The sequence below is a fragment of the Streptomyces sp. NPDC051921 genome, from assembly GCF_040680975.1.
Lineage (GTDB): Bacteria > Actinomycetota > Actinomycetes > Streptomycetales > Streptomycetaceae > Streptomyces.
In genome coordinates this window covers 56985-287670 of the sequence record NZ_JBFAXU010000002.1, presented here as the reverse complement: position 1 = coordinate 287670, position 230686 = coordinate 56985, and the positions used below count along the sequence as shown (strand labels likewise).

Annotated in this window: 192 protein-coding genes, 1 tRNA gene and 1 riboswitch (2 of these 194 only partly in view); of the genes, 103 read left to right on the top strand and 90 right to left on the bottom strand. The window is 71.9% G+C overall.

Going from position 1 to position 230686, the window contains the following annotated elements; translation table 11 throughout:
• Both AB0M16_RS03915 and snpA read right to left on the bottom strand, forming a co-directional pair.
• Positions 1–104, bottom strand: partial view of a group II truncated hemoglobin gene (locus tag AB0M16_RS03915; protein ID WP_365338409.1) — the beginning only. The gene continues 355 nt to the left of window position 1, outside the view; the window shows 104 of its 459 coding nt (coding positions 1–104); the start codon lies at positions 102–104; the stop codon falls past the left edge of the window.
• Positions 105–149: 45 nt separating this feature from the next.
• Complete coding sequence (gene snpA, locus AB0M16_RS03910; RefSeq protein ID WP_365338407.1) at positions 150–800, bottom strand: snapalysin; 651 nt, start codon at positions 798–800, stop codon at positions 150–152.
• Positions 801–991: 191 nt separating this feature from the next.
• Between snpA and AB0M16_RS03905 the strand changes: the two genes are divergently transcribed.
• Genes AB0M16_RS03905 through AB0M16_RS03895 form a run of 3 tightly spaced genes read left to right on the top strand, consistent with a single transcriptional unit; the run spans position 992 to position 2900 of the window.
• Positions 992–1945 (top strand): LysR family transcriptional regulator, encoded by a 954-nt coding sequence (locus AB0M16_RS03905; RefSeq protein WP_365338405.1) that lies wholly within the window; start codon positions 992–994, stop codon positions 1943–1945.
• Complete coding sequence (locus AB0M16_RS03900) at positions 1942–2442, top strand: hypothetical protein (protein WP_365338403.1); 501 nt, start codon at positions 1942–1944, stop codon at positions 2440–2442. The genes AB0M16_RS03905 and AB0M16_RS03900 overlap by 4 nt, the downstream gene beginning before the upstream one ends.
• Entirely contained in the window at positions 2439–2900 is a 462-nt protein-coding gene (locus AB0M16_RS03895) for a GNAT family N-acetyltransferase (protein WP_365338401.1), read from the top strand. Before AB0M16_RS03900 ends, AB0M16_RS03895 begins: the two co-directional genes overlap by 4 nt.
• Before the next feature lie 57 nt (positions 2901–2957).
• Here AB0M16_RS03895 and AB0M16_RS03890 read toward each other — a convergent pair whose 3' ends face one another.
• Positions 2958–4091 carry a hypothetical protein gene (locus tag AB0M16_RS03890; RefSeq protein ID WP_365338399.1) on the bottom strand — a complete coding sequence of 378 codons (1134 nt, stop codon included), beginning with the start codon at positions 4089–4091 and terminating at the stop codon, positions 2958–2960.
• 133 nt (positions 4092–4224) lie between these two features.
• Entirely contained in the window at positions 4225–4620 is a 396-nt protein-coding gene (gene sodN, locus AB0M16_RS03885) for a superoxide dismutase, Ni (RefSeq protein WP_030207400.1), read from the bottom strand.
• A 142-nt stretch (positions 4621–4762) separates the two neighbouring features.
• Here sodN and sodX point away from each other — a divergent pair, with 142 nt between their 5' ends.
• Positions 4763–5194 (top strand): nickel-type superoxide dismutase maturation protease, encoded by a 432-nt coding sequence (gene sodX / locus AB0M16_RS03880; RefSeq protein WP_365338397.1) that lies wholly within the window; start codon positions 4763–4765, stop codon positions 5192–5194.
• Here sodX and AB0M16_RS03875 read toward each other — a convergent pair.
• A complete protein-coding gene (locus AB0M16_RS03875; protein ID WP_365338395.1) occupies positions 5101–5727 on the bottom strand; it encodes a CGNR zinc finger domain-containing protein in 627 nt (208 codons plus the stop codon). The two genes, sodX and AB0M16_RS03875, sit on opposite strands and share 94 nt — an antisense overlap.
• Before the next feature lie 95 nt (positions 5728–5822).
• On the opposite strand from AB0M16_RS03875, the gene AB0M16_RS03870 reads away from it, so the two are divergent.
• Complete coding sequence (locus AB0M16_RS03870; RefSeq protein ID WP_365338393.1) at positions 5823–6596, top strand: class I SAM-dependent methyltransferase; 774 nt, start codon at positions 5823–5825, stop codon at positions 6594–6596.
• A 371-nt stretch (positions 6597–6967) separates the two neighbouring features.
• On the opposite strand, the gene AB0M16_RS03865 is transcribed toward AB0M16_RS03870, so the two are convergent.
• The 3 genes from AB0M16_RS03865 to AB0M16_RS03855 are packed head-to-tail and all read right to left on the bottom strand — an operon-like array spanning position 6968 to position 9677.
• Positions 6968–7729, bottom strand: coding sequence for an amino acid ABC transporter ATP-binding protein (locus AB0M16_RS03865; RefSeq protein WP_365338392.1), 762 nt, complete (start codon positions 7727–7729; stop codon positions 6968–6970).
• On the bottom strand, positions 7726–8667 hold the full coding sequence (locus tag AB0M16_RS03860) for an amino acid ABC transporter permease (protein WP_365338390.1): 942 nt from the start codon (positions 8665–8667) through the stop codon (positions 7726–7728). Before AB0M16_RS03860 ends, AB0M16_RS03865 begins: the two co-directional genes overlap by 4 nt.
• A gap of 32 nt (positions 8668–8699) precedes the next feature.
• Positions 8700–9677, bottom strand: a complete 978-nt coding sequence (locus AB0M16_RS03855) for an ABC transporter substrate-binding protein (protein ID WP_365338388.1) — start codon at positions 9675–9677, stop codon at positions 8700–8702.
• Positions 9678–10210: 533 nt separating this feature from the next.
• On the opposite strand from AB0M16_RS03855, the gene AB0M16_RS03850 reads away from it, so the two are divergent.
• The 3 genes from AB0M16_RS03850 to AB0M16_RS03840 all read left to right on the top strand — a co-directional run bounded on the left by AB0M16_RS03850 (position 10211) and on the right by AB0M16_RS03840 (position 14119).
• Positions 10211–11422: an NADP-dependent malic enzyme gene (locus AB0M16_RS03850; RefSeq protein ID WP_365338386.1), complete on the top strand. Its 1212-nt coding sequence runs from the start codon at positions 10211–10213 to the stop codon at positions 11420–11422.
• 267 nt (positions 11423–11689) lie between these two features.
• Positions 11690–12655: a zinc-binding dehydrogenase gene (locus tag AB0M16_RS03845; RefSeq protein WP_365338384.1), complete on the top strand. Its 966-nt coding sequence runs from the start codon at positions 11690–11692 to the stop codon at positions 12653–12655.
• 90 nt (positions 12656–12745) lie between these two features.
• Positions 12746–14119 carry a cellulase family glycosylhydrolase gene (locus AB0M16_RS03840; RefSeq protein WP_365338382.1) on the top strand — a complete coding sequence of 458 codons (1374 nt, stop codon included), beginning with the start codon at positions 12746–12748 and terminating at the stop codon, positions 14117–14119.
• A gap of 122 nt (positions 14120–14241) precedes the next feature.
• Here the strand turns inward: AB0M16_RS03840 and AB0M16_RS03835 are convergent, their stop codons facing one another.
• A complete protein-coding gene (locus AB0M16_RS03835; protein WP_365338380.1) occupies positions 14242–15165 on the bottom strand; it encodes a helix-turn-helix transcriptional regulator in 924 nt (307 codons plus the stop codon).
• 1 nt (position 15166) lies between these two features.
• On the bottom strand, positions 15167–16042 hold the full coding sequence (locus AB0M16_RS03830) for a DUF4097 family beta strand repeat-containing protein (protein WP_365338378.1): 876 nt from the start codon (positions 16040–16042) through the stop codon (positions 15167–15169).
• A 191-nt stretch (positions 16043–16233) separates the two neighbouring features.
• Between AB0M16_RS03830 and AB0M16_RS03825 the strand changes: the two genes are divergently transcribed.
• The gene (locus AB0M16_RS03825; RefSeq protein ID WP_365338376.1) at positions 16234–17052 is read left to right on the top strand and encodes a hypothetical protein; all 819 of its coding nucleotides are present in this window, start codon (positions 16234–16236) and stop codon (positions 17050–17052) included.
• 258 nt (positions 17053–17310) lie between these two features.
• On the opposite strand, the gene AB0M16_RS03820 is transcribed toward AB0M16_RS03825, so the two are convergent.
• The 7 genes from AB0M16_RS03820 to AB0M16_RS03790 form a co-directional block, all read right to left on the bottom strand.
• Complete coding sequence (locus tag AB0M16_RS03820) at positions 17311–17493, bottom strand: DUF6104 family protein (RefSeq protein ID WP_019075209.1); 183 nt, start codon at positions 17491–17493, stop codon at positions 17311–17313.
• Positions 17494–17575: 82 nt separating this feature from the next.
• Positions 17576–21352 carry a multifunctional oxoglutarate decarboxylase/oxoglutarate dehydrogenase thiamine pyrophosphate-binding subunit/dihydrolipoyllysine-residue succinyltransferase subunit gene (locus tag AB0M16_RS03815; RefSeq protein ID WP_365338374.1) on the bottom strand — a complete coding sequence of 1259 codons (3777 nt, stop codon included), beginning with the start codon at positions 21350–21352 and terminating at the stop codon, positions 17576–17578.
• Between the two features lie 280 nt (positions 21353–21632).
• On the bottom strand, positions 21633–22685 hold the full coding sequence (locus tag AB0M16_RS03810; RefSeq protein ID WP_365338740.1) for a HAMP domain-containing sensor histidine kinase: 1053 nt from the start codon (positions 22683–22685) through the stop codon (positions 21633–21635).
• A gap of 95 nt (positions 22686–22780) precedes the next feature.
• Positions 22781–23515: a response regulator transcription factor gene (locus tag AB0M16_RS03805; RefSeq protein WP_365338372.1), complete on the bottom strand. Its 735-nt coding sequence runs from the start codon at positions 23513–23515 to the stop codon at positions 22781–22783.
• 60 nt (positions 23516–23575) lie between these two features.
• Positions 23576–24259, bottom strand: coding sequence for a spermidine synthase (locus AB0M16_RS03800; RefSeq protein ID WP_365338370.1), 684 nt, complete (start codon positions 24257–24259; stop codon positions 23576–23578).
• Positions 24260–24362: 103 nt separating this feature from the next.
• The gene (locus AB0M16_RS03795; protein ID WP_365338368.1) at positions 24363–25433 is read right to left on the bottom strand and encodes a 5'/3'-nucleotidase SurE; all 1071 of its coding nucleotides are present in this window, start codon (positions 25431–25433) and stop codon (positions 24363–24365) included.
• Between the two features lie 134 nt (positions 25434–25567).
• Complete coding sequence (locus tag AB0M16_RS03790) at positions 25568–27313, bottom strand: glycoside hydrolase family 3 N-terminal domain-containing protein (protein WP_365338366.1); 1746 nt, start codon at positions 27311–27313, stop codon at positions 25568–25570.
• A gap of 185 nt (positions 27314–27498) precedes the next feature.
• Here AB0M16_RS03790 and AB0M16_RS03785 point away from each other — a divergent pair, with 185 nt between their 5' ends.
• The gene (locus tag AB0M16_RS03785; protein ID WP_365338364.1) at positions 27499–28140 is read left to right on the top strand and encodes a TetR/AcrR family transcriptional regulator; all 642 of its coding nucleotides are present in this window, start codon (positions 27499–27501) and stop codon (positions 28138–28140) included.
• Positions 28141–28172: 32 nt separating this feature from the next.
• Here AB0M16_RS03785 and AB0M16_RS03780 read toward each other — a convergent pair whose 3' ends face one another.
• Positions 28173–28700: a hypothetical protein gene (locus tag AB0M16_RS03780; RefSeq protein ID WP_365338362.1), complete on the bottom strand. Its 528-nt coding sequence runs from the start codon at positions 28698–28700 to the stop codon at positions 28173–28175.
• 46 nt (positions 28701–28746) lie between these two features.
• A complete protein-coding gene (locus AB0M16_RS03775) occupies positions 28747–29382 on the bottom strand; it encodes a GNAT family N-acetyltransferase (RefSeq protein WP_365338360.1) in 636 nt (211 codons plus the stop codon).
• 130 nt (positions 29383–29512) lie between these two features.
• On the opposite strand from AB0M16_RS03775, the gene lon reads away from it, so the two are divergent.
• On the top strand, positions 29513–31924 hold the full coding sequence (gene lon / locus AB0M16_RS03770; protein WP_365338358.1) for an endopeptidase La: 2412 nt from the start codon (positions 29513–29515) through the stop codon (positions 31922–31924).
• 59 nt (positions 31925–31983) lie between these two features.
• Here lon and AB0M16_RS03765 read toward each other — a convergent pair whose 3' ends face one another.
• The 3 genes from AB0M16_RS03765 to AB0M16_RS03755 form a co-directional block, all read right to left on the bottom strand.
• A complete protein-coding gene (locus tag AB0M16_RS03765; RefSeq protein WP_365338356.1) occupies positions 31984–33135 on the bottom strand; it encodes a glutamate--cysteine ligase in 1152 nt (383 codons plus the stop codon).
• A gap of 323 nt (positions 33136–33458) precedes the next feature.
• On the bottom strand, positions 33459–34331 hold the full coding sequence (locus AB0M16_RS03760; protein WP_365338354.1) for a lytic polysaccharide monooxygenase: 873 nt from the start codon (positions 34329–34331) through the stop codon (positions 33459–33461).
• 213 nt (positions 34332–34544) lie between these two features.
• Positions 34545–35381 carry a lysozyme gene (locus AB0M16_RS03755; protein WP_365338353.1) on the bottom strand — a complete coding sequence of 279 codons (837 nt, stop codon included), beginning with the start codon at positions 35379–35381 and terminating at the stop codon, positions 34545–34547.
• Positions 35382–35605: 224 nt separating this feature from the next.
• On the opposite strand from AB0M16_RS03755, the gene AB0M16_RS03750 reads away from it, so the two are divergent.
• Positions 35606–36091, top strand: a complete 486-nt coding sequence (locus AB0M16_RS03750; RefSeq protein ID WP_365338351.1) for a MarR family transcriptional regulator — start codon at positions 35606–35608, stop codon at positions 36089–36091.
• Positions 36092–36273: 182 nt separating this feature from the next.
• On the opposite strand, the gene AB0M16_RS03745 is transcribed toward AB0M16_RS03750, so the two are convergent.
• On the bottom strand, positions 36274–37101 hold the full coding sequence (locus tag AB0M16_RS03745; protein ID WP_365338349.1) for a hypothetical protein: 828 nt from the start codon (positions 37099–37101) through the stop codon (positions 36274–36276).
• Between the two features lie 372 nt (positions 37102–37473).
• On the opposite strand from AB0M16_RS03745, the gene AB0M16_RS03740 reads away from it, so the two are divergent.
• The 5 genes from AB0M16_RS03740 to AB0M16_RS03720 all read left to right on the top strand — a co-directional run bounded on the left by AB0M16_RS03740 (position 37474) and on the right by AB0M16_RS03720 (position 43523).
• Entirely contained in the window at positions 37474–40611 is a 3138-nt protein-coding gene (locus AB0M16_RS03740; RefSeq protein WP_365338347.1) for a nitrate- and nitrite sensing domain-containing protein, read from the top strand.
• Positions 40608–41120: a roadblock/LC7 domain-containing protein gene (locus AB0M16_RS03735; RefSeq protein ID WP_365338345.1), complete on the top strand. Its 513-nt coding sequence runs from the start codon at positions 40608–40610 to the stop codon at positions 41118–41120. Before AB0M16_RS03740 ends, AB0M16_RS03735 begins: the two co-directional genes overlap by 4 nt.
• The gene (locus tag AB0M16_RS03730; protein ID WP_365338343.1) at positions 41117–41530 is read left to right on the top strand and encodes a DUF742 domain-containing protein; all 414 of its coding nucleotides are present in this window, start codon (positions 41117–41119) and stop codon (positions 41528–41530) included. Before AB0M16_RS03735 ends, AB0M16_RS03730 begins: the two co-directional genes overlap by 4 nt.
• Positions 41511–42185 (top strand): ATP/GTP-binding protein, encoded by a 675-nt coding sequence (locus AB0M16_RS03725; RefSeq protein ID WP_365338341.1) that lies wholly within the window; start codon positions 41511–41513, stop codon positions 42183–42185. The genes AB0M16_RS03730 and AB0M16_RS03725 overlap by 20 nt, the downstream gene beginning before the upstream one ends.
• 102 nt (positions 42186–42287) lie before the next feature.
• Positions 42288–43523 (top strand): styrene monooxygenase/indole monooxygenase family protein, encoded by a 1236-nt coding sequence (locus tag AB0M16_RS03720; protein ID WP_365338339.1) that lies wholly within the window; start codon positions 42288–42290, stop codon positions 43521–43523.
• Here the strand turns inward: AB0M16_RS03720 and AB0M16_RS03715 are convergent.
• From AB0M16_RS03715 to AB0M16_RS03700, 4 genes are all read right to left on the bottom strand, one after another.
• Complete coding sequence (locus AB0M16_RS03715; protein WP_365338338.1) at positions 43496–44650, bottom strand: C40 family peptidase; 1155 nt, start codon at positions 44648–44650, stop codon at positions 43496–43498. The two genes, AB0M16_RS03720 and AB0M16_RS03715, sit on opposite strands and share 28 nt — an antisense overlap.
• A 74-nt stretch (positions 44651–44724) precedes the next feature.
• Positions 44725–45003, bottom strand: a complete 279-nt coding sequence (locus AB0M16_RS03710) for a hypothetical protein (protein ID WP_365338337.1) — start codon at positions 45001–45003, stop codon at positions 44725–44727.
• Between the two features lie 25 nt (positions 45004–45028).
• The gene (locus AB0M16_RS03705) at positions 45029–45751 is read right to left on the bottom strand and encodes a TetR/AcrR family transcriptional regulator (protein ID WP_365338336.1); all 723 of its coding nucleotides are present in this window, start codon (positions 45749–45751) and stop codon (positions 45029–45031) included.
• Between the two features lie 30 nt (positions 45752–45781).
• A complete protein-coding gene (locus AB0M16_RS03700; RefSeq protein ID WP_365338334.1) occupies positions 45782–46717 on the bottom strand; it encodes a diiron oxygenase in 936 nt (311 codons plus the stop codon).
• 179 nt (positions 46718–46896) lie between these two features.
• Between AB0M16_RS03700 and AB0M16_RS03695 the strand changes: the two genes are divergently transcribed.
• Entirely contained in the window at positions 46897–48012 is a 1116-nt protein-coding gene (locus tag AB0M16_RS03695; RefSeq protein ID WP_365338332.1) for a ferritin-like domain-containing protein, read from the top strand.
• A gap of 130 nt (positions 48013–48142) precedes the next feature.
• Here the strand turns inward: AB0M16_RS03695 and AB0M16_RS03690 are convergent, their stop codons facing one another.
• Positions 48143–51301 carry a DNRLRE domain-containing protein gene (locus tag AB0M16_RS03690; RefSeq protein ID WP_365338330.1) on the bottom strand — a complete coding sequence of 1053 codons (3159 nt, stop codon included), beginning with the start codon at positions 51299–51301 and terminating at the stop codon, positions 48143–48145.
• 592 nt (positions 51302–51893) lie between these two features.
• Between AB0M16_RS03690 and AB0M16_RS03685 the strand changes: the two genes are divergently transcribed.
• The gene (locus AB0M16_RS03685) at positions 51894–59903 is read left to right on the top strand and encodes a polymorphic toxin-type HINT domain-containing protein (protein ID WP_365338328.1); all 8010 of its coding nucleotides are present in this window, start codon (positions 51894–51896) and stop codon (positions 59901–59903) included.
• Between the two features lie 85 nt (positions 59904–59988).
• A complete protein-coding gene (locus AB0M16_RS03680; protein WP_365338326.1) occupies positions 59989–60591 on the top strand; it encodes a hypothetical protein in 603 nt (200 codons plus the stop codon).
• A gap of 48 nt (positions 60592–60639) precedes the next feature.
• On the opposite strand, the gene AB0M16_RS03675 is transcribed toward AB0M16_RS03680, so the two are convergent.
• From AB0M16_RS03675 to ligD, 8 genes are all read right to left on the bottom strand, one after another.
• Positions 60640–62121, bottom strand: a complete 1482-nt coding sequence (locus tag AB0M16_RS03675; RefSeq protein ID WP_365338324.1) for a penicillin-binding transpeptidase domain-containing protein — start codon at positions 62119–62121, stop codon at positions 60640–60642.
• A gap of 22 nt (positions 62122–62143) precedes the next feature.
• The gene (locus AB0M16_RS03670) at positions 62144–63532 is read right to left on the bottom strand and encodes an FtsW/RodA/SpoVE family cell cycle protein (protein ID WP_365338323.1); all 1389 of its coding nucleotides are present in this window, start codon (positions 63530–63532) and stop codon (positions 62144–62146) included.
• Positions 63533–63637: 105 nt separating this feature from the next.
• Positions 63638–64978, bottom strand: coding sequence for a HAMP domain-containing sensor histidine kinase (locus tag AB0M16_RS03665; RefSeq protein WP_365338321.1), 1341 nt, complete (start codon positions 64976–64978; stop codon positions 63638–63640).
• Positions 64975–65778, bottom strand: a complete 804-nt coding sequence (locus AB0M16_RS03660) for a hypothetical protein (protein WP_365338319.1) — start codon at positions 65776–65778, stop codon at positions 64975–64977. Before AB0M16_RS03660 ends, AB0M16_RS03665 begins: the two co-directional genes overlap by 4 nt.
• Before the next feature lie 37 nt (positions 65779–65815).
• On the bottom strand, positions 65816–66124 hold the full coding sequence (locus AB0M16_RS03655) for a sortase (protein ID WP_365338316.1): 309 nt from the start codon (positions 66122–66124) through the stop codon (positions 65816–65818).
• Positions 66125–66459: 335 nt separating this feature from the next.
• A complete protein-coding gene (locus AB0M16_RS03650) occupies positions 66460–68553 on the bottom strand; it encodes a PBS lyase (protein ID WP_365338313.1) in 2094 nt (697 codons plus the stop codon).
• Positions 68554–69008: 455 nt separating this feature from the next.
• Positions 69009–70004, bottom strand: coding sequence for a DNA ligase (locus tag AB0M16_RS03645; protein WP_365338311.1), 996 nt, complete (start codon positions 70002–70004; stop codon positions 69009–69011).
• A complete protein-coding gene (gene ligD / locus AB0M16_RS03640) occupies positions 70001–70903 on the bottom strand; it encodes a non-homologous end-joining DNA ligase (protein ID WP_365338309.1) in 903 nt (300 codons plus the stop codon). The genes AB0M16_RS03645 and ligD overlap by 4 nt, the downstream gene beginning before the upstream one ends.
• Positions 70904–70982: 79 nt before the next feature.
• Between ligD and AB0M16_RS03635 the strand changes: the two genes are divergently transcribed.
• The 3 genes from AB0M16_RS03635 to AB0M16_RS03625 all read left to right on the top strand — a co-directional run bounded on the left by AB0M16_RS03635 (position 70983) and on the right by AB0M16_RS03625 (position 75198).
• Entirely contained in the window at positions 70983–72101 is a 1119-nt protein-coding gene (locus AB0M16_RS03635) for a Ku protein (protein WP_365338307.1), read from the top strand.
• A gap of 283 nt (positions 72102–72384) precedes the next feature.
• Positions 72385–73281, top strand: coding sequence for a 4'-phosphopantetheinyl transferase superfamily protein (locus tag AB0M16_RS03630; RefSeq protein WP_365338305.1), 897 nt, complete (start codon positions 72385–72387; stop codon positions 73279–73281).
• A gap of 375 nt (positions 73282–73656) precedes the next feature.
• The gene (locus tag AB0M16_RS03625; protein WP_365338738.1) at positions 73657–75198 is read left to right on the top strand and encodes a M4 family metallopeptidase; all 1542 of its coding nucleotides are present in this window, start codon (positions 73657–73659) and stop codon (positions 75196–75198) included.
• Between the two features lie 68 nt (positions 75199–75266).
• Here AB0M16_RS03625 and AB0M16_RS03620 read toward each other — a convergent pair whose 3' ends face one another.
• On the bottom strand, positions 75267–77462 hold the full coding sequence (locus AB0M16_RS03620) for a UvrD-helicase domain-containing protein (RefSeq protein ID WP_365338303.1): 2196 nt from the start codon (positions 77460–77462) through the stop codon (positions 75267–75269).
• A 100-nt stretch (positions 77463–77562) separates the two neighbouring features.
• Between AB0M16_RS03620 and AB0M16_RS03615 the strand changes: the two genes are divergently transcribed.
• Together AB0M16_RS03615 and AB0M16_RS03610 are read left to right on the top strand one after the other, a co-directional pair.
• Positions 77563–80160, top strand: coding sequence for a DUF262 domain-containing protein (locus tag AB0M16_RS03615; RefSeq protein WP_365338301.1), 2598 nt, complete (start codon positions 77563–77565; stop codon positions 80158–80160).
• Between the two features lie 217 nt (positions 80161–80377).
• Positions 80378–80800 carry a hypothetical protein gene (locus AB0M16_RS03610; protein ID WP_365338299.1) on the top strand — a complete coding sequence of 141 codons (423 nt, stop codon included), beginning with the start codon at positions 80378–80380 and terminating at the stop codon, positions 80798–80800.
• 215 nt (positions 80801–81015) lie between these two features.
• Here the strand turns inward: AB0M16_RS03610 and AB0M16_RS03605 are convergent.
• Positions 81016–81087 (bottom strand) — tRNA-Arg (locus tag AB0M16_RS03605).
• 158 nt (positions 81088–81245) lie between these two features.
• Between AB0M16_RS03605 and AB0M16_RS03600 the strand changes: the two genes are divergently transcribed.
• The 25 genes from AB0M16_RS03600 (at position 81246) to AB0M16_RS03480 (ending at position 107270) form a co-directional block, all read left to right on the top strand.
• A complete protein-coding gene (locus AB0M16_RS03600) occupies positions 81246–81818 on the top strand; it encodes a response regulator (protein ID WP_365338297.1) in 573 nt (190 codons plus the stop codon).
• A 228-nt stretch (positions 81819–82046) separates the two neighbouring features.
• Complete coding sequence (gene nrtL / locus AB0M16_RS03595) at positions 82047–83039, top strand: ArgS-related anticodon-binding protein NrtL (protein WP_365338295.1); 993 nt, start codon at positions 82047–82049, stop codon at positions 83037–83039.
• A 12-nt stretch (positions 83040–83051) separates the two neighbouring features.
• Positions 83052–84443, top strand: a complete 1392-nt coding sequence (gene lysA / locus AB0M16_RS03590) for a diaminopimelate decarboxylase (RefSeq protein WP_365338293.1) — start codon at positions 83052–83054, stop codon at positions 84441–84443.
• Positions 84444–84639: 196 nt separating this feature from the next.
• Positions 84640–85932 (top strand): homoserine dehydrogenase, encoded by a 1293-nt coding sequence (locus tag AB0M16_RS03585; RefSeq protein WP_365338291.1) that lies wholly within the window; start codon positions 84640–84642, stop codon positions 85930–85932.
• Positions 85933–85939: 7 nt separating this feature from the next.
• The gene (gene thrC, locus AB0M16_RS03580; protein WP_365338289.1) at positions 85940–87010 is read left to right on the top strand and encodes a threonine synthase; all 1071 of its coding nucleotides are present in this window, start codon (positions 85940–85942) and stop codon (positions 87008–87010) included.
• A 265-nt stretch (positions 87011–87275) separates the two neighbouring features.
• Positions 87276–88193: a homoserine kinase gene (gene thrB / locus AB0M16_RS03575; protein ID WP_365338287.1), complete on the top strand. Its 918-nt coding sequence runs from the start codon at positions 87276–87278 to the stop codon at positions 88191–88193.
• 426 nt (positions 88194–88619) lie between these two features.
• Complete coding sequence (gene rho / locus AB0M16_RS03570) at positions 88620–90644, top strand: transcription termination factor Rho (protein ID WP_365338285.1); 2025 nt, start codon at positions 88620–88622, stop codon at positions 90642–90644.
• Positions 90645–90852: 208 nt separating this feature from the next.
• The gene (locus AB0M16_RS03565) at positions 90853–91944 is read left to right on the top strand and encodes an LCP family protein (RefSeq protein WP_365338283.1); all 1092 of its coding nucleotides are present in this window, start codon (positions 90853–90855) and stop codon (positions 91942–91944) included.
• A 165-nt stretch (positions 91945–92109) separates the two neighbouring features.
• Positions 92110–92334, top strand: coding sequence for a 50S ribosomal protein L31 (gene rpmE, locus AB0M16_RS03560; protein ID WP_030761597.1), 225 nt, complete (start codon positions 92110–92112; stop codon positions 92332–92334).
• Positions 92335–92431: 97 nt separating this feature from the next.
• Positions 92432–93508, top strand: a complete 1077-nt coding sequence (gene prfA / locus AB0M16_RS03555) for a peptide chain release factor 1 (RefSeq protein ID WP_365338281.1) — start codon at positions 92432–92434, stop codon at positions 93506–93508.
• A gap of 40 nt (positions 93509–93548) precedes the next feature.
• Complete coding sequence (prmC, locus tag AB0M16_RS03550; protein ID WP_365338279.1) at positions 93549–94394, top strand: peptide chain release factor N(5)-glutamine methyltransferase; 846 nt, start codon at positions 93549–93551, stop codon at positions 94392–94394.
• Positions 94395–94428: 34 nt separating this feature from the next.
• Positions 94429–95076, top strand: a complete 648-nt coding sequence (locus tag AB0M16_RS03545) for an L-threonylcarbamoyladenylate synthase (RefSeq protein WP_365338277.1) — start codon at positions 94429–94431, stop codon at positions 95074–95076.
• Between the two features lie 28 nt (positions 95077–95104).
• On the top strand, positions 95105–95758 hold the full coding sequence (locus AB0M16_RS03540; protein WP_365338275.1) for a protein-tyrosine-phosphatase: 654 nt from the start codon (positions 95105–95107) through the stop codon (positions 95756–95758).
• Positions 95759–95959: 201 nt separating this feature from the next.
• Positions 95960–97207: a serine hydroxymethyltransferase gene (gene glyA, locus AB0M16_RS03535; protein WP_365338273.1), complete on the top strand. Its 1248-nt coding sequence runs from the start codon at positions 95960–95962 to the stop codon at positions 97205–97207.
• Positions 97208–97314: 107 nt separating this feature from the next.
• Entirely contained in the window at positions 97315–98649 is a 1335-nt protein-coding gene (locus tag AB0M16_RS03530) for an MraY family glycosyltransferase (protein WP_365338271.1), read from the top strand.
• A gap of 262 nt (positions 98650–98911) precedes the next feature.
• Positions 98912–99325, top strand: coding sequence for a hypothetical protein (locus tag AB0M16_RS03525; RefSeq protein ID WP_365338269.1), 414 nt, complete (start codon positions 98912–98914; stop codon positions 99323–99325).
• Between the two features lie 225 nt (positions 99326–99550).
• A complete protein-coding gene (gene atpB, locus AB0M16_RS03520; protein ID WP_365338267.1) occupies positions 99551–100360 on the top strand; it encodes a F0F1 ATP synthase subunit A in 810 nt (269 codons plus the stop codon).
• A 90-nt stretch (positions 100361–100450) separates the two neighbouring features.
• Positions 100451–100684 (top strand): ATP synthase F0 subunit C, encoded by a 234-nt coding sequence (gene atpE / locus AB0M16_RS03515; RefSeq protein ID WP_010474382.1) that lies wholly within the window; start codon positions 100451–100453, stop codon positions 100682–100684.
• 41 nt (positions 100685–100725) lie between these two features.
• The gene (locus AB0M16_RS03510; protein ID WP_365338264.1) at positions 100726–101271 is read left to right on the top strand and encodes a F0F1 ATP synthase subunit B; all 546 of its coding nucleotides are present in this window, start codon (positions 100726–100728) and stop codon (positions 101269–101271) included.
• Complete coding sequence (locus AB0M16_RS03505; RefSeq protein ID WP_365338262.1) at positions 101268–102083, top strand: F0F1 ATP synthase subunit delta; 816 nt, start codon at positions 101268–101270, stop codon at positions 102081–102083. Before AB0M16_RS03510 ends, AB0M16_RS03505 begins: the two co-directional genes overlap by 4 nt.
• 131 nt (positions 102084–102214) lie before the next feature.
• The gene (gene atpA / locus AB0M16_RS03500) at positions 102215–103813 is read left to right on the top strand and encodes a F0F1 ATP synthase subunit alpha (protein WP_365338260.1); all 1599 of its coding nucleotides are present in this window, start codon (positions 102215–102217) and stop codon (positions 103811–103813) included.
• A 20-nt stretch (positions 103814–103833) separates the two neighbouring features.
• On the top strand, positions 103834–104751 hold the full coding sequence (locus tag AB0M16_RS03495; protein WP_365338258.1) for a F0F1 ATP synthase subunit gamma: 918 nt from the start codon (positions 103834–103836) through the stop codon (positions 104749–104751).
• Complete coding sequence (atpD, locus tag AB0M16_RS03490; RefSeq protein ID WP_365338256.1) at positions 104751–106190, top strand: F0F1 ATP synthase subunit beta; 1440 nt, start codon at positions 104751–104753, stop codon at positions 106188–106190. The genes AB0M16_RS03495 and atpD overlap by 1 nt, the downstream gene beginning before the upstream one ends.
• 113 nt (positions 106191–106303) lie before the next feature.
• Positions 106304–106678 (top strand): F0F1 ATP synthase subunit epsilon, encoded by a 375-nt coding sequence (locus AB0M16_RS03485; RefSeq protein WP_359523352.1) that lies wholly within the window; start codon positions 106304–106306, stop codon positions 106676–106678.
• 145 nt (positions 106679–106823) lie between these two features.
• Positions 106824–107270, top strand: coding sequence for a DUF2550 domain-containing protein (locus tag AB0M16_RS03480; RefSeq protein WP_365338736.1), 447 nt, complete (start codon positions 106824–106826; stop codon positions 107268–107270).
• Between the two features lie 208 nt (positions 107271–107478).
• Here the strand turns inward: AB0M16_RS03480 and AB0M16_RS03475 are convergent, their stop codons facing one another.
• The 3 genes from AB0M16_RS03475 to AB0M16_RS03465 form a co-directional block, all read right to left on the bottom strand.
• Positions 107479–109239 (bottom strand): glycoside hydrolase family 18 chitinase, encoded by a 1761-nt coding sequence (locus tag AB0M16_RS03475; protein WP_365338734.1) that lies wholly within the window; start codon positions 109237–109239, stop codon positions 107479–107481.
• Positions 109240–109450: 211 nt separating this feature from the next.
• Positions 109451–110089: a response regulator transcription factor gene (locus tag AB0M16_RS03470; protein ID WP_365338253.1), complete on the bottom strand. Its 639-nt coding sequence runs from the start codon at positions 110087–110089 to the stop codon at positions 109451–109453.
• Positions 110086–111282 (bottom strand): histidine kinase, encoded by a 1197-nt coding sequence (locus AB0M16_RS03465; protein WP_365338251.1) that lies wholly within the window; start codon positions 111280–111282, stop codon positions 110086–110088. The genes AB0M16_RS03470 and AB0M16_RS03465 overlap by 4 nt, the downstream gene beginning before the upstream one ends.
• A 151-nt stretch (positions 111283–111433) precedes the next feature.
• Here AB0M16_RS03465 and AB0M16_RS03460 point away from each other — a divergent pair, with 151 nt between their 5' ends.
• Positions 111434–112069 (top strand): hypothetical protein, encoded by a 636-nt coding sequence (locus AB0M16_RS03460; protein ID WP_365338249.1) that lies wholly within the window; start codon positions 111434–111436, stop codon positions 112067–112069.
• Here AB0M16_RS03460 and AB0M16_RS03455 read toward each other — a convergent pair.
• Genes AB0M16_RS03455 through AB0M16_RS03445 form a run of 3 tightly spaced genes read right to left on the bottom strand, consistent with a single transcriptional unit; the run spans position 111989 to position 114109 of the window.
• A complete protein-coding gene (locus AB0M16_RS03455) occupies positions 111989–112561 on the bottom strand; it encodes a cob(I)yrinic acid a,c-diamide adenosyltransferase (RefSeq protein ID WP_365338247.1) in 573 nt (190 codons plus the stop codon). The genes AB0M16_RS03460 and AB0M16_RS03455 overlap by 81 nt on opposite strands.
• A gap of 13 nt (positions 112562–112574) precedes the next feature.
• Positions 112575–113324: an ABC transporter permease gene (locus AB0M16_RS03450; protein WP_365338245.1), complete on the bottom strand. Its 750-nt coding sequence runs from the start codon at positions 113322–113324 to the stop codon at positions 112575–112577.
• Positions 113325–113335: 11 nt separating this feature from the next.
• A complete protein-coding gene (locus AB0M16_RS03445; RefSeq protein ID WP_365338243.1) occupies positions 113336–114109 on the bottom strand; it encodes an ATP-binding cassette domain-containing protein in 774 nt (257 codons plus the stop codon).
• A gap of 71 nt (positions 114110–114180) precedes the next feature.
• On the opposite strand from AB0M16_RS03445, the gene AB0M16_RS03440 reads away from it, so the two are divergent.
• From AB0M16_RS03440 to AB0M16_RS03425, 4 genes are all read left to right on the top strand, one after another.
• Positions 114181–114819: a TetR/AcrR family transcriptional regulator gene (locus AB0M16_RS03440; RefSeq protein WP_365338241.1), complete on the top strand. Its 639-nt coding sequence runs from the start codon at positions 114181–114183 to the stop codon at positions 114817–114819.
• Between the two features lie 158 nt (positions 114820–114977).
• The gene (locus AB0M16_RS03435; RefSeq protein ID WP_365338239.1) at positions 114978–115826 is read left to right on the top strand and encodes a 3-hydroxyacyl-CoA dehydrogenase family protein; all 849 of its coding nucleotides are present in this window, start codon (positions 114978–114980) and stop codon (positions 115824–115826) included.
• Between the two features lie 193 nt (positions 115827–116019).
• Positions 116020–116343 carry an STAS domain-containing protein gene (locus AB0M16_RS03430; RefSeq protein ID WP_365338237.1) on the top strand — a complete coding sequence of 108 codons (324 nt, stop codon included), beginning with the start codon at positions 116020–116022 and terminating at the stop codon, positions 116341–116343.
• Between the two features lie 287 nt (positions 116344–116630).
• Positions 116631–119279, top strand: a complete 2649-nt coding sequence (locus AB0M16_RS03425; protein WP_365338235.1) for an ATP-binding protein — start codon at positions 116631–116633, stop codon at positions 119277–119279.
• 78 nt (positions 119280–119357) lie between these two features.
• Here AB0M16_RS03425 and nucS read toward each other — a convergent pair whose 3' ends face one another.
• On the bottom strand, positions 119358–120038 hold the full coding sequence (gene nucS / locus AB0M16_RS03420) for an endonuclease NucS (protein WP_365338233.1): 681 nt from the start codon (positions 120036–120038) through the stop codon (positions 119358–119360).
• A gap of 240 nt (positions 120039–120278) precedes the next feature.
• On the opposite strand from nucS, the gene AB0M16_RS03415 reads away from it, so the two are divergent.
• Complete coding sequence (locus AB0M16_RS03415; RefSeq protein WP_365338231.1) at positions 120279–120671, top strand: SCO5389 family protein; 393 nt, start codon at positions 120279–120281, stop codon at positions 120669–120671.
• A 95-nt stretch (positions 120672–120766) separates the two neighbouring features.
• Here the strand turns inward: AB0M16_RS03415 and AB0M16_RS03410 are convergent, their stop codons facing one another.
• Positions 120767–121801: an LLM class flavin-dependent oxidoreductase gene (locus AB0M16_RS03410; RefSeq protein ID WP_365338229.1), complete on the bottom strand. Its 1035-nt coding sequence runs from the start codon at positions 121799–121801 to the stop codon at positions 120767–120769.
• A 225-nt stretch (positions 121802–122026) separates the two neighbouring features.
• On the opposite strand from AB0M16_RS03410, the gene AB0M16_RS03405 reads away from it, so the two are divergent.
• Positions 122027–122353: an ATP/GTP-binding protein gene (locus tag AB0M16_RS03405; protein ID WP_365338227.1), complete on the top strand. Its 327-nt coding sequence runs from the start codon at positions 122027–122029 to the stop codon at positions 122351–122353.
• Positions 122354–122375: 22 nt separating this feature from the next.
• On the opposite strand, the gene AB0M16_RS03400 is transcribed toward AB0M16_RS03405, so the two are convergent.
• From AB0M16_RS03400 to mce, 7 genes are all read right to left on the bottom strand, one after another.
• The gene (locus tag AB0M16_RS03400) at positions 122376–123197 is read right to left on the bottom strand and encodes an ABC transporter permease subunit (protein ID WP_365338225.1); all 822 of its coding nucleotides are present in this window, start codon (positions 123195–123197) and stop codon (positions 122376–122378) included.
• Positions 123194–124285, bottom strand: a complete 1092-nt coding sequence (locus AB0M16_RS03395) for an ABC transporter ATP-binding protein (RefSeq protein ID WP_365338223.1) — start codon at positions 124283–124285, stop codon at positions 123194–123196. The genes AB0M16_RS03400 and AB0M16_RS03395 overlap by 4 nt, the downstream gene beginning before the upstream one ends.
• 165 nt (positions 124286–124450) lie before the next feature.
• On the bottom strand, positions 124451–125230 hold the full coding sequence (locus AB0M16_RS03390) for an ABC transporter permease (RefSeq protein WP_365338221.1): 780 nt from the start codon (positions 125228–125230) through the stop codon (positions 124451–124453).
• A gap of 3 nt (positions 125231–125233) precedes the next feature.
• Complete coding sequence (locus AB0M16_RS03385) at positions 125234–126202, bottom strand: ATP-binding cassette domain-containing protein (protein ID WP_365338219.1); 969 nt, start codon at positions 126200–126202, stop codon at positions 125234–125236.
• A gap of 74 nt (positions 126203–126276) precedes the next feature.
• Positions 126277–127212, bottom strand: coding sequence for a cellulose-binding protein (locus AB0M16_RS03380; protein WP_365338217.1), 936 nt, complete (start codon positions 127210–127212; stop codon positions 126277–126279).
• 114 nt (positions 127213–127326) lie between these two features.
• The gene (gene scy / locus AB0M16_RS03375; RefSeq protein ID WP_365338215.1) at positions 127327–131832 is read right to left on the bottom strand and encodes a polarized growth protein Scy; all 4506 of its coding nucleotides are present in this window, start codon (positions 131830–131832) and stop codon (positions 127327–127329) included.
• Positions 131833–132033: 201 nt separating this feature from the next.
• Positions 132034–132486 carry a methylmalonyl-CoA epimerase gene (gene mce, locus AB0M16_RS03370; protein ID WP_365338213.1) on the bottom strand — a complete coding sequence of 151 codons (453 nt, stop codon included), beginning with the start codon at positions 132484–132486 and terminating at the stop codon, positions 132034–132036.
• Positions 132487–132623: 137 nt separating this feature from the next.
• Here mce and AB0M16_RS03365 point away from each other — a divergent pair, with 137 nt between their 5' ends.
• On the top strand, positions 132624–133826 hold the full coding sequence (locus AB0M16_RS03365) for an acetyl-CoA C-acetyltransferase (RefSeq protein WP_365338211.1): 1203 nt from the start codon (positions 132624–132626) through the stop codon (positions 133824–133826).
• Positions 133827–133906: 80 nt separating this feature from the next.
• Positions 133907–134863: a methylmalonyl Co-A mutase-associated GTPase MeaB gene (gene meaB, locus AB0M16_RS03360; protein ID WP_365338209.1), complete on the top strand. Its 957-nt coding sequence runs from the start codon at positions 133907–133909 to the stop codon at positions 134861–134863.
• Between the two features lie 76 nt (positions 134864–134939).
• Here meaB and AB0M16_RS03355 read toward each other — a convergent pair whose 3' ends face one another.
• The 4 genes from AB0M16_RS03355 to AB0M16_RS03340 all read right to left on the bottom strand — a co-directional run bounded on the left by AB0M16_RS03355 (position 134940) and on the right by AB0M16_RS03340 (position 137567).
• On the bottom strand, positions 134940–135416 hold the full coding sequence (locus AB0M16_RS03355; RefSeq protein ID WP_365338207.1) for a MarR family transcriptional regulator: 477 nt from the start codon (positions 135414–135416) through the stop codon (positions 134940–134942).
• Between the two features lie 80 nt (positions 135417–135496).
• A complete protein-coding gene (locus AB0M16_RS03350; protein ID WP_365338205.1) occupies positions 135497–136282 on the bottom strand; it encodes an AIM24 family protein in 786 nt (261 codons plus the stop codon).
• Positions 136279–136929, bottom strand: a complete 651-nt coding sequence (locus tag AB0M16_RS03345) for an AIM24 family protein (protein ID WP_365338203.1) — start codon at positions 136927–136929, stop codon at positions 136279–136281. The genes AB0M16_RS03350 and AB0M16_RS03345 overlap by 4 nt, the downstream gene beginning before the upstream one ends.
• Positions 136929–137567, bottom strand: coding sequence for an AIM24 family protein (locus AB0M16_RS03340; RefSeq protein WP_365338201.1), 639 nt, complete (start codon positions 137565–137567; stop codon positions 136929–136931). The genes AB0M16_RS03345 and AB0M16_RS03340 overlap by 1 nt, the downstream gene beginning before the upstream one ends.
• Positions 137568–137676: 109 nt before the next feature.
• Between AB0M16_RS03340 and AB0M16_RS03335 the strand changes: the two genes are divergently transcribed.
• Together AB0M16_RS03335 and AB0M16_RS03330 are read left to right on the top strand one after the other, a co-directional pair.
• Positions 137677–138021 carry a DUF3817 domain-containing protein gene (locus AB0M16_RS03335; protein WP_365338199.1) on the top strand — a complete coding sequence of 115 codons (345 nt, stop codon included), beginning with the start codon at positions 137677–137679 and terminating at the stop codon, positions 138019–138021.
• Positions 138018–138311 carry an MTH1187 family thiamine-binding protein gene (locus AB0M16_RS03330; protein WP_190154743.1) on the top strand — a complete coding sequence of 98 codons (294 nt, stop codon included), beginning with the start codon at positions 138018–138020 and terminating at the stop codon, positions 138309–138311. The genes AB0M16_RS03335 and AB0M16_RS03330 overlap by 4 nt, the downstream gene beginning before the upstream one ends.
• A gap of 45 nt (positions 138312–138356) precedes the next feature.
• Here AB0M16_RS03330 and AB0M16_RS03325 read toward each other — a convergent pair whose 3' ends face one another.
• Complete coding sequence (locus tag AB0M16_RS03325; protein WP_365338197.1) at positions 138357–138833, bottom strand: MarR family winged helix-turn-helix transcriptional regulator; 477 nt, start codon at positions 138831–138833, stop codon at positions 138357–138359.
• A gap of 48 nt (positions 138834–138881) precedes the next feature.
• Between AB0M16_RS03325 and AB0M16_RS03320 the strand changes: the two genes are divergently transcribed.
• The 4 genes from AB0M16_RS03320 to AB0M16_RS03305 all read left to right on the top strand — a co-directional run bounded on the left by AB0M16_RS03320 (position 138882) and on the right by AB0M16_RS03305 (position 141519).
• On the top strand, positions 138882–139373 hold the full coding sequence (locus tag AB0M16_RS03320; RefSeq protein WP_365338195.1) for a MarR family winged helix-turn-helix transcriptional regulator: 492 nt from the start codon (positions 138882–138884) through the stop codon (positions 139371–139373).
• Positions 139374–139460: 87 nt separating this feature from the next.
• Positions 139461–140183, top strand: coding sequence for a hypothetical protein (locus tag AB0M16_RS03315; RefSeq protein ID WP_365338193.1), 723 nt, complete (start codon positions 139461–139463; stop codon positions 140181–140183).
• Positions 140180–140875 (top strand): DUF4166 domain-containing protein, encoded by a 696-nt coding sequence (locus AB0M16_RS03310; protein WP_365338191.1) that lies wholly within the window; start codon positions 140180–140182, stop codon positions 140873–140875. The genes AB0M16_RS03315 and AB0M16_RS03310 overlap by 4 nt, the downstream gene beginning before the upstream one ends.
• Positions 140872–141519 (top strand): TetR/AcrR family transcriptional regulator, encoded by a 648-nt coding sequence (locus tag AB0M16_RS03305; protein WP_365338189.1) that lies wholly within the window; start codon positions 140872–140874, stop codon positions 141517–141519. The genes AB0M16_RS03310 and AB0M16_RS03305 overlap by 4 nt, the downstream gene beginning before the upstream one ends.
• 151 nt (positions 141520–141670) lie before the next feature.
• Here AB0M16_RS03305 and AB0M16_RS03300 read toward each other — a convergent pair whose 3' ends face one another.
• Positions 141671–142675 carry a DUF5937 family protein gene (locus AB0M16_RS03300; protein ID WP_365338733.1) on the bottom strand — a complete coding sequence of 335 codons (1005 nt, stop codon included), beginning with the start codon at positions 142673–142675 and terminating at the stop codon, positions 141671–141673.
• Positions 142676–142753: 78 nt separating this feature from the next.
• Here AB0M16_RS03300 and AB0M16_RS03295 point away from each other — a divergent pair, with 78 nt between their 5' ends.
• The 4 genes from AB0M16_RS03295 (at position 142754) to AB0M16_RS03280 (ending at position 146793) form a co-directional block, all read left to right on the top strand.
• On the top strand, positions 142754–144103 hold the full coding sequence (locus tag AB0M16_RS03295) for an MFS transporter (RefSeq protein ID WP_365338187.1): 1350 nt from the start codon (positions 142754–142756) through the stop codon (positions 144101–144103).
• 9 nt (positions 144104–144112) lie between these two features.
• Positions 144113–144622, top strand: coding sequence for a MarR family transcriptional regulator (locus AB0M16_RS03290; protein ID WP_365338185.1), 510 nt, complete (start codon positions 144113–144115; stop codon positions 144620–144622).
• 65 nt (positions 144623–144687) lie between these two features.
• Positions 144688–145020 (top strand): DUF3817 domain-containing protein, encoded by a 333-nt coding sequence (locus AB0M16_RS03285; protein ID WP_365338183.1) that lies wholly within the window; start codon positions 144688–144690, stop codon positions 145018–145020.
• Positions 145021–145092: 72 nt separating this feature from the next.
• The gene (locus AB0M16_RS03280; protein ID WP_365338181.1) at positions 145093–146793 is read left to right on the top strand and encodes a methylmalonyl-CoA mutase family protein; all 1701 of its coding nucleotides are present in this window, start codon (positions 145093–145095) and stop codon (positions 146791–146793) included.
• A gap of 59 nt (positions 146794–146852) precedes the next feature.
• Here AB0M16_RS03280 and AB0M16_RS03275 read toward each other — a convergent pair whose 3' ends face one another.
• Positions 146853–147479, bottom strand: a complete 627-nt coding sequence (locus AB0M16_RS03275) for a TetR/AcrR family transcriptional regulator (RefSeq protein ID WP_365338179.1) — start codon at positions 147477–147479, stop codon at positions 146853–146855.
• 263 nt (positions 147480–147742) lie between these two features.
• Between AB0M16_RS03275 and AB0M16_RS03270 the strand changes: the two genes are divergently transcribed.
• The 4 genes from AB0M16_RS03270 (at position 147743) to AB0M16_RS03255 (ending at position 151931) form a co-directional block, all read left to right on the top strand.
• Positions 147743–148708, top strand: a complete 966-nt coding sequence (locus AB0M16_RS03270; RefSeq protein ID WP_365338177.1) for a tetratricopeptide repeat protein — start codon at positions 147743–147745, stop codon at positions 148706–148708.
• Positions 148709–149310: 602 nt separating this feature from the next.
• Complete coding sequence (locus AB0M16_RS03265; RefSeq protein WP_365338175.1) at positions 149311–149964, top strand: DUF6230 family protein; 654 nt, start codon at positions 149311–149313, stop codon at positions 149962–149964.
• A 124-nt stretch (positions 149965–150088) separates the two neighbouring features.
• Positions 150089–150691, top strand: coding sequence for a DUF6114 domain-containing protein (locus AB0M16_RS03260; protein WP_365338172.1), 603 nt, complete (start codon positions 150089–150091; stop codon positions 150689–150691).
• A complete protein-coding gene (locus tag AB0M16_RS03255; RefSeq protein ID WP_365338170.1) occupies positions 150681–151931 on the top strand; it encodes a hypothetical protein in 1251 nt (416 codons plus the stop codon). The genes AB0M16_RS03260 and AB0M16_RS03255 overlap by 11 nt, the downstream gene beginning before the upstream one ends.
• Positions 151932–152019: 88 nt before the next feature.
• Here AB0M16_RS03255 and pyk read toward each other — a convergent pair whose 3' ends face one another.
• From pyk to pta, 3 genes are all read right to left on the bottom strand, one after another.
• On the bottom strand, positions 152020–153450 hold the full coding sequence (pyk, locus tag AB0M16_RS03250; protein WP_365338168.1) for a pyruvate kinase: 1431 nt from the start codon (positions 153448–153450) through the stop codon (positions 152020–152022).
• A gap of 74 nt (positions 153451–153524) precedes the next feature.
• Positions 153525–154811, bottom strand: coding sequence for an acetate kinase (locus AB0M16_RS03245; protein WP_365338166.1), 1287 nt, complete (start codon positions 154809–154811; stop codon positions 153525–153527).
• Positions 154808–156889 carry a phosphate acetyltransferase gene (gene pta, locus AB0M16_RS03240; RefSeq protein WP_365338164.1) on the bottom strand — a complete coding sequence of 694 codons (2082 nt, stop codon included), beginning with the start codon at positions 156887–156889 and terminating at the stop codon, positions 154808–154810. The genes AB0M16_RS03245 and pta overlap by 4 nt, the downstream gene beginning before the upstream one ends.
• Positions 156890–157158: 269 nt before the next feature.
• Here pta and AB0M16_RS03235 point away from each other — a divergent pair, with 269 nt between their 5' ends.
• Positions 157159–158184, top strand: coding sequence for an ATP-dependent 6-phosphofructokinase (locus AB0M16_RS03235; protein ID WP_365338162.1), 1026 nt, complete (start codon positions 157159–157161; stop codon positions 158182–158184).
• 452 nt (positions 158185–158636) lie between these two features.
• Positions 158637–159776: an XRE family transcriptional regulator gene (locus tag AB0M16_RS03230; protein ID WP_365338160.1), complete on the top strand. Its 1140-nt coding sequence runs from the start codon at positions 158637–158639 to the stop codon at positions 159774–159776.
• Here AB0M16_RS03230 and AB0M16_RS03225 read toward each other — a convergent pair.
• The 6 genes from AB0M16_RS03225 to AB0M16_RS03200 all read right to left on the bottom strand — a co-directional run bounded on the left by AB0M16_RS03225 (position 159773) and on the right by AB0M16_RS03200 (position 167486).
• Entirely contained in the window at positions 159773–162661 is a 2889-nt protein-coding gene (locus AB0M16_RS03225; protein WP_365338158.1) for a type 2 lanthipeptide synthetase LanM family protein, read from the bottom strand. The genes AB0M16_RS03230 and AB0M16_RS03225 overlap by 4 nt on opposite strands.
• A 149-nt stretch (positions 162662–162810) precedes the next feature.
• Positions 162811–163014: a DUF6229 family protein gene (locus tag AB0M16_RS03220; protein WP_365338156.1), complete on the bottom strand. Its 204-nt coding sequence runs from the start codon at positions 163012–163014 to the stop codon at positions 162811–162813.
• A gap of 359 nt (positions 163015–163373) precedes the next feature.
• Positions 163374–164117, bottom strand: a complete 744-nt coding sequence (locus AB0M16_RS03215) for a tyrosine-protein phosphatase (protein WP_365338154.1) — start codon at positions 164115–164117, stop codon at positions 163374–163376.
• A gap of 63 nt (positions 164118–164180) precedes the next feature.
• Complete coding sequence (locus AB0M16_RS03210) at positions 164181–164789, bottom strand: helix-turn-helix domain-containing protein (protein WP_365338731.1); 609 nt, start codon at positions 164787–164789, stop codon at positions 164181–164183.
• Between the two features lie 145 nt (positions 164790–164934).
• Positions 164935–165645: a response regulator gene (locus tag AB0M16_RS03205; protein ID WP_365338152.1), complete on the bottom strand. Its 711-nt coding sequence runs from the start codon at positions 165643–165645 to the stop codon at positions 164935–164937.
• A complete protein-coding gene (locus AB0M16_RS03200; protein WP_365338150.1) occupies positions 165642–167486 on the bottom strand; it encodes an ATP-binding protein in 1845 nt (614 codons plus the stop codon). Before AB0M16_RS03200 ends, AB0M16_RS03205 begins: the two co-directional genes overlap by 4 nt.
• A 348-nt stretch (positions 167487–167834) precedes the next feature.
• On the opposite strand from AB0M16_RS03200, the gene AB0M16_RS03195 reads away from it, so the two are divergent.
• Positions 167835–169187: a cation:dicarboxylase symporter family transporter gene (locus AB0M16_RS03195; protein WP_365338148.1), complete on the top strand. Its 1353-nt coding sequence runs from the start codon at positions 167835–167837 to the stop codon at positions 169185–169187.
• 62 nt (positions 169188–169249) lie between these two features.
• Here AB0M16_RS03195 and AB0M16_RS03190 read toward each other — a convergent pair whose 3' ends face one another.
• Positions 169250–170128 (bottom strand): aldo/keto reductase, encoded by an 879-nt coding sequence (locus tag AB0M16_RS03190; RefSeq protein ID WP_365338146.1) that lies wholly within the window; start codon positions 170126–170128, stop codon positions 169250–169252.
• Positions 170128–171030, bottom strand: a complete 903-nt coding sequence (locus AB0M16_RS03185; protein ID WP_365338144.1) for an NAD-dependent epimerase/dehydratase family protein — start codon at positions 171028–171030, stop codon at positions 170128–170130. The genes AB0M16_RS03190 and AB0M16_RS03185 overlap by 1 nt, the downstream gene beginning before the upstream one ends.
• Before the next feature lie 45 nt (positions 171031–171075).
• Between AB0M16_RS03185 and AB0M16_RS03180 the strand changes: the two genes are divergently transcribed.
• The 4 genes from AB0M16_RS03180 (at position 171076) to trxA (ending at position 173432) form a co-directional block, all read left to right on the top strand.
• The gene (locus AB0M16_RS03180) at positions 171076–171597 is read left to right on the top strand and encodes an Lrp/AsnC family transcriptional regulator (protein ID WP_365338141.1); all 522 of its coding nucleotides are present in this window, start codon (positions 171076–171078) and stop codon (positions 171595–171597) included.
• Positions 171598–171697: 100 nt separating this feature from the next.
• Positions 171698–172588 (top strand): nitroreductase/quinone reductase family protein, encoded by an 891-nt coding sequence (locus AB0M16_RS03175; protein WP_365338139.1) that lies wholly within the window; start codon positions 171698–171700, stop codon positions 172586–172588.
• Positions 172589–172659: 71 nt separating this feature from the next.
• Entirely contained in the window at positions 172660–173079 is a 420-nt protein-coding gene (locus tag AB0M16_RS03170; protein ID WP_365338137.1) for a MerR family transcriptional regulator, read from the top strand.
• Between the two features lie 5 nt (positions 173080–173084).
• Positions 173085–173432: a thioredoxin gene (gene trxA / locus AB0M16_RS03165; RefSeq protein ID WP_365338135.1), complete on the top strand. Its 348-nt coding sequence runs from the start codon at positions 173085–173087 to the stop codon at positions 173430–173432.
• 120 nt (positions 173433–173552) lie between these two features.
• On the opposite strand, the gene AB0M16_RS03160 is transcribed toward trxA, so the two are convergent.
• Positions 173553–174479 (bottom strand): squalene/phytoene synthase family protein, encoded by a 927-nt coding sequence (locus tag AB0M16_RS03160; RefSeq protein WP_365338133.1) that lies wholly within the window; start codon positions 174477–174479, stop codon positions 173553–173555.
• Positions 174480–174572: 93 nt separating this feature from the next.
• Between AB0M16_RS03160 and AB0M16_RS03155 the strand changes: the two genes are divergently transcribed.
• Positions 174573–175148 (top strand): hypothetical protein, encoded by a 576-nt coding sequence (locus AB0M16_RS03155; protein ID WP_365338131.1) that lies wholly within the window; start codon positions 174573–174575, stop codon positions 175146–175148.
• Complete coding sequence (locus AB0M16_RS03150) at positions 175145–176140, top strand: nucleotidyl transferase AbiEii/AbiGii toxin family protein (RefSeq protein ID WP_365338129.1); 996 nt, start codon at positions 175145–175147, stop codon at positions 176138–176140. The genes AB0M16_RS03155 and AB0M16_RS03150 overlap by 4 nt, the downstream gene beginning before the upstream one ends.
• On the opposite strand, the gene thrS is transcribed toward AB0M16_RS03150, so the two are convergent.
• Positions 176137–177405, bottom strand: a complete 1269-nt coding sequence (gene thrS, locus AB0M16_RS03145; protein ID WP_365338127.1) for a threonine--tRNA ligase — start codon at positions 177403–177405, stop codon at positions 176137–176139. The genes AB0M16_RS03150 and thrS overlap by 4 nt on opposite strands.
• A gap of 190 nt (positions 177406–177595) precedes the next feature.
• Positions 177596–178168, bottom strand: coding sequence for a DUF6817 domain-containing protein (locus tag AB0M16_RS03140; RefSeq protein ID WP_365338125.1), 573 nt, complete (start codon positions 178166–178168; stop codon positions 177596–177598).
• Positions 178169–178300: 132 nt separating this feature from the next.
• Between AB0M16_RS03140 and AB0M16_RS03135 the strand changes: the two genes are divergently transcribed.
• A complete protein-coding gene (locus AB0M16_RS03135) occupies positions 178301–180541 on the top strand; it encodes a UvrD-helicase domain-containing protein (protein ID WP_365338123.1) in 2241 nt (746 codons plus the stop codon).
• Here AB0M16_RS03135 and glgB read toward each other — a convergent pair.
• The 5 genes from glgB to AB0M16_RS03110 form a co-directional block, all read right to left on the bottom strand.
• On the bottom strand, positions 180528–182810 hold the full coding sequence (gene glgB, locus AB0M16_RS03130) for a 1,4-alpha-glucan branching enzyme (protein ID WP_365338121.1): 2283 nt from the start codon (positions 182808–182810) through the stop codon (positions 180528–180530). The genes AB0M16_RS03135 and glgB overlap by 14 nt on opposite strands.
• Before the next feature lie 264 nt (positions 182811–183074).
• On the bottom strand, positions 183075–184424 hold the full coding sequence (locus tag AB0M16_RS03125) for a maltokinase (RefSeq protein WP_365338119.1): 1350 nt from the start codon (positions 184422–184424) through the stop codon (positions 183075–183077).
• Positions 184425–184668: 244 nt separating this feature from the next.
• Positions 184669–186363: a maltose alpha-D-glucosyltransferase gene (gene treS / locus AB0M16_RS03120; protein WP_365338117.1), complete on the bottom strand. Its 1695-nt coding sequence runs from the start codon at positions 186361–186363 to the stop codon at positions 184669–184671.
• Positions 186360–188354, bottom strand: a complete 1995-nt coding sequence (locus tag AB0M16_RS03115) for an alpha-1,4-glucan--maltose-1-phosphate maltosyltransferase (protein ID WP_365338115.1) — start codon at positions 188352–188354, stop codon at positions 186360–186362. The genes treS and AB0M16_RS03115 overlap by 4 nt, the downstream gene beginning before the upstream one ends.
• Before the next feature lie 358 nt (positions 188355–188712).
• Complete coding sequence (locus AB0M16_RS03110) at positions 188713–189642, bottom strand: NmrA family NAD(P)-binding protein (protein ID WP_365338113.1); 930 nt, start codon at positions 189640–189642, stop codon at positions 188713–188715.
• Positions 189643–189761: 119 nt separating this feature from the next.
• Between AB0M16_RS03110 and AB0M16_RS03105 the strand changes: the two genes are divergently transcribed.
• From AB0M16_RS03105 to AB0M16_RS03090, 4 genes are all read left to right on the top strand, one after another.
• Entirely contained in the window at positions 189762–190769 is a 1008-nt protein-coding gene (locus tag AB0M16_RS03105) for an AraC family transcriptional regulator (RefSeq protein ID WP_365338111.1), read from the top strand.
• Positions 190770–191609: 840 nt separating this feature from the next.
• Complete coding sequence (locus AB0M16_RS03100) at positions 191610–192710, top strand: monodechloroaminopyrrolnitrin synthase PrnB family protein (RefSeq protein ID WP_365338109.1); 1101 nt, start codon at positions 191610–191612, stop codon at positions 192708–192710.
• Between the two features lie 375 nt (positions 192711–193085).
• On the top strand, positions 193086–195641 hold the full coding sequence (glgP, locus tag AB0M16_RS03095; RefSeq protein ID WP_365338107.1) for an alpha-glucan family phosphorylase: 2556 nt from the start codon (positions 193086–193088) through the stop codon (positions 195639–195641).
• Positions 195642–195789: 148 nt separating this feature from the next.
• Positions 195790–197025, top strand: a complete 1236-nt coding sequence (locus AB0M16_RS03090; protein WP_365338105.1) for an alginate lyase family protein — start codon at positions 195790–195792, stop codon at positions 197023–197025.
• Between the two features lie 4 nt (positions 197026–197029).
• Here the strand turns inward: AB0M16_RS03090 and AB0M16_RS03085 are convergent, their stop codons facing one another.
• The 6 genes from AB0M16_RS03085 to glgX all read right to left on the bottom strand — a co-directional run bounded on the left by AB0M16_RS03085 (position 197030) and on the right by glgX (position 208020).
• Positions 197030–198592: a histidine kinase gene (locus AB0M16_RS03085; RefSeq protein WP_365338103.1), complete on the bottom strand. Its 1563-nt coding sequence runs from the start codon at positions 198590–198592 to the stop codon at positions 197030–197032.
• Positions 198585–199241 (bottom strand): response regulator transcription factor, encoded by a 657-nt coding sequence (locus tag AB0M16_RS03080; RefSeq protein ID WP_365338101.1) that lies wholly within the window; start codon positions 199239–199241, stop codon positions 198585–198587. Before AB0M16_RS03080 ends, AB0M16_RS03085 begins: the two co-directional genes overlap by 8 nt.
• Positions 199242–199332: 91 nt before the next feature.
• Positions 199333–201351 (bottom strand): M4 family metallopeptidase, encoded by a 2019-nt coding sequence (locus tag AB0M16_RS03075; protein ID WP_365338099.1) that lies wholly within the window; start codon positions 201349–201351, stop codon positions 199333–199335.
• Between the two features lie 649 nt (positions 201352–202000).
• Positions 202001–203857 carry an ABC transporter ATP-binding protein gene (locus AB0M16_RS03070; RefSeq protein WP_365338097.1) on the bottom strand — a complete coding sequence of 619 codons (1857 nt, stop codon included), beginning with the start codon at positions 203855–203857 and terminating at the stop codon, positions 202001–202003.
• Positions 203854–205653: an ABC transporter ATP-binding protein gene (locus tag AB0M16_RS03065; RefSeq protein ID WP_365338095.1), complete on the bottom strand. Its 1800-nt coding sequence runs from the start codon at positions 205651–205653 to the stop codon at positions 203854–203856. The genes AB0M16_RS03070 and AB0M16_RS03065 overlap by 4 nt, the downstream gene beginning before the upstream one ends.
• Positions 205654–205881: 228 nt before the next feature.
• Positions 205882–208020 (bottom strand): glycogen debranching protein GlgX, encoded by a 2139-nt coding sequence (glgX, locus tag AB0M16_RS03060; protein WP_365338729.1) that lies wholly within the window; start codon positions 208018–208020, stop codon positions 205882–205884.
• Positions 208021–208249: 229 nt separating this feature from the next.
• On the opposite strand from glgX, the gene AB0M16_RS03055 reads away from it, so the two are divergent.
• From AB0M16_RS03055 to AB0M16_RS03030, 6 genes are all read left to right on the top strand, one after another.
• Positions 208250–209467, top strand: a complete 1218-nt coding sequence (locus AB0M16_RS03055) for an Ig-like domain-containing protein (protein WP_365338093.1) — start codon at positions 208250–208252, stop codon at positions 209465–209467.
• Positions 209468–209650: 183 nt separating this feature from the next.
• On the top strand, positions 209651–210895 hold the full coding sequence (locus AB0M16_RS03050; protein WP_365338091.1) for an Ig-like domain-containing protein: 1245 nt from the start codon (positions 209651–209653) through the stop codon (positions 210893–210895).
• 94 nt (positions 210896–210989) lie between these two features.
• Positions 210990–211757 carry an enoyl-CoA hydratase-related protein gene (locus AB0M16_RS03045; RefSeq protein WP_365338089.1) on the top strand — a complete coding sequence of 256 codons (768 nt, stop codon included), beginning with the start codon at positions 210990–210992 and terminating at the stop codon, positions 211755–211757.
• Positions 211758–211890: 133 nt separating this feature from the next.
• Positions 211891–212394, top strand: coding sequence for an ATP-binding protein (locus AB0M16_RS03040; protein ID WP_365338087.1), 504 nt, complete (start codon positions 211891–211893; stop codon positions 212392–212394).
• Between the two features lie 393 nt (positions 212395–212787).
• A complete protein-coding gene (locus tag AB0M16_RS03035; protein ID WP_365338085.1) occupies positions 212788–213549 on the top strand; it encodes a polysaccharide deacetylase family protein in 762 nt (253 codons plus the stop codon).
• Positions 213549–214736, top strand: coding sequence for a hypothetical protein (locus tag AB0M16_RS03030; RefSeq protein WP_365338083.1), 1188 nt, complete (start codon positions 213549–213551; stop codon positions 214734–214736). Before AB0M16_RS03035 ends, AB0M16_RS03030 begins: the two co-directional genes overlap by 1 nt.
• Before the next feature lie 152 nt (positions 214737–214888).
• On the opposite strand, the gene AB0M16_RS03025 is transcribed toward AB0M16_RS03030, so the two are convergent.
• The gene (locus AB0M16_RS03025; RefSeq protein ID WP_365338081.1) at positions 214889–215527 is read right to left on the bottom strand and encodes a GNAT family N-acetyltransferase; all 639 of its coding nucleotides are present in this window, start codon (positions 215525–215527) and stop codon (positions 214889–214891) included.
• A gap of 74 nt (positions 215528–215601) precedes the next feature.
• On the opposite strand from AB0M16_RS03025, the gene AB0M16_RS03020 reads away from it, so the two are divergent.
• From AB0M16_RS03020 to AB0M16_RS03010, 3 genes are all read left to right on the top strand, one after another.
• Entirely contained in the window at positions 215602–215817 is a 216-nt protein-coding gene (locus AB0M16_RS03020; protein ID WP_365338079.1) for an EF-hand domain-containing protein, read from the top strand.
• 241 nt (positions 215818–216058) lie between these two features.
• Positions 216059–217621 carry a hypothetical protein gene (locus tag AB0M16_RS03015; protein WP_365338077.1) on the top strand — a complete coding sequence of 521 codons (1563 nt, stop codon included), beginning with the start codon at positions 216059–216061 and terminating at the stop codon, positions 217619–217621.
• Positions 217618–218262 carry a hypothetical protein gene (locus tag AB0M16_RS03010; RefSeq protein ID WP_365338075.1) on the top strand — a complete coding sequence of 215 codons (645 nt, stop codon included), beginning with the start codon at positions 217618–217620 and terminating at the stop codon, positions 218260–218262. Before AB0M16_RS03015 ends, AB0M16_RS03010 begins: the two co-directional genes overlap by 4 nt.
• Positions 218263–218320: 58 nt before the next feature.
• Here the strand turns inward: AB0M16_RS03010 and AB0M16_RS03005 are convergent, their stop codons facing one another.
• The 4 genes from AB0M16_RS03005 to gcvT all read right to left on the bottom strand — a co-directional run bounded on the left by AB0M16_RS03005 (position 218321) and on the right by gcvT (position 222754).
• Positions 218321–219691, bottom strand: a complete 1371-nt coding sequence (locus tag AB0M16_RS03005) for an L-serine ammonia-lyase (RefSeq protein ID WP_365338073.1) — start codon at positions 219689–219691, stop codon at positions 218321–218323.
• 164 nt (positions 219692–219855) lie between these two features.
• Positions 219856–221115 (bottom strand): serine hydroxymethyltransferase, encoded by a 1260-nt coding sequence (glyA, locus tag AB0M16_RS03000; RefSeq protein WP_365338071.1) that lies wholly within the window; start codon positions 221113–221115, stop codon positions 219856–219858.
• 24 nt (positions 221116–221139) lie between these two features.
• Positions 221140–221517: a glycine cleavage system protein GcvH gene (gcvH, locus tag AB0M16_RS02995; protein ID WP_365338069.1), complete on the bottom strand. Its 378-nt coding sequence runs from the start codon at positions 221515–221517 to the stop codon at positions 221140–221142.
• A gap of 112 nt (positions 221518–221629) precedes the next feature.
• Positions 221630–222754 (bottom strand): glycine cleavage system aminomethyltransferase GcvT, encoded by a 1125-nt coding sequence (gcvT, locus tag AB0M16_RS02990; RefSeq protein WP_365338067.1) that lies wholly within the window; start codon positions 222752–222754, stop codon positions 221630–221632.
• A 158-nt stretch (positions 222755–222912) separates the two neighbouring features.
• A riboswitch (glycine riboswitch) is annotated at positions 222913–223012 on the bottom strand.
• Between the two features lie 154 nt (positions 223013–223166).
• Here gcvT and AB0M16_RS02985 point away from each other — a divergent pair.
• From AB0M16_RS02985 to AB0M16_RS02955, 7 genes are all read left to right on the top strand, one after another.
• Positions 223167–223841, top strand: a complete 675-nt coding sequence (locus AB0M16_RS02985; RefSeq protein WP_365338065.1) for an AAA family ATPase — start codon at positions 223167–223169, stop codon at positions 223839–223841.
• 99 nt (positions 223842–223940) lie between these two features.
• A complete protein-coding gene (locus tag AB0M16_RS02980; RefSeq protein ID WP_365338063.1) occupies positions 223941–224678 on the top strand; it encodes an enhanced serine sensitivity protein SseB in 738 nt (245 codons plus the stop codon).
• Between the two features lie 102 nt (positions 224679–224780).
• The gene (locus AB0M16_RS02975) at positions 224781–225572 is read left to right on the top strand and encodes an enhanced serine sensitivity protein SseB C-terminal domain-containing protein (protein WP_365338061.1); all 792 of its coding nucleotides are present in this window, start codon (positions 224781–224783) and stop codon (positions 225570–225572) included.
• Positions 225573–225895: 323 nt separating this feature from the next.
• The gene (locus AB0M16_RS02970) at positions 225896–226897 is read left to right on the top strand and encodes an ABC transporter permease (protein ID WP_365338059.1); all 1002 of its coding nucleotides are present in this window, start codon (positions 225896–225898) and stop codon (positions 226895–226897) included.
• Between the two features lie 108 nt (positions 226898–227005).
• Complete coding sequence (locus tag AB0M16_RS02965) at positions 227006–228778, top strand: ABC transporter substrate-binding protein (protein WP_365338057.1); 1773 nt, start codon at positions 227006–227008, stop codon at positions 228776–228778.
• Between the two features lie 123 nt (positions 228779–228901).
• On the top strand, positions 228902–229900 hold the full coding sequence (locus AB0M16_RS02960; RefSeq protein ID WP_365338055.1) for an ABC transporter permease: 999 nt from the start codon (positions 228902–228904) through the stop codon (positions 229898–229900).
• On the top strand, positions 229897–230686 hold the 5' portion of the coding sequence (locus AB0M16_RS02955) for an ABC transporter ATP-binding protein (RefSeq protein WP_365338053.1). Its footprint extends 317 nt past the window's final position; the window shows 790 of its 1107 coding nt (coding positions 1–790); its start codon is at positions 229897–229899; the stop codon falls past the right edge of the window. Before AB0M16_RS02960 ends, AB0M16_RS02955 begins: the two co-directional genes overlap by 4 nt.

Genomic DNA, 230686 nt, shown 5'->3' with positions numbered 1-230686 from the left:
AGGGGGTCCGCGAGGACCGCCGCGTAGAAGGTGTCGGAGAGCCGGCGCAGCGCCTCGGCGCCGCCCACGGCCTCGTACAGGGTGGTGCTCCGCTCGTCGGGCATGCCCGCCACGCTACCAAGCGGCCCCGTTCCTCACCCCCGGCTCGCTCAGCCCGCCTTGACGGCCGTGGCGAGCCCGTAGCGCCACAACTGGTCGACGCGGGAGCGCTCCTGGGAGTTCGGGTACGCGTTCTGGCAGGACGTGCCGGGCCCGCCGCCGGACATCAGCTCACTGCACGGGCCGCTGTAGTGGTCGGGGAGGCCGAGGACGTGCCCGGTCTCGTGGGCGGTGACGCGGGTGGAGTTGTACTGCTGGTTCTGCCGGTAGTCGAGGAAGATGTAGCCGTTTCCGTGCCCGTCGGTGCTCGCGTACGAGCCGCGGGAGTCGTTGCCCTCGTAGTACGCGAAGTCGGCGTTGGCTCCCTCCACCAGACGGACGTTGACGACGGAGCCGTTCCAGATCTGCGCCGAGCGGGATATCTGGGTGCGGAAGCTCGGCGCGTTGGCGGCGCTGTAGACCACGGTGACGGCGGTGGCACCAGGCGTGGCGGCCCGCTTCTTCGCGACCGACTTGACGACGGCGTCGAAGAACGCCTGGTTGGCCCTGGCCTCCTCGGCCGAACCGGCGTAGGCCGCGTACGACCCGTAGGACCGGTCGGCCGGCTGGTCGGCGGAGGCCGGGGCGGCGCCGAGGGAGAGCGTGAGGCCGGCACCGAGGGCGGCGGTCAGTAAGGACGTGAGGATCTTCGGATGACGCATGGGGGGCTCCTCCTGTGGGGTTGAGGAGAGTGTCGGGGGAGCCGGGGCGGATGGGGAATGATGTCATCCGCCGATAACGCGATGACATCACGCCAATCTCAACTCGACGTCACAGTAAGCCACTTGACGTGACGGAAGGTGGTGCGCGGGTGGTCTGGCGCGGGGCCCGAAAGGCCCCCTAACCTCGGAGCATGGAGCTGGAGGTGAGGCACCTGCGGGCGCTCTGCGCCATCGCGGACACCGGCAGCCTGCACAAGGCCGCCCGCCAACTCGGCGTCAGCCAGCCCTCCCTGACCACCCAGCTCCGCCGCATCGAGAACGCCCTCGGCGCCGAGCTCTTCTCCAGGGGCCGCACCGGCTGCCACCCCACGCCGCTCGGCCGCACCGTGCTCAGCCGGGCCCGACCGCTCGTCGACGGCCTGTCGGCGCTCATCGCCGAGACACGGGCCGCCGCCGCCCGCACCGGCGGCCCGTCGCTCCGGGTCGGCTCCACGGCCAGTCGCGCCCTGCCGGGCTGGCTGCGCCGGCTCCGCGAGGACCAGCCCGGCACGGACATCGCCCTGCGCGTGGACGTCTCCGCCAACGCCCTGCTGCGCACGGTGGCCGCCGGCCAGCTCGACCTGGCCTTCGTCCACGAGGTCGAGGGCTGCCCGCTGCGGGTCCCGGAGGGCCTCCAGGGCCGCGTACTGGTGGAACGGGAGCCCCAGTTCATCTCCATGGCCCGCGACCACCCGGCGGCGGCCCGCGAGGTCGTCGACCTCGCCGACCTGGCCCACGACCGCTGGACGGTCGACCCGGCCGTCGACGGCGAATGGGACGGGCTGCGCCGGGTCCTGGCCGCCGCGGGCCTCGACCCGCCGGTGCTGCAGGCGGACTACCACACCGCCGCCTCGCTGATCGCCCTCGGCGAGGCCGTCGCCCCGTGCCAGCCCACCTCGGGCCCGCGGGAGGACATGGCCGTCCGCCCCCTGCGCGGCGACCCGCTGGCCGTCCGGCTGCTGCTGTTCGCGGCCCCGGGGGTGCCGCTCGACCGGCCGTACGCGGAACTGACCGCCGCCTACCGCGAGGCGGCCCTGCGCGCGGCGCCGTACCGCCGGTGGCTGCGCGCGGGCGGGACGGCGGGACCGTGCATGATGACGGTATGAGCGATCACGGGGACTGGGGCGCCGCCATGGCGCTGGCGGATGACCATCACGCGCGCACGGCACGGCCGTTGGGCTCCAGGCGGCTCGCGGGCCACGTCCTGAAGCCGTACGGCCTGGAGGCCCCCGGCCGTACGGTGGGCGAGGCGGAGCTGGCCCCCGTCCTCCACCTGGCGGCGGACCACCTGGCGCTGGGCCGTCACCGGGGCTCGCTGGGTCTCGCGGTGCTCGTCGCGCACGCGGGCGGCGACGGCGACTACGTGCTCGTCCACAGCTGGATCGAGGGGCACATGTCGGACCTCGCGATCTGGACCGGCCCGGCCGCCCGCCCCGCCGAACTCCGCCCCGGCCGCGCCGGGCTCGCCCCCTGCGTCTGGGAGGCCGCGATCCTGTCCCACGAGCGGGAGGCCTTCGTGCGGCACGTCCTCGACGGCACCGGCCCGGCGGAACGGCGCGTGGCCGCGTGGGCCGCGGACGCCCTCGCGGGGGAGGTCCGATGAGCGTCCCCCTCGTCCGCCACGCCCACCCCGAGGACCTGCCCCGGGTCGCGGAACTGGCCGCCGAACACGCCGCCTACGAGAACGCCGCGCCCCCGCCCCCGGGCCTGGCCGCCGGACTCCACCGCCTCCTGTTCGCCACCGAGGCGCCCCGCCTGCGCTGCCTGGTCGCCGAACTCCCCGACGGCACCGTCGCCGGCTACGCCACCTGCGCCCCGGAGATCTCCACGTGGGGCGCCGCCGAGTACCTCCACATGGACTGCCTCTACCTCACGGAGACCGCCCGGGGCCACGGCCTCGGCGCCCTCCTGATGGCCGCGATCCGCAGGGAGGCCCGCGCTCTCGGCCTCACCGAGATCCAATGGCAGACCCCCACCTGGAACGACGGCGCCATCCGCTTTTACGACCGCCTGGGCGCCACGTCGAAGGAGAAGCGCCGCTACTCCCTGCCGGCGCGCTGACGGGCAGCGGGGACGCCGGCGACGCCCCCGGCATCGGCCGCACGACCGGCGACGCGTTCAGGCCTGAGGCGGCCAGGGCCCGGCGAGCAGGCGTTCCGCCTCGGTGACGATCGCCTCCGCTCGTTGTTCCCTGTCGCCGCGCCGGATCGCCTCCCAGGCGTTGTAGGCGTCCGTCCTGTCGACCAGTGGCCTGAGCGCCTGCGGTCGGGCCAGTGCGCCCCAGCCTTCGTACGTGATCAGGTCGCCGCCGGCGCCGGGGGCCAGGCTGCCCTTGACGATCAGCCGGAGCCACCAGCGGACGAGTTCCCAGCGAACCTCCTCCCAGGGGAGGTCGGTGGTGTCGGCCGGAAGTGCCCGGCACAGTCCGAGTTCGGTCACCACCCGGTCGAACAGGGCCTCGGCCTGCTCGTGCTCGGAGCGGGTCAGTCCGGCGAGGAGGGGCAGGGACTCGGTCCCGACGTCGAGGACCAGGGCCGTGAGGCCGGCCTCGACGAGCTGCTCAGGAAGGTGCCGTCGGCCGATCAGGCGCTCCAGGGCCAGCATCCGGAGGCAGTCGAGTGCCTCCTGCGGGCTCGTGGCGTACGGGGTGAACGGCGTGGGCAGGCTGACGTCGGTGCCTGGACCGCCCTCGACGAAGCAGGCCCAGAAGTCGACGGTCGTGTGGGCGAGGCGGCTGCTCGGGCGGCCGGTGAACTCGTGGTGGACGTAGTCCGCGAGATCGTTCCCGTAGGTGACGACGTCGGTCTGCCAGACGGAGAGCACCGGATGACCCGACTCGCCCGCCGTGCCGGGCAGGTAACGGTGCGCGTAGACGGGTATCAGCCGCGGCACGGTCGCCAGCTCGGCACGCGCGACGCGCAGCGCGTCGGACGTCTCCGCGGGCCTCGACGGCCAGAGCGGGTGCCAGAACCCGTTGTGCTCCACGTCGAAGAGCACGCCCTCCACCGGCCGCGCCAGCCGCTCGGCCAGGTCCTCGGGGTCGCCGTTGCGCCAGTCGGGCCACCGCGAGGAGCCGAGGGGGAGCCCCGCGGCGAGGAAGACCCGGTGGTCCGCCGAGAAGGTGAAGCCGAACCGGGCCTCCACCGCGTCGAGTTCCCGCTCGCTGAGCCCCGGGCCGATCTCGGCGCGGAGCACGCCCTGGAGGCGCCGGGCGGCTTCCACGGTCAGGGGCGCGGGCGAGGGCGTGGTCATGCCCACCAGCCTAGTGAGCGGTGCGGGCCGGGGAACGGCGGGAGCCCGGGAGGGCGGGAGGTCCCACGACCGCACGCAGAAGGGGCCCGGCCGCCGTGCGGCCGGGCCCCTTCCGGGCAGGTGGGGAAGAAGGTCAGGCCTTCTTCGTCTCCCAGAAGATGCGGTCGATCTCGGCGATGAGCTCCAGCGCCTTCTCGCCCGTCTTCGGGTCCGTCGAGGCCTTCGCCGCCGACAGGGCCTTCAGGGTGTCGTTCACGAGCTGGTTGAGCTCGGGGTACTTCTCGAAGTGCGGCGCCTTGAAGTAGTCGCTCCACAGCACCGAGACGTGGTGCTTGGCGAGCTCCGCGCGCTGCTCCTTGATGACCGTGGCGCGGGCCCGGAAGTGCGGGTCCTCGTTGGCCTGGTACTTCTCCTGGACGGCCTTGACCGACTCGGCCTCGATGCGGGCCTGGGCCGGGTCGTACACGCCGCACGGGAGGTCGCAGTGGGCGCTGACCTTCACCTTGGGGGCAAACAGGCGGGAGAGCATGCTGCTGTCCTTCCTCGTGATCGTCTTCTCAGGTGGGACATTACTCGGTGAGGGGCGTGTTTTCGCGAGCGCCCCCTGGTGCTTAGGACAAAAGTCCAGGGTCACCATGGGACTCGTGGACGATCGGACCGGGAGGTGTCGAATGGTGGAATCGGGGCGTGAGCCCGGGCGCGAGTCCGGGGCCCCGTTCGGGATCGCCGAGGTGACGGGGGTGTCGATGGTGCCCACCCTGCTGCACGGCGATCAGCTGTTCGTGCATTACGGGGCCCGGCTGCGGGCCGGGAACGTGGCCGTGTTGCGGCATCCCCTGCAGCAGGACCTGCTCATCGTGAAGCGGCTCGTCGAGCGGCGGGACGGCGGGTGGTGGGTGCTGGGGGACAACCCGGACGCCGAGGGGGACAGCCGGGTGTTCGGCGTCGTACCGGAGCAGCTCGTGCTCGGGCGGGTGCGGGCGCGGTACCGGCCCGTCACCCCCGGGCGTCAGCGGTCGGTCGGGGTGGTCGTCTCCTGGTTGCTGTCGGCCGTGAGGCCGGTGCGCTCCGCCTCCGCCTCCAGGCGCTTGCGGGCGCGGTAGGCGGCCACGTTGGCGCGGGTCGCGCAGCGGTCGGAGCAGTAGCGCCGGGAGCGGTTCGTGGAGGTGTCCAGGTAGGCGTTGCGGCAGGGCGAGGCCTGGCACAGACCGAGGCGGTCGGCGCCGAACTCCGTGAGGTGGAAGGCGAGCCCCATCGCGGCGATGGCCGCGTAGCCCGCGGTCGCGTTCGACGGGTGATCCGCGAGGTGCATGTGCCAGCGCGGCCGCCCCTCGTCGTCGAGGTAGTCGTGGCCGGAGATCTGCGGGCTGACCGGGAACTCCAGGAGCAGGGAGTTCAGGAGGTCCACCGCACCGGTGTGGTCGCCCTCGTCCGCCGCGGTGAAGACCGCGCGCAGCCGGGCGCGTACCGAACGGAAGCGCGTCACGTCGGCGTCCGTCGCCCGGCGGGCCATCTGGGAGGCCGTGCCGAAGAGCTCCCGGACCGCTTCGACGGAGGTGAGCGAGTCCTTGTTGCGGGCCGGCTCCTCGGTGTTGACCAGACGTACGGCGTAATCCGAGTAATAGGCCAGTTCCACTTGTAGTCCTTACTCCGGCGGGCTAGGGTCGGGGCGGGGAAGGGTAAGCGACGCCTTCCCTTCGAGGGTATTACGACGGCAGTGGAGGCGGAGCCATGACCGGACGCACGGACGCGAAGACGACCGGAACCGACTGGGCGGCCTGGCAGCAGAGCTGGGACCGCCAGCAGGAGTGGTACATGCCCGACCGCGAGGAGCGGTTCCGCGTCATGCTCGACATGGTCGAGGCGGTCGTGGGACCGGAGCCCCGCGTGCTCGACCTCGCCTGCGGTACGGGAAGTATCACGGACCGGGTGCTCCGCCGGTTCCCGCGCGCCACCAGCACCGGGGTCGATCTCGACCCCGCCCTGCTCGCGATCGCCGAGGGCTACTTCGACGGCGACGCCCGCGTCCGCTTCGTGACCGCCGACCTCAAGGACCCGGCGTGGGCCGACGCGCTGCCGTACGACTCGTACGACGCCGTCCTGACCGCCACCGCCCTGCACTGGCTGCACAGCGAGCCCCTGGCCGCCCTCTACGGGCAGGTCGCCGGTCTCGTGCGGGAAGGCGGGGTCTTCATGAACGCCGACCACATGATCGACGGGACCACCCCGCGCATCAACGCCGCCGAGCGTGCCCAGCGGCACGCCCGCATGGAGCAGGACAAGGCCGACGGCGTCCTCGACTGGGCCGACTGGTGGGCGCTCGCCGCCAAGGACCCGGTCCTCGCCGAACCGACCGCCCGCCGCTTCGAGATCTACGGGGAGCACGCGGACGGCGACGCGCCCTCGCCCCGCTGGCACGCCGACACCCTCCGCGCCGCAGGCTTCGCCGAGGCCCGGACCGTATGGGCCTCGCCGTCGGACACGCTGCTGCTCGCGGTGAAGTAGCCGCACGCCGGAACGGGAATGCGTGCCGGGCCGACCCGGCCGGGCAGGTTCGCGTCCGCACAACACGCTCAGGTCTTCCTCGAATGCGCCGGGGCCGCCGGGTGCCACGGCTAGCGTCTTTCGCGCACCGGGGCGCGTCGCAGGCATCCCGGACGCACCGACAGGACAGAGGGGGCGACTACGACTTCCCCGAAGGGAAGCTCGACGGCACGAGCCGCTATCTCGTGCACTTCAAGGTCGAGTCGCAGGACGGCCCGAGCGGGAGGCCGGTGTACTACGTGGCCGGCCCGGTCGGATACGTGTCCGGCCGCTGACGCGGGCTGCGAAAGCCGAACGGCCCGCCGGTTTCCACCGGCGGGCCGTTCGCTTTGCTACAGCACCTTCGACAGGAACGCCTTCGTCCGGTCGTGCTGCGGGTTCGTCAGAACGTCCCGCGGGTGGCCGGACTCGACGACGACGCCGCCGTCCATGAAGACGAGCGAGTCGCCCACCTCGCGGGCGAAGCCCATCTCGTGGGTGACGACGATCATCGTCATGCCCGATTCCGCCAGGTCGCGCATGACGTCGAGGACGTCACCCACGAGCTCGGGGTCGAGGGCCGAGGTCGGCTCGTCGAAGAGCATCAGCTTGGGCTCCATCGCCAGCGCACGGGCGATGGCGACGCGCTGCTGCTGGCCGCCGGAGAGCTGCGAGGGGTAGTTGTTCGCCTTGTCGGCCAGGCCGACGCGGTCGAGCAGGCGCTCGGCGCGCTCGCGCGCCACCGCCCTGGACTCGCCCTTCACCTGCATCGGCGCCTCCATGACGTTGGCCAGGGCCGTCATGTGCGGGAAGAGGTTGAAGCGCTGGAAGACCATGCCGATGTCCCGGCGCTGGGCCGCGACCTCGCTGTCCTTCAGCTCGTACAGCTTGTCGCCCTTCTGGCGGTAGCCGACCAGCTGGCCGTCGACCGAGAGCCGGCCGGCGTTGATCTTCTCCAGGTGGTTGATGCAGCGCAGGAAGGTGGACTTGCCGGAGCCGGACGGACCGACCAGGCAGAACACCTCACCGTTCTGCACCTCCAGGTCGATGCCCTTGAGGATGTGCGCGGCGCCGTAGGACTTGTGGACGCCCTCGGCCTTCACCATGGCAGTCACTTGGCCACCGCCTCACGGTTGGAGAATCGGGAGAGGTTCGCCTTGACCTTCTGCCACGGCGTCGGCGGCAGGGAGCGCAGTGCGCCCTTCGCGTAGTGCCGCTCCAGGTAGTACTGGCCGACGCTGAACACCGAGGTCAGCGCCAGGTACCAGACCGAGGCGACGAAGAACATCTCCATCACCGCGAACGAGGTCGAGGCGATGTCCTGTGCGCTGCGCAGCAGGTCCTGGTACTGCACCGCGACGACCAGGGACGAGGTCTTCAGCATGTTGATGAACTCGTTGCCGCTCGGCGGGATGATCACGCGCATCGACTGCGGCAGGATCACCCGGCGCATGGTCCTGCCCTGGGACATGCCGAGCGCGTGCGCGGCCTCGGTCTGCCCCTCGTCGACGGACTGGATGCCCGCGCGGACGATCTCCGCCATGTAGGCGCCCTCGTTGAGGCCGAGGCCCAGGAGGGCGGCCAGGAAGGGGGTCATGACGTCGGTCATCTCGTCCTTGTAGAACCCGATGTTGAAGATCGGGAAGATCAGGGCGAGGTTGAACCAGATGAGCAGCTGGACGTAGACCGGGGTCCCCCGGAAGATCCAGATGTAGAGCCAGGCGACGCTGTTGGTCACCGGGTTCTTCGAGAGGCGCATGATCGCGAAGATGATGCCGAGCACGAGGCCCAGCGCCATCGAGGCCACGCTGATCAGGATGGTGTGCCACAGACCCGTGAGGATGCTCGGGTCGAAGAGCTTCTCCGGCACGGTGGCCCAGCGCACGTCGCCCTGCGAGAAGGCGAAGACGAGCAGGGCCAGGAGGGCGACGACCAGCACTCCGGCGACCCAGCGGCCGTAGTGGCGCACCGGAATGGCCTTGATCGCCTCCGGGGGGGTCCCCGCCGGGACGGGGGACGCCCCGGCCGGGACCTTGTCGATCTTGTCAGTCACAACGACTGCCCTTCGGTGTTACGGGACGAGGGTCAGGAGCCGCCGTTGATCTTGGCCGCGGGGATGGCGCCGTCGCCGGCGTTCCACTTGTCGAGGGCGGCCTTGTAGCTGCCGTCCTTGATGGCCGCGTCCAGGGCAGCGGCGAGGGCGTCCCGCAGCTGCGTGTTCTTCTTGTCGACGGCGATGCCGAAGAAGCCCGCGTCGGTCTTGTTGGCGATGGCCTCGAAGTCGTTGCCGCCACCCGCCGTCTGGGCGATGTAGGCCGCGACCGGCGAGTCGTTGAGGTCGGCGACGGCGCCACCGGCCTTCACGCGGGTCTGAGCCTCGGCGTCGGTCGGGAAGGACTCGAAGGTGAGGGCCGGCTTGCCGTCCTTCTTGCACTTCTCGGCCTGGTCCTTGGCGGCCTGCTCGTACGTGGTGCCGCGCTGGACGGCCAGCTTCTTGCCGCACAGGTCGTCGAGGGACTTGATGTTCTCCGGGTTGCCCTTCTTCACCAGGATGCCGGTGGAGGCGGTGAAGTAGTCGACGAAGTCGACACCGGTGCCGGTCTTGTTGCCCTTGTCGTCCAGGCCCTCCTGGCGGGCCTTGGTGTCGGTCATGGAGGACATCACGATGTCCGTCCGGCCGGTCGGCAGGGCGGTGAGGAGGGTGTCGAAGGTGCCGCTCTCGAACTGGAAGGTCACACCGAGCTGCTTGGAGAGGGCAGCCGCGATGTCGGGGTCGACACCGACGATCTCCTCGCCCTTCTTGAACTCCATCGGGGCGTAGGTGGCGTCCGTGCCGACCTTGATGACGCCGGCCTTCTGGATGTCGGCGGGGAGCTTGGAGAAGAGGGGGGCCTTGCTCGCGGCGGCGGAGGAGGAGCCGCCCTCCTTCGTGGAGCCGCCCTCGGTCTGGTCGCCGCAGGCGGTCAGCAGCATCGAGCCGGCGACCGCGATGGCGGCGACCGCGGCAAGACGGGACGTCCGGCTCTTGGCGACGGTCGTACAGCGCGTGGAGCGTGCGGTCATGGTCGGGTTCCTCCGGCGTGTGAGGGAGTTGCCTTAGGCCGCGCACGCACCTTCGAGTGCCGCGACCTCGTGTGATTCACGCATCTTGCCATTCGGACTGCCTCAATCCGATGGGACCGGATGTCAAAATCGGGTAACGGGACGTCCCGGAATGTCGGACACCAGTCCCCCCTAGGGAGAACTTCTCCGGAGAAGTGTTCCCCGCACCGAAAATTATCCCGCTGATCTCGCCATTCGGACGACACGAAGCCCGCTATTCGGGTAGGGAATGCATCTTTCGGGACATCGGGTGACGTGTCGTTCTCTGTCTGCACCCGGTAGCGCTCGGTATGAGTCGCGTCACCGATGCTGTATCGACTCGTCTCCGGACCCGTCCGTCCGGTAAGAAGGATCCTTACACCCCTCATCCGGGGCTCAGGGCGCGTTGTGCGGCGCGCCCGCGCGGCTGCCAGACACGGCGGCCGCGGGACCCGCCCACCTCCTCAACAGGGAGTGGCCACCCTCAAATGAAGAAGACTTAAGGGGTCAACCCAATGGCAGCGGAGATCGTCAATCCTCGCAGCGACAGCGGCACGGAAGGGGCTCCCGGCGAGCCCTTCGATCCGGCCTTCGCGCTGCACCGCGGCGGCAAGATGGCCATCCAGGCCACGGTGCCGCTGCGCGACAAGGACGACCTGTCCCTCGCGTACACGCCCGGCGTCGCCAAGGTGTGCACGGCAATCGCGGAGCAGCCCGAGCTGGTCAACGACTACACCTGGAAGTCCCAGGTCGTGGCCGTCGTGACCGACGGCACGGCCGTGCTCGGACTCGGCGACATCGGTCCGGAGGCCTCGCTTCCGGTGATGGAGGGGAAGGCCATCCTCTTCAAGCAGTTCGGCGGCGTGGACGCGGTGCCGATCGCGCTCGCGACCACCGACACCGACGAGATCGTCGAGACCGTCGTCCGGCTCGCCCCGTCCTTCGGCGGCGTGAACCTGGAGGACATCTCGGCGCCCCGGTGCTTCGAGATCGAGCGCAAGCTCCAGGAGCGCCTGGACATTCCCGTCTTCCATGACGACCAGCACGGTACCGCGATCGTCACCCTCGCCGCCCTCCGCAACGCGGCGAAGCTGACCGACCGGACCCTGGGCGACCTGCGCGCGGTGATCTCGGGCGCCGGTGCGGCCGGTGTGGCCATCGCCAAGTTCCTGCTGGAGGCCGGCATCGGCGACGTCGCCGTCACCGACCGCAAGGGCATCGTGAGCACGGACCGTGACGACCTGACGGACGTCAAGCGCGAGATCGCGGAGCTCAGCAACAAGGCGGGCCTGTCGGGCTCCCTGGAGACCGCCCTCGCCGGCGCGGACGTCTTCATCGGCGTCTCCGGTGGCACGGTCCCGGAGGAGGCCGTCGCGTCCATGGCGCCGAACTCCTTCGTGTTCGCCATGGCCAACCCGAACCCCGAGGTGCACCCGGACGTCGCGCACAAGTACGCGGCGGTCGTGGCCACCGGGCGTTCGGACTACCCGAACCAGATCAACAACGTCCTGGCGTTCCCCGGCATCTTCGCCGGCGCGCTGCAGGTCCGGGCCTCCCGGATCACCGAGGGCATGAAGATCGCCGCGGCCGACGCCATCGCCGGCGTGGTCGGCGACCAGCTCGCCGCCGACCTCGTGATCCCGTCGCCGTTCGACGAGCGGGTCGCCCCGGCCGTCGCGGCCGCGGTCGCCGCCGCCGCCCGTGCGGAGGGCGTCGCCCGCCGCTGACGCGGAGTCGCGCAGTCGCGCAGTCGCGCAGCAGTCCCCGTGAAGGGCCCCGTACGACACGTACGGGGCCCTTCCTGCTCGTGCGGGGGGTGCGCGTCCCGTCCGGGAGGCCGCGTCCGCTCGGGGGGCCCGCGTCCGTCCGGGGTGCGCCGCCGCGAGGTGCCCCGGGCGGGCGGGTGCGCCGGGTGGGCGGCGCACCGGTGAGGGACATGCGTCACACCGGTGCGTGGTTCCGCGTGATCGGCGTCGGCCCCTAGTGTCGGGGCCATGTTCGCCGCCTACGCTGCCCGAATCGACCGCGACCAGCCCCTGAACGGCCTCGAACTGGGGGAACGCCCCGAGCCCGAGGTGCGGCCCGGCTGGACCACCGTCACCGTCAAGGCCGCCTCGCTCAACCACCACGACCTGTGGTCGCTGCGCGGGGTCGGACTGCCCGAGGAGAAGCTGCCGATGATCCTCGGCTGCGACGCCGCGGGCATCGACGAGCACGGCAACGAGGTCGTCCTCCACTCCGTCATCGGTCAGACCGGCCACGGGGTCGGCCCGGACGAGCCGCGCTCCATCCTGACCGAGCGTTACCAGGGCACCTTCGCCGAGCGCGTCACCGTGCCCAGCTGGAACGTGCTGCCCAAGCCGAAGGAGCTGTCCTTCGAGGAGGCCGCCTGCCTGCCGACCGCCTGGCTCACCGCGTACCGCATGCTCTTCACCAACGCGGGCGTACGGCCCGGGGACTCGGTCCTCGTGCAGGGTGCGGGCGGCGGCGTCGCCACCGCGGCCATCGCCCTGGGCAAGGCCGCCGGCCTGCGGGTCTTCGCCACCAGCCGGGACGAGGCCAAGCGGAAGCGGGCCGTCGAGCTGGGTGCCCTCGACGCCTACGAGCCCGGCGCGCGCCTGCCGCAGCGCGTGGACGCGGTCATCGAGACCGTCGGCGCCGCGACCTGGTCGCACTCGGTCAAGTCGCTGCGCCCCGGCGGCACGCTCGTCATCTCCGGTGCCACCAGCGGCGACCGGCCCTCGCACGCCGAGCTGACCCGGATCTTCTTCCTGGAGCTGAAGGTGGTCGGCTCGACCATGGGCTCCAAGGACGAGCTGGAGGACCTGCTCGCCTTCTGCGCAGCGACCGGCCTGCGGCCGGTGATCGACGAGGTGCTGCCGCTCGACCGGGCCCGCGAGGGCTTCGAGAAGATGGCGTCGGGCGAGCTCTTCGGAAAGATCGTCCTCACCAACTCGTGACGACCCCTTGATGACTTGTCAGTAATCCTGATGGGATCTCCGGCAGACGAAACGTGAACATCGCTCACCATCGTTGTGCCGGAGGTCCCCTTGTTGCGAACCACCCTTGTGGCGGGCGCCGTTCTCGCCTCGCTGCTCGCCCCTACCGCCGCTCACGCGGACACCGGCGGGGACGCGATACCCGCCCTCACCGACGCGCGCGGCCGCGCGCTCACCCTGCGCGGCTGGAACCTCGCGGACAAGGCCCACAGCGGGGACCAGGCGCTCAGCGGCATCACCGAGAAGCACTTCCGCGACATGCGGGCCAAGGGCTTCAACTTCGCCCGCCTGGTGGTCTTCTGGGACGACCTGGAACCGCGGCGGGGCCAGTACAGCGAGGCCTACCTCCGGAAGATCGAGCGCGTCCTGGGCTGGGCCGAGAAGCACGACGTGCACGTGGTCCTCGACGCCCACCAGGACGTCTTCGGTCCCGCGTTCGGCCACCGGGGCATCCCTGCCTGGGCGACCCGGACGGACGGGCTGCCCTTCACCCCGCACCCCGACGACTGGTTCTCCGAGTACTTCGAACCCGCCGTGCAGCGGGCCTTCACCCACCTCTACGAGGACCCGGACCTGCGGCGCGCCCAGGCCCGGATGTGGCGCGTGCTCGCCGAGCGCTTCCGGAACCACCCGGCCGTCCTCGGCTACGACCTGATCAACGAGCCCATGGGCGAGCTCCGTGAGGGCGAGGACCTGCCGACCGCCGCGCGCCGGATCGAGCGCGAGCAGCTGACGCCGATGTACAACCGGCTGGCGGACGAGGTCCGTTCGGCCGACCGGGACGGCTGGATCTTCGTCGAGCCGACCCCGATCGTGGGCGAGGGCGTTCCCACCGGCCTGGGCCGCGTCGACGACCCCAGGGTCGTCTACGCCCCGCACTTCTACAACGGCGGCATGGAGGCGGGCGCCGACTACGACCCCGCGGCAGGCTGGATCGAGAACTACGAGCAGGCCGTCACCGCGTACCCCAAGGAGTACAAGGTCCCCGTGGTGGTCGGGGAGTGGGGCCCGCTCAACAACTCCCTGCCCAACATGAACCGCTTCTTCCGCGAGGCGATGGCCTCCCTCGGCCGCTACAGCTCGGGCTGGGCGGGCTGGGAGTGGTGCTACGGAGGCGGCTACTGCGCGGTGGACGGCGCCGGAGCCTTCCGTACGAACAAGGAACTGACCGCCGAGCCCTACGCCGAGGCCGTCGCCGGCACGGTCCGCACCACCTCCTACGACTCCGGGGCCGGCGTCTACCGCCTGGACTACGACTCCGCCGCCCGGCGCGGCCCCCGTGTCACCGAGCTCTCCCTGCCCCCGGGCGCGTGGCAGGTCGCGGCCCGGGGGAGGGCGATCGTGCTCCGCCCCCAGCAGGGCAAGGCCCTCGTCCTGGCGGCCCCGGGCGCGCCCGTGTCGGTGACCGTGACGCGACGGGGCTGAGGCGGCCGGGGCGGCGGAGGCGGACCGGCCGGGAGGGCGAGCGGCGGGGCGGCGGAGGGAAACCGGCCGGGAGGGCGAGCGGCGGGCAGGCCGGCCGGTGTGGCCGGCCGGGGCCGCGGGTCCTACAGGTCGCCGCTTCGTTCCGGCTTCAGCAGCGACAGGATGCTGTCCGCCGCCGCGCCCAGGTGGCGTCGGGCCTCGGCCATCTGGTCGCGGCTGACGCCGTGGTCGCGGGCCGCGTCGCGGATGTCGTCGCGGAAGCGGTCGAGGAGCCGGTCGAGCTCGCGGGCCGGCTCGGCCGCGGCGTCGATGTCCTTGGCCCAGTCGGAGACCGCCTGCTCGGGGGAGGCGGGGCGGGTCGAGGGCGAGCCGTGGGCCGAACCCGTCACCAGGCTGCCCAGCTGGGCGGTGATGTCCGAGATGCCCTCCCAGACTCCCTTGGGCCACTCACCGCGGGACATCCGGTCCTGCACCTGCTCCTGGACCTGCTGGGCGATCCGCTGGAACTCCTTCGCCTGGCGCTTGGCCGACTGGGCCTCGGCCCGTGCCTGCCGGGTCTGCTCCTTCCACTCCTCGCGCGCCTTCCGGGCCTGCTCCTTCCACTCCTGGCGGGCCTTGCGCAGCTCCTCCTTGGCGTCGGGGAAGTCCGAGGACGTGCTGCGGGAGGCCGTCGCCGCCGCCCGCATCTCACTGCGCAGCTTGCCCGCCGCGCCGCGCACGTCGTCGCGGATCTCGGCGGCCAGCTCGGAGACGGACTCGCGGATCTCCAGCTCCAGGTCGGCCAGTTCGCCGTCGCGCCCGGCCAGCTCGGCCCGGCCGGCGTCGGTGATCGAGTAGACCTTGCGGCCGCCCTCGGTGGCGTGCGTGACCAGCCCTTCGGCCTCCAGCTTGGCGAGCCGCGGGTAGACGGTGCCCGCGGACGGGGCGTAGAGGCCCTGGAAGCGCTCCTCCAGGAGCCTGATGACCTCGTACCCGTGGCGGGGGGCCTCGTCGAGCAGCTTGAGCAGATAGAGGCGGAGACGACCGTGGGCGAAGACGGGCGGCATGTCAGAGGGCCTTTCCGGACGCGGGGGAGGGGGCGGTCCAGCCGTCGCCGTCCGGCTCGGGCTCGGGGCGGCGCAGCAGGGCGATGGAGCCGGAGATCGTGGTCGCCTTCAGCGTGCCCCGTCCGGCGCCGAGGGTGCCGGTGATGGACTTGGCGCCCCACTGGCCGCCGACCCGCAGGTCCTCGAAGGCGTTGGAGACGGCGCCGCTCGTGGTGCTCGCCTCGACCCGGGCGTCCGCCGGGTGCGGCAGCCGGATGGCGACCTCGCCGGAGACGCTGCTGAGCCGGATGTCGGCGGGCGGCCCGTCGAGGTCCGCCGCCGGGTCGAGGTCGATGACCATGTCCCCGCTGACGGTGTCGGCCTTCACGGAGGAGCAGGCCCCGTCGACCACGGTGACGTCGCCCGTCACGGAGTTGATCTGGAGCGCGCCGGTGACGGACTGCGCCTCCAGGTTCCCGGAAACGGTCTCGGCGCGGACCGGGCCTGCCAGGCCGACGAGGGTGGTGTCGCCGGTGACGCCGCGGACGGCCGTACGCCCCTTGATGCCGGAGATCACGGTCTCGGCGCCGATGGCCCCGACCTCGACGTCCGCACCGGCGGGGACGGCGACGGAGACGACGACCTTGCGCCGGTGTCCCTTGGGGTCCAGCCACTTGAGGAGGCCCTTCCAGTGCAGGTCCTCGTAGGTCACCGTCAGGGTGGAGCCCTCCTGCGAGACGATGAGCGGCGGGCCCTCGATCGCGGAGATCTCCAGGCGGGCGGAACTCTCGTCGGTGCCCACCACGTTCACCGTTCCGTTGACCACGCGGACCTGGAGCCGGGTCACGGACTCGGTCAGCGGGATCTTCCGGGGCTCGGTGACGGACCACTCTGTCATGGTGCTGCCCTCCCGTGTCATGGCCGGCGCCGACGCCCGAGGCGTGTGCCGGGTGACGCAACATATCGCGTCTTTCGCTATACACGATATATCGCGGTCGACCCAAGTCAACCCCGATTCACCCCCGACAGGGGCGTCTGAGGGTAGGGCATTCACCGTCGAACCGGGACAAGTTGGCCTAGCGTAGGGCCATGAACGCGACACCGGGTCCCCGTTCCGCCGGGGCGCTGCTGCTCTGCCGTGCCGAGTCGTCGGCGGTCCGTCCGCCGGCCCGCCTGCTGAGGGAACAGCTGCTGCTCGCGCCCGCCGGGCCCCATTGGAGCGTCCTCGTACCCGAGGGGAGGCCCTGGCTCGACGGCGGCGAGCCCGTCGAACGGGTCGTCACCGGCTGGGCCACCGCCCTCGCCGTCTCCGCCGCCACCTGGCCGGTGCTCGCCCTCTGGTGGGACGGGGACCGCGCCGGGTTCACGCTCGCCGCCGGATTCCGCCGCACCGTCGGATACACCTGGCTCGCCGACGGCACCCCGGTCGGCGAGGACGAGGCCATGCGCACCTTCGCCGCCCGGCTCCACCTCGACCCGGTCCTGGAAGTCCAGGCCCTGGAGCCGCTCACCCGGCCCGACCCGGACGCCGACGCCCACGCCCGGCTCGTCGGCCTCGCCGCGGTGCTCGCCGGCACCGGTCTCGCCCTGCCCACGGGGCTCGCCCCCGGCGACAGCCCCGACCGGCTCCGCTCCGTCGCCCACGCGCAGGGCGCCGAGCTCCTCGAAGCCGCGGGCCGGCGCGACGCGGTGCGCGCCGAACTGGATGTGCTGGAGGGCGGCCCGCTCGGCCCGTACCTGCGCGGCCCCCGGGCCCGCCACCTGGGTGTGGTCCAGCTCGCGGCCGGAGTGCCGCTGCTCGCCTGGGGGATCGGCCGCCGCAGCGGCGGCTGGACGGCGGCCGGCGTGCTGCTCGTCGCCCACGGGGCCCTGGGACTCGCCTACGACCGTCTGCGCGAGGTCCCCTAGGCCCACGGCCCTCGTGCGGCGCTCCCCGGCTCCGGCCCCCGTGCGGCGCTCCGGCCCACGCGCCCCGAGGCGCGCTCCCCGGCTCCCGCCCCACGGCGCTCCCTGGCCGGCGCCCCGGGCAGTCGGTCCCGGACCCTCGGCCCCGGACGATCCGCCCCGTCGATCCGCCCCGTCGATCGGCCTCGCCGATCTACACGTCGATCGGCCCTTGCGGGCGGGCCCCGGCTCGCTTCCGGGGCCGTGCCTCAGGCTTGCCGCCTACTCGTCGTCGTCCTCGTCGTCGAGACGTGCCAGCCAGGTCGCGAGGCGCTCGACCGGCACCTCGAAGTCGGGGTTGAGGTCGACGAACGTCCGCAGCTGCTCGGCGAGCCACTCGAAGGTGACCTCCTCCTCGCCGCGCCGCTTCTCCAGTTCCTCGATGCCACGGTCGGTGAAGTACATGCGATCAGAATAGGCCGTGGTGGAACGCCGGAGGCCCGGCACCCCGAGTGGGGTGCCGGGCCTCCGCGGTGTCCGGGACGCACTACGCGTCGAAGACCTCCGCGACCAGCTGGGCCTGCTCCGCCTGGTGGCGCTTGGCCGAGCCGACCGCCGGGGACGAGGAGTGCGGGCGGGAGATCCGGCGCAGGCGCTCGCCCGCCGGGATGTCCGCGCCGACCGCCAGGTCCAGGTGGTCGATCAGGTTGAGCGCGATGAACGGCCAGGCACCCTGGTTCGCCGGCTCCTCCTGCGCCCACAGGTACTTCGCGGCGTTCGGGTACTTGGCGATCTCGGCCTGCAGCTCGGCACCCGGCAGCGGGTACAGGCGCTCCAGACGGATGATCGCGGTCTCCGTGTCACCGCGCTTCTGACGCTCGGCCTCCAGGTCGTAGTAGACCTTGCCCGCGCAGAAGACGACCTTGCGGACGTCGGCCGGGTTGACCGTCGTGTCGCCGATCACCGGGCGGAAGCCGCCGGTGGTGAACTCCTCCACCTTCGACGCCGCGGCCTTCAGGCGCAGCATCGACTTCGGGGTGAAGACGATGAGCGGCTTGTGGTGCGGGTTGTGGACCTGCCAGCGCAGCAGGTGGAAGTAGTTCGACGGCAGCGTCGGCATGGCGACCGTCATGTTGTCCTGGGCGCACATCTGCAGGAAGCGCTCCGGGCGCGCGGACGAGTGGTCCGGGCCCTGGCCCTCGTAGCCGTGCGGCAGGAGCAGCGTGACGCCGGAGGTCTGGCCCCACTTCTGCTCGGCCGAGGAGATGAACTCGTCGACGACGGTCTGCGCGCCGTTGACGAAGTCACCGAACTGGGCCTCCCAGACGACCAGGGCGTCCGGGCGGGCCAGCGAGTAGCCGTACTCGAAGCCCATCGCCGCGTACTCGCTGAGCAGCGAGTCGTAGACGTTGTAGTGGGCCTGGTCCTCGGCCAGGTAGAGCAGCGGGGTGTAGTCCTCGCCGGTCTCCTGGTCCACCAGGACCGCGTGACGCTGGCCGAAGGTGCCGCGGCGGGAGTCCTGGCCCGAGAGGCGGACCGGGGTGCCCTCCATCAGCAGGGAGCCGATGGCGAGGGTCTCGCCGAAGCCCCAGTCGATGGTGCCGTCGTCGATCGAGGCCGCGCGGCGCTGCATCTGCGGCAGCAGACGGGGGTGGACCGTGATCCGCTCCGGGATGTTGACCTGCGACTCGGCGATCCGCTTCACGACCTCCTGGGAGACCGCGGTGGTGACGGCGACCGGGAACTCCGGCTTCGGGTCCGGGACCTGGGTCGGGGCCGGGGCGGCGGTGGCCTCGCGGACCTCCGCGAAGACCTTCTCCAGCTGGCCCTGGAAGTCCTGGAGCGCCTGCTCCGCCTCTTCCAGCGTGATGTCGCCGCGACCGATGAGCGACTCGGTGTACAGCTTGCGCACCGAACGCTTCTTGTCGATCAGGGTGTACATCTGCGGGTTGGTGAACTGCGGGTTGTCGCCCTCGTTGTGACCACGGCGGCGGTAGCAGATGAGGTCGATCACGACGTCCTTGTTGAACGTCTGGCGGAACTCGAAGGCGAGCCGCGCCACGCGGACGCAGGCCTCCGGGTCGTCGCCGTTCACGTGGAAGATCGGGGCCTCGATCATCCGCGCCACGTCGGTCGCGTACATCGACGAACGCGAGGACTCCGGGGCGGCGGTGAAGCCGACCTGGTTGTTGATGACGACGTGGACCGTGCCGCCGGTGCGGTAGCCGCGCAGCTGCGACATGTTGAGCGTCTCGGCCACGACGCCCTGGCCCGCGAAGGCCGCGTCGCCGTGCAGGGCGACCGGCAGGACGGTGAAGTCCGTGCCGCCCTTGTTGATGACGTCCTGCTTGGCGCGGGAGACACCCTCCAGGACCGGGTCGACCGCCTCCAGGTGCGAGGGGTTGGCGACCAGCGAGACCTTGATCTGCTCGCCGTCGAGGCCGGTGAAGGTGCCCTCGGCGCCCAGGTGGTACTTCACGTCGCCGGAGCCGTGCATCGACTTCGGGTCGAGGTTGCCCTCGAACTCGCGGAAGATCTGCGCGTACGACTTGCCGACGATGTTCGCGAGGACGTTCAGGCGGCCGCGGTGGGCCATGCCGATGACGACCTCGTCCAGGCGGGACTCCGCCGCGGAGTCGATGACCGCGTCGAGCAGCGGGATGACGGACTCGCCGCCCTCCAGCGAGAAGCGCTTCTGACCGACGTACTTGGTCTGCAGGAAGGTCTCGAAGGCCTCCGCCGCGTTCAGCCGGCGCAGGATGCGCAGCTGCTCCTCGCGCTCCACGCGCGCGTGGGGACGCTCCACGCGGTCCTGGATCCACTTGCGCTGCTTCGGGTCCTGGATGTGCATGAACTCGATGCCGGTGGTGCGGCAGTACGAGTCGCGGAGCACGCCGAGGATGTCGCGGAGCTTCATCATCGACTTGCCGGCGAAGCCGCCGACCGCGAACTCGCGCTCCAGGTCCCACAGGGTGAGGCCGTGCTCGGTGATGTCCAGGTCGGGGTGCTTGCGCTGCTTGTACTCCAGCGGGTCGGTGTCGGCCATGACGTGGCCGCGGACCCGGTAGGAGTGGATCAGCTCGAAGACGCGCGCGGCCTTGGTGACGTCGTCGTCGTGCGAGGCGTCGATGTCCTTGAGCCAGCGGACCGGCTCGTAGGGGATGCGCAGCGACTTGAAGACGTCGTCGTAGAAGCCGTCCTCGCCGAGGAGGAGGTTGGCGACGATCCGCAGGAACTCGCCGGAGGCCGCACCCTGGATGACCCGGTGGTCGTAGGTCGAGGTCAGGGTCATGACCTTGGAGATGCCCAGCTTGTTCAGGGTGTCCTGGGACGTGCCCTGGAACTCGGCCGGGTAGTCCATCGAGCCGACGCCCATGATGACCGACTGTCCGGGCATCAGACGCGGCACGGAGTGGACGGTGCCGAGGCCGCCGGGGTTGGTCAGGGAGACCGTGACGCCGGAGAAGTCCTCCATCGTCAGCTTGCCGACGCGGGCGCGCTTGACGATGTCCTCGTAGGCCTGCCAGAACTCGAAGAAGTTCAGGGTCTCGGCCTTCTTGATGCCGGCGACGACGAGCTGGCGGTCGCCGTTGGGCTTCACCAGGTCGATCGCGAGGCCGAAGTTCACGTGCTCCGGCTTGACCAGGGTCGGCTTGCCGTCCTTCTCCGCGAAGGAGTGGTTCATCGTCGGCATGGCCTTGATCGCCTGCACCATCGCGTAGCCGATCAGGTGCGTGAAGGAGATCTTCCCGCCCCGGGCGCGCTTCAGGTGGTTGTTGATCACGATCCGGTTGTCGAAGAGCAGCTTCACCGGGACGGCGCGGACGGACGTGGCCGTCGGCATCTCCAGCGAGGCGTTCATGTTCTTCGCGACCGCGGCGGCCGGGCCGCGCAGGGTGATCAGCTCGGGACCCGCGGGGGCCTCCGCGGCCGGCGCGGCCTTGGCGGGAGCCGGGGCGGCCTTCACGGCGGCCGGGGCGGCGGCGGGCTTCGCGGGAGCCGGGGCCGCGGGGGCCGCGGCGGCGGGCTGCGCGGCGGCCGGAGCGGCAGGCGCGGCCTGTGCGGGGCCCGTCTGCGTCGTGGCGGGCACGCTCTGGGTGCTCGGCGTGGTGGCGGCCGGGGCGGCGGGGGTCTCCGCGGCTCCGGGCTTGTAGTCGGCGAAGAAGTCCCACCAGGCACGATCGACCGAATTCGGGTCCTGGAGGTACTGCTGGTAGATCTCGTCGACGAGCCACTCATTGGCACCGAAGGCGGCCGCAGGGGACTGACCCTGCCCGTCTTGGTCGGTCGGGGAGCTCGGGGTACTGGGGGACTGAGACGACACGGCGGTAACCGCCCTCTTCCGCTTCACAAGGTGATGGACAGCGGAAATAAAGGCTACGCCTCCCCGGCCGGGAGGTGCAGGCCGGGCACTCCAACGTCGCGCAAGTCACACTTGACGGGGTGTTTCGGTGCCGTGAATGGCGGGAAACAACCGTGGTTCCGCTTCGGTGAGGGTACGGAGAAGCGCGGCTGCAGCCGTCGCGAGCCGCACCCCTGACCACGTCACGTGCACCTGTCGTACAAGGACACGCAGAACGAGAGCTTCCGGTTCGAACCCTACGTCAATCCCGCGGAGGAAAGCTGCCCGGAAGAGTGAGTCTGATGCGGCAGCCGCGTGACGATTCGGCCACTCCGATGTGGCCACCGTGCAGATCCACCGCCCAGCGGGCGATCGCGAGCCCCAGACCGGTGCCGCCGTCGCTCCCCGGGCCCTGCTGCGCCGGGACCGTGCCCCGGTTGAAGCGCTCGAAGACCTTGTGCCGCTCCGCCTCCGGAATGCCGGGGCCCTCGTCCTCGACCTCCAGCTCCAGCGAGTCCGGGGACGGCCCGCGCCGCGCCCGCACCGTCACGCGCCCGTGCGGCGGCGAGTGCTTCACCGCGTTGTCGATCAGGTTCGCCATCACCTGGTGCAGCCGCTCCGCGTCCGCGTCCGCGGTCAGCTCCGGCGGCGACACGTCCAGGTGCAGGTGCACGTCCGTGCGGTTGTGCAGGCCGGAGGTGGACGACAGGCCGCGCTGGGAGGCCGCCAGGTTCGCCTCCCGCAGGATCCCGGAGAGGTACGGCCACACCTCGAAGCGGCGCCGCCGCAGCGTGACGACACCGTTGTCGAGCCGTGACAGGTCCAGCAGCGTCTCCACGAGCCGGCCGAGCCGCTCGGTCTGCTTCAGGGCCGTGCGCATGGTCTCCGGATCGGCCTGCGAGACCCCGTCGACGACGTTCTCCAGGACCGCGCGCAGGGCGGCGATCGGGGTGCGCAGCTCGTGCGAGACGTTCGCGACCAGCTCCTTGCGGTGCCGGTCCACCGCCTCCAGGTCGTCGGCCATGCGGTTGATCGTCGAGGCCAGGTCGCCCAGCTCGTCACGGCGGTCCGCGCCGCGCACGCGGCGGCTGAAGTCGCCGCGGGAGATCGAGCCCGCCACCGTGTTCATCTCGTCCAGCGGGGCCGTCAGCGACTGTGCCACGAACTGGGTGATCAGCAGGGTCGCGATCATCGCGAAGATCGTGATGTAGCGGAACTCGGTCGAGGTCCGGATCGCCACCAGGGCGAGACCGGAGGTGAGCAGGACCGCCCCCACGACGAGGGCGCCCAGCTTCGTCTTGATCGAGATCGCTATGCGGCGCCGCCGTCCGGAATGTCCGGGGTGCCCGGGATGCCTGGGGAGCCCCGGGCGCACGGACCGCGTCGGCCGCTCTCCCGGCCCTCGCCGGCTCACGGCGCCGGGGTCTCCAGTGCGTATCCGACGCCATGGACCGTACGGATCCGCTCGGCCCCGATCTTCCGGCGCAGCGCCTTGATGTGGCTGTCCACGGTCCGGGTGCCGGAGGCGTCCGCCCAGTCCCACACCTCGGCGAGCAGCTGCTCGCGCGAGAGCACCGCGCGCGGGGTGTTGGCGAGGCAGACGAGCAGGTCGAACTCCGTCGGCGTCAGGTGCACGTCCTCGGCCCTGACCCGGACCCGGCGCTGCGCGTGGTCGATCTCCAGCTCGCCGAGGCGCAGGATGCCGCTGCGCGGCGTCACCGCCGCGAGCGCGGCCCGCTCCACCCGGCGCAGCAGTACGTGCACCCGGGCGGCCAGCTCGCGCATCGAGAACGGCTTCGTCATGTAGTCGTCGGCGCCGACGCCGAGGCCGACCAGCATGTCCGTCTCGTCGTCCCGCGCGGTGAGCATCAGGACCGGGACGGGCCGCTGGGCCTGCACCCGGCGGCACACCTCCAGGCCGTCGAAGCCGGGGAGCATCACGTCGAGGACCATCAGGTCCGGCTGCCAGGCCTCGGCGGCGTCCACGGCGGCCGGGCCGTCGGTCGCGGTCTGCACCAGGAAGCCCTCGGCGCGCAGCCGGGCGGAGATGGCGTCGACGATCGTCGCGTCGTCCTCGACGACGAGGACTCTGCGCTGGGCCCCCGGAGTCGCCGCACCCTGGTTCGTGGTGTGTGTCTGCTCCATTGCCCCGCCTCGCGTCGCCGATGTCGGTGCAGCAGCCTAGAGGCAGCGGCGCGGTCAAGGCTACGCAGGCGAGCGGGCGGGCCGGACGGCGAGGTGGACCACGTCGGGGACGCCCCGGGCAACGGGGATCTCTTCGGTCCGTACCCCGTTGAATCCGGCATTCCGCAACGACTCTTCGAAATCGGCGGACGGCTGCGCCGACCACACGGCGAGGATTCCGCCCGGGTTGAGGCGGGCCGCGCAGGCCGCCAAACCCTCGGCGGAATAAAGGGATTCGTTGTCCTCGGTGACCGTCCAGTCGGGCCCGTTGTCGATGTCCAGACAGAGGGCGTCGTACGTGTCCGCGGTCGTGCGGAGGTAGCCGACGAGGTCCGTGTGCAGGATCACGGTGCGCGGGTCGGCGAACGCGGCGCCCGAGATCGCGTCGAGCGGCCCTTCGCGGTGCCAGTCGATGATCGCGCCCTCACGCTCGGCGACGGCGATCCTGCCCCAGCGGGGGTCGGCCGCGGCGTGGGCGAGGGAGAAGCCCACGCCCAGACCGCCGATGAGCACGGAGGGACGCGACCGGCCGCCCGGCGGCAGCGCCTCGAGCGCCGCGTCGACCAGGAGGCGCTCCGATCGCCCGTCGGAGGTGTCCATGAGGAAGGTGCCGTTGGCGATGATCTCGTAGTGCGTGTCCCGCCGGCGCAGGACGACTTCTCCGTACGGGCCCTCGCGGCGGTCGAGGGTGACGGGGCTGGTCATGTGCGTACTCCGTGGCTCGGTGCGTACGGGTTGTCCCGGCCATCCTCGTCCGTGGCGGACGGCCGGGACAAACGCGTATCGCCGTCCGGCGACGGGGTGTTGACTACGGGCGCGGGGCCTCGTGCCGCACGTACCGCTCGACGCGGTCGAGCTCGCGGCGGGCGTCCACCGGGGTGCCGTACGTGCGGTCCCAGGTGATCGGGACGATGGTGACGTGGCCCTTGTCGAGGAGCCAGGTCGAGTCGGCGTCCGCGCGCCCCTCGGCGCACTCGCCCTCGCCGCTGCCGTCGAAGGGGCACAGGCCGAGCGCGATGTCGAAGGAGTCGCTCGTGCCGCGCTGTTCGAAGGCGTGGTGGACGACGGCGCCGTCGCCGACCCGGGTCCACACCGGGGCCTTCGCCCGCTGCCCGGCGCTGACGTCCGGGTAGTCGACCTTGAGCGCGAAGGCGGGGGTCAGCAGGTCGCGCCGGCGCAGGTCGGCGACGAGCCGGGCGCCGAACTCGGCGTTCGCGCGGTAGTTCTCGCGGGGGAAGGCGGTGTTCGTCCGGTCCCCGGAGGAGGAGAACGCGAGCGCGGGGACGCCCTGGTCGATGGCCGCCACGGCGGCGCCGACGGTGCCGGAGTCGTTGACGCTCGCCGAGATGTTCGGGCCCGAGTTGATGCCGGTGAGGACCAGGTCGGGGGCCTGCTGCCAGCCCACCTTCGCTCTCAGGCCGCCGCGCAGGGCGAGCTTGACCGTGTCGGCGGGGGTGGCGCTCGGGGTGTCCGCGGCGCAGGGGCCGGCGGACAGGCAGACGCCGTAGACCGCGCCCCGGGACGGGGCGGACGAGCAGTCCGCCGCGTAGCCGGCGGGCAGCTCGGTACGGCGCTGGGCGGTGACGACGCCGCCGTTCGTGACGGCGGTGCCCTTGCCCGACTGGACCTGCCAGGGCGCCATCACGACGACGTCGGCGCCGGCGGCGCACATCGCTCGGCGCAGCTCGTAGAGGCCGAGGCCGTCGGAGTTGCTCGGCCTGGCGGCCTGCATGGAGTCGTCGTTGGAGATCAGCACGCGCATGCCGGCGAGGGGCGTGGCGGCGGGGGCGCCGGGGGACGTGGGCGCGGCCGCGTAGGCGGTGGCTCCGGCGGCCACGAGGGCGGCTGCGGCGGTGGACAGGGCGAGGTACTTGCGCATGGCGGTGCGCCCCTTTCATGGGCATGACACGTGCGGTGCCGCGGGCAGGGGTGATCCGGGGCCCTGCCCCCCACGGGAGGGCCCCGGATCGGTGCGGGGCCGTCAGGAGCCCCGCGGTCTGTGGTGGGGAGGCCTCACAGCTCCAGGCCGTGGCCGTAAGGGAAGAGCGGGTCCTCCGTGTCGTTCGGGACGTCCGGGCGGGAGGCCGCCACCGCGGCCATCGAGCGCGGCAGCTCGAAGGGCAGGCGGCCCTCCGGCTTCGCCCGTCCGAAGGCCACGTCGAGGACGGCCTCGTCGCTCGCCCCGTAGTCGGCGATCAGCGCCGCCGCGTGCTCGGCGATCTCGGGGACGACCGCGGGGCGTTCCAGGTTCACGCAGACGACCGTCGGGACCGTCCTGAGGAGGGCGAGGACGCGGCCGAGTTCCGGCTCCTCGAAGGCGAGCGAGCCCGAGTGGAAGAACGACTCGAACCTGTTGTCGCGCTGTTCGTACGGGGTGTGCAGGCGCAGCACCGCCAGGTCGGCCTCCGCCGGCCCCGGCACCACCTCGCCGTACGCGGCGGCGACCGCCGGGTCCATGTTCTCCACGTACACCTTCGGACGGCCCGCGAGCGGCAGCGGTCCCCTGGTCAGGACCGTGAGCGAGCGGCGCTGGGCGGCGGCGCCGAGGGCGGTGAGATCGGCGCGGCCGACGGTCTCCGCGGCCTCGTCGGGGTCCACCCGGCGCCGGTCGTCGAACAGGCCGAGCGTGAACTTCTCGCGCAGCAGGCGGCGTACGGACTCGTCGACGCGGCCCTCCGTGATCCGGCCGGAGCGGACCAGCTCGACGATCACCTCCGGGCACTGCTCGCCGCCGAACTGGTCGGCGCCCGCGTCCAGCGCCTTCGCCGTCCGCTCGGCCACGCTCAGGTGCTCGACGCCCCAGGCGCGGGCCTCGTGCGGCTCGCCGAAGATCACCGAGTCGGTCAGCAGGCCCCAGTCGGTGCAGACGATGCCGGTGAAGCCGAGCTCGTCGCGGAGCAGGCCCTGGACGACACCCCGGTTGAAGCCGAAGCCGACCTCCTCCCAGTCGGTGCCGATCGGCTGTCCGTAGTACGGCATCATCTGCGAGCAGCCGGCGGCGATGGCCGCCTTGAAGGGCTCCAGGTGGTAGTCGCGCATGCCGCCCGGGTAGATCTGCTCCTTGCCGTGCGGGAAGTGCGGATCCTCGCCGTCCTTCTGCGGTCCGCCGCCGGGGAAGTGCTTCACCATGGCGGCGACCGAGTCCGGACCGAGCTCCGGGCCCTGCAGACCGCGGACGTATGCCTCGACCAGTTCGCCGGTGAGCTTCGCGTCGGAGCCGAAGGTGCCGGACTGGCGCGCCCAGCGGGGCTCGGTGGTCAGGTCGATCTGCGGGTGGAGCGCGGTGCGGAAGCCGACCGAGAGGTACTCGCGGCGCACGGTGTCGGCGAAGCGGAAGACCAGCTCGGGGTCGCGGATCGCGGCGAGGCCCAGCGCCTCGGGCCATGCGGAGAAGGCGCCGGCGTTGAACGAGGCGCCGATGTTGTCGGTGAAGGCGTGCCGGGGGTCGGTGGAGAGCGAGACCGGGATGCCGAGCCGGGTGCCCGCGGCCATCTCCTGGATCGCGTTGTGCCACTCCGCCATCTCCCGGGGGCCGTGGCTGCCGAGCAGGTTGAAGTGGGTCAGTCCGCGCTCGACGATCAGCTCGGGCGTGGTGAAGGGCAGGAGCGAGCCGTCGGTCTCCGTGACCGGGGTCCCGTCCGGGTTCATCGTCAGCATGGAGTGGAAGAGCTGGCCGGCCTTCTCCTCCAGGGTCATGCGGGCGAGGAGGTCCTCGACCCGCTCGGGGACGGGCCGGGTGGGGTCCTGGTACGGGTGCACTGTCTGCCTCGCTTGAACCGTGGAGAGAGCCGTGGAGGGTGAGCCGTGGAGAGAGCCGTGGAGGGCGTGTGGTCGCCGTCGGGCCCACAGGCTAAGCGCGAAAACCGAGTACCTACTAGGTTTGTGTGATGTGTCCTGGGTCACACCTCGAAGGGGGTGTTCCAGGGCGCGGCTAAGGTGGGCCCATGCCCGAGAAGAAGGTCCCCGCGAACCGCAAAAGCGCAGGCCGGGGTACGTACGCGGTCGGTGACGCGCGGCGTCAGAAGATCCTCGACACCGCCGTCGAGCACTTCGGGCAGTGGGGCTTCCACGCCTCCTCGCTCGCCCGGATCGCCAACGACTGCGGCATCACCCAGGGCGGGCTGCTGCACCACTTCCGCAGCAAGGAGGACCTGCTCCTCTCCGTGCTCGCGCAGAGCGAGCAGCACGACGTGGAGCGGCTCTTCAGCGAGGAGCCGGAGTCCTACGCCGAGTACCTGGACACCCTCGTCGCCCTGATCGGGGACAACACCCGGCGCCCCGGCATCGTGCGGATGTTCAACGTGCTCGTCGGCGAGTCCGGCAACCTCGGCCACCCCGCCCACCGGTACTTCAAGGAGCGCTACGCGCGCGTGCTCCGGCACACCGTCGACCTCCTGGAGGCCGCCGTGGAGCGCGGGGAGCTGCGCGCCGGTATCGACTGCGGGGCCGTCGGGCGGGAGCAGCTCGCCGTCATGGACGGACTCCAGATCCAATGGGCGCTCGACCCGGAGGCCCTGGACATGCCGGCGCGGGTGGGGGACTTCCTGCGCCGTCAGTACGCGGAGATCAAGGCGCCCGGCGCCTGAGGCAGCGGATGCCTGAGGCGGCGGGCCGGATCCTAGGGCGCGGTGGGCGGATGGCCCTCGGGCAGCGCCTTGAAGACCCGCTCCAGGGCGGCCGGCCGGGCCTCGCCGTCCTGGGCGACGACGAGCCGGTGGGCGTGGGTGACGTAGTACGTGAAGCCGTCCGGGACCGGACTGCCGGTCGGGCGGGCCGGGACCTTCGCGTACGCGGGGTCCTCCAGGGCGGCGCGCAGCTCGGCGGTCCCGGCCTCGGTCAGGCGGCCCGAGGTGGGCGGCCGGGTGCCCTTGTGGAGCGTGTACGTGCCGTCGTACCGCACGACCAGCTTGTTCCGGACGCCGGCGAAGCCGCCGTTGACGACGACCTCGACCAGCACCTCCTGGGGTGCGGGCTCGTCGCGGTTCCCGGCCGTGACCGTGGCCGTGGCGACGGGCGACCCGCTCGGTGCCGGCGGGACGCTCAGCCCCGAGTCGTCGGGGTCCGCCGCCGGTGCCTGGCTGCAGCCGGCCAGGGCGACGACCGCGGCGAGCAGCGCCGCGACCCCGTACCGCTTCACGTGCTCCATAGGGCGAGCATGCCCGCACATCGGGCCCTCGCGCAGCCCGAACGCGTCAACCCGTGCGCACGACGCCGGTGAGCGGGCCCCGGTAGTGCCAGTCCAGGGAGTCGTAGAGCGCCATGCCGTCGGTGGTCGCCGAGAGCACGCCGGTCTCCGCGCCCGCCTGCGCGGCGGCCGCCTCCAGGGTGCGCATGACGTTGGCGCCGAGCCCGCGGCGGCGGTGCGCGGGATCCGTCTCGATCTGGTCCGCGACGGCCGTCGGCCCGGTGGGCGCGATCTGCCCGCGGGCCGCGAGCGTGCCGTCGGGCGCCAGGATCCGGACGCGGATCACCCCGTCCACGGTCTCCGTCGTCCGCGCGTACCCCTCGGGCGGGGCGGGCCGGGCGGCGGGGTCGAGCTCCTTGGTCATCATGAACCCGGGGTCGTCCGGAATGGTCCACCGCTCGGTGATCCAGGGCGCGACCTCCTCGGGCGTCGCCATCACCTTGAGCCAGGCGTGCGGCTCGCCGATCTCCGCGCACAGCCTGCCGACGGACGCCGCGTCCGGGTGCGGCAGCACGTGCCGGAAGGGGTGCTTCGGCAACCCGACGTCGATCCGGTAGCCCCAGGGCTCGACGACGGCGGGCGGGGTGCCCCGGGAGACGGTCCAGCCGGCCACCCACGCAGCTGTAATAGACGCAATATCCATAGGGGTATTACATCTGCTGTTCGCGGCCTGTGGGGAGCTGATCGCTCAGAGCGAACGCCTGTCGGGGAACAATCAGCGGCTCACATGCATTGAGTCGGCATAGCTCAACTTGACTGCCGAAGGGGAGATCATGGCTTCTGAGTCCATGGCGTCCGCGCCGCTCACTCTGCCTGTGCTGCCGCTCGACGACGAGGTCGTGCTGCCCGGAATGGTGGTGCCGCTGGACCTGTCCGACAACGACGTACGGGCCGCGGTCGAGGCCGCGCAGGCCGCCGCCCGCGGAGGGAACGGGAAGCCCCGCGTGCTGCTCGTCCCCCGGGTGGACGGCACGTACGCCGGGACCGGCGTGCTCGGCACCGTCGAGCAGGTCGGCCGGCTGTCCGACGGCGATCCCGGCGCCCTCATCCGCGGCCGGGGCCGCGTCCGCATCGGCGCCGGCACGACCGGGCCCGGCGGAGCCCTGTGGGTCGAGGGCGCCGTCGTCGAGGAGACCCTGCCCGACCCGCTGCCCGGCTCCGTGACCGAACTGGTCAAGGAGTACAAGGCGCTGGCCACCAGCTGGCTGAAGAAGCGCGGCGCCTGGCAGGTCGTCGACCGCGTCCAGCAGATCGACGGCGTCGGCGCCCTCGCCGACAACTCCGGCTACTCGCCCTTCCTCACCGTCGAGCAGAAGGTCGAACTCCTGGAGACCGCCGACCCGGTCGCCCGCCTCAAGCTCGCCACCGCGCAGCTGCGCGAGCACCTGGCCGAGCAGGACGTCGCCGAGACCATCGCCAAGGACGTCCAGGAAGGCGTCGACAAGCAGCAGCGCGAGTTCCTGCTGCGGCGTCAGCTGGAGGCCGTGCGCAAGGAGCTGCGCGAGCTCAACGGTGAGGCCGAGGGGGACGAGTCCGACGACTACCGCTCCCGCGTCGAGGCCGCCGACCTGCCCGAGAAGGTCCGCGAAGCGGCCCTCAAGGAGGTCGAGAAGCTGGAGCGGTCGAGCGACCAGTCGCCGGAGGGCTCCTGGATCCGCACCTGGCTCGACACCGTGCTCGAACTCCCCTGGAACGAGCGCACCGAGGACTCCTACGACATCCGGGCCGCCAAGGCGATCCTGGACGCCGAGCACGCCGGCCTGGAGGACGTGAAGGAGCGGATCACCGAGTACCTGGCGGTGCGCAAGCGGCGCGCCGACCGCGGCCTCGGCGTCGTCGGCGGCCGGCGCGGCGGCGCCGTGCTGGCCCTCGTCGGCCCGCCCGGCGTCGGCAAGACCTCCCTCGGCGAGTCCGTCGCGCACGCGATGGGGCGCAAGTTCGTCCGGGTCGCGCTGGGCGGCGTACGGGACGAGGCCGAGGTCCGCGGGCACCGGCGGACCTACGTCGGCGCGCTGCCCGGCCGGATCGTCCGCGCGATCAAGGAGGCCGGGTCCATGAACCCGGTGGTCCTGCTCGACGAGATCGACAAGGTCGGCTCCGACTTCCGGGGCGACCCGGCGGCGGCCCTCCTGGAGGTCCTCGACCCGGCGCAGAACCACACCTTCCGCGACCACTACCTGGAGGTCGAACTCGACCTGAGCGACGTGGTCTTCCTCGCGACGGCGAACGTCCTCGAAGCCATCCCCGAGGCCCTGCTCGACCGTATGGAGCTGGTCCGGCTCGACGGCTACACCGAGGACGAGAAGGTCGTCATCGGCCGTGACCACCTGCTGCCCCGGCAGCTGGAGCGGGCCGGCCTGGCGGAGGGCGAGGTCGTCCTGGAGGAGTCGGCGCTGCGCAAGCTGGCCGGCGAGTACACCCGGGAGGCCGGCGTCCGGAACCTGGAGCGTTCGATCGCCCGGCTGCTGCGCAAGGTGACCGCCCAGCACGAACTGGGCGAGCGGGAGCTCCCGTTCTCCGTCGGCGCCGACGACCTGCGCGCACTGATCGGACGCCCGCACCACGTGCCCGAGTCGGCCCAGGACCCGGCCGAGCGCCGCACCGCGGTGCCGGGCGTGGCGACCGGACTCGCCGTGACGGGTGCCGGTGGTGACGTCCTCTTCGTCGAGGCCTCGCTCGCCGACCCGGAGACCGGCGCCGCCGGGCTGACCCTCACCGGCCAGCTGGGCGACGTGATGAAGGAGTCCGCGCAGATCGCGCTCTCCTTCCTCCGCTCGCACGGCGCGGAACTGGAGCTGCCCGTCACCGGTCTCAAGGACCGCGGCGTGCACATCCACTTCCCGGCGGGCGCGGTCCCGAAGGACGGCCCCAGCGCGGGCATCACGATGACGACGGCCCTCGCCTCGCTCCTGTCGGGCCGGCTGGTCCGCACGGACGTCGCCATGACCGGCGAGGTCTCCCTGACGGGCCGGGTCCTGCCCATCGGCGGCGTGAAGCAGAAGCTGCTCGCCGCGCACCGGGCGGGGATCACGACCGTCGTGATCCCCAAGCGGAACGAGGCGGACCTGGACGACGTCCCGGCCGAGATCCTGGAGAAGCTTGAGGTCCACCCGGTCACGGACGTCCGGCAGGTCCTGGAGATCGCCCTCACCCCGGCGGAGCTCGCGGTGAGCGCGGCGGCCTGACGCACCCGCGCACCCGGCGGTGGGGCGCCCTCCCGGTCGGAGGGCGCCCCACCGCCGTCTCACACCGGGGCGGTACGGCGCACGGCGTCGGCGACGACCGGGGCCAGGCCCGCCCCGCCGGCGTGCGCGGCGCGCTGCAGGTCGGCCCCGGTGCCCCGGGTGAGCAGCAACTCGACGCCCCGCACGGCACGGTCGAGGTCCCCCGCGGCCCGCAGCGCCGGGGTGACGTGGTCGATCAGGGCCTCCAGGACGGCGGCGGCCGGGGCGGGGCGCCAGGTCAGCGGGTTCAGCAGCGCGCCACCGAGGCCGTACCGGCTGGCCCGCCACGAGGCCAGGCGCAGCACGACGGTCGGCACCGGGTCGGGCGCCACGCCCGCCCGCCAGGCCCGGGCCCCGGTCTCCACGAGGGCCCGCACGAGCACGGCGAGGAGCAGCGCGTCCTCGGTGCGCTGGCACACGTCGCCGACGCGCACCTCCACCGTCGGGTAGCTGCGCGACAGCCGGGCGTCGAAGTAGACCATGTGGTCGTCGACCAGCACGTCGCTCGCGAGCATGGCCCGGGTGGTCTCCTCGTGCCCGTCGACGTCGCCGTACAGCTCGGCGGGTCCGCTCATCGGCCAGCGCGACCACAGCTGGTGGCGCCAGCTCGCGTAGCCGGTGTCCTGGCCCTGCCAGAACGGCGAGTTGGCGCTGATCGCGAGCAGCGGCGCGAGCCAGGGCCGGATCCGGTCCAGCACGCCGACGCCCTCCTCGGGCGAGCCGAGGTGGACGTGGACGTGACAGGCGCAGGTGAGCTTGTCGTCGATGAGACGGGCGTACCGGTCCTCGATGAGCCGGTAGCGGTCGGTGGGGGTGAGGAGCGGGTCGAAGCGCATCGGCGCGGTCGCGAGCGCCGCGACCGCCACCCCCGCCTCCTTGGCCGCGGCCGAGGCGGCGGCCCGCGCCTGGCGCAGCTGCTCGGCGAGCTCGTCCGCCGTGGCGCACGGGCGGGTGCCGATCTCCAGCATCTCGCAGTACAACTCGGTCTTCACCGGCTCGCCCCGATCGGCCTTGCGCTGCACGTCGGCGTGCCAGGCGGCGATCTCGGTGACGGTACCGGCGAGCGGCTGGGGGAGCCCGGTCTCGGGATCGACCAGGAGCAGCTCCTCCTCCAGCCCGAACGTGCGCAGACCTTGCCCGCGGTGGTACACCCACCGCTGCTGATTCCGCATGGAGTGCTCTCCTTCACGGTCGGACGACGTGCGCTGGCGGCCGTTCGAACAGAGCTTTTGGAAAGTGTGTCCACGGAGGCTCCCACTCCCACCCGTCCTGGGGCGGATGGCGTGAATTCGACACCGGAACCACCGAAACGGCCCCTGGAAGAGGACGTCGAACGTCCTCTTCCAGGGGCCGGGTCGTGCCGGGCGGGCCGGGGCGTGCCAGGTGGAGCGGGTCGTGCCGGGCGGAGCGGGTCGCCGCGCACGCCTCCTCGTACGTCGCCGCGACGGGCGGGGCGGGCGAGGCGGCGGGCGGCTCGCGGGCGGGTCCTGCCGCTCTACGACTCGCCGCGGCGGCGGGTCAGGAGGAGGCTGCCCGCGCCGAAGACCGCGAGGGCGCCGGCGCTCGCGAGGGCGAGGGGGAGGGGGGAGGCGGGCGCCTCGGCGGTATCGGCGGACAGGACGGGGGGCTGCTCGTCGCCGCCGTGGCCCGCGTGGCTGACCGTGGAGAGCTGGGCGCCCGCCGCGAGCTCGGCCTCGGTCGGGGCCTGGGGTGCCGCCGCGGCCGCCGTACCGCCGCCGTAGGTGACGTCCGAGCAGCTGTAGAAGGCCTCGGGGCTGTCGTTGCGCTGCCAGACCATGTAGACGACGTGGCGGCCGGTGCGGTTCGGGAGGGTGCCGTTGAAGGTGTAGTAGCCGTCCGTCGAGGTGCGGGTGGTGGCGTGCACGGCGACCGGGGTGCTGTCGAGGTCGGACCACTTCAGCGGCTGGGTGGGGTCGAAGCCCGGCTTGGTGATGTACATCGTCATGGTGCCGGAGTGCGGGGCCGTGACCCGGATCCTGAAGCCGAAGGTGCCGGCGGCGACCGCCGTGGCCGGCCAGTCGGTGCGCGCCCAGTCGAGGGCGCGGTACTTCTCGCGGTTGGCCGAGCAGAGCTTGCCGTCGGGGATCACGGCCTGGTGCCTGCCGTCGGCATGGGCGATGTTGACCTCGTTCCAGTCGTAGAGCGGCTGGGTGCCCGAGTCGGCGACGAGGTCCTTGCACACCTGTGAGTCGGGGGATTCCGGCCCCTCCGCGTAACACGCGGCGATCCGGCTGACCGGGTCGAACACGGCGCCGTGGGCCTGGGCGGCGGTCGGGGTGAGGGCGGTGAGCGCCGCCGCCGCGGACAGCGCGGCGACGAGGGCGGGGGTGCGGCGGTAAGGCGGCATGCGGGGGCTCTCTCTCGTGCGTGGGGGAGTACGGGTGAGCAACACACGGGGGGAACACGGGAGTTGTGGACTCCGGCGTCGCCCCCGAGAGGGTCGCATTGGTCCATACCAATGGGCAAGGGGTGCGACGAAGAAGGCGGGTCTCCCGGGTGTGCCGCCCACCCCGGAGGCCCGCCGCCTCACGTGCTCGTCGCTCGCGTGCTCGCGCGCCCGTCAGCCGTTGGCCAACGCCTGGACCCGCGAGTAGTCCCCGTTGAAGTGGTTGTGGTCGCCGACCGTCGGGCCGGAGGACGTGTACTGCCACATCGTGTAGTAGCCCCACCCGGCCGGCAGCTCGCCGACCTCGGAGGCGTACCGCGCGATCCACAGCGGGTTGGTCGTGGCGAAGCCGCCGTAGTTGCCCGTGCACTGCTTCCACCAGCTCGTCGCCGTGTAGATCACCGGGTCGCGGCCGGTCCGGTACTTGTAGCGGTTCACGAAGTCCCGGATCCAGGCGACCATGCCGGACTGGGTCTTGCCGTAGCAGGTCGCCCCGTACGGGTTCCACTCGATGTCGAGCGCGCCGGGCAGCGTCTTGCCGTCCCTGGACCAGCCGCCGCCGTTGTTCACGAAGTAGTCCGCCTGTGCCGCGCCCGTCGCCGTGTCGGGGGTCGCGAAATGGTACGTGCCGCGGATCATGCCCACGTTGTACGAGCCGTTGTACTGCTGAGTGAAGTAGGTGTTCTTGTAGTACGTGCCTTCCGTCGCCTTGACGTAGGCCCACTTCACGCCGCTGCTCCACAGCGTCTGCCAGGCCACGTTCCCGTTGTGGCTGGAGACGTCCACGCCCTCGGTCTGGGCGGCGAGGGCGGAGGCGCCGCCGGGCTTGGCCCCCTGGCCGTCGTGCGCGATCACGCCCATGCCCATGTAGGCGGTGCCGCGGGCGGGGACCTGTCGGGCGCCGGGGTCCTGGGCGGCGCCGGCGGTGCCGGAGAGGGTGGGGGAGAGGAGGAGGACCAGGGCCGCGAGGGCGGCACCGGCGAGGGTCGTTCCGGATCTGTGCACACGCATTGCGTGCCTCCGAAAGGCTCGGTGGGGGGAGCGAGGTCGACACGTCCTGGTGTGGACATGTCAGGCGTGTTCGCCGCTGACGACGCTACGCACGTAGACCCCGCGGCGGAAGGGGGCCTGGGGGCTGCCGTTGGTCTACGCCTGCGAAATACTGAAGGAGCTGCGGCGATGGCCCGCGGCGGAAGAAACTTTCAGCGAGCGGAAAGCGTGCGAGGGGTGCTGACGTGCACGTAAGCGGTACGGGGAGTGAATCCGGATCCAAGAGCGGGAGTGGTGTGGACCAGGAATTCCTCGCCCTGGAACGCGAACTGGCGGTCTTTCTGCGCCGCGCCCGTGCCCAGTCCGGCGAGATGGCCCGTGAGGTCCACCCCGAACTGGAGCCCGCCGCCTACGGCCTCTTCGTGCGGCTCGACGAGGCCGGTCCCCAGCGTGCCACCGACCTCGCCGGCTACTTCGGCGTCGGCAAGGCCACGATGAGCCGCCAGCTGCGCGCCCTGGAGGACCTCGGTCTGGTCGCCCGCGACCCCGACCCCGCCGACGGCCGGGCCTCGCTCGTCCGCCTCACCGAGGAGGGCCAGGGGCGCTTCCGGCACGTACGGGACGCCCGGCGCGAGCGCTACGTGCGCAAGCTCGCCGACTGGGACCGCGGGGAGGTCGCGGAACTGGCCCGGCTGCTCCACCACTTCAACGTGCGGTCGGCGGAGGGCTGAGCCCCTTCTTCCGGGCCTCGCCGGCTCCGGGCGCCTCGGCCGGGGGCACGGCCCGGGCCGTGCCCGCCTCCCCCGTTCCTCGGGAGGCTCCGCCCGCTCGGGGCCGCGCCCCCCGGCAGGGGGCCGGAGCTCCGCGCGCACGGCCCACGTCGCGGGGCGCGGGCGGGACCTCACGGCCGCGGCTAGAGCTCCGCGTACACCGCCGTCGCGTCGTCGTGGAGCTTCCAGCGGCGCGTTCGGGGGCCCGTGCCCCCCGTCCGGGGGGCCGGCCCCGGGCCTCGCCCGGTGGCCCCCTCGCCGCGTGCCTCCAGGGCGCGCACCCGCCGCAGCAGGCCGGCAGGGCCCTCCTTGTCGAGCACGCCGAACAGGTCGGTCCAGTCGCCCTCGCCGAACAGCTCCACCCAGCGGGTCGCCCCGTCGCTGAGCGCGGCGAGGGCCCGGACCTCCGCCCGAGGGCTCGTACCGGTCACCGCGCGGGCCGCCACGGACGGGTCGGCGGCCGCGGTGAAGAAGCCGCCCTCCCGGTTGCGCAGCCGGTCCGTCGCCTCCAGGGAGCAGAGGATCTCGTCCGGGACCCGGCCGAGCCGGTCGTCGAGCACCGCGCGTACGGCGCCGTCCGGGGACTGCAGGAGGAGCGCCGCGTCCGAGAGGACGAGATGCTCCACCGTCGTGGCGTCCCAGCGGGCCAGGGCCACCGTCGCCTGCGGAGTGCGCACGTGAGAAAGGTCACAGGTGCTTCGGTGGGCGTCCGCGGTGCGCCGGATTGCCAGCGCCAGGATCTCGGAGAGCGTCAGGTCGCTTCGCGAAGCGGACAGTTCCGTCAAAGCGCCGCCGAGCCGAGCGGTGAACCAGGGCACCCCGTGCACACAACCGTCCTCGCCCGCCGGGGGCGTCACCCCGTCGAGGACCACGACCACTCCCCCCGCCCCGGAGGCGGGCAGAGCTGCGGCCATCCAGTCCTCGTTGGGGCGTTCGGGGCTGCCGGGGAGGGTCGCCGCTTCCGTACGCATGATCCATAGTCTGCCCCGTGTGCGCCCGCTCTGCATCGCTCCTTCACATCGTCTCCAAACGGCCGAATCTGGCCTATACCAAGGGGGCGCGAAGGAGGTCGGAGCCCGGAACTGCGGGCTCCGTGAAGCTGCGGGCGGGCATCCTGCCAAAGCCCGCGCGGAAGATCCAACCGGCGGTAAGCCCGGCGCCCCGGCGGCCCCCGCGGAGAGTTGTTCGCCAACTCATGAGTGTTGTTCACTCGTTCGGGTGGCGGAGCGGCCGATGCGAGTCCCCCGACAAGAACCGCTGAAATGGTCGGAAGACACACCAGGGGTGGGGGCTCTTACATGTGACCGGTCGTCACCTCTGCTTCATGGGCGGACGAGTCAAGAATGCGAGCACCGGTGCAGAACAAGCGGCCTCGGAGCAACAACGGCGCGCGGAGCCAGACCCCCGGTGACCCGCAGAGCCCCGGCCTGCCCGCAGAGCCCCCGGCCGGCCGCACCAAGCGGGTCCGCAGCCGGCTCGTCGCCGGCGTCGCCCTGGTCGGCGTCACCGTGCTCGCCGCCGGCGCCCCCGCCGTCCTGACCGCCTCCGGCGACCTCGACGACACCGTCGGCCTCGTCGCCCTCGCCGAACTCGACCGCCAGGCCGTCACCCTCGCCCACTCCCTCTCGGACGAACGCGACGAGGTCGTCGCCTACATCGCCGCGGGCCGCGACGAGCAGCCCGGGAGCGACACCGACAAGCGCCGGATCACCAGCGCCAGGTCCGCCCGCGTCGACCGGCAGATCGACGAGATCCACGAGGCCGCCCCCGCCGACCTGCGCCGCGACCTCGCCGCCCTGCCCTCCATCCGTCGCGCCGCCCTCACCGGCAAGGGCGGCGCCCTGGAGGCCCACCGGGCCTACACCGACGTCATCGCCAAGCTCCAGGCCCTCAGCGACCAGCTGGCCGAGAGCACGCCCGCCCGCGCCGCCGAGGCCGTCCGCGCCCCCGCCGCCCTCGGGCGCGCCACCGAGCAGGCCTCCGCCGAGCGCGGGCTGCTCCTGGCCGCCCTCGCCGTGCCCCGGCCCGAGGCCACCGGCAGCACCCACTACGACCCGTCCACCGGCTCCTACGTCACCGACCGGCCCGAGGGCGCCGCGGAGGCCGACCGGACCCGCAACGCCCTCACCGCCGCCGCCCAGCAGGCCCGGGTCCGCGAACTCGCCGCCCTCGCCGACTTCGACCAGGCCGCGCCCACCGCCGCGCGCGACTCCCTCGCCGCCGGCGTCACCGGACCCGACGTCAAGAACGCCGAGCGCTACCTCGCCCGGCTCACCGACCGGCCCGAACTCTCCGAGTCCGAGCTCGACACCGACCCGGCCCGCCTGGAGGCCGCGCTCTCCGCCCGCATCGAGCAGATGCGCGGCGTCGAGTCCGCCCTCGCCACCCAGCGCGCCGAGCGGTTCGCCCAGCTCCGCGACGACGACGTCACCGCGCTCGAACTGCGCATCGCCTTCCTCGGCGGCTGCCTGCTGGTCGCCGTCGGCATCTCCACGTACGTCGCCCGCAGCCTCACCCGGCCGCTCGCCGTGCTGCGCATCGGCGCGGCCCGGCTCGCCGCCGCGCCCGAGCCTCAGCACGAGGAGCAGGTCCGCTTCACCGGACGCAACGACGAGTTCGCCCAGGTCGTACGGTCGCTCAACACCCTCCAGGGCAAGCTCGCCGGCCTCGCCGCCCGCCTCGAACAGCTCGACGGCGAACGCGCCGACCTGGCCGGCGCCCGCGACGCCCTCGCCGCCGAACTCGCCGCCCAGCGGGCCGAGCTCCAGGGGCAGAGCGCCCTTCTCACCGCCGAGCTCGAGCGCCTCCGCGGCACCGTCCACCACACCTTCGTCAACCTCTCGCTGCGCAGCCTCGGGCTGGTCGAGCGCCAGCTCGGCGTCATCGAGAAGCTGGAGGAGCGCGAGCAGGACCCCGACCGGCTCGCCACCCTCTTCAAGCTCGACCACATGGCGACCGTGATGCGCCGCCACAGCGAGAACCTGCTCGTCCTGGCCGGCCACGAGCACCACCACGGCCACCCCGGCCCCGTCCCGCTCGTCGACGTGCTGCGCGCCGCCGTCAGCGAGATCGAGCGCTACGAGCGGGTCAGCATCCAGTCGCTGCCGCCCCACGCCCAGGTCGCCGGCTTCGCCGCGGACGACCTGAGCCACCTGGTCGCCGAACTCCTCGAGAACGCCACCTCCTTCTCGCCGCCGGACACCCAGGTCCAGCTCTCCGGCTGGCTGCTGGAGTCCGGAGAGGTCATGCTCTCCGTCCAGGACGGCGGCATCGGAGTCGCCGCCTCCCGCCTCGCCGAGCTCAACGCGCGCCTGGCCGACCCCGAGATCACCGACACCGACGGCGAGGGCCTCGGCATCCGCGTCACCGCGCTGCTCGCCGCCCGGCACGGCGTACGGGTCGAGCTGCGCGAGCAGAAGCAGGGCGGCATCGCCGCCGTCGTCGTCCTCCCGCTCCCGCTCCTCCCCACGGCCCCGCCCGCCGCCGTCCCGCCGTCCGTCACGCTCACGGGCACGGGCCCGGCCGCCGTCGTCAACCTCCCGGGCTCGATCGCCGAGGCCAACTCCAACACGCTGCCCTCGCGCCAGCGCGACCCGCTGGTCGAGGCGGCGGAGCGGGCGATCGCCGCGGCGGAGACGGAGGCCGGGGCCGAGGCCGAGGCCGAGAACGCGGCGGAGCAGCCCGCCCCGGCTCCGGAGCCCGATTCGGCCGCGTACGAGCCCGAGCCGGCCGCGTACGAGCCCGAGGCCACCGCCGTCGAGCCCGAGGCCGCCGCCGTCGAGCCCGTGGCCGCGTACGAGCCCGAGTTCGGCGCCGCCGTGCCCGCGGAAGCGCACGAGCCGGAGGCCGTGGCCCCCGGGGAGCGCGAGTCGGGGAACGCCGCCGAGGCGCCCGCCACGGCCCCCGAGCCCGCCCTCGGCGAGTCCGTCTCCGAGACCACGCTCCAGGTCCGCCTGCCCGATCCGCCGCCCGAGCCGGACACGCACGAGCGTGCCACGGAGGAGCCGTCGGCCGAGCATGAGCCGTCGGCCGGACGTGACACGTCGGCCGTGCGCGAGCCGTCGGCCGTGCGCGAGCCGATGGCCGGGGCTGCCGCGCCCGACCTGGTGACCGGACCCGCTTCCGGGTCCACCCCTGACCCTGTCCCCGAGCCCGCCCCCGCCCCCGCCCCCGAGCCTGAGGCCGCCCCCGAGGCCCAGGTCGACCCGGCCGGTCCGCGCCCCGGGCAGTGGGAGCGGGTCACCGACAAGGGGCTGCCCAAGCGGACGCCGCGGATCGTGCGTCAGGCCGGTGCCCCCACCGCGCCGATACGCCGCGGCGGCGTGGACGCCGAGGCGCTCCGCCGGCGGCTCGGCGGCTTCCAGCGAGGAGCCGAGGACGGCCGCCGCGACGTGGCCGCCGAGATCCACGCCGCACAGACAGCACGGCCCGATGAGAACACGGAGAAGACGGGGGACACAGTCGAGGAGGCACGCAGTTGACTGCGACCGGAACATTCGGACTGAGCAGCGAGGCCCGCAACCTGCAATGGCTGCTGGGCAACCTCGTCGAGGAGGTGCCGGGGGTCCGCTCCGTCGCCGTCGTCTCCTCCGACGGCCTGCTCCTGCTCTCGTCGGACCCCGAGGCCCAGGCCCAGGCGCAGACGTCCCAGGCCGCCGTGCCCGCGACGGACCGGCCCGCCGGGCCGCGCGGCTCCAGCGCCGACCTCGCCACCATCGTCTCGGGCATCGGCAGCCTCACCGTGGGCGCCGCCCGGCTGATGGACGGGGGCGGGGTCAAGCAGACCATGGTCGCGATGGAGGACGGCAGCGTCTTCGTCATGTCGATCAGCGACGGTTCGCTGCTCGGCGTCCACGCCACGCCGGACTGCGACATGAGCGTCATCGCGTACCACATGGCGCTCTTCGTCGGCCGGGCCGGACACGTCCTCACGCCCGAACTCCGCAGCGAGCTGGCCAAGTCCGCGCAGTCCGTGGAGAGCGCCCGGTGACCGCCGCCGCGCACGCCCACCGGCTGCCGATACGCGGGGAGGGGCGCCGCCCCTCCCGGGTCCGTCCCTACTCGCTCACCGGCGGCCGCACCCGCTTCGCCCACGTCCTCCTCGTGGAGACCTTCGTGGCCGCGCTCGAGGCGGCGCCCGAGCGCAAGGCCCTCACCGACGGAGGGCCGGCGGCGCGCGGGCTGATGCCGGAGATGCGGGCCATCGTCGAGGTCTGCCGCCGGATGCGCACCGTCGCGGAGATCTCGGCGCTCCTCAAGATGCCGTTGGGGGTCGTCCGGGTGCTGCTCAGCGACCTGGCCGACCAGGGAAAGATCCGTGTGTACGGGACCGGTCACGGCACCGGCCAGCCCGACCGCGCGCTCCTCGAAAGGGTGCTGAGTGGACTCCGCCGTCTCTGACGCCTCCGTCGTCACCGAACCGCCGGCCCTCGCCGGCATCCCGGCCCAGCCCAGCGGCGGGCCCGAACCCGAAGAGGGCGCCCAGGACTGGCAGCTGGACCACACCCGCGCCCCGATAGCGACGAAGGTCGTCGTCGCGGGCGGCTTCGGCGTCGGCAAGACCACCTTCGTCCGCGCGGTCTCGGAGATCACCCCGCTGCAGACCGAGGCGCTGATGACGCAGGCGAGCGAGGACACCGACGACCTCACCGCCACGCCGGACAAGCTGACCACGACCGTGGCGATGGACTTCGGCCGGATCACGCTCGACGACGACCTGGTGCTGTACGTCTTCGGTACGCCCGGGCAGCAGCGCTTCTGGTTCATGTGGGACGACCTGGTGCGGGGCGCGATCGGCGCGATCGTCATGGCCGACACGCGCCGGCTCACCGACTGCTTCCCGGCGCTCGACTACTTCGAGAGCTGCGGGCTGCCGTACGTCGTGGCCGTCAACCACTTCGAGGGCACCGAGCGCTTCGAGACCGAGGACGTCCGGGACGCCCTGACCGTCCCGCCGCACGTCCCGATCATGATCATGGACGCGCGCAAGCGGTACAGCGTCGTCGAGACGCTGCTCGCGATGGTCGAGCACGCCCTGGCCGCCACCCCCGAGTAGCCCCGAGCCCCGAGCCCCCGCGCACTCCTGTGCACACGCTCGGAACACCCGCACCCCCCGCACCCCCTTCCCCAGCACTCCCCAGCACTCTCAAGGTCGCCCATGCGGAAGATACTCATAGTCGGCGCCGGTCAGTCCGGTCTCCAGCTCGCCCTCGGACTGCAGTCGAAGGGCTACGAAGTCACGCTCATGTCCAACCGGACGGCGGACGAGATCCGTTCCGGGCGGGTCATGTCCACGCAGTGCATGTTCGACACCGCGCTCCAGCACGAGCGCGACCTGGGCATCAACTTCTGGGAGTCCCAGGCCCCGCGGATCGAGGGCCTCGGCGTCTCGGTGGCCGGCCCGGAGTCGCAGAGGGTCATCGACTGGGTCGGCAAGCTGGACGGCTACGCGCAGTCCGTCGACCAGCGGGTGAAGATGGCCGGCTGGATGGAGACCTTCGCCCAGCGCGGCGGCCAGCTCGTCATCCACGGCGCGGCCGTCGGCGACCTGGACTACTTCGCCCGCGGCTACGACCTGGTGCTCGTCGCGGCCGGCAAGGGCGAGCTGGTGTCGATGTTCGGCCGCGACGCCGCCCGCTCCCCGTACAGCGAGCCGCAGCGCGCCCTCGCGGTCGCGTACGTGCACGGGCTCGGCCCGCGGCCCGAGCACCCCGAGTTCGACGCGGTGCGCTGCAACCTGGTGCCGGGCATCGGCGAGCTGTTCGTGATGCCGACGCTCACCACCTCCGGCCGGGCCGACATCCTCTTCTGGGAGGGCGTGCCCGGTGGCCCGCTGGACGCCTTCCAGGGCGTGAAGGACCCGTCGGACCACCTGGCGCTCACGCTGGAGCTGATGGAGAAGTTCACGCCGTGGGAGTACGCGCGTGCCACGAAGGTCGAACTGACCGACGCCAGCGCCACGCTGGCGGGCCGCTACGCCCCGACCGTACGCAACCCGATCGGCCGTCTGCCCGGCGGCGGTCTGGTCCTCGGTGTCGCCGACGTGGTCGTCGCCAACGACCCGATCACCGGCCAGGGCTCCAACTCGGCCGCCAAGTGCGCCGCCGCCTACCTCGCCTCCATCGTCGAGCACGGCGACCGCCCCTTCGACGAGGCCTGGATGCAGTCCACGTTCGACCGCTACTGGCAGACCGCCCAGCACGTCACCAAGTGGACCAACGCGATGCTCGGCGTCCCGCCGGAGCACGTCCTGAACCTGATCGGCGCGGCGGGCGGGCTCCAGCCGGTCGCCGACCGCTTCGCCAACGGCTTCAACGACCCGGCGGACTTCGAGAACTTCTTCTTCGAGCCGGAGAAGACCGCCGCCTACCTGGAGTCCGTCGCCGGCGCCTGATCGCCCGCGTAGCCCTCGTCCGCGCCGTCCGTGGCTCCCTCCGGGAGTTCGGGCGGCGTGAACGTTTCCAGGGGGACGGTGTCGGGGTCGGGGCGGACGGCGCCCAGGAGGGGGTTGGCGGCCAGGGGGGAGACCTTGACGCGGGCGCCGGGCCGGGGGGCGTGGATGACCAGGCCGTCGCCGAAGTAGAGGGCGACGTGGGTGGCCTCCGGGAAGTAGACGACCAGGTCGCCGGGGCGGAGCTCGGCGAGGGGGACGCGGGGGAGCGTCCGCCACTGTTCCTGGCTGGTGCGGGGGAGTTCGCGGCCCGCCGCCCCCCAGGACTGCTGGGTGAGGCCGGAGCAGTCGTACGTGTCGGGGCCCTCGGCGCCCCACTCGTACGGCTTGCCGATCTGGCGTGCCGCGAAGCGCAGGGCCTCGGCGCCCTCCCGGGACGGGGTGCGGGTGCCGTCGAGGGTGCCCGAGCCGAGGAGCTGGCTCTGCGCACCGGCGGTCTGGCTGGTCTCCAGGGAGGCCAGGCCGGCGAGTTGGGCGGGGGTGAGGGAGGCCAGGAGCCTCTCGACCTCGTCCATCTTCGTCCGGACCGCCTGTCGCTGCCTCTGCTGGGCCGCCAGGAGGGTCTGGCGGCGGGTGAGGGCCGTGCGGGCGGCGGTCGCCAGGGCTGCCGCCTTCTTCTCCGCGACCTCCAGCCGGGAGACCACCGTGGCGCGTTCGCGGGCCGCCCGGGTCACCAGGTGGCTCTCGTCCAGGGCGTGCTGGGGGTCGGGGGCAAGGAGCAGGCTCAGGTACGGGGAGAGCGCCGAGCGGCCCTGGTACTGCTGCCGGGCCAGCCGGCCGGCCTCGTCGCGGCCGCGGGCGAGAGCCGCGCGGGCGGCGGCCAGTTCGGCGTCGGTCCTGTGCGTGTCGGCGGTCTGCTTCTTCAGCGCCTCGTCGGCGGCGTTGTAGGCCTCGGTGGCCCGCTCGGTCTCCTGGTAGAGCGTGCGCAGCCGGGTGAGCAGGCCGGTGACCGAGCTCTCGCCCTCGTCCACCGGTGCGGCCGTGGCGGCCGTCCCCGTGAGGGCCGTCGTGGCCGCCAGCAACCCCGCGAGGGCCCCCGTGCAGATCGTGCGCAGCAGTCGTCCCGGCACGTCACCACCTCCATCGGGATGATGGCGGCCGGAATGGTGTGATGACCGGATGAGAGTGGGAGTGTTCGGTGGGCTCACTCCTCCGGAGCAGCGGGCTTCTGCCACGGCCACCGGATCTGCCTGCGCTCCCGCCCGTCCGGCGCGTACACGTACACCCATCCCCGCTGCAGCCCGAGCCGCTTCGTGTAGCCGGCCGGCTCGCGGTGGTACGCGTACACCGTGGCCGGGCGGCCCTCGTGGGCCGGGACGGGGACCTCGTACCACTTCGGCGGGTGGCCGGTCGGGCCGAGCAGGACGGGCAGCACCCGGCCGTCGAGGGGGCCGCCGCGGAAGGGGGTGTTCTCGCTCTTCACCCCACCAGTGTCCCCTCCCGGCGGCTCAGAGCAGGTGGGCGGCCTCCCTCACCACCGGGATGACGTTCCTGGCCAGGGTGCCGACCGGGCCCGTCGACCGCTCCCGGGCGAGCAGCCGGGTCACCACCTCGCCGGTCTCCGCGTCGCTCGCCGCGGTCGCCGCGAGCAGCGCCACCAGGTGGTCGACCAGCCAGTCGCGGAGCTCGTCGGCCCGGGGGCGCTTCCCCTCGTCGACCCAGATCAGCGAGGCCGCCTCCACCGCCGCGATCCAGGTCCTGACCATCATCCCGAGCCGAGGCCCGGGCCGGTCCACGCCCAGGTGGAAGAGGATCTGCTCGGCCGCGGCCCGCCGGACCTCGTCGACGATCGCCGTGGTCCGCGAGGTCTCGGCGACGCTGCCGCCGCGCAGCAGCGCGGCGAACCCGGCGTCGTGCTGGTCGACGAAGGCCAGATAGCGGTCCAGCACCCGGGCGAGCCGCTCGGTGGGCGGCCCCTCGGGCGGCTCCGAGAAGCAGTGCTCGAGGGCGTCGGCCGAGGAGCGCAGCGCCGCCTCGTACAGCTGCTGCTTCCCGCCCGGGAAGTAGCGGTAGACGAGCGGGCGCGAGACGCCCGCGGCCTCGGCGACGTCGTCGAGCGAGACGTCCTCCGGCGGCCGGTGCGCGAACAGCGTCTGGGCCGCGTCGAGCAGCTGGTTCCGCCGCTCCTCGACGCTGAGCCGGCGGTACGCGGGCGAGGCGGCACTGGTCATGCCCCGCAGCGTAACCCCGTCGCCGGTCCCTCAGGCCAGCAATCCGGACGACTTCCAGAGCCTGCGGCCGGCGCCCCGCAGCACGCCGATGTCGTCCAGGAAGTCGGTGAGCCGCTTCGCCCCGGACTGCATCACCTCGCGCCGGTGGCCGCTCGCCCTGACCTGGGCGACGGCCTCCCGGCGGTCCAGGCCGACGTTGTCGTAGACGGCCGGGTTGACGAAGCAGGTGGAGAAGACCCGGGCCGCCTCGCCGCAGCTCAGCCGGGTGAACTCCTGTTCCCAGCGCGGCGCGGTGACCATCTGGCGGCGCAGCTCCTCCCGTGCGTAGCGCACGTGACGGGCCTCCTCCACGACGTGGATGCGGGTCACGCCCCGGACGAGCGGCTGGACGCGCTCGTCCGGGAAGGTCAGCCGCTGCATCCAGTCGAGGATCTCCTCACCGAGAAGCGTCGCCGCGAAGGAGCCGGGAGTGGTCGAGACGGTCTTCAGGACCCGGCCGAGGTTGTGGTAGATCCGCGGCACCGGGTATTCCGGGGCGCCGCCGCGCTTGATCAGCTTGGCGAACATCATCGAGTGCCGGCACTCGTCGGCGATCTCGGTGAGGGCGTAGCGGACGTGGTCGCTGGTCAGCGCCTTGTCGTAGATGTGCCGGACGAGCAGCTGCATGAGGATGATCTCGAACCAGATGCCGAGCGAGGCGAGGGAGGCGGCCTCGTGGCGGGAGAGGTCGATCCGCTGCTCCTCGGACATCCGCCGCCACAGCGGGGTGTCGTAGAGCGAGACCAGCTCCGGGGGCCAGAACCACTTGCCGTCCTCGAAGGGGGCGTCCCAGTCGAGTTCGGTCTCGGGGTCGAAGGAGTGCTTGAGGGAGGACTCCAGGAGGCGGCGGGCGACCTGCTCGCGGTCGCGCAGCGGGCCGAGGGCGTCCCGGAGGAGGACGAAGTCGGGCTCGGTGAGACTGGCCATGGCGGAAGGCACCTCGCGCGGGTCGTCGGCGGGTCGAGGGGTGGGCGGCGGCCGGTTGTCGGCTCTTCCAGCTTTATAAGACTCCCCGTCAGTAACGGCGTCAATCCCTCGCGCACGACTTGTTGACCCTGCGTCTACCAACGTGTGAGCCTGCTGGGAACCGTAGGAAGGAGCCGTCAGTGTCGACGCACGACCTCTACGCCCAGGCCCCGAAGGAGCCCGTCTGGCAGGTGCCGGCGAGCGGGAACGCCCGGTTCACCTGGGAATACGACGTGAACGCCGTCGGACGCGACCGTCTCCTCGCCCTCTACCAGAAGGGCAAGGACAAGCAGTGGGACGGCGCCACCCGGATCGACTGGGACCTGGAGGTCGACCCGTACGACCCCCTCGGCACGCCCGACGAGGCCCTGTCCCTGTACGGCACCCGCCACTGGGCCAAGCTCACCGACGAGGACAAGGGCGAGCTGCGCCGGCACTACACCTCCTGGCAGTTCAGCCAGTTCCTGCACGGCGAACAGGGCGCCATGGTCTGCGCCGCCCGCATCGTCGAGTCCGTCCCCGACATGGACGCCAAGTTCTACTCCGCCACCCAGACCATGGACGAGGCCCGGCACGCCGAGATCTACGGCCGTTTCCTGCACGAGAAGATCGGGATGCTCTACCCGATCAACGACAACCTCCAGAGCCTGCTCGACGACACCCTGCGCGACTCCCGCTGGGACATGCCCTACCTCGGCATGCAGGTGCTCATCGAGGGCCTCGCGCTCGCCGCCTTCGGCATGATCCGCGACACCACCGACAAGCCCCTGCCCAAGCAGATCCTGGCGTACGTCATGCAGGACGAGGCCCGGCACGTCGCCTTCGGCCGGATGGCGCTGCGCGACTACTACAAGCAGCTCACCGACGCCGAACTGCGCGAGCGCGAGGAGTTCGTCATCGAGGGCTGCTACCTGATGCGCGACCGGCTGCGCGGGGTCGAGGTCCTGGAGAACTTCGGCATCCCGAAGCAGGAGGCCGAGGCCCTCAGCGAGCAGAGCGAGTTCCTGCACCTGTTCCGCAAGCTGCTGTTCAGCCGGATCGTGCCCTGCGTGAAGGACATCGGCCTGTGGGGCGAACGCCTCCAGAAGGCCTATCTCGACATGGGCGTCTTCGACCTCGGCGACTCCAACCTCGACCTCCTGATGACCCAGGACGAGGAGATCGCCGAGGCCCTGGATCGGGAGCGGTTCGCGGCCGAGGAGGCGGCGCGCGTCGCGGAGGTGGCGCAGGCCGTCGCGGACGGCGAGGCCTCGTAGGTCCTGGGGAAAGAGGCCTCGCAGGTCCTGGGCAAAGGGGCCTCGTCAGTCCCGGGAAAAGGGGTGAGCCCCGGCCGCCTGCTGCGAGGCAGGCGGCCGGGGCTCGGTGTGCGTCAGCGGGCGGCCGGGATCAGCCGAACGCCTTGACGGTGCTCCAGTCCGTGGACAGGACCGTCTTCACCGGTGCGTTGGTGTTGGTGGTGGACGGGTTGTACAGCTTCATGGTGCCGTCGGCGCCGAAGCGGGCCCAGATGTCGGGGACACCGTCCTTGTTGACATCGGGGATACCGATCACGGCCGTGACGTTGGTCCCGGTCCAGTTGGTGCCGAAGACGACGTCGCCGTTGACCGAGTTGGCCGCGAGCTTGATCGACTCCAGGTCGACGCTGCCGGCGACCGCGCCGGGCTTGCCGTGGCGGACGTACATGTTGCCGTTGTCCACGTTGCGCCACAGCAGGTCGGGCGTGTTGTCCTTGTTCATGTCCGCGATGTTGACGATCTCGCGGGGGGTGGCCCAGGCGGTGCCCTCCATGAGCGTGGCGGTCTGGAAGGTGGCGCCGGTGTAGCCGGACAGGATCCAGAAGCCGGTGCCCGCGCGCAGGGCGAGGTCGGGCAGCTTGTCGCCGGTGATGTCGCCGATCGCCTTCATCTGCGTCCAGGTGGACGGAGCCGGGGCGTTGGACGGCAGCCGGATCTTGATCCGCTCGTCGACGTTGAAGGTGCCGTAGCCGTCGCCCGGGTAGAGCCAGAACTGCTTGTCCGGGGTGACCGCGAACATGTCGGTCGACCCGTCGCCCGGGTAGACGTCGTTGTAGTGCGCGATCAGCGACGGGGTGCCCGCGGTGTTGATCCAGTGGTTCGCCGGGTCGACCTTCTTGCCGGCGGTGACGTAGGACGCGGCCAGGCAGTTGTAGAGCTCACCGCCGGTGCCGACGGCGGTCGGGTCGGCGGGGGCGCCGACACAGTTCTTCAGCCTGCCGTCCGCGTAGAGGACGAGCAGGTCGGCGATGTTGTCGCCGCCGGTGTCCATCGGACCGTCGGCGGTGTCGCGCGGCGGCAGGTAGAAGGTGTAGTCGCCGCGGATGCTCCTGTTGCCGTTGACGTCGTAGGCGTAGACGTTGATCTGGACCGGACCGGCGTGCGGCGGGGTGACGTCGGTCATGGTGATCTTGCCGTTGACCGGGGGCGGCGTGTCCTTGTAGCCCTGGCCCTCGAAGGCGTACGAGAACCTCGTCGCACCGGAGGCGGTGAAGGTGAAGTCACCGGGCTGGCCGAACTTGACCGTCGCCCAGGTCGCGCCGTCGTTGGTGGCCTCCTTGAACACCGCGCTGGTGATGTCCGGCTGCGGCGGGGCCGTCGGGTCGACGGTCAGGCGGCAGGGGTAGGAGCCGTCCGGGAAGAACGTGGAGACCTCACCGGAGGAGTCCTCGGAGCGCACGTCCCACAGATACGTGGTGTTGGTCTCGATCGTCGACAGCAGCGGGTTGGTGGCATCGATGATCATCTTGCCGTAGCCGGTCGAGTCCGCCGTGGCGAGGTACTCGGTCTTGGTCGACGAGCCGTCCTTCCAGAAGCGGAACCGCAGCTTGGGGATGGTCTTGTCGGGGTCGGAGCCCTTGGCCTTCAGGGTGATGGTGGTGCGCCCGATCAGCACGCCGGTGCCCGAACTTCCCGTCACGCACGCGCCACCCGGCGAAGAGGTGCCGCTGGTGGGCTGGTTCGGGGGAGTGTTGTACTCGCCCGTGAAGGTCGCGCCGGTGGCGGCGAACTTGCGCCACGTCTGCGTGTCGGTCTCACTGGTGGCGCGCATGCCGAAGGTGACGTTCGACCAGCCCTTGTCCGCGCCCTCCTGGGCGGCGGAGGTCACGGTGAACGACTCGTACTCGTCGGGGCAGGAGCTCGACCAGCCGTGCGCGAAGGACTTCTTGTGCAGGACGCGCGACCAGCTCGGCTGCGAGTTCCACGTCGTGCCCGACGAGATCGCGCCGGTCAGCCAGAACTCCATCTGACGGTCGGTGCAGGACCACGAGTGGTTGTTCTTCACCTTGAAGGTGGCCCAGTCGAACTTCGCACCCTTGTAGCTGGAGGAGAAGTTCATCCGCCAGAAGGAACGGGCCAGACCGCCGGTGTCGCTCTCGTAGCCGACACGGGCGTCGGAGGTGCCGGAGGAGAAGTTCGTGCCGTTCCAGAAGCTGGAGCTCGGGTACTTCTTGTACGCGACGGTCCAGGCGAGCCAGCCGGCGTTGAGCGGCGGGTCGATGAAGACCGGGTATTTGGTGTCCTTGTGCGTCAGCAGGCCGGTCTCGGCGACCTTCAGGCCGATGCGGACGTCGCCGGTGTTGTCACCGTCGAGCGCCACCGGCAGCTGGGCGGACTTCGCGCCCGGCTCGATGCCGGTCAGACCCGACAGCTTGAGCACGTCGGCCGGCGTGGCGACGGCCGTACGCGGCGCCACGTCCGGCGCGTCGGAGTCGCGGCCGGAGGAGTCCCAGGCGAACGGGGTCGGGATGGAGCCGATCTCCTGGCCCGCCTTGTCCAGCACCCGGATCAGGTTGGCCTTGGCGTCCTGGCGGAAGACGGCCGTCTTCGAGCTCACGCCGTACGAGACGGTCGCGAGGTCCTTGTTCTGCGCGGCCTCGCGGTTCTTCACGATCAGGAGCTGGCCGAAACCGCCCTCCTCGCGCGCCACGAGCAGCAGGTCGACGCCTGGGAAGACCTCGGGGTAGAGGGCCTGCGGGCCGTTCAGCACCGGCTCGGGCAGCGCGCCCGGCCAGGTGTAGGCGACGGTGTGGCCGCCCAGGTCGACCTCGGCGAGCAGGGTCCCGTTCTCCACGCCCCCGGCCAGCGGCAGTCGGCTGTAGGAACGGTCGGCGCGCTCGGCCTTCGTACCGCTGGCGAAGCGGATCGGAACGGGGGCGTTCACCGGGCGGATGCCCAGCGAGCCGGCGTTCTTCGTCCGGCGCAGCGTCGTGTCGATCTTCGCCCAGTGGCCTTCGGCGTCCTTCGCGCGCTGCGGCAGGGCGTCGATCTGGGTGCGCATCTTGCCGTTGGGCAGCGCCCAGATGAGCTGGGTCTGGGTGGTCGCCGTGTCGACGAGCACCTTCTTGCCCGTCCGCTTGGCCTCGGCCGCCGCGGCGGCCTCGTCGCGCGGACCGGTCGACGCCTGCTGGGCGTCGGTGGCGGAGGTGTGGGTCGGGGGCGCGCTGGGCTGCCACCAGGGCAGGAGCGCGGCGGTGAGTGCGGCCAGAACGAGGCCGAGAGTGAGGCTCAGCCGCGTGCGCGTGCGCACGAATGGGCTGAGAAAACGAGGCGGCGCGGGCACGCGGTCTACTCCCGTGTGAACCAGAGGATTTCGGACAGCACAGACAGCCCCGTGGCAAAGACCACGGGGCGCAGGCGCGCACACGATCACACGGCCGCCACACGACGTCCATTTCTAAAGCTTTTATAAAGACGTTATATGGGCTTCGGAAAGAAGGGACACCCCGTCAGGAAGCGCGTATTTGGGCGCTTTGGCGGACCGTTAGAGGCTGGATGCCCCTGGTGCCCCATCTTTCGCAAAGATCGACAGTGCGGTGCTCTGTTTGCAACTGCACCGTGGCGAATCTCACCTTCACATGGTTGCGGTCGTGATCCTCGATCTTGAATGTGGGGCGGACATGGCAGAGAGTGCGCACGCACGCGACTGATCCAGGCGCGTGCTCTTTGGTGTTTCCGCACCTCAGTTGTCCTGTTCGTCTGGGTGGGAGTCGACGCGTATGCGTGCTTCAGGTCCACTGTCATGGGTAGGGCGGGATCGCCTCACCATGACAGAGTCACAACGACGGCGCCGTCGGCGAAGCCGCACGGCGACCGTCCTTTTGTTGTCATCGATATTGACGGTGACGAGCTTGGGCTCGCAGGCCCTGGCCGTCCCCGGCGACGGGATGTCCCGTGAGGAGACGACCTCCCAGGTCGATCTCCCCGACATCCCGGAGAGCACCACGCTGGCCGACAACCCCGAGGCTCCGAAGGCGCTGACCACGGCGCCGGAGCAGCCGATCACGCCGTACGCGCCGGTGGCCGTGGATCCCTGGGCGGCGGACGCCGGCAAGGCGGACCCGTCGACGGCGGCGCCGGGCACGACGGTCCAGGTCGTCAACTCGACGACTTCGGCCCTGCTGCCGGTCGGTGTGGGTGTGCCGGCAGGTCAGGATCCGGCGTCGATCGCCGGCGACTGGCAGGTCGCCGTCAAGCCGACGACGACGTCCGAGGACTCGGGCGTGCCGGGCATGGTCATGGAGATCGTGCCTCCGGCGACCGCCGATCCGGCCGCGCAGGTGCTGCTGGACGTCGACACGACCGGCTTCAAGGACCGCTACGGTCAGCTGGCCGCCGAGCGCTTCGGTCTGATGCTGCTCCCGAGCTGTGTCCTGGACTCCCCGGAGACCGGTGACTGTGCGCCGGACACGGGCGTCGAGACCATGGCGGGCGGGAACGAGCCGGACGCCGAGGCCGAGCGGCTGCGCAGCACCGTCAAGGTGGTGCCGGCGGCGAAGTCCAAGCTGAAGGCGACGTCGGGCAGGACCAAGAGCTCCACGACGCGTCAGATCCTCTCCGGCACGGTTCCGGTCGCGAACCTGCTGCCGGACGCGGACGCCTCGTCGAAGGTCTCGGGCGCGTCGGTGCGCAAGGCCTCCCTCTCGACGGACGGCCGCCAGGTCGTGGACGCCTCGGGCCGTCAGGTCGTGGGCGCCATGGACACCGGCTCCTCGGCGTCCGGTGACTTCACCGCCTCGCCGCTGCTGTCCTCCGGCTCCTGGGCGGCGGGTTCGTCGAACGGTGCGTTCACCTATTCGTACCAGGTGCAGACGCCGGAGACCGCCGGCGGCCTGATGCCGAAGGTCAACCTGTCGTACAACTCGCAGTCGGTCGACGGCCGCACGTCGTCGACGAACAACCAGGCCTCGTGGATCGGTGACGGCTGGGACTACAACCCGGGCTCGATCAGCCGGACGTACGTCAACTGCCGCCAGGACTCCAAGAAGGCCGGGGCGAACAACAAGGACCACAAGACCGCGGACCTGTGCTGGGGCTCGGAGAACGCCACCCTCTCGCTGGGCGGCATGACCACCGAGCTCGTGTGGGACGAGGCCAAGGGCAAGTGGTTCACCGCCAACGGTGACGGCTCGAAGATCGAGCGGATCAAGGACACGTCCAAGGACCCGCGCTCGGGCATGAAGGACGCGGACGGCGAGTACTGGGTCGTCACCACCAAGGACGGCACGAAGTACCACTTCGGTCTGAACAAGCTTCCCGGCTGGTCGGACAACGGCACCTCCGCCGACGACCCGTACACCAACTCCGTCCTGGGCGTGCCGGTCTACGGCAACCACCCGGGCGAGCCCTGCTACGCGGGCCCGACCACCACGGACTGGAAGAACTCCTCCTGCAACCAGGCCTGGCAGTGGAACCTCGACTACGTCGAGGACATCCACGGCAACGCCATGTCCCTGTGGTGGCAGCGCGAGGAGAACTACTACGCGAAGAACTTCTACTTCAAGGGCCCGGTCAAGTACCACCGCGGCAGCTACCTGACCCACATCTACTACGGTCAGCGCAAGGACTCGATCTTCTCCGCGACCGCCCCGGCGCGCATCGGCTTCACCGTCGCCGAGCGCTGCTTCCCCGAGGCGGGCCTGACCTGCACGGACGCTCAGGACACGACCGACTACTTCACGGACAAGGACCCGGGCAAGTACCGCATCTGGTACGACACCCCGGCCGACCTGAACTGCAAGCAGGTCACCTCGACCTACACCCGCAAGTGCTGGAACGCCGGTCCGACGTTCTGGACCCGCAAGCGCCTCGACAAGATCACCACCTCCGCGCAGCGTCTCACCACCACCTCCGCGCGCCAGGTCGTCGACGAGTACCAGCTCAAGCAGAGCTTCCCGGTCCTGAAGACCGGCGCGAACACGGCGCTGTGGCTGGAGTCGATCCAGCGCACCGGCTACGCCCGTGAGGGCTCCACCGACGCCTCGGTGAAGCTGAACCCGGTGCGGTTCGTGTCGAACGAGGACGACATGCCCAACCGCGTCTACCGCGGCGGCAGCGGCGCGACCGACCCGCGGCCCGGCTTCTCGCGACTGCGCGTCTCCCGTGTCGTCAACGAGTACGGCGGCGAGACGGTCGTCACGTACAAGAAGCGCGAGGGCGACTGCCTCGCCGGCACCGGCTTCCCGAGCAAGACCGACACTGCGGCACTGAAGGCAAACACGCGCCTGTGCTACCCGTCGTTCTGGCACCCGGACGCCGAGATCGAGGACATCGACTGGTTCAACAAGTACGTGGTCGACTCGATCGAGGAGCTGCCGAACGTCGACGGCTCGTTCTCGACGCTGACCTCGTACGACTACAAGAACGCCGGCTGGAAGCTGGCCGAGGCCGAGTTCTCGAAGAAGTCCACCCGGACCTACTCGCAGTTCGCCGGCTTCGAGCAGACCTCGGTCATCACCGGTGAGAAGAAGGCCGCGGCCGACAGCGGCGAGGGCACCACTCCCGCCGAGGAGACCCCCGGCGCCGAGGGCCCGAAGACCAAGGCCGTCACCCGCTTCTTCCGGGGCATGGGCGACACCGTCCCCGTGAAGGACATCCACGGCAACGTCATCAAGGCCTCGGACGGCACGACGGTCTACGACCGCGACGCCTTCGCCGGCCGCATCGCCGAGGAGCTGTCCTACAGCAACGCGACGGACGCGGACACCAACTGGCTGACCCGCAGCACCACCATCCCGGAGGCCACCGAGCTGGCCAGCCGCGACCGCGGCGACGGCCTGACCCCGCTGAAGGCGTGGCGGGTGACGGAGCCGGAGGAGATCGCGTACACGAAGTCCTCGGGCACGGGTGACGACACGCGCACGCTGCGGACGGTCAAGACCAACACGACGTACGAGTCGACGTACGGTCTGCCGACCCTCGTCGAGTCCGTCGGCGACACCGGCAAGACCGGCGACGAGTCCTGCACCAAGCTCGAGTACCTGCACAACACGGACAAGAACCTGATCGGTCTGTCGAAGCAGGTTCTCGCCTCGCCGACCACCTGCGCGAACGCCAACTGGGCCGACCTCACCACACTGAGCGGCGGCAACCGGACGGCGTACGACGGCACCGCGTACGGCGCCGCGCTCGGCTCCACGACCCGCGGTCTGGCGACCGAGTCGTGGTCGCTGAACGGCACGGGCACCGGCTTCCAGAGCAGCGGCACCACCGTCTTCGACGCCGTCGGCCGTGTCACCAAGATGATCGACCCGGACCTCAAGGAAGCGACGATCACCTTCGACCCGCCCACGGGTCAGGTGTTCAAGGTCACCGAGTCCAACGCGCTGGGCCACACCCAGGTCAAGGAGCTGGAGCCGGGCCGCGCAGTCACGCTGAAGACGACCGACGCCAACGGCTATGTCAGTGAGGCGATCTACGACCCGCTGGGCCGTCTGGTCGAGGCGTGGTCCCCGGGCCGCGCGCCGGGGTCGGGTGTGGCGGACTTCCGTGCCGAGTACGTGATACCGGAGGAGGTGCCGGACCCGAACGACCCCAACGGCGGCAAGATCCGCAAGCCTCCGTACGTCACGACATACGCGCGTGGTTACGAGAACCGGGTCGAGAAGTCCGTCACCATCTACGACGGTCTGGGCCGCGAGCGACAGTCGCAGGAGGAGGCGGACGGCGGCGGCCGTCTGATCACGGACACGCTGTACAACAACGGCGGTGAGGTCTACCAGACCAACAACGCCTACCTGAACGAGGCCGACCCGAGCGGTGAGCTGTTCACGCCGCTCGCCGACACCACGGTCCCGAACATCACCCGGTACAAGTACGACGGTCTCGGCCGCGTGCTGGAGGAGATGCCGGTCCTCAAGGTCAAGCTCCCGGGCACGACCGAGGCCATCTCGCAGGAGGTACCGGAGAAGGCCGTTCGCTACGAGTACGGCTCGGACTGGTCGAAGGTCATCCAGCCGCAGGGCACCTCGTCCTACCGCGTCTACACCGACGCGATCGGTCGCACCGTTCGTACGGACTCCTTCAACCCGGATGCGCCCGGCGGCTTCACCTCGACGCGCTACGAGTACGACACGCGCGGCCAGCTGGCCAAGGCGACCGCGTCGGCTGACCCGACACACCCGTGGACGTGGACGTACGACAAGCGCGGCCGGGTGGACACCGCGACCGATCCCGACACCGGCACCACGGTGACCAAGTACGACCACCGTGACCGACCGGTGACCGTCACGAACGCCCGCGGCACCGTGTGGAACAGCTATGACGAGCTGTCCCGCCCCAAGCAGCAGCGTGAGACGGACGCCAACGGCAAGGTCCTGGCCGACTTCTCCTACGACTCGGCTCCCGGCGGCAAGGGCATGCCCTCCACCGCCACCCGCTACACCGACGGCCTGGCCTACGTCCAGAAGGTCAACGGCTACACCAAGGAGTACCAGCCGACCTCGACGACGCTGACCCTGCCCGACTCCATCGTCAGCACCTGGGGTCTGCAGAAGGACTACACGTACGGCTACACCTACTCCGACAACGGCATGCTGGACGAGGCGACTCTTCCGAAGGTCGGCAAGTTCGACCCGGAGAAGCTGGTCGTCCGTTACAACAAGGACGGCAAGCCGGTCTCCATCTCCGGCAAGGACTGGTACGGCTCGGAGACGGTCTACTCTCCGTACGGCCAGGTCATGCGCTCCACACTGGGTGCGCTGCCGTACCGCGTGTGGGCTCAGAACTCGTACGACGAGTCGACCGGTGAGCTGCAGAACCAGCAGGTCTACCGTGAGAAGGCCGACCCCTCGGTCGTCTCCGGCAACCTGGTCTCCAACCGCTCCTACACCTACGACCCCTCCGGCAACGTCACGGGCATCCGTGAGGCGGCAACCGGGATCGAGGAGCGGCAGTGCTTCACGTATGACCCGCTGGGTCAGCTGAAGGAGGCCTGGACCTCCAAGGACCAGACCGCCTGCACCACCCCGAAGAACGCCGACGGCACCCTGAACGTCGCCGCCGGCACGGACAACTCCGGTTACTGGCAGCAGTACGAGTACGACCTGCTGGGCAACCGGAAGAAGCTCGTCGAGAAGGACCTGTCGGGCAACACGGCCAAGGACGCCACGACCGACTACGCCTATGGCAAGACGGGCGGCGCCCAGCCGCACACCCTCACCAAGGTCTCCAAGACCTACACCACCCCCGCGGGTGCGCAGGTCAAGGCCGAGGCTGAGCGTCTCTACGAGCTGACCGGTGAGACCAAGCAGGTCACCTCGATCCAGAACGGCGACAAGCAGACGCTGTCCTGGACGTACGACGGCAAGGTCGACCGGATCACCGGTTCGGGCACCGGCGGCAAGACCCCGTACGTGGGCCTCGCCGACAAGTGCCTCGACCTCAAGGGCGGCCTCGCGGCTGCCGCGCAGGCGATCCAGCTGTACGCCTGCAACACGTCACCGGCGCAGAGCTGGAAGTTCACCCCGACCCCGGCCCTTGTGGGCGGGACGCAGACCGACCCCAACCGGGGCACCCTGACGGTCTACGACGACTGGTGCGTCCAGCCGGCGGGCAACACGGCCGGCTCGGCGGTCCAGATCCAGAAGTGCAACGGCACCGCCGCGCAGGAGCTGAAGCGCAACACGGCCGGTCAGCTGACGCACATCGCGTCGGGTCTGTGCCTGGCGGTCCAGGCCGCGAACTCGGCGAACTCCACGCCGATCGTCCTGGCCACCTGTGACGGCACCTCCGCCGCGCAGCTGTGGGCGCCGCAGAACGACACCCGTCACATCTACGGCCCCAGCGGCGATCGACTGCTGACCATCAAGGGCAAGCAGGCCACGCTGCACCTTGGCGAGGCCGAGGTCACCGTCCAGCAGGGCGGCGTCCTCGTCAACACCCAGCGCACCTACACCACTCCCGGTGGTCAGGTCATGCGCTATGCCAACGGCACCGGTTCGGACGCGCTGGTCGCACTGACCGCTGACCACCAGGGTTCGACGTACGCCGAGGTCGCAATGAGCGGCACGATGGCGGTGCGGATCCGCAAGCAGGACCCGTTCGGCAACCAGCGCGGTGCGAGCACCGTCGGTGTCAACCAGCAGAGCCACACCGGCTTCCTGGGCCAGGTCCGGGACGACACCTCAGGCTTCCAGCCGCTGGGCGCCCGTCTGTACGACCCGGTGGTCGGACGATTCCTGTCCGCCGACCCGATGATGGACCTGAACGACCCGCAGCAGGCCAACGGGTACGTCTACGCCCACAACAACCCGGTGACGTTCGACGACCCGTCAGGTCTGGCAATCACCCTGACCGCTTCCGAGCGGGCCGCGGCCCTCGCGGGCGCGGGTCTGTCCGCGGCGCAGGTCGCGCAGGCGCAGGCGATGCAGGGCAAGTCCCTCACCTCCGTCATCCTGGCCATCGCTTGGGAGACGCTGAAGGACTTCATCGGCATCAACGACGCCATGGCCTGCTTCGGCGGTGACATGTGGTCCTGCGCCAGCATCATCATCGACGCGATCCCGTGGACGAAGCTCGGCAAGATCCCGTCGGTCATCAAGGCGGTCAACCGCACCATCGAAGCCGTCAAGGCGTTCAAGGCAGCCAAGAAGGCAGCCGAGGCGGTTCTCAAGGCCGCCAAGGCAGCCGAAGCGGCAGCCTTGAGAGCCAAGAAGGCCGCTATCGAGAAGGCCAAGAGAGAGGCAGCTCAAAGGGCCAAGAAGAAGGCAGCCGAGGCTGCCAAGCGAAAGGCCGACGCGGCGGCCGCCGCGAAGCGGAAGACCGGTAACCCGGCCCACAAGCAGTCGCAGGCCAAGGCCGCACCCAAGTCCTCCTCCCAGCCCAAGGGCGGCGGAGGCGGTAAGGGCGGCGGCGGCAAGCCCGGTGGTTCCTCCGGCGGATCCTCCCGGCACAACGGTGGCTCCAGCGGAGGCGGTGGCTCCGGCAAGGCCGGCTGCAACAGCTTCGTGCCCGGCACGAAGGTGCTGATGGCCGACGGCTCCACCAAGCCGATCGAGAATGTCAGGACCGGCGACAAGGTTCTCGCGACCGACCCGAAGACCGGCGAGACCCGCGTCGAGACGGTCACCGCCGAGATCAAGGGCCAGGGCCTCAAGCACCTGGTCACGGTCACCATCGACACCGACGGCAAGGCCGGCGGCAAGACGGCCCTGATCACGGCTACCGACGGCCACCCCGTCTGGGTCCCCGAGCTGCGGGACTGGATCAAGGCCACCGACCTGAAGTCGGGCCAGTGGCTCCAGACCAGCGCCGGCACGTACGTGCAGATCACGTCCGTCAAGCGATGGTCCGCCCCGGCGGCGACCGTTCACAACCTCACCGTCAGCGACATCCACACGTACTACGCGCTGGCGGGGGCGACCTCGCTCCTGGTTCACAACGACACCTGCCCGGCGGGTGGAAACTCCGGCAACGGTGGCAACGCCAGCAACGCGGGCGATGACGGGATCGAGAACTGGGCGCCGGAGCACTACGCGGACGAGGAAATCGGCCGTCGCTCCACCGACATGAACGATCTCGGTGAGTTCTTCTCGGTTCCCGAGGAGACACACCAGCTGGTGGCTGACTTCCGGGCGAACCCCAACATGCCGGCGCGGCACGGGACCGCTCCTGACGGACTCGACCACTTCACCGGACGCGATCTCAATCCCCGGCAGCGGGCCCAGTGGGCCTCGTGGATCGGGACCGGCCCGACGGGCGGAGCGTTGATCTACTGGAACCGGCAGCCCGGTAGCCAGATCAGGATCATGGTCCATCCGACGACCGGACAGATCGCCTGGTTCCCGCTGACGAGGGGCGGCGTTCACAACTACGGATCGCCGCGCATCTACAGCGGCCTCTGGGGCAGGTAGTACCTCTGCGGCAGGTAGTAGATTAGAAAGAAAGCAGTGCGCGGCACCCCTCAAGGGGTGTCGCGCACTGCTTCGTCCACGTTCCGTGGACTTCCCCAAGGATCTTCCGGAAAGGTTGAAGCAATTGGACCACGCTGGGCGACTCGCCCCCGCCGGACTGGTCTTCCTGGGACTGATGGATCTGGAGCTCCCTCTTATCCCGCCGTCACTCGCCAACATGGCCACGGGATATCAGCAACGTCTTGGAAAATGTCAGATTGCGACCGTCGGTCGTGATGCTCCGGATTACCTCACCAAGGCGAACGACAGTTGGTTCGAGCTGTCCCGAGCAGGAGGTCTCTTCGACGACAGCGGAGAATTCCTGCTCACGGTCCCCCTCGATGAGCAACGTCGCGACCTGTGGTGGGCACGCGTCCGGCTGGCCGACACCTGGGATCTGATGGGGGCGGGCTCCGCCGCCGAACTCGGCCTCGGTTTCGGCGAACCGGAGTTCACCGCGCTGTCGGTGACCGGCGATGTCGTCGCTTTCTGCGCGTCTCACGAGTCAGCGATCATCACCACCCTGGCGGCCGGATTCGCTGATCTCGCGGATCTTCGGCAACACGCGGAATGGGTGGCGAGCCAGCGAAGAATGTCGCGGCAGGAAAAAGAGGCCGCCCGGCGATGGCTTGATGCCACCGGCGGATGAGCAGGGGCCGTCGTCACCACCGCTGTGGTGACGACGGCCCTTTTCGTTCTAGCGCTGCCCCCGTGCCTCCGCCTCCCACCGCAACCCCTCCTCCATCACCGCCCGCGCGATCGGCGCCGCGTTCCCGCCGCCGCTGATGTCCGTCCGGTTCGCCTCCGCGTCCTCGACGACCACCGCCACCGCCACGGCCGGCTGGGCCGAGTCCTTGGCCTGGGCCCAGGCGATGAACCAGGCGTAGGGGGTGCCCGTGTTGCCCAGGCCGTGTTGGGCGGTGCCCGTCTTGCCGCCGACGCGGGCGCCGGGGATGGCGGCGTTGGTGCCGGTGCCGTCCTCGACCGCGCGGATCATCAGGTCCTGCAGGCGGGTCGCGGTCGAGGGGTTCATGGCCTGGCGGTAACTGCGACGGCCGGTCGTGTCGACGGTGGTGCCGCCCGAGGTCGTGGTGCGTTCGACGAGGTGGGGCTGGGCGATCTCGCCGTTGTTGGCCACGGCCGCGGCGACCAGGGCCATCTGGAGCGGGGTGGCCGCCGTGTCGAACTGGCCGATCGACGACAGGGCCAGCTGGTCGTCGCTCATGGCGGTGTCGAAGTTCGACTTCGCCACCCAGGACGGGATCCGCAGACCCGTGTCGTTGAAGCCGAAGTCCTGGACCTTGTCCACCATGTCGTCCAGGCCCACCTTCACCCCCAGCCCGGCCATCACCGTGTTGCACGACCACTGGATCGCGTACGCGAGCGAGGCGTTCGCGCAGCCGGTGGCCTCGTTGGGGAGGACCTGGCGGGTGCCGGGCAGCACGAACGGGTCCGGGGTGTCGGTCGGGGCGTCGACGTCCGTCACCACGCCCGCGTCCAGGGCGGCCGCCGCGGTCACGATCTTGAAGGTGGAGCCCGGCGGGTACGTCTGCCGGATCGCGCGGGCCAGCATCGGCTGGTTCGGGGAGGTGTTGAGACGGTGCCAGGCGGCCTTCACCTCGCGGCCCGTGCCCGACAGCACCCCCGGGTCGTAGGACGGGGACGACACCAGCGCGAGGATCCGGCCGCTCGACGGCTCGATCGCCGCGACCGCGCCCCGCTTGCCGTCCAGGCCGCGGAAGGCCGCCTCCTGCATCCGGGCCCGGATCGTGGTGACGACGTCCCCGCCCGGCTGCCGGCCGCGGCTCAGGTCGTTCCAGAGGGGGAGCGGTGCCAGCATCGGGTCGGTGCCCGCCAGCAGGTCGTCCTCGGCGTTCTCCAGGAGCGTCGTGCCGTACGTCTGGGAGGCGTAACCGGTCACCGGCGCGTACAACGGGCCCTGGGTGTACGTGCGTTCCCAGCGCAGTTGCTGGCCGCTGTCCCGGGAGCCGGTGACCGCACGGCCGTCCACGAGGATCTCTCCGCGCGGCTGGCCCCAGCGGGTGATGGCGATCCGGCGGTTGGCCGGGTTGTCGTCGTACGCGTCGGCCTCGAAGACCATGACCCGGGCCGCGTTGACGAGCAGCGCGGCCAGCAGCACCAGACAGAGCGCGGCCGCGCGGCGGATGTAGCGGATCACATGACCTCCCTCATGGAGCCCCTCACCGCACGTCCTCCGTGATCGGCGCGATGAAGCCCGCGTCCGCCATGTCCGGGCGCGGCGCCCGGGCCGAGTCGGAGACGCGCACGAGCAGCGCCACGATCACCCAGTTCGTGACGACCGACGAACCGCCCTGGGCGAGGAACGGCATCGCCATCCCCGTCAGCGGGATCAGGCCCATCACCCCGCCCGCGATGACGAAGACCTGGAGCGCGAGGATCGACGCGAGGCCGATCGCGAGCAGCCGCCCGAAGGGGTCGAGCAGGGCCAGCCCGGCCCGGTAGCCGCGCGCGACGAGCAGGGCGTAGAGCAGGAACAGGGCGGTCAGGCCGACCAGGCCCAGCTCCTCGCCGGCCGTGGCGAGGATGAAGTCCGACTTGGCGGCGAAGCCGATGAGGATCGAGTGCCCGAGACCCAGGCCAGCGCCGAGCATGCCGCCGGCGGCGAAGGCGAAGAGGGACTGGGCGAGCTGACCGGGGCCGTCGCCGGCCCGGATCGAGGCGAAGGGGTCGAGCCAGTCCTGGACCCGGCTGTGCACGTGCGGTTCGAGGCTGCCGACGAGGAAGGCGCCCGCCGCGGCGAGCAGCAGGCCGACCGCGATCCAGCCGGTGCGCCCGGTCGCCACGTACAGCATGATCACGAAGAGGCCGAAGAAGAGCAGCGAGGTGCCGAGGTCACGCTCCAGCACCAGCACGCCGACGCTCAGCAGCCAGATCGCCACGATCGGGCCCAGGACCCGGCCCGTCGGGAACTGCAGCTTCCACACCTTGCGGCCGGTGTACGCGAGCGCGTTGCGGTTGGCGGCGAGGTACGCGGCGAAGAAGACGGCCAGCAGGATCTTGGCGAACTCGCCCGGCTGGAACGAGAGTCCGCCGATCCGGATCCAGATCTTGGCGCCGTTCACGGCGGGGAAGAAGATCGGCAGCGTCATCAGCCCGAGCGCGGCCGCCACCGACAGGTACGCGTACCGCTGGAGCATCCGGTGGTCGCGCAGCAGCACCACGACCACGATGAAGAGGCCGACGCCGAGGGTCGACCAGACCAGCTGCGTGGGGGCCGCCCGGTCGCCGGGCGTCTCCAGGTCGAGCCGGTAGATGAGGACCAGGCCGAGTCCGTTGAGCAGGACGGCGATCGGCAGCAGGAGCGGGTCGGCGAAGGGGGCGCGCAGCCGCACCGCGAGGTGCGCGAGCAGCGCGAGCAGCCCGAGCCCGGCGCCGTAGCGGGCGGCGTCCGGCGGCACGGCGCCGCTGCGGGCGAGGCCGACCTCGGCGTAGCCGTACACGGCGATGAGCACCGCCCCGACCAGCAACGACAGCTCCACACCGCGCCGCTTCGGGACGCGGACCCCGGGCGGGGGTGCGTCCTGGGCGTCGGGGCGCGGTGCGGTCATGGTCCGCAACGTAGCAAGCAGTAAGCCTTATGTCCCTTTTGTGTGACGGTGCGCCGTCGGGTGATCAGGCCGTCAGGACGTCAGGCTGGGAGGTTTGTGAGGCCGTCAGGTCGCGCCCAGGTCCTCGGCGTCCGCGTCCGCGTCCGCGTCCCCGTCCGCGTCCCCGTCCGGGTCGGTCAGCCGTACGTACTCCGGGAGCGTCAGGCGCGCCACCGCCCCGCCGCCCTCCTCCGCCGGTGCGTTGGCGAGGACCAGCTCCGCGCCGATCACCTCGGCCTGGCCCATCGCGATCGTCAGGCCCAGCCCGTGGCCCTTGCCGCCGCTCTCCGTGCGGAACCGCTGCGGTCCCGCGTCCAGCAGGTAGTCGGGATACCCGCCGCCGTGGTCCCGCACCGTCACCACCGGCCCGTCCACCGTCAGGACCACCGGCGCGGCCCCGTGCTTGTGCGCGTTGGCGACCAGGTTGCCGAGCACCCGCTCCAGGCGCCGCTGGTCGGTCTCGACCGCCGCGTCGCGCACCACCCGGGTCTCGGTGACCGTGCCGGAGACCGCGGCGGAGGCGCGCACCACCCGTTCGGCGAGCGGCCCCAGGTCGTGCACGGCCAGGTCGACCCGCTCGGTGCCGGCGTCGAGCCGGGAGATCTCCAAGAGGTCCTCGGTGAGCCCGCGCATCGCCCGGACCCGGTCCCGTACGAGCTCGGCCGGCCGCCCCTCGGGCAGCAGTTCGGCCGCTGCGGACAGACCGGTCAGCGGGGTGCGCAGTTCGTGCGCCACGTCCGCCGTGAACCTCTGCTCGGTCTGGAGTTTGCGCTGCAGCGAGGAGGCCATCGTGTCGAGCGCCCCGGAGACCGTCGCCACCTCGTCCTGCGGTCGCGAAGGGTCCTTCGTGCGGGGGTCGTTGACGCGCGCGTCCAGGTCGCCGGCGCTGATCCGCCGGGCCACCTGCGCGGTGGCGTGCAGCCGCCGGGTGATCCGGGTGACGGCGAAGGCGCCCACGAGCAGGGTCGCGCCGATGGCCAGGACGGAGGAGCCGAGGATCGAGCGGTCGAGCCCCTCGATGGTGTCGGCGCTCTGCGTGTAGTCGACCTTGACCGCCAGCGCACGGCCGTCCGCCGGTCCGGCCGCCCACATCGTCGGGCGCCCCTCGTACTCGGTCACCATCGTGCCGCTCTCGCCGCGCAGCGCGAGCGCCCGCAGCGAATCCGGCAGTCCGGGCGGGTCCACGCCGGCGAACCGGGGCAGCGGCTCGCCCGACTCGTACAGCCGGCCGACCTCGCCGAGCCGGGTCAGCGCCTTGTCGCGGGAGTCCTTCACCGTCTGGCCGGCCACGGAGACGTGCACGAGCACGCCGAGCAGCGCGGCCAGGGCGCAGCACATGACGGTGATGAAGACCGCGGCCTTCCAGGTGAGGGTGGCGGTCCACGCCGGCAGGCGCGGCCGCCTCACCGGCCGCCCTCCGGGGCCACGGGCGCGGGGGCCGGGGCCGGGGTCCCACCGCCGGAGGGGGTCGGGGTGGGCGTGGGGCTGACGAAGGCGGGGGCCGGTACGAGCGTGGCGCCCGTGCCGGGCGGCTTGACGCGGACGATCTCGTCCCGGGCGGGCAGCATCGAGCGCTGCTGCTCGTCCCAGGACCAGGCGGTCCGGTACTCGTAGCCGGGGATCCCGGCCGAGCTCACCCGGGTGATCAGGTCCCGGCCGGCCAGTTCGACGCTGATCACCTGGTCGACGGTCGACATGATCCGGGTCAGGCCCTCGTACTCGGCGAGATAGACCCGGACGCCGAGCTGCTGGTCGGGCATCCGGATGCCGACGATCAGCTCGTCGCGCCCGTTGCCGGTGAGGTCCCGGTAGTACGGGGCGAGGACGGGGCAGTGCGCGCGGTCCGTGTCGCACGCCTCGATGGCCCGTACGGTCTGCTCGTAGAGCCCGTCCGCGCCGGAGCGCGCGTCGGCGTGGGCGCGGACCTCGGACCGGACCACCGCGATCGGGTCGACGCGGTGCACGTCGTTGTCCGGGACCTCGATGCCGGCGACCCGCTCGGTGTCGGTCTCGCCGTAGTCGATCGGCGGATTGGTGGCGGGCGGCAGGTCGGGCCAGAGCCGGACCGGGCCGACGGCGTCGGGGGTGCGGCCGGCGCTCTGCAGGCCGCCCTGGCCGCCGCAGCCGGTCAGGACGAGGGCGAGCACGCCGAGCACCGCGACCGGCACGGCCGCGGCGGCGGTGAGCTGTACGAAGCGCGCTCCCACGCTCCTCCTATCGAGCCCGCTGGGTCCTTCGGGCCGTCTACCGCTTCGCCAGGTCGGCGAAGACGATGATGTCGTCGGTGCGGTGACCGTCCCGGACGGGGTCGCCACGGGTGATGAGGCGGAGCCCGGGACGGTCGGTTTCCCCATAGACCTTATTCGTAGGGAAGTCCTTTTTGTCTATTTGTTGTATCTCGCGCACCGTGAACCGGGCCGTCGTCCCGTCCGTCCGGTCCACCTCGATCAGGTCCCCCACCTTCATCTTCGCCACGTTCCGGAGCAGTGCCGGGCCCCGCTCGGTGTCGTAGCGCGCGACCCTGACCGCCGCCCCGCGCTCGCCCGGTGTCACGCTCGCCGTGAGTACGCGAAGCCGCTGGGGGGCGGCGGCGGGGGAGGGGCTACGGGGAAGGCCGGCAGCCCCTCCCCGTACGCGCTGGGACGCCGGCCCGTCTCCGTGTAGGCGCTGGGACGCCGGCCCGTCTCCGTGTAGGCGCTGGGACGCCGGACCGTCTCTGCGTAGGCGCTGGGACGCCGCCCGCGCCTCCGTGTAGGCGCTGGGACGCCGGTCCGTCTCCGCGTAGGCATCGCGCCGGCGGACCCGCCACCCGCGCCTCCGCGTAGGCGCTGCGCCGGCGGTCCGCCCGCGTCTCCCGTGCCGCTACGACGTCGGTTCGCCCACCCCCGTCACAGCCCCTGCCGCTCCATCTGCGACAGCGCCGCACGGCACAGGGTGAGGAGCTTCTCGTCGTCGTGGACGTCGTGCGAGCCGGCGCCGTCCTCGCGGGCGTTGTGGCGGCGGGTGCGGGCCAGCTCCGCGCGGATCGCGGGTTCCGCGGCAGCCGCCGCCGGACCCATCTCCGCCAGGCACTCCGCCACCGCCACCCGGGCGTGCCGGTTCTCCTCCCAGGCCGCGAGCAGCACCGGGAGGACCGGCTCCGCCTCCCCGGCGACCCGCCACAGCGCCGCCGCCGACCGCACCCGCACCCACAGGTCCCGCGCCCCCAGGCCCGCCCGCAGCGCCGGGGCCGCCTCCTCCGCCGCCGGGCCGATCGCCCCGAGCGCCTGCGCCGCCGCGCACCACTCGACGCCCGTCGCCCCGGGCCGCAGCCACCGCTGAAGGGTGCCGAGGGCCTCCGCGAGCGAACCGTCCAGCGACCAGACCGCCCGCGCCGCCATCGAGGAGACCGCCGCCGAGTCCGAGTCGAGCAGCCGGCGCACGTCCGGCAGCGCCACCCGGGCCACCGGCCCGAACGCCGCGAGCGTCCGCAGACAGGCCTCCCGCACCCAGTCCTGCCGGTTCGACGGCGCCCCGCGCAGCACCCGCAGCACCTCCGGCAGCGCCTGGGCGCCCCGGACCGCCGCCAGCGCGAAGAGCAGCGGAGCCGCCCGGTCGTACAGCAGGTCGTCGAGCTCCACCTCGGCGAGCCTGCGCCGCAGCAACGGCGCGAGCGGCATGGCGGCCGGGCCCAGCGCGTCCACCGCGTACAGCAGCTCCCGCCGGACCTCCCGCTCCTCCTCCAGCGCCCGCGCCAGCAGCGGGATCGCCCGCGCGTCACCCGTGCGCGCGAGCGCGAGCAGCGCCCCGCCACGGCCGGCCGGCGCGCCCGGACCCGCAAGCCCGAGCGGCCCGGTGGGCGACGTCGCCAGGCGCACGGCGAGCGCGTCCGCGGCCGGCCCGGCCAGCTCGAAGAGCCGCTCCAGGAAGGACGTGGCCGCCTCCCGAAGTCGTGGCTCCGGGTCGCTCAGCTGCGCCCCGACGAGCCGTACGACCTCCTCGTACCGCCCGCGCCACACCCGTATCAGGCCGCCACACAGCCAGATGGCGTCCGAGCGCTGGCCCCAGTCCGGGCTGCGCAGCTGGGCCAGGACGAGCGCGATGCGGTCGTCGACCCGGTCGTCGAGGGCGGCGTGCAGCGTACGGAGCAGTTCCTCCGTCCAGGGGTTGGGGCGGCCGGCCGAGTGCTCCTCCAGCAGCTCGCGCACCTGTCCGATCAGCGTCGGGGTGGCCGCCCTGGGCGTCTCGACGGGCCGGTCGCGCGGCGTGGTGCGGACCTCGTCGAGCAGCACGGTCACCCGTTCCACCACGTCCATCGGGATCTCCGCCGGCGCGCACCGGGCGAGCTGGGCGAGCGCCGCGAGCCGGAGCCCCGGCGCCTGGGCCGCGCGGGACAGCCAGTCCAGCCAGTCCACCGTCTGGGGCCGCAGCGACTCGTGCCGCAGCGCGATCCGGCCCACGGCGGCGACCAGGGCGAGCCGCACCTCGGTGTCCCGCTCGACGGTCAGCCGCTCGCGCAGCAGGTCGAGCACCCGCGCCGGCTCGTAGTGCAGCGAGGCCAGCGCGCAGGGCGCGGCGAGCCGGACCTCGGGGTCGGGGTCGCCGACCAGGTCGACGAACACGTCGGCGCCGGCCGCGACCGCGGCGGCGGCCATCGCGTAGTTCGCCGCCGGTATGAAGTCGGCGTCGTCCGGGTCGAGTTCGTCCAGCTCCTCGTCGCCGCACAGGTCGATGCCGCCGATGCTGGTGAGTAACTCGACGATGCCGCCCCGGTCCTGGACCGTGGGGTCGGCGACGAGTTCGAGGAGGAAGGGGATGCAGGCGAGCGTCGAGTCGTACACGTCGCCCTGGTGGTGCACCGCGCCGTACATGCCGTCGAGGGCGTTCTCCCGCTCCGCGGGGTCGTCGGAGGCGAGTCCCCGCAACAGCTCCGGAACGTCGTCCGCGGGGCCGTACGCATGCCCCAACGAGGCCCAGTCGACCTCCTCGATCCCCGTCAGCATGGCCGACCGCCTTCCCCGTGAGCGCTGTACCAGGCAGCAAGTGTGCACCAGCGCAAGGACAACAAGGACCCGCCTGTCGGACGCGATCCCGAAACCCCGGCGCGGCCGCTCGCTTTGCGCCACGCGCAGGTCCGCCGGGGGCCCCGACCGGCCCCCGCCCCGCCGTTCCCGGGCCCCCACGAAGCCTCTCCGGCCGGTCCCCGCCCCTGCCCGCGGACGGCGGACATGCGCACTTGTGCGCGGGGGCGCGGGGAGGGCGCTCGTCGCGGGCGCACAGGGAGTTTGTCCGGAACGGAACGGAGGGGAGGCGGAGTCGATATTCGGCCGAAGGGCGCGTTCGCGTACGGGGAGGGGGTGAGTCCACGCAGGGGAGCTGACCCGCGGGTCCGTGCACGGGGGCGCGGGGTGGGGGGCGCCGCCCGCGGGGCGCGGGCGGCGGGGCGCGGGCCGCGCGGTCAGGCGGGGGGCCTGCCTTCGCCGGGACCGCCTGCTCCGGGACCACCGTCTCCGGGGCCGTCGACCTCCTCCCGTACGCGCACGAACCGTGCCACGTCCTGGCGGCTGCGGATCAGTCGCAGCTCGACGGGCAGGGGGGCCGTGAGCGGTCGGACGGGTCCGTGCTCGGGGTCGTTCACGAGGGCTGCGGCGAGCCGGCCCGCCGCCAGCTCGGCGACCTCGCGGGCCTGCGGCCCGGTCAGCCGTGGCGCGGTGCGCAGGGCGCGCCCGTCCGCCAGGCGCACGAGCACGGCGGTCGGGCGGTGGGGCGGCCCGAACACCCCGACCAGCAGGGCGTCTTCGGTGTCCGCGTGCCGGATCTTCCGCCAGGACCAGGTGTGGCCCGGCCGGTACGTCGAGTTCCAGGCCTTGGCCACGATCCCCTCGACCCCCGCGTCACGCAGCGCGCCGAACCACTCGCGGGCGGTCTCCTCGTCGCCGGTGGCGAGCACCCGCTGGAGGGGCGGGCCGGTCCCGTCGAGGGCGGTGCCGAGGAGCTCCCAGCGTTCACGGAGGGGGCGGCCGCGGAGGTCGCGGCCGGGGAGGGCGAGCAGATCGAAGGCGATGTAGGAGACGGGAATCCCGGCCCGCTCGCGGTCCCGGTGCGAACGCAGGAGGTCGGTGAAGCTGAGCCGCCCTTCGCGGTACGCGCAGAGCTCGCCGTCCAGGACGATGCCCGGGGGCAGGGCCTCACCGAGGTACGCGGCGATGCCGGGGAACTCGGGCGCCAGGTCGCGCCGGTTCCGGGACTGGAGGAAGACCTGGCGGTCGTCGAGGACGAAGGCGAGGGCGCGGAATCCGTCGAGCTTGAGGGAGTACTGGAAGCCGCCGGGGGTGCTGCCCTGCCGGGGCATCTCGTCCACGGCCTTCGGGCGCATGACCTCCACGGGCGGCCGCAGGACGACGTCCGGTCCCGCGGTGGAGCCCGGGTCCTGTGCGCGGGCGGCGGGCGTCACGGCAGGACCCCTGCCGCGTCCGGGTCGAAGAGCGGGGCGAGCAGCTCGCCGTACGTCTCCAGACGTGGCGCGATGGCGTCCATGAGGAACACGAGCGGGTCGGGAGCACCGCCCTCCGAGCCCTCTCCCACCTCCGCGACCTCCTCCCAGGTGACCGGGGCGGAGACGGTCGGCAGCCGGCGGGCCCGCAGGGTGTAGGGGGTGGCGGTGGTCTTCGCGGCGGCGTTCTGGCTGTGGTCGACGAAGACCTTGCCGGGCCGCAGGGCCTTCGCCATCCGGTGCACGACGAGCCGCGGCAGCTCGGCCTCCGCCTCGACGGCGAGTCGGCGCGCATAGGCGGAGACCTGTTCGGAGGGGGCCGGGACCAGGGGGACGAGGAGGTGCAGTCCCTTGGACCCGGAGGTCTTCGCGTGGGCCGTGAGCCCGTCGGCGGCGAGGCGTTCCCGCAGGTGGAGGGCGACCCGGCAGCACTCGACGACGCTCGCGGGCGGGCCGGGGTCGAGGTCGAACACGAGCCGGTCGGCGACGGCGGGGGAGTCCTCGCGCCACTGCGGGGTGTGGAACTCGACGACCAGGTTGGCCGCCCACATCAGCGAGGGCAGGTCCTGGATCATCACCTGCCGGGCGCGGGGGGCGTCGGAGCGCGGTACCGGGGTGGTGTTCACCCAGGCGGGGGTGCCGGGCGGCGGGTTCTTGGTGAAGAAGAGCTGCCCGTCCGGGCCGTCCGGGTAGCGCAGGAAGGACACCGGGCGGTCGCGCAGATGCGGCAGGATCGCGGCCCCGACGGTGGCGTAGTAGTGGAGGAGCTCGCCCTTGGTGGTGCCGGTGGCCGGGTGGAGGACCTTGTCCAGGTTGCTGAGGGCCAGGCGCCGCCCCTCCACCTCTGTGATGGGCGTCATACGATGAGAATCCCACGATTCCCATACATATGACGGGAACCATGGCATACGCCGCAAAGCCCCAGAAAGGGGATGAACTGTGCGATCCATCTGGAACGGGGCCATATCCTTCGGCCTGGTCAGCATCCCGATCAAGCTGGTCAACGCCACCGAGAGCCGCTCGGTCTCGTTCCGGCAGATCCACGCCGAGGACGGCGGGCGCATCCGCTACAAGAAGGTGTGCGAGCTGGACGGGGAGGAGGTCACCCAGGCGGAGATCGGCAAGGCGTACGAGGACGCCGACGGGACCATGATCCCGATCACCGACGAGGACCTGGCGGCCCTGCCGCTGCCGACGGCGAAGACGATCGAGATCGTGGCCTTCGTGTCGGCCGGTGAGATCGACCCGCTCCAGATGGACGCCGCCTACTACCTCTCCGCCAACGGAGTGCCCGCCGCCAAGCCGTACACGCTGCTGCGCGAGGCGCTGAAGCGCAGCGACAGGGTGGCGGTGGCGAAGTACGCCCTGCGCGGGCGGGAGCGGCTGGGCATGCTGCGGGTCGTGGACGACGTGATCGCCATGCACGGGCTGCTCTGGCCGGACGAGATCCGCGCGCCGGAGGGCGTGGCGCCCGAGACCCCGGTGACCGTGCGCGACGCCGAACTCGACCTGGCGGACGCCCTGATGGCCACCCTCGGCGAGGTCGACATCGGCACGCTGCACGACGACTACCGCGAGGCCGTCGAGGAGATGATCGCGGCGAAGGCCGAGGGCGGCGCCGGGCTCGCCCCCGCGGAGCCTGCGGCGGCCGGTGGCGGACAGGTCATCGACCTGATGGCGGCCCTGGAGAGCAGTGTGCGCGCGGCCAAGGAGGCCCGCGGTGAGCAGGCGGAGGCGGCCGGGGTCACGGAGCTCCGCCGCCGCAGGAAGACGGCGGCCCCGGTGCCGAAGGAGACGGGCGCGAAGAAGTCCACGGCGCGGACTGCGGCGAAGAAGACGGCGGCGCCGGCCCGGAAGTCGACGGCGAAGACGGCCCGGTCGGCCGCGACGAAGACGACCCCGGCGAAGTCGACGGCGACGAAGGCGACGACGAAGACGACCGCGAAGAAGGCGAGTGCGAAGAAGACGGCCGCGGAGAAGAAGGCCACGACGGCGAAGAAGCAGCCGGCCAAGTCCACGACGGCGAAGAAGGCGACCCCGCGCAAGCGCTCGGCGTGACGGCACGCATGCCCGTGCTCGCGCCCGGCGTCCTGCCCGTACTCGTCCCCGTGCCCGGCGCCCTGCCTCTACTCGTCCCCCTGCCCGCGCCCGTACGCGTGTAAGGGCGCGGGCGCCGGCACGTCTGCGGTGACGTGTACGGGGACGGGGGCGTGTACGGGGATGGGGACGGGCACGTGTACACGGGGCGGGCACGTGTACGGTCAAGGCTGCCCCCAGCCGCGCGGCGACGGCAGCGCGCAGCGCGCAGCGACTCTGCGGAACAGCCGGAGGACTCCGAACGATGCAGGCCGACGCCTGGCTCCTGGACCTCGACGAGACGCCCAAAGCCGGCTCGGCCGCCCGGCTCGACACGTCCGTCCTCGACGCGCGCGAACGCGAGCGGGCGGCCGCCTTCCTCCGCGCCGCCGACCGCGTGCTCTACACCACGGCCCACGTCGCGCTGCGCGTCGTACTGGGCGAGCTCCTCGACGTACGACCCGGGAGCCTGACCTTCACCCGCGAGCCCTGCCCGTGCTGCGGGGCCCCGCACGGGCGTCCGGCGCTGTCCGGCGCCCCCGTGCCGCCGCTGCACTTCTCGCTGTCGCACACCCGCGGCCGGATCCTGATCGCGACCGCGCCGGTCCCGGTCGGCGCGGACGTCGAACTGCGCCCGGAGCCGGCGGCCGTACCGGACCTGCTGTCCGTCCTGCACCCGGGGGAGCGGGCGGAGATCGAGGCGGCGGGCGGTCCGACGGGGGACCCGACGGCGCGGGCGGCAGCGTTCGGGCGCATCTGGGCCCGCAAGGAGGCGTATCTGAAGGGCCTGGGCACGGGCCTCGGGCGGGCGCCGCACCTGGACTACGTGGGCGGCCAGTCGGAGGGGCGGAAGGAGGTGGTGGGGGCCACCGTCGAACCGACGGCGCACAGCCGCCCGGCCACGCACCACCACCGCCCGGCCGACTGGGCCTTCTACGACCTCCCCTGCGGCCCGGCCCACCACGGCGCGGTAGCCCTGAAGTCCTCCCCCCGCGCCGGCACCGAGCCGCCGATCCTGCACCACCTCACGGTCGACTCGCTTGCCGCAGCCGCAGCCGCAGCCGCAGCCGCAGCCGCAGCCGCCACCGCCACCGCAGCTGCAGAGGCCGCAGCCGGCACGGAGGCCGCTGCGGGCAGCGTCGGCGGCCCGACGCGGGCGTGAGGCGCAACAGCCCGCGAAGCAAGGTTAGTTAACCCTCCAAACTGGTGCGAATGTCATCAGGGTGGAGGGCCGGCCTCCTCCTCTGCACCCTCAACGGCGCCCCTACCCCACCCCCATAGGACCCCTCTACGACCCTCAAGGCGGTCAGCTCGCCGTATAGCGGACGGAGTTGGCCGCCCTTCGGACAACTGTCGGTCAAATCCTTGTTGCATACCTGTCAATCAGGGCTGCTCGCTGGCACGCTCACTCCCGCACCACCCCCCACACAGATCCCCCACGCGTAACAGCGAAGGAGCCCGCGTGACCCGCCAGCAGTCCTCGCGCCGTACCCCCCGTACCACCGCCCGAGCCGCCGCCCTGATCGCCTCGGCCGCCATGGTCGTCGTCGGAGTCCAGACCGGATCCGCCAACGCCGACGCCCAGCGCGAAGCGGGCGCGACCGCGCTCGTGCTCTCCGGTGGCCAGCGCGCCGCCGCCATCCAGGACGCCCAGGCCGGCGCCGCCGCCACCGCCAAGGCCATCGGCCTCTCCGGCCAGGAGAAGCTGGTCGTCCGGGACGTCGTCAAGGACGCGGACGGCACCGTCCACACCCGCTTCGAGCGCACGTACGAGGGCCTGCCGGTCCTCGGCGGCGACCTCGTCGTGCACGAGAAGAAGAACGGCGCCCGCTCGACCTCCAAGGCGACCAACGCCCGGATATCGGTGGCGAGCACGACCCCGGCCGTCGCGGCCGCCACGGCCAAGCAGGCCGCCGTCGCCTCCGCCGACGCCAAGGGCGCCGCCGCCTCCACCGCCCGCAAGGTGATCTGGGCCGCCACCGGCAAGCCCGTCCTCGCCTGGGAGACCGTCGTCGGCGGCCTGCAGCACGACGGCACCCCGAGCGAGCTGCACGTCATCACCGACGCGAACACCGGCAAGGAGCTGTACTCCTACGAGGCCATCGAGACCGGCGTCGGCAACACCCAGTACAGCGGCCAGGTCACCCTCGGCACGGCCTCCGGCTTCACGCTGACCGACACCGCCCGCGGCGGCCACAAGACGTACGACCTGGCCGGCGGCACCAACGGCACGGGCACCCTCTTCACCAACTCCACCGACACGTGGGGCAACGGCCTGGCGACCAACCGCGAGACCGCGGCCGCCGACGCCCACTACGGTGCGGCCGTCACCTGGGACTTCTACAAGAACGAGCTGGGCCGCAACGGCATCCGCGGCGACGGCGTCGCCGCCTACAGCCGCGTCCACTACGGCAACGCGTACGTCAACGCCTTCTGGTCCGACTCCTGCTTCTGCATGACGTACGGCGACGGCACGAACAACCTCAAGCCGCTCACCTCCCTCGACGTGGCCGGCCACGAGATGTCCCACGGCCTGACCGCCTCCACCGCGGGTCTGCGCTACAGCAAGGAGTCGGGCGGCCTGAACGAGGCCACCTCCGACATCTTCGGCACCTCGGTCGAGTTCTACGCGGCCAACTCCACGGACGCCGGCGACTACCTCATCGGCGAGAAGATCGACATCCGCGGCAACGGCACCCCGCTGCGCTACATGGACAAGCCCAGCAAGGACGGCAACTCCGCCGACTACTGGTCCAGCAGCGTCGGCCGCCTCGACGTCCACTACTCCTCGGGCCCGGCCAACCACTTCTTCTACCTGCTGTCCGAGGGCAGCGGCGCCAAGACCCTGAACGGCGTCTCCTACAACTCCCCGACCTACGACGGCTCGACCCTGGCGGGCATCGGCCGCCAGAAGGCCTACAAGATCTGGTACAAGGCCCTGACCACCTACATGACCTCCTCCACCAACTACGCGGGCGCCCGCACCGCCACCCTCTCGGCGGCCACGGACCTGTACGGCGCGGGCAGCGCCGAGTACAACGCGGTCGCGGCGACGTGGACGGCGATCAACGTGAAGTAAGGGCCATTACAGCCTGAGGGCCGCGCGGCACACGTGAGTGTGCCGCGCGCTCCGTTTCCAGGGCGCCGCTACTTCACCACGAGCGGCAGGAAGGGGCTGGGAGTCCCGTGCCAGGACACGTGGAGAGCTTCGCGAGCACGCGTGCAGGCGACGAAGAGCAGACTCAACTCGCCCAGCATGTCCTCACGGTGTTGCTGCAGATCCACGTCCTCCGCGGTGACGGCGCTCTGCATCGGCACCACTCCGTCGTTCACACCCGCCACGACCACGCAGCGGAACTCGAGACCCTTCATGCGATGCATGGTGCCGATCCGGACCCCCGCTCCCGTCACGGGTGACGAGCCGAGCACCGTCGCCCGATGTCCGGACTGCTCCAGAGCCATGGCGATGTCCTTGCCCAGCTGGACGTACCGTACGGCGATGCCGATCTCGTGCGGTGCCACACCGGAGCCGGTCCATTCCGCGATCCGCGCCACCAGGCCGGCGATCTCCTCGGACCTGCTGGACGCCCCGCCGAGCTCCGGTACGGCCCCTCGATAGGCGGACCGGTACCCGGTGAGTGAGTCCTCTCCGCCGTCCATGTCGTCGACCTGCGCCTTCGCCACCAGGCGGGTGGCCCAGGTCAGGATCTCCTTCGTGGTCCGGTAGTTGATACGCAGCCGGGTCGACCGACCGGTCACGGAGATCCCGAGGGCGCGCAGCGACACCCGGTTGCCGTAGATCCGCTGGTGCGCGTCGCCCGCGATGAACAGATCGTCCGCCCCCGGAGCGACCGAGGCGCGCAGCACGCGCCATTGGGCCGGGTGGAGGTCCTGTGCCTCGTCGATCACCACATGGCGGTAGCGGCGGGGCGCCGCCTGCTCGTCGAGGATCCGCGCGGCCTCGGCACACACCTGCAGGAACGTCCACTCGTCCGCCTGCCGGAGTTCCTGGGTGAACGCCGCCACGGCCCGCCACACTTGGGCGCGCTTCAGAGGGCTGAGCGGGGTTCCCCGCCCGGTCCGGGGCGCCTTCAGATACTCCTCGGGCGACCGGAGGTCCTGCGCCAGGACGACCTGTCGCCATTCCTGGTCGAGGAACACGTCGGTGAAGTCGATGTCCAGCTTGCGGGCGACCCGGGCCCAGCGTGCGGCGATCTCCCGCTGTCCGGTCACCAGGGCGAGCGGAGCCCCGCGGTTCTCCCGGACGATCTGATGGGCCAGGGCGTCGACGTTGACGACCTGGATCTTCGCGCGCAGACCCGGTTCGGGGATGAGGAGTTCGAGGTTGCTCTGCAGATCCGCCGCGAGGTCCTTGGTGAAGGTGGTCACGAGGATCGATGCGTCGGGGGCGTCTGCCGGCAGCCGTCGGGCGAGGTGGAGGGCGCGGTGGAGGGCGACCACCGTCTTCCCGGTCCCGGGCCCGCCCGTGACCCGGGCCGGTCCCGAGTACGCAGAGTGGTAGGCGATCCGGCGCTGGCTGGGGTGCAGGAAGACCCGCCATGCGTCGAACGGGCGGGAGAGGATGTCGAGGAGCTCGTCGGGGCCCGACACGAGCGCGATGCGACCCTGCGACCGTGCCATGGCGGCGGAGAACTCGTCCTGCTCCGAGAGCGCCCCAGGAGGCGCGCCTGCCGAGGTGGTGGCCGAGGTGGTGGCCGAGAGCTGCGGGTCCGAGGACTGCTCCAGCTGCACCACGACGACCTCGCGCCACACATCCTCCGGCTTCATCCCGGCAGCCAGGCCTGCCAGCACGTCGTACTGCTGTTCCGGAAGGATCTTGTGGAGTGCGTCGAGCTGGGCCTCGTCGCTCAAGTGCCTGACCAGCGGCAGCAGGTCCGCGTCGACGCCCAGACGGATCAGATCCTTGTCGGACACGTGCGCGAAGAGTCGCCGGGTGCCTGCCGGGGCGGTCTCGGCGACCGCTTCGGCCCCGGCGGTCGCGTACTCCAGGCCGACATCGTCCCGAAGCTCGATGCCCTGCGTCGCGGAGTTGACGGTCGCCCGGTGCTTGACAGCCCAGGCGATGGCGTCGTCGTGGGCCATGACCTTGAGCAGCAGGAAGCTGTCCCCGGCCTCGGGAGCCAGCACCACACCGCGCATGAACTGGGTGATGCGGATGGTCCGGATCCGCGGGTCGCGGCACTTCTCCAGCTTCTCCAGGTGCAGGCCGGCGTGCCGGTGCTGCCGGAACTTGTCGAAGACCTCGTGGACACGTTTCTGGACGGGTTTCTCGAGCTTGGCGAATTCCAGGAGGAAGTCCCTGTGGATCCCCAGCGTCGCCATGGCACGCGCCCCCGGTCGTACGGTTGTCGATTCCGCTGATCACCGTACCCGGGTGCGGCACAATTGCGGGCCGATGGGGAAGGATCGGGAGGGGACCCACGTGCACGCCCATGAGACGACGTTCAGCAAGCTGGTCAACGGTGAGACGCAGTTCCAGGTCCCGCTCTACCAACGCACCTACAGCTGGGAGCGGCCCGAACTCCAGCAGCTGTGGGACGACGTCCTCGAAGTCGTCGACGACAAGCTGGAAGGAAGGCCGCCCGCGGCCCACTTCATCGGCTCCGTGGTGCTGGCGCCGGAACGGGTCGCCGCAGGCGGGATGCAGCGCTGGCTGGTCGTGGACGGCCAGCAGCGGCTGACGACGCTCATGCTCGCTTTCACCGCGCTCCGGGACCACCACCGGGCGCGGGGAAGGGACAAGCAGGCCTCGCGCATCCACGACCTCATCCTCGTCAACGGCTATCAGGACGGGAACGACCACTACCGGCTGCTGCCGACGCAGGCCGACCGCGAGGCGTTCGTCGCGTGCGTGGAGTCGCTCCCGAAGGCCGGTGCGGCGGGCAACGTCGGCGGTGCGTACCGCTTCTTCCTCGCCGCGCTGACCGAAGGGGAGGAGGCCGCCGGCGAGGAGTGGGCGAGCGCCGTGGAGTCCGTGCTCAGGGACTTCCTCACCATCGTGTCGATCACCGCTGCCGAGGGCGACAACGTCTACCGGATCTTCGAGTCCATCAACAACACCGGTGTCGGCCTGAGCCAGAGCGACCTGCTGCGCAACTACCTCTTCATGTGCCTGCCCAACCGCGGCGAAGCCGTCTACCGCAACCTCTGGCTGCCCATGCAGGAGCTGCTCGGACCGGCCCGGCTGGAGCTGCTCGTCTGGCTCGACCTGGTCGTCGGAGGCGACAACCGGGCCAAGCAGAGCGAGATCTACCGTGACCAGAAGAAGCGTCTTGAGCCGCTGAGTTCCGACGAGGCCGCGCTGGAGGCGGAGATCGCGCGCCTGTACGTCCGGGCCGACCGCCTGATGAGGATCGTCGAGCCGGAGCGCGAGAGTGCCCCGGCCCTGCGCGAGGTGCTGGAGCGGCTCGCCCGCTGGGGCAGCCAGATGCACTATCCGTTGACGCTCCTCCTGCTCGACCGTGTGGACGACGGCACCTGCACCCCGGAGGAGGCGGCCACAGCTCTGTCGTACGCGGAGAGCTATATGGTCCGGCGCCTCTTCACCGGCCACTCCACCACGGGCAACAACCGGACCTTCATGGAACTCCCCAAGGAGGTGGACAAGGAGGCGGAGGCGGGAGGATCGATCGCGCAGGCGGTACGCCGCGCCCTTTCGGGCAAGACCGGCACACGCGTCTGGCCGTCCGACACCTGGGTACGCGAAGCCGTCCACCGACGCCCCTTCTACAAGTCCGGGCGGTCGAACCAGCGCTTCGAGATCCTTCGGCGCTTCGAGGAGAGCTACGGCGCCAGCGAGCCGGTCGACTACACCAAGGCGCAGCTCACCGTGGAGCACGTACTGCCGCAGCATCCCGCGCAGCAGTGGTTCGACCTGCTCGCCGAGGAGGCCGCCGAGGGCGAGAGCCCCGAGGAGCTGCACACCCAGCTCGTCCACACCCTGGGCAATCTCACCCTCTCCGGCGACAACGCCCGCCTGTCCAACCATCCCTTCCGCCGCAAGCAGGAGATCCTCGACTCCAGCGCCCTGCGGATGAACCAGCGCATCGCGGCCGAGGAACGCTGGGGCCGGGCGGAGATCTCCGCACGTGCCGAGGAACTGGCCGACCGGGCCGTGCGGTTGTGGCCCGGCCCCATCGACGATGTCGTCCAGGCCGATGACGAGTGGGCGGGCTGGGGAGAGCTGCGGCAGGCTCTGCTGAGCATGCCCGCGGGGACCTGGACGACGTACGGCGACCTGGCGGCGCTCATCGGTACGCACGCCGTCGCGGTCGGCGGCCACATCGCGACGAGGCCCGAGTTGCACGGCGCGTACCGCGTCCTGATGGCCGACGGCAAGATCTCCGCGGGCTTCCGCTGGCCCGACGGCCAGACGTCCTTGGGCGATCCGCGGACGGTCCTGGAGTCCGAGGGCGTCCCGTTCGACGAGTGGGGCCGCGCCCGTCGTTCCTACCGGCTCACGGCGGCGGACCTGGCCACCCTGGTGGGCAAGGACGGCTTCGAGGACGAGGCACCCGCCCAGGAAGCAGCTGCGGGCGCCGAGAGCGAGAGCGCCGCAGGCCGTTTCGAGACGCTGCTGCGTGACAACCAGACCCCCGAGACCGTGGAGGGAGTGCTGGCTGCCCTCCGTTTCTGGGAGGAGCAGGGCGGCGCCCACGACTACGGTCGCAAGAGCGAGACCAGCTGCTTCCCGACGCTGCACCTCGGCGGTCGTCCCGCGCGCTCCCTGTGGCCGATCGCCCTCTACCCGGTGACCGGCACCGTCGAGGTGGTCTTCCAGTACCTCAAGCGCCGGCCGCCTTTCGACGACGAGCTGCTGCGGCGCGAGCTGATGGCCCGCTTGAACCAGGTCCCGGGCATCGACCTCGCCGAAGCGAAGCTGGACCTGCGCCCGTCCTTCCCGTTGGAGGTCTTCGCCGAACACGGCAAGGAGATCCAGGAGGTTCTGGAGTGGTTCATCCTCACGGTCGCGCTGGCGGAGGCCCGCCGACCGGTCGACGGCGGGCGAGAAGCGACCTGACGCGGTCGATTCCGGTCTCCACCGGTCCTGCATTCCTCATCCCCGCCCCGGGCGGTCCGCCTTCGACGACCCCATCAAGCGCGCCTGACGGCCGCCCACCCACCGGGGCGCGCATCCACGCGCCCCGGCTCCGCGCCCCGAACCCGAGGGGGGACTGTCAGTGTGACCGCCTACGCTGCGCTTCCGTCCGGACAGTTGGAATGGGGAGGGGACAGGGGTGGGCGGTAACGCGTGGACGCAGACGGGCCCGTATCAACGTGATCTGGCAGCTGCCTTCCGGCAGGCCCAGGAGGCGAGCCTGGCGGAGGACGACCACGGCTTCGAAGGACGAACCGTCGAGGAGCTGTGGCGCGATCCGGAATGGCACGAGTACATCTTCACCGGCGGTACGTGCACCGTGCTGGACTTCCCCGACATGGTCGACGCCACGGATCAGAGTGATGGGCCGTTCATGCGGCCGCTGACCGACAGCGAAGTGCGGGCATGGTCTCCGGGGGGCCGGCCCACCTACGAGGACTGGGACGAGGCCCTCGACACAGGGCGGTTGGAGTTCCCCGACCGCGCGCAGGGGAACTGCGTGGTGCTCTATCGCGAGGGCCGGCCGGACCTGATCGGCTACTGGGGAGTGACCGCCGACTAGCCGGACCGCGTCGCTCCCGCGTGAGGCCCTGGGACCCGTCCCAGGGCCTTCCTCGTCGCCTGCCCCAACCTGCACCGATGCCCCACGGCCCGGGCCGCGACCAGGCCGCGACCCCTGTCGTACGGCTGCTCGGCGCCGCCCACGCCGCGCATACAACAAGACCCCGTCCTCAGCGTTTCCGCTGATGGCGGGGTCTTTTGGCACTTCCTGCGAAGTGCCCCCGGCAGGATTCGAACCTGCGCACACGGCTCCGGAGGCCGTTGCTCTATCCCCTGAGCTACGGGGGCGTTGCCGCGTTCGGCGGCGACGGGTAGAACCCTACCAGCTCCGTGCGGGTGCCTGTGAACAGGTATTTCCGCCGCGTCACCATGGGGGTGTTCCCCCGCACGGGTCGGAAGTGGGCAAAACCCGGACGCAGCCTCTCCCCTCGACCTACTCTCGAGGTGTGTCAGGCGTGTCCGGGCGGGTGCTGGTTGTCGATGACAACCGGGTGATCCGTCAGCTGATCAGGGTCAATCTCGAACTCGAGGGCTTCGAGGTGGTGACCGCGGCCGATGGTGCCGAGTGTCTGGATGTCGTGCATCAGGTACGTCCTGATGTCGTCACCCTCGACGTCGTCATGCCCCGGCTGGACGGGCTGAAGACCGCGGCGCGGTTGCGGTCCGATCCCCGGACCAGCCACCTGCCGGTGGCGATCATCAGTGCCTGCACCGAGTACGAGACGGACGGTGGGGGAGTCTCCGGGGTCGACGCGTTTCTTGCCAAGCCCTTCGAGCCGACCGAGCTCGTGCGGGTCGTGCGTCAGCTCATCCACCACGAACGGCGCGGGCGTCGCGACGGAGCCGCCGGTCAGGATGCCGGTCAGGACGCCGGTGAGGAGCCGCCCGCAGCGGACGCCAGACACGAAGGCGGACACGAAGGCAGGCACGACGGCAGATACGACGGAGGACACGACGGCAGGCCCGGGGCCGGGAGTGCCGCCAGCTGTGGGCTTCCGCGGCCGACGCCTTCTTCGTAGGGGACAGGCACCGGGAGCCAGTCAGCCGGAGCCAGTCAGTCAGTAGGAGTCCTTAGGCGTAGGCGTAGGCGTAGGCGCAGGCGTAGGTCGGCGTCCTTCGGCGTCGGCGCGTGCAGTGTGTGCAGTGCGTGCAGCGGAGGCGTAAGGGGGGCGTCCGCATTCGCTGCTGCCGCCCACATGCCGAAACCGGTTCGCGTTCGGCCCCCCCTCCTCCCCTAGGCTGGTCCCGTGACCCCCGCGGACCTCTCCCTCACCGTGCTGCACGCCGTGCGCCGTGCGGTTGACGAGGGTGCGCTGATCGTCGACGTGCCTTCGAGCGTCAAGGTCGAGCGGCCTCGGGGAGGCGGTGTCGGGGACTACGCCAGCAGTGTCGCGCTCGGGCTCGCCCGGCCGGCCGGGCGTTCGGCGCTCGATGTCGCCGCGATCCTCGAGGAGCGGCTGCGCGACCGCCCCGGGATCCGGGCCGTCGACATCACCGGGCCCGGCTTCCTCAACTTCACCCTCGACGGGGACAGTGACGGCGTCGTCGTTCGGGACGTCCTCGCCGCCGGGGCTCGCTACGGGTGTTCCGACGCCCTCTCCTCCGACCGCGTCCGTCTCCTGCCTGCCCTCGAGCCCCGCGCCGCGGTCCTCACCGAGACCGTGCTCCGGTTGCTGCGCAGCCAGGGGGCCGATGCCGCCATCAGCCCCGGCGGCGAGCGGCTCGCCGTGCTTCCCGCTTCCGTCGACGGGACCACGGTCGGGGCGCGCGGGGACGCCGGTGATCTTCCGGACGACGTCATCCGCTGGGCCTTCCTCCGGCCCGCCGCGCACGACCGCGTCCTGCCCGGCGCGCCCCTCCTCGTGCAGCACGAGCGCAATCCGCTGTTCCGCGTGCGGTACGCGCACGCCCGGGCCCGGGCGCTGCTCCGGAACGCCGCTCAGCTCGGGTTCGCGCCCGCGTACGAGGAGTCCGTCGACGCGGCCGGGCTCCTCTCCCTCCTCGGCGATCACCCCGCCGTCCTGCTCTCCGCCGCCCGCCTGCGCGCCCCCGGTCGGGTCGCCCGGCACCTGGAGGCCGTCGCCGACGCGCTTCTCGCGTTCCAGCACACCGTTCTGCCCCTCGGCGACGAGAAACCCTCGGCCGCCCACCGTTCCCGGCTCGCGCTCGCCGAAGCCGCCGGGGTGGTGCTCGCCGGTGGCCTCTCCCTGCTCGGCATCAGCGCTCCCGACCAGATCTGAAAGACGCAGACCATGAGCCGTTCCGCACACCCCGCCGGGCCCCGTCACGCCGATGTCCTTCCCGAGGGGCACTACTCCGCCCCGCCCGCCGACCTCAACCGTCTCGACCCCAAGGTCTGGGCGCGGACCGTGCAGCGGGGCGAGGACGGGGTCGTGACGGTGGGCGGGCTCCGCGTCACCGAGCTGCGTGAGCAGTTCGGCACGCCCGCGTACTTCCTCGACGAGGACGACTTCCGGGCCCGCTGCCGCGCCTGGGCCGAGGCCTTCGGGCGCGATGCCGACGTCTTCTACGCGGGGAAGGCGTTTCTTTCGCGGGCCGTCGTCCGGTGGCTGAAGGAGGAGGGGCTCAATCTCGACGTCTGTTCGGGTGGCGAGCTCTCCACCGCGCTCTCCGCCGGCATGCCGCCCGAGCGCATCGCCTTCCACGGCAACAACAAGTCCGCCGAGGAGATCCAGCGGGCCGTCGAGGTCGGCGTCGGGCGGATCGTGCTCGACTCCTTCCACGAGATCGTCCGGGTGGCTCATGTCGCCCAGTCGCTCGGGAAGCGGCAGCGGGTGCAGATCCGGGTGACCGTCGGCGTCGAGGCGCACACGCACGAGTTCATCGCCACCGCCCACGAGGACCAGAAGTTCGGCATCGCCCTCGCCGGGGGGCAGGCCGCCGAGGCCGTGCGGCGGGCGCTGTCCCTCGACGGGCTGGAGCTCATCGGGATCCACTCGCACATCGGCTCGCAGATCTTCGACATGGCCGGCTTCGAGGTGTCCGCGCGGCGTGTCGTGCAGCTGCTCGCCGAGGTGCGCGACGAGCACGGGGTCGAGCTGCCCGAGATCGACCTCGGGGGTGGGCTCGGGATCGCCTACACGAGCGACGACGATCCTCGCGAGCCGCACCACATCGCGAAGGCGCTCAGCGAGATCGTGACGAGGGAGTGCGAGGCCGCCGGGCTCCGTACGCCGCGCATCTCCGTGGAGCCCGGGCGCGCCATCGTCGGGCCCACCGCGTTCACGCTGTACGAGGTGGGGACCGTCAAGCCGCTCGAGGGGCTGCGTACGTACGTCTCCGTCGACGGCGGCATGTCGGACAACATCCGCACCGCGCTCTACGACGCCGAGTACAGCGTCGCGCTGGTCTCGCGTACGAGTGACGCCGAGCCCATGTTGTCCCGTGTCGTCGGCAAGCACTGCGAGAGCGGCGACATCATCGTGCGCGACGCTTTCCTGCCCGCCGACGTCGCGCCCGGCGATCTGATCGCCGTGCCGGCCACCGGGGCGTACTGCCGCTCCATGGCGAGCAACTACAACCACGCGCTCCGCCCGCCCGTCGTGGCCGTGCGGGACGGCGAGGCGCGGGTCGTCGTGCGGCGCGAGACGGAGGAAGATCTCCTGCGTCTCGACGTCGGGTGACGAAATAGTCCAGCGACGGAATAGCCGAGTGATGGAATTCGTGTCTCACGATTCGGACTCATGGGGGAATCCTCCGTCCGGTGAGTGAGACTGGTTCCCACCGTGGGGCAATCGGGGATCCTCCCGCTCCCGGGGACCGTGGAAGAGCGACCGTGGACGTGGTCCACGGGTCGAGTCGTGCGAGAGACGAGGTCGGATGATGCGTACGCGTCCGCTGAAGGTGGCGCTGCTGGGCTGTGGAGTGGTCGGCTCAGAGGTGGCGCGCATCATGACGACGCACGCCGACGACCTCGCCGCGCGCATCGGCGCGCCGGTCGAGCTCGCCGGCGTCGCGGTCCGCCGGCCCGACAAGGTCCGCGCGGGCATCCCGGCGGAGCTGATCACCACCGACGCGACCGCCCTCGTCAAACGCGGGGACATCGACGTCGTCGTCGAGGTCATCGGCGGCATCGAGCCCGCCCGCAGCCTGATCACCACCGCCTTCGAGCACGGCGCCTCCGTCGTCTCCGCCAACAAGGCGCTGCTCGCACAGGACGGCGCGAGCCTCTATGCCGCCGCCGACGAGCACGGGCAGGACCTCTATTACGAAGCCGCCGTGGCCGGAGCGATTCCGCTGATCCGGCCGCTGCGCGAGTCGCTCGCCGGCGACAAGATCAACCGGGTGATGGGCATCGTCAACGGCACGACGAACTTCATCCTCGACAAGATGGACTCCACCGGCGCCGGCTATCAGGAGGCCCTGGACGAGGCCACCGCGCTCGGCTACGCCGAGGCCGACCCGACCGCCGACGTCGAGGGCTTCGACGCCGCAGCCAAGGCCGCCATCCTCGCCGGGATCGCCTTCCACACCCGCGTACGCCTGGACGACGTGTACCGCGAGGGCATGACCGAGGTCACCGCGGCCGACTTCGCCTCCGCCAAGCAGATGGGCTGCACCATCAAACTGCTCGCGATCTGCGAGCGGGCCGCCGACGGCGAGTCCGTCACCGCGCGCGTGCACCCGGCGATGATTCCGCTCAGCCACCCGCTCGCCTCCGTCCGCGAGGCGTACAACGCGGTGTTCGTCGAGGCGGAGGCCGCCGGGCGGCTCATGTTCTACGGCCCCGGCGCCGGCGGCTCGCCGACCGCCTCGGCCGTTCTCGGCGACGTCGTCGCCGTCTGCCGCAACCGTCTCAACGAGGCGACGGGCCCCGGCGAGTCCGCGTACACCCAGCTGCCCGTGAGCCCCATGGGTGACGTGGTGACGCGGTACCACATCAGCCTCGACGTGGCCGACAAGCCGGGCGTCCTCGCCCAGGTCGCGACGGTCTTCGCCGAGCACGGCGTATCCATCGATACGGTGCGCCAGCAGGGCAAGGACGGCGAGGCCTCCCTCGTCGTCGTCACCCACCGCGCGCCCGACGCCGCCCTCTCCGGGACCGTCGAGGCGCTGCGCAAGCTCGACACCGTGCGCGGTGTCGCCAGCATCATGCGTGTTGAAGGGGAGTAAAGGACCCATGACCAGCAAGGGCACCCACCAGTGGCGCGGCATCATCGAGGAGTACCGGGACCGCCTTCCGGTCACGGACGCGACGCCGGTCGTCACGCTTCGTGAGGGCGGTACGCCGCTCGTCCCCGCTCAGGTCCTGTCCGAGCGCACGGGCTGCGAGGTGCACCTCAAGGTCGAGGGCGCCAACCCCACCGGCTCCTTCAAGGACCGGGGCATGACCATGGCCATCTCCAAGGCCAAGGAGGAGGGCGCGCAGGCCGTCATCTGCGCGTCCACCGGCAACACCTCCGCCTCCGCCGCGGCCTACGCCGTGCGCGCGGGCATGGTGTCGGCCGTGCTCGTCCCGCAGGGCAAGATCGCGCTCGGCAAGATGGGCCAGGCCCTCGTGCACGGCGCGAAGATCCTCCAGGTCGACGGCAACTTCGACGACTGTCTGACGCTGGCCCGGGCGCTCTCCGAGAACTACCCGGTGGCGCTGGTCAATTCGGTGAACCCGGTTCGTATCGAGGGCCAGAAGACCGCCGCCTTCGAGATCGTGGACATGCTGGGCGACGCCCCCGACATCCACGTCCTCCCGGTCGGCAACGCCGGCAACATCACGGCCTACTGGAAGGGCTACCGGGAGTACGCCGCGGACGGCGTCGCCACCCGTACCCCGCGCATGTGGGGCTTCCAGGCCTCCGGCTCCGCGCCGCTCGTGCGCGGCGAGGTCGTGAAGGACCCGTCGACGATCGCCACCGCGATCCGGATCGGCAACCCGGCCTCCTGGGACTACGCGATCGCCGCGCGCGACGAGTCCGGCGGCTTCATCGACGAGGTGACGGACCGTGAGATCCTGCAGGCGTACCGCCTGTTGGCCGCCCAGGAGGGCGTCTTCGTCGAGCCGGCCTCGGCCGCCTCGGTCGCCGGTCTGCTGAAGGCCGCCGCGCAGGGCAAGGTCGACCCGGGCCAGACCATCGTCTGCACGGTCACCGGCAACGGCCTCAAGGACCCCGACTGGGCCGTCGCGGGCGCCCCGCAGCCGGTCACCGTCCCGGTCGACGCCGCGGCCGCCGCCCAGCGGCTCGGTCTGGCCTGAAACAGCTCAACGCCTCGCCGTTCCTGATCTAGAGTCAAACCCGATCAGGAACCTACATAGGCGCACAGGTTGGCGCGCGACACGCATCGTGCGCCTCCTGTGCGCCCTATGTCGCCACAGAACCTTCCTTCGATAGGCTGTACCGAACCCGCCCCGCCGCATATGCGCGGTGTCGTTGCCGTCGTCGCCCGTGAGGCGCGAACGGCCCCCGGGTTCCACGTACTTCCTTCGAGCCACCCCGCAAGTCAAGGAGAGTCATCGAGCGATGGCCGGTCCCGCCTTCCGCGCCGCCGCCGTACGGGTGCGCGTTCCCGCCACCAGCGCCAACCTCGGCCCGGGCTTCGACGCCTTCGGCCTGTCGCTGGGGCTCTACGACGACGTCGTCGTCCGGGTCGCCGACTCCGGGCTGAACATCGACATCGCCGGAGAGGGCGCCGACAACCTTCCCCGCGACGAGAGCCACCTGCTCGTCCGCTCGATGCGTACGGCCTTCGACCTGCTCGGCGGGCAGCCGCGCGGCCTCGAGGTCGTCTGCGCCAACCGCATCCCGCACGGCCGCGGCCTCGGCTCCTCCTCCGCCGCCATCTGCGCCGGCATCGTCGCCGCGCGCGCCGTGACCATAGGCGGCGACGCGAGGCTCGACGAGGCGGCCCTGCTGGAGCTCGCCACCGAGATCGAGGGCCACCCCGACAACGTCGCCGCCTGTCTGCTCGGCGGCTTCACCCTCGCCTGGACCGAGGCCGGGGCCGCGCGGGCGATCAGGATGGACCCCTCCGATTCCATCGTTCCGGTGGTTTTCGTGCCCGGGAAGCCCGTACTGACCGAGACCGCCCGCGGGCTGCTCCCGCGCAACGTGCCGCACGTGGACGCCGCGGCCAACGCCGGCCGTGCCGCCCTGCTCGTCGAGGCGCTGACCCGCCGCCCCGAGCTGCTGCTCGCGGCCACCGAGGACCGGCTGCACCAGGAGTACCGGGCGCCCGCGATGCCCGAGAGCATCGCCCTTGTGAACCGGCTGCGGGCGGACGGAGTGCCCGCGGTCATCTCCGGGGCGGGCCCCACGGTGCTCGCGCTGGCGGAGCCGGGGCAGGCCGACAAGGTCGCCCTCCTTGCGGGCGAGGGCTGGGCCGCGAACCGGCTCGACCTCGACGTGTCGGGTGCGAGCGTGCTGCCGCTGGCGCCCTGACGGGCCTCCCGCACGGTCCCTCCGAGCCGGGGACCGTGCGGACACGAGATTGCCGGTGACGGAGAGGGGGAATGTTTGTTGGAGCCGGTAGTGTTAACCTCAAGTCAGCACCCGACGCCTTTGTGGCGCGGTGCTGAGTGTCCCCATCCGGGACCACCAATTCTTCCGGGAGCCTCCTCCACTGCCTGAGCAGCCTGCCTGAGCAGTTTCGAGCACGCTCCGGAACCGGCACGACACCCCTCGCCTTTCTTCCTGCGTGAGGGCCGAGCAGGGGGCGCTCGGGCCGGACCCACAGCATTTCTCCCTCTTCCGCCGCACCCGGCGGGACCACCGCCCCGACACGGTCCACCAAGCAGGGCCGCTGCCGGACAGCACAACCGGTCGCCGAGCCAGATGGCCGACGTCCGCTCCAGGGAAGGACCCTTCGTGAGCGACACCACCGATCTGATGGGCGTGACTGCCGACAACAGTGTCGACAACGCCGCGCCCGCCGCAGGTGCTGCCACCGGCACCACCGCACGGCGCCGCCGCTCCGGCACCGGCCTCGAGGGCATGGTCCTGGCCGAGCTGCAGCAGGTCGCGTCCGGCCTCGGCATCAGGGGCACCGCGCGGATGCGCAAGAGCCAGCTGATCGAGGTCATCAAGGAGGCGCAGGCCGGCGGCTCCGCCGCGCCCGCCGCCAAGTCCGGCGACGCCGCCGCCGAGACCAAGCCGAAGCGCCGCGCCACGTCCAAGGCGCGTACGGCCGACACCGCGGCCGAGGCCGCGCCGAAGGCCGAGAAGGCCGAGCCGGTGGCCCAGCAGCAGATCGAGATCCCGGGCCAGCCGGCCTCCGACGACGCCCCCGCCGGTGAGCGCCGCCGTCGTCGCGCCACCGCCCCCGCCGGCTCGCCGGAGGGCGCGGAGCCCAAGGCCGAGGCCGCGCAGGCGGTCAAGACCGAGGCCCGTACCGAGGTCAAGACCGACACGCAGGCCGACACCAAGGCCGAGGGCGCCGTCGACACCGCCGAGGGCCGCGGCCGCCGTGACCGCGGCGAGCGGGGCGAGCGCGGTGACCGCCGCGACCGCCGTGACCGTCAGCGCGACCGCGGCAAGGGCGACGACCAGCAGGGCGGCGGCCAGGGCGGCCAGCGCAAGGAGCGCCAGGGCCAGGGCCAGGGCGCCCAGGGACAGCAGGGCGGCCAGCAGGCCGGACCGCTGGACGACGACGACTTCGAGGGCGGCCGCCGCGGCCGTCGTGGGCGCTACCGCGACCGTCGCGGGCGTCGCGGCCGTGACGACTTCGCCGCCGGCGAGCCGCAGGTCTCCGACGACGACGTGCTGATCCCGGTCGCGGGCATCCTCGACATCCTCGACAACTACGCGTTCATCCGGACCTCCGGCTACCTGCCCGGCCCGAACGACGTGTACGTCTCCCTCGCCCAGGTCCGCAAGAGCGGTCTGCGCAAGGGCGACCACGTCACCGGTGCCGTGCGCCAGCCGAAGGAAGGCGAGCGCCGCGAGAAGTTCAACGCGCTGGTGCGCCTCGACTCGGTCAACGGCATGGCGCCGGAGTCCGGTCGCGGCCGCCCCGAGTTCAACAAGCTCACCCCGCTGTACCCGCAGGACCGCCTCCGTCTGGAGACCGACCCGGGCGTGCTGACCACGCGGATCATCGACCTCGTGTCGCCGATCGGCAAGGGCCAGCGCGGTCTGATCGTGGCCCCGCCGAAGACCGGCAAGACCATGATCATGCAGGCGATCGCCAACGCGATCACCCACAACAACCCCGAGTGCCACCTGATGGTCGTCCTCGTCGACGAGCGTCCGGAAGAGGTCACCGACATGCAGCGGTCGGTGAAGGGCGAGGTCATCTCCTCGACCTTCGACCGCCCGGCCGAGGACCACACCACGGTCGCCGAACTGGCCATCGAGCGCGCCAAGCGCCTCGTGGAGCTGGGTCACGACGTGGTCGTCCTGCTCGACTCCATCACCCGCCTGGGCCGCGCGTACAACCTCGCGGCGCCGGCCTCCGGCCGCATCCTGTCCGGTGGTGTCGACTCGACCGCGCTCTACCCGCCGAAGCGCTTCTTCGGTGCCGCGCGCAACATCGAGGACGGCGGTTCGCTGACCATCCTGGCCACCGCGCTGGTCGACACCGGCTCGCGCATGGACGAGGTGATCTTCGAGGAGTTCAAGGGCACCGGCAACATGGAGCTCAAGCTCGACCGGAAGCTCGCCGACAAGCGCATCTTCCCGGCCGTCGACGTCGACGCCTCGGGTACGCGCAAGGAGGAGATCCTGCTCGGCAGCGAGGAGCTCTCCATCACCTGGAAGCTGCGCCGGGTGCTGCACGCGCTCGACCAGCAGCAGGCGATCGAGCTGCTGCTCGACAAGCTCAAGCAGACGAAGTCGAACGCCGAGTTCCTGCTGCAGATCCAGAAGACGACGCCCGGCGGCAACAACGACTGACGCCGAGACGTCGGTCACAGGGCGAGAGGCCGAAGCCTGACCTCGTAACCTCGCTGTGACCTGCGCAAACGACTGCGCCCACCGTGCCCCGCACGGTGGGCGCAGTCGCGTTACGGGCCGCTGTCCGTCGAAACCTCACAGGCCCCCATGCAACCCTTTCGGGTGCTTCGCCGTCACACAAGGTGAACCATAGGGCTGAGGGAAGACGATGACCGAGCAGAACAAGAGCGGCCGAATACGGGCCACCGGCCGCCGCCGCAAGGCGCCCGCCAAGGGCCGCCGCGAAGTGACCGCCGCGGCCTGGGGCGCCGCCGTGCTCGTCCTCGTCGGCGGCTCCGGACTCGGTTACGTCTACTTCAAGCTCAACGGCAACCTCAAGAGCGTCGACATCAACGGGCAGCTCGGCAAGGACCGCCCGGAGAACATCGACAACGGATCGATGGACATCCTCGTCCTCGGCTCCGACTCCCGCTCCGGCGCCAACGCCGAGTACGGCAGGGACGAGGGCGCCGCCCGCTCCGACACCGCGATGGTCGTCCACGTCTACGAGGGCCACAAGAAGGCCTCCGTGGTCTCCATCCCGCGCGACACCCTGATCGACCGCCCCGCGTGCACCGACGGCAAGGGCGGCAAGGTCGCCGCCGAGCAGCGGGCGATGTTCAACACGGCGTACGAGGTCGGCGGGCCGGCCTGCGCGGTCAAGACGGTCGAGGCGATGTCCGGCATCCGCATGGACCACTACATCGAGGTCGACTTCACCGGCTTCAAGAAGCTCATCGACGAGCTCGGCGGCGTCCGGATCACCACCAGCAAGGCCATCAAGGACTCCAAGAGCCACCTCGACCTCGAACCGGGCACCCACACCCTCGACGGCGAGCAGTCCCTCGGCCTCGTCCGCACCCGCAAGAGCGTCGGCGACGGCAGCGACCTCGGGCGCATCCAGCTCCAGCAGGCCTTCATGAAGGCCTTCATCGAGCAGGTGAAGAGCATCGGCGTCTTCTCCGACCCCAAGAAGCTGCTCGACCTCGCCGACACCGCCACCAAGGCCATCACACCGGACTCCGAGCTCGACTCCGTCAACGAGCTCATGGGCTTCGCCAAGGGGCTCTCCGGCATCGGCGCCAAGGACGTGCACATGGTGACCCTGCCCGTGGAGTACGACCCGCGGGACCCGAACCGCGTCGTTCCCCTGGAGGCCCAGGCGAAGCAGGTCTGGACGGCCCTCGAGGCGGACCGGCCGATCCCCGCGTCGGCCACCAGGAACGCGGCCACCGGCCAGGCCCAGGGCCTCGTGAAGTAGCCCGGAGGCGTTCCAGGACCCGCCCCGGAGCAGTCAGGAATAGTTCCGGCCCGACCCCGGTTTTGGGAGATGCGGCCGGTCCTGGCAGACTGGTACGTCGGCCCCGGTTCACGCATGTGCATCCCGCACGGGCGACCCGGAGCCCTCCCGGAACTAGGAGACACCTTGAAGCGCGAGATCCACCCCGAGTACGTCGAGACCCAGGTCAGCTGCACCTGTGGCGCGTCGTTCACCACCCGCAGCACCCTCACCGAGGGCACCATCCGTGCCGAGGTCTGCTCCGAGTGCCACCCGTTCTACACGGGCAAGCAGAAGATCCTCGACACCGGCGGCCGCGTCGCCCGCTTCGAGGCCCGCTTCGGCAAGGCTGCCGGCTCCGCCAAGAAGTAGCGAGCCACTGCGCCGGTCGTCGGCTGCCCCTGTGCGGGGTGGCCGGCACCGGCGCTTTGCCGTCCCGTAGCAACTTACGAAAACCCAGGAGCCCCCGATGTTCGAGGCGGTCGAGGAACTGGTCGGCGAGCACGCCGACCTCGAGAAGAAGCTCGCCGACCCTTCGGTCCACGCCGACCAGGCAAACGCGCGCAAGCTGAACAAGCGGTACGCGGAGCTGACCCCGATCGTCGCCACCTACCGCTCCTGGAAGCAGACCGGTGACGACATCGAGACGGCGCGCGAGCTGATGCACGACGACCCCGACTTCGCCGCCGAGGTCAAGGAGCTGGAGAAGCAGCGCGAGGAGCTGACCGACAAGCTGCGGCTGCTGCTCGTCCCGCGCGACCCCAGCGACGACAAGGACGTCATCCTGGAGATCAAGGCCGGCGCCGGCGGCGACGAGTCCGCCCTGTTCGCCGGTGACCTGCTCCGCATGTACCTGCGCTACGCCGAGCGCGTCGGCTGGAAGACCGAGATCATCGACTCCACCGAGTCCGAGCTCGGCGGCTACAAGGACGTCCAGGTCGCCGTGAAGACCAAGGGCGGCAACGGGGCCACCGAGCCCGGCCAGGGCGTCTGGGCGCGACTCAAGTACGAGGGCGGGGTGCACCGCGTGCAGCGCGTGCCCGCCACCGAGTCGCAGGGCCGCATCCACACCTCCGCGGCCGGTGTGCTCGTCACGCCGGAGGCCGAGGAGGTCGACGTCGAGATCCACGCGAACGACCTGCGCATCGACGTCTACCGCTCGTCCGGCCCCGGTGGCCAGTCCGTCAACACGACCGACTCCGCCGTCCGCATCACGCACCTGCCGACCGGCATCGTCGCCTCCTGCCAGAACGAGAAGAGCCAGCTCCAGAACAAGGAGCAGGCCATGCGCATCCTCCGCTCCCGGCTGCTCGCCGCCGCGCAGGAGAAGGCCGAGGCCGAGGCCGCCGACGCCCGCCGCAGCCAGGTCCGCACCGTCGACCGCTCCGAGAAGATCCGGACGTACAACTACCCGGAGAACCGCCTCTCGGACCACCGCGTCGGCTTCAAGGCGTACAACTTGGACCAGGTGCTCGACGGCGAGCTCGACGCGGTCATCCAGGCCTGCGTGGACGCCGACTCCGCGGCCAAGCTCGCCGCGGCGTAACACCCCCGTACAGCCCCCACCCGCACCACGGAGGACCAGCGTGAACCTGCTGCTTGCCGAGGTGGCCCAGGCCACCCAGCGGCTGGCCGACGCCGGCGTTCCCTCACCGCGTTTCGACGCCGAGGAGCTCGCCGCGTTCGTGCACGGCGTCAAGCGGGGGGAGCTGCACAACGTCAAGGACGCGGACTTCGACGCCCGCTACTGGGAGGCCATCGCGCGCCGCGAGGCGCGCGAGCCGCTCCAGCACATCACCGGCCGGGCGTTCTTCCGCTACCTGGAGCTGCAGGTCGGCCCCGGCGTCTTCGTGCCGCGTCCCGAGACCGAGTCGGTCGTCGGCTGGGCCATAGACGCCGTACGGGCCATGGACGTCGTCGAGCCGCTCATCGTCGACCTGTGCACCGGCTCCGGCGCCATCGCGCTCGCCATGGCGCAGGAGGTGCCGCGCTCGCGCGTGCACGCGGTGGAGCTCTCCGACGACGCGCTGGTGTGGACCCGGAAGAACGCCGAGGGCTCGCGCGTCACCGTCCACCAGGGCGACGCGCTGAGCGCGCTGCCGGAGCTCGACGGGCAGGTCGACCTGGTCATCTCCAACCCGCCGTACATCCCGCTCACCGAGTGGGAGTACGTCGCGCCCGAGGCCCGCGACCACGACCCGGAGATGGCCCTGTTCTCCGGCGAGGACGGCCTCGACACCATCCGGGGCATCGAACGCACCGCGCACCGGCTGCTGCGGCCCGGCGGGCTCGTCGTCATCGAGCACGCGGACACCCAGGGCGGCCAGGTGCCGTGGATCTTCAACGAGGAGGCCGGCTGGGCTGACGCCGCCGACCACCCCGACCTGAACAACCGGCCGCGCTTCGCGACCGCCCGCAAGGCCACACCATGACCAGGCACGACGTGTACGAGGAGGACCGGGACTGATGGCTCGGCGATACGACTGCAACGAGGCGACGGACCGGGCGACGGGTCTGCGTGAGGCCGCGTCCGCCGTACGCCGCGGCGAGCTGGTCGTGCTCCCCACCGACACGGTGTACGGGATCGGGGCGGACGCCTTCAGCTCGGAGGCCGTCGCGGACCTCCTCGCCGCCAAGGGGCGGGGCCGCAACATGCCCACGCCCGTCCTCATCGGCTCCCCGAACACCCTCCACGGCCTGGTCACCGACTTCTCCGAGATGGCGTGGGAGCTCGTCGACGCGTTCTGGCCGGGCGCGCTGACGCTGGTGGCCAAGCACCAGCCCTCGCTCCAGTGGGACCTCGGGGACACCCGCGGCACCGTCGCGATCCGGATGCCCCTGCACCCGGTCGCGATCGAGCTGCTCACCGAGGTCGGCCCGATGGCCGTCTCCTCGGCCAACCTGACCGGGCACCCGTCGCCGGAGGACTGCGACGCGGCGCAGGGCATGCTCGGCGACTCCGTCTCCGTGTACCTCGACGGCGGCCCGACGCCCGGCATCGTCCCCTCGTCGATCGTCGACGTGACGGGCAAGGTGCCGGTGCTGCTGCGCGAGGGCGCGCTGTCCGCGGAGGAGCTCCGGAAGGTGGTACCCGACCTCGAGGTGGCCCCGTGAGCGGAGCGAACAACCGAGGACTGGCACAGTGACCGTCCCTGAGGGGCGTGGCATAGCGGGGCACGAGCACGACGGCAGTACCTTCCGCATCCTCCACGTCAGCACCGGCAACGTCTGCCGCTCGCCGATCACCGAGCGGCTGACCCGCCATGCCCTGATCGACCGCCTCGGGGACCCCCTGGGCGGCGGTCTGATCGTGGAGAGCGCGGGCACCTGGGGGCACGAGGGCGCCCCGATGGAGACCAACGCGGAGCTGGTCCTCGCGGACTTCGGCGCGGACTACAGCGGCTTCATGGGCCGCGAGCTCCTCGACGAGCACGTGATCCGCGCCGACCTGGTCCTCACCGCGACCCGCGACCACCGCGCGCAGGTCATCTCGATGGGCCACTCGGCGGGTCTGCGCACCTTCACCCTGAAGGAGTTCACCCGCCTCGTCCGCGCGATAGACCCCGCCACGCTCCCCGACCCGCGGGGCGCCCACGGCACGGTCGACCGCGCCCGCGCCCTGGTCCGCGCGGCCGCCGCTCTACGCGGGTGGCTCCTGGCCCCGTCGGCGGAGGCGGACGAGGTGAACGACCCGTACGGCGCCCCGATCACGTTCTTCCGCTCGATCGGCGACGAGATCCAGCAGGCACTGGATCCGGTGGTGACGGCGCTTACGGGGGTACAGGCCCGACGCTGACGGCGCTTACGGGGGTACAGGCCCGACGCTGACGGCGCTTACGGGGGTACAGGCCCGACGCTGACGGCCCCTGTGGGGGGCTGTCGGCGGTCTCGGCGGGGTTTCGGGGGTGGGTTGGTCCGGGTGGACCACTGGGGGAGCGGGGGCGGCTCTGCGTGCCTACAGTGGGTTTCTGGTCATACTCACCGCACGGAGTGCCCCATGCCGGTCACCGCGCCTCCCGAAGACGAGCTCGACGTACTGCGCCGCCAGGATCCCGAGGTTGCCGATGTGCTGCTCGGGGAGGCGCGGCGGCAGGGGGACAGCCTGCAGCTGATCGCAGCGGAGAACTTCACCTCGCCGGCGGTGCTCGCCGTGCTGGGGTCGCAGCTGGCCAACAAGTACGCCGAGGGGTACCCCGGGGCGCGCTACCACGGCGGCTGCGAGTACGTCGACGCCGCCGAGCGGATCGCGGTGGAGCGGGCGACCGCGCTGTTCGGGGCCGAGCACGCGAACGTGCAGCCGCACTCCGGTTCCTCCGCCGTGCTCGCCGCCTACGCCGCGCTGCTGCGCCCCGGGGACACCGTGCTCGCCATGGGGCTCGCGTACGGAGGGCACCTGACGCACGGCTCGCCCGCGAACTTCTCGGGGCGCTGGTTCGACTTCGTCCCGTACGGCGTCGACGCGGAGACCGGGCTCGTCGACTACGAGCAGGTCGCCGCGCTCGCGCGGCACCACCGGCCCAAGGCGATCGTGTGCGGGTCCATCTCGTACCCGCGGCACCTGGACTACGGGATCTTCCGTGACATCGCCGACGAGGTCGGGGCCTATCTCATCGCCGACGCCGCACACCCTCTCGGGCTCGTGGCCGGGGGCGCGGCGCCCAGTCCCGTTCCGTACGCGGACGTCGTCTGCGGCACCACCCACAAGGTGCTGCGCGGTCCCCGCGGCGGGCTGATCCTGTGCGGGTCGGAGCTCGCCGAGCGGGTGGACCGGGCCGTGTTCCCGTTCACCCAGGGCGGGGCGCAGATGCACACCATCGCCGCCAAGGCGGTGGCCTTCGGCGAGGCGTCCACTCCCGCCTTCACCGCGTACGCCCATCAGGTGGTGGAGAACGCCCGCGTGCTCGCCGCCGCGCTCGCCGCCGAGGGCTTCGCGCTGACCACGGGCGGGACGGACACGCATCTGATCACCGCCGATCCCGCGCCGGTCGGGGTCGACGGACGGGCCGCCCGCGCCCGGCTCGCCGCCGCCGGCCTGGTGCTCGACACCTGCGCGCTGCCGTACGGGGACGGGCGGGGCATCCGCCTCGGCACGGCGGCCGTCACGACGCAGGGCATGGGGGCGCCGGAGCTGGCGCGGATCGCCGCGTTGTTCACCGCCGCGCTGCGGGACGACGCGGAGGAGACGGCGCGGGTACGCGCGGAAGTACGCGACCTCGCCGGGCGATTTCCCCCGTATGGACGGTAAAACGGCGGCCTCCGCAACCGTTCGCGGCACCCGGATGTCCTCAAGCATGGGGACGGCCCGGCTAGGGTGTGGGGCTGAGATGGCCAGCGATTCCTGTGGGGCAGCCCGTGCGTGATTACCTGCTGACGCTCTGTGTCACGGCCGCGGTGACCTATCTGCTGACCGGTCCGGTGCGGAAGTTCGCCATCGCGACCGGGGCGATGCCGGAGATCCGTGCCCGCGACGTACACCGAGAACCGACTCCGCGGCTCGGTGGCATCGCCATGTTCTTCGGCCTGTGCGCGGGACTGCTCGTCGCCGACCACCTGCAGAACCTCAACAGTGTCTTCGAGCTGTCCAACGAGCCCCGCGCGCTGCTCTCCGGCGCCGCGCTGATCTGGCTGATCGGCGTCCTCGACGACAAGTTCGAGCTGGACGCGCTGATCAAGCTCGGCGCGCAGATGATCTCCGCCGGCGTGATGGTGATGCAGGGTCTGACGATCCTGTGGCTGCCCATCCCCGGCGTCGGCACGGTCGCCCTCACCCAGTGGCAGGGCACGCTGCTCACCGTCGCCCTGGTCGTCCTCACCATCAACGCCGTGAACTTCGTCGACGGCCTCGACGGCCTCGCCGCCGGCATGGTGTGCATCGCCGCCGCCGCCTTCTTCCTCTACGCGTACCGGATCTGGTTCGGCTACACGATCGAGGCCGCCGCGCCCGCGACCCTGTTCGCCGCGATCCTCATGGGCATGTGCCTGGGCTTCCTGCCGCACAACATGCACCCGGCGCGGATCTTCATGGGCGACTCGGGCTCGATGCTGATCGGTCTGATCCTCGCCGCCTCGGCCATCTCCATCACGGGGCAGGTCGATCCGGACGCGCTGAAGATCTTCGAGGGCTCCACCAAGGCGGCCACGCACGCGGCCCTTCCGGTCTTCATCCCGCTGGTGCTGCCGCTGACCATCATCGCGATCCCGATGGCCGACCTGGTGCTCGCGATCGTGCGCCGTACGTGGAAGGGCCAGTCGCCGTTCGCCGCGGACCGCGGCCACCTGCACCACCGGCTCCTGGAGATCGGGCACTCGCACAGCCGTGCGGTGCTGATCATGTACTTCTGGTCCGCGCTCATCGCCTTCGGCACGCTGGCCTACTCGGTGCACTCGACGTCGATGTGGATCGTCCTCGCCGTGGTCTTCCTGAGCGCGGTCGGTCTGGTGCTGCTCCTGCTGCCGCGGTTCACCCCGCGCGCCCCGCGCTGGGCCGAGGCGGTCGTTCCGCCGCGCTACCGGCGCCGCAAGCCGGCTCCAGAACCGGAGCCGGTCGTCGGGGAGGGGAAGGCCGTCGAGGAGGATCTGGCCGCCGAGGAGGAGAAGGTGCCCGTCCCGGCCGGGGTCAACGGAGCGACCGCCATCGGTCATCGTTCGCGGTTCTCCGACCGGAGTAAGGCCGGGGCGCGAGGTTGACGAAAGCCTCATCGGGGGCCAATACCAGACAACCTGCCTCGCTGTCGTGCACACACGCGCGGACTCACTCTCACGTGTGAGAGTTGGCACACCCCCCGAGTAAAGACCTATTCAAATAGTTTGTGATACGGTTCACGAGACCCGGCGACAGTGCCGAAGGACCGTAGTGCGACGGTCCGTTGGCCCCGAGACCCACCTCGGACCGGGCTTACGCTCGTCCATGACGACACCATCGCCCCCTCCAGCAAGCGGAGACACCGCCATGCCGTCCAACGACGCACGCACCCTGCTGCACACCGCAGTCCCCACCGCCGCCGTAGGCGCCATCGCCACGGTCGTCAGCGGTGTGGTCGCCGGTGGCAAGGGGGCGCTCGGCGCCGTCGTCGGCACCGCGGTGGTCCTTCTCTTCATGGGCATCGGGCTGGTGGTTCTGCAGCGGACGGCGAAGAAGCTTCCGCAGCTGTTCCAGGCCATGGGGCTGATGCTCTACACGGCCCAGCTGCTGGTGCTCTTCATCTTCCTGGCCTTGTTGAAGGACACCTCGGCGTTCGACTTCAAGGCCTTCGCCTTCACGCTGCTCGCTACGACCATCGTGTGGGTCGCCGCCCAGGCCCGGGCCTATATGAAGGCCAAGATCATGTATGTCGACCCCGAGAACACGGGGCCGAAGTCGTGAAGGGTAGGGCCGGGATAAAGACGCGTTCGGCTTCCTGCTATCGTCCGGTGCCAACTGCGGCACTGCGGGCGCGGGCATCCGAAGCGGCGCCTGTCCCAGCGCGAGGCTCGATGCCGAACCGCCGCCCCCTTATCCGTAAGACCAGTCCAGTGCCGACCCGCGGCTGCGTGCCGCGCCGACACAACGAGGTTGCCGTACCTATGCGCCACGCTGAAGGAGCCCGCGGTGAGTGCTGACCAGACGCTTGCCTTCGACCCGGATTGCCACATCTTCACCGGATGTGGCTTCCCGGCGCCGGGCCTGCACACGTTCATGTACGAGCCCATCTTCACCGTGGGCAGCTTCGAGTTCACCAAGCCGATGCTGCTCGCCATCCTGGGCTCGATCGTGGTCGTCGGCTTCTTCTGGGCCGCGTTCAACAAGCCGAAGCTGATCCCCGGCAAGATGCAGATGGTCGGCGAGGCCGGCTACGACTTCGTCCGCCGCGGCATCGTCTACGAGATCATCGGCAAGAAGGACGGCGAGAAGTACGTCCCGCTGATGGTGTCGCTGTTCTTCTTCGTCTGGATCATGAACCTGTGGTCGATCATTCCGGTCGCCCAGTTCCCGGTCACCTCGCTGATCGCCTTCCCGGCGGCCCTCGCGCTGATCGTCTACGTGCTCTGGATCTCGCTGACCTTCAAGAAGCACGGCTTCGTGGGCGGCTGGAAGAACATCGTCGGCTACGACAAGTCGCTCGGCCCGATCCTTCCCCTGGTCGTCGTTCTCGAGTTCTTCTCGAACCTGCTCATCCGGCCCTTCACGCACGCGGTCCGACTGTTCGCGAACATGTTCGCCGGTCACCTGCTGATCGTGATGTTCTCGCTGGCCACCTGGTACCTCATGAACGGCATCGGCTTCGTCTACGCCGGCGCCTCCTTCGTGATGGTCATCATCATGACCGCCTTCGAGCTCTTCATCCAGGCCGTCCAGGCGTACGTCTTCGTCCTCCTGGCCTGCAGCTACGTCCAGGGCGCGCTCTCCGAGCACCACTGAGCCGGCCCGGCCAGCAGCACCACCCCCCTTACCAACAGTCGTCCGGTGGCCAACCCCCACCGGGTCCTTGAAAGAGAAGGAAGAACCGGCATGTCCGCTCTCGAGACTCTCGCCGCCGTCAACGGAAACGTCGCCTCCATCGGCTACGGCCTCGCGGCCATCGGCCCCGGCGTCGGCGTCGGCATCATCTTCGGTAACGGCACCCAGGCCCTCGCCCGTCAGCCCGAGGCGGCCGGCCTGATCCGTACCAACCAGATCATGGGTTTCGCCTTCTGTGAGGCGCTCGCCCTCATCGGCATCGTCATGGGCTTCGTCTACAAGTAAGCCGGACCGACAGCCCGACCCTTTTTACGGAAGGCACTGATGTGAACGCTCTGCTTCTTGCGGAAGCGGCGGAGGAGCAGCCTCCGCTCATCCCGCATCTCGACGAGCTCGTCATCGGCCTGATCGCCTTCGTCATCGTCTTCGGATTCCTCGCCAAGAAGCTCCTCCCGAACATCAACAAGGTTCTGGACGAGCGCCGTGAGGCCATCGAGGGTGGCATCGAGAAGGCCGAGTCGGCCCAGATCGAGGCTCAGAGTGTGCTGGAGCAGTACAAGGCTCAGCTCGCCGAGGCCCGCCACGAAGCCGCGCGTCTCCGCCAGGAGGCGACGGAGCAGGGCACCGCGATCATCCAGGAGATGAAGGCGGAAGGCCAGCGCCAGCGCGAGGAGATCGTCGCCGCCGGTCACGCCCAGATCGAGGCCGACCGCAAGGCCGCGTCCGCCGCGCTGCGTCAGGACGTCGGCAAGCTCGCCACGGACCTGGCCGCGAAGCTGGTCGGTGAGTCCCTCGAGGACCACGCCCGCCAGAGCCGCACCATCGACCGCTTCCTCGACGAGCTCGAGGAGAAGGCCGAGGCCGTCCGATGAACGGAGCGAGCCGCGAGGCACTGGGTGCCGCACGCGAGGCCCTCGACGCGCTGACCGACAACACGTCGGTCGACGCGGCGAAGCTCGCCGGTGAGCTGGCCGCGGTCACCGCACTGCTCGACCGCGAGGTGTCGCTGCGCCGGGTCCTGACCGATCCCGCGCAGTCGGGCGAGGCCAAGGCCGAGCTCGCGCAGCGACTCCTCTCGGGCCAGGTCGGCGGCGAGACCGTCGACGTGGTGTCCGGGATGGTGCGCTCCCGCTGGTCGCAGTCGCGTGACCTGGTGGACGGCGCCGAGGAGCTGGCGAACATCGCCGACCTCACCGCCGCCCAGAAGGCGGGCGTCCTCGACGACGTCGAGGACGAGCTGTTCCGCTTCGGCCGGATCGTCTCCTCCAGCCCCGAGCTCCGCTCGGCGCTGACGGACAAGACCGCGAAGGCCGCCGCCAAGGGCGAGCTGCTGCGCAGCCTGCTGGGTGGCAAGGCCAACGCCGTCACCGAGCGTCTGGTCGTCCGTCTGGTGACCCAGCCGCGGGGACGTAGCCTGGAAGCGGGACTCGAGTCCCTGTCCAAGCTCGCCGCGGCGCGCCGGGACCGCATGGTCGCCGTCGTCACCTCGGCGGTGCCGCTGAGCGACGCACAGAAGCAGCGCCTCGGCGCCGTGCTGGCCAAGCTGTACGGCCGCCAGATGCACCTGAACCTGGACGTGGACCCCACGGTCCTCGGCGGGATCACGGTGCGGGTGGGCGACGAGGTCATCGACGGCACCATCGCCGAGCGCCTCGACGAGGCGACGCGGCGACTGGCCGGCTGACCTCGGCCACAACTCAAAAAGCATCACCAGCGGCCCGGTTGGGCCGTGCAGAGATTGCAGAAGATTCCTGGGGGTCGGCCCCCAGACCCCTTAAGAAACTTCGGGCCCAACAAGGAGAGCAGGGAACCCAGATGGCGGAGCTCACGATCCGGCCGGAGGAGATCCGGGACGCGCTGGAGAACTTCGTCCAGTCGTACCAGCCGGACGCGGCCTCGCGCGAGGAGGTCGGCACGGTCAGCCTGGCCGGCGACGGTATCGCGAAGGTCGAGGGTCTTCCCTCGGCCATGGCGAACGAGCTGCTGAAGTTCGAGGACGGCACCCTCGGTCTCGCCCTCAACCTCGAGGAGCGCGAGATCGGTGCCATCGTCCTCGGCGAGTTCAGCGGCATCGAGGAGGGTCAGTCGGTGCAGCGCACCGGCGAGGTCCTCTCCGTAGGTGTCGGTGAGGGCTACCTGGGTCGCGTCGTCGACCCGCTCGGTAACCCGATCGACGGTCTCGGCGAGATCGCGACCGAGGGCCGCCGCGCCCTCGAGCTGCAGGCCCCCGGCGTCATGCAGCGCAAGTCGGTCCACGAGCCGATGGAGACCGGCTACAAGGCCGTCGACGCCATGACCCCGGTCGGCCGTGGTCAGCGTCAGCTGATCATCGGTGACCGTCAGACCGGCAAGACCGCGCTGTGCATCGACACGATCATCAACCAGCGTGACAACTGGCGCTCGGGCGACGTGAACAAGCAGGTCCGCTGCATCTACGTCGCCGTCGGCCAGAAGGGCTCCACCATCGCCGCCGTCCGCGGTGCCCTGGAGGAGGCCGGTGCCCTCGAGTACACGACCATCGTCGCCGCCCCGGCGTCCGACCCGGCCGGCTTCAAGTACCTGGCGCCGTACACCGGTTCGGCCATCGGTCAGCACTGGATGTACCAGGGCAAGCACGTCCTGATCGTCTTCGACGACCTGTCGAAGCAGGCCGACGCCTACCGCGCCGTGTCGCTGCTGCTGCGCCGCCCGCCGGGCCGTGAGGCCTACCCGGGTGACGTCTTCTACCTGCACTCCCGCCTGCTCGAGCGCTGCGCCAAGCTCTCGGACGAGCTGGGTGCCGGTTCGATGACCGGTCTGCCGATCGTCGAGACCAAGGCCAACGACGTCTCGGCGTTCATCCCGACCAACGTCATCTCCATCACCGACGGCCAGTGCTTCCTGGAGTCCGACCTGTTCAACGCCGGCCAGCGTCCGGCCCTGAACGTCGGTATCTCCGTCTCCCGTGTCGGTGGCTCCGCCCAGCACAAGGCGATGAAGCAGATCTCCGGTCGCCTCCGCGTCGACCTGGCCCAGTTCCGTGAGCTGGAGGCGTTCGCCGCCTTCGGTTCCGACCTGGACGCCGCGTCGAAGTCGCAGCTGGAGCGTGGTCAGCGCATGGTCGAGCTGCTCAAGCAGGCTCAGTACCAGCCGATGCCCACGGAGAACCAGGTCGTGTCGATCTGGGCCGGTACCACCGGCAAGATGGACGACGTCCCGGTGGCCGACATCCGCCGCTTCGAGGCCGAGCTGCTGGCGTACCTGCGCCAGAACCACTCGGGCCTCATGACCTCCATCCGTGAGGGCGGCAAGATGTCGGACGACACGCTGCAGTCCGTCGCCGACGCGATCGCGGAGTTCAAGAAGCAGTTCGAGACCTCTGACGGCAAGCTGCTCGGCGAGGACGCTCCCGCCGCCGTCAACGTCTCGAAGTGACGACGGAAGGGACCTGACTCATGGGAGCGCAGCTCCGGGTCTACAAGCGTCGCATCAAATCCGTCACCGCGACGAAGAAGATCACCAAGGCGATGGAGATGATCGCCGCCTCGCGCGTCGTCAAGGCGCAGCGCAAGGTGCAGGCGTCGACTCCGTACGCGACCGAGCTCACCCGCGCGGTGACCGCGGTGGCCACGGGTGCGAGCGACAAGCACGCGCTGACCACCGAGGCGGAGAACCCGACTCGCGCCGCGGTCCTGCTCCTCACGAGCGACCGCGGTCTGGCCGGCGCCTTCAACTCCAACGCCATCAAGGCGGCGGAGCAGCTCATCAAGAAGCTGGAGGGCGAGGGCAAGGCGGTCGACATCTACGTCGTCGGTCGCCGTGGTGTCGCGCACTTCAACTTCCGTGAGCGCAAGCTGGCCGACACGTGGACCGGCTTCACGGACGAGCCGTCGTACGCGGACGCCAAGAAGATCGGCGAGCCGCTGATCGAGGCGATCGAGAAGGACACGGCCGAGGGTGGTGTGGACGAGCTCCACATCGTCTACACCGAGTTCATCTCGATGATGACGCAGACGGCGGTCGAGGCCCGGCTGCTGCCCCTCAGCCTCGACGAGGTCGCGAAGGAGGCCGGCGAGTCGGACACGCTCCGTCCGCTGTACGACTTCGAGCCGTCGGCGGAGGACGTTCTCGACGCCCTTCTGCCGCGCTACGTCGAGAGCCGGATCTACAACGCGCTGCTCCAGTCCTCGGCCTCGAAGCACGCCGCCACGCGGCGTGCGATGAAGTCGGCGACCGACAACGCGGGTGAGCTGATCACCAACCTCACCCGACTTGCCAACGCGGCCCGCCAGGCCGACATCACCCAGGAAATCAGCGAGATCGTCGGTGGCACTGCTGCCCTGGCCGACGCGACCGCGGGGAGTGACAAGTAATGACGACCACTGTTGAGACGGCCGCCGCCACGGGCCGCGTCGCCCGGGTCATCGGCCCGGTCGTCGACGTGGAGTTCCCCGTCGACGCGATGCCGGAGATCTACAACGCGCTGAACGTCCAGGTGCCGGACCCGTCCGGTCAGGGCACCAAGACGCTGACCCTCGAGGTCGCGCAGCACCTCGGTGACGGCATGGTCCGCACCATCTCGATGCAGCCCACCGACGGTCTGGTCCGCCAGGCCCCGGTGACCGACACGGGCTCGGCCATCACGGTCCCCGTCGGTGACGTCACCAAGGGCAAGGTGTTCAACACCCTGGGCGAGGTCCTCAACGAGGACCCCTCCACGGTCGCCTCCGCCGACCGCTGGGCGATCCACCGCAAGGCCCCGGCCTTCGACCAGCTCGAGTCCAAGACCGAGATGTTCGAGACCGGCCTGAAGGTCGTCGACCTTCTCACCCCGTACGTCAAGGGTGGAAAGATCGGTCTGTTCGGTGGTGCCGGTGTCGGCAAGACCGTTCTGATCCAGGAAATGATCATGCGTGTGGCGAAGCTGCACGAGGGTGTGTCGGTCTTCGCGGGCGTCGGTGAGCGCACCCGTGAGGGCAACGACCTCATGGTCGAGATGGAGGAGGCCGGCGTTCTCGACAAGACCGCGCTGGTCTTCGGCCAGATGGACGAGCCCCCGGGCACCCGTCTGCGCGTGGCCCTGGCCGGTCTGACCATGGCGGAGTACTTCCGCGATGTGCAGAAGCAGGACGTGCTGTTCTTCATCGACAACATCTTCCGCTTCACCCAGGCCGGTTCCGAGGTGTCGACCCTGCTCGGCCGTATGCCCTCCGCGGTGGGCTACCAGCCGAACCTGGCCGACGAGATGGGTCTCCTCCAGGAGCGCATCACCTCGACCCGTGGTCACTCGATCACCTCGATGCAGGCGATCTACGTCCCCGCCGACGACCTCACCGACCCGGCGCCGGCGACCACCTTCGCCCACCTCGACGCGACGACGGTTCTCTCCCGTCCGATCTCCGAGAAGGGCATCTACCCGGCCGTGGACCCGCTGGACTCCACGTCCCGGATCCTGGACCCGCGCTACATCGCGCAGGACCACTACGACGCCGCCATGCGCGTCAAGGGCATCCTGCAGAAGTACAAGGACCTCCAGGACATCATCGCGATCCTCGGTATCGACGAGCTGAGCGAGGAGGACAAGCTCGTTGTCCACCGCGCCCGCCGTGTCGAGCGCTTCCTGTCCCAGAACACCCACGCGGCGAAGCAGTTCACCGGTGTGGACGGTTCGGACGTTCCGCTCGACGAGTCGATCGCCGCGTTCAACGCGATCTGCGACGGTGAGTTCGACCACTTCCCGGAGCAGGCCTTCTTCATGTGTGGTGGTCTCGAGGACCTCAAGAAGAACGCCAAGGAGCTCGGCGTCTCCTGAGCCCCGTGCTCGCCTTGAGGGGGGCGGGATCGGTCCCGCCCCCCTCGCCACGCCCCCTAGAATTGATCCCAACACCCGGCAGCACCGCCGGGTGGTGACCCGAGGAGCCAACCTTGGCTGCTGAGCTGCACGTCGAGCTGGTCGCCGCGGACCGGAGTGTCTGGTCCGGCGAGGCCACCCTGGTCATCGCGCGTACCACCTCCGGCGACATCGGCGTCATGCCCGGTCACCAGCCGCTGCTCGGTGTGCTGGAGTCGGGCCCGGTGACCATCCGTACGAGCGAGGGCGGCACGGTCGTGGCCGCTGTCCACGGCGGATTCATCTCCTTCGCCGACGACAAGCTGTCTCTGCTCGCGGAGATCGCCGAGCTGGCGGACGAGATCGACGCCCAGCGCGCCGAGCGCGCGCTGGAGCGGGCGAAGTCGGACGAGGATGCCGCCGCCGAGCGGCGCGCCGAGGTCCGGCTGCGCGCGGTAGCGGTCCGCTAGCGGACCGCGCCCGAGAGTTGTGCCCTCAGCCGCGGCACGGCTGGAATTTTCCAGACCGTGTCGCGGCTGAGGCGATGCATATGCAGGTTGTATTCGGTCTGGCCGGGTCCACCGGTTACGGGAAGCGGCGAGGAGGTCGGTGAAGATGTTCCTCGCGCTGCTCGTGTGCGGCCTGGTCGTCGCACTGGTGGTGATCGGGCTCTTCGTCTTCGGCTTGCGCCGCAGACTGATCCAGCGTGCCGGCGGGACCTTCGACTGTTCCCTGCGCTGGAACGTGCCGGAGGCCCCGGACCCCAGCGGCAAGGGCTGGGTGTACGGGGTCGCGCGGTACAGCGGGGACGAGATCGCCTGGTTCCGGGTCTTCTCGTACGCCCCTCGTCCCAAGCGGGTGCTGGAGCGCTCGGCCATCGAGGTCCTGGAGCGCCGGATGCCGGAGGGCGAGGAGGAGCTGGCGCTCCTTTCGGACTCCGTGATCCAGGGCTGTCTGGTGCGCGGCACCCGGCTGGAGCTGGCGATGAGCGAGGACGCCCTCACCGGCTTCCTGGCCTGGCTGGAAGCAGCACCGCCCGGCCAGCGAGTGAATGTGGCCTGATCGGCCTCTCGCTGGATGGGGGTCCCCCCGGACGGAGTCTGGGGGAGAGTGAATGTGGCCTGATCGGCCTCTCGCTGGATGGGGGTCCCCCCGGACGGAGTCTGGGGGAGAGTGAATGTGGCCTGATCGGCCTGGCCTGATCGGCCTCTCGCGGTGGACGTGTGAAGCGGGGACGGCGTGCTGCGCCGTCCCCGCTTCGTCGTACGGGCTAGTTCAGCCCGCTGTTGATGGCGCCGACGAGCTCGCCGTTGGTGCTGTCGCCGCTGAACTCCCAGAAGAAGGCGCCGCCCAGGCCCTGGTTCTTGGCCCAGCCCATCTTCGAGGTGACGGTGGCGGGGGTGTCGTAGCTCCACCAGTTGGTGCCGCAGTGCGCGTAGGCGGTGCCGGCGACCGTGCCGTTGGCCGGGCAGGAGTTCTTGAGGACCTTGTAGTCCTCGATGCCCTGCTCGTAGGTGCCCTGGGCCGGTCCGGTGGCGGTGCCGCCGGGGGCGGACTGGGTGACGCCGGTCCAGCCGCGTCCGTAGAAGCCGATGCCGAGCAGCAGCTTGCCGGCCGGGACGCCCTTGGCCTTGTACTTGGCGATGGCCTCGGCCGAGTTGAAGCCCTGCTGCGGGATGCCGGCGTACGAGGTGAGCGGGGAGTGCGGGGCGGTCGGGCCCTGCGCGGCCCAGGCGCCGAAGAAGTCGTACGTCATCACGTTGAACCAGTTCATGTACTGCGCGGCGCCCGCGTAGTCGGTGGCGTCGATCTTGCCGCCGGAGGAGGCGTCGGCGGTGACGGCCGCGGTGACGAGGGCGCTGGAGCCGAACTTGGCCCGCATCGCCTGCATCATGTTCTTGAAGGCGTTCGGGCCGCTGGTGTCACAGGACAGGCCGCACGCGTTCGGGTACTCCCAGTCGAGGTCGATGCCGTCGAAGACGTCGGCCCAGCGCGGGTCTTCCACCAGGTCGTAGCAGGACTGGGCGAAGGCGGTCGGGTTCTGGACGGCCTGGCCGAAGCCGCCGGACCAGGTCCAGCCGCCGAAGGACCAGATGACCTTGATGTTCGGGTAGGCCTTCTTCAGCTTGCGCAGCTGGTTGAAGTTGCCGCGCAGCGGCTGGTCCCAGGTGTCGGCGACGCCGTCGACGGACTGGTCGGCGGTGTAGGCCTTGTCGTAGTCGGCGTAGGAGTCACCGATGGTGCACCTGCCGCCGGTGACGTTGCCGAAGGCGTAGTTGATGTGGGTGATCTTGGCTGCGGAGCCGGAGGTCACGATGTTCTTGACGTGGTAATTGCGCCCGTAGACGCCCCAGTTGGTGAAGTAACCCATCTTCACCACGTTCGGGGGCGGGGTGCCGCCTCCGCCGCCGGTGGTGCGGACCGGGGTGGTGCCGCTGGCGGGGCCGGTCTGGTCGGCGGTGTCGCGGGCGACGACCGTGTAGGTGTAGTCGGTGCCGGCGGTGAGGGCGGTGTCGGTGTACGTCAGGCCGGTGACCGTGGCGACCGTGGTGCCGCCCCGCTTGACGTCGTAGTTCTTGACGCCCTTGTCGTCGGTGGCGGCGGTCCAGGTGAGCTTCGCCGAGGTGTCGGTGATGTTCGAGGCGACCGGGGTGCCGGGCGCGGACGGAGCGTTGTCGCCGGGCTGGGTGGAGCCGTCGCAGGAGCCGCCGTTGACCTTGCAGCCGGACGGGGAGCCGGAACCCGTGCCGTTGAAGCCGAAGGAGATGGTGGCGCCGGGGGCGAGGGTGCCGTTCCAGCCGACGTTCTTGGCGGTCCAGTGGGTGCCGGAGCTGGTGACGGTGGCGTCCCAGGCGGAGGTGACCGCGGTGCCGGAGGGGAAGTCCCACTCGACGGTCCAGGAGGAGAGGGTGGTGGTGCCGGTGTTCTTCACCGTCCACTTGCCCTCGAAGCCGGTGCCCCAGTCCTGGGTCTTGGTGTACGTGGCGGTCGCGGAGGTCGCCGCCTCTGCGGGGGCCGCGAGGCCGATCATGGCGGCCAGGGGCAGTACGAGGGCGGTGAGGCCGGCGGCGGCCCGGCGTCTCAACCCTGCTCTGCGCGTCGGTGCTTGAGTGCTCAACGGTGCTCCTCAAGTTGCGGACGGTCATGGTGGGGGTGGTCCGTGAAGGTGCGCGCGCCCCGCGAGCGTAGGAAGGTCTGGACCAATCGTCAAGAGGTCCAGACCTTCGTTGCCGCTCTTCCCCTCAGACCCCCAACTCCCGCGCCAGCACCGCCGCTTGGACACGCGACCTGAGCTCCAGCTTGCCGAGCACCTTCGAGACGTGGGTCTTCACCGTCGCCTCCGCCATCTCCAGGCGCACCGCGATCTCCGCGTTCGACAGCCCCCCGCCCAGCGCCGAGAGCACCTCGCGCTCCCGGGGTGTCAGGGCGTCGAGCACCCCGGAGGCCGGGGCCGGACGGCTCGGGGCGGCGAACTCGGCGATCAGCCGCCGGGTCACCGCCGGGGCGATCAGGCCCTCGCCGCGGGCCACCGTCCGTACCGCCTCCAGCAGGTCCTTCGCGTCCGTGTTCTTGAGCAGGAAGCCCGCCGCGCCCGCGCGCAGCGCCCCGAACACGTACTCGTCGAGGTCGAAGGTGGTCAGCACCAGGACGTCCGCGAGCCCCTCCGCCGCCACCTGCCGGGTCGCCGACACCCCGTCCAGCTTCGGCATCTGCACGTCCATCAGGACCAGGTCCGGGCGCAGTTCGCGGGCCAGCTCCACCGCGCGCTCCCCGTCGGCGGCCTCGCCCACCACCTCGATGTCGGGCGCGCTGCCCAGAATCAGCACGAGCCCGGCGCGTACCGCGCTCTGGTCCTCGGCGACCACGATCCGGATCGTCATGCCTCCGGCGTCCTCTCCTCGGCGGGCAGCACGGCCCGCACCTGCCAGATCTTCGTGCCGTCCCCGTCCGGGACCGGCCCCGCCTCGAACTCCCCGCCGAGCAGCTGCACCCGCTCCCGCATGCCGACCAGACCCGCTCCCGAGCCCGGCGCGCGAGGTCCTGGGCGGTCCCCGAAGGGGCTGGTCACCCGTACCGTGAGGGCCCGCGCGTCGCGGGCCAGGAGCACCGTGACCGTACCCGCCGGGGCGTGCTTGAGGGCGTTCGTCAGCGACTCCTGCACGATCCGGTACGCGGCCAGCTCGACCGGCGCGGGCAGCTCCTCGCCGGTCTCCTCACGGGCGTCGTCGAGGGTGAACGCCAGCCCGCTCGACGCCCCGTTGGTGCGCGCCTGGGCGAGCAGCGCCTCCAGGCCCGAGAGCCGCGGCACGGCCGCCGGCTCGGCGTCGCCGCCGCTGTCGCGGAGCAGGCCGATCAGCCGGCGCATCTCGGCGAGCCCCGCCACGCTGTTCTCGCGGATCACGGTCAGAGCCTGCCGGGTGGTGGCCTCGTCGTCGATCGACAGCGCGGCGGTGGAGTGGATGGCGATCGCCGAGAGGTGGTTGGCGACCATGTCGTGCAGTTCGCGGGCCATCCGGGCGCGTTCGGCGACCACCGCCTGCGCGCGGTCCATCTCGGCGAGCAGCGCCGTCTGCTCCGCCCGCAGCTTCGCCGCCTCGGCGGCCTCGCGGTGATTGCGCACGATCGCGCCGGTGAGGGCCGGCAGGAACGAGAGCATGCCCGACAGGACGCCCACCAGCAGTGCGATCGCGTTCTGCCACCAGATCAGCAGCACCACGGTGATCGCGACCGTGACGAGACCGGTGGTGTACGGGATGCGCCGGGCGGAGGCGGGCGGTCCGTACACCACGGCGGCGTAGACCACGTCCGTGAACATCAGGACGGTGGCGAGGTTGCCGTGGGTGAACTGGTCCGCGGCGATGGCCAGGGTGCCGACGACCAGCGCGGTGCGCGGGGCGGTGCGGCGCACCGCCTCCATCGCCGCCATCACGACCAGCGGGATCAGCGTGGCCCAGCGCTGGTCGAAGACCCGGTCGCCGGTGACGAACAGGCCGAACGACCACAGGACCAGGCCGCCGGCGAGGCCGATGAAGGCGATCAGCAGATCGTCGCGATGGGGTCGGGGGAGGCGCACGTCCCCATCCAACACGCTGCGCCCGGCCCGGACGTCCTCGCGGGGGCCGAGCCGACCCTCCGTCGAAGGATGTAGACGCGGTTCCTCACCGCCGACGACGAATCCCGCCGGTGCGGACGGGACGCTGGTGGAGCGAGGAAAGGGGACTGCTGTGATCGTCACGCTGATCGTGATCTGCGAGGTCGGCTTCTGGGTGCTGCTCGCCGCCGGCCTCGCCGCCCGCTATCTGCTCAGGATGCCGCGCACCGGTGTGGCCCTGCTGCTGTGCGAGCCGCTGCTTGAGGTCGTGCTGCTGGTCGTCACCGCGATCGACCTGAAGAACGGCGCCGACCCCAGCTGGAAGCACGGCCTGGCCGCCCTCTACATCGGCTACACCGTCGGCCATGGCCACCGCACCGTGAAGTGGCTGGACGGCCACGCCGCGCACCGCCTGGCCGGCGGCCCGCCGCCGGTGAAGCCGCCGCGCTACGGCAAGGCCCGGGCCCGCCACGAGGGCCGGGTGTGGCTCGGCTCGGTGCTGGGCGCGGCCGTGGCCTCGGGTTTGCTGCTCCTGGCGATCTGGTACGTGGGGCCCGACGGCGAGACCGAGTCGCTGTGGGCCTGGATCACGGTCGCCTGGCGGGCGGCGGGCATCCACGGCCTGATCGCGCTGTCGTACGCGATCTGGCCGAAGAAGCCGCCGAAGGGCGAGCGGACCGAACCGGCCTCAGCGGTCCCCGCCCGGGACCCAGAGGACGTCGCCGACCTCCCGGTTCGCCGTGCGAGCAAGGATGAAGAGCAGGTCTGACAGGCGGTTGAGGTAGGTGGCGGTCAGGGGGTTCATGGTCTCGCCGTGGACCTCCATCGCCGCCCAGGTGGAGCGCTCGGCCCGGCGGACCACCGTGCACGCCTGGTGCAGGAGGGCCGCGCCGGGCGTGCCGCCGGGGAGGATGAAGGAGCGGAGCTTGTCGAGCCGCTCCAGGAAGCGGTCGCAGTCGGCCTCCAGCTTGTCGACGTACGACTGCTCGACGCGCAGCGGCGGGTACGCGGGGTTCTCCACCACCGGGGTGGACAGGTCCGCGCCCACGTCGAACAGGTCGTTCTGGACGCGGACGAGGACCTTCACCACGTCCTCGTCGAGCGCGCCGAGAGCGATGGCCGTGCCGATGACGGCGTTGGCCTCGTTGGCGTCGGCGTAGGCCGAGATCCGCAGATCGGTCTTGGCGGTCCGGCTCATGTCGCCGAGGGCGGTGGTGCCCTGGTCGCCGGTGCGGGTGTAGATGCGCGTCAGATTGACCATGCTCCCAGCGTAGTTACGCGCCGGCCTTCCGGAACGTCCGTGTGCCCACCGTCACGGCGAGCGCGGTGAGTGCGACCGCGGCGAGGACGCCGTACAGCATCGTGACGGTCGCGTAGTGGCCGACGTACGCGTCCCGCACCGCGTCGACCAGGTAGCGGAACGGCATGAAGTGCGACAGGACGTCGAGCCAGCCCGGTGCGAGGGCCATCGGGAGCATCAGACCGGACAGCAGCATCGAGGGCATCGCCAGCGTGTTGATCGCCGGGCCGAACTCCTGCGGGCTCGGCAGCCGCAGCGCGAGCACGTACGACAGCGAGGCGAGCGAGAAGGTGAGCAGGGCGACGAAGCCGAAGCCGATGAGGATGCCGGCGAGCGGCGCCCGGAGGCCCATGAGCAGGGCGGCGAGGACCAGAAGGACCGACTGGAAGAGGAAGAGGGCGGCGTCCCGCAGGGTCCGGCCGAGCAGCAGCGCGAGGCGGCTGACCGGGGTGACCCGCATCCGTTCGAGGACGCCCCAGTTCTTCTCCATGATGACGGCGAAGCCCGCGAACGAGGCCCCGAAGAGGCCGAGCTGGAGCAGCAGCCCCGGCACGAGGACCTGCCAGGAGTCGCCCGCGCGGCCGAGCGGGAGCCCGGTCAGCAGCGGGCCGAAGAAGAACAGGTAGAGCAGCGGCATCAGCGCGCCGAAGAAGATCTGGAACGGCGAGCGCAGGGTCTGCCGGGCGTAGCGGCCGAAGAGGACCGCGGTGTCGTGGAGAAGCATCGCGTGGGCTCCTAGACGGCGACGGGCGTGGTGTCGACGGGCGCGGGGCCGCGCCCGGTGATGGCGAGGAAGGCGTCCTGGAGGGTGTCCGCGCCGTGCTCGGCCCTGAGCGCGGCGGGGGAGCCCTCGGCGACGACGACACCCCCGTCGATGATCACCAGCCGGTCGGCGAGGGCGTCCGCCTCGTCGAGGTAGTGGGTGGTGAGGACGACCGTGGTGCCGTACTCGTCGCGCAGTCGTCGGACCAGCGCCCACAGGGCGGCGCGGCTGCCCGGGTCGAGTCCGGTGGTCGGCTCGTCGAGGAAGAGCAGCTCGGGGCGGTGGGTGAGGCCGAGCGCGAGGTCGAGCCGGCGCCGCTGGCCGCCGGAGAGGGCGGCGGTGCTCCGGTCGAGGAGCTCGGTGAGGTCGAGGTCGCGGGCGAGTTCGTCGGCGCGGGCGGCGGCCTCGACGCGTGGAAGTCCGTAGAGCCGCCCCTGGACGACGAGTTCGGAGCGGACGGTCTCCTGCGGGTCGACGCCGCCGCCCTGGGCGACGTACCCGATCTTCCGGCGGACGCCGACGGGGTCGCGCAGCAGGTCGTGGCCGACGACGGTGGCCACCCCGCCGGTGGGCGGGAGCAGGGTGCTGAGCATGCGCAGGGTCGTGGACTTGCCGGCGCCGTTGGGCCCGAGGAAGCCGAGGATCTCGCCCGCCCGCACCGTGAGGTCGATCCCGCGGACCGCGTGCACCTCGCCCCGCTTGGTCCGGAAGGTCCGGGACAGCCCGGACGTGCTGATGATTGCCATGGCGACTACAAAAACAGAGTCTCTGAAATTTTGCAACGCCTCCAAAATTTCAGGAGGCCTAGGATGAGCGCATGGCTGAAGGGCTGAGGGAGCGCAAGAAGCGCCAGACGAAACAGCGGATCTCGGACATCGCGACCGGGCTCTTCCTGGAGCGCGGCTTCCAGGCCGTGACGGTGGCGGAGATCGCGGAAGCCGCCGACGTCTCCGTCAACACCGTCTACAACTACTTCCCGGCCAAGGAGGACCTCTTCCTCGACCGGATGGAGGGCGTCACCCACCGCCTCGCCCGGATGATCCGCGGCCGAGACGCGGGGGAGTCCGCCGCACGGGCCGTGCTCCGCGAGATCCGCGGCCATGTCACCGCGGTCTCGCCCGCGTACGGCCTGATGGACGGCTATGCCGCCTTCATGCGGGTGATCGACGACGCCCCCACCCTCCAGGCCCGGCTCATGGCCCTCCAGCAGGAGGTCCGCCGCACCACCGTCGCCGCCCTGCGCGAGGAGGTCGGCGCCGCGCCCGACGACCCGATGCCGCTGCTCGTCGGCGGGCAGATCGCCTGGATCCAGGGCGCCCTCGTCGAGTTCATCAGCGCCGAGATGACCGCCGGACGCAAGGCGACCGAGGTCTCCCGCGAAGCGCTCGACCTGCTCGACGAGATCGAGGACGTGCTCAGCCGGAAGGTGCTCGACTACGCCGTCCGCACCGGCTGAGCCGTTCACCGCCGCCCGTCCGGCCTGTCGCGAGTGTGACGTCCGTCAAACAGGACGTGACGCGCCTTACTTCTCGGTCACAACGCCGCCCGCGCCCGCTAATCTCCGCCGAAGAGCCAGAAGTGAACAGTTGTTAAGGGCATTGAGGGGTGGAAGACGTGGCCAGGAAGCTCGCCGTCATCGGGGCCGGACTCATGGGGTCCGGCATCGCGCAGGTCTCGGCCCAGGCAGGCTGGGACGTCGTCCTGCGTGACGTCACCGACGCCGCGCTGACCCGGGGCACCGACGCCATCAAGACCTCGTACGAGCGCTTCGTCGCCAAGGGCAAGATGGACGCCGGCGACGCCGAGGCCGCGCTCGGCCGGATCACCGCGACCACCGAGCTCGAGGCCGTCGCCGACGCCGACATCGTCGTCGAGGCCGTCTTCGAGAAGCTGGAGGTCAAGCACGAGATCTTCCGCTCCCTCGACAAGATCGCCAAGGACGGCGCGGTCCTCGCCTCCAACACCTCCGCCATCCCGATCACCAAGATCGCCGCGGTGACGGAGCGCCCGGAGGCCGTGGTCGGCGTCCACTTCTTCTCGCCGGTCCCGATGATGCAGCTCGTCGAGCTCGTCCGCGGCTACAAGACCAGCGACGAAACCCTCGCCACCGCGCGGGAGTTCGCCGAGTCCGTCGGCAAGACCTGCATCGTCGTCAACCGCGACGTGGCCGGCTTCGTCACCACCCGCCTCATCTCGGCGCTCGTCGTCGAGGCCGCCAAGCTCTACGAGTCGGGCGTGGCCACCGCCGAGGACATCGACATCGCCTGCAAGCTGGGCTTCGGTCACGCGATGGGCCCGCTCGCCACCGCCGACCTGACCGGCGTCGACATCCTCGTCAACGCCACGAACAACATCTACACCGAGTCCCAGGACGAGAAGTTCGCGCCGCCGGAGCTGATGCGCCGGATGGTGGACGCGGGTGACATCGGCCGCAAGAGCGGGCAGGGCTTCTACACGTACTGATGCGCAGCGCGGTCGCGTACGCGTCTCACCAGAGCCGCGTGCGCGCCCGCACAGGGGTCCGACCGCCCCAGCGCCATCGCCCTCAGGGGTGAATTTCGATATCGGTTCGCTTACAAGGCGCAACGCTTCTGCCGATGCGGCAGTCATGCGTTGCGAAGACGGGCACACGACGGAGCACTCTCGGGGAGCGCATATGCACATCAGGGGCGACCATGCCGAGCTGGTCGTCGGGGGCCGCCTCGACGTCCGCAGCGCGGCGGACGCCCGAACGGTCCTGCACTCGGCGGTCGACGACGGATCCGGCGATCTCGTGCTCGACCTGACCGGCCTCGACTCCTGGGACGCCACCGGCCTCGGGGTCATCATGGGTGCCCACCGCCGGGCCGGCCGCTGCGGCCGCCGACTGGTGCTGCGCGGGGTGCCGCCCCAGATGCAGCGCCTCCTCGTCGCCACCCGGCTGCACCGCATCCTCGCCATCGAGGGCGGCCTCGCCGCCGAGTCGCTGCCCCGCGTCTGAACGGACCGGGAGGACCGTCCGGCCCCGTCCGCCCCGGTCAGGACCAGTTCGGCCGGTCCGGACCCGTCGGACCCGTTTCGGCCCCGCTCGGAGCGGCCGGCTGAAACGACGTCACGTCACGGCCGCGACACGCGGCTGTGAAGCCGCTGTGCGAAACAGGCGTCACACCCAATCCTCACAAGACCGTGACGTCTTGGTCTCCGCGCCACCCCGGCTGTTCCCGGAACCCGCACAACCGCATAGGGTCGGCTCGCCTGCACATCGCCCGCCGCTTGGGAGCTTGGACCATGGACCCGATCAGCCGGGGACCGGAGGACTACGGTCACGACACCGAGCCCGAGGACGCCCGCCCCGGACACGCCGCGCCCGCGCCCACGTCCACGGCGCCCTCCCGGGTGCGCACCGCCCGCCTGGTCTCCGGCGGCCTCCTGCTCACCGTCAATCCCCTCGACGGCAGCGAGATCGAGGTGTGTCCGCCGAGCGAGCAGCCCCCGGCCCCGCGCCGCCGCACCGCCCGCGAGCGCGCCGAGGCCGCCCGCGCCGCCACCCCGCCCGTACCGCCCGGGCCCGCGGCCCCCGCCCTCCCGCTGCTCGAACGGCAGGAACAGCGCGAGCAGCTCGTCCAGCACCTCACCCGAGGCCGCTCCGCCCGGCTCACCGGCCCCGCCGGCTCCGGCCGCACCACCCTCCTCGACGCCGTCGCCGCCGACTGCGCCGAGGTCGCGCCCGACGGCGTCGTGCGGCTCTCCGGCCACCACCGGACCCCCACCGAGCTGCTGTACGAGCTCTTCCAGGCCGTCCAGTACGCCCCCGGCTTCCGGCCCGACCGTGAGGAACTCCTCCTGGAGGTCCGCCGGATCGGCGCCATCGTCCTCGTCGACGACCTGGAGATCGGCGGCGCCGCCCTCGACGAGCTGCTGGCCGCCACCCCCGACTGCGCCTTCCTCTTCGCCGTCACCCCCGAGACCCCCGCCGCCTCGCCCGACGCCGCCCTCGAAGAGATCGCCCTCACCGGTCTCGGCCGCGCCGCCGCCGTCGAGCTCCTGGAGAACGCCGTCGGCCGCGCCCTCACCGAGGACGAGGCCAACTGGGCGGGCGACCTGTGGTTCGAGTCCGAGGGGCTCCCGCTGCGCTTCGTCCAGGCCGGCGCCCTGCTCCGGCAGCGCGACCGGCTCCGCGTCGGCCCCGCCGAGTTCGACGCCTTCGGCGCCCTGGAGGAGGCCTTCGGCCCGTCCGGCGTCGTGGCCGCCCCGGCCGTGCCCTCCGCCGACGACCCCGACGTCGAGGTGCGCGAGATACCCCTGCCCAGCCTCGGCGAGGGCGCCGCCCCCGCCGTCCTGCTCGCCTCCCGGCTCAGCCGCGCCGCCCAGGACACCCTGCGGTTCGCCGTCGCCCTCGGCGGTGAGGTGCCGCACCAGGCGCATCTGCCCGCCCTCGTCGGCGACACCCACGCCGACGCCGCCGTCGGCGAGCTCATGTCCTGCGGACTGCTCTCCCCGGTCGGCACCCGCTACCGGCTCGCCGCCGGTGTCCTCACCCAGCTGCTCGCCCAGAACTACGAGCCCGACCCCATCGGCCGCGCCCACACCGTCGCCCAGCACTACGCCTGGTGGGCCGGCCACCCCTCCGTCACCCCCGAGCGCGCCACCGCGGAGGCCGACTCGCTGCTCGCCGCGCTCGCCGCGCTCGTTCCCGGCAGCGCCGCCGAACACGCCGGCACCGGCGTCCTGCTCGCCCGGGCCGCCGCGCCCGCCTTCGCCGCCGGACTGCACTGGGGTGCCTGGGAGCGGGCCCTGCGCGGCGGCCAGGAGGCCGCCCGGCTGGCCGGCGAGGTCGCCGAAGAGGCATGGTTCCACCACGAGTTGGGCGTTCTCGCGCTCTGCCGCGGCAGCCTGCAGCGGGCCCGCGCCGAGCTGGAGGCCTCCATCGGCATGCGCGGCGCCCTCGCCGACAAGCGGGGCACCGTCGCCGGCCGCCGCGCCCTCGCGCTCGTCGCCGACCTCACCGGCGAGAGCGCCCCGGCGGAACCCGCGCCCGCGGCGCCCGCCGCCACCGCGCCGGCCGCCACCGCGTCCACCGCGTCCACGCTGCCTGTCGCGGCCGCCGCCCCCCGGACCACCCCGCTGCCGCGCCGCGAAGGCCCCGCCTCGCCGCCCCGCGGCATCCCGGTGGCCGCTCCCCTCCCGGCGAAGCCCGCCTTCCCCGACCTCGCCCCGCCGACCCCCGCCAGGCCGATGCCCCCGGTGGCCTCGAAGGCCTCCCTGGACGCCTTCCGTGCCTTCGCGGACGAGCCCCCGACCGTCGTCGGCCCGCTCGCGGACCGCGCCCAGGACCAGGACGCCGACCGGCGGCGCGGCGGCCTGCGCGCGGGCATCCTCACCGGGGCCCGCCGCAACCTGGCCGCCGTCGGCGCGGGCGCCCTCCTCGTCGCCGTGCTCGGCACCGTGGTCACCATCGGCGCCACCTCCGGCAACGGCGACGACCCCGGCAGCGGCCGGGTGACCTCGGACAGCACGTCGAGCCAGGACGGCACCCAGGACGGCACCGGCGGCGAGACCGAGCCCACCGAGGACTCCACCAGCAGCCCCACCGGCCCGGCGTCCCCGAACCCGACCGGCACGCCCTCCCCGGGCGCGACCGGCTCGGCGGGCACCCCCTCGACCCCGTCGGGCTCGCCGTCCGCGACGGGCAGCACGCGGCCGACCGGTTCCGCTACGGTGCGGCCGCCGAAGCCGCCGACGAACTCGCCGTCGCCGAAGCCGACCGGGACGAGTGCGTCGCCGTCGACCTCGCCGACGTCCAGCCAGTCCCCCACGACGTCGCCGACCACCTCCCCCTCGTCGTCCCCCAGCACCGGCACGGGTGAGACGAGCAGCTCCGCCTCCGCCTCCCGCTCCGAGTCCGCCCCCGCCACCACGAGCGGTTCCCCGGCCTGATCCGGGTACGTCGAAGGGCCCGGGCGCGATCCCTCGCACCCGGGCCCTTCGGCGGACGTACGGCCGTTGCGGCGGCCGTCAGAACAGCCGCAGCTTGTCGTCCTCGATCCCGCGCAGCGCGTCGTAGTCGAGCACCACGCAGTCGATCCCGCGGTCCGTCGCGAGCACCCGGGCCTGCGGCTTGATCTCCTGGGCGGCGAAGATGCCCTTCACCGGTGCCAGGTGCGGGTCGCGGTTGAGCAGCTCCAGGTAGCGGGTCAGCTGCTCCACGCCGTCGATCTCGCCGCGCCGCTTGATCTCCACCGCGACCGTCGCCCCGTCGGAGTCCCGGCACAGGATGTCGACCGGGCCGATGGCCGTCGGGTACTCGCGGCGTACCAGGGTCCAGCCCTCGCCCAGGGTCTCGATGCGGTCCGCGAGCAGCTCCTGGAGGTGCGCCTCGACGCCGTCCTTGATGAGGCCCGGGTCGACACCCAGTTCGTGCGACGAGTCGTGGAGGATTTCCTCCATCGTGATGATCAGTTTCTCGCCCGCTTTGTTGACGACGGTCCAGACGCCCTGCTCGCCGGCGTCACCGTCGTAGCTCTCCTTCAGGGTGCACGGCGGGGACATCCAGTTGAGCGGTTTGTACGCCCGGTCGTCCGCGTGGATGGAGACGCTGCCGTCTGCCTTGACCAGGATCAGACGGGGAGCGGAGGGCAGGTGGGCCGTGAGCCGGCCCGCGTAGTCCACGGAACAACGGGCAATGACGAGACGCATGGTCCGCAACGCTACAAGACGGACGCGCCTCTTCGCGATTCGGGCCTTAACGCCCGCCGGGCGTACGCCCAACACCCGTCACTTATTGGCCGGTTGTGTGCCCAATCTCCTGGTGCGGGCAGGACCCGGCGCTTAACGTGGAGGACAGGAGGTCGTCGCCCGTGCACGCTGCGTGCGCGTGACGCCGGCCCCTGTCCCTGCCCGCAAGACCCCGTCCGCGGGGTCGCGAGAGGAGAACCCATGTCGCTCGACGTCTCACCGGCGCTGTTGGAACAGGCCGAGCGAGGCGAGGTCGACGAAGCCGCCTTCGTCGACTGCGTCCGGACCTCCCTGCCCTACGCATGGGAGATGATCAGTTCTCTGGTGGCACAGCTGAAGGTCGACGGCGGCGACTTCGCCGACAACCAGACGCCGCCGCCGAGTGAGCAGGCACGTGGTCAGCTGTTGCGTGCACTCGCGAGCGATGCCATCCGCGGTGCGCTGCAGCGGCACTTCGGGGTGCGTCTCGCCTTCCAGAACTGCCACCGTGTGGCGGTCTTCCCGCTGGACCCGTCGGTGGACGAGCGGCTCGCCCGCTTCACCTCCGTGCGGGCGCAGCTCCTCAACCAGTCGCCGGAACTGCGCGACTGCTGACAGGCCTGGTGCCGCCGCCCCACGTCGCGGGAGAGCGAACAGACGCCGGGCGGCGGCACGGTCCGCGCCATTCACGGATCATGGATCGGTACGTCTCAGACGAGCAGCGGGAGCACCTCGGCGCCCAGGCGCCGCACGTTCTCCTCGGTGGCCGCGAGGTCGCCGGAGCCCTCGGCGAGCAGGGCGAAGCGCGTGATGCCCGTGCGCTCGGCGGTCGCCGCGAGCCGGTCCGCCGCGAGCCGGGGCGTGCCCACCGGGTGCAGCCCGCACAGCAGCTCCGTGTACGCCACCGGGTCGCGCATCGCGCGCTGCCGGCCGTCCACCGTCACATGGGCGTCAAGGCCCCGCTTCAGCCAGCCGGGCATCGCTTTGACCAGGGCCTCCGCCGCGTCCGCGCCGTGGTCGGCGAGCTGGACCACACCGGCCGAGACATGACCGGCACCGATCCGCGCGATCGCGTCCGGGCCGTGCCCGGCCTCCCGCGCGCAACGCTTCCAGCACGCCACCATCTCGGCCTTGTCCTCGTCCCCGCAGTGCATGCCGAGCAGCATCGGCAGGCCCCGCTCGGCGGCGAGCCGCACGCTCTTCGGCGAGGTGCAGGCGACCACCACCTCCGGGGCGGCCGGGCCGCCGATCAGCTCGCCGGGGGCCGGCACCACCGCCACCTCACGGAAAGCGAATCGTTCCCCCTCGGCGCCCACACGGGACTCCCGGAGCCAGCGCAGGAGCAGGTCCAGCGACTCGGGGAAGCCCTTCTCGTACGCCGGGAGCCCCGAGCCGAACACCTCCAGGTCGATCCACGGCCCGCCCCGCCCCACCCCGAGGGTGAAGCGCCCTCCGGAGGTCACGTGCAGCAGCGCCGCCTGCTCGCCCACGGCCACCGGATGCTGGTTCGACAGGACGCTGACCGCCGTGCCCACCCGGATCCGGCGGGTGCGCCCCAGCAGGTACCCGGCCAGGGTCGTGGCCGACGGGCACACCCCGTACGGCACGAAATGGTGTTCCGCCAGCCAGACGGAGTCGAGGCCCGCCTCCTCGGCGACCTCGGCGGTCCGCACCGCCCGGTGCAGTGCTTCCCCCTGGCCCTGGCCCGGGAACTGGGCGGCCAGTACGAACGTACCCACGCGCATCGCTTCTGCCTCCTTGCGGCCGGCGCGTTCTTCCCCCTCGTGACAACTTCCCCCGAGGTCCCCTCGTACTGGCAACAACGTCTGACACGTGCCAAAGGCAACGGCCTCGCATGAAGTTCTTGCGATTTTCCGCTGATCCGCCGCGGACCCGGACCGAGCCACCCCGGCGCGGCCCGTACGCTGGACGGAACCGTCGGTGTCCCCTGCCCCCAGTGAGGTGTCGAAGTGTCCCCGCGCCACAACCGCCCCCGTGGCGGTGCGAATCCCGCACAGCAGGGCGAGTCGGGCGACCGGTACGGCGGTGCGCAGCGCACCGAGACCTGGCAGGGCGAGGAGTGGTACGTCCGCCTCGTCGCCGGCGCGAGCGCGCCGGGCAAGCGCTACCGCTGCCCCGGCTGCGACCAGGAGATCCCCTCCGGCGCCCCGCACGTGGTGGCCTGGCCCGAGTGGGGCGGCGTCGACGACCGCCGGCACTGGCACAAGGCCTGCTGGAACGCGAAGGACCGCCGCACCTCGCGGGTGCAGCGGTCCCGTAACGCGCCTCGCTACTGAGCGGGCCCGGACGCCCCTGTTCTCAGACGTCCCTGTTGTTGATCAGCGCGAACGCGCTGCCGAGCACCGCCGCCGTGATCCCGGCGATGATCAGCACCGGCTGCCAGCCCGACGGGCCCTGGTCGCTGAACGGCGCCGTCTCGCTGTAGAGCGCGATCATCTGCGACGGGATCGCGTACATGAACAGCGCCTCCTGCAGGGAGCGCAGCGCCTGGGAGAACATGAACAGCGCCGCCACCAGCGGCAGCAGCAGCACACCGATCATCACCGTGATCGCGCCGGCCGAGTGCCGCACGATCGCGCCGATGCCCATCGACAGCAGGCCGAGCAGCGCCAGGAACAGACCCACGCCCACGGTGGCCCGCAGCCATTCGCCCGCGGTCGGCTCGACCGCGTCGACCATGGCCACCTGCGCCGCGCCGACCACTCCCGCCATCACCGTGACGAGTGAGAAGACGAGCGCGAAGAAGACGATCGCCTTCGCCGTGAGCACCCGGGAGCGGCTCGGGCAGGCGGTCAGCGTCGTACGGATCATGCCGGTGCCGTACTCGGAGCTGATGCTGAGCACGCCCAGCGTGATCACGCAGATCGAGGCCGGCAGCATGCCGAAGAAACCGAGGCCGAGGGCGGACTGCTCCGCGGTCTCGGGACCCGCGGCGGCCGCGACCGCGCCCACCCCGAGTCCGAGGCCGAGCATGAGCAGCACCATGGTCCCCAGCGTCCACATCGTGGAGCGCACCGAGCGGATCTTGGTCCACTCCGAGGCGAGCGCGTCGCCGAGGTGCGCCTTGCGGACCGGGATGGGGGAGACGTACGCGTACGGGGTCGGCGTGGGGGTCGTCATCGGGCGTCCTCGGGGTTCTGGCTCTGAGGCGGGTTCTGCGCGTACGGGTTCTGTCCGGGCGGCGGCGGGGCGTACCAGCCCTGCTGCGGCACGTCCGGAATCACGTACCCCTGGTCCTTCGGCGGCTGCTGGTGCTGCGGCAGCGGCGGCTGGAGATGGGCGAGCCGGTCGTCGGTGGAGCGGTAGTCCACGGCGCCCTGCGTCATGCGCATGTACGCCTCCTCCAGGGAGGCCTGGTGCGGGGAGAGCTCCCACAGGCGTACGTCGGCCCCGTGCGCCAGGTCGCTGATCCGGGGCAGCGCGAGGCCCGTCACCCGCAGCGCGCCGTCCGGCTCGGACAGCACGCCGGCGCCGGCCTCGGTGAGCACCGTGATCAGCTTCTCCCGCTGCTGCGGATCGGTCTGCGGGGTGCGCACCCGGGCGAAGTCCGCCGAGTTCGCCGAGATGAAGTCCTTCACGCTCATGTCCGCGAGCAGCTGCCCGCGGCCGATCACGATCAGGTGGTCCGCGGTCAGCGCCATCTCGCTCATGAGGTGGCTGGAGACGAAGACGGTCCGGCCCTCGGCGGCCAGCTTCTTCATCAGGTTGCGGACCCAGAGGATGCCCTCCGGGTCGAGACCGTTGACCGGCTCGTCGAACAGCAGCACCTGCGGGTCGCCGAGCAGCGCGGCCGCGATGCCGAGCCGCTGGCCCATGCCGAGCGAGAAGCCCTTGGAGCGGCGCTTGGCCACGTCCTGCAGGCCGACCACCCCCAGCACCTCGTCGACCCGCTGGGCCGGGATGCCGGCCAGCTGGGCGAGCGAGAGCAGGTGGTTACGGGCGCTGCGGCCGCCGTGCACGGCCTTCGCGTCGAGCAGCGCGCCGACCTGCCGGGGCGCGTTCGGCAGCTGCCGGAAGGGGTGGCCGCCGATCGTGACGTGCCCCTCGGTCGGCTGGTCGAGGCCGAGGATCATGCGCATGGTCGTCGACTTGCCCGACCCGTTGGGACCCAGGAAGCCCGTGACATGGCCGGGCCTCACCTGGAAGGAAAGGTTGTACACGGCCGTCTTGGCGCCGTAGCGCTTCGTCAGGCCGACTGCCTCGATCATTCTCCAGCCCCATCGACAGGTCAGGTCGTCGTCGGGGCGTTGGTGGCCGGCGGCCGGAGCCCCCCGTATGAGCTAGGAGCTTATCCAGCCCTTGACGGTTCCGGCGAAGTCCGGACCGCCATCGGCGGACGATCAGGGAAAGGTCAGGGTCGCCTCAGGGTCCGCTCAGGCGTCGCGCTCCTTCAGCACCAGATAGCCGCCGATCAGTGCGGCCGCCACCCAGAGCAGCATGATGCCCAGGCCGCCCCACGGTCCGTACGGCGCCTTCTCCTGGCCCATCGCGTCCGGCACCACCTGCATGATCTTGGAGCCGGCCTGGTCGGGGAAGTAGCGGGCGACCTCCTTGGCCTTCGGCACCGCCGACAGGATCTGCGAGATCAGGAAGAAGAACGGCACCAGGATGCCGAGCGACAGCATCGACGAGCGCAGCATCGTCGCCACGCCCATCGAGAACACCGCGATCAGGCACATGTAGAGACCGGCGCCGACCACCGCCCGCAGCACGTTGTCCGCGCCGATCGTGGTGCGGTGGTCGCCGAGCAGGGCCTGTCCGAGGAAGAAGGACAGGAAACTGGTCGCCAGGCCGACCACCAGGGCGAGCCCGCCGGCCACGGCGATCTTCGAGAACAGGAAGCTCGCCCGCTGCGGGACGGCGGCCAGGGAGGTGCGGATCATGCCCGAGGAGTACTCGGTGCCCACCACGAGCACGCCGAAGACCACCATCGCCAGCTGCCCGAGCGTCATCCCGGCGAAGCTGAGGAAGGTCGGGTCGAAGGTCGCCCGCTCCACTTCGCTGAGGTCGTCGAACTGCGACGCCAGCACCGCGCACAGCGCCGCGCTCATCGCCACCGTGACGAGCAGGGCGCTCGCCAGCGTCCACACGGTCGACGAGACCGTCCGGATCTTGGTCCACTCGGACTGCAGGACCGCGGTTGTCGCTGCCATCGATCAGGCTCCCTCGAAGCTGTCGCCCCAGCGGGGCCCGGCCGGCTGCCCGCCGCCGTGTACGTCGGTCCCGTGCGCGTGGTACTCCACCGCGCCCGCCGTCATCTGCATGAACGCCTCTTCGAGCGAGGCCCGCTGGGAGCTCAGCTCGTGCAGCACGATCTGGTTGGCGGCGGCGAGCTCACCCAGCTTCTCCGTCGTCGCGCCGTCCACCTCGAGCGTGCCGCCGCCCACCTCGACCGCGACGAGGCCGTTGGCGTGCAGCACGTCCCGCAGCCGCTCGTGCTGCGGGGAGCGCAGGCGCACGTAACTCCGGGAATTCTGCTGGATGAAATCCGCCATCGACGTGTCGGCCAGCAGCCTTCCCTGCCCGATGACGATGAGGTGATCGGCCGTCAGGGCCATTTCACTCATGAGATGACTGGAAACGAAGATCGTCCGGCCTTCGGCGGCCAGTGCCTTCATCAGATTGCGGATCCAGTGAATTCCCTCGGGGTCCAGACCATTGACGGGTTCGTCGAACATCAGGATCTCGGGATCCCCGAGCAGCGCCGACGCGATTCCCAACCGCTGGCCCATGCCGAGCGAGAAGCCCTTCGACTTCTTCTTCGCGACCGGGGTCAGACCCACGAGATCGAGCACCTCCGAGACCCGGCGCTCCGGAATGCGGTTCGACTGGGCCAGGCACAGCAGGTTGTTGTACGCCGAGCGGCCGCCGTGCATCGCCTTGGCGTCGAGGAGCGCCCCGATGTACTTCAGCGGTTCCTGCAGCTCGCGGTAGTGCCTGCCGTCGATCCGGACCGTCCCGCTCGTCGGGTTGTCCAGGTCCAGCATCATTCGCATCGTGGTCGACTTGCCCGCCCCGTTCGGCCCGAGGAAGCCGGTGACCACTCCCGGCCGCACGGTGAAGCTGAGATGGTCGACCGCGGTCTTCTGTCCGAAGCGCTTGGTGAGGCCCTCGAGCTCGATCATGCGTACCAACCTACGGGCACGCAAAACCCTCCGCCACCGGAATGACGGAGGGTCTCTTTACGTCAGGACGGGGCTCAGCGCGACTGCTGCGCCGGGACGCCGGCGGTGCGCTCCTCGTCCAGCGGGGAGCCGGCCGCCGCCACCGCGGCACCGGTCAGCGTGGCCAGCATCTCGCGGACGTTGGTCAGCTGCGCGTTGATGGAGTCGCGGCGGTTCGTCAGGGCCGCCAGCTCGCGCTCCGATTCGCTGCGGATGCGGTCCGCCTTGGCGTTCGCGTCGGCCACGATGTCCTCGGCCTGGCGCTGCGCGGTCTCCACCGTCTGGCGGGCCCGGCGCTCCGCGTCCGTGCGCAGCTTCTCGGCCTCCAGGCGCAGCTGCTCCGCGCGGTGCTCGATCTCGGCGAGGCGCTTCTCGGCCTTGGCCTGGCGGGAGGCCAGGTCGCGCTCCGACTGCTCGCGACGCTTGGCCAGGTTGGTCTCGAAGTCCGCGGCGGCCTGGGCGGCCTTCGCGCGGGTCTCCTCGAAGAGGGCGTCCGCCTCCTCGCGCTTCGACTGCGCGTCCTTCTGCGCCTCGGCGCGCAGCGAGTTGGCCTCGCCCTGCGCCTTCTCGACGATCCGGACGCCCTCGTCCTCGGCCTTGGACTTGCGCTCGGCCGCGAACGCCTCCGCGTCGTTGCGGACCTGCTGGGCGGCCGACTCGGCGAGCTCACGGTGCTGCTCGGCGGCGCGACGGGCCTCCTCGCGCAGGTCCTTCGCCTCCTCCTCGGCCAGGCGGAGGATCTTCTCGACACGGGCGCCGAGACCGGCGTACGACGGCTCGGCGTCGGTGACCTGGGCCTGGGCGTTCTGCGTTTCGAGGTGGAGTTCCTCGATGCGCTTTTCCAGAGAGGTGATTCGGGCCAGAGCACTGTCACGGTCGGCGACGAGCTTGGTAATGCGGTCGTCCACCTGACCGCGGTCGTAACCACGCCGCACGAGCTCGAAGCCGAAGGGGGAGGAAGTGTCGCTCATGGGGTTCCTGTCGAATGAGACCGGTGAGGTGTTAGAGGGAATCCTAGGGGTCGAAGCGGCGTGTCATCGAGCGTATGCCCGTTTGATCTGGAGAATGTCCAGCCTTTTGAGTGGCTAGCTCTCGGGGGACTTGCCACCCGAACGAGTGGCCCCCGCTGACGCGCCGGCCTTGGCTCCTTCCCGAGCCGCGGACTTCCCTCCGTCGGACCTGCCCCCTCCCGACGGCGTCTCGAAAGACTCCAACGCTTCGAGGACGTCCTGGACACGGGAGATCTCGGCATTGATGTCCTCGCGCCGGCGGACCAGCACGTCCAGCTCGCGCTTGCCCTCCGTGACCGTCTCCTCGGCCTCGCGCGCGGCCTCCGCCCTGATCTTCTCCGCCTCCGCGATGAGCGAGGCCTTCTTCTGCTCGGCCTCCTTGAGGAGCGCCTCGGCCTTCTTCACGGCCGCGATCCGGACCTTGCTGGCCTCCGAACTCGCCTCCGAGACGAGCTCCTTGGCCTTCTCGTCGGCCTCGGCGCGCTGCTCCTCGGCGGCCTTCACCAGCTTGTCCACGCGCTCGCCGGCCGTCTTCATCTGCTCGGCCGTCTCGCGTCGCGCCCGCTCGTGCAGCTCCTCGATCTCCCCCTCGATCCGAGCCCGCAGCTCCTCCGCCCGCTCCCTTATGGCGGTCGCGTCGCTGCGCGCCCCGACCAGGAGCTCGTCCGCGTCCGTCCGCGCCTTCTCCACCAGCGAGTTGCCCTCGATGGTCGCCTCGGCGACGATCCGCTCGGCCTCCTTGCGGGCCGCGCCGACCATGGTGTCCGCCTGCGTCTCGGCCTCGGTGGTGGCGCGCAGCGCCTCCTCCTGGGCCTTCGCCATCAGCTGGTCGGCCTGCTCGGCCGCGTCCGCGCGCTTCCTCGCCCCGGCCTCGCGGGCCTCGTCGAGCGTACGGTCCGCCTCGGCACGCGCCTCGGAGCGCATCTCCTCGGCCGCCGCCTCGGCGTCCGCCCTGACCCGGTCCGCCTCCGCGGCGATCCGTTCGGCTTCGGCGGTGGCTTCGCCGATGAGCTGGTCGGCCTGCTCGGCGGCGTCGGCGCGGCGCTCGTCCGCGGCCTGCCGGGCCTCGTCCAGGACCTGCTCCGCCTCGACGCCGATCCGCTCCGCCTCCGTGCGGGCCTCGCCGATGAGCTGGTCCGCCTGCTCGGCGGCGTCCGCGCGCCGCTTGTCGGCGGCCTTGCGCGCCTCGTCGAGGATCCGGTCGGCGTCCGCGAGCGCGGCGCTGCGCAGCGCCTGAGCGTGCGCCTCGCCGTCCACCTTGACCTGCTCGGCCTCGGTACGGAGCCGCAGGGCGTCCTGCTCGGTGGTGGAGAGGAGTTCGGCCGCTTCGGTGGTGAGGCGTTCGGCTTCGGCGGTGGCTTCGCCGATGAGCTGGTCGGCCTGTTCGGCGGCGTCGGCGCGGCGCTTGTCGGCGGCCTTGCGTGCCTCGTCGAGGACCTGCTCGGCGTCGGCGCGGGCAGCGGCGCGCAGCGCCTCGGCCTCGGCCTCGCCGTCCGCCTTGACCTGCTCGGCCTCGGTGCGCAGCCGCAGGGCGTCCTGCTCGGTGGTGGAGAGGAGTTCGGCCGCTTCGGTGGTGAGGCGTTCGGCTTCGGCGGTGGCTTCGCCGATGAGCTGGTCGGCCTGTTCGGCGGCGTCGGCGCGGCGCTTGTCGGCGGCCTTGCGTGCCTCGTCGAGGACCTGCTCGGCGTCGGCGCGGGCGGCGGCGCGCAGCGCCTCGGCCTCGGCCTCGCCGTCCGCCTTGACCTGCTCGGCCTCCACCAGGAGACGCTCGGCCTCCTCGGCGATCCGCTCCGCCTGGTCCCGGGCCTCGCCGACGACGGTCTCCGCCTGCGCGGCCGCCTCCGAACGGATCCGGTTGGCGTCCTCGCGGGCGTCCGCACGGGTGCGGGCCGCGTCCTGCTCGGCCGAGGCGAGCGCGTCGCTCGCCTCCGTCCGTACCCGCTGCGCGTACTCGGCGGTGTCCGCCCTCAGCTTCTCCGCCTCGGCCAGGGCGTCCGTGACCGTCCGCTCGGCCAGCGCCTTCGCCGCGTCGGCCTCCTCCTGGGCGCGCTCGCGGGTGCGGTTCGCGTCCTCGGTGGCCCGCTCCCGCTCCTCGTACGCGTCGGCGCGGACCCGGTCCGCCTCCTCCTGCGCCTCCGAACGGGTGCGCTCGGCCGCGTGCTCGGCCGCGCTGCGCAGCCCGGCGATCTCCTCCTCGGCCGTCTCGCGCAGGCCCGAGACCGAGTCCCGCACCTCCTGCGCGGTGGTCTCGGCAGCCGACACCATCTCGGTGGCGCGGGAGTCCGCCTCCTCGACCAGACGCTGCGCCTCGGCCTGCGCCTCCTCGACCCGCTTACGGGCGGAGGCGAGCAGGTCCTCGCTCCGCTCACGGGCCAGCTCGCGCTCGCGGCCGGCCTCGGAACGGGCCGAGTCCAGGGTCTCCTCGGCCTCCCGGCGGCGCCGGTTGGCCTCTTCCTGCGCGGCGGCCAGCGCCTCCGCGGCCTCGGCGGCGACCCGCTCCGCGGCGGACGCGGCCTCGCCGCGCACCCGGTCGGCGGTCTCCTGCGCCTCCGACCTCAGGCGCTCGGCCTCGGCGTCGGCCTCCGCACGCAGCGTGGTGGCGGCGGCCTCCGCGTCGGAACGGGTGGTGGACGCGTCCGCCGCCGCCTCCGTGCGCAGCCGTTCGGCCTCCTGCTCGGCCTGCGTCTGGAGCGTACGGATCCGCTCGGCGGACTCGGTCCGCTGCCGCTCGGCCTCCTCGGCGGCCTCCCGGCGGATGCGCTCGCCCTCGGCGCGCGCGTCGGTCAGCTCCTGGCCGGCCGACTCCAGCTTCGTCTCGGCCTCGGTGTGCAGCCGGGTCAGCTCGTCCGCGGCCTCCGCGTGCCGGGCCGCCGCGGCCCGCTCGGCCTCGGCGCGCAGCGCGCTGGCGGCGGCCTCCGCGGCCTCCTTGACCGCCTCGGCCTGCTCCTCGGCCTCACCGCGCATCCGCTCGGCCTCGGCGCGGGTGCGCTCCAGCGTCTCCTCGGCCTGGGTGCGCAGGGTCTGCGCCCGCTCCATGGCCTCGCCGCGGACCCGCTCGCTCTCGGCGGCCGCGCTCGAACGCTGCTCGTCGGCGTCCGTACGGGCCTTGGTGAGCAGCTCCTCGGCGGTCCTGGCCGCCTCCTCGATCTGGCCCACGGCCTCGCGCCGGGCCTCGCCGCGGATCCGCTCGCCCTCGGCGATCGCCTCGGCGCGCAGCTGCTCGGCCTCGCCGCGCAGTCGGCGTGCCTCCTCCTGCAGCTCGACCGTCTTGGCGCGGTACTCCTTGGTGTCGTCCTTCGCCGAGCCGAGCAGCTCGTCGGCCTGCTCCTCGGCGGTCGACCGCAGCCGGTCGGCCTCGGTCTCGGCCTCGCGGCGGATCCGCTCGGCCTCCTCGGCGGCCTTGCGGGTGGTCTCCTGGGCGTTCTCGGAGGCCTTGGTCAGGATCTCCTCGGCGCTGCGGGCGGCCTTGGCGAGCGCGGCGGCGGAGTCCTCGGCGGCGACCGTACGGGCCTTGTCGGAGGCCTCCGAGACCAGCTTCTCCGCCTCGGCGGTGGCCTCGCGCAGCTTCTCCTCGGCCTGCTCCTTGAGGGCCTCGGCCTCCTTGGTGGCCTCGCCGACGAGGCGCGCGATCTCCGTCTTGGCGGTGCGGGTGCGCTGCTCGTTGACGGACTCGGCGCCCGCGAGCTGCTTGGCCGCGGCTTCCTTGGCCTCGGCGAGGGTGCGCTCGGCCTCCGCGCGGGCCTCGCGGAGCCGCTCCTCGGCCTCCTGGACGCGCACCTCGGCCGCGCGGGAGAGTTCGGCGGCCGTGCGGCGGGCCTGGTCGGTCTCGGCCGTGGCGGTCGAACGCAGCTGCTCGGCGTGGCCGGCGGCCTCCTGCGCCTGGCTGGAAGCGGCGTTGAGCATCCGCTCGGCGTCCTTGCGGGCGCGCAGCAGAATCGCTTCGGCCTCGGCTCGGGCCGCCTCCGCCTCGGAGCCCACCCGGCGGCGGGTCTCCTCGGCGATCCGGGTGGCCTCGGCGCGGGCGGCGGCCAGCGACTGCTCGGCCTCGGCGCGCGACTCCTCCAGCAGGCGGCGGGCCTGGGACTCGGTGCGGGCCCGCAGCTGCTCGGCCCACGCCACGTTCTCGTTGACGTGCGACTCGACGGTCTGGCGGCGCTCGTTCAGCTCCTGGTCGAGCTGCTGGCGGCGCTGGACGGCCTCGGTGTGCAGCTCCGACTGCAGGCGGGCCTGCTGCTCGGCGTGCTCCTGGAGGATGCGCTGGGTCTGGGCGCGGGCCTCGCGCAGCTCGCGCTCGGCGTCCTGGCGCAGCTGCTCGGCCTGCATCTGCGCGTTGCGCAGCATCTGTTCGGCCTGGTAGCCGATGTCCGCGCTGTCGTACGCGGGCCGGGTCGCGATGGTGCGCCGCGCCTCATGGAGCTTGGCGCGCAACACCTCGACCTGGTAACCGAGGTCCTCGGCGTGCTGGACGGCCTTCTCTCGCTCTTTCTTCAGCCGGTCCATCTCGGCTTCGAACCGCGAGAGATGGTCGTCTTCAGCTCGGTGGCTCTCCTGCCGTTCGTAGCCCCGCACTGCGCGGTCCATCCTTCCCCGAGCTCTTCGAGCAGGGGAGACCCCAACCCTGGTCGCAACTCCAACGAGCACCGTTCACCCGGACAGAACGGCCCCCCGGGGAATCGTGGCAGATCGGACGACCCCGACATCCCGACTTCGGTGCCGTGCGCACACGGCTCCGACCGGCCCCGGCCCGGAGTGGCCCACTCTACCGGGCCGGGAATCCGGAGGTCAGTGCTCCGCTGAGGAGTGGTCAGCCGAGGGCTCCGCCGAGGTGACGAGTTCCGTGAGAACGCCGTGGCAGTCCTTGGGGTGGAGGAAGGTGATGCGGGAGCCCATCGAGCCGATCCGCGGCTCGTCGTAGAGCACCCGGACGCCCTTTCCGCGGATGGCCTCCGCGTCCCCGTCGACGTCGGCGGTGCCGAAGGCGATGTGGTGCACGCCCTCGCCGTTCTTGGCGAGCCACTTGCCCACCGCCGAGTCCTCCCGGGTGGGCTCCAGGAGCTGGAGGTAGGAGGCCCCGCCGTCGGAGGTCTCGTTGATCTTGAGCATGGCCTCGCGGACGCCCTGCTCCTCGTTGACCTCCTCGTGGAACACCTCGAAGCCGTACGTCGCCCGGTAGAACTCGACGGTCTCGTCGAGGTTCCGGCAGGCGATCCCGATGTGGTCGATACGCGTCAGCATGCCTCCAGTGCAGCGCCCGGGGGATGGTTACGCAACGTGCGCGCGATCACACCGGCAGGGCGATGACCCGGCGCGCCGCGGCTCAGTACATTGGCGGTAAACCCTCGTTCACTCCTCATCCCAAGGGGCTGTGCCTCATGTCTGGAACGACCGGTACCACCTCAGTGATCGTCGCGGGCGCCCGCACGCCCATGGGTCGCCTGCTCGGCTCGCTGAAGACCTTCTCGGGAGCCGACCTCGGCGGTTTCGCGATCAAGGCCGCCCTCGACCGCGCGGGCATCGGCGGCGACCAGGTGCAGTACGTGATCATGGGGCAGGTGCTCCAGGCGGGCGCCGGGCAGATCCCCGCCCGCCAGGCCGCCGTCAAGGCCGGCATCCCCATGAACGTCCCCGCGCTCACCATCAACAAGGTGTGTCTGTCGGGTCTCGACGCCATCGCGCTCGCCGACCAGCTGATCCGCGCGGGCGAGTTCGACGTGGTCGTCGCCGGTGGCCAGGAGTCCATGACCAACGCCCCGCACCTGCTCCCGAAGTCCCGCGAGGGCTTCAAGTACGGCGCGATCGAGATGCTCGACGCCATGGCGTACGACGGTCTCACCGACTCCTTCGAGGGCATCGCCATGGGCGAGTCCACCGAGAAGCACAACACCCGCCTGGGCATCGCGCGCGACGTCCAGGACGAGATCGCCGCCCAGTCGCACCAGCGTGCCGCCGCCGCCCAGAAGAACGGCGTCTTCGAGGCCGAGATCACCCCGGTCGAGATCCCGCAGCGCAAGGGCGAGCCGGTCGTCTTCTCGCAGGACGAGGGCATCCGCGCCGAGACCACCGTCGAGTCCCTCGGCAAGCTCCGCCCGGCCTTCGCCAAGGACGGCACCATCACCGCCGGCACCTCCTCGCAGATCTCCGACGGCGCCGCCGCCGTGGTCGTGATGAGCAAGGCCAAGGCCCAGGAGCTCGGCCTGGAGTGGATCGCCGAGATCGGTGCCCACGGCAACGTGGCCGGCCCGGACAACTCGCTCCAGTCGCAGCCGTCCAACGCGATCCGCCACGCCCTGAAGAAGGAGGGCCTGGAGGTCGAGGACCTCGACCTGATCGAGATCAACGAGGCCTTCGCCGCGGTCTCCCACCAGTCGATGAAGGACCTGGGCGTCACCCCCGAAAAGGTGAACGTCAACGGCGGCGCCATCGCGCTCGGCCACCCCATCGGCATGTCCGGCGCCCGCGTCGTGCTGCACCTGGCCCTGGAGCTCAAGCGCCGCGGCGGCGGCGTGGGCGCGGCGGCCCTGTGCGGCGGCGGCGGCCAGGGCGACGCCCTGATCATCCGCGTCCCGGGCAAGTAAGGGACCAGGAAGCACGCAGGAAGCCCTCGGGCGGGCCCGCACGCCCGCCCGAGGCCCACACCCGCAAGGAGCAGCTGCACATGGTGGACGTCCCCGCACTGGTCGCCCAGGCACGGGAGGGCCGGCCCCGTGCCGTGGCCCGGCTGATCTCGCTCGTGGAGGGGGCGTCCCCGCAGCTGCGCGAGGTGATGGCGGCGCTCGCCCCGCTGACGGGCGGCGCCTACGTGGTGGGCCTCACCGGCTCGCCCGGCGTCGGCAAGTCGACCTCGACCTCGGCGCTGGTCTCGGCGTACCGCCGGGCCGGCAAGCGGGTCGGCGTGCTCGCCGTGGACCCGTCCTCGCCGTTCAGCGGCGGCGCGCTGCTCGGTGACCGGGTGCGGATGTCGGAGCACGCCTCCGACCCCGGGGTGTACATCCGCTCCATGGCCACCCGCGGGCACCTGGGAGGCCTCGCCTGGTCCGCCCCGCAGGCCATCCGTGTCCTGGACGCGGCGGGCTGCGACGTGATCCTCGTGGAGACCGTGGGCGTCGGGCAGTCGGAGGTGGAGATCGCCTCCCAGGCCGACACGTCGGTGGTCCTGCTCGCCCCCGGCATGGGCGACGGCATCCAGGCCGCGAAGGCGGGCATCCTGGAGATCGGCGACGTGTACGTGGTCAACAAGGCCGACCGGGACGGCGCCGACGCCACCGCCCGCGAGCTCAACCACATGCTGGGCCTCGGCGAGGCCCGCGGGCCCGGCGACTGGCGCCCCCCGATCGTCAAGACCGTCGCCGCCCGCGGCGAGGGCGTCGACGAGGTCGTGGAGGCGCTGGAGAAGCACCGCGCGTGGATGGAGGAGCACGGGGTCCTGGCGGAGCGCCGCCGGGCCCGCGCCGCCCGCGAGGTGGAGACGATCACCATCACGGCGCTGCGCGAGCGGATCGGCGACCTGCACGGCGACCGCCGCCTCGACGCGCTCGCCGAGCGCATCACGGCCGGCGAACTCGACCCGTACGCGGCGTCGGACGAGCTGATCGCGAGCCTGACGGGCCAGTGAGCGGCAGGTCCGCGAGAACGGGGAAGGGGCCCGGGTGCGTGACGCACCCGGGCCCCTTCCCCGTCGCAGGGCCGTCCTACGGCTTGCCGCGTCGGCCGCGCAGCTGCTCGGCGACCGGCTTCAGCGACTCGTGGAGGTCGCCGAGGGCCTCCGGGCTGAGCTGGTCGATGAAGTGCTTGCGCACCGATTCGACGTGGTGCGGCGCCACCTTGTGCATGGTGTCCATGCCGGCGTCCGTCAGCACGGCGTAGAGTCCGCGCCGGTCGGACTCGCAGTTCTCGCGCCGGACGAGTCCGGCGTTCTCCATCCGGGTGATCTGGTGGGAGAGCCGGCTCTTGGACTGCAGGGTGGCCGCGGCGAGGTCACTCATCCGCAGGCGCCGCTCCGCCGACTCCGAGAGGTTCACGAGGATCTCGTAGTCGTTGATCGTCAGGCCGAAGGGCTGGAGGTCCTTCTCCAGCTGGTACGTCAGCATTCTGTTGACGTCCAGGTAGGTGCGCCACGCGCACTGCTCGGCGTCGGTGAGCCAGGGGGTGGCCGTCTCGGTCTCCATGTATGGATTCTACCTAAGAAGTTGAAATCTGGACGAAGTCTGGGAGTGTGTTCGACGCGTCACGCTCCGCAGACTACCGCTCACAGCCCGAAGCGCCGCTGCAGGTCGCCGAGCTGTCCGGGAAGGCGCGGTACGGAACCGAGCGGTCCTTGGCCGGAACCGTGCGGTGCGTGCCCGCCCGGGACGCCCGGCTGGGCGCCCGGCTCGCCGATGGCCCGCTCGGGCATCAGCAGCTCGGTCGACTGCAGCAGCACCGTACCCGCCCCGATGAACTCGAACTGGTGCTCCTCGCCCGACGTGCCCCCGATCCCGGTGAGCGCCCGCACGCCGCCCATCACGCCGGCCATGTAGCCGTGGTCGTAGTGGTGGCAGGGCGACGGGCAGTCCGCCCAGCCCACGAGGGCCTGCGGGTCGACCCGGAGCGGGGGCTCCATGAAGACCACGGGACCGTTGGAGGCGGCGACGAACTTGCCGGTGCCGATCAGCGTCACGAAACCCGGCACGATCGACTGCTTGAGCGCCAGCGAGGGCTGGTACGCCAGCAGATTTCCCGAACGGATTGTCAGGTTGCCCTCGTCCAGGTCGTACGAGTTCACGTCGAAGGCCCGGTCGGCGAGCAGCATCTTCCCGCTGCCCTCGGCCACCACCCAGTCGCTCGCGTGCAGCGGCGAGTGGAAGGACGTGCGCACCAGCCGGTCGAGCCGGCCGTGACCGATGCCGTTGAACTCGATCCGCCCGTAATAGGCGATCATCTTGCCCTTCTGCAGGAACCACTGGGAGCCCTTGAGCTCCACGCAGAAGGTGTAGGCGTTGACGTTGTCGTCCGACGGCAGGGTCATCGGGTCGTGCACCACGGGACCAGTCACAGCTTCTCCTCCGACGCCTGCACGTACACCGCACCACTGCCGCTCAGCTCCAGCTGGAACGCCTCGCCCGAGCCGCGCCCCACCATGTCCCGCCAGCCGAGCGCGGTGGACAGCTTGTTGCGCACGTCGCCGTGGTGGGCGACGTACGCCTGGGGGTCGACGTGCACCGGGCGGCCGGGCGTGATGGGCAGCTCGATGACCCCGCCGTGGGCCATCACGGCCACCGAGCCGTGGCCGCGCAGGGTCGTGGTGAACAGGCCCTGGCCGGTGACCTGGCCGCGCACCATGCCCATGACCCCGCCCTGCGAGCCCATGAACATCGTGCCCTGCTCCAGGGTGCCGTCGAAGGCGAGCAGCCGGTCGGCCTCCACGTAGAGGGTGTCGCCGGTCAGCGCGATCACCTGGATGTGGTGGCCGCCGTGGCCGAACATCACGGTGCCGCTGCCCTCGACGGTCATCAGCGGGGTCGCCTCGCCGGCCACCCGGCGCCCGATCATCGACATCAGGCCGCCCTGGCCGCCGGTGATGTTCGGCGTGAAAGTGACGTCGCCGCGGTAGGCGAGCATCGCGCCACGCTGGCTGAAGAGTCGCTGCCCCGGGATCACCTGGGCCTCGATCATCTTGGAGTTGATCTCGCGGAACGGCATCAGACGTCGCCCCCGATCGTGTTCCGCTCGCTCGGCTGGACGTAGACGAGGCCGTCACCTTCGAAGCGGATCTGGAAGGCCTCGCCGCCCCCCTCGCCCAGGAACGTGCGGAAGGTCACACCCGACTGGAAGTGCTGCTGGAGGTTGCCCTGGTGGGCGATGTACGCGCCGGGGTCGACGGACAGCGGGTACTGCGGGGTCACCCGGAGCACGACCGCCGGGCCGTCGGACATGATCGCGGCCTGGCCGCTGCCCTCGACGGTGGTCGTGAACAGGCCGTTGCCGGTGGCGCCGCCGCGCAGACCGGTGAACGTGGTGCCGGTGCGCAGCCCGGCGTCGGTGCAGAGCAGATTGCTCGCCTCGACCCACAGCTTGTCGCCGTGCAGTTGGACGAGGTTGATCTCGGAGGCGCGGTCGGCGAACCAGCAGGTGCCCTGCCCGCGGACCTCCATCACCTCCATCTGCTCACCGGTGAGCCGGCGGGTCACCATGCCGCGCAGGCCCTCACCGCCGCCTGACATCTTCTTGAAGGCCATCTGGCCGTCGTAGGCGACCATCGAGCCGTTCTTCGCCTTCACGGCGTCGCCGGTCATGGTCACGGCGAGCACTTTGCTGCCTTGGAGTCGGAACGTTGCCACGGAGGGAAGGTACTTGCCCCCCGGATAAAGGGACAGCAAAGTCGCCGTGCACAATGGGGGCCGGCCCTTGTGCATCCGTTCACAAGATCGAACGAAGGTGACCCCTGTCGTGGACATCAAGACCGCCTCCTCCCTGCACCGGCTCCGGCTCGTCTCCGCGCCGGAGGCCGTGTCGTTCCTGCTGCTGCTCGTCTGCTCGGTGCTCAAGCGGACGACGGACTTCAACGCGGTGCCGGTGATGGGCGCGATCCACGGCATCCTGTTCGTCCTCTACGTCCTCTTCTGGCTGGACGCCTGGAACCGCACCAAGTGGAGCTTCGGCCAGGCCGCCCTCTACTTCGTCCTCTCCGTCCTGCCCTTCGGCGGCTTCTTCGCCGAGCGCAAGCTGAAGCGCGAGGCCGAGGCGGCCGTCATCGCCTCCCGCGCCCGCCGCGAGGGCGTGGTGAACGCGTGATCGTCGCGTTCTCGGTCACCCCGCTGGGCGTGGGGGAGGAGGTCGGCGAGTACGTCGCCGACGCGGTCCGGATCGTGCGCGAGTCGGGCCTGCCGAACCGCACCGACGCCATGTTCACCTCGATCGAGGGCGAGTGGGACGAGGTGATGGACGTCGTGAAGCGCGCCGTCGCCGCCGTGGAGGCGCGGGCGCCGCGCGTCTCGGTCGTCCTGAAGGCCGACATCCGCCCCGGCGTGACGGACGGACTGACCTCGAAGGTCGAGACCGTGGAGCGCCACCTGGGCGCCTGACGCGGTCGTCCGACGCGGTCGACGGGCGTAGCGGGGCGGGCCCCCTCAGCTCTGCTGAGGGGGCCCGCCCTTCGTCCTGTCCCGGGCCGCTTCGGCGGCCAGGGCGTCGACGTGCTCGCCGACCCGTCGGAGCAGGGCCGTCAGCGTGCCGAACTCCTCGGGCGACAGGCACTCCGTGATGCGGGTGCGCAGGGCGCCGACCTGCTCCGAGATCCGGCGGTGCGCCGTGCGGCCCTCTTCGGTCAGCGCCACGGTGCCGTCGGCGGCCTGCTCGGCCCAGCCGCGCCGGACGAGGTCGTCGACGTACGCGCGCATCGACGGCTCGTCGGCGGACAGGAAGGCGCCCATGACCTCGTCGAGCCGACTCGGGGCGACCGGCTCGTACGCGACGGTGTTCAGGACCTGCCAGCCGCGCCGGGACAGGCCGTCGGCGGCGAACAGGCGGGCCATGCCGCCCTCGATCGCACCGTCGATGTGCTTGAGCCAGTAGCCGAACGGGCGCTGCGTGCGGACGTCTTCCATGCCGACCCCCTATGTATGTCCTTTTACAACAGTTGTAAAGTAGCATGCATGTCGGAGAGAGAACAGCAGGAAGCCGTCGCCGCCGTCGAGCGGGCCATGGTGGCCATCCGTCGCAGCCAGTCCCGCCGCTCGCTGGGCCGCCTCGCGCCGCCGGACGGCGGCCCGGCGGTCGACCCCACGCTGTTCGGCGTCCTCGACACCGTCGAGGACCGGGACGGGGCCTGCTCCGTGACGGACGTCGCCACCGCCCTCGGGGTGGACCAGCCGCGCGCGAGCCGACTGGTGATGCGGGCCGTCGACGAGGGGTGGGTGGCCCGTGCGGCCGATCCCGCCGACGCCCGCCGCACGCTGCTGGGCCTGACCCGCGCGGGGCGCGAGCAGGTCGACCGCACCCACCGGTTCCGCCGGCAGGTCTTCGCGCGGGCGATGGAGGGCTGGCCGGACGCCGACCGCACCGAGTTCGCCCGGCTCGTCACCGCGTTCGTCGCCTCGCTCGGCCGGGTGGCAGGAGGTGCCGACGGGGCGCCCGGCCGATCTTGAGCGATCGCTCAAAACCCGCTACTGTCCTGCCTGGGCACCGCTTGAGCGGTCGCTCAAAACGGGGGCGGTGGGGGAAGGGGCGGAGCCATGGGGCTCTACGTCGAGGCACGCGTCCGCGCAGACCTGGACACGCTCTGGGAGCGGACCCAGGATCCGGCCGAGCACCAGCGGTGGGACCTGCGGTTCACCGAGATCGCGTACCTGCCGCCCGCCGAGGGGGAGCCCCGGCGGTTCCGGTACGCCGTGCGCGTCCTGCCCTTCCTGGTCGTCGCCGGCACCGGTGTCTCCGCGGGGGAGCGCCACCGGGCCGGCGGCGACCGGGTCTCCGCGCTCCGCTTCGCGTCCCCGGACCCGCTGTCCCTCCTCGCCGAGGGCAGCGGCTACTGGCGTTACGTGCCGGGGGAGGACGGCGTCAGGTTCCTCACCGGCTACGACTACCGCCCGCGCTGGGGCGCCTTCGGCCGCGTCGCCGACCGCCTCCTCTTCCGGCCCCTGATGGGCTGGGCGACCGCCTGGTCGTTCGACCGGCTGCGGCTGTGGTGCGAGGACGGGATCACGCCCGAGCGCGCCCGCACCCGCTGGCTGCTCGAACTGGCCGCCCGGCTCCTGCTCGTGGCGGTCCCGGTCGCGGCGACCTGGCTGCCGCTCGGCGCGGTCTCGCTCGCCGCGGTGCCGCTCGCGGTCCTGGGACTCGCCGCCGCCCTCCTCGTACCGCCGTCGCCGGGGACGCCCGCCGCCCGCCGCTGTCTGCGCACCCCGCCCGGCCGGAGCCGTGCGCCCCGCCTCCTCGCCACCCTGGAGCAGCCGTGAGCTCGATCTTCCGTACCGCCATGGGCGAGACCGCCTTCGGGCGACTGCACCCGGAACTGCGGCGCCGCTTCTCCGTCGGGCTCGACAGCGGAGAACTCTGCGTCGGACGCGGTGTGATGGACCGGATCTGGCACGCCAGGGGCCCGGTCGGCCCCCTGATCCGGCCGTTCCTCGCGCTCGGCGGCACGCGCAACATCCTGCTCCCGCGCACCGGCCGGCACGTCCCCTTCACCATCGAGAACGTGCCGTACCTCGACTCGTACGGGCGAGAGACCGTCACCTTCGTCCGGACCTTCCAGCTGCCCGGCGGGCCGCGCCGCTTCGACGCGACGATGGTGCACAGCCCCGCGCGCGGCTGCGTACTCGACTACCTCGGCACCCACCAGCACCTCGCCAGTGAACTGCGCCTGTCCGCCGAGCCCGACGGCTCGCTGCTCATCCGCTCCGGCGAGCACCGCTTCCGCGAGGGCCCCGTGGACCTGCGCGTGCCCGGACTCGTCGGCGCCGACGCCGAGGTCCGTGAGTCCTTCGACGAGGACACCGGCCGCTTCCGCATCCGGGTCCGGGTCGTCAACAGCTACGTGGGGCCGCTGTTCGGCTACGAGGGCTCCTTCACCGCCTCGTACGCCTCCGTCCGGGAGTGCGGCGTCCGGCCCGGGCTGCGCCCCGTACGGGAGGAGGCGCGGGCGTGAGTGCGGAGGACACCCGGCACAAGCTCCTGGAGGGCGCCCTGCGCAGCCTCGTCGAGCAGGGCATCGCGAAGACCTCGGCCCGCTCGGTGGCCGCCGCCGCGGGGGTCAACCAGGCGCTGATCTTCTACCACTTCGGCTCGGTCGACGAACTCCTCGCCGCCGCCTGTCGGCACGGCGCCGAGCAGCGGGTGGCCCGCCACCGCGAGCGGCTGCACGCCGTCGGCAGCCTCTCCGAACTCCTCGCCTTCGGACGGGAGATGCACGTCGAGGAGCGGGCGGCCGGTCATGTGGCCGTCCTCGGGCAGCTGCTCGCGGGGGCCCAGACCCACCCGCGGCTGGCCCCCGCCACCGCCGCCGGGCTCGACCTGTGGATCGAGGAGATCGAGCAGGTGCTGCGGCGCGTGCTCGCCGGCGGACCGCTCGACGGACTCGTCGACCCGGCCGGGCTCGCCCGGGCCGTCGCCGCCTCCTTCATCGGGATGGAGCTGTACGAGGGGGTCGATCCGGACGGCGCCGGTGCCGCCCTCGACGCGCTCGAACACCTGGGCGGCCTCCTGGCCGCGCTCGACGAGCTGAGCCCCGTCGCGCAGAAGGCGGTGCGCTACACCTTGCGCCGCAAGGGCCAGAAGGGCCGTTCGGCGTAGGAGGCCCGGTCCGGGACGGCTGGGACACCTCGACCGGACGCGTACGAGGCCCGGTCCGGAGGGCGCAGGAGGCCCCGTTCGGACGCGAAGGGGACCGGCTCGGACGCGCCCGGCGGGTCGGGGGAGGCGCCGTGCGACCGGGAGTCCATGGTCACGGGCGGTCGGCATCGGGCTGCGACACGGCGAGCGCGATACCGAGCGGCGTCCGCTCGTACAGCACCTGGTGCCCGTACCGGCGCGAGGTCAACAGGCCGGCCGCCCGCAGCACCGACAGGTGCGCCGACACCGATGAGGCGGCGAGCCCCAGCCGGTGCGCGAGCGCCGAGGTCCCGGCCGGCTCGTCGAGCGCGCACAGCACGTCCGCCCTGGCCCGGCCGAGCAGCCGGGCGAGCGCGTCCGGGGTCCGCTCGCGGGCCTCGGTCCACAGCCCGCCGATGCCGCGCGCCGGATAGGCCACCGTCGGCTGCCAGGGCGGATCGAAGCCGCTCACCACGTCCGGCCAGGTGAACACGGACGGCATCAGCACCAGGCCCTGCCCGTCCAGGGCCCGGACGTGCTCGCCGTGGTAGTCCACCGTGAGGGTCGCCGTCTCCTCCGCCCATCCGAAGGCCGGGTGCAGTTCGGCGAGCAGCCGCTCCAGGCCGCCCTCGGCGAGCCGGCGCGAGTGGTACGCGACGTCCGCCTCGAGGAGGGCGCGCAGCCGCGGCCAGTCGGGCGCGATCAGCGCCTCCCAGGCCCGCTCCAGGAGATCCGCCAGCCAGTGCAGGGAGTCGGCCGGATCCGCCAGCATCCGGCGCCCGTGCGCGGTGTCGGCCGCGCCCGGCGTCTCGGCGAGCGCTCGCGCGAAGTCGTCCGCGGCGAGGACCGGATCGGTGGTCCGCAGCGCGTCGATCTCCTCGTGGAAATCCGCGGCGGGCCTGATCGGCGGCGGATAGAGGAAGTCCGGACTGTGCCCGCGCAGGGGCATCAGCAGGTGCAGCGGCGCGAGGTCCACCCCGCGCGCGGCCTCCGCGATGCGGCGCAGCCACGGCAGGTGGTAGCCCTGCTGCCGGGGCCGCGCGAGCACCCGCACCGCGCAGTGCGTCTCCCACAACGGAGAGATCGCGAAGCGGATGCGCAGCGGATCCGCCTCGCCGAAGTGCAGGTGGTACGGCACGGAACCCCCGGGCGTGGCCAAGTTTCGGCTGGAGCCGAAAGTCTAGGACGGTGGCCGCGCGGCCCGCACGCTGCTCGCATGCCCACGAACGACACCCGGGCGCCCGAAGGCGCGCCCGTGCCCACCCCTGCCCCGACCCCGGCCACCGCGAGCACCCCACCCACCCCCGGAGCCACCCCCGGGGAGGCGGCGCCCGCCCCCGACGCCGCGCCCGCGTCCGGGCGTGGCTACCGCGCCGTGTTCTCCGTGCGCGAGTTCCGCTTCGTCTTCGCCGCTCACCTCTTCTCCCTGCTCGGGCTGGTGGTCAGCGAAATCGCGCTCACCGTGCTCGTCTACGACCTCACGCGGTCCCCGCTGCTGTCCGCGCTCACCTTCGCGCTGGGCTTCCTGCCCTACCTGGTGGGCGGGACCCTGCTCGCCGGGGCCGCCGACCGGTACCCGCCGCGACGTGTGCTCGTGGTCTGCGACCTGGTCTGCGCCGGATGCGCGGCGCTCATGGTGCTGCCGGCCACGCCGGTGGCCGGTCTGCTCCTGCTGCGCTGCGCCGTCGCCGCCGTCGCACCGGTGTTCCAGGGCACCCGGATGGCGACCCTCGCCGACATCCTCGGCGAGGGCGAGCTGTACGTCCTCGGGCGCTCGCTGTTGCGGATCGTCTCCCAGAGCGCCCTGCTCGCCGGCTTCGGCGTGGGCGGCCTGCTGCTCACCGCGCTCACCCCGCGCGGCGCCATCGCGGTGACCGCCTGCACCTTTGTGGCCTCCGCGCTGCTGCTCCGCTTCGGCACCGCCCGCCGCCCCGCCCGCGCCGCCGAGAAGAGGGAGGGGATCCGCGGTACCTGGGGCGTGCTGCGGGACCGGCGGATCCGGGCGCTGATGCTGCTGTTCTGGGTGCCGCCGCTGTTCGTCGTCGTCCCCGAGGCGCTCGCCGCCCCGTACGCGGCCGAGGCCGGCGCCTCCACGGCCGCGCTCGGGCTCCTGATGTGCGCGATGCCGATCGGCACCGTGCTGGGCGAGCTGTTCGCCGGGTCGGTGCTGAGCGCCGCCGTCCGCTCGCGGATCGTGCTCCCGCTGCTGCTCGTCGGATTCGCGCCGTTCCTGCTGTACGCGCCGCGCCCCGGGCTCGCCGTCGCCGCGCTCGCGCTCTTCCTGTCCGGCGCCGCCGGCGCGTACTCCCTGGGGCTCGACGCCTGGTTCGTCGACGCCGTGCCCGAGGAGCTGCGCGGCCGGGTCATGACCCTGACCACCGCGGGCATGATGACCGTCCAGGGCGTCGGGATGGCGGGCGCGGGCCTGGCCGCCGAGTTCGCGCCGGTGCACGTGGTGGTCGCGGGCACCGGCGTCCTGGCGACGCTGTGTCTGGTGGTGCTGGTGCTCGAAGTCCGGGCGACCGAAAGGCGAGACGCGGCTGACCGTCATATGACCAGTGGGTAAGGTCGATGCGTGCCGAAGCCGCTCAGTCTCCCCTTCGACCCCATCGCCCGCGCCGACGAACTCTGGCAGAAGCGCTGGGGTCCGGTCCCCTCGATGGCCGCGATCACCTCGATCATGCGCGCCCACCAGATCCTGCTGGCCGAGGTCGACGCCGTGGTCAAGCCGTACGGGCTGACCTTCGCCCGCTACGAGGCGCTGGTGCTGCTCACCTTCTCCAAGGCCGGCGAGCTGCCGATGTCCAAGATCGGCGAGCGGCTGATGGTCCACCCGACCTCGGTCACCAACACCGTCGACCGGCTGGTGCGGTCCGGGCTCGTGGACAAGCGTCCGAACCCCAACGACGGGCGCGGAACGCTCGCCTCCATCACCGAGAAGGGCCGCGAGGTCGTCGAGGCCGCGACCCGCGACCTGATGGAGATGGACTTCGGCCTGGGCGTGTACGACGCCGAGGAGTGCGCGGAGATCTTCGCGATGCTGCGCCCGCTGCGGGTGGCGGCGAACGACTTCGACGAGTCCTGACGGGGTCCGCGGACGGGCGGACCCCCGCGGAAGATCGCCCGGAACGTGCCGTTACGCTCGACGGCATGAAATCCAGCGTGCTGACCCGCTACCGCGTCATGGCGTACGTGACCGCGGTCATGCTGCTCGTGCTCTGCACGTGCATGATCTTCAAGTACGGGTTCGACATGGGCGAGGACGTGACCTTCGCGGTCTCCCAGGCCCACGGCGTCCTCTACATCATCTACCTGATCTTCGCCTTCGACCTGGGCTCCAAGGCCAAGTGGCCGTTCGGCCGGCTGCTGTGGGTGCTGCTGTCCGGCACGATCCCCTTCGCCGCCTTCTTCGTCGAGCGCAAGGTCGTCCGCGACACGCTTCCGCTGGTCAGCGGCGCGCAGCCGGAGCCGGTCAAGGCCTGACCCTCACCCCCGCACTGATGTGCGGGGGTTTGCCATCGACATTTACTAGGACGTCCTAGTAAATTTGAAGGCATGGACGCTGACGCCATCGAGGAAGGCCGCCGTCGCTGGCAGGCCCGTTACGACAAGGCCCGCAAGCGCGACGCCGACTTCACCACGCTCTCCGGGGACCAGGTCGAGCCCGTCTACGGGCCCCGGCCCGGGGACACGTACGAGGGGTTCGAGCGCATCGGCTGGCCCGGTGAGTACCCCTTCACCCGCGGTCTGCACCCCACCGGCTACCGGGGCCGCACCTGGACCATCCGCCAGTTCGCCGGCTTCGGCAACGCCGAGCAGACCAACGAGCGGTACAAGATGATCCTGGCCGCCGGCGGCGGCGGGCTCTCGGTCGCCTTCGACATGCCCACCCTCATGGGCCGCGACTCCGACGACCCGCGGTCCCTCGGTGAGGTCGGCCACTGCGGTGTCGCCATCGACTCCGCCGCCGACATGGAGGTCCTCTTCAAGGACATCCCGCTCGGCGACGTCACCACGTCGATGACGATCTCCGGCCCCGCCGTCCCCGTCTTCTGCATGTACCTGGTCGCCGCCGAGCGCCAGGGCGTCGACCCGGCCGTCCTCAACGGGACGCTGCAGACGGACATCTTCAAGGAGTACATCGCTCAGAAGGAGTGGCTCTTCCAGCCCGAGCCGCACCTGCGCCTGATCGGCGACCTCATGGAGCACTGCGCGGCCGGAATCCCCGCGTACAAGCCGCTCTCGGTCTCCGGCTACCACATCCGCGAGGCCGGCGCGACGGCCGCGCAGGAGCTCGCGTACACCCTGGCCGACGGCTTCGGCTACGTCGAACTCGGCCTCTCCCGCGGCCTCGACGTCGACGTCTTCGCCCCCGGCCTCTCCTTCTTCTTCGACGCGCACCTCGACTTCTTCGAGGAGATCGCCAAGTTCCGAGCCGCCCGCCGGATCTGGGCCCGCTGGATGAAGGAGGTCTACGGCGCCAAGACCGACAAGGCGCAGTGGCTCCGCTTCCACACCCAGACCGCCGGTGTCTCGCTCACCGCCCAGCAGCCGTACAACAACGTCGTGCGCACCGCGGTCGAGGCCCTGTCCGCCGTCCTCGGCGGCACCAACTCCCTCCACACCAACGCCCTCGACGAGACCCTCGCGCTCCCCAGCGAGCAGGCCGCCGAGATCGCGCTGCGCACCCAGCAGGTGCTCATGGAGGAGACGGGCGTCGCCAACGTGGCCGACCCGCTGGGCGGCTCCTGGTACGTCGAGCAGCTCACCGACCGCATCGAGGCCGACGCCGAGAAGATCTTCGACCAGATCAAGGAGCGCGGACTGCGCGCCCACCCGGACGGCAAGCACCCGATCGGTCCGGTCACCTCCGGCATCCTGCGCGGCATCGAGGACGGCTGGTTCACCGGCGAGATCGCCGAGTCCGCCTTCCGCTACCAGCAGTCCCTGGAGAAGGGCGAGAAGCGGGTCGTCGGCGTCAACGTGCACCACGGCTCGGTCACCGGCGACCTGGAGATCCTGCGGGTCAGCCACGAGGTCGAGTGGGAGCAGGTCCGCGTCCTCGGCGAGCGCAAGGGCCGCCGGGACGAGGCGAAGGTCAAGGCCGGCCTGGACGCGATGCTGGCCGCGGCCCGGGACGGCTCCAACATGATCGGCCCGATGCTGGACGCCGTCCGGGCGGAGGCCACGCTCGGCGAGATCTGCAACGTGCTGCGCGACGAGTGGGGCGTCTACACGGAGCCGGCGGGCTTCTAGCCGCACGCGTCGCAGCGCCCCCGTACCCCCGTGCGCGGTGGTCCGGGGGCGCTCGGCGTCTACAGTTCCGCGGCGGCCGCGAGCCCGCCCAGCAGCATCGCCGTGAGCCGCTGCACCCAGACCCCGTCCACCGGCTCCGCGCTCACCAGGGCCCGGTGCACCACGGCGCCCGCGACCACGTCGAAGATCAGGTCGTCGACGGCCTCGGTCGTCGCCGGGTCGCGCTCGTCGGGGAGTTCGCCGCGTTCCTGGGCACGCTGCCGCCCGTCGAGGACCAGGCGCTTCTGGCGGTCCACGATCGAGGCGCGGATGCGCCGGCGGAGCGGCTCGTCCCGGGTGGACTCGGCGACCACGGCCATGAGGGCGGTCTTGGTCTCGGGGCGTTCGAGGAGCGCGGCGAACTGCAGGACGACGTTCTCGATGTCGGCCTGGAGGGAACCCAGGTCGGGCAGTTCGAGTTCGTCGAAGAGGACGGCGACGGCGTCCACGACGAGTTCGTTCTTGTTGTTCCAGCGCCGGTAGAGGGTCGTCTTCGCGACCCCGGCCCGGGTCGCGACGTCCCCCATGGTGAGCTTGGACCAGCCCAGCTCGACCAGGGCCGCCCGGGTCGCCTCCAGGATGGCCGTGTCGGCCTCGGCGGAGCGGGGGCGTCCGGTTCGGGCCCGGGAGCTGGTGCGCTTACACATGGGTGACGACCATACCCGCCGGTAAGTATTGCGCCAGGGGCCGGTGATGTGAGGCAGTTCACGGCCCGACTCTCCCCGCGGGGGAGGGCTCGCCATTACGCTACGACGCGTAGCGAAAGGCTCGATCGGGCTCCTCGCGACAACCACCGCGCCGGGTGGGGACCCGGCGCACACGAACAGCGACGACAGTGCCGCCCGGCCCCGGACGGCACTGTTCGGCCATGGCTTACCGGTCACACCTGCGGAGGGGGGAGGATATAGGCATGCAGCCCCGAAACATGTCCATGAGCGGCGTCGTCGACCTCGCCGCGGTGAAGGCGGCCGGTGAGGCCAAGGTGAAGGCGGAGCAGGCCCGTGCCGAAGCCGCACGGCAGGGCGGGACGGCCGCCGTCGCCCCTTCCTCCCTGGTGATCGACGTCGACGAGGCCGGCTTCGAGCGCGAGGTGCTCCAGCGGTCCGCCGAGGTCCCGGTCGTCATCGACTTCTGGGCCGAGTGGTGCGAGCCGTGCAAGCAGCTCGGCCCGCTTCTGGAGCGGCTCGCCGTCGAGTACCACGGCCGCTTCCTGCTCGCCAAGGTCGACGTCGACGCCAACCAGATGCTGATGCAGCAGTTCGGCATCCAGGGAATTCCGGCCGTTTTCGCGGTGGTCGCCGGTCAGGCGCTGCCGCTCTTCCAGGGTGCGGCCCCCGAGGCGCAGATCCGTCAGACCCTCGACCAGCTGGTGCAGGTCGCCGAGGAGCGCTTCGGCCTCACCGGACTCCAGGTCGACGCCGACGCCGACCCGGACGCCCCGGCCCCCGAGAAGGCCGGTCCGTACGACGCCCTGCTCGACGCGGCGGTCTCCGCGCTGGACGCGGGCGATCTGGCCGGTGCCGTCCAGGCGTACAAGAACGTGCTCGCGGACGACCCGGAGCACCCGGAGGCCAAGCTGGGCCTCGCCCAGGCCGAACTGCTGGCGCGCGTGCGGGCGATGGACCCGGGCGCGGTGCGCAAGAACGCGGCCGACAACCCGAAGGACGTCGCCGCGCAGATCGCCGCCGCCGACCTCGATCTGGCGGGCGGTCACGTCCAGGACGCCTTCGGCCGGCTGGTCGACACGGTGCGCCGCACGTTCGGCGAGGACCGGGAAGCGGTGCGGGTGCGACTCCTCGAGCTGTTCGAGGTCATCGGTCCCGAGGACCCGCGGGTGACGGCGGCCCGCCAGGCCCTGGCGAGCGCCCTGTTCTGAGGCGTACCCGGCCCTCCGGGGCGGTCCCGCAACGGGACGATTTGGCGACACAGTGACATTCGGCGGCCGCGCTTTACCAAAACTTGGTAATCGCGGCCGCTGTTACTTGCAGTAAATCGAACCTGGATTTCTGTCCGGATTTCTCCGACCTCATCGCCCTTTGTCGCGTCACGCGATTGCACCCTGTGTTGCGGTCCGGCGGCGGTCCGTCGTTCCGTGGTTATCAGGCCGTTACTAGCGAGTAACGAACCCCCTTGTGCGGGGGCCCGGAATCGACCACGATCGGCGACGCTCGGTCCGACACCGCACCAGCCCGGCGAACCCGCCGACTGCGCGGCGAAGGGTCCCCACCGAGCGGGCCGGCGGCAGTGCCGTCGGTCGTGGACAGGGGGGTTCCTGCTCTCACCGGCAGGGCCTGTCCAATCCGGTCGCGCGCACCGCGCGGCCAGTGGTTGTCGCTCGGGGGTGATCGCCGGTGATTCGGACGCACGTCGTGCCGCCTGAGCCCTCGGCGCTCTCCTTCCCGAGGACGTAGCACTTCTCCCATCCCAGGACGGGCCCTGGGCCCATCCGGAGATGTACGTCCGAGAAGGAGGATTCTCATGAAGTCCCAGGTTCGTGGCGGGACCAGATGGAAGCGGTTCGCCGTCGTCATGGTGCCGAGCGTGGCCGCGACGGCCGCGATCGGTGTCGGCCTGGCCCAGGGCGCGCTCGCCGCGTCCTTCAGCATTTCCGGCCAGGATTTCAAGGTTCGTGCCGACAGCCTCGTCGGTAAGGACTTCGTCCAGTACGGCAGCGTCGACGCGGGCAAGGACCTCGAAGGCAAGGACTTCGCGGAGCCCGTCGCGGTGTCCGGCTTCTCCGAGGCCTGGATCACCAACATGTGCCAGTCCGTCGTGACGCCGAACGTCCCGTTCGTCGGCGACGTGACGCTGGTGCTGCGCGCCGGCACCGAGGACAACAAGCCGGTCTACGCGAAGGGCATCTACCTCGATGTCGCCGAGCTGAAGGCCGACGCCGAGTTCGGCAACATCGACATCGGCGTCGCGGCCGGCAACCTGGCCAAGGCCCCCGGCAAGCCGGGCATCCAGCCGAACACCAAGGCCAACCCGTTCGGCTTCGGTCAGCGTGCCGAGGACGCGAAGCTCAGCAACGTGAAGCAGCGGGCGTGGGCCACCACCGCCGCGACCTTCAAGCTGCCGAACCTCGACCTCTCGCTGAAGCGCGGCAAGGGCGCCGGGGTCGAGTGCTACTGATGCCGACGTCCTACCGGGACTGACGCACACGGGTGCGGGGCCGTCCCGTACGGCCCCCACCCGCTTCGGTAGCGCCCCTTCTTCTTCACCATCTCAGCAACACCGCTTCCAGGGAGCTGTTTCCATGAGCGCCGAGTCCACTGCTTCCCGCGGAGTCCCCAAGGAGAACCGGTTCAAGGTCTGGCGGCAGACCCGGCCCTTCTGGGCGGGCCTTTTCACCATGATCGGCGGCGTACCGATCGCCTATCTCCCGTACGGGGACATGCGGCTCGGCAACATGACGCTCGCCATGCAGACGACGGCCGGAGCCGGTGCGCTGATCATCGGCCTGCTGCTCATCACGCTGGGTCTGACGATGTGGTTCCAGCCCCTCGTCCGGGTCTTCGCCGGCGTCGCGGCGATCGTGCTCGCCCTGGTCTCCATCCCGGTGTCGAACTTCGGCGGCCTGGTGATCGGATTCCTCTTCGCGCTCGTGGGCGGCGGCATGTCCGCGGCCTGGGCGCCGGCCGAGCCGAAGACCGACGAGGCCGTCGCGGGCGCCCCGGAGAACACGGACGCCGCCGGGGAGCCGGCCGGGCAGGACGCCGAACCGGCGGACGCCGGGACCGCGCCGGACGAGCACATGCACGACGGCACCACGCAGCCCGTGATCCCCCAGCAGGGACACGAGGCGCCGGTGTCCGGGACGACGATCGATGCCAACGGCGGGAGGAACAGTGCGGGGTGACGAAACACAGTCGGCCGGAACGACGAGAGGACCGCGCCACGCGGCCCCCCGCAAGTCGCTCCTGAACAAGCTCCAGGTGCCCGCGGGCAAGGCGATGGCCCTCGCGGCCATGCCCACCGCGGTCATCATGGGCATGGGCCTGGCACCCCGGCTCGCCCTCGCCGACGACAGCACGGACATCCCCTTCGCCCCCGGCCCGTGCGTGACACGCTCCGACGAGCCGACGGCCGAGGCGACGACCGAACCGACCACGACGCAGAGCCCCGAGCCGACGGCGAGCGCGAGCGAGAAGCCGGCCCCGGAGACCTCCGCGACCACCGAGCCGAAGCCGACGGAGACCTCCGGCGCGACCGCCCAGAAGCAGGCCGCGACGCAGACGCCCGCGCCCCGGACGACGACGGCCGCACCCCAGGTGACCCCGACGCCCACCAAGTCGGTGAACCCGCTCGACCCGCTGGGTCTCGGCGACGCGCTCAAGGACCTCTTCGACGGACCGGACAAGACCACGGCGCCCGCGCCCCAGCCGAGCTCCACGACGGCGGCGCCCAAGCCGACGGCTTCGGCCGGCACCCCGGACGCGCCGAAGGAGACGAAGGCGCCGGAGGCGGGTACCGGCGGCACGGTCGACAAGACCAAGGACGCCATCAAGGCCGCCGCCAGGACGGCCGGTGCGACCACCGAGGAGCTGCCCGACTCCGCCAAGGGCCTCGACGCCAAGAAGGACGAGGACATCCCCGAGGGCGCGAAGCCGCGCTTCCCGTGCCCCGAACCGGATCCGAAGGCGCTCGCCGCCGCCGATCTGGAGGAGGGCATGCCGCTGCTGCCGGACGACCCGTGGATCCTCCAGACCTCGAAGCTGGAACTGCGCGGTCTCAAGTACCACGGCATCGTCGAGGTGAAGACGGGCAGCGGCAAGATCAAGAAGGTTCTCAAGTTCACCGCGGACGAGGTGGACATCACGAACCTGCACCAGCTGACCGTCCACTCCGACGGCATGACCGGCCACGTCCGCTCCAGGCCGGGCTCGATGTCCACCATGCGTCACGGCACCGTGACCATGTACACGGAGGAGCTGAAGGGCAACCTCTTCGGTCTCATCCCGGTCACCTTCAGCCCCCAGACCCCGCCCCCGCTCGACGTTCCGTGGGCCATCTTCACCAGCTGCACGGTGAAGCAGGCCGGCCAGTTCGGCGGCACGCTCACCATCCCGGGCCTGCAGAACACCATCGAGCCGAGCTGAGTCCCGCGTACCACCCCGGGAGCCGCGCACGACGGAGCCCCCGTCCCTCCTCGGAGGGACGGGGGCTCCGTCATGCGGCCGGGGCGGGTCAGGCGTGCTCGCCGCCGCCCAGGTGGTGCACCCGGACCATGTTGGTGGTGCCGGGGACGCCGGGGGGCGAGCCAGCGGTGATGACCATGGTGTCGCCGGCGTTGTAGCGCTGCAGCTTCAGGAGCTCGGCGTCGACCAGGTCGACCATGGCGTCCGTGTTGTTCACGAACGGGACCAGGAAGGACTCGACACCCCAGCTCAGGGTGAGCTGGTTGCGCGTCGACTCGTCCGTCGTGAAGGCCAGGATCGGCTGCTGCGTGCGGTAGCGCGAGAGGCGGCGGGCGGTGTCGCCGGACTGGGTGAAGGCGATGAGCGCCTTGCCGTCCAGGAAGTCGGCGATCTCGCAGGCCGCGCGGGCGACGGAACCGCCCTGGGTGCGCGGCTTCTTGCCCGGGACCAGCGGCTGCAGCCCCTTGGAGAGCAGCTCCTCCTCGGCCGCGGTGACGATCTTCGACATCGTCTTCACGGTCTCGATCGGGTAGGCGCCGACCGAGGACTCGGCGGAGAGCATGACCGCGTCCGCCCCGTCCAGGATCGCGTTGGCGACGTCGCTCGCCTCGGCGCGGGTCGGGCGGGAGTTGGTGATCATCGACTCCATCATCTGGGTGGCGACGATGACCGGCTTGGCGTTGCGGCGGCACATCTCGACGAGGCGCTTCTGCACCATCGGGACGCGCTCCAGCGGGTACTCCACGGCGAGGTCGCCGCGGGCCACCATGACGGCGTCGAACGCGGCGACGACGTCGGCCATGTTCTCGACGGCCTGGGGCTTCTCGACCTTGGCGATGACCGGGACCCGTCGGCCCTCCTCGTCCATCACCTTGTGGACGTCCTTGACGTCGTTGGCGTCGCGGACGAAGGAGAGGGCGACCATGTCGCAGCCCATGCGGAGCGCGAAGCGGAGGTCCTCGACGTCCTTCTCGGACAGGGCCGGGACGTTCACCGCCGCTCCGGGCAGGTTGATGCCCTTGTGGTCGGAGATGACACCGCCCTCGATGACGACGGTCTTGACCCGCGGGCCCTCGACCTCGACCACGCGCAGCTCGACGTTGCCGTCGTTGATCAGGACCTGGTCGCCCTTGGACACGTCGCCGGGCAGGCCCTTGTACGTGGTGCCGCAGATGGACTTGTCACCCGGTACGTCCTCGGTGGTGATGGTGAACTCGTCACCGCGCACCAGCTCGACGGGACCCTCCGCGAAGGTCTCCAGACGGATCTTGGGGCCCTGGAGGTCGGCGAGCACGCCGACGGCGCGGCCGGTGTCCGCCACCGCCCTGCGGAGACGGTCGTACCGCTCCTGGTGCTCTGCCTGGGTCCCGTGGCTCATGTTGAATCGGGCCACGTTCATGCCGGCCTCGATGAGAGCCTTCAGCTGCTCATAGGAGTCGACGGCGGGGCCCAGCGTGCAGACGATTTTGGAACGGCGCATGAGGCGGATCCTATCGGTTTGTTTCGCGGCGGAATATTCCGTCTGGTGGAAAGTACAAATGGGCGGGGGGCCGCTCAGGCGTTCACTCCCTCGGGGGTCGATTCGCTCACGAGTGCGTAGCTCTGTCGGGCGATCTCCAGCTCCTCGTCGGTCGGCACCACGGCCACCGCCACCCGCGCGTAGTCCGGCGAGATGATCCGGGCCTCGTCGGACCGTACGGCGTTGAGGTCGGCGTCCACCGCAAGGCCCAGCTCCTCCAGGCCCGCGATCGCGGCCTCCCGCACGGGGGCCGCGTTCTCGCCCACCCCTGCCGTGAACGCCACCGCGTCCACCCGGCCCAGCACGGCGTAGTACGCCCCGATGTACTTCTTCAGGCGGTGGATGTAGATGTCGAAGGCGAGCGCCGCACGCCGGTCGCCCTCGTCGATCCGGCGCCGGATCTCCCGCATGTCGTTGTCGCCGCAGAGCCCGACCAGACCGGACTTCTTGTTCAGCAGGACGTCGATCTCGTCCGCCGACATGTCCGCGTTCCGCATGAGGTGGAACGTGACCGCCGGGTCGACGTCGCCGGAGCGGGTGCCCATCACCAGGCCCTCCAGAGGCGTGAGGCCCATCGAGGTGTCCACACAGCGCCCGCCCGCCACCGCCGAGGCGGACGCCCCGTTGCCCAGGTGCAGCACGATCACGTTCACCTCCTGCGGCGCCTTGCCCAGCAGCTTCGCCGTCTCCCGGGAGACGTACGCGTGCGAGGTGCCGTGGAAGCCGTAGCGGCGGATCCGGTGCGCGTCCGCGGTCTCCACGTCGATCGCGTACCGCGCCGCCGCCTCCGGCATCGTGGTGTGGAAGGCCGTGTCGAAGACCGCCACCTGCGGCAGGTCGGGGCGCAGTGCCATCGCCGTACGGATGCCCGTGAGGTTCGCCGGGTTGTGCAGCGGGGCCACCGGCACCAGCCGCTCGATCTCGGCGAGCACCTCGTCGTCGATCACGGTCGGCTCGGTGAACCGCAGTCCGCCGTGCACCACCCGGTGCCCGATCGCGGCCAGTTCGGGGGAGTCCAGGCCGAGGCCGTCCGCCGCGAGCTCCTCGGCGACCGCCTTCAGGGCCGCCGCGTGGTCGGCGACCGGCCCGTTCTTCTCCCGCTTCTCCCCGCCACCGCCCTGCAGCGGGGTGTGCGCGAGCCGCGAGGTCTCCTCACCGATCCGCTCGACCAAGCCGAGCGCCAGCCGGCTGCCGTCGCTCATGTCGAGGAGCTGGTACTTCACCGACGAGGAGCCGGAGTTGAGGACGAGGACGCGAGAGGGGAGGGGGGCCGAGCGCGGCCCGTCGGCCCGGGCGGTGGTGGGAGACGGGTGGGCGGTCATGCGGTGAGCTCCTGACCCTGGGACTGGATCGCCGTGATGGCGACGGTGTTGACGATGTCGCTGACGAGCGCGCCGCGCGAGAGGTCGTTCACCGGCTTGCGCAGGCCCTGCAGGACCGGGCCGACGGCGACCGCGCCGGCCGAGCGCTGCACGGCCTTGTAGGTGTTGTTGCCGGTGTTGAGGTCCGGGAAGATCAGGACGCTCGCCTGGCCGGCCACCTCCGACTCGGGCAGCTTGGTCGCCGCGACGGACGGCTCGACGGCCGCGTCGTACTGGATCGGGCCCTCGATCCGCAGCTCCGGCCGGCTCTCCCGGACCAGCTTGGTCGCCTCGCGCACCTTGTCGACGTCCGCGCCGGAGCCCGAGGTGCCGGTGGAGTACGAGAGCATCGCGATCCGCGGGTCGACGCCGAAGCGGGCGGCGGTGGCCGCCGACTGCACGGCGATGTCGGCGAGCTGCTCCGCGTTCGGGTCCGGGTTGACCGCGCAGTCGCCGTACACGAGCACCTTGTCGGCCAGGCACATGAAGAAGACCGAGGACACGATCGAGGCGTCCGGCTTGGTCTTGATGATCTCGAAGGCGGGGCGGATCGTCGCGGCAGTGGAGTGCACCGAGCCGGAGACCATGCCGTCGGCCAGGCCCTCCTCGACCATCAGGGTGCCGAAGTAGTTGACGTCCGACACCACGTCGTAGGCGAGCTCCACGGTGACGCCCTTGTGGGCGCGCAGCCGCGCGTACTTCTCGGCGAAGGAGTCGCGCAGCTCCGAGGTCTGCGGGTCGATCAGCTGGGTGGAGCCGAGCTCCACGCTCAGATCGGCGGCCTTCTTGCGGATCGTCTCGATGTCGCCGAGCAGGGTCAGGTCGCAGACGTCGCGGCGGATCAGCACGTCGGCGGCGCGCAGCACCCGCTCCTCGGTGCCCTCGGGCAGCACCACCCGGCGGCGGTCGGCGCGGGCCTGCTCCAGCAGCTCGTTCTCGAACATCATCGGGGTGACCCGGCTGCCACGGGCGACGGAGATCCGGCGCAGCAGGTCGGCGGTGTCGACGTGGCGCTCGAAGAGGCCCAGCGCGGTCTCCGCCTTGCGCGGTGTGGCCGCGTTCAACTTGCCTTCGAGGGCGAAGAGTTCGGTGGCCGTGGGGAAGCTGTTGCCCGGTACGGAGATGACCGGGGTGCCGGGCGCGAGGCGGGCGGCCAGGGTCAGGACCTCGTCGCTGGGGCGCTCGTCGAGGGTGAGCAGCACGCCGGCGATCGGCGGGGTGCCGGCCGAGTGCGCGGCGAGCGCGCCGATCACCAGGTCGGCCCGGTCCCCGGGGGTGACGACGAGGCAGCCGGGGGTCAGCGCGTTGAGGAAGTTCGGCAGCATGGCGCCGCCGAAGACGAAGTCCAGGGCGTCGCGGGCCAGCCCGGAGTCGTCGCCGAGGACCACGGACGCGCCCAGCGCGTGGGTGATCTGGGCGACGGTCGGCGCCGCGAGGGCCGGCTCGTCGGGCAGCACGTAACAGGGCACGGGCAGCCGTGCGGCGAGCCGCTCGGCGATCACGGTCCGGTCCTCGCCCGCGACCCGGTTGACGACCATCGCGAGCACGTCGCAGCCGAGCCCGTCGTAGGCGCGGAAGGCGTTGCGGGCCTCGGCACGGACGGACTCGGAGGGCTGCCCCTTGCCGCCCACCACCGGTATGACCGAGGCGCCGAACTCGTTGGCGAGCCGGGCGTTGAGCGCCAGCTCGTCGGGCAGCTGGGTGCCGGCGTAGTCGGTGCCGAGGACCAGGACGACCTCGTAGTCGCGGGCGACCGCGTGGAAGCGGTCGACGAGCCGGGAGACCAGCTCGTCCGTGCCCCGCTCGGCCTGCAGCGTGGAGGCCTCGTGGTAGTCCATGCCGTAGACGGTGGCGGCGTCCTGGGTGAGCCGGTAGCGGCTGCGCAGCAGGTCGAACAGGCGATCGGGGCCGTCGTGCACCAGCGGGCGGAACACCCCCACGCGGTCCACCTGGCGGGTCAGGAGCTCCATGACTCCCAGCTCGACGACCTGGCGGCCGTCTCCGCGGTCGATCCCGGTCACGTACACGCTGCGCGTCACGCCGTCGTCTCCTGTCCGTATCGCTACGGGTTGTCCGTCAAGCGAGTGTGTTCAAAAACCATCGATAGGGTGGCAATGCCCTCTTGACAATACCCCTGCGGCTCTATACGACGCCCGCTGGGCGAAGGGCCCCGATCCAAGGGACCAAAGGCCCGGAAGGGTCTTCCCCCGCCGGACGCGCGGAGGAGCGGCGAGCGCGCCGGCACGGCCGACCGTGTGAGAATCGACGCGGCTCACACGTACCACTACCGAGCAGGAGACACAGCACGATGCGCATCGGAGTTCTGACAGCGGGCGGCGACTGTCCCGGCCTGAACGCGGTGATCCGGTCGATCGTGCACCGGGCCGTCACCCACTACGGGGACGAGGTCATCGGCTTCGAGGACGGCTACGCGGGCCTGCTCGACGGGCGCTACCGGCCCCTCGACCTCAACGCCGTCAGCGGCATCCTCGCCCGCGGCGGCACCATCCTCGGCTCCTCCCGACTGGAGCGCGACCGCTTCCGCGCGGCCTGCGACAACGCCAAGGAACTCATCGAGAAGAGCGGCTTCGACGCGCTCGTCCCGATCGGCGGGGAGGGCACCCTCACCGCCGCCCGGATGCTGCACGAGGCCGGTGTGCCCGTCGTCGGCGTCCCCAAGACCATCGACAACGACATCTCCTCCACCGACCGGACCTTCGGCTTCGACACGGCCGTCGGCGTCGCCACCGAGGCCATGGACCGGCTCAAGACCACCGCCGAGTCCCACCAGCGCGTCATGGTCGTCGAGGTGATGGGCCGCCACGCCGGATGGATCGCCCTGGAGTCCGGCATGGCCGGCGGCGCCCACGGCATCTGCCTGCCCGAGCGCCCCTTCGACCCGGCCGACCTGGTCAAGATGGTCGAGGAACGCTTCGCCCGCGGCAAGAAGTTCGCCGTCATCTGCGTCGCGGAGGGCGCGCACCCCGCCGAGGGCACCATGGACTACGGCAAGGGCGAGATCGACCAGTTCGGCCACGAGCGCTTCCAGGGCATCGGCACCGCCCTCGCGTACGAGCTGGAGCGCCGCCTCGGCAAGGAGGCCCGTCCCGTCATCCTCGGCCACGTCCAGCGCGGCGGCACCCCGACCGCGTACGACCGGGTGCTCGCCACCCGCTTCGGCTGGCACGCGGTGGACGCGCTGCACCGCGGCGACTTCGGCAGGATGACGGCGCTGCGCGGCACGGACATCCAGATGGTCCCGCTGGCGGAGGCCGTCACCCAGCTGAAGACGGTCCCGGCGCACCGGATGCGCGAGGCCGAGTCGGTCTTCTGACCGGCACGCGCCCCGGAGCCGTGCGCCCGGGGGCGCGCGCCTGGTCCGGGTGCCTGGTCCGCGCGCCTGGTCCGTGCGCCTGATCCGGACCCCCGGGCCGCGCGCCTGGTCCGTACGCCCGGACTCTGCACGTGGTCCGGACGGCGGTCCGTCCGACCCGGGCCGTGCGCGTGGTCCGGGTGCCAGACCCGGGTGCCCGGCCCGTGCGCGTCGTCCGGACGGCGGGTCCGTCCGACCCGGAGCACGGTCCGACCGGCCCTGATCCGCGGGCCCTCCGTCCCGACCTCGTCCCGACCTCGTCCCAGGCACCCCACGGCCCCGATCGTCCCCCCGTGGACGATCGGGGCCGAATCCATGCTTGAGTCCTCCGCCGCGATCAACAAGGCTTGAGCCTGTCCCGGACATGTCCCAACTCCATCCGGGCCCGGCCCGACGGAGGGGAGCGGCGCGCCATGACCCTGGGGGAGACGCCACCCGACCCGCGGGAGGCACGGAACCCGGCCGAGTTCCTCGCGCGGCTGCAGGCCCTCAAGGACTGGTCCGGCCTCACCTACCGCGAGCTGACGGCCCGCGCCGAGGCGCTCGGCGACGTGCTGCCCCGCTCGACCGTCGCCAACATGCTCGGGCGGACCACCGTCCCGCGCGAGGAACTGCTCGGCGCCTTCGTCCGCGCATGCGGCGCCCCGACCGAGGAGTGGGAGGCGGTGCGCAAGGAGCTCGCCGTCCGCGGAGCGTACGGGCGGGAGGGGGAGCCGGAGCCCGCCGAGGAGGCGGCGCCGGATGCGGGCGCCGAGGCTGGGCGGGGCGCGGGACCAGGCGCCGAGGCTGGGCCGGGCGCGGAGGCGGGCCCGGGGGTCGGGGCGGGCGCGGGTGTGGGCTCGGGGGCGGAGGCTGGCCCGGGATCGGGGGCGGAGGCTGGGGCGGGCGCGGAGGCGGTGCCCGTCTGGCCCGGGGACGTACCGCAGGAGCCGCCCGCCGGCCCGGCGCCCGAACCGCCACGCTCCGGGATACGCCGCACCCTCGTCGCAGCGGTCGCCGTGACGGGCCTCGTCCTCGCCGCGGTCAGCGTCGTCGCCCTCGTGCGGGACGGGGAGCGACGCCCCCGCCGGGAGCAGCGCCCGCCCGTGCTCACCGCGCCCGCCGAGGGCCCGGTCCACATCCGGGTGATCGGCTCCGGCCTGTGTCTGAACGAGCGGCGCGGCAGCAGCAGCGGCCAGATCCACCAGCGCTCCTGCGCCGGCGCCGACGTCCCCCGCTACGAGCTGAAACGACTCGCCGGAGACCACTGGCGGATCGTCTCGGTCCACCCGGACTTCCCCGTCGGCTGCGCGGGCATACCCTCCGGCGGCCGGATACCCCACGCCGCGCTGGAGGACTCCGAGTGCGGAGACCCCACCCGTGTCGAACGCTTCACCCTGGAGCCGTACGGCACCCCGGCCGCCGGCTGGCGCATCGTGCCGGCCGGCTCCGCGACCCCCGGCAGCTGCGTCACCGTCGTCGGCGACCGCGCCGCCGAGTGGTCGCGGCTGACCCAGGCGCCCTGCGCGGCGGACGCCCGGGGCCAGCTCTTCAGCTTCGACCGGCGCGACTAGGGGGTGCGGTGAGAGTCCCGCACAGCGCCCGCGGCGTCCGGCCGCTCCGGTTCCTCGGGAAGGGCCTGGAGCAGGGGTGAGCCCAGCCGGGCCTCCCGGTGCATCCCCAGCAGGTGGTGCACCACTCCCGACAGTCCGGGGAGCAGGCCCGGTGCGAACGCCTCCTTGGCGAGGCCGCCGACCGGACCGCGCTGCTCGATGCCCGTGATCAACTCGCCGTCGGCCTGCGCGGCGGACGGGCCCTCGTGGCCCGGCAGGCCCCGCAGGCGACGGAGGAGCTCCCCGAGCCCGAGGTCGCCGTGGCAGAGCGTGTGGCTCCAGCCGAAGCCCTCGCGCAGGCCGGCCGGCCCCGAGCGGAGCGCGGTGTCCAGGTGGCGCGGATCGCCCGTGCGCGCGTGGAGGTCGACGGCGGCCAGACCGATGCCCGTGCTGCCGTGACACCACGCGGTCGGACGGTCGACGGCTCCGCCGATCCGGGCGTCGGCCCAGGCGCCTTCCGCCGGCACGTACAGCGACTCCTCGAAGTCGTGTGCCAGAGCGCCCAGTTCGCGCCACCGGCGGCGGTCGGCCGCGCTCCCGGCGGCGGACAGGGAGAGCCTGGTGAGGGCCCACCCGGCGCCGGTCGCTCCGTGGGCGAATCCGCCGATGCCCTCCGGGAACATCACCGTGGACCACCTCGCGCCGCGGTCGTTGACGACCGCGGTCCGCTCCAGGTGTCGACCGGCTTCCGCGGCGACGTCCAACCACCTCTCCTCACCCGTGAGTTCGGCGAGGTCGAGGAGCGGCACCGGCACGCCGGCCACGCCGCTGAGCACGTCCAGCGCCCGGTCCTCGGCGACGGCGTCCGGGGTCAGCAGCGCGGCCCTGGCGCGGGCGCGGTCGAGGAGTCCGGGCGTACCGAGGAGTCGGTGCAGCGCGGCCCAGGTCCACACCTGGGAGGCGACGCCGGTGAACCCGCCGAGCTGGCGGGTCGGCGTGAGCTCCTCGGTGGCGGCCAGCACCTCCAGGGTCCCGGCCAGCACGGACTCCACACCGGTCACCGGGTCGGCCCGCCCGGCGCGCGCCTCGCGCAGGTACGCCGCGAGGGCGAGGGCGACGCCGCCCTGCCCGGTGTAGAGGTCCGCGCCGAGCGGGCGGATCGCCCAGCCGTAGTCCGTGAGCACGGGGCTGATCCAGGTCGCGGTGGCGTCCGTGCCGCGCACGGCTGCCGCGCAGACCGTCCTCACGACCTCCGCCGCCAGCGCGCGCCGGCGCCGGTCCAGGTTCTCGGCGTGCGGTGCGACGGCCGGGGTCCGTACCCGGTCGGGAAGCCGGCGTTCGTTCAGGTACGCGCCGACCAGGGCGCTGCGGATGGTGTCCCGCTCGCGAGTGAGGTCCGCGCTCCTCCACCCGGTCAGAAAGGCGTCCAGCCGCCGCCCGTCCACCGTGTCCTCGAACACCGGCACGTCTCCGACCAGGAGGTCCGCGATCTCCTCGTCGATCACCGCGGGTTCGCGGGGCGCTCCCGGGGCGGCGAGGGCGTTGCGGTGGAGGATGTCCCGGGCCCGCGCCAGGGCGGCGTCGGGGTCGTGCAGCGAAGCGGGGTGCCAGAGCATCCGGCCGATGTCCGTGTACGTCTGGGTGGCCCGCCGGATCCTGCGGATCCGGCAGCCGTCGAACACGCCCATCAGCGTGGCGAGTCCACCGCTCGCGTCGAGCCGCGCCAGGGCCCCGGTGATGTCGTCGAAGCCGGCCAGCACCTGGTCCCAGTGCCGGATCAGGACCGGCTCGGGGCTGGGGTGGTTGCCGGCCGGCGGCAGGTCCACCTCGTCGACCTCCATCCGGGCGGTGTCCAGTCCGCCGTCCGCGATGACCGGGACGCGGATCCGCGGCTGCTGTCCGGGCAGCCCGCCCGCGGCCGAGAGGTCCACGCCGGCCAGGGCGTAGCCGTCGGTGCGGAGGGGGAGGATGCCGGTGCGCAGCACGGTGTTGCGGATCGTCCGGGCCGCCCGGTCCACGGCGTCGCCGCGCCCGCTCGGCGGGACCTCGACGTCCGGGGTGAACAGGGCCTCCGCGTCGACCACGGCGGGCACCGGACCATGGGCCACCAGGTTCTCGGCGTGCAGGTCGGTCCCGCCGAGCAGTCGCATCACCGCCAGCCAGCCGCCCAGGGCGCGGTAGAAGCGGGCGAGTTCGGCCTCGTCACGGCAGTAGCGGTGCCCGAGGTGCTCGGCCCAGCCGTAGCCGTCCCGGACCACCACGCGCGGCACGCCCAGGTCCTGGGCGCCGGGGACGGCGGTGACGAAGGCACGCAGCGCGGCGTCCACCCGCACCGGCCGCGGTTTGTACATGACGCCGGCGGTCTCGAAGACCAGCCGGGCCACCGCCCGACCGCCGTGGTGCGTGTCCCCGCGGGCGAGCTCCACGGCGCGCAGCGGTCCGGGGTCGGCGCCGAGCAGGCCGGCCACGGCCCGCCGGTCCGCGGCGAGCCGGGCTCCCAGCTCCACGGCGCCCTCGATCAGCAGGCGCCCGGAGGCGAAGGCCCGTCGGCGCAGCGCCGGGTACCGCCGGTGCAGGGTCTCGGCGAAGCCGGGGTCGCAGGCGTGCCGGAGGAAGGCGTCCCAGCGCGCGGAGGGGTCGGCGCCGGGCAGGTCGCCCGCCAGGGAGGCGGCCCGCAGTTCCAGCAGGAGCACCCGGTTGAGCCGGAGCTGGAGGGTGCGGCGGAGGGCCTCGCGCGTCGCCTCGTGCAGGACCTCCCGATCGCCGGGGGCCAGCCCGGCGATCCTGGGGATCACGCCGTCCAGCTCCGCGAACAGCGGGCTCGCGAAGGCGTCGACGGGCCTCGCGAACCATCCCTCGGGCGGCGGTCCTCCGGCCGCGCGGGCCGCTGCCACCGGTTCCACCATGCTGAGTCCTCCCTGACGGCTGGGGGCGGGTTTCCGCGAACCGCGGCGGCCGGACCCGCGGGTCCCAGGGGACCGCCGGGACGGCCGGCGCGGGCCGGGGAACCCGTGCGGGCTCCCCGGGTGTTGCGTCCGGTGCGTGCGGCGGCTCGTCAGCAGCAGTAGCTGTGCCAGGAGCCGGTACAGCTGCTGCACCCGGTGAACAGCGCCTCGGTGCCGTCGGTCAGCGCGGCCTCTCCGGCCGCACCGCCCACGTAGAGCGGGCCGGCCGGGTTGTCGGTGCCGAAGGCCGTCTCGGCGCCCTGGAGCCAGGCGGTGACGATCTCGTCCGTACGCGTCGTGGACATGACAGGCATGGAGTTCCTCCTACGAATCGCCGGAAGTGCTCGGGGCTACAGAATCCACCGGAGGAAGTCCATCCGGGATCTGCCAGAACCGGCCAATCCCCGAAGGGGTGTCCGGGTCCGGCGACGCCGCTCCGGGAGCCGTTCGCCGCGTCACCGGCGCGGCGGGCACCGCCGGGCGCCATCCGCCGTCGGCCGTGGTGGCGGGCGGTGACCGCGCCGCGGAGGAGCGGGGCGGGCGACACGTCCCGCGGGCCCGCGCCGGACGGGGACCGCACCCGTCAAGGGGTGCGGTCCGCGCACATCCGGCCATTCACCGTCCGACAGGCGGACACCTCGTTGACGTCCCCGTGGTCGCGCCCGACCGCGGACTAGGACTCCACGAGGCGGGCCCGCAGGGCGTCCACGACCGCCGGGTCCAGACCCACATGACCGGTCGCGTAGGCGTACACCGAGCCGTACTCCGCCCGCAGGTCCGCGAGGACCAGCCGCATGATCTCGGCGGGCGCCCGCCCGAATCCGGGCCAGCGCAGCTCGCGGCCCGGGTTGGCGGCCTTCCAGTCGACGACGAACCGCTCCGTGGCGAGCTCGGTGAGCGCGAAGTCGGCGAGGATCTGCTCGTCCGACACGTCGAGCAGTCCGAGGACCAGGGCCGCGAGCAGACCCGTACGGTCCTTGCCGGCGGCACAGTGGAAGACCAGCGGCCCGTCGGCCGCGGCGATGATCTCCAGGGCCTCGCGCAGCTCGGCCTTCCCGTCGAGCGCGACCTCGGCGAACCGGTCGGCGAGGTAGCGCCACGGGTCGAGCTCCGGATCGATCTGGGTCTGGTCGTACGGCCGGTGCTCGATGCTCAGGTTGTGCCAGGCCTGCGGCTCGCTCTCGGGGTGGCGGCCTCTCTTCTCGATCTCCCAGGGGTAGCGCAGGTCGATCACGGTGGCCACGTTCAGCTCCCGGAAGCGCTCCAGATCGGCGGGGCGCGCGTCCGGGCCGGCGAGCTTGGCGAGCGAGTCGGAGCGGTAGAGGGTCTCCCACCGCACGGTCCCGCCGTCGGCGGTTCGATAGCCGCCCAGGTCACGGAAGTTGTGGAGCCGTTCGAAGGATATGTGTCGTCTCACCCGGCCAATCTACGTGTCGGTGCCGGGAGTTGCGGCGGTCGGCGCAGGGTCTGTCCTTCGGGCCTAGCTGCCGACGATGGCCCAGAAGTGGTCGGTGATCTCGTCGAGGTACGCGCGCCCCGCGTCGCCCGTCGAGGCGGAGGCGCCCCAGCTGCTCGTGGCGGCCATCTTGGCGTGGTAGTCCGTGTGCAGGCGCTGGAGCGCGTCCTCCACCGTGCGCTTCGGCAGCGGCAGCAGCTTGATGACGGGTTTCACATAGGCCTGCCAGCGGGTGGTCGCCGCGTCGCGCAGCAGCTCGCGCAGCTTCTCGTCGCCGCCGGTCGCGACGAGCAGGGCGCGCGAGTCGAGGCCGAGGACCTGGGCGAGGGCGGCGGTCTGGCGCTCGTTGCCGCGCCAGCGGCCCGCCTCCTCCATCCGCTCGTACGCGGACGGGTCGAGGCCGACCCGGCGGGCCAGGTCCTCCGGGCCGAGACCCCGGGCGATCCGGTGCTCGCGGAGGGTGCTGGCGGAGGCGAGGAGCTCGGCGGGGGAACACCAGAGCACCCCCGCGAGGGCGGTGAGCTCCTGGGAGGTGGGGGCGAGCCGGCCGCGCTCCCAGGCGACGACGGTCTCCGGACCTATGTAGAGGCCGTACTGGGCGCGCAGGCCGTAGGCGACATGGTCCGGGCCCATGCCGAGACCCTCGCGCAGGCGGCGTGCGGCGAGGGCGTTGAAGGGGGGAGAGGGTTGGTGCACCCCGCCACCGTAGATGCGGAGGGTGATCGTTAGCTACGGTGCGTTCACCCAACGCTGATGGTCGTAGGAACGTGGGAACCGGTCAGTAACTCCGAGTGGGGCCGTCCGTCGCGCTGAGCCACCGGTACTGCAGCTCGGGGCGGCCGACCTGACCGTACTGCGGGGCCCGGGCCGCGCGGCCCGCGCCGACCAGGTGCTCCAGGTAGCGGCGGGCGGTGATCCGCGAGATCCCGACGACCGCGCCCGCCTCCGCCGCCGTCAGCCCCTCGGGAGCGGCCCGCAGCGAGCGCGTGACCGCCTCCAGGGTGGGGCCGCTCAGTCCCTTGGGCAGCGCGGCGGGCTGCGGGGCGCGCAGCGTCGCGAGCGCCCGGTCCACCTCGTCCTGCCCCGAGGCCTCCCCGGCCGTCGCGCGGAACTCCGCGTAGCGGGCGAGCCTGTCCCGCAGGGTCGCGAAGGTGAAGGGCTTCAGCACGTACTGCACGACGCCGAGGGACACTCCCTCGCGCACGACCGCCAGATCGCGCGCCGAGGTCACGGCGATCACGTCCGCGGTGTGGCCGGCGGCCCGCAGGGCGCGCAGCAGCTGCAGCCCGTGCCCGTCCGGCAGGTACAGATCGAGCAGGATCAGATCCACCGGCGTCCGGTCGAGGACCCGCACCGCCGCGGCCCGCGAGTGCGCCACCCCGACCACCGCGAAGCCGGCCACCCGCCCCGCGTACAGCGCGTGCGCGTCGGCCGCGACGGGATCGTCCTCGACCACGAGCACCCGGATGTCCTGACCCACGGCACTCACGCGCCCACCTCCACGGCCACCGCGAGCGGCAGCCGCACCGTGAACTCGGCTCCACCCAAGGGGGATTCGCCCACTGCCAGAGTCCCGGCGGCCCGGGTCACGGCCTGCTGCACGAGCGCGAGCCCGAGCCCGCGGCCCGGCCCGCGCGTCGACCACCCGCGGTCGAGTACGGCGCCTCGGTCCTCGGCCCGCACCCCGGGCCCGCTGTCCCCGACCCGCAGCAACAGCTCGCCCTCCTCGGCGAGCGCGGTCACCAGCACCCGGGCGCTCCGGAGGCCCTCGGCCCGCGGGTCGGCGAGGGAGCCGGGGGTGTGGGGCGCGGGGCCGGTGGGCGCGGCCGGGCTCGTGGTTGCGGAGAGGGAGTCCGGTGCGGAGAGGGGGTTCGGTACGGAGAGCGAGCCCGGTGCGGAGACGGAGTCCGGTACGGGCGGGGGCGACGCCGTGACGGGCGGCGGGGTCGGGGCGGCCGGGCCCGCCGGGGCCGGGAGCGTGCAGCTGCCGCCCGCCGCCTCGACCGCGTTGTCGATCAGATTGCCGAGGATCGTCACCAGGTCGCGAGAGGGCAGTGACACCGGGAGGACGCCGTCGTCGATACGACTGTCCTCCGTCAGGACCAGCTCCACGCCCCGCTCGTTGGCCTGGGCCGCCTTGCCGAGGAGCAGGGCGGCGAGGACCGGCTCGCCCACCGCGGTCACCACCCGGTCGGTCAGCGCCTGCGCCAGCTCCAGTTCGGCCGTCGCGAAGTCGACCGCCTCGTCGACACGGCCCAGTTCGATGAGTGAGACGACCGTGTGGAGGCGGTTCGCGGCCTCGTGGGCCTGGGAGCGGAGCGCCTCCGTGAAGCCGCGCTCCGAGTCCAGCTCGCCGGAGAGTGCCTGGAGTTCGGTCCGGTCCCGCAACGTCACCACGGTGCCGCGGCGTTCCCCGCCCACGACCGGGCGCGTGTTGACGACCAGCACCCGCTCGTCCGTCAGATGCAGCTCGTCCACCCGCGGCGCCGAGGACAGCAGCGCCCCCGTCAACGGCGCAGGCAGCCCGAGTTCGGTCGCCGACCGGCCGACCACGTCCTCGCCCGACAGGCCCAGCAGCTCCCGCGCCCCGTCGTTGATCAGCGCGATCCGCCGCTGCCCGTCCAGCATCACCAGACCCTCGTGCACGGCGTGCAGCGCGGCTTCGTGGTAGTCGTGCATGCGGCTCAGTTCGGTCGCGTTCATGTTCTTGGTGTGCCGGCGGAGCCGCGCGTTGATGACGTACGTGCCCGCCCCGCCGAGTGCGAGCGCCGCGCCCGCCATCCCGAGCAGCGCCGTGACCTGCTCGCGTACCTGCTCGCTGATCTTCTCGATGGTGATGCCGGCGCTGACGAGGGCGATGACCCTGCCGTGGTCCTCCTTGTCGACGACCGGCGCGACGGTGCGCACCGAGGGGCCGAGCACGCCCAGGTGGATCTCGGAGAAGGTCTCGCCGCGGACCGCGCGGTCGATGTGCCCGAGGTAGGTCCGGCCTATCTGCTCCGGCTCGGGGTGCGTCCACCGCGTTCCGTCCGGCGCCATGATCACCACGAACGTGACGCCGGCGTGCCGGCGCAGCCCCTCCGCGTACGGCTGGAGCGCGGCGGTCGGGTCCACGGTGCCCGCCGAGCGTGCCGCGGCGACGACCGCCGGCGACTCGGCGACGGCCGTCGCCGTCGCCGTGGACTGGCGGCGCGCGGTCTCCTCGGCCTGCGCGCGGTCCGTCACGTACGCGAAGACCGCGCACCCCGCGACGACGGCGGCCACGAGCACGACCTGCATCGCGAAGAGCTGGCCCGCGAGGCTGCGCGGCCGGGGGAGGGGGAGACGCATGCGAGCAAGTGTGCCTGGCCCGATTTGCTCCCTCGTACCGCGTGCCCGAATCGTGCCTGGAACGAGACGAACCCCGGTCGCCTGCGACTCCGGCCCGCTCGGGCCCCGCGGTGGCGGCCACCCGGTCGCCTGCGACTCCGGTCTGCTCGGGCCGCGCGGTGGCGGCCACCCGGGCCCCGCGGCGGCGGCCGCTCCGGGCCGGTCCGGAGCGGCTCCGGGCCTGCTCCGCCCGGTCACGACGTGTCGGCCGTGAACGAAACGCACGCAAGCGTGACCCGGGTCACAGGGTGATGGATAGTCGCGGAGATCCACCGGGACGTGGACACCCCTGAGTACGAGGAGGACCCCGTGGCCGCACGTCGGGACCGCACCCACTATCTGTATCTGGCCGTGATCGGCGCCGTCCTGCTCGGCATCGCCGTCGGCTTCCTGGCGCCCGGCGTCGCCGTCGAGCTCAAGCCGCTCGGCACCGGCTTCGTCAACCTGATCAAGATGATGATCTCGCCGATCATCTTCTGCACGATCGTGCTGGGCGTCGGCTCGGTGCGCAAGGCCGCGAAGGTCGGCGCGGTGGGCGGCCTCGCCCTCGGCTACTTCATGGTCATGTCGACCGTCGCCCTCGCCATCGGCCTCGTCGTCGGCAACCTCCTGGAGCCCGGCTCCGGCCTCCACCTCACCAAGGACCTCGCCGAGGCCGGCGCCAAGCAGGCCGAGGGCGCGAGCGAGGGCACCGCCGACTTCCTTCTCGGGATCATCCCGAAGACCCTCGTCTCCGCCTTCACCGAGGGCGAGGTCCTCCAGACCCTGCTCGTCGCCCTCCTCACGGGCTTCGCGCTCCAGGCGATGGGCACCGCGGGCGAGCCGGTGCTGCGCGGCATCGGGCACATCCAGCGGCTGGTCTTCCGCATCCTCGCGATGATCATGTGGGCCGCGCCGGTGGGCGCCTTCGGCGCGATCGCCGCCGTGGTCGGCGCGACGGGAAGCGCCGCGCTCACGTCGCTCGCCGTCATCATGATCGGCTTCTACGTGACGTGCGCGCTGTTCGTCTTCGTGGTCCTCGGTACGCTGCTGCGGCTGGTCGCCGGGGTGAACATCCTGTCCCTCCTGAAGTACCTGGGACGCGAGTTCCTCCTGATCCTCTCCACCTCCTCGTCCGAGTCGGCGCTGCCGCGCCTGATCGCGAAGATGGAGCACCTGGGCGTCTCCAAGCCGGTGGTCGGCATCACCGTCCCGACGGGCTACTCCTTCAACCTGGACGGCACCGCCATCTATCTGACGATGGCCTCGCTCTTCGTCGCCGAGGCGATGGGCGACCCGCTGTCCATCGGTGAGCAGATCTCGCTCCTCGTCTTCATGATCATCGCCTCGAAGGGTGCGGCGGGCGTCACCGGCGCCGGCCTCGCCACCCTGGCGGGCGGGCTCCAGTCGCACCGGCCCGAACTGGTCGACGGCGTCGGCCTGATCGTCGGCATCGACCGCTTCATGAGCGAGGCCCGCGCCCTCACCAACTTCGCGGGCAACGCGGTCGCCACGGTGCTCGTCGGCACGTGGACGAAGGAGATCGACAAGGCGCGCGTGACGGAGGTCCTGGCGGGTAATGCCCCCTTCGACGAGACGACGTTCGTCGACGACGCCCACGGCGCGGCCGTGCCGGACCAGCGCGCCGAGGACGGCGACGAGAAGGCCCGCGCCGGCGTCTGACAAGCCCCGGGTCCCGGGTCTTGAGCCGGATCCGGGCCCCGGTCCCCTCCCCGCCGACGGGCTCAGTCGCCCAGCTGCCGCAACTCCGCCTCCGTGAGGACGAGTTCCGCCGCCCGGGCCGAGTCCCGTGCCGTCTCCGGGCGGCTCGCGCCCGGGATCGGGAGGACGTGACCGGGTCGGGCCAGGAGCCAGGCCAGGGCGATCTGTTGCGGGGTGACGCCGCGGGCACCGGCCACGCGGTGGAAGGCGCCGAGGCGGGCGTCCGGCTCGACGGCGCCGGCGCCGTCGAGTGAGCTGCGGGAGATGCCGCCCAGCGGGCTCCAGGGCAGGAAGGCCAGGCCGAGTTCCGCGCAGAGCCGGAGTTCGGGCTCGGCGTCACGGACCGCCGGTGAGTAGCGGTTCTGGACCGACACCAGGCGGTCGCCCAGGATCTCGCGGGCCTGGAGGATCTGCCCGCGGTCGACGTTCGAGACGCCGGCCATCCGGATCGTGCCCGCGTCCAGCAACTCCCGTACCGCGCCGAGGGATTCCGCGTACGGCACCGCCGGGTCCGGCTTGTGGAGCTGGTAGAGGCCGATCGCCGTGACCCCGAGGCGCCGGGCGGAGGCCTCGGCCGCGCGCCGCAGGTGCTCCGGGCGGCCGTCGACCGTCCAGCCGCCGTCGGCGCTCCGGCCGCGCCCGCCCTTGGTGGCGACGAGGACGGCGTCCCGGTCGCCGCCGTACGTGGCGAGGGCGCGGGCGACCAGGCGTTCGTTCGCGCCGGTCTCACCGCCTGGCGGGTGGTAGGAGTCCGCGGTGTCGAGCAGCGTCACACCGGAGTCGAGGGAGGCGTGGACGGTGGCGAGGGCGCGGGCCTCGTCGGGGTGGCCCTCGATGGAGAGGGGCATCGCGCCGAGCCCGATCGCGCTGACGGCCGTGTCGCCGAGGGTGCGGCGGCGCATCAGGATTCCACCTCCGCCGCGAGCGTCTCGGAAAGGGCCTTTCGCAGCCATTCCGAGGAATGGGAGAAGCGGTAACCGAGGTTTTCCGCACGCGAATTCGTCATCGCATAGGAGCGACTGAACGAGAAGGGGGAGACCTCGCCCACTTCGACTTCCTGGAAGATCGTTCGGCCGCCGGTCATTTCCTCGATCTCCGCGCAGATGTCCGCCGTCGTCAGCGGGCCGTGGGAATGGGCGTTCACCGGTCCGGTGAATTCCCCCTCCGCGGCCCACGCGAGGAACGCGGCGATCTCCTCCACGTACACATAGGTCGCCGGCCGGTTCACGACCGGCACGGCGATCGGCTCGCCCGCCCGGATCCGCCGCGCGTAGTGCGCGACGCGACCGGTGAAGTCGTCGGCACCACCCAGCACGTGTGCCACCCGCACGGAGCTCCACGCGAAGTCCGCGCCGGCCGCGAAGACGGCCTCCGCCTGGCGCTTTCCCTCCCCGTAGTGGGACTCCAGGAACTCCGGGTCGTCCCACGGCAGGTCCGTGTCGACCGTCACGGCAGCCAGGTCGAGGGCGTCCTCGGCGACCGGGGCGGCCGAGTCCTCGTACTCGTACACCTCCACCGTCGAGGTCGTCACGTAGCGGCGGGTCCGGCCCGCGAAGACGCGACGGGCGATCTCCGCCTGGCGCGGGGTGTAGCAGACCTGGTCGACGACGACGTCGAACGTCCGGTCCCCGACGGCCTTCTCCAGTGCCTTTTCATCATTTCGGTCGGCCACGAGGGAGAGGGTTCCTTCGGGGGCCGGGGAAGAACCGCGGTTGATGACGGTGACGTGGTGCCCCGCTTCGAGCAGGCGCCCTATCAGGCGCTTTCCGAAATAGCGGGTCCCGCCGATGATCAGAATGTCCATGTCCTCAAGTGTTACGGTGTGCGCTCGTCATCTGAAGGGGGAAACATGGGAGTCCAGGCCGTCTCGCCGAAGGAACCGCGGTCGTCGCGCCCCGCGGCCGTCGAAACCCCGGTGGGCGCCTTCGACCCCATCGACCGGCAGATCCTGGACCTGCTCCAGAGCGACGGACGCATCAAGCTCAGCGAGCTCGGCCGGCGCGTCCGGCTCAGCCCGGCCGCCGTCACCGAGCGGGTGCGCCGCCTGGAGGCCTGCGGCGCGATCACCGGCTACGGCGCCCAGGTCGCGCCCGCCCGGCTCGGCTACGGCATCCAGGCCTTCATCCGCGTGAACCCGCACGGCGGTTACACCCTCAAGCACCCGCGCACCCTGGAGCTCGTCGCCCGCCCCGAGATCCGCGAGGTGCACCACGTGGTGGGCGAGGACTGCTGGATCCTCAAGGTCGCCGTGACCGACACGGTCCACCTGGAGGAGATCCTGGAACAGACCTCGGCCCTCGGCCGGACCACCACGTCGGTGGTGCTGTCCTCGCCCGTCGAGCGCAAGCCGCTGCTCCCGCCGGGGACTTGACAGGACGCCGCGGGCGCGGTTGGGATGGGGGAACTCACGTCGCGTGTCGGTCCGCGCTCGAAAGCGGAGACATGGAGGCAAGAGGACAGTAGGGACGGCTTTGCCTCTCCACTTCAATTCCCGCGTCATCGACGAATTCCGCACCAACGCCGGCCGGCTCGGCGGCCCCTTCGAGGGATGGGTGCTCCTTCTTCTCACCACCACCGGCGCCAGGTCCGGAAAGCCCCACACGACCCCGCTCGGCTTCGTCCGGGACGAGGGCGACGGCGAGGACGGCGAGCGGCTGCTCGTCACCGGCTCGGCCGGCGGCTCCGACCGGCACCCCGACTGGTACCGCAACGTCCTTCGGAACCCGCAGGTCACCGCGGAGATTCCGGGGGCCGACGGCGCCGGCGTCGAGACCTGGCAGGCCACGGCGGTCGCCGCCACCGGCTCCGAACGCGACGCCCTGTTCGCCAAGGTCGTCTCGGTCGCCCCCGGGTACGCCGACTACCAGAAGGCCACCGACCGGGTCATCCCCGTCGTCGCCCTCTACCGGACCCCCGCCGCCGACTACACCCCGCCGACCCGGCTCGATGCCCTCGCCGACGAGCTGGTCGCCCTCCACGACTGGCTGCGCGGCGAACTGAAGGCCCTGCGCGAGGGACTCGGCGCCCGGCCCGCGGACGGCGCCGGCCTCACCGTGCGGCTGCGCCGGCACTGCCTCAGCTTCTGCTCCGCACTGGCCGTCCACCACGGCGGCGAGGGCGCCGCGCTCTTCCCGTACCTGGCCCGCCAGTACCCGGACAAGGCCGAGGCCTTCACCCGCCTCCAGGCCGAGCACGCCGTCGTCTCCCGCGTCCTCGACGAGCTCCAGGACCTCCTCGCCCGGCTCGACGCCACCGGTCCCGAGGTGCTGAGGGAACGCTTCGACGCCCTCGCGAGCGAGCTGGAGGCGCACTTCGCCTACGAGGAGGACCAGGTGGTCCCGCTCCTGAGGGAGAGCTCCTGAGGGAGAGCTCCTGAGCCGGACGGGCACGTGCCGCTTGCCTTGACGTCGGCGTCAAGGCTTACGTTCGGGGCATGCGAATCGGCGAGCTGGCCGAGCGGGCGGGCACGACCACGCGGACTCTGCGCTACTACGAGTCCCGGGGCCTCCTGACCGCACGGCGTACGGAGAACGGCTACCGCACCTACGACGAGGGGGACCTCCGGGCCCTCCAGCAGATCCGGACCCTGCAGGACTTCGGGTTCGAGCTGGAGGAGACCCGGCCCTTCGTCGAGTGCCTGCGGGCGGGCCACCCGGCGGGCGACGCGTGCCCCGCGTCGATCGCCGTCTACCGGCGCAAGCTCGCCGAGCTCGACGGGCTCATCGAACAACTGCAGTCCGTACGCGCCCAGGTCGGCGCGCAGCTGCTGCGCGCCGAGGCGGAGCTGCCGGGCGGCCCGGAGCCGAGGTGCGAGCTGGGGGAGCGGGCGGACCACATCGAACAGGGAGGGTGAGGACGATGATCCGAGCAGAGGGCGTGGCCGAGGTCACCGACGCCGACTTCGCGGCGGAGGTGCTGGGCGCGGAGCTGCCGGTGCTCGTGGAGTTCACCGCGGACTGGTGCGGCCCCTGCCGCCAACTGGCACCGGTCCTGAGCGCGGTGGCGGCGGAGGAGGCCGGCCGGCTGAAGGTGGTGCAGATCGACGCGGACACCAACCCGGACACCGTCTCCCGGTACGGGATCCTGTCGATGCCGACCCTGATGGTGTTCCGGCAGGGCGAGCCGGTGAAGGCGATGGTCGGCGCCCGCCCGAAGCGCCGGCTCCTGCAGGAGCTCGCCGATGTCGTGGAGCCGGTGGGCGCGTAAGGCGCGGGTGCCGCGGCGCCGGAAGGACGTCGGACCACCCGCGTACACCCGGCACGAGGGCGGCCGCCCGGCGATCGCACGCACCGGACGCCGCGAGCCGCGCCCTGCGGGCGGACGGCGCTACTTCCCGGACACGACCCAGGACCCGGCCCGCGGGACCCTTCGGGTCCGTGCGGCCGTCTCCCGCAGCAGCAGGACGGCGGCCGCCGTCGCCGGGGGGCCGGAGCTCCGCGTCGCCAGGGACGCGCCCGCGCGGCGCACCGCGTCGAGGCGGAGGCGCTGGACACCGACGAGGGCCCGTACGAAGGGCCGGTACGCCCGGTCCACGAAGCCGGCGAGCGGGGCGGCCGCAGCCAGGTCCTCGGCGGCCCGCCCCGCCTGTTCCTCGACGAGCCGGCCCAGCGCCGCGCCGGGCAGGGTCAGGTCCGCGCCGTGGCGGGCCACCGCGTCGGCGGGGACGCCCGGCCGGCCCGCGCGCACGTCCTCGGACAGGTCCTCCAGGAAGTCGACGCGCTGCATGCCGCGGATGAGGCGGTGGCAGCCGTCCGTGAACGCCTCCCGCGCCGACACGTCCCCGGGGGCGATCAGACAGGCCGTGAGCATCAGCCCGGGCAGCGAGTACTCCCGTACGTACCGCTCCAGTTCCTCCTCGTCCGCGAGGGTCCGCCACGCGACCTCGCGCTCGCAGCCCCGCAGGAACTCCTCGACGTGCGCGCGCACCTCCGGGTGGCGCTCGGCGGTGTGCACCAGGCAACGCAGCACGGGCAGCCCGGAGTCGCCCTCGGCGAAGGCCTTCCGTACGAGCCCGTCCCACTCCGCGAGTGCGGCCGCTCGCTCGTCCTCGGCCCCGTGGTCGATCCGGTCGTCGGTGTCGTGCATGAACGAGGCGGCGGCCATGACGTGCGGCAGCAGCCCGGCGGGGAGCAGCAGGCGCGCGGCCGCGTACTCGGCCGGCCGGTACCTCCGCACCGCCCGCTGCTGTTGCGCGTAGTCCCGCCGCAGCCGTGGCTCCCGCACCCCGGCCCGGTCGAGGGCCCGCTTCCCCATGCCGATCTCCCGTCGTCGTCGGCCATGAGCCTACGGGCGCACGGACCGGAAACCCGGATGAGCCCTGGTCTCCCGTCTGCCAGAATCGCTCCGGTGTACGAGACGCATGTGACGGTCCGGTGCCGGACCGAGGGGGAGCGGACCCGGCTCGAGGTGTGGGCGGCGGACCGGGGTCTGAAGGTCACCACCATCGTGCTCGCCCGCGGTCGGACGCCTGTCCAGCCGATGCTGACGCTGCCCGACCGGACCGGTCACCCGGCGGTCGTGGCCGGGTTGCGGGAGGCCGGCTTCGAGCCGGTGCGGGTCAAGGTCGAGACGGTGCCGTGGAGCACGGAGCCCGCGGGGCCCGGTGGGGGCTACTACGAGCACCACCTCAAACTGGCCCTGCCCGCCGCCTACGACCGGGCCGCGCTGGAGGCCCTCGTCGTGCCGCACGGTGCCCACGTCTCGTGGAACGCGCGTCGGGTCCTGCCGGGACCCGGCGGGCGGCACGAGCGCTTCGTGACCCAGCGGCACCCGGGACCGGCGGACGCGGCCGGCCGGGCCTGCGACGCGCTGGTCACGGCGCTGGCCGCCGCCGGGCACGAGCCGGTCGCGGAGGAGCGGGAGTTCGTCGTCTCCGACAGCGATCTGTCGTTGGACGAGGGTTGGTTGGAGGAGGCCGTATGAACACGAACGAGAACGCGGGGACCCCGTCGAGCCCGGACGGGCCGGTCACCCGGGCGGAGCCCGGTGTCGACCACGCGTGCCGCAGGGACGAGCTGCCGCACACCCTGACCGCCGGCATCGGCGACGCGGCCGTCCGGCACCGGGTCTTCGACCCGGCCCTCAAGCACTTCGACGAGGCCTACCGGCCCTCGGACGAGGTCGTCGAGGACCCGGAGCTGCGGGCCCGCTGGCAGGAGGCCCGGCGGTCGGCCCTCGACCTGGTCCTCGCGGCCGTCGCCGGCTCGCCGTGGGCCGACTCGCTCGTGCTGCGCGGCAGCATGCTGATGTCGGCCTGGTTCGGCGAGGCCGCCCGCGCGCCGAAGGACATCGACTTCGTCGTCGTTCCCGAGACCTGGCGCATCGAGGACCCGCGCACCCGGGCCATGCTCGACGGCATCGCCGAGGCGGCGGAGCGGCTCGCCGCGGTGCGCGGCACCGGCCTGTCGGTCTCGGCGGCCGGCGCCGTCTCCGAGCGCATCTGGACGTACGAGCGGGTGCCCGGCCATCGGCTGGTCCTGCCCTGGAAGGCCCCGGGCCTGCCGGGCGGCCAGGTCCAGCTCGACTTCGTCTTCCAGGAACGCCTCCCGACCCCGCCGCGCCAGGCCGAGGTCGCCGGGGTGCGGCTGCCGGCCGCGGACCGGGAACTGTCCCAGGCGTGGAAGCTCATGTGGTTGAGCTGCGACATGTATCCCCAGGCCAAGGACCTGTACGACGCCGTCCTGCTCGCCGAGAGCTGCGCCGTGCCGCTCGCCCTCCTGGAGACGGTGCTGCGCGAGGCGGACGAGTGGCCGGGGCGGCCGGACGAGCCGCTGCACCTGGGGATGTTCGAGAACGCCCTCCGAGAGGTGGACTGGGACGGCTTCGACGACGCCCACCCGGACACCGAGACCGCGAGGCGGGACCTCGGCGCCCGGCTGCTGGCCGCCCTCGCCCCGGTGTTCGGGGCCTCCTAGCCGACCCACAGGTCGGTGGCGCGGGACCTCACCGAGTCGCTCATCCGGTCGACGAGTTCCGCCGCCGGCAGCGGGTCGGGCCGCCGACCGTCGCGGAGGCGCACGGAGACGCGGTCGGCGGCGGCTTCTCCGGCGCCGATGACCGCCTGGTACGGGACGAGCCTGGCCTCGCGGACGCGGGCGCCCAGGCTGCCGCGTTCCGGGCCGAGGACCTCGGCGCGCAGGCCGAGTCCGGCGCAGCGGTCGGCGAGCCGGGTGGCGGCCTCGTGCTCGGCGTCCGAGATCGGCAGGACGGCGAGCTGGACCGGGGCGAGCCAGGCGGGGAAGGCGCCGGCGTGGTGTTCGACGAGGTGGGCGACGGCGCGCTCCACGCTGCCGATGACGGAGCGGTGGATCATCACGGGCCGGTGCTTGGCGCCGTCGGAGCCGATGTAGTGCAGGTCGAACTGCTCGGGCTGGTGGAAGTCGACCTGGACGGTCGAGAGGGTGGACTCCCGGCCGGCCGGGTCGGCGACCTGCACGTCGATCTTGGGACCGTAGAACGCGGCCTCCCCCTCGGCCTCCTCGTAGGCGACCCCGGAGGCGTCCAGGACCTGCCGCAGCAGGGCGATCGACCGCTCCCACTTCTCGGGCGCGGCGACGTACTTGCCGCCGGGGCCGGGCAGCGAGAGGCGGTGGCGGACGGGCGCGATGCCCAGGTCGGCGTGCGCCCGCCGGATCAGGTCGAGGGCGCCCGCGGCCTCCTCGGCGACCTGGTCGAGGGTGCAGAAGATGTGGGCGTCGTTGAGCTGGATGCCCCGGACACGGGTGAGTCCGCCGAGCACCCCGGACAGTTCGGAGCGGAACATCCCTCCCAACTCGGCCATGCGCAGTGGAAGTTCGCGGTAGCTGTGCGGTCGCGAGCGGAAGATGACGGCATGGTGGGGGCAGAGGCTCGGCCGCATCACGAACTGCTCGCCGCCGACCTCCATGGGCGGGAACATGTCGTCGCTGTAGTGCGACCAGTGCCCGGAGATCTCGTACAGTTCCCGCTTCCCGAGCACGGGCGAGTACACGTGCCGGTACCCGGCCCGCCGCTCGGCCTCGCGTACGTACTCCTCCAGCACGTGCCGCACGACGGCACCGTCGGGCAGCCAGTACGGCAGCCCGGCCCCGATCAGCGGATCGGTGTCGAACAGGCCCAGCTCGCGGCCCAGCCTGCGGTGGTCGGCGTTCTTCCCGGCGTTCTTGCCGGGGTTCTTCTCCACGGTCTTCTCGGCGTTCACGGCCACTCCTCGTTGCGGTGGGGGAGGAGCGAGCGCCCGGCCGGCACGGCGAAGCCCCGGGGCACTCGCCCCGGGGCTTCGGACAAAGACAGCTGTCAGCGCGCCGGGACACTCTCCGGCGTCGTCGTGATCATGGCAGCGCGCTTCATGCGCCAGACGCTAGCAGGGGGCATGGCGGTGGCGCGCGGGATTAACGCTCCGGGCCCCCCGGGGCGAGGACGCCCCGGACGTCCGCGAACGCCCGCTCGCTCAGCAGCGGGCGCCAGCGGGTGAAGAGGCTCAGCAAGGGGCCGCCGTGCCGGGAGCGGAATTCCGGGTTCACCGCCGCCAGGTCCAGCTCGTTGGCCGCCGTGATTTCGGCGAAGTCCGCGAGGCGGGCGGGGCCGGGGGTGAATGTCGCACCGGTGAATCGGTCGCGGAAGGGGGCGTCCCGGGCCGGCAGGTGGGGGTAGGTGAATTTCCGGTCGCAGCTCGCGTAGAGGTGCACGAGCTGCTCCGCCTCCGGGCCGATCGCCGCCGCGAGCTCGGCGCGACGGTCCAGCGGGAGCAGGCTCTCGGCGAAGCCGTCGGTGCCGTAGAAGGCGTGGCAGAGGCCGGCGAGGCGCAGGTCGGGGCGGGCGTTCCAGGCGGCGAGGCGGGTCTCGACGCGGTCGAGGTGGGCCAGGAGCGTGCCGCCGGGATGGTCGAGGGCGGCTGCGCCGCACGTGACGAGCAGGGCGCGGGCCGCCTCTGGGGCGGCGGGGTCGGACGGGTCGCTTCCCATGGGGCACAAAAATACCCCGGACTAGAATTGACAGCCGGGGTGATGGTTCACGTATATTTGTGGATTCCGTGTCCGGGCATAGCGAAGACACGTGAAGTTCACTGAATGCACTGTATCGCGTCGGGAGTCGAATTGTCAACCGAAGAATTTCGGAACGAGCAGAGATTCATCACCGAGCTCTACGCGCGACTCGACCACCTGAGGGACCAGGCCGAGGCCGGGGTCGCCGACGCCCTCGCCACCTCCGGCGAGGGCAGTGCCCAGGCCCGGCTCGAACGCGACGTCCTCGTCGCCGAGCAGTCCGGACTGCTCTCCGCCCTCAACGCCGGGGAGACCGGGCTCTGCTTCGGCCGGCTCGTCTTCAAGGACGGCCACGACCACCACATCGGGCGGATCGGCATCCGCCGCGACGACGCCGACCACACCCCGCTCGTCGTCGACTGGCGCGCCGACGTCGCCCGGCCGTTCTACCTCGCCACCGGCTACGAGCCCATGGGCCTGCGCCGCCGCCGGCACATCACCACCAAGGGCCGCGAGGTCGTCTCGCTCCACGACGAGGTCCTCGACCTCGCCGACGGCACGCGCACCGGCCACGAGAACCGCGACGCCGACGAGGTGCTGCTCGCCGCGCTCGACGCCGCCCGCACCGGCCGCATGCACGACATCGTGCAGACCATCCAGGCCGAGCAGGACGCCATCATCCGCTCCCCGCACCGCGGTGTCCTCGTCGTCGAGGGCGGGCCCGGGACGGGGAAGACCGCGGTCGCCCTGCACCGCGCCGCGTACCTCCTCTACGCCCACCGCGAGCAGCTCGCCCGGCGCGCCGTGCTCATCGTCGGCCCCAATCCGGCCTTCCTCGGCTACATCGGCAACGTCCTGCCCTCTCTCGGCGAGACCGGTGTCCTGCTCGCCACCCCCGGCGAGCTCTTCCCCGGCGTCCACGCCACCGGCACCGACACCCCGCGCGCCGCCGCCGTCAAGGGCTCGGCGCGGATGGCCGACGCGCTGGCCAAGGCCGTCGCCGACCGCCAGCAGGTGCCCGAACGCGGCGAGCCGCTGATCGTGCCCCACGAGGACGGCGACCTGGTCATCGACTGGGACATGGCCCTGGAGGCCCGGCACAAGGCCCGCGAGACCTTCCTCCCGCACAACCTGGCCCGCCCCTACTTCGTCTTCCACGTCCTCGACGCGCTCGCCGAGCAGCTCGCGGACCGGATCGGCGCCGACCCGTACGGCGGCCCCAACTTCCTCGGTCCCGACGACCGCGCCCTGCTCGCCAAGGGCGTCGCCGCCAACCCCGACGTGCACGCCGCGCTCGACACCCTCTGGCCGCCGCTCACTCCGCAGGAGTTCCTCGCCGACTACCTCGCCGAGCCCACCCACCTCGACGACGCGGCGGACCTGGCGGCCGTCCGGCGGCCCGCCGGCGCCCCCTGGACCCCCGGCGACGTGCCGCTCCTCGACGAGGCCGCCGAGCTCCTCGGCGAAGACGACTCCGCCGCGCGCGCCGCCGAGGAGGCCGAGCGGCAGAAGCAGATCCAGTACGCGCAGGGCGTCCTCGACGTCTCGTTCGCCTCGCGCACCTACGAGTTCGAGGACAAGGAGGAGCTCGACAAGGACGCCTCCGAGGTGCTGTCCGCGCACGACATCATCGACGCCGAGCGCTTCGCCGAGCGGCACGAGGAGGCGGACCACCGCAGTGCCGCCGAGCGCGCCGCCGCCGACCGCACCTGGGCGTTCGGGCACATCATCGTGGACGAGGCGCAGGAGCTGTCCGCGATGCTGTGGCGGCTGCTCATGCGCCGCAGCCCCACCCGCTCCATGACCCTGGTCGGTGACCCGGCGCAGACCGGCGACCCGGCCGGCGTCGGCGCCTGGCAGGACATCCTCGCGCCGTACGTGGCGGACCGCTGGGAGCTCGTGCGGCTGGGCGTCAACTACCGCACCCCGGCCGAGATCATGGCGGTCGCCGCCGACGTACGGCGGGCCGCCGACCCGCGGTTCGAGCCGCCGCGCTCGGTCCGGTCCACCGGTGTCCAGCCCTGGGACCGTACGGCGGAGGACCCGGTGAAGGAGACCGCCGACGCGGTCGCCGCCGAGCTGCGGCCCGACGGGCGGCTCGCCGTCATCGCGCCCGGGGAGCTGCACCCCGAGCTGATCGCCGCGCTCCCCGACGCGTCGCACGGGCCGAAGCCCGACCTGACGAGCCCGGTCGTGCTGCTCGACCCCCGTCAGGCCAAGGGCCTCGAGTTCGACACCGTCCTGGTCGTCGACCCCGACGGCATCCGGGCCGGCGCCACGCACGGCATCAACGACCTGTACGTGGCGCTGACCCGGGCCACTCAGCGGCTCGGCGTCATCAGGCGGGCCTGAGCCACACGGTGGCGAGCGGGGGCAGTGTCATCCGCACGCTCGACGCCCGCCCGTGCCAGGGCACCGACTCGGTCTTCACCGGGTCGGTGCCGACCACGTCACCGCCGCCGTACCGCGCCGCGTCCGTGTTCAGGACCTCCGACCAGGCCGCGAAGGTGTCCGGCACGCCCAGCCGGTAGTCGTGCCGCACCACCGGGGAGAAGTTGCAGACCGCGAGCAGCGGGGCGCCGATCGCGTCGAAGCGGAGGAAGGCGAAGACGTTGTCCTCCGCCGCGTCGCCCGTGATCCACTGGAAGCCCTCCGGGGAGGTGTCCCGCTCCCACAGCGCGGGCGTCGCCCCGTAGACCGTGTTCAGGTCGCGCACCAGGTCGCGCACGCCCCGGTGGTCACCGGCCGAGTGGTAGGTCTCGTCCATCAGCCACCACTCGGGGCCGTGCTCCGCGGACCACTCGGCGCCCTGCGCGAACTCCTGCCCCATGAAGAGGAGTTGCTTGCCCGGGTGGGCCCACATGAAGCCCAGGTAGGCGCGGTGGTTGGCGCGCCGCTGCCACCAGTCGCCGGGCATCTTCGACACGAGCGCGCGCTTGCCGTGCACGACCTCGTCGTGGGAGATGGGCAGGATGTAGTTCTCGCTGTACGCGTACACCATCGAGAAGGTCATCTCGTGGTGGTGGTACTTGCGGTGCACCGGATCCTTCTCGACGTAGCCGAGGGAGTCGTGCATCCAGCCCATGTTCCACTTCATGCCGAAGCCGAGCCCGCCGAAGCCGCCCGGGCCCACCTGGTCGGTCGGCCGGGTCACCCCGTCCCAGGCGGTGGACTCCTCGGCGAAGGTGACGACCCCCGGGCAGCGCTTGTAGACCGTGGCGTTCATCTCCTGCAGGAAGGCCACCGCGTCCAGGTTCTCCCGCCCGCCGAACTCGTTCGGCAGCCACTCGCCGTGCTCGCGCGAGTAGTCCAGGTAGAGCATCGAGGCGACCGCGTCCACCCGCAGGCCGTCGATGTGGAACTGCTCGCACCAGTACACGGCGTTGGCGACCAGGAAGTTCCGCACCTCCTTGCGGCCGTAGTCGAATTCCAGCGTCCCCCAGTCGGGATGGGCCGACCGCCGCGGGTCCTCGTGCTCGTACAGGGGCCGCCCGTCGAACTCGGCGAGAGCCCAGTCGTCCCGCGGGAAGTGCGCGGGCACCCAGTCCATCAGGACCCCGATGCCGGCCCGGTGCAACGCGTCCACCAGGAACCGGAAGTCGTCGGGGGTGCCCATGCGGGCGGTCGGCGCGTAGAAGCCGGTGACCTGGTAGCCCCAGGAACCGTGGAAGGGGTGCTCGGCGACCGCCATGAACTCCACGTGGGTGAAGCCCAGATCGGCGGCGTACGCGGGCAGCTGCTCGGCCAGCTGCCGATAGGTCAGGCCGGGCCGCCAGGACGGCAGGTGCACCTCGTAGACGGAGATCGGCGCCTCGTGGTGCGGCCGGGCCCCGCGCCGTGCCATCCAGTCCTCGTCCTGCCACACGTGGTGGTCGGCGGTCACGACCGAGGCGGTGTTCGGCGGGCACTCGGTGCGGCGGGCCATCGGGTCGGCGCGGACGGTGTGCGAGCCGTCCGGGCGGGCGATGTCGAACTTGTAGTGCGCGCCCTCGCCGATACCCGGCACGAACAGCTCCCACACGCCCGTCGAGCCGAGCGAGCGCATCGGCAGCGCGCTGCCGTCCCAGAAGGTCCAGTCGCCGGTGACGCGGACGCCGCGGGCGTTCGGTGCCCACACGGTGAAGCGGGTCCCGGCGACCCCCTGGTGCGTCATCACCCGCGCCCCGAGCGCCGTCCACAGCTCCTCGTGCCGGCCCTCGCCGATCAGGTGCAGGTCGAGGTCGCCGAGCGCCGGCAGGAAGCGGTACGGGTCCTCCAGGGGCAGCTCGTCGGCGTCGTAACGGACGCGCAGCTCGTACGCGGGGACCTTGCGGAGCAGCGGGACGAGGGCGGAGAACAGCCCGTCGCCCTCGTCGTGCAGCTCGACCCGGCGTCCCTTGGGCAGCAGGACGGCGACCTCCGTGGCCCACGGCCGGAGCACCCGGACGGCGATCCCGCCCTTGACCGGGTGAGCGCCGAGCACCCCGTGCGGGTCGTGGTGCTCACCGGCGAGAAGCCGGGCCCGGTCGCCCGGGTCGAGCGGGGGCGCCTTCCGTACGGCGGCCCGATCCGGCTTGACCTCGGCGCGGGGCGCGGGCGTCTTCGGCTTGCGGGCGGTCCTGCCTGCGGATCGGGCGGTCACCGGAATGCCTCCTGGAGGGGTGGGAGCGGGTGGGGGTGCGGGGCTGCGGGGCCCGGCGGTTTCCACGCAAGCGCAACGCGGCGCGCCCCGCGCGGGACACTCGGCCGAACGGGCCTCGTCGCCCGCCCCGCAGGCCGCGCGAACGGGCCGGCCGCGTCGATTGGTCCGAACGGGGGCGGCGCCGCGCCCCCTCCGGGTGGAGCTCGGCCGCTTCGGGCGTGCCGTGCCCCCGCCCGTCCCGGGCGGGGGCACCGTGCGTCGGCGTCACGCGTCCCCCGCCAGGCGTTCGATCGCCGCCATGGGCACCGGGAGCCAGTCCGGGCGGTGGCGGGCCTCGTAGACGACCTCGTAGACCGCCTTGTCGGTCTCGTAGGCGCGCAGGAGGTCCGGGTGGTCGCGGGGATCCGTGCCGGAGGCCTCCGCGTAGCCGGCGCAGTAGGCGGCGCGGCAGCGGGCGGCCCAGGCGGCGTTCCAGGGGCGGTGGGTACGGGCCGCGTAGTCGAACGAGCGGAGCATGCCGGCGATGTCGCGGACGGGCGGCTGGGTGCTGCGGCGCTCGTCCAGCGGCTTGGCCGGCTCGCCCTCGAAGTCGATCACCGCCCACGCGCCGTCGGAGCCCCGCAGCGTCTGCCCGAGGTGCAGGTCGCCGTGGATGCGCTGGAGGCGGCCCGCACCGAGGGAGTCCCCGGCCGCCGCGAACACGGCCCGCAGGCCCGGCACGTACGGCAGCAGGGCCGGCACGGCCTGCGCGGCGGCGTGCAGCCGGGCGTCCATGGCGGCCGCCACGTGCCGGGCCCCCTCGCGCCGGAGCCGCTCGGTCGGCAGGGCGGTCGCGAGCGCGAGGTGCACCTCGGCCGTGGCCCGGCCGAGGGCGTGGGCCTCGGTGGTGAACTCCCGTCCGTCGGCCAGCGCGTCGAGCGCGAGCCGCCAGCCGTCCCGCGAGTCGCGGAGGTAGGGCTGGAGGACGCCCAGCGTCGCGGCGCCGGTCTCGAACCAGGCGACCGGGGCCGGGACGCGTTCGCAGCCCGCCCGGGAAAGGGCGAGCGGCAGCTCCAGATCCGGGTTGGCGCCCGGGCTGACCCGCCGGAAGATCTTCAGGATGAACGAATCTCCGTAGACCAGCGACGAGTTGGACTGCTCGGCGTCCAGCATCCGGGGGGCGAGGGCGGGCGGCAGCGCGGTCGTGGCGTGGAAGCGCAGCGGGCCGTTCCGCCCGGGGCTGCGCAGGCGTTCGTAGAGCAGTCCGGCGAGCCGCGGGTCGCGCAGGCCCTCGTAGACCGCCCGTCCCGCGAGCGGGCCCTGGCGGATCCGGCCGATCAGGGCCGGGGCGAGGCGCGGCGGCAGCTGGGGCCTCACGCCGAGGAGCAACTGGTAGCAGTCGGCGGGCGTTCCGGCCGGGCGTCCCGGCTGTTCGACCCGTACGAGGAGATGGAGGAGTCCGGGTCCGGTGCCGTCCAGCGGCAGTAGCTCGGTGGCCGCGTCCAGGGTGAATCCGGTGACCCGGCGGCCCTTGCCCGCGAACCAGCGCTGCCGGGGCAGCCAGCTGTGCAGCAGGGGTGTGAGCGACGGAAGGAGGGCGTCGGGGGCCCGGGTGGTGGATGCGGTCTCCGGCATGGCATCGCGTCCTTTCCCCGGGGTGCGCAAGGGCAGTTCGTATGCATTCAAATGCGCAGATTGTCCCGGATGGCGGCTTCGGCTGTCCGGCTGTGCGGGACGTGTCGGGAGGGGAAGATTCGTATGGGCCCGGTGAGAAGGCCCGGATGGACCTGAGCTGACCTGAATCACCTGAATCGTGTGAGGGACACAGTTCCCTGTGTGGGGCGGGGGAAACCGCCCCACACGCTCAATTGACGGTACTTCAGGAACGCTTGAGGCGGAACCAGTAGAAACCGTGCCCGGCCAGCGTCAACAGGTACGGCCACTCTCCGATCGCCGGGAACTTCACCCCGCCGATCAGCTCCACCGGCTTCACCCCGTCGAAGCGCCGCAGGTCGAGCTCCGTCGGCTGCGCGAACCGGGAGAAATTGTTCACGCACAGCACCTGGTCGTCGCCGTCCTCGCGGAGGAAGGCGAGCACCGCCGGGTTCGTCGACGGGAGTTCCGTGTACGAGCCCGTCCCGAAGGCGCGGTTCTGCTTACGGATCTCGATCATCCGTTTCGTCCAGTGCAGCAGCGAGGACGGCGAGGCCATCCCCGCCTCCACGTTGGTCACCTGGTAGCCGTGCACCGGGTCCATGATGGTCGGCAGGTAGAGCCGCCCCGGATCGCACGAGGAGAAGCCCGCGTTGCGGTCCGGGGTCCACTGCATCGGGGTGCGCACCCCGTCCCGGTCGCCCAGCCAGATGTTGTCGCCCATGCCGATCTCGTCGCCGTAGTACAGCACCGGCGAGCCCGGCAGCGAGAAGAGCAGGGCGGTGAACAGCTCCATCTGCTTGCGGTCGTTGTCGAGGAGCGGGGCCAGCCGGCGCCGGATGCCGATGTTGGCCCGCATGCGCGGGTCCTTGGCGTACTCGGCGTACATGTAGTCGCGCTCTTCGTCGGTCACCATCTCGAGGGTGAGCTCGTCGTGGTTGCGCAGGAAGATGCCCCACTGGCAGCCGGAGGGGATCTCCGGGGTCTTGGCGAGGATCTCGGAGACCGGGTACCTCGACTCGCGCCGCACGGCCATGAAGATCCGCGGCATCACCGGGAAGTGGAAGGCCATGTGGCACTCGTCGCCGCCCGAGCGGAAGTCGCCGAAGTAGTCGACGACGTCCTCCGGCCACTGGTTGGCCTCGGCGAGCAGGACCCGGTCCGGGTAGTGCTCGTCGATCTCCTTGCGGACCGTCCTGAGGAAGTCGTGGGTGGCCGGGAGGTTCTCGCAGTTGGTGCCCTCCTCCTGGTAGAGGTACGGCACGGCGTCGAGACGGAAGCCGTCGATGCCCAGGTCCAGCCAGAAGCGAAGGGCGGACAGGATCTCCTCCTGCACCTTCGGGTTCTCGTAGTTGAGGTCGGGCTGGTGCGAGAAGAAGCGGTGCCAGTAGTACTGCTTGCGCACCGGGTCGAAGGTCCAGTTGGACGTCTCGGTGTCGACGAAGATGATCCGGGCGTCCGCGAACTGCTTGTCGTCGTCGGACCAGACGTAGTAGTCGCCGTACGGCCCGTCCGGGTCGCTGCGGGACTCCTGGAACCACGGGTGGGCGTCGCTCGTGTGGTTCATGACGAAGTCGATGATCACGCGCATCCCGCGCGCGTGGGCCGCGTCCACGAACTCCACGAAGTCGGCGAGGTCCCCGAACTCGGGCAGCACGGAGGTGTAGTCGGCGACGTCGTAGCCGCCGTCCCGCAGCGGGGACTTGAAGAACGGCGGCAGCCAGAGGCAGTCCACGCCCAGCCACTGGAGGTAGTCCAGTCGGGACGTGATGCCCTTCAGGTCGCCGACTCCGTCGCCGTTGCTGTCCTGGAAGGAACGGACCAGGACCTCGTAGAAGACCGCCCGCTTGAACCACTCGGGATCGCGGTCCTTGGCGGGGGTGTCCTCGAAGGTGTCGGGGACGGGTTCGTTGACTGTCATTTTGTGGGTGACCCTCCGGTCTGCGGGGACGGTCGCAGGGCGAATACGTGCGCGGGTGTGACACCCGGCTCCAGGCGCGCGTAGTTCGACCTGCCCCAGTGATAGGTCTCGCCGGTGAGCTCGTCGCGCACCGGCACGGTCTCGTGCCAGCCGAGGCCGAGTTCCGGCATGTTCAACGAGACCGTGGCCTCCTGGGTGTGGTGGGGATCGAGGTTGGCGACCACCAGGACGGTGTTCGACCCCGACCGCTTGCTGTACGCGATCACCGCGTCGTTGTCGGTCTGGTGGAAGGTCAGGTTCCGCAGCCGTCGCAGGGCCGGGTGGCGGCGCCTGATCCGGTTCAGTGCGGTGATCAGCGGGCTGATCGAGGCGCCCGAGCGCTCCGCGGACTCCCAGTCGCGCGGGCGCAGTTGGTACTTCTCGGAGTGCAGGTACTCCTCGCTGCCGTCCCGCAGGGCGGTGCCCTCGCACAGCTCGTAGCCGGCGTACATGCCCCAGGTGGGGGAGAGGGTGGCGGCGAGCACCGCGCGCACCTCGAAGGCCGGCCGGCCGCCGTTCTGGAGGTAGGCGTGCAGGATGTCCGGGGTGTTCACGAAGAAGTTGGGCCGCATGTGGGCGGCGGCGTCCCCGGTGAGCTCCGTGAGGTACTCGGTGAGCTCGTCCTTGGTGTTGCGCCAGGTGAAGTACGTGTACGACTGCTGGAAGCCGATCGCGCCGAGCGTGTGCATCATCGCCGGCCGGGTGAACGCCTCCGCCAGGAAGATCACGTCCGGGTCGGCCCCGTTGATCTCGCCGATCACGCGTTCCCAGAACACCACCGGCTTGGTGTGCGGATTGTCCACCCGGAAGATCCGCACCCCGTGGTCCATCCAGTGCCGCAGCACCCGCACGGTCTCGGCGACGATCCCGTCCATGTTGTCGCCGGCCTTGTCGAACGCGATCGGATAGATGTCCTGGTACTTCTTCGGCGGGTTCTCGGCGTAGGCGATCGAGCCGTCCGGCCGGCGGGTGAACCACTCCGGGTGCTTCTCCACCCACGGATGGTCCGGCGAACACTGCAGGGCGAAGTCCAGCGCGATCTCCAGCCGCAGCTCGCGGGCCCTCGCCACGAAGGCGTCGAAGTCCTCGATCGTGCCCAGGTCCGGGTGGACCGCGTCGTGCCCGCCCTCCGGCGAGCCGATCGCCCACGGCACGCCCACGTCCTCGGGGCTCGCCGACAGGGAGTTGTCGGGGCCCTTGCGGTGGGTCACGCCGATCGGGTGGATCGGCGGCAGGTACACCACGTCGAAGCCCATCGCGGCGATGGCCGGGAGCCGCTCCGCCGCCGTGCGGAAGGTCCCGGGCCGCGTCCGGCCGCGGACCTTCCGCACCCCCTCGGAGCGCGGGAAGAACTCGTACCAGGACCCGAAGAGCGCCCGCTCCCGCTCCACCCGGAGCGGCAACTTGGGCGAGCAGCTGACCAGTTCGCGCAGCGGATGGGCCTCCAGGGCCGCCAGGACCCGGGGCGCGAGAGCCGCCGCGAGACGGACCGCGGCCGGCCGGGACTCGTCGCGCAGCGCGTCCGCGACGGCGAGCACCGCCTCCCGGCCGCCACCCTTCTTCGGCACGCCCTTGGCGGCCCGCTCGTGCAGCTCCGCGCCCTCGGCGAGGACGAGTTCGGAGTCGATGCCGGCCGGAATCTTGATCCTCGCGGTGTGCCGCCAGGTGGCGAGCGGGTCGCTCCAGGCCTCCACGGTGTACGTCCACAGGCCCTCGGCGTCCGGGGTGACCTCGGCGCCCCAGCGGTCGGTGCCGGGCGCGAGCTCCCGCATCGGGGTCCAGGGGCCGGGCCGGCCGGACGGGCCGCGCAGCACGACATTGGCGGCGACGGCGTCGTGCCCCTCCCGGAAGACGGTGGCCGTGACCTCGAAGGTCTCGCCCACCACCGCCTTCGCGGGGCGACGGCCACAGTCGACCAGAGGGCGGACGTCCAGTACGGGAATACGTCCCATGAGCGGGTTCACGGCATCACCTGACGGTTCGCGAGGGTGCGGGTGGTGTGCGCTCTTTCTAGCTCCGTCGACGGCCGGTGGAACGGGGGCATGGCCGCTCCGGTGCGGGTTCACTCGGATGGCGGGGCTGGATCCGGTACGGAGGGGTACGAGGAGGAGTCTTCGAAGGGATACGAGGAGGAGCCTTCCCCCCGTTTTCGGGTGGGCAATCCGGCTGTTTGTTAACTACTAGGGCGTAGCCGCACCGGCAAGAACACGTCCCGGACAAGAAACCGGCCCCGTCCTTGTGGGACGGGGCCGGTTCCCCCGGGTCCGGTCCGTGGCTCCGGGGCCCAGGAGGCCTTCCTGCGACAGGGGTTCAGGCCCGCTGCTCCTCCGTGTCGCTCGACCACACCTGCCAGGGCTGACGCGTCACCCACTCCTCGACCGGCGCCGGCGCCAGGCCGAGGGCGTCCGCCGACCCCCCGCCGTCGCCGGCCATCAGGAGCGGGTCGTCGCCGGTCGCCATGTAGTGGTAGATCCCGGCCACTCCGGCCGCGGTCTCCGGGCCGAGCAGTTGGGCGACGGCCCGCTCGAACAGCTCGGGACGCAGCGGCACATACCGCACGGTGCGCCCCAGGCCCCGCCCGAACGCCGCCGCCAGACCGGCACCCGTGAGCGAGAGCGCGCCGCCGACGTCGAAGGCGCGCCCGTCCAGGCCGTCCCGGGTCAGCGCCCCGTACGCCGCCTCCGCCAGGTCCCGGTGCGAGATCCACGCGGTCGGCGCGACCGCCGGCAGCGGATAGGCGAGCACGCCCTCGTTCACCAGCCCCGGTCCGTTCCAGCGCGAGAACAGGTTGTCCAGGTAGACCGGAGGGCGCACGACCACCAGCGGCACTCCGCTGTCCCTGAGCACCTCCTCGGCGATCCGGCGTGTCTCGAAGGCCGGCACCGACGTCGGCTCCTGCGGCATCCGCGTGTTGGTGTTGAACACCAGCCGCTCGACCCCGGCCGCGCGTGCCGCCCGGGCGACGTTCTCCGCGTAGGCGCGCACCCTCCCCGGCTCGTACATCAGGGGCATCGTCACGAACCCGTGCGTCACGCCCTCGAACAGGCGCCGCACGTCCATCGGCGCCGCCAGCTCCCCCGGCACGAACTCCGCCCCCGGCAGCGGTGGCCGGTCTCCTTCCGGGCGGCGGGTCAGGGCCCGCACCCGGTGGTGCCGCTCCACGAGCAGCCGGGCCACGGCGCCCCCTTGGAAGCCGGTCGCCCCCACGACCGCCACCCGCATCGGATTCAGACTGGACATGTGTCGATGAGGCCCTTCGATAGGCTGTGACCGCTGCCGTTCCGGTTGTCCTTCCAGGCTGGTGGCGGCGGTTCCATCCGTTCAATTAACAAACAGGGGCGGAAGTTGAAGGATCGTCCATGGACACCGTGGGAACCCCGGGCACTGACCGTCGTATTACCGCGCCGACCGGGCGGGGCCGGCCGGAGGCCGAGCACGACGACCTCCTGAGCGAACTCCTCAAACCGCTCCGCCTCACCGGCGTCTTCGACAGCCGCTGGCATGTCAGCGCCCCCTGGGCCATCGAGGGGGACGCCGAGGAGGGATGCGCCGTCCTCCACTACGTCGTCGAGGGCGGCTGCTGGATCACCGGCGCCGACCAGGCGCCGGTCGAACTGCGCGCCGGCGATCTCATCGTCTTCCCCACCGGCGCCGCGCACCGGCTCTCCGACCGGCCCGAGCGGCAGGGCCTGTCCCTCAAGGCCGTCCTGCCCGAACGCGATCCGGGCACCTCCGGCGAGATCCGCATCGACGGCACCGGGGACGAGAGCCGGCTGCTGTGCGCCGGACTCCACTACGACGCCGGCGCCGCCGGCGGCCTCTACCGCTCGCTGCCCTGGGCCCTCGTCCTCGACGGCGCCCAGGTCGACCGCGAGCCCCTGCTCCGCGACACGCTGCGGCTGCTCGCCTCCACCGACCGGCCCATCGGCCCCGGGGACCGGCTCATCACTCTGCGCGCCTTCGAGATGGCCCTCGTCCTCGCGCTCCGCCCGCTGCTGCGCGAACTCGCCGACAACCCGGCCTCCCTGCCGGTGCTGCGCCATCCCGGCATCAGCCGCGCCCTGGTGATGATCGCGACCCGGTTCACCGAACCCTGGACCATCGACTCCCTCGCCCGCGAGGTCGGCATGTCCCGCTCCGCCTTCACCGCCGCCTTCCGCGAGCTCGTCGGCGAGTCCCCGGCCCGGCACCTCACGGCCCGCCGCATGCAGGAGGCCGCCCGTCTCCTCACCGAGACCCACCTGCCCCAGTCGTCCGTCCCGCCGCGCGTCGGCTACCAGAGCGCCGTCGGCTTCCACCTCGCCTTCCGCAAGTGGTTCGGGATGACGCCGGGGGAGTACCGGACGGGGGTCGCCAGCGCCGCCTGACGCGGAACGGGTCCGCCCGGAGCGGTCGCCGGGCGGGCCCTCGGGCTTGGCCGGTTCTTAAGGAGCCCTGGACGGTCGTTCATTGCGCCCGGCGGCCCGGCCCGTGGAGTCTCGGAGCGGCACGGCCGCGGCGTCCCCCACGCACGACGGGTGCGGGGCCCCGCGGCACCCCGTGGCATCCCCGAGGAGAGGCGACACACCGGTGACGAGGTCCGGGCAGGAGTATCCGCGGGCCCCGCGCGACGGCCGGGGGATCCGGCTCGACGGCGCGTGCGTCAGGGACGCCACCGCCCACCCCGCCCTCCGCTCCGCGGCCTCCTCCACCCGGCCCTTCGACCTGGCCGCCGACCCCGGGCCGCGTTCCGTGCTGTTCGGGGACGGGGCGCACCGGGCGTGCCCCACGCCCCGCCCGTACGAGGACCAGGTCGCCCGGCGGGGGGCGTACGAGGTGCGGGCGGAGGCGCGTCACCGCCTCCTCTACCGGAGGCCCGACCACGCGGCCCCGGCGGCGGCGGTTCGACCACGGAACCGTCCGGTGAGCACCTCCCTCGCGCGCCGAGCCGCCGCCCGCGCGCTCCCCGCCCCCCACCTCACCGCCGCCACCGGCACGACCGGCACCACCGGAACCCCCACCCCCGCCGCCGAGACCGGCGGCCCCCGCACGGCGCCCCCGGAGGCGCCGTGTCCGACGGCGTCGCCGCGCCGCGCTCCGCACGGCCGCGCCTGCCCGCCCCCGCCACGGCGCCACCGCGCCGCCGCCGGGCGGGCGAACCGCGCTGACCGCCGCCCCGGGCGGTTCGCCGACCCCGACACCCACCTACCTCTCCCGAGGGGGCTTCCGTGACGCTGTACGACCTCGTCGTGCCCGGACTCGACGACCGCACCGACCCGCGCTACCGCATGGCCGACATACGCGCCGCCGACCCGCTCGGCGCGGACGCCGTACTCGCCGCCCTGCCCGCGATGAACGCCGACGCCGACGCCGCCGCGCTGACCGTGGCGCTGCGCGCGCTCGTCCCCGACGCCGACCGCGCCGCCGAATGGAACGTGGTCGCCGCGCTCGCCGCGATGCGCGACCTGGGCATCGTGCTCGGCTCGCTGAAACGTCACGGCGTGCAGCCCGTCGCCGCCGTCCCCGAGGTCCTGCCGATCCTCGAACTCCTCGGCAGGCGGACCGACATGGTGCCCCGCGACACCGTCCACCACTACACGGCCTGGAACCCGCCCGGACCCCGCCGGCGCACCTACACCGGCCACCCCATGGAGGCCCACCTCCAGGAGGCCGTACGGATGGCGTTCCCCGGGCTCGTCGCCGCCCTCGACACCTGCGCCCGCATCGCCCGGCTCGAACCGTACGACCCCGGCTTCGCCCTCGCCCTCGACCGCGTCGCCCACCACGTCCAGGCGGTCGTCGACGCCATCGACCTCACCGTCGCCCAGGTCACGCCCCAGTACTTCGCCGGCACCCTGCGCCCCTACTTCGAGGAGATCGACGTCGACGGGCGCAGCTACCTCGGCCCCGCCGCCGCCCAGGTCCCCCTCTGGCTGGTCGACCTGACGCTGTGGCAGTGCGACCGCTCGGACCCGGCCCACGACGTCTTCCTGACCGAGTCGCTGCCGTACGCCCTGCCGTCCTGGCGCGCCTTCCACGCCCGCCACCGCGGCGGTGTCTCCGCCGTGAGCAAGGTGTCCGCCGCCCTCAGCTGGGAGGGCGCCGACCGGCTGCCTCCGGAGCTCGCCGCCTCCGCCCGCTCCCTCACCCGGGTCCTGCACATCCTCAAGTCCTTCCGGGCCCGGCACACCACCCTCGCCCGCAAGGCCCACCACGAGGACCGGCGCCGGTACGAGGACGGCAGCGGCGGCGCTCCGGTCGCCCTGCTCCGCACGATCCTCGAACTCACGCGCGACAACGAGACGCTGGTCCGCCACGCCGTCGCCTGACCCCCCCCCCGCGTCGCCCCACGGAGAACCCCACGTCTCCCCCGGACCCCCCACGTCGTGCCGTGATCGCCGGCGGCGGCATCGCCGGGCTCACCGCCGCGCTCGCCCCGCACGCCGACGGCGTCCACCGGATCACCGTCGTCGGGGCCGCCCGCCGGGCCCGACCGCTCGGTGCCGGGCCCAGCCCCGGGCCGGGCGCCGCCGGCGGCGCCCGGCCCGGCCACGGCCGACCCGGGCTCCCCCTGCGGGCCGCCGTACCTCCCCGTGTGCGCCGGGGCGCGGTCCGCCCCGGTCGCCTAGGCTCCGGGGCGGAACAACGGAAGCACAGCGTGGTGCTTCCGCTCCGCTCCGTCACGGCCTGCGAAGGTGGAACACGTGAAGGCAATCCGTCGATTCACCGTGCGTCCCGTCCTCCCCGACACCCTTCGACCCCTCGCCGACCTGGCGCGCAACCTGCGCTGGTCCTGGCACGAACCCACCCGCGAGCTCTTCGAACACGTGGACCCCGAGGGTCTGCGCGCCGCCGACGGCGACCCCGTCCGCGCGCTCGGCGCCATCGACGCCGGCCGGCTCGCCGCGCTCGCCGCCGACCAGGACTTCCTGGCCCGCCTGCGGACCGCGGCCGAGGAGCTCGACCGCTATCTGACCGAGCCCCGCTGGTACCAGCGTCAGCCCGGCGAACCGCCCGCCTCGATCGCGTACTTCTCGCCCGAGTTCGGCGTCACCGCCGCCCTGCCCCAGTACTCCGGCGGCCTCGGCATCCTCGCCGGCGACCACCTCAAGGCCGCCAGCGACCTCGGCGTCCCGCTGATCGGCGTCGGACTGCTCTACCGCCACGGCTACTTCCGGCAGTCGCTCTCCCGCGACGGCTGGCAGCAGGAGCACTACCCCGTCCTCGACCCCGGCGAGCTGCCGGTCACCCTGCTCCGCGAGCCCGACGGCAGCCCCGCCCGGATCACCCTCGGGCTGCCCGGCGGGCGCAGCCTGCACGCCCACCTCTGGATCGCCCGGGTCGGCCGGGTCCCGCTGCTCATGCTCGACTCGGACGTCGAGGAGAACGAGCCGGGCGAGCGCGAGGTGACCGACCGGCTCTACGGCGGCGGCAGCGAGCACCGGCTGCTCCAGGAGATGCTCCTCGGCATCGGCGGGGTCCGCGCCGTCCGCGCGTACTGCCGGCTCACCGGCACGCCCGCGCCCGAGGTGTTCCACACCAACGAGGGCCACGCGGGATTCCTCGGCCTCGAACGCATCCGTGAACTGGGCGGCCGTGGGCTCGACTTCGACGCCGCCCTGGAGACCGTCCGGGCCGGCACGGTCTTCACCACCCACACCCCCGTGCCGGCCGGCATCGACCGCTTCGACCGGGCCCTGGTCGCCCGGCACCTCGGCGACGACGGGGCACTGCCCGGCGTCGACACCGCCCGGATCCTCGCCCTCGGTGACGAGACCCCGCTCGGCGGCGAGCCCGGGGTGTTCAACATGGCCGCGATGGGCCTGCGGCTCGCCCAGCGCGCGAACGGCGTCTCCACCCTCCACGGAGCCGTCAGCCGCGCCATGTTCGCCGGTCTCTGGCCCGGGTTCGACCCGGACGAGACCCCGCTCACCTCGATCACCAACGGCGTCCACGCCCCGACCTGGACCGCCCCCGAGGTCGCCCGGCTCGCCCCCGAGGTCTCCGACCGGGAGCTGTGGGAGCTGCGCCGCACCCTGCGCGAACGCCTGGTGGCGGACGTGCGGCAGCGGCTGCGGGCCTCGTGGCGACAGCGCGGTGCCGCGGCCGCCGAACTCGGCTGGACGGACACCGTCCTCGACCCGGACGTCCTCACCATCGGCTTCGCCCGCCGTGTCCCCTCGTACAAGCGGCTCACCCTGATGCTGCGCGACAAGGACCGGCTGCGTGCCCTGCTGCTGCATCCGGAGCGGCCGGTGCAGCTGGTCGTCGCGGGCAAGGCGCACCCGGCCGACGACGGCGGCAAGAGGCTCGTGCAGGAGCTGGTGCGGTTCGCCGACGACCCGCGGGTGCGGCACCGGATCGTCTTCCTGCCCGACTACGGGATGGGGATGGCGCGCGGGCTCTACCCGGGCTGCGACGTGTGGCTCAACAACCCGCTGCGACCCCTGGAGGCCTGCGGCACGAGCGGGATGAAGGCCGCCCTCAACGGCTGTCTCAACCTGTCGGTGCTGGACGGCTGGTGGGACGAGTGGTTCGAGCCAGACTTCGGCTGGGCCGTCCCGACGGCCGACGGGGCCGCGGCCCGCGACGAGGAGCGCCGCGACGACCTGGAGTCCGCGGCGCTGTACGAGCTGATCGAGCGCAGGGTCGCGCCGCGCTTCTACGACCGGGGTCCGGACGGCGTGCCGGCCGGCTGGACCGCGATGGTCCGGCGCACCCTCGCCGACCTCGGGCCGAAGGTGCTCGCCGACCGGATGGTCCGCGAGTACGTGGAGCGGCTCTACGCCCCGGCGGCCGCCGCGCACCGGCGGCTGCGCCCGGAGGAGGCGCGCGAACTCGCCGCCTGGAAGGCCAAGGTGCGCGGGGCCTGGCCGAAGGTGTCGGTCGACCACGTGGAGGTCGGTGACGGTCTGGAGGGGGACGCGGACGCGGAGCTGGGCGCGACCCCGGCGGTCCGGGTGCGGGTGGCGCTCGGGGAGCTCGGCCCGGAGGACGTCGAGGTGCAGGCGGTGACGGGCCGGGTGGACGCCGACGACCGGCTGCTCGACCCGCGCACGAGCGTGCTCAAGCCGGCGGGGCGTCCGGACCTGGACGGCAGGCTGCCGTACGCGGGCGCCCTGTCCCTGGACCGCACCGGTCCCTTCGGCTGCACGGTCCGGGTGCTGCCCACGCATCCGCTGCTGGCCCACCCGGCGGAACTGGGCCTGGTGGCGCTGCCGGTGGAGACGGCGGGGGAGGGCGGTGTGCTGCTGCGCTGACCCGTCCGGCGGTATGGTGAACTGCTGGTCTGGACCAGGGTCTTGACGTGTTCATGGGGTGCCTCTAGGTTCCACGCTCGACGCGGAGTTCATTCTCCCGACCCGTGTTCACATCGTTGAACTTCGGCGAGCGAAAGGTACCCCCCACATGCGCCTTCGAGCTCTGGTCCTGACCGTCGCGGCGGCCGCCGCACTCATCGCGGCCCCGACGGCCGCCGCCGGACCCGCACCGACACCCGCCGCCGCTCCCGCGCCGGCACCCGTCCTCCAGGGACAGGCGGCGGCCGCCCCCGCCGCCTTCACCCACCCCGGCGTCCTCGTCGGCACCGCCCAGCTCGATTTCGTCCGGGCCAAGGTCCAGGCCGGGGCCCAGCCCTGGAAGGGCGCCTACGACCAGATGATGGCGAGCCCCTACGCCTCGCTCACCCGCACCCCCAAGCCCCGCGCGATCGTCGAGTGCGGCTCGTCCTCCAACCCCAACTACGGCTGCACGGACGAGCGTCAGGACGCCGTCGCCGCCTACACCCAGGCCCTCGCCTGGTACCTCACCCGCGACGCCCGGCACGCGAAGAAGGCCATCGAGATCATGGACGCCTGGTCGGCCGTGATCCAGGACCACACCAACTCCAACGCCCCGCTCCAGACCGGCTGGGCCGGCTCCTCCTGGCCCCGGGCCGCCGAGATCGTCAAGTACACCTACACCGGAGGCTGGCCGAACGCCGGCCGCTTCGCGACCATGCTCCGGAACGTCTACCTGCCGGAGGTGTCGGGCGGCGCCGCCCTCACCAAGAACGGCAACTGGGAGCTCATCATGACCGAGGCGGCGATCGGCATCGCCGTCCATCTGGAGGACCGCGCCGCCTACGACAAGGCCGTCGCCACCTACCTCGGCCGGGTCCCGGCCTACGTCTACCTCGCGACCGACGGCGCCCTGCCCAAGCCGCCGCCGAACAGCTCGATCGACACCCGCGACGAGATCGTCAGGTACTGGCAGGGCCAGAGCACCTTCGCCGACGGCATCTCCCAGGAGACCTGCCGGGACTTCGGCCACACCGGGTGGGGCCTCGCCGCCGCCGTCCACACCGCCGAGACCAGCCGCCTCCAGGGCCAGGACCTCTACCCCCGGGTCGCCGAACGCCTCCGGCACGCACTCGGCTTCCACACCAGGTACGAGAACGGCACCGCCGTCCCGTCCTGGCTGTGCGGCGGCGCCGTCAAGCTCGGCCTCGGCCCGGTCACCGAGGTCGGCTACAACGCCCTCCACCACCGCCTCGGCATCGGCATGACCAACACCGGCGTCTACACCGAAGGACGTCGCCCGGCCGGCACCGACAACTACTTCGTCTCCTGGGAGACCCTGACCCACGCCGAGAACCCGAACTGACCCCTCAGCCCAGCTCCGCCCTTCCGGCCAGCCGCCCGTCCACGTAGCAGAGCCGGTACACCGGGATCGCCGCGAGCATGGTCGAGCGGTAGTACAGACACTCGTCCATGCCCGGCGGCTCGGCCGGCACCCGATGCGGACGCCCGTCGAGATGCCGGTCCGGCAGGTGCTCGGCGACCTCGGCGCGGGTCTGGCCGATCCGGATCCGGGCGTAGTCCTCCGGCTCCAGGTACGTCTGGTGCTGGGTGTACAGGGCGACCCCCGCCATCAGCACCCCGAGCGCCGCGAGCAGCGCCAGGGGGATCCAGATCGCCCGCGCCAGCCCCTGCCGTACCTGTCGGCGGGCCAGGTCCAGTTCGCGCGCCGACCGCGGCGCGGCGGCACGCGGCGCGGGCGGCCGCAGCGGCAGCACGGCGGACAGCACGAAGCCCCCCTCGGTGGTGATCCGGTGCCGCAGCGAACCGCCCGCGAGCCGCACCCGCTCGTCGAGTCCGACCAGACCGGCCCCGCCGGACGCCAGACCCGAGGGCGAGGTCGTGGCGGACCCCCCGTCCCCCCGCGCGGACCGCGCCGCGGGCTGCTCCGCGTCGAGGCCCGGCCCGTTGGTGATCCGGACCCGCACCGTGCCCGCGTCCCTCTCGACCACGACCGCCACCGGCGCGCCGGGCGCGTGCTTGGCCGCGTTCGTCAGGCCCTCCTGCACCACGCGGTGCAGCGCCCGGGCGGCCATCTCCGAGGGCGGCTCCGCCGCGTCCGCGAGCGTCACCGCCAGACCGGACTCCCGGGCCCGGGCCACCAGCTCGGCCACCGTCTCGTCCGGCGGCGCCACCGGCGCCTCGTCGTCACCCTCGCGGAGCACCCCGATGATGTCCCGCAGCCGGGCGGTCGCGTCCGCCGCCGCCCGGCGCAGCTCGCCCGCCGCCCGCTGCTGCTCGGCGCCGAGCGCCGGGTCGAGTTCGAGCGCGCCCGCCCGCAGCGCCAGCAGGGCCAGGTCGTGGCCGAGCGAGTCGTGCATGTCGCCCGCGATCCGGGACCGCTCGCGCAGCCGCTCGCGGTCCGCGACCGCCGCCTGCTCGCGCTCCATCCGGTCGGCCAGCTGCCAGCCGCTGCGCACCAGCCGGTCGTACTGCCGCATGTACCGCCCGATCAACCAGGGCGCGACCACGGCGAGGGCCAGCGACAGCAGCAGGGCGAACCAGTGCGCCGGCGTCCCACCGGTCACCAGGACGAGGACGAGCCCCGCCACCGGCACCGCGCCGAACAGCCACAGGGCCGGCCGGGTCCGCTCCTCCCGGCGCCCGGCGAGATAGCCGAAGGCGACCAGGGCGAGCACGTACGAGGGCGTGAACAGCTCCGCGCCGTGCACCAGCGAGACCGCGACGGCGAGGGCCAGCGGCGCCACCGGCCACCGCCTGCCGAGCGCCACCCCCACCGCGAGCAGCGCCACGCCCACCGCCACCTGCGTCCACGAACCGCCGTCGTTCGCATCGGACCTGAGCAGCACGGGCACGCACAGCAGCAGCCACAGCAGGACGTCGAACGCCCGCTCGCGGGTCGTGTCACTCATCGGGGACCAGCCCGGCCTCGTACGCGAGGATCGCCAGCTGCACCCGGTTGCGCAGCCCGACCCGGCCCAGGACCGCGCTCACGTGCGCCTTGACCGTGGCCTCGACCACGTGGAGCCGCTCGGCGATCTCCTGGTTGGACAGGCCCGCGCCGACCAGGGCCACCACCTCGCGCTCGCGTCCGGTGAGCGGGGCGAGCCGGGTCCGCGCGTCGGCGGCCCTGGTGAAGCGCGCGCCGCCGAGGGTGTCGATGACCCGGCGGGCGACCACGGGGGACAGGAAGGCGGCGCCCTCGGCGACCGCCCGCACCCCGGCGATCAGCTCCCGCGGATCGCCCGACTTCAGCAGGAAGCCGCTGACCCCGCAGCCCAGCGCCCGTTCGATGTACGCGTCCTCGGAGAAGGTGGTGAGCACCACGAGCGCCGCCGAGGGCACCGCCCGGCGCAGCTCCTCGGCCGCGCCGAGTCCGTCGAGCCGGGGCATGCGGATGTCGAGGAGGACGACGTCGGGCCGGTGGAGCCGCGCGCACTCCACGGCCTCGTGTCCGTCGCCGGCCTCGGCGACCACCTCGATCCCGGGGTCGGTGGCGAGGATCGCCTTCACCCCGGCCCGGATCATCGCCTCGTCGTCCGCAAGGAGCACCCTGATCATCAGCCCACCCTACGCAGACGCGCGGACGCCCGGAGGGAACGTTCCCTCCGGGCGTCCGTCAGTTCACTTCACTTCCGGCGTGGCCCGACCCTTACGGGAAGGTCAGCTTGAAGCTGTTGATGTAGCCGGTGTCGATCGCGGCCTTGTCCTGGACGCGGAGCTTCCAGACGCCGTTGGCGACCTCGGAGGAGGCGTTCACGGTGTAGGTCTGGTTGATGTTGTCCGCGCTGCCGCCGGAGCGGTTGTGCAGGTTGTAGACCGAGCCGTCGGGGGCGATCAGGTCGACGACGAGGTCACCGATGTAGGTGTGGACGATGTTCACACCGACGGAGAGGTTGCTCGGGGCGTTGCCGGTGATGCCGGAGACGGTCAGCGACGAGGTCACCGCGGTGCTGTTGTCCGGGATGGAGACGTCGGCGTCGTTGGTGAACACCGTGCCGCCGCCGGGGCCGCCGGGGCGGGAGCCGACGTTGATGGCGGCCCAGGCGTTCTCGACGGCCGTCACCTCGGCGCTGCCCGCGCCGTACAGCTCGGTGGCCGCCGCGACGGTGCCCGTGCGGGCGCCGGCGTAGTTGGTGTTCGAGTTGAACTTGGTGGTGAGCGCCTTGAACCAGATCAGCGAGGCCTTGTCCCGGCCGATGCCGGTGACGGGCAGACCGTCGGAGGTCGGCGAGTCGTAGTTCACGCCGTTGACGGTCTTGGCGCCGCTGCCCTCGGAGAGCAGGTAGTACCAGTGGTTCGCCGGGCCCGAGGAGTAGTGGACGTCGATCGAGCCGATGCCCGAGTACCAGGAGTCCTTGGACGAGCCGTCCTTGCTCGGCTTGTCCATGTAGCGCAGCGGGGTGCCGTTGCCGCGGATGTCGATCTTCTCGCCGACCAGGTAGTCACCCTTGTCGCTGGCGTTGTTGGCGTAGAACTCGACGGCCGCCGCGAAGATGTCCGAGGTGGCCTCGTTGAGGCCGCCGGACTCGCCGCTGTAGACCAGGCCCGCGGTGTTGGAGGTGACGCCGTGCGTCATCTCGTGCGCGGCCACGTCGATGGACGTGAGCGGCTTGCTGTTGTTCGAGCCGTCGCCGTAGGTCATGCAGAAGCAGGAGTCCGACCAGAAGGCGTTCACGTACGCGTTGCCGTAGTGGACCCGGGAGTACGCCCCGACACCGTCGCCGCGGATACCGCTGCGGCCGTGCACGTTCTTGTAGTAGTCCCAGGTGAGTGCGGCGCCGTAGTGGGCGTCGGCGCCGGCCGTCTCCTTGTTGGAGGGCAGGCCGTTGCCCCAGGTGTCCGTGCTGTTGGTGAACAGCGTGCCGGTGCCGGACGTACCGCCGTTGAGGTTGTACGTCTTGTGGTTGCCGCGGCCGGTGTCCGTCAGCGTGTACGACGGGGCGGTGCCCAGGGTGACCTGGCCGCTGTACATCGTGTTGCCGATGCCGGTCTCGATGGCCTGCCACTCGTAGAGCTTGGCGCCGGTCTTGGCGTCCGTGACGACGTGCAGCTCGCTCGGGGTGCCGTCGTGCTGGATGCCGCCGACGACCGTCTCGTACGCGAGGACGGGGGTGCCGTTGGCGGCCCACACGACCTTGCGCGGGGCGCGGTCGGCCTTGGCGGCCTTGGAGCCCTCGGCGTTCGCGCGGCCGAGCGCCTGCTTCTCGGCGGCGGCCGGCGCGAGGGTGGCCTGGGTGTCCACCTTGGTGATGTCGGCACGCGTGGCCTTGGCGACGGAGGTGGTGGCTCCGGCCTTGGTCTCGGCGACGATCAGGTCACCGCCGAGGACGGGCAGGCCCGCGAAGGTGCGCTCGTAGCGCGTGTGGGTCGTGCCGTCGCGGTCCTGGACGACGTCGCGGACGACCAGCTTCTCCTGGGCGCCGAGGCCGAGCTGCTTCGCCGTGGCGGCGGTGTCCGCCTGGGCGGCCTTGATCAGCGCGGCGCGCTGGGCGGGGGAGAGGTCCGCCGGCAGCTTGCCGGGGTTGGCCTTGGAAGCGGCCTGCGCCGTGGGGGCGGCGCCGAACTGGTCGGCGGTGGCGGTGCCGGTCTGGACGCCGACGGCGATCATGGCGGCGGCAGCGATCAGGGCGCCGGTCGCGGTGGCACGGCGGCTGGGCGTGGATCTCACGCAGACTCCTTTTGCGAGGGGGGTACCGGGGGGCTGGGTGAGGCCGCCCGGGCAGAGCAAGCAGAGCTGTGGAGCACGAACGGGTGAAGCGGTGAACGTTGTTGCGAAGAGCCGGGGGAGAGAGTGGCAGCTGAGACCGTCACCTGTCAGGAGCGCGTCAACAACTTGGCCGGAAATCGTTCGTTGCCCGTGCGTCGCTGTTCGTTAAGCGGACGTTTCAGTAATCGGAACGATGTTGCTGTCGCAGCCCGCGGCCGGCGTCACCGCACGGGAGCATCCGGATGGCACCGCGCCGTGCCCCACGAGGACGATCCGCACGCGGCCTTCCACTCCGTGAGACGGAAGGTGTTCGACGAGCGGGACCACCCGGGGGCGGGCGAGGGGCGCGGAAGGCCCTCGCCCCGCACCGAACGAGCCTTCCGGAAGGGCGGGTCGACGCGAGAAGAGGTCACTCGCCCCGTCCTCGATCTCGACCGGATCGCAGCGCCCGGGGCCCGTCCTCCGGATCACGCCGGGGCCGCGCCGCGGCGGTCCACGATGCTCCTCGGCACCGCCGGCGGCCCCAGGAGATCCTCTGCCGGGGCCGCTCGGGCGACCGAACCCCCGCGGCCTCCGCCCGCCCGGGCGGGCGGAGGCCGCGGGGCGCGGCTCAACCGACCAGGCTGTCCCGCCAGGCCCGGTGCAGACCTGCGTAGCGCCCCTGGCCGCCGACCAGTTCGGCGGGGGAGCCGTCCTCCACCACCCGGCCGGCCTCCATCACCAGGACCCGGTCGGCGACCTCGACCGTGGACAGCCGGTGCGCGATCACCACCGCCGTACGGCCCGCGAGCACCGTGTCCATCGCCCGCTGCACCGCCCGCTCGCCCGGCACGTCGAGCGAGCTGGTCGCCTCGTCCAGGATCAGCACCGCCGGATCGGCCAGCAGCGCCCTGGCGAACGCCACCAGTTGACGCTGACCCGCCGAGATCCGGCCGCCGCGCTTGCGGACGTCCGTGTCGTAGCCGTCCGGCAGGCCCGCGATGAACTCGTGCGCTCCGATCGCCTTGGCGGCCTGCTCGATCTCCGCGCGGCTCGCCTCCGGCCGCCCGATCGCGATGTTCTCCGCGACCGACCCCGAGAACAGGAACGCCTCCTGCGTCACCATCACCACGCCCCGCCGCAGCTCCGGCGTGGCGAGGTCGCGCAGATCGACCCCGTCGAGCAGGACCCGGCCCTCCGTCGGGTCGTAGAACCGGGCGAGCAGCTTCGCGAGCGTCGACTTGCCCGCACCCGTCGCCCCGACCACGGCGACCGTCTGGCCGGCCGGGATCGTCAGGTCGAAGCGCGGCAGCACCTCGCCGCCCGTCCGGTACGCGAAGCGGACCCCGTCGAACACCACCGCGCGCCCCGGCGTGCCGGTCCGCGCGGGCAGCTCCCGCGGCGCCGCCGCCTCGGGGACGCCCGGCTCCTGGGCGAGCAGCCCGGCGATCTTGGTGAGCGAGGCGGCGGCCGACTCGTACGAGTTGAGGAACATGCCGAGCCGGTCGATCGGGTCGTACAGCCGCCGCACGTACAGCACGGCCGCCGCGAGCACGCCGAGCTCCAGGCTGTCGTCCGCCACCCGCCACGCGCCCCACAGACACATGCCGGCCACGGCGGTGTTGGCGACGAGCCGGGAGCCGACCACGTAGCGGGCCATCTCCAGGAGCGCGTCGCCGTTGCTGCGCGCGTGCCGCTCGTTGAGCACGGCGAACTCGGCGTCGTTGGCCCGCTCCCGGCGGAACGCCCGCACCGGCCGGATCCCGTTCATCGTCTCCGCGAACTTCACGATCACCCCGGCGATCGCCGTGGAGCGCGCCGCGAAGACCAGGGCCGAGCGGCGCCGGTAGAGCCGTACGAGCAGGTACAGCGGCCCGAAGGAGGCCACCGCGACCGCACCGATGCCCAGGTCGAGCCAGAGCAGCGTCGCCGAGATCGACACGAACGAGAGCACCACCACGACCAGCTCCTGGAGCCCCTCGTTGAGCAGCTCCCGCAGCGACTCCACGTCGGTGGTGGACCGGGAGATCAGCCGCCCGGAGGTGTAGCGCTCGTGGAAGTCGACGCTGAGGACCTGCGCGTGCCGGAAGATCCGGCCGCGCAGGTCCAGCAGCACGGCCTGGTTGACCCGGGCCGCGACCCGGATGAACGCGTACTGCAGCAGGGCACCGCCCGCCGCGCACGCCAGATACCCGAGTGCCACCGCGACGAGCGGCCCGTGGTCCCCGTCGCGGAAGGCCGGCACCCCCCGGTCGATCGCGTACGCCACCAGCAACGGCCCCGCCTGCAGCGCCGCCTGCTGGACGAGCAGCACCACCGCGGCCACCACGACCCGCGCCCGGTGCGCGGCGAGCAGCGACCGCAGCAGCCGGCCGGTGGCCCCAGGGGCGGCGGGCAGGTCGTCCTGGTCGAAGGGGTCGCCACCGGGGTCCGCCGTCACCGGGTGCGGATCGGCGGCCTCCCGGGTGTCCGTGGTCGAGTCCGTCATCGTGTCCCCTCGTGCTCCGTCTCGCCGGACATCAGCCACGCGTACTCGGCGCTGCTGCCCAGCAGTTCGTGGTGGGTGCCGACGGCCGTGACGCGGCCGCCCGACAGCAGGGCGACGCGGTCGGCGAGCAGCACCGTCGACGGGCGGTGGGCCACCACCAGGGCCGTCGTGCCGCGCAGCACCTCGCGGAGGGCCGCCTCGACCCGGGCCTCGGTGTGCACGTCGAGCGCCGACAGCGGGTCGTCCAGGACCAGGAAGCGCGGGTTCCCGACGACGGCGCGGGCCAGCGCGAGCCGCTGCCGCTGCCCGCCCGACAAGCTCAGGCCCTGCTCGCCCACCTCGGTCGCGGCGCCGTCCGGGAGCCGGTCCACGAAGCCGTCCGCCTGGGCGACGGCGAGCGCGCGCCGCAGCTCCGGCCCGGCGGCGTCCGGGCCCGCCCCCATCAGGACGTTCTCGCCGACGCTCGCCGAGAACAGGGTCGGCTCCTCGAACGCCACCGCCACCAGCGTCCGCAGCCGCTCCCGCGTCATGAGCGTGATGTCCTCGCCGTCGAGGAGGATCCGTCCGCCGGTCGCCTCGTGCAGCCGCGGTACGAGCGCGGTGAGCGTGGTCTTGCCCGAACCGGTGCCGCCGACCAAAGCCATCGTCTCGCCGGGCCGGATGTGCAGGTTCACCCCGTCGAGCACCGGCGGGGCGTCCGCGGGCGCGTCCGGGAAGCGGAAGGAGACGTTCTCGAACCGGACCCCGTCGGCGACCGGGTCGGCGCGGGGCTCGTCCGGGGCGTCCGGATCCGTCTCCTCCACCGCGTCCATGACCTCGAAGTACCGTTCGGTCGCCGTCGCCGCCTCCTGGCTCATCGCCAGCAGGAAGCCGATCGACTCCACCGGCCAGCGCAGCGCGAGCGCCGTCGACAGGAACGCCACCAGCGTGCCCGCGGACAGGTCCCCGTCGGCGACCTGCACGGTGCCGATCACCAGTGCGGCGCCGACGGCCACCTCGGGCAGCAGCGTGATGAGCGCCCAGATCCCGGCGAGCAGCTTCGCCTTGCCCAGCTCGGTGGCACGCAGCCGCTCCGCCAGCGTCCGGAACGCCTCCGCCTGACTGCGGTGCCGGCCGAAGCCCTTGACGATCCGGATGCCGAGCACGCTCTCCTCGACGACCGTCGTCAGATCGCCCACCTGGTCCTGCGCCCTCCGCGCGACCACCGCGTACCGCCGCTCGAAGGCCGAGCAGAGGATCACCATCGGCGCCACCGGCGTCAGCAGCACCAGGCCCAGCGTCCAGTCCTGGGCGAGCAGCACCAGGTAACCGGCCAGGATCGTCACGCCGTTGACCAGCAGGAAGGTCAGGGGGAAGGCCAGGAACATCCGGACCATCATCAGGTCCGTGGTGCCGCGCGACAGCAGCTGGCCGGAAGCCCACCGGTCGTGGAAGGCGATCGGCAGCCGCTGCAGCCGGCCGTACAGGGCGCCCCGCATCTCCGCCTCGACCCCGGCGAGGGGCCGGGCCACCAGCCAGCGCCGGAAGCCGAAGAGCACCGCCTCCGCGATCCCGAGCAGCAGCAGGTACAGCGCGCCGAGCCACACCCCCGTGGTGTCGCCGTCCGTGACCGGTCCGTCGACCAGCCACTTGAGGACGAGCGGGATGACCAGCGACAGACAGGACGCGACGGTCGCGACGACGGCCGCGGTGAACAGGCGTGCGCGCACCGGGCGGACGTACGGCCACAGGCGCAGCAGCGAGCGCACGGCCGAGCGGGCGGGCGGGGTTCCGGGGGGTGTGTGTTCTGAAGGCATCAGGCCCGAGCCTAGGGTTCACCCCTGACATCGCTCACATGGTTTTCCGGCCGCCGCCGGACCGCCGCCCCCCGGGCGAGGCCGGCGGCGCGGCGCGGAGGGACCTCGGCGGTCCCGGGGCCGGCGGCGGGCCGGCGCCGCTCGTCAGCAGCCCCGGCGGGACCCGCGCGCCGTGCGGAACCTCGGCCCGGCCCGCCCCGGAGCACGACGCGCTGCCCGGGCCTCCCGCTAGCCCCCCACCCGCAGCAGCACCACCGACCGCGCCGCGACCGTGATCGTCCCGCCGCCCGGGTGCACCGTGCCGGGTGGCTGGGACTGGTCCTCCCGGGCGGTGTCGACGACCAGTTCGTACGACTCCGCCCACGGCGGGCCGGGCAGCCGGAAGTCCACCGGGCGGTGGCCCGCGTGCAGCACGGCGAGGAAGCTGTCGTCGGCGACCTGCTCGCCGCGGGCGTCGCGGCCCGGTATGTCGCGGCCCGACAGGTAGAGGCCGAGCGTGGCGGCGGGGGCGTACCAGTCGTGTTCGGTCATCTCGGTGCCCCCGGCGGTGAACCAGGCCAGGTCGCGCAGCCCGTCCGCCTGCGCGCGGCCGGAGAAGAAGGCGCGGCGGCGCAGCACGGGGTGCCGGTGGCGCAGGGCGAGGAGGCGGCGGGTGAGCGCCAGGAGCTGGCCGCGGCCGGGATCCTCGGGGAGCGTCCAGTCCAGCCAGCCGATCTCGTTGTCCTGACAGTAGGCGTTGTTGTTCCCGCCCTGCGTGCGGCCCATCTCGTCGCCGGCGACGAGCATCGGCACGCCGGTCGACAGGAGCAGGGTGGTGATGAGGTTGCGCAGCTGCCGGCGGCGCAGGGCGGTGACGGCCGGGTCGTCGGTCTCGCCCTCGGCGCCGCAGTTCCAGGAGCGGTTGTCGTGGGTGCCGTCCCGGTTGCCCTCGCCGTTGGCCTCGTTGTGCTTGCGCTCGTACGTGACGAGGTCGCGCAGCGTGAAGCCGTCGTGGGCGGTGACGAAGTTGACGGAGGCGTACGGGCGCCGCCCGCCCCACGCGTACAGGTCGCTGGAGCCGGACAGCCGGTAGCCGAGGTCCCGCACGTCGGGCAGGGCGCCGCGCCAGAAGTCCCGTACGGCGTCGCGGTAGCGGTCGTTCCACTCGGTCCACAGCGGCGGGAAGGAGCCCACCTGGTAGCCGCCGTTGCCGACGTCCCACGGCTCGGCGATGAGCTTGACCCGGCGCAGCACCGGGTCCTGGGCGATGACGGCGAGGAAGGGGGAGAGCATGTCCACGTCGTGGAAGGAGCGGGCGAGGGCCGCCGCCAGGTCGAAGCGGAAGCCGTCCACGCCCATCTCGGTCACCCAGTAGCGCAGTGAGTCGGTGATGAGGCGGAGGACCTGGGGCTGCACCACGTGCAGGGTGTTGCCGCAGCCGGTGTAGTCGGCGTAGCGGCGGGCGTCGGACTGGAGGCGGTAGTAGCCGCGGTTGTCGATGCCCTTCAGGGACAGCGTGGGGCCGAGCTCGCCGGCCTCCGCCGTGTGGTTGTAGACCACGTCGAGGATGACCTCGATGCCGGCCGCGTGCAGCGCCCGCACCATCCGCTTGAACTCGCCGACCTGCTGGCCGGCCGTCCCGCTCGACGAGTAGCCGGCGTGCGGGGCGAAGTAGCCGATCGAGTTGTAGCCCCAGTAGTTGGTGAGGCCCCGCCGCAGCAGGTGGTCCTCGTGGGCGAACTGGTGCACCGGCAGCAGCTCGACCGCGGTCACCCCGAGCCGTACGAGGTGCTCGATCGCCGCGGGGTGCGCGAGCCCCGCGTAGGTGCCGCGCAGGTGCTCGGGGATGCCGGGGTGGAGCCGGGTGAAGCCCTTGACGTGCAGCTCGTAGATGACCGAGTCGGGCCAGGGCGTCTTGGGGCGGCGGTCGTCCGACCAGTCGTCGTCGTCCTGGACGACCACCCCCTTGGGCACGTGCGGGGCCGAGTCCCGCTCGTCGCGGACGGTGTCCGCGACGTGCTGCTGCGGCCAGTCACGGACGTGCCCGTACACCTCGGGCGGCAGCGAGAAGTCGCCGTCGACGGCCCGCGCGTACGGGTCGAGGAGCAGCTTCGCCGGGTTCCAGCGGGCCCCGGTCCACGGGTCCCAGCGCCCGTGCACCCGGTAGCCGTAGCGCTGCCCGGGGCCGACGCCGGGCACGAAGCCGTGCCAGATCTCGTGCGTGAGTTCGGTCAGCTCCAGGCGGGTCTCGGTGCCGTCGGGGTCGAACAGGCACAGCTCCACCGCCTCCGCCCCGCCCGCCCACAGCGCGAAGTTGGTGCCCGCGACCCCGTCGGGCCCGACCCGGCACCGCGCGCCGAGCGGCGTCGGCGCCCCCGGCCACACCACCCGGCCCGGCCGCCCCTCCGGGGCGCGGGCATGCTCACGTACCGCCTCCTGCTCGGCTGCGCTCGACACCGTCCCGGCCTCCCGCGGCTCTCCCACGTGTCACGGAGCCCGGCGTCCCGGCCGCGGCTCCCCGCACGTGGTCCTCCCACCTGTTCTGCCCGCACGGCCGTGCTCCCAACATGCACCGCACGCACGTTTCCCCTGGAGGGTGGCCGTCGTTGGGCTGAGCGTGACACTTGTACTGAAGCGGGCGGGGTACGCGTTCGCCGTCGCGGCCCTCCTCGCGGGCCTCACGGGCTGCACCGGATCGGACGGCGGCGGGGGAGCGGGCCTCCCCCTGCCGGGCAAGGCGAGGGCACCCGGCGACGTGATCCGGGTGAGCCCGGAGGACGGCAGCCGCGGGGTGTCCGCCGACGGCCCCGTGGAGATCGCGGTGGACAGCGGGCGCCTGGAACGGGTGAGAGTCGTCCAGGTGGAGGACGCGCAGCGGACCGAGGTCGCGGGGGAGATCTCCACGGACGGCCTGCGCTGGCGGCCCCGCTCCGGCACCCGGCTCGCGCTCGCCGCCAAGTACAGCGTGGACGCCGTCGCGCTCGACGGACACGGCCGCCGCTCGGCCCGGCACACCACGTTCACGACCGTCGTCCCCGAGCACCGCTTCATCGGCTACTTCAAACCGGAGAACCGCTCCACGGTCGGCACCGGGATGATCGTCTCCTTCTCCTTCAACCGCGAGATCGAGAACCGGGCGGAGGTCGAGCGGGCCATCCGGATCACCTCGCGGCCGCCGGTGGAGGTCGTCGGCCACTGGTTCGGCAAGGACCGGCTCGACTTCCGCCCCGCCGCGTACTGGCGGCCCGGCACCCAGGTCACCGTCGAGCTCGCGCTGCGGGACGTCGAGGGCGCACCGGGCGTCTACGGGACCCAGCGCAAGACGGTCGGCTTCACGGTGGGCCGCTCGCAGGTCTCCCTCGTCGACGCCGAGAAGCACACGATGGAGATCCGCCGGGGCGGCGAGGTGCTCACCACGCTGCCCGTCACGGCCGGGGCGCCGAAGACCACCACCTACAACGGCAAGATGGTGGTCACCGAGATGTACGACGTGACGCGGATGGACGGACGGACCGTCGGCTTCGGCGGCGAGTACGACATCAAGGACGTGCCGCACGCGATGCGGCTCACCGATTCCGGCACCTTCCTGCACGGCAACTACTGGGCCGCGGCCTCGACCTTCGGCTCGGCCAACGTCAGCCACGGCTGCGTCGGGCTGAGGGACGTGAAGGGCGGCGGCTCGGACACCCCGGCCGGCTGGTTCTTCGACCGGACCCTCATCGGCGACGTCATCGAGGTCGTGAACTCGCGCGACAAGCAGGTCGACCCGGGCAACGGGCTGGGCGGCTGGAACATGGAATGGAGCCGTTGGAAGGCCGGCTCCGCGTTGACCTGAGGCCCTCGGCGGCCCGCGGGCCGCGTGTTCGTCCTCCGTATCACGTCAACTGGGACTGAACGGTGACATTCACGAGGAACTTTCGTGTCCTGCGGTGTGATTATCTAACGCCGTGTGCGCGAGAGGATGCGCACGGGGGTGGGGCCCAGGCAGTGCCGGGTCGTGCGAGGGGAGAAGAGCATAGTGAACGGGCAGCCGATATCCGGGACGACCACCGGACGACGCCGCCGTGGCGCACGCCTGGGGGCGCTGGCGACGGGGACGCTGCTCCTCGTCCTGACCGCGTGCGGGGGCGGTGGCACCGGCGGTGAGGCCAAGGGGGGCCAGGACTCCGGCGGCGCGGGCGGGAAGCAGGAGATCGCGGCCTCGCAGGCCGTCGTGACGATCGCCCCGAAGGACGGCGCCGACGCGGTCGCCACCAGCGGCGCCCTGAAGGTGACCGCCGAGCAGGGCAAGCTGACCACGGTCACGGTCGCCGACACCGAGGGCAACGCCGTCGAGGGCAAGATGGCCGCCGACGGCAGCAGCTGGGAGCCGCTCGGCCACCTGGCCGCGAGCACCCAGTACAAGGTGCACGCGATCGCCAAGGACGCCGAAGGCCGTGAGTCGGCGAAGGACACCACCTTCTCCACCCTCACGCCGAAGAACACCTTCGTCGGCCACTACAAGCCGGAGAACGGCGAGACCGTCGGCGTCGGCATGCCGGTCTCCATCAACTTCACCCGCGGCATCACCAACCCGGAGGCCGTCGAGCACGCCATCAAGGTGACGGCGGAGCCGGCCGTGGAGATCGAGGGCCACTGGTTCGGCAACGACCGGCTCGACTTCCGGCCGAAGGAGTACTGGGCCGCGGGCACCAAGGTGACCGTCAAGCTCAACCTGGACGGCGTCGAGGGGCGCCCCGGCGTCTACGGCAAGCAGAAGAAGACCTTCACCTTCACCATCGGCCGCCGCCAGGTCTCCACGGTGGACGCCTCCGCGCACACGATGAAGATCGAGCGTGACGGCGCCGTCATCAAGACCCTGCCGATCACCGCGGGCGCGCCGTCCACGACCACGTACAACGGTCAGATGGTCATCAGCGAGAAGTACAAGGTGACCCGCATGAACGGGGCCACGGTGGGCTTCGGCGGCGAGTACGACATCAAGGACGTGCCGCACGCCATGCGCCTGTCCACGTCGGGCACGTTCGTGCACGGCAACTACTGGGCCTCCTCCTCGACGTTCGGCTCCGCCAACGTCAGCCACGGCTGCGTCGGTCTGCGCGACTCGCGCGGCGCCGGGGACAGCTCGACGCCGGCGGCCTGGTTCTACGACCACTCGCTGATCGGTGACGTCGTCATCGTGAAGAACTCGAAGGACAAGCAGATCCAGCCGGACAACGGCCTCAACGGCTGGAACATGTCCTGGTCGGAGTGGAAGGCGTAACACCCTCCGAGGCGTCACCTCCTTCGACGCGGGCCCCGGTGCTGTGACCAACGGCACCGGGGCCCGCGTCGTTAACGGCGGCTAACCTTCGGGCATGACTGTGAACCTCGAAGTCGCCGAAGGCGTCGGCACGATCCGCCTCGACCGCCCCCCGATGAACGCCCTGGACATCGCCACCCAGGACCGGCTGCGCGAGCTGGCCCAGGAGGCGACCGACCGCGACGACGTGCGCGCCGTGATCCTCTACGGCGGCGAGAAGGTGTTCGCGGCCGGCGCGGACATCAAGGAGATGCAGGTCATGGACCACGCGGCCATGATCAAGCGGTCCCGCGCGCTCCAGGACTCCTTCACCGCGATCGCCCGCATCCCCAAGCCGGTCGTCGCGGCCGTCACCGGCTACGCCCTGGGCGGCGGCTGCGAGCTCGCGCTGTGCGCCGACTACCGGATCGCCGCGGACAACGCCAAGCTGGGCCAGCCCGAGATCCTGCTCGGCCTCATCCCGGGCGCCGGCGGCACACAGCGCCTGTCCCGCCTCGTGGGCCCCTCCAAGGCGAAGGACCTCATCTTCACCGGCCGCATGGTGAAGGCCGACGAGGCCCTCCAGCTCGGTCTGGTCGACCGGGTCGTCCCGGCCGCCGAGATCTACGAGCAGGCCCACGCCTGGGCCGCCAAGCTCGCGCAGGGCCCGGCCATCGCGCTGCGCGCCGCGAAGGAGGCGATCGACCAGGGTCTGGAGGCGGACATCGACACGGGCCTCGCCATCGAGCGCAACTGGTTCGCCGGCCTGTTCGCCACCGAGGACCGCGAGCGCGGCATGCGCAGCTTCGTGGAGGAGGGCCCGGGCAAGGCCAAGTTCGTTTGAGATCCGTGCATTTCTGACGAACGCTGCCTGACTTCGGCACACGCCGGAGGCAGCCTCGTGGAATTGTCGATTCCGGGGGGCGAATCCCCCGGAACGGCCCCGCGCCCCGCTCCGTGCGGCCATGATGGGGGGCATGGCGGGCCTGGAGGGTATGGATCAACCGCGGCAGCGCGGCGGTGCGACCGCCGCACGGTGGGTACCGGCCGCCGAGGACGAACAGGCCGCGGAAGCACTGCACTTGTACGGGAACCCGGCGGAGGAGGACGTCAGGCTGCCGTCCCGTCCCGAGTCCGCCGCGGTCGCCCGCCGGCTCACCCAGTGGGTCGTCCTGCGCCATTGGGCGCTCACCCCCCAGATCGCCGAGCACGCGGTGCTGCTCGTCTCCGAACTCGTCGGCAACGCCGTCCGCCACACGGGCGCCCGGGTCTTCGCCCTCCGGATGGTGCGGCGCCGCGGCTGGATCCGCGTCGAGGTCCGCGACCCCTCCCGCGGCCTGCCCTGCCTGATGCCGGTCCACGAGCTCGACACCAGCGGCCGCGGCCTCTTCCTCGTCGACAAGCTCTCCGACCGCTGGGGCGTCGATCTGGCCCCCCGCGGCAAGACGACCTGGTTCGAGATGCGGGTCAGCGACCGCTGAGCGGGGGCGGGCGTCCCGGACGCACGAAAGCCCCCGTTCGCCGTGGTGGGGCGCTGGGGGCTTCCGTGTGATGCGCCGTGGAATAGGGGGGTGTATCCACGGCCGCTTGGACGACCTGGCCCGGGTCAATGGGGGTCGTGTCTCCGACTATGGCAGACAGGTGGCCTTCCCGCCAAAAGTCCCTACTGGGGCAGAGTCGGACAAATGCGGACAGTTTACCGATGAATCGTTGGTGACCTAGAGCACCCACCTTGTAAAGCATGAATAAATATGGGGTTCATTGGGTGTTTCCCTGCGTCGTCCGCATAGTGGACGCGGGGAGGCGACCCGCAAACGTCCTGAATCGGCCCAATCGTTATCTTTCCGGCTTACCCGCCCTTAAATGGTCCCGTGATGCCGACCGACCGCCGCGGTGCCCTCCGGGCCGGCGCGGCCACCGCCCTCGCGGGGGCCCTCGCCACCGGCTGCGGGACGGAGCCCCGCCCCGCGCCCCGGCCCCAGGGCCCCGCCCCCGCCGCACCCGTCGCCGCCCCCGCCCCCCGCCGCTGGCCCGGCCTGCCCGTCGAGATCGCCAATGGCCCCCGCGACCGGCCCCGCGTCGCCCTCACCTTCCACGGCCAGGGCGATCCCGCCGTCGCCCGCGCCCTCCTCGACCAGGCCGAACGGCACGGCGCCCGCGTCACCGTCCTCGCCGTCGGCGACTGGCTCGACCGGCACCCCGAGCTGGCCCGCCGCGTCCTCGACGGCGGCCACGACCTCGGCAACCACACCCAGCGCCACCTCGACGTCAACGCGATGGGCGAGTCCGAGGCCTACGCCGAGATCGAGGCCTGCGCCCGCCGGCTGCGCCGGCTCACCGGGTCCATCGGGACCTGGTTCAGGCCTTCCCGCGGCCGGCACGCCGTCGAGGCCGTCCGCCTCGCCGCCGCCCGCGCCGGATACCCGCACGTCCTCTCGTACGACGTCGACTCCCTCGACTTCACGTCACCCGGACCCGCCGCCGTCGTCGCCCACGTCACCGGGAGCATCCGCAACGGATCGGTCGTCAGCCTCCACTTCGGCTACCCGGACACCGTTGCCGCGCTGCCCCTCCTCCTCGCCGACCTCGACCGCCGCGGCCTCTCCGCGGTGACCACCACGGAGTTGCTGACCTGATGCCGACCCCCGCCCCCCGAACGAAGACGCTGGCCGCCGCCCTGCTGCTCGCCCTCGGCCTCGCCGCCTGCGGCAGCCCCCGCCCCGCCGACACCGGCGGCGGCACCAGGAAGGCCGCCGAGCTCCCCGCCGCACCGAAGCCGGCCGCCGCCCCCGCCGGACTGCCCGGCATGCCGCCGCTGCTCCGGCGCGACGACGTCTACGCGGCCGACCGGCCCAACCAACTCTCGCCGGTCGTCAAGGACTTCCCCTCCCGCATCTACGTCCCCAACACCAACTCCAACACGGTCAGCGTCATCGACCCCGCCACCTACAAGGTCGTCGAGACCATCCCCGTCGGCGTCCAGCCGCAGCACGTCGTGCCCTCCTGGGACCTGAAGACCCTCTGGGTCAACAACAACCGCGGCCACACGCTCACCCCCATCGACCCGGCCACCGGGGTCGCCGGAAAGCCGGTCGAGGTCCACGACCCGTACAACCTCTACTTCACCCCGAACGGCAAGTACGCGGTCGTCATGGCCTCGCTCGACCGCGAACTCGTCTTCCGCGATCCCCACACGATGGAGCGGAAGAAGACCGTCCCGGTCAGTTGTTACGGCGTCAACCACGCCGACTTCTCCGCCGACGGGCGCTACTTCGTCGTCTCCTGCGAGTTCTCCGGCGAACTCCTCAAGGTCGACACCGAGAAGATGGAGGTCGTCGGCCAGCAGAAGCTGCCCTTCCAGGGCGCCATGCCGCAGGATGTGAAGATCTCCCCGGACGGCAAGACGTTCTACATCGCCGACATGATGGCGCACGGCATGTGGGTCCTGGACGGCGAGAAGTTCACCACCCCGCAGCTCCTGCCCACCGGCAAGGGCTGCCACGGCCTCTACGTCTCCCGCGACTCCCAGGAGATGTACGTGTCCAACCGCGGCGAGGGCTCCGTCTCCGTCTTCGACTTCGCGCAGGACAAGCTCACCAAGAAGTGGTGGCTCCCCAACGGCGGATCACCCGACATGGGCGGGGTCTCCGCCGACGGCAAGGTCCTGTGGCTCTCCGGCCGCTACAACTCCGAGGTCTACGCGATCGACACCGCCACCGGGAAGCAGCTGGCGCGGATCCCGGTCGGCAGCGGCCCCCACGGCCTGGCGGTCTACCCGCAGCCCGGCCGCTACTCCCTCGGACACACGGGCATCTTCCGGTGACCCCTCGTCCGCCGGTCCGCCGGTCCGCCGGTCCGCCGGTCCGCCGGTCCGCCGGTCCGCCGGTCCGACCGGCGGACCGAGGCGGCCGGACGTCCCTTCGGGGCGGCCTGGCGTCCTCAGGGCCTGTCCGGAGGGTCAGGGGCGGGCAGGCCCTATCCCGCGACGAGCAGCACCTCCGCGCCCACCGGGCGGTAGCCCGCAGCCTGGAAGGTGCGGACGCTGCGGGCGTTGCCGGGAGAGTTCTGCGCCCACACCACGGGGTCCGGGGTCAGGTGGCGGGCCGCCGTCGCCAGTGCCCGGCCCAGGCCCCGGTGCCGTACGTCCTCGTCCACCTCCACGGCGACCTCCATACGGCCCGCCACGCCCCGGCCCATGATCAGCACCCCGCCGTCCGCCGCCCACACCCGGACCTCGTCGCGGTACTTCAACGCCCGCGCCACCCGCGGATGCTCCTGATCCGCGATCTCCCGCAGCTCGATCCCCGGCTCGCCCGGCAGGGCCTCCGCGACCGTCATCAGGTCGACCGTGTTCACGTACCGCCCCGTGCGCGCCATCAGCGCCGCGTGGAACCGCGGGGTCATGCTCGCCACCAGCGGATCCGTCGACGCCGCCGCCAGCTCGGCCCGGATCCACTCCGGGTCCTCGTCCAGGAACACCACCGAGTGCGCGGTGAACGACAGCACCCCCGCGTCCCGCCCGTTCGGCTGCGGGACGATCGTCGTCGAACCGTCCGGCGGAGGGAACGCCCCGCCCGCAACCGCCGCCAGTATCCGTGCCACCTCGCTGCTCATACCGCCATCATCCGTCATGAGCGCGCCCGCTAATCTGACCCCCGACATCGAAGCACCATGAAGGGGCGGAAGCAGTGGCGGACATCGAATCGGCGCGCACGGCATTCAACAAGTTCGACGTGGACGGGGACGGCTTCATCACGGCCTCCGAGTACAAGCACGTCATGGCCGAGATGGGCGACTTCCACGTGACCGAGACCGTCGCCGAGGCGCTCATCAAGCAGCGCGACAGCAACGGCGACGGCGTCCTCTCCTGGGACGAGTTCTGGGCCCACCTCAACAAGGCCTGAGCCCTTCCCGGGGCACGGGTGGGCGGAACCGTACGACCACGCGTACGTACGTGAGCCGCCGCCCGCCCGGCCCCCGGTGACGGTGACGAGGTGACGCTCCGCGTCCCCTCCGCCTCCCCTCCGCGTGCCCGACCGTCCTTCCGGCGCTGTGTACGGGGTCCGCGGCCCGTGGGTGCCGGCTACTCTCCGTGACGAGGCGTGCCGAGCGAGCGAAGTTCCGTGCGGGGGAGGAAAATGGGGAGTGACCCCCACCCCCTCCCTCACCCTCATGTTCACTGCCCTGCGGCTGGTGCGTCGATTGCTGACGGCGGTGCTTCTGAGCGCGGCGATCAGCGTGGCACCGGTCGTCTTCCCTTCCCTGACGGCGCTGTTGCCGCAGGCGGCGGCGGCCTCCATCACCCTGGAACCGCCCAAGGGGCCGCCCGGCAAGTACGTGACGATCTACGGGTCCTTCCCGGCGTGCGGGACGGCGACCGTCACCTTCGACGCGGCCGGTCTCGGGGGCGCCGTGTTCGACCCGGACTCGAAGAAGCTCGACGGTTCCTTCACGGTCCCGAAGGACGCCCAGCCGGGCTCGCACCAGGTCACGGTGACCTGCCAGCCCCAGGGGACACACGCCTCGGCCCCCTTCACGGTGACCGGCCAGTCGGGCGGTGGCAGCACTCCCCCCTTTGCGGCGGACCCGACGCTCAAGCTCGTCCCCGACCACGGAGCGGTCGGCGACGCGTTCGACGCCCAGGGTTCGGGCTTCGCGTGCTCCCCCCAGACCGTCGACCTCTCCGTGGTCGACGGGCCCTCCCTCGGCTCCGGGATCCCCGTGAAGCAGGACGGCTCCTTCTCCTACCGGTCGACCGTCAAGGAGGGCACCGAACCGGGCACCTACACCCTCCGGGCCGCCTGCAGCGCTGACGCGAGCATCTACGCCGACGCCCCCTTCGTCGTCGAGAAGCCGACGCACACCGCGAACCCGGCGCTCGCCCTCAGCAAGGAGAAGGGCGCCGTGGGGGACACCGTCCAGGCGAAGGGCACCGGGTTCACCTGCCCGGACGTCCGCCTCCAGTGGGACGAGGAGAAGCAGCTCGCCACCGCGGCCGTCGACAGCGGCGGCACCTTCGCCGCCCAGTTCACCGTCCCGGACGGCTCGGAGGAGGGCGCGCGCACGGTGCGGGCGGTGTGCACCACTCCTCCGGACCAGTACGCCGACGCCCCGTTCACGGTCACGCCGAAGGGCGGTGGGACCGACAACGGCGGTACGGACAACGGCGGGACCGACAACGGCGGTACGGACAACGGTGGGACGGACAACGGCGGTACGGACGACGGTGGGACGGACAACGGCGGTACGGACGACGGTGGGACGGACAACGGCGGTACGGACGACGGTGGGACCGACAACGGTGGCACGGACGACGGCGGGACCGACAACGGCGGTACGGACAACGGTGGCACCGACAACGGCGGTACGGACAACGGTGGCACCGACAACGGCGGTACGGACAACGGCGGCACCGACAACGGCGGTGGCGGCGGTGGCAGCGGTGGTTCCGCCACCCCGGTCGGTGTGGTCGTCGGATCCACCTCCGGCCTCGCGTTCGCTCTCGCCGCCGCCGCGCTCGTGTACTTCGGGCGGCTGCACCGTGGGCCCCGCTGGGTGCACAAGCACGTGAGCACCGCGCTGCGGCCCGCGACCGGTGCGACGGAGCTGACCGAGGACCGGGCGCCCGGTGAGCCCCCCACCCACACCACCCGGCTCGACCCGCACCCGGACCCCGGCCGGCAGACCCTCGACGAGGAGGAGCGATGACCACGACCGCGCCCCCCATGCCACCGACGACCGTCCGTTCGTTCCTGCTGGGGCCGGAGGAGGGCCTCGACGGCCCGCTGCGGGCCCACGGCACGACGGGGCCGCTGCTCGCCCCGGTGCGCGGCCGGACGACGCGTGCCGCCGACCGGGCCGTCGAGCACGAGCTGGCGACGGTCGTGGACGACTTCCTGGGGCTCGATCTGCTCGACCTCGCGACCGGCGGCTGGCGTGGACACTCCGCCCTGAAGGCCGCCGCACGCCGCACCCGGGACCTGCCCGGCAGCGAGGAGGTCGTGGCGCTCGCGCGCCACCGGATCACCTCCACGCACCGGCCCACCGTCGACGTCTACGTCGACGGGGCGAAGCTCGGCACCCTGGAGGTGGAGCTGGGCCTGGTCCTCTGGGTCTCCGGGCTCGTCTGCGTGGTCCGCGACGCCTGCCTGACCGGGGTGCGCTCGGGGGACTGCGCGGTGGACGCGAGCCTGGCGGTCCAGGGCGCGACGCTCGCCGAGCGCAAGGGCGGCCGGCTCGACCTGCCCGGCCTCTTCGCGCCCCGCGGCCCCGTGCCCCTGCTGAGGGACGAGCCGAGGCCTCAGCAGGCCCCGACCGTCCCGGGGACCGGGTTCCGCGATCAGTGGTGATCAGCGGTGATCAGCGGCAGTCGATCAGTGGGGACGACCACTGATCGGCAGGGGCCGATCAGCACTCGATGATGTTCACCGCGAGGCCGCCACGCGCGGTCTCCTTGTACTTCACGCTCATGTCCGCCCCGGTGTCCTTCATGGTCTTGATGACCTTGTCGAGGGAGACCAGGTGGCTGCCGTCGCCGCGCATGGACATCTTCGCGGCCGTGACGGCCTTGACCGCCGCCATGCCGTTGCGCTCGATGCACGGGATCTGGACCAGGCCGCCGACGGGGTCGCAGGTCAGGCCCAGGTTGTGCTCCATGCCGATCTCGGCGGCGTTCTCGACCTGCTCCGGGCTGCCGCCCAGGACCTCGGCGAGGGCGCCGGCCGCCATGGAGCAGGCGGAGCCGACCTCGCCCTGGCAGCCGACCTCGGCGCCCGAGATGGAGGCGTTCTCCTTGAAGAGCATGCCGATCGCGCCGGCGGCGAGGAGGAAGCGGACCACACCGTCCTCGTCGGCACCCGGCACGAAGTTCATGTAGTAGTGCAGGACCGCGGGGATGATGCCGGCGGCGCCGTTCGTCGGGGCGGTGACCACCCGGCCGCCCGCCGCGTTCTCCTCGTTCACGGCCATCGCGTAGAGGGTGATCCACTCCATCGCGTGCGCGGCCGGATCGCCCTCGGAGCGCAGCTTGCGGGCCGAGGTGGCGGCACGGCGGCGGACCTTGAGGCCGCCCGGCAGGATGCCCTCGCGGGCCATGCCGCGGGAGACGCAGGCCTGCATGACCCGCCAGATCTCCAGGAGGCCCGTGCGGATCTCCTCCTCGGTGCGCCAGGCCTTCTCGTTCTCCAGCATCAGCGAGGAGATCGACAGGCCGGTCTCCTTGGTGAGGCGGAGCAGCTCGTCACCGGTGCGGAAGGGGTACTTCAGGACCGTGTCGTCAGGCACGATCGGGTTCTCTCCGGCCACCGCGTCCTCGTCCACGACGAAGCCGCCGCCGACCGAGTAGTAGGTCTTCTCCAGGACGAGCGCGCCCTCGGCGTCGTACGCGAAGACCGTCATGCCGTTGGCGTGGTAGGGCAGCGCCTTGCGGCGGTGCAGGATCAGGTCGTCGTCGAACGAGAACGGGATCTCGTGGGCGCCGAGCAGGTTGATCCGCCCGCTCTCCTTGATCCGCTCGAACTCGTCGTCGGCGGTCTCCACGTCCACCGTGCGCGGCGAGTGGCCCTCCAGGCCGAGCAGGACGGCCTTCGGGGTGCCGTGCCCGTGGCCGGTCGCGCCGAGCGAGCCGTACAGCTCCGCCCGTATGGCGGCCGTGTGGGCGAGCAGGCCCTCGTTCTTCAGCCGGCGGGCGAACATGCGGGCCGCGCGCATCGGGCCCACCGTGTGGGAGCTCGACGGACCGATGCCGATCGAGAACAGGTCGAAGACCGAGATGGCCACGGGGACTCCTTGTGGGGCTAGACGCCGTTGTCTGCCGGGGTGGTGCAGAACAGCAGGAAGAGCGGGTCGGGCGGCAAAGGGGTGGGGCACCGCGCTCACTGTCCAGTGTGCGCGGTGCCCCGGAGCTTTCGTACGAACGAGCGCTGGAACTAAAGCGTACGAAATTACTTCAGGCCGGGGTACAGCGGGTGCTTCTCGGCGAGTGCCGTCACCCGGGCCTTCAGGGCCTCGGCGTCGAAACCGGGCTTCAGCGTCTCGGCGATGACGTCGGCGACCTCGCGGAAGTCCTCGGCCCGGAAGCCGCGGGTGGCGAGGGCCGGCGTGCCGATGCGCAGGCCGGAGGTGACCATCGGCGGGCGCGGGTCGTTCGGAACGGCGTTCCGGTTGACCGTGATGCCCACCTCGTGGAGGCGGTCCTCGGCCTGCTGGCCGTCGAGCTCCGAGTTCCGCAGGTCGACGAGGAGCAGGTGCACGTCGGTGCCGCCGGAGAGGACCGAGACGCCGTGCTGCGTGACGTCGTCCTGGACCAGGCGCTCGGCGATGATCTTCGCGCCCTCCAGGGTGCGCTCCTGGCGCTCCTTGAACTCCTCCGAGGCCGCGACCTTGAAGGAGACGGCCTTGGCCGCGATCACGTGCTCCAGCGGGCCGCCCTGGAAGCCGGGGAAGACCGAGGAGTTCAGCTTCTTGGCGAACTCCTTCTTCGCCAGGATGATGCCGCCGCGCGGGCCGCCGAGCGTCTTGTGCGTGGTGGAGGTGACCACGTCCGCGTACTCGACCGGGTTCGGGTGCAGACCCGCGGCGACCAGGCCCGCGAAGTGGGCCATGTCGACCCACAGGTAGGCCTCGACCTCGTCGGCGATCCGGCGGAACTCGGCGAAGTCCAGCTGGCGCGGGTAGGCCGACCAGCCCGCGATGATCACCTTCGGGCGGTGCTCCTTGGCGAGGCGCTCGACCTCGGCCATGTCGACCAGACCGGCCTCGTCCACGTGGTACGCGACCACGTTGAACTGCTTGCCGGAGAAGTTCAGCCGCATGCCGTGGGTGAGGTGGCCGCCGTGCGCCAGGTCCAGGCCGAGGATCGTGTCGCCGGGCTGGGCGATCGCGAACAGGGCGGCCTGGTTGGCGGAGGCGCCGGAGTGGGGCTGCACGTTGGCGTACTCGGCGCCGAACAGGTCCTTGATCCGGTCGATCGCGATCTGCTCGGCCACGTCGACGTGCTCGCAGCCGCCGTAGTAGCGGCGGCCCGGGTAGCCCTCGGCGTACTTGTTGGTGAGGACCGAGCCCTGGGCCTCCATGACCGCGACCGGAGCGAAGTTCTCCGAGGCGATCATCTCGAGGGTGGACTGCTGGCGGCGGAGCTCGGCGTCGACGGCGGCGGCGACGTCCGGGTCCAGCTCGTGGAGAGGGGTGTTCAGAAGCGACATGAATCGATCCCTTGGGGGTCTCGGTTAGCCGGCGGTGAAGGCGGTGTACTCGTCGGCGGAGAGCAGGTCGTCCTGCTCGGCCGTGAGGCGCACCTTGAACAGCCAGCCGCCCTCGAACGGAGCGGAGTTCACCAGCGACGGGTCGTCCACGACGTCCTGGTTCGCCTCGACGACCTCACCGGTCACCGGGGAGTACAGCTCGCTCACGGACTTGGTCGACTCCAGCTCGCCACACTCCTCGCCCGCGGTCACGGTGGCGCCGACCTCGGGGAGCTGGACGTACACGATGTCGCCGAGGGCGTTGGCCGCGTGCTCGGTGATGCCGACCGTGGCGACGCCGTCCTCGACGGCCGACAGCCACTCGTGCTCCTTGCTGTAACGCAGCTGCTGGGGGTTGCTCATGAGCTGATTCTCCTGGATCGGGGGAGTGCTGATGTACGGGGGTCTTGCGGGGTGAGACGTGTCCTGAGACGAATGCGTCACGTCCGGCGCCGACGGGGCCGGCGCCCCATGATCACTTCTGGCGCTTGTAGAACGGCAGCGCCACGACCTCGTACGGCTCGTGGGCGCCGCGGATGTCCACGCCGACGCCCTCGGTGCCCGGAGCGGCGAAAGCGGCGTCCACGTAGGCCATGGCGATCGGCTTGCCCAGGGTCGGGGACGGTGCGCCGGAGGTGATCTCGCCGATGACCTCGCCGTTCGCGACGACGGACATGCCGGCGCGCGGCACCCGGCGGCCCTCGGCGACCAGGCCGACCAGCTTGCGCGGCGGGGCGGCCTCGGCGCGCTCGGCGGCCTTCTCCAGCGCCTCGCGGCCGACGAAACGGCCCTCGTTCGTGGTCTTCTCGAACTTCACGACCCGGCCCAGGCCCGCGTCGAAGGGGGTGAGCGCGGTCGTCAGCTCGTGGCCGTACAGCGGCATGCCCGCCTCCAGGCGGAGCGTGTCGCGGCAGGACAGGCCGCACGGGATGAGGCCGACGCCCGCACCCGCCTCGGTCAGCGCCTGCCACACGCCCTCGGCGTGCTCCGGCTTGAGGAAGAGCTCGAAGCCGTCCTCGCCGGTGTAGCCCGTGCGGGCGATCAGGGCGGGGACGCCGGCGACGGTGCCGGGCAGGCCCGCGTAGTACTTCAGACCGTCCAGGTCGGCGTCCGTGAGCGACTTCAGGATGCCGGGGGACTCGGGGCCCTGGACGGCGATGAGCGCGTAGGCGTCGCGGTCGTCGCGGACCTCGGCGTCGAAGCCGGCGGCGCGCTCGGTCAGGGCGTCGAGGACGACCTGCGCGTTGGAGGCGTTGGCGACGACCATGTACTCGGTCTCGCCGAGGCGGTAGACGATCAGGTCGTCCAGGATGCCGCCGTCCTCCTGGCAGATCATCGTGTAGCGGGCGCGGCCGTTGCCCACGGTGGAGATGTTGCCGACGAGGGCGTAGTCCAGGAGGTCCACGGCCTGCGGGCCCGTGACGGTGATCTCGCCCATGTGGGAGAGGTCGAAGAGGCCGGCCTTGGTGCGGACGGCGTTGTGCTCGTCGCGCTCGCTGGCGTAGCGCAGCGGCATGTCCCAGCCGGCGAAGTCGGTCATGGTCGCGCCCAGCGAACGATGCAGCGCATCGAGGGCGGTCAGACGGGGGGCAGTGCTCATGGGGTGGCTCCCGGGTCCCAGGGCGTGCAGGGCACGACGTGCATGACGGTGAGGACGATCCTCCCCATCTGTCATGGAACCTGAGAGGTTCACCGAGGGCATCCTCGGCTTGCACCTTGGGTGGGGACGCGACAGGGCGACCCGCTTTTCAGATCTGCCTCATCCACGCGGTACGGGGCCTGAGAGATTCAAGGGAGGTGCTTGCTCCTTCGGCGCCCGGGCGCACAGGGTGCCCCGGAACTCTCCCGCGCGGATTCGAGCGGCCGGTATGCGGTTGTGGGCGCTCGTGCGAGCGCCTGGCGCGCTCATCATTGCACGGCGGGTCCGCGCGGCAAATCGCTTGCGTCTCATTACCGTTTCTTTACACTTCGTGGGCAAGGGTCTCAAAAGAGCCCGACGGGGGGAGCATGCGATGACGGTCCAGCGCACCAGCGCCTACGCCACGAGCGCGGGGATACCGGTCCAGCACGCCGGAGCCCGGGCCCGCGCCCGCAGCCGCCGCCGCGCGCGGCTGCTCAGGGACCTGCGCGAGCGCGGCGGACGCAGCCCCCGGGTGCTCAGCTTCGCGGCCGGCGACGTGGTGGTCGTCTCCGGGCTGCCCGGGGCCGGCAAGTCGACCCTCATGAGCCGCGCCGCCGAGGGGCGAGCCGTCGACTCGCAGGACACCCGGGAGCGCTGGGAGGCCCGGCTGCCCCGCTTCGTGCCCTACGCCGCCTACCGCCCCCTGGCCCGCCTCGCCCACTACGCGGGCCTCCGCCGCGCCCTGCGCTCCGGCGCCGGCGTCGTCGTGCACGACTGCGGCACCCAGTCCTGGGTGCGCGGCTGGCTCGCCCGCGAGGCCCGCCGGCGCGGGGTCGCGCTGCACCTGATCCTGCTCGACGTCGACCCCGAGACCGCCCGGGCCGGCCAGCGGGAGCGGGGCCGGGGCGTCTCCGGCTACGCCTTCGCCCGGCACCGCCGCGCCGTCGCGCGCCTGGTGCGCACCGCCGAGGCCGGCGCCCTGCCGCCCGGCTGCGCCTCGGTCACCCTGCTCGACCGGGACGCCGCCGACACCCTGCGGAGCATCGGATTCCGCGACGTGTCCTGAACCACTCCCATGCCTTCTCGCGTCCTTTTCGGTCACGGAGGCGCCGAGCCGCCGTTAAGGTGCTGACCGCACCGAGTGCCGGAAGGGGACGACAGAACCGTGGACGTGACGTGGCCGGGCAATGAGCTCGAGGAAGTACTGGCCGCCTCCCTCGGCAACCCCTCCGCCGGCGGGCGGCTGGTCGAGGTCCTCGGCCGCAGCCCCGTCTGGGTGCCCCTGCCCAACGGCGGCGGCCCCGACAGCCCCGAGCTCGACCTGCCCACCCTGGAGATCGACGGCTACCCGTACGTGCCGGTCTTCAGCTCCGAGCAGCAGTTCCTCGCCATCGCCGGCGAGCGCATGTCGTACACCGTCGCCCCCGCCCGCGACTTCGCCCGCGGCCTGCCCCCGCAGCTCGGCATCGCCGTGAACCCCGGCGGCACCGTCGGCGTCCCGCTGCCCCCGCCCGCCGTCGCCGAGCTCTGCAGGTCCGGCCGCACCGCCCTCGACGGGCCCGCCGGCGGCGGCCGCGTGCGCCTCTTCGAGCCCGACTGGCAGGACGACCCGGTCGACTTCCTCGCCGCCGCCTCCGCCGAGTTCGAGGCCACCGGCGTCGTCGCCACCGCCCGCCGCACCCTGGCCAGCGTCGAGGGCACCGAACCCGCCCTCTTCGTCGGCGTCCAGCTCACCGGCCCCGAGGCCGACCGCAACGCGCCGCTCGACGCACTCGGCCGCGCCCTCGGCAGGGTCGAGGTCGCCTGGCCGGTCAACCTCATCCTGCTCGACGTGGCCCAGGACCCGGTCGGCGACTGGATGCTGGAGAAGGTACGCCCCTTCTTCCAGCGCGCCGCCGTGTGACGGCCCCCCTGTTTAAGCTGAACTGATTCAGAAGCTCCGGAGGCGATCGGCCTCGGGGGCGATCCAGACCGGGTGACGGAAGAAAGAGGGGCGGGACCCACGGTGAGCGCGTCAGGCACCGCTGCGGCCGGAAAGGTCGAGCACATGCTGCGCCAGGTGGCGCCCGGGCGCCACGACGCCTACGAGGAGCTGCTGCACGCCCTCACCGGCGGCGAGGTCTGGATGCTCCTCTGGCAGGGCAACCCCGGCTCGCCCGAAGCCCAGTACGGGAACATGGAGGTCGACGGCTACGGCTACGCCCCCTGTGTCACCTCCGCCCAGGAGCTGTCCGCCTCCGGCTGGAACCGCGCCCACGAGGTCGTGTCCGGCCTGGACATCGCCCGCGCCCTCTTTCCCGACCGCTGGGGCATCTGGCTCAATCCGCACGCCCCCGGCGGCGGCGTCGGCATCCCCTGGGCCGATCTGCGCCGCATCGCCACCGGGCTGGGCCGGATGCCGGCCGGGCCCCTGCGGCTCTCCGAGCCCGCCGTCGAGATCCCGCAGTTCTACGCCCTGCTCACGCAGAACGCCCACCGCACCCCGGCCGTCCGCTCGCTGCGCCGGGCCTGGGTGCAGCCCGCGCTCGGCTCCCCGTACCTGGCCATCGGTCTCGACCTGTACGACTCCTCGCCGGCCTCCGTCGAGGCGGTCCGGGCGATGATGCACCGCACGGTCGCCACCGTCCCCGACGGCCTGCCCGTCTCCACGGTCGCCATGTCCGACACGTACGACCCGGTCGCGATGTGGCTGCAGGCGCACGCGCGCCCCTTCTACGACCGCGACGCGCACGCCGGTCCGGCGGCCCCGCCCGCCCCCGGCTACGGCTACCCCCCGGCCGCGCCCCGCACGTACTGAAACGTCCCTTTCCGGCCTTCCTGTCGCCCCAATTCTCGCCCGCGCGACAGCACTTGGGCCGGATGTCCGATCTGGTCGAATAGCGGCCGAGATGGTCCGCTCACGCGCTCGCGACGTCCGGATAACGGAAGACAACGCACCGCATCACGTTTGAGCAAACATTCCCCGCGAGGTCTGGCGGGTGATCGCGAGCCCATTGAAGACTCCCCGGAACACCAGGCGTTCGGCCCCTCAGGGCCGGTGCCCAGCAGTTGTTCCACCGAGCCGCTACCCGCGGCGGGCAAGGGCCGGCGACCCGGCGGCCGAGAGGGGTCCTCACCACGATGACGGCACCACTGCACGAGACGAGTGCGGCTGAATCCGCCGCCGCCGTCGACGCCGTGCCCGACGCGCCGGCCAAGGCGATCGAGGGCCGTTCCCCCTGGCAGATCGCGTGGGCCAGGCTCAAGCGCGACAAGCTCGCCCTCGCGGGCGCGTTCGTCGTCGTCTTCCTGATCCTGGTGGCGATCTTCGCCCCGGTCATCGTCGGTCTCCTCGGCCACCCGCCGGACGAGTTCCACGAGGACCAGATCGACCCGCTCTTCGGCACCCCGATCGGTTCCTGGGGCGGCGTGAGCTCCGACTTCCTCTTCGGGGTCGAGCCGGTCAACGGCCGCGACGTCTTCAGCCGCATCGTCTACGGTGCCCGGATCTCGCTGCTGGTGGCCTTCCTCGCCGCCCTCTTCGCGGTGGCCCTCGGCACCGTCCTCGGCATCATCGCCGGCTACTTCGGCGGCTGGATCGACGCGGCGCTCAGCCGGGTCATGGACGTGATGCTCGCCTTCCCGCAGCTGCTCTTCACCATCGCGCTGGTCTCGGTGCTGCCCAACCAGCTCCTCGGCCTCGACGGCTCGGGCGTCCGCATCGCGGCCCTGGTCCTGGTGATCGGCTTCTTCGGATGGCCGTACGTCGGCCGCATCGTCCGCGGCCAGACCCTCAGCCTGCGCAACCGCGAGTACGTGGAGGCCGCGCAGTCCCTCGGCGCCGGCCGGTTCTACATCCTGCGCCGCGAGCTGCTGCCCAACCTGATCGCCCCCATCACCGTCTACGCGACCCTGATGATCCCCACCAACATCCTCACCGAAGCGGCGCTCAGCTTCCTCGGCGCGGGTGTGAAGCCGCCCACGGCCTCCTGGGGCCAGATGCTCTCGACGGCCATCACGACCTACGAGTCGGACCCCCTGTTCATGGTGATCCCCGGCCTCGCCATCTTCATCACCGTGCTTGCGTTCAACCTCTTCGGCGACGGCGTGCGTGACGCGCTCGACCCGAAGGGCTCCCGCTGACCGTACGCCGTTCACCGCAAGACCAGCCCCTGCCGCTGTCGACAGGAGGCACATCCCCCAACGGCGGACCACCGTAACGGCCGCCACTACTTCGGAGGTTGCTCGACCATGACTCTGAACAGCTCCCAGAGGCGCAGAATCGCCGCGGGCGCGCTGCTCGCCGCGGCCACGATGGTCGTCACCACCGCCTGTGGCGGCGGCAACGGCGGCAGCGGTGGCGGCAAGGGCGAGGGCGGCGCGGCCGGCTTCAACGCCGGTGTGAACAAGGTCGCGAACGCCTCCGACAAGAAGGGCGGCGAGCTGAAGTTCATCGGCTCGCAGGAGGCCGACAGCTGGGACCCGCAGCGCGGCTACTACGGCTTCGTCTGGGACTTCCAGCGCTACTTCACGCGTCAGCTGGTCACCTTCAAGGCCGAGCCGGGCGCCGCCTCCACCGAGCTGGTCCCCGACCTCGCCACCGACGCCGGCAAGGTCTCGGCCGACGGCCTCACCTACACGTTCACGCTGAAGGACGGCGTGAAGTGGGAGGACGGCAAGCCGATCACCTCCAAGGACATCAAGTACGGCATCGAGCGCATCTGGGCCCAGGACCTCATCTCCGGTGGCCCGATCTACCTCCAGCAGGTCCTGGACCCCAAGGGCGAGTACAAGGGCCCGTACAAGGACACCTCCGCGGACAAGCTCGGTCTGAAGGCGATCGAGACCCCGGACGACAAGACCATCGTCTTCAAGCTGCCGGTCGCCAACGGTGACTTCCTGCAGATGCTGGCCATGCCGGCCGCCTCCCCGGTCCGCCAGGACAAGGACACCAAGGCCAAGTACGGCCTCGGCGTCTTCTCCTCCGGCCCGTACAAGTGGCAGTCGTACACGCCGAACAAGTCCATGAAGCTCGTCCGCAACGAGAACTGGGACGCGAAGACGGACAACATCCGCAAGGCGCTCCCGGACACCATCTCCGTCACGTTCACCACGAACGCCGACGACATGGACAACCGCCTGGTCGAGGGCGAGTACGACCTCGACATCAACGCGACCGGTGTCGGCGCCTCCGCCCGCCAGAAGGTGCTCCAGCAGCACAAGGGCAACGTGGACAACCCGCAGACCGGCTTCATCCGGTACGCGGTCTTCCCGCAGACGGTGATCCCGAACATCGAGTGCCGCAAGGCGATCATCTACGCGGCCGACTCCAAGTCCCTCCAGACCGCCCGTGGCGGCCCGCAGGCCGGTGGCGACATCGCCTCCAACATGCTGCCGCCGGCGATCAAGGGTGCCGACCCGAAGGCCGACCCGTACGGCAAGCTCGGTGGCGCCCCTGACCTCGCCAAGGCGAAGGAGGCGCTGAAGAAGTGCGGTAAGCCGAACGGCTTCAAGACCACGATCGCGGTCCGCAACAACAAGAAGATCGAGATCGCCACCGCCGAGTCCCTGCAGCAGTCGCTGAAGGCCGTCGGCATCGACGCCCAGATCGACCAGTTCGACGGCGCCCAGACCTCCGGCATCATCGGCTCGCCGAAGGTGGTCAAGGAGAAGGGCTACGGCATCATCATCATGGGCTGGGGCGCCGACTTCCCGTCGGGCCAGGGCTTCCTGCAGCCGCTCGTCGACGGTCGCTTCATCCTGCAGAGCGGTAACAACAACTTCTCCGAGCTGAACGACCCGGCCGTCAACGGCCTGTTCGACCAGGCGCTGAAGGAGACCGACCCGAACAAGGCCGGCGAGCTCTACAAGCAGATCAACACGAAGGTCTCGGAGGCCGCGGTCTACCTGCCCTTCACCCACGAGAAGAACATCATCTGGCGCAGCTCGCGACTGACGAACGTCTACACGGCCGACGCCTACAACGGTCGCTACGACTACGCGTCGCTCGGCGTCGTGAAGTAAGCCGAGTCAGAAACCAACTCGCTCCAACGGCGCACCCGCCGCTAGGTCCGAAGGGCAGGTGATGGCCGTGCGCGACGGCCGGGGGATCCGATCGGGTCCCCCGGCCGCCGACCGGCCGACCGCATGCTTGCATACATAGTCCGACGGCTCTTCGCCGTCGTCGTGATGCTGCTCGTCGTCACGCTGGTGACGCTCAGCATCTTCTTCCTCATCCCCAAGATGACCGGCAGCGACCCTGCCGCGATGTTCGTCGGCAAGCAGGCGGATCCGGCTTCCATTGAGGGCATCCGTCAGAAGCTGGGCCTGGACGAGCCGATCCTGGTGCAGTTCTGGCACTTCGTCTCCGGAATCTTCGTCGGCCGTGACTACACGGGCGGCGGCGAGACCATCCACTGCGCGGCCCCCTGCCTCGGCTACTCGTTCCGCACCGAGCAGGACGTGTGGTCGATGCTGGTCGACGCCTTCCCGGTCACGCTCTCCATGGTGCTCGGTGCCGCGGTGCTGTGGCTGGTCATGGGCGTCTCCACCGGTGTCGTCTCCGCGCTCAAGCGGGGCACGATCATCGACCGCGCCGCGATGATCACCGCGCTCGCGGGCGTCTCGCTCCCCATCTTCTTCACCGCCATGCTGGCGATGCTCGTCTTCCGCACGCAGCTGGGCTGGCTCAACGCCTCCTACGTGCCGATCAGCGAGTCCTTCGGCGGCTGGTTCGGCGGCCTGCTGCTGCCCTGGGTCACCCTCGCCTTCCTCTACGCGGCGATGTACGCGCGACTCACCCGCGCCACCATGCTGGAGGTCCTGGGCGAGGACTACATCCGCACCGCGCGGGCCAAGGGCCTGCCGGAGCCGGTGGTGCTCGGCAAGCACGCCATGCGCTCCACCATGACCCCGATCCTGACCATCTTCGGCATGGACCTCGGCGCCCTCATCGGCGGCGCGATCCTGACCGAGACCGCGTTCAGCCTCCACGGCCTCGGCGGCCTCGCCATCAAGGGCGTGAGCGAGCGCGACCTGCCGCTGATCCTGGCGGTGACCCTCGTGACGGCGTCCTGTGTGGTCATCGCGAACCTCGTGGTCGACCTCCTGTACGCCGTGATCGACCCCCGAGTGAGGCTCGCATGACCGACAAGCTGACGAAGACCGGCGCCGCGCTCGGCGAGCCGGTCGCGTCCGGCAAGGACGCCCCGTCGGACGCCTTCCTCGACGTCCGCGACCTCAAGATCCACTTCCCGACCGACGACGGTCTGGTGAAGTCGGTCGACGGCCTCACCTTCCAGCTGGAGAAGGGCAAGACCCTCGGCATCGTGGGTGAGTCCGGCTCCGGCAAGTCGGTCACCTCGCTCGGCATCATGGGCCTGCACACCGTCGGCCAGTACGGCCGGCAGAAGGCCCGCATCTCCGGCGAGATCTGGCTCAACGGACGGGAGATGCTCTCCGCGGACCCCGAAGAGGTGCGCCGCATGCGCGGCCGCGAGATGGCGATGATCTTCCAGGACCCGCTGTCCGCGATGCACCCGTACTACACGGTCGGCCACCAGATCGTGGAGGCCTACCGGGTCCACAACCAGGTCGACAAGAAGACCGCCCGCAAGCGGGCCGTCGAGCTCCTCGACCGCGTGGGCATCCCCGAGCCGGCCAAGCGGTTCGACAACTACCCGCACGAGTTCTCCGGCGGTATGCGCCAGCGCGCGATGATCGCGATGGCGCTGGTGAACAACCCCGAGCTGCTCATCGCGGACGAGCCCACCACCGCGCTCGACGTGACCGTCCAGGCCCAGATCCTCGACCTGATCCGGGACCTGCAGAAGGAGTTCGGCTCCGCGGTCATCATCATCACGCACGACCTCGGCGTGGTCGCCGAGATCGCCGACGACATCCTCGTCATGTACGGCGGGCGGTGCGTGGAGC

What these genes read in the sequence shown, in the direction of transcription:
- snpA (WP_365338407.1), bottom strand. Translation starts at nt 800, where the DNA reads ATGCGTCATCCGAAGATCCTCACGTCCTTACTGACCGCCGCCCTCGGT.
- AB0M16_RS03905 (WP_365338405.1), top strand. Translation starts at nt 992, where the DNA reads ATGGAGCTGGAGGTGAGGCACCTGCGGGCGCTCTGCGCCATCGCGGAC.
- AB0M16_RS03900 (WP_365338403.1), top strand. Translation starts at nt 1,942, where the DNA reads ATGAGCGATCACGGGGACTGGGGCGCCGCCATGGCGCTGGCGGATGAC.
- AB0M16_RS03895 (WP_365338401.1), top strand. Translation starts at nt 2,439, where the DNA reads ATGAGCGTCCCCCTCGTCCGCCACGCCCACCCCGAGGACCTGCCCCGG.
- AB0M16_RS03890 (WP_365338399.1), bottom strand. Translation starts at nt 4,091, where the DNA reads ATGACCACGCCCTCGCCCGCGCCCCTGACCGTGGAAGCCGCCCGGCGC.
- sodN (WP_030207400.1), bottom strand. Translation starts at nt 4,620, where the DNA reads ATGCTCTCCCGCCTGTTTGCCCCCAAGGTGAAGGTCAGCGCCCACTGC.
- sodX (WP_365338397.1), top strand. Translation starts at nt 4,763, where the DNA reads ATGGTGGAATCGGGGCGTGAGCCCGGGCGCGAGTCCGGGGCCCCGTTC.
- AB0M16_RS03870 (WP_365338393.1), top strand. Translation starts at nt 5,823, where the DNA reads ATGACCGGACGCACGGACGCGAAGACGACCGGAACCGACTGGGCGGCC.
- AB0M16_RS03855 (WP_365338388.1), bottom strand. Translation starts at nt 9,677, where the DNA reads ATGACCGCACGCTCCACGCGCTGTACGACCGTCGCCAAGAGCCGGACG.
- AB0M16_RS03850 (WP_365338386.1), top strand. Translation starts at nt 10,211, where the DNA reads ATGGCAGCGGAGATCGTCAATCCTCGCAGCGACAGCGGCACGGAAGGG.
- AB0M16_RS03845 (WP_365338384.1), top strand. Translation starts at nt 11,690, where the DNA reads ATGTTCGCCGCCTACGCTGCCCGAATCGACCGCGACCAGCCCCTGAAC.
- AB0M16_RS03835 (WP_365338380.1), bottom strand. Translation starts at nt 15,165, where the DNA reads ATGCCGCCCGTCTTCGCCCACGGTCGTCTCCGCCTCTATCTGCTCAAG.
- AB0M16_RS03830 (WP_365338378.1), bottom strand. Translation starts at nt 16,042, where the DNA reads ATGACAGAGTGGTCCGTCACCGAGCCCCGGAAGATCCCGCTGACCGAG.
- AB0M16_RS03825 (WP_365338376.1), top strand. Translation starts at nt 16,234, where the DNA reads ATGAACGCGACACCGGGTCCCCGTTCCGCCGGGGCGCTGCTGCTCTGC.
- AB0M16_RS03820 (WP_019075209.1), bottom strand. Translation starts at nt 17,493, where the DNA reads ATGTACTTCACCGACCGTGGCATCGAGGAACTGGAGAAGCGGCGCGGC.
- AB0M16_RS03805 (WP_365338372.1), bottom strand. Translation starts at nt 23,515, where the DNA reads ATGGAGCAGACACACACCACGAACCAGGGTGCGGCGACTCCGGGGGCC.
- AB0M16_RS03800 (WP_365338370.1), bottom strand. Translation starts at nt 24,259, where the DNA reads ATGACCAGCCCCGTCACCCTCGACCGCCGCGAGGGCCCGTACGGAGAA.
- AB0M16_RS03795 (WP_365338368.1), bottom strand. Translation starts at nt 25,433, where the DNA reads ATGCGCAAGTACCTCGCCCTGTCCACCGCCGCAGCCGCCCTCGTGGCC.
- AB0M16_RS03785 (WP_365338364.1), top strand. Translation starts at nt 27,499, where the DNA reads ATGCCCGAGAAGAAGGTCCCCGCGAACCGCAAAAGCGCAGGCCGGGGT.
- AB0M16_RS03780 (WP_365338362.1), bottom strand. Translation starts at nt 28,700, where the DNA reads ATGGAGCACGTGAAGCGGTACGGGGTCGCGGCGCTGCTCGCCGCGGTC.
- AB0M16_RS03775 (WP_365338360.1), bottom strand. Translation starts at nt 29,382, where the DNA reads ATGGATATTGCGTCTATTACAGCTGCGTGGGTGGCCGGCTGGACCGTC.
- lon (WP_365338358.1), top strand. Translation starts at nt 29,513, where the DNA reads ATGGCTTCTGAGTCCATGGCGTCCGCGCCGCTCACTCTGCCTGTGCTG.
- AB0M16_RS03765 (WP_365338356.1), bottom strand. Translation starts at nt 33,135, where the DNA reads ATGCGGAATCAGCAGCGGTGGGTGTACCACCGCGGGCAAGGTCTGCGC.
- AB0M16_RS03760 (WP_365338354.1), bottom strand. Translation starts at nt 34,331, where the DNA reads ATGCCGCCTTACCGCCGCACCCCCGCCCTCGTCGCCGCGCTGTCCGCG.
- AB0M16_RS03755 (WP_365338353.1), bottom strand. Translation starts at nt 35,381, where the DNA reads ATGCGTGTGCACAGATCCGGAACGACCCTCGCCGGTGCCGCCCTCGCG.
- AB0M16_RS03745 (WP_365338349.1), bottom strand. Translation starts at nt 37,101, where the DNA reads ATGCGTACGGAAGCGGCGACCCTCCCCGGCAGCCCCGAACGCCCCAAC.
- AB0M16_RS03740 (WP_365338347.1), top strand. Translation starts at nt 37,474, where the DNA reads ATGCGAGCACCGGTGCAGAACAAGCGGCCTCGGAGCAACAACGGCGCG.
- AB0M16_RS03720 (WP_365338339.1), top strand. Translation starts at nt 42,288, where the DNA reads ATGCGGAAGATACTCATAGTCGGCGCCGGTCAGTCCGGTCTCCAGCTC.
- AB0M16_RS03705 (WP_365338336.1), bottom strand. Translation starts at nt 45,751, where the DNA reads ATGACCAGTGCCGCCTCGCCCGCGTACCGCCGGCTCAGCGTCGAGGAG.
- AB0M16_RS03700 (WP_365338334.1), bottom strand. Translation starts at nt 46,717, where the DNA reads ATGGCCAGTCTCACCGAGCCCGACTTCGTCCTCCTCCGGGACGCCCTC.
- AB0M16_RS03670 (WP_365338323.1), bottom strand. Translation starts at nt 63,532, where the DNA reads ATGACCGCACCGCGCCCCGACGCCCAGGACGCACCCCCGCCCGGGGTC.
- AB0M16_RS03650 (WP_365338313.1), bottom strand. Translation starts at nt 68,553, where the DNA reads ATGCTGACGGGGATCGAGGAGGTCGACTGGGCCTCGTTGGGGCATGCG.
- ligD (WP_365338309.1), bottom strand. Translation starts at nt 70,903, where the DNA reads ATGACGCCCATCACAGAGGTGGAGGGGCGGCGCCTGGCCCTCAGCAAC.
- AB0M16_RS03630 (WP_365338305.1), top strand. Translation starts at nt 72,385, where the DNA reads ATGCAGGCCGACGCCTGGCTCCTGGACCTCGACGAGACGCCCAAAGCC.
- AB0M16_RS03625 (WP_365338738.1), top strand. Translation starts at nt 73,657, where the DNA reads ATGGTCGTCGTCGGAGTCCAGACCGGATCCGCCAACGCCGACGCCCAG.
- AB0M16_RS03620 (WP_365338303.1), bottom strand. Translation starts at nt 77,462, where the DNA reads ATGGCGACGCTGGGGATCCACAGGGACTTCCTCCTGGAATTCGCCAAG.
- lysA (WP_365338293.1), top strand. Translation starts at nt 83,052, where the DNA reads ATGAGCCGTTCCGCACACCCCGCCGGGCCCCGTCACGCCGATGTCCTT.
- AB0M16_RS03585 (WP_365338291.1), top strand. Translation starts at nt 84,640, where the DNA reads ATGATGCGTACGCGTCCGCTGAAGGTGGCGCTGCTGGGCTGTGGAGTG.
- thrC (WP_365338289.1), top strand. Translation starts at nt 85,940, where the DNA reads ATGACCAGCAAGGGCACCCACCAGTGGCGCGGCATCATCGAGGAGTAC.
- thrB (WP_365338287.1), top strand. Translation starts at nt 87,276, where the DNA reads ATGGCCGGTCCCGCCTTCCGCGCCGCCGCCGTACGGGTGCGCGTTCCC.
- AB0M16_RS03565 (WP_365338283.1), top strand. Translation starts at nt 90,853, where the DNA reads ATGACCGAGCAGAACAAGAGCGGCCGAATACGGGCCACCGGCCGCCGC.
- prfA (WP_365338281.1), top strand. Translation starts at nt 92,432, where the DNA reads ATGTTCGAGGCGGTCGAGGAACTGGTCGGCGAGCACGCCGACCTCGAG.
- AB0M16_RS03545 (WP_365338277.1), top strand. Translation starts at nt 94,429, where the DNA reads ATGGCTCGGCGATACGACTGCAACGAGGCGACGGACCGGGCGACGGGT.
- glyA (WP_365338273.1), top strand. Translation starts at nt 95,960, where the DNA reads ATGCCGGTCACCGCGCCTCCCGAAGACGAGCTCGACGTACTGCGCCGC.
- AB0M16_RS03525 (WP_365338269.1), top strand. Translation starts at nt 98,912, where the DNA reads ATGCCGTCCAACGACGCACGCACCCTGCTGCACACCGCAGTCCCCACC.
- atpE (WP_010474382.1), top strand. Translation starts at nt 100,451, where the DNA reads ATGTCCGCTCTCGAGACTCTCGCCGCCGTCAACGGAAACGTCGCCTCC.
- AB0M16_RS03505 (WP_365338262.1), top strand. Translation starts at nt 101,268, where the DNA reads ATGAACGGAGCGAGCCGCGAGGCACTGGGTGCCGCACGCGAGGCCCTC.
- atpA (WP_365338260.1), top strand. Translation starts at nt 102,215, where the DNA reads ATGGCGGAGCTCACGATCCGGCCGGAGGAGATCCGGGACGCGCTGGAG.
- AB0M16_RS03495 (WP_365338258.1), top strand. Translation starts at nt 103,834, where the DNA reads ATGGGAGCGCAGCTCCGGGTCTACAAGCGTCGCATCAAATCCGTCACC.
- atpD (WP_365338256.1), top strand. Translation starts at nt 104,751, where the DNA reads ATGACGACCACTGTTGAGACGGCCGCCGCCACGGGCCGCGTCGCCCGG.
- AB0M16_RS03480 (WP_365338736.1), top strand. Translation starts at nt 106,824, where the DNA reads ATGTTCCTCGCGCTGCTCGTGTGCGGCCTGGTCGTCGCACTGGTGGTG.
- AB0M16_RS03475 (WP_365338734.1), bottom strand. Translation starts at nt 109,239, where the DNA reads ATGATCGGCCTCGCGGCCCCCGCAGAGGCGGCGACCTCCGCGACCGCC.
- AB0M16_RS03470 (WP_365338253.1), bottom strand. Translation starts at nt 110,089, where the DNA reads ATGACGATCCGGATCGTGGTCGCCGAGGACCAGAGCGCGGTACGCGCC.
- AB0M16_RS03455 (WP_365338247.1), bottom strand. Translation starts at nt 112,561, where the DNA reads ATGGTCAATCTGACGCGCATCTACACCCGCACCGGCGACCAGGGCACC.
- AB0M16_RS03450 (WP_365338245.1), bottom strand. Translation starts at nt 113,324, where the DNA reads ATGCTTCTCCACGACACCGCGGTCCTCTTCGGCCGCTACGCCCGGCAG.
- AB0M16_RS03445 (WP_365338243.1), bottom strand. Translation starts at nt 114,109, where the DNA reads ATGGCAATCATCAGCACGTCCGGGCTGTCCCGGACCTTCCGGACCAAG.
- AB0M16_RS03440 (WP_365338241.1), top strand. Translation starts at nt 114,181, where the DNA reads ATGGCTGAAGGGCTGAGGGAGCGCAAGAAGCGCCAGACGAAACAGCGG.
- AB0M16_RS03430 (WP_365338237.1), top strand. Translation starts at nt 116,020, where the DNA reads ATGCACATCAGGGGCGACCATGCCGAGCTGGTCGTCGGGGGCCGCCTC.
- AB0M16_RS03425 (WP_365338235.1), top strand. Translation starts at nt 116,631, where the DNA reads ATGGACCCGATCAGCCGGGGACCGGAGGACTACGGTCACGACACCGAG.
- nucS (WP_365338233.1), bottom strand. Translation starts at nt 120,038, where the DNA reads ATGCGTCTCGTCATTGCCCGTTGTTCCGTGGACTACGCGGGCCGGCTC.
- AB0M16_RS03415 (WP_365338231.1), top strand. Translation starts at nt 120,279, where the DNA reads ATGTCGCTCGACGTCTCACCGGCGCTGTTGGAACAGGCCGAGCGAGGC.
- AB0M16_RS03410 (WP_365338229.1), bottom strand. Translation starts at nt 121,801, where the DNA reads ATGCGCGTGGGTACGTTCGTACTGGCCGCCCAGTTCCCGGGCCAGGGC.
- AB0M16_RS03400 (WP_365338225.1), bottom strand. Translation starts at nt 123,197, where the DNA reads ATGACGACCCCCACGCCGACCCCGTACGCGTACGTCTCCCCCATCCCG.
- AB0M16_RS03395 (WP_365338223.1), bottom strand. Translation starts at nt 124,285, where the DNA reads ATGATCGAGGCAGTCGGCCTGACGAAGCGCTACGGCGCCAAGACGGCC.
- AB0M16_RS03390 (WP_365338221.1), bottom strand. Translation starts at nt 125,230, where the DNA reads ATGGCAGCGACAACCGCGGTCCTGCAGTCCGAGTGGACCAAGATCCGG.
- AB0M16_RS03385 (WP_365338219.1), bottom strand. Translation starts at nt 126,202, where the DNA reads ATGATCGAGCTCGAGGGCCTCACCAAGCGCTTCGGACAGAAGACCGCG.
- AB0M16_RS03380 (WP_365338217.1), bottom strand. Translation starts at nt 127,212, where the DNA reads ATGAGCGACACTTCCTCCCCCTTCGGCTTCGAGCTCGTGCGGCGTGGT.
- scy (WP_365338215.1), bottom strand. Translation starts at nt 131,832, where the DNA reads ATGGACCGCGCAGTGCGGGGCTACGAACGGCAGGAGAGCCACCGAGCT.
- mce (WP_365338213.1), bottom strand. Translation starts at nt 132,486, where the DNA reads ATGCTGACGCGTATCGACCACATCGGGATCGCCTGCCGGAACCTCGAC.
- AB0M16_RS03365 (WP_365338211.1), top strand. Translation starts at nt 132,624, where the DNA reads ATGTCTGGAACGACCGGTACCACCTCAGTGATCGTCGCGGGCGCCCGC.
- meaB (WP_365338209.1), top strand. Translation starts at nt 133,907, where the DNA reads ATGGTGGACGTCCCCGCACTGGTCGCCCAGGCACGGGAGGGCCGGCCC.
- AB0M16_RS03355 (WP_365338207.1), bottom strand. Translation starts at nt 135,416, where the DNA reads ATGGAGACCGAGACGGCCACCCCCTGGCTCACCGACGCCGAGCAGTGC.
- AB0M16_RS03345 (WP_365338203.1), bottom strand. Translation starts at nt 136,929, where the DNA reads ATGCCGTTCCGCGAGATCAACTCCAAGATGATCGAGGCCCAGGTGATC.
- AB0M16_RS03325 (WP_365338197.1), bottom strand. Translation starts at nt 138,833, where the DNA reads ATGGAAGACGTCCGCACGCAGCGCCCGTTCGGCTACTGGCTCAAGCAC.
- AB0M16_RS03320 (WP_365338195.1), top strand. Translation starts at nt 138,882, where the DNA reads ATGTCGGAGAGAGAACAGCAGGAAGCCGTCGCCGCCGTCGAGCGGGCC.
- AB0M16_RS03315 (WP_365338193.1), top strand. Translation starts at nt 139,461, where the DNA reads ATGGGGCTCTACGTCGAGGCACGCGTCCGCGCAGACCTGGACACGCTC.
- AB0M16_RS03295 (WP_365338187.1), top strand. Translation starts at nt 142,754, where the DNA reads ATGCCCACGAACGACACCCGGGCGCCCGAAGGCGCGCCCGTGCCCACC.
- AB0M16_RS03285 (WP_365338183.1), top strand. Translation starts at nt 144,688, where the DNA reads ATGAAATCCAGCGTGCTGACCCGCTACCGCGTCATGGCGTACGTGACC.
- AB0M16_RS03280 (WP_365338181.1), top strand. Translation starts at nt 145,093, where the DNA reads ATGGACGCTGACGCCATCGAGGAAGGCCGCCGTCGCTGGCAGGCCCGT.
- AB0M16_RS03275 (WP_365338179.1), bottom strand. Translation starts at nt 147,479, where the DNA reads ATGTGTAAGCGCACCAGCTCCCGGGCCCGAACCGGACGCCCCCGCTCC.
- AB0M16_RS03270 (WP_365338177.1), top strand. Translation starts at nt 147,743, where the DNA reads ATGCAGCCCCGAAACATGTCCATGAGCGGCGTCGTCGACCTCGCCGCG.
- AB0M16_RS03265 (WP_365338175.1), top strand. Translation starts at nt 149,311, where the DNA reads ATGAAGTCCCAGGTTCGTGGCGGGACCAGATGGAAGCGGTTCGCCGTC.
- AB0M16_RS03260 (WP_365338172.1), top strand. Translation starts at nt 150,089, where the DNA reads ATGAGCGCCGAGTCCACTGCTTCCCGCGGAGTCCCCAAGGAGAACCGG.
- pyk (WP_365338168.1), bottom strand. Translation starts at nt 153,450, where the DNA reads ATGCGCCGTTCCAAAATCGTCTGCACGCTGGGCCCCGCCGTCGACTCC.
- AB0M16_RS03245 (WP_365338166.1), bottom strand. Translation starts at nt 154,811, where the DNA reads ATGACCGCCCACCCGTCTCCCACCACCGCCCGGGCCGACGGGCCGCGC.
- AB0M16_RS03235 (WP_365338162.1), top strand. Translation starts at nt 157,159, where the DNA reads ATGCGCATCGGAGTTCTGACAGCGGGCGGCGACTGTCCCGGCCTGAAC.
- AB0M16_RS03230 (WP_365338160.1), top strand. Translation starts at nt 158,637, where the DNA reads ATGACCCTGGGGGAGACGCCACCCGACCCGCGGGAGGCACGGAACCCG.
- AB0M16_RS03225 (WP_365338158.1), bottom strand. Translation starts at nt 162,661, where the DNA reads ATGGTGGAACCGGTGGCAGCGGCCCGCGCGGCCGGAGGACCGCCGCCC.
- AB0M16_RS03220 (WP_365338156.1), bottom strand. Translation starts at nt 163,014, where the DNA reads ATGCCTGTCATGTCCACGACGCGTACGGACGAGATCGTCACCGCCTGG.
- AB0M16_RS03210 (WP_365338731.1), bottom strand. Translation starts at nt 164,789, where the DNA reads ATGGGCCCGGACCATGTCGCCTACGGCCTGCGCGCCCAGTACGGCCTC.
- AB0M16_RS03200 (WP_365338150.1), bottom strand. Translation starts at nt 167,486, where the DNA reads ATGCGTCTCCCCCTCCCCCGGCCGCGCAGCCTCGCGGGCCAGCTCTTC.
- AB0M16_RS03190 (WP_365338146.1), bottom strand. Translation starts at nt 170,128, where the DNA reads ATGCGCCGCCGCACCCTCGGCGACACGGCCGTCAGCGCGATCGGGCTC.
- AB0M16_RS03185 (WP_365338144.1), bottom strand. Translation starts at nt 171,030, where the DNA reads ATGGACATTCTGATCATCGGCGGGACCCGCTATTTCGGAAAGCGCCTG.
- AB0M16_RS03180 (WP_365338141.1), top strand. Translation starts at nt 171,076, where the DNA reads ATGGGAGTCCAGGCCGTCTCGCCGAAGGAACCGCGGTCGTCGCGCCCC.
- AB0M16_RS03170 (WP_365338137.1), top strand. Translation starts at nt 172,660, where the DNA reads ATGCGAATCGGCGAGCTGGCCGAGCGGGCGGGCACGACCACGCGGACT.
- trxA (WP_365338135.1), top strand. Translation starts at nt 173,085, where the DNA reads ATGATCCGAGCAGAGGGCGTGGCCGAGGTCACCGACGCCGACTTCGCG.
- AB0M16_RS03160 (WP_365338133.1), bottom strand. Translation starts at nt 174,479, where the DNA reads ATGGGGAAGCGGGCCCTCGACCGGGCCGGGGTGCGGGAGCCACGGCTG.
- AB0M16_RS03150 (WP_365338129.1), top strand. Translation starts at nt 175,145, where the DNA reads ATGAACACGAACGAGAACGCGGGGACCCCGTCGAGCCCGGACGGGCCG.
- AB0M16_RS03140 (WP_365338125.1), bottom strand. Translation starts at nt 178,168, where the DNA reads ATGGGAAGCGACCCGTCCGACCCCGCCGCCCCAGAGGCGGCCCGCGCC.
- AB0M16_RS03125 (WP_365338119.1), bottom strand. Translation starts at nt 184,424, where the DNA reads ATGCCGGAGACCGCATCCACCACCCGGGCCCCCGACGCCCTCCTTCCG.
- treS (WP_365338117.1), bottom strand. Translation starts at nt 186,363, where the DNA reads ATGACAGTCAACGAACCCGTCCCCGACACCTTCGAGGACACCCCCGCC.
- AB0M16_RS03115 (WP_365338115.1), bottom strand. Translation starts at nt 188,354, where the DNA reads ATGGGACGTATTCCCGTACTGGACGTCCGCCCTCTGGTCGACTGTGGC.
- AB0M16_RS03110 (WP_365338113.1), bottom strand. Translation starts at nt 189,642, where the DNA reads ATGTCCAGTCTGAATCCGATGCGGGTGGCGGTCGTGGGGGCGACCGGC.
- AB0M16_RS03105 (WP_365338111.1), top strand. Translation starts at nt 189,762, where the DNA reads ATGGACACCGTGGGAACCCCGGGCACTGACCGTCGTATTACCGCGCCG.
- AB0M16_RS03090 (WP_365338105.1), top strand. Translation starts at nt 195,790, where the DNA reads ATGCGCCTTCGAGCTCTGGTCCTGACCGTCGCGGCGGCCGCCGCACTC.
- AB0M16_RS03085 (WP_365338103.1), bottom strand. Translation starts at nt 198,592, where the DNA reads ATGAGTGACACGACCCGCGAGCGGGCGTTCGACGTCCTGCTGTGGCTG.
- AB0M16_RS03080 (WP_365338101.1), bottom strand. Translation starts at nt 199,241, where the DNA reads ATGATCAGGGTGCTCCTTGCGGACGACGAGGCGATGATCCGGGCCGGG.
- AB0M16_RS03070 (WP_365338097.1), bottom strand. Translation starts at nt 203,857, where the DNA reads ATGACGGACTCGACCACGGACACCCGGGAGGCCGCCGATCCGCACCCG.
- AB0M16_RS03065 (WP_365338095.1), bottom strand. Translation starts at nt 205,653, where the DNA reads ATGCCTTCAGAACACACACCCCCCGGAACCCCGCCCGCCCGCTCGGCC.
- AB0M16_RS03045 (WP_365338089.1), top strand. Translation starts at nt 210,990, where the DNA reads ATGACTGTGAACCTCGAAGTCGCCGAAGGCGTCGGCACGATCCGCCTC.
- AB0M16_RS03040 (WP_365338087.1), top strand. Translation starts at nt 211,891, where the DNA reads ATGGCGGGCCTGGAGGGTATGGATCAACCGCGGCAGCGCGGCGGTGCG.
- AB0M16_RS03035 (WP_365338085.1), top strand. Translation starts at nt 212,788, where the DNA reads ATGCCGACCGACCGCCGCGGTGCCCTCCGGGCCGGCGCGGCCACCGCC.
- AB0M16_RS03030 (WP_365338083.1), top strand. Translation starts at nt 213,549, where the DNA reads ATGCCGACCCCCGCCCCCCGAACGAAGACGCTGGCCGCCGCCCTGCTG.
- AB0M16_RS03025 (WP_365338081.1), bottom strand. Translation starts at nt 215,527, where the DNA reads ATGAGCAGCGAGGTGGCACGGATACTGGCGGCGGTTGCGGGCGGGGCG.
- AB0M16_RS03010 (WP_365338075.1), top strand. Translation starts at nt 217,618, where the DNA reads ATGACCACGACCGCGCCCCCCATGCCACCGACGACCGTCCGTTCGTTC.
- glyA (WP_365338071.1), bottom strand. Translation starts at nt 221,115, where the DNA reads ATGTCGCTTCTGAACACCCCTCTCCACGAGCTGGACCCGGACGTCGCC.
- gcvH (WP_365338069.1), bottom strand. Translation starts at nt 221,517, where the DNA reads ATGAGCAACCCCCAGCAGCTGCGTTACAGCAAGGAGCACGAGTGGCTG.
- gcvT (WP_365338067.1), bottom strand. Translation starts at nt 222,754, where the DNA reads ATGAGCACTGCCCCCCGTCTGACCGCCCTCGATGCGCTGCATCGTTCG.
- AB0M16_RS02985 (WP_365338065.1), top strand. Translation starts at nt 223,167, where the DNA reads ATGACGGTCCAGCGCACCAGCGCCTACGCCACGAGCGCGGGGATACCG.
- AB0M16_RS02970 (WP_365338059.1), top strand. Translation starts at nt 225,896, where the DNA reads ATGACGGCACCACTGCACGAGACGAGTGCGGCTGAATCCGCCGCCGCC.
- AB0M16_RS02965 (WP_365338057.1), top strand. Translation starts at nt 227,006, where the DNA reads ATGACTCTGAACAGCTCCCAGAGGCGCAGAATCGCCGCGGGCGCGCTG.
- AB0M16_RS02960 (WP_365338055.1), top strand. Translation starts at nt 228,902, where the DNA reads ATGCTTGCATACATAGTCCGACGGCTCTTCGCCGTCGTCGTGATGCTG.